This window comes from Alteromonas sp. CH_MED4-4, assembly GCF_037029575.1.
Classification (GTDB): Bacteria; Pseudomonadota; Gammaproteobacteria; order Enterobacterales; family Alteromonadaceae; genus Alteromonas; species Alteromonas macleodii.
In genome coordinates this window covers 57,672-287,048 of the sequence record NZ_JAYMEU010000003.1, presented here as the reverse complement: position 1 = coordinate 287,048, position 229,377 = coordinate 57,672, and the positions used below count along the sequence as shown (strand labels likewise).

Genomic DNA, 229,377 nt, shown 5'->3' with positions numbered 1-229,377 from the left:
AGTGGGATCCACGAAGTCAGTATTGGTGACTCTCCCCCCGTAATCACAGACAAACAGGAGCGCCAGCAGGTGATCATAGATGTACTTGGCACATTATACCAAGAGATTTATTCCTGAATTTGATGCGGAATGTCGGTTACAGGGAAAGCCCAATCGCCATTTTTCAGCAAGAAGGCTATTTCCTTTGACTCTTCACGACTACTCATAAATCCTCCCAACAAGATATATTCTGACCTGCATACAAAAAAGCTACACACTAAAAGCAAAAAAGCCACCAAGTATTATCTTGATGGCTTTTTTAGGTCTCAATGCCGTGTTAGATCAAAAGGCTCTATTATTGTCTCTACATACGTCTCTACATATGAAAAATAAACCTTTATAAATCAACAGCAAAGGGAGGAACAGGCAATTACATCATGCCGCCCATTCCGCCCATGCCGCCCATGTCAGGCATTGCTGGTGCGTCGTCTTTAGGTAGTTCAGCTACCATTGCTTCAGTTGTGATCATTAGTGAAGCAATTGAAGATGCGAACTGAAGTGCAGAGCGCGTTACTTTTGTTGGGTCAAGGATACCCATCTCTAGCATGTCGCCGTAAGTGTCGTTACCTGCGTTGTAACCGTAGTTACCTTCGCCGTTCTTCACTTCGTTAACTACTACTGATGCTTCTGCACCTGAGTTGATAGAGATTTGACGTAGAGGCGCTTCCATTGCACGTAGTGCAAGCTTAATACCTACTGTTTGGTCGTCGTTGTCGCCAGTAAGGTCAGCAAGTTTAGCTGCTGCGCGAACTAGTGCTACACCACCACCAGGTACCACACCTTCTTCAACCGCTGCGCGAGTTGCGTGTAGTGCATCTTCTACGCGGTCTTTCTTCTCTTTCATTTCAACTTCAGTTGCTGCACCAACTTTAATTACTGCAACACCGCCAGAAAGCTTAGCTAGACGCTCTTGAAGCTTCTCTTTGTCGTAGTCTGACGTAGAGTCTTCAATTTGACCTTTGATTTGAGCACAACGGCCTTCAATCGCTTCTTGGTCGCCGTTACCGTCAACAACTGTTGTGTTGTCTTTGTTGATAACTACGCGCTTAGCAGTACCTAGGTCTTCAAGCTGAACTTTTTCAAGGTCTAGACCAATTTCTTCAGAGATTACTGTACCGCCAGTTAGGATAGCGATGTCTTGAAGCATTGCTTTACGACGGTCACCGAAACCTGGTGCTTTAACCGCTGCAACTTTAACAATACCGCGCATGTTATTAACTACTAGTGTAGCAAGCGCTTCGCCTTCAACATCTTCAGCGATGATCATTAGCGGCTTACCCGCTTTCGCTACACCTTCAAGGGTAGGAAGTAGTTCGCGGATGTTAGAAATCTTCTTGTCAACCAATAGGATGAACGGGTTGTCTAGTTCAACAGTACCGTTTTCTTGGTTGTTGATGAAGTATGGAGATAGGTAACCGCGGTCGAACTGCATACCTTCAACAACGTCTAGTTCGTTTTGAAGTGCCTGACCTTCTTCTACAGTGATAACACCTTCTTTACCTACTTTTTCCATTGCCTGAGCAATGATGTCGCCAACTTCTGCATCAGAGTTTGCAGAGATAGTACCTACTTGAGCGATAGACTTGCTGTCTGCACAGTCAGTAGACAGGGCTTTAAGCTCTTCAACTGCTGCCGCTACTGCTTTGTCGATACCGCGCTTAAGATCCATTGGGTTCATACCCGCTGCAACGCTCTTAAGACCTTCAGTAACAATTGCTTGAGCAAGTACAGTAGCAGTTGTTGTACCGTCACCTGCTTCGTCGTTCGCTTTAGACGCAACTTCTTTTACCATTTGAGCGCCCATGTTCTCGAACTTGTCTTCAAGCTCGATTTCTTTCGCTACAGACACACCATCTTTAGTGATAGTAGGTGCACCGAAAGACTTGTCTAGAACAACATTACGGCCTTTTGGACCTAGTGTTACTTTAACTGCGTTAGCTAGTGTGTTTACGCCTTTTAGCATTTTGCTGCGAGCGTCATCACCAAAACGTACTTCTTTAGCTGCCATGATTAAATTCCTCTAAAATTCGTTTTAACGTTAGTTGTTATTACTCAACAATCGCTAGAATGTCGCTTTCGCTTAGGATTAGTACTTCTTCACCATCCAGCTTTTCTGTTTTAACGCCGTAACCGTCGTTGAAAATAACGGTGTCGCCTACTTTAACGTCTAGCGCTTTAACTTCGCCGTTCTCAAGAATGCGACCGTTACCTACTGCGATTACTTCGCCGCGTGTAGATTTTTCTGCTGCAGAACCAGTCAGAACGATACCGCCTGCAGATTTGCTTTCTTGCTCTGCGCGCTTAAGGATTACGCGGTCGTGTAAAGGACGAATTGCCATTTTCAAGTCTCCTGAAAATTCCACTATTCAAATGAATGTAATTATCGACATTCAGACAATCTAAATGCCGTGTGTTTAAGGTTGCTCATTGCTGAGCAGTTAAAATCGTTTCTGCACGGATAGATGGGGTAGTACCCAGATAACTTCAAGGGTTTTTAAGCAAAAAAATGTAAAAAAATTGATTTTTTCGCTAAATACTTATTTTTATTAAATATGTAAACGCTGTTTATCGTGGTAATCGGCGCTCATAACCTGATGGGATCTGTAGTGAGGCTAGAGCCTGTTGACCTTTGCTATACATCAAAGGTCAACGGTCGATAGTTATTTTAAGCGCTTATCCGGGTCGTTGGTGGTGTGATCGGTGTACTCGCCTTCGAACACATCACCATCACTATTGGGCGAGTTAGGGCGATCACCAAAAGGACTTTGTCCAAATGGCGACTGACCTTGCCCAAAGCCAGCTGCGCCTCCTCCCATACCAGGTGTGACAATGCGCATTTTCATGTGCTTACTAACTTGAGCTGCAAAAAAGTGGCGAGAGCCTGGCATTGCTAGCAAAAAGCCAAAGATATCGGTAATGAACCCTGGGGTAACCAGAAGAATACCCGCAACCACCAGCATCAAACCTTCAACCAACTCTTTTCCTGGCACTTCATTTCGCTGCATTTTTTCTTGTGCAGTTTGCAGTGTACTCACGCCTTCGCGTTTAACAAAGTAAGCACCAATAAAGGCAGAAAGAAGTACCAAGCCAACGGTATTCCAACCACCGATCACGCTGCCCACATTTATCAGCAACGCAATCTCTAAAATAGGTAATAGGGCAAACAGTATAAATAAAACCCGCAAAATGCTTCCTCTTTCATGTATTCATAACCTGTTATAGGGTCTTTGTACGTAATAACAAGAAAAGGTGCCCACCCTTTCGCTTAAATAGCCACTTAAAGCGACCGATAACGACCGTGATATACTGTAGCTATGAAAGAATAGTGCGACTTTTCAGGTCAATTACATATCGACCCACTAGCAAAGTAACAGGCGCGAAATAAAGTAGGAAACGTTTATGACAATTAAGCTTGTATTGTGCACCACGCCCGATGAAAAGACAGCGCAGTTAATTGCCAGCACGCTCGTTGAAGAAAAGCTTGCCGCCTGCGTCAACATAATCAAGGGTATAGAGTCCGTTTATGAGTGGCAGGGGAAGGTGGAAACCGACGCAGAGTGCCAACTGCTTATTAAAACGAACACACAACACGTTTTACAGGCCTTCGATAGAGTAAGCGAACTACATCCGTACGATGTCCCTGAATGGTTAGAACTTAATGCTGAGGCTAGCAGCGCTTATGGGCATTGGCTACAAAACACACTGCAGCGCTAACTGAACCCGTATTTTCTGAACAAGAATAACTAAGACGTAAAAATAGATTAAAATGAATGACAACCTTATGACTACCCTTTTGCCTTCGCCTTGCCTATCGTTGGCTTCGCTGTTTCGTCGCTTTATTGCGTCCGTATTGTCAGTGCTTTGTTTGATGTCGCTGTTAGTTACGTTTGCGTTCGCACAAGTGCCAAGTGCTTTTGACGACCCATTTGCAAATGAGCCCCAATTTCTCGATGTTGACCAAGCGTTCGCTTTTGACTTTAGTCAACAAGATAACGTTCTTACTTTAAATTTCGACATTGCTGACGGCTACTACTTATACCTTAAACAGTTTAAGTTTGTGGCTAAACAAGCCGAAATTGGCGAGCCTGTTTACCCAAGCGGGGTGATGATTGAAGATGAGTTCTTTGGTGAGTCTGAAGTATTTTACAACGGCGTATCTATTACCCTACCCATTGAGTCAGCACTCAGTGACGGAGTAGTTAAAATTCGCTATCAGGGGTGCGCTGATGCCGGCCTTTGCTACCCGCCCACAGTAAAAGTGGTGTATTTAAATGAAGTCGGAAGCAATACGGCAGCAAACGCTGATGCGACTACAGAATCAAATAGCGCGTCTACCTCGTCGTCTCCACAAAGCGAGCAGTTCGATTTAGCGCAAAGGCTGATCGATAAAGATAACCTTGCTCTCACTTTAGCTCTATTTTTTGCCCTAGGCGTAGGCCTCGCCTTTACGCCTTGCGTGTTTCCTATGTACCCCATTGTGTCGGGCATTGTGATTGGTCAGGGCAAGCCTAAAACCGCATCTCATTCATTCTGGTTAACCTTTGTTTATGTACAAGGTATGGCGATTACTTACTCGTTGCTTGGCTTGGTAGTAGCGGTGGCAGGGGCGCAATTTCAGGCTGCTTTGCAACATCCAGTTGTGCTGGGCGTATTCATTGTGCTGTTTGTGGCGCTCGCCGTTGCTCTGTTTGGTGGTTTTGAAATTCAGCTGCCAGCAAAGTATCAAGAAAAGCTCACTCACATGAGTAACAACCAAACGCCCGGCAGTTTCGCTGGTGTGTTTGTTATGGGTGTACTATCTGGCCTTATCGCTTCGCCCTGTACCACTGCGCCGCTCACCGGCATATTGCTATTTATTGCCCAAACTGGCGACATGACGCTGGGCTTTATCTCTCTTTACCTGTTAAGTATTGGTATGGGTGTTCCACTTATCCTGTTCGGCATGACAGGAGGAAAACTGCTACCTAAAGCAGGTAACTGGATGAATGTGGTTAAAGTCACCTTCGGCTTTATGATGCTTGCCGTGGCCATTGTGTTTATTGAGCGTTTATATAATAGCCCAGCCACTGGCTTCCTATGGGGGTTGCTTGGCTTTGGTTTATTCGGTTACTACTGGGTACTCAATCGCGCCAGCAAAAACTCACTGATGAAGCTTGTACGTGCTGTTGTGGTGGCAATAGGCATTATGGGAAGTGCTGGCCTTATTTATCAAGCAGGGCTAAACACAGGGCTTTGGGGTGAGCACTCTGATGGTGTTCACGCAGGGCACCCAGACTTTGTTGTTGCGCGAGACTTGGCAGACTTACGTAATAAAATTGCGGCGGCTAACGCTGAAGGTAAAACGGTAATGGTCGATTTGTACGCCGACTGGTGCGTGGCGTGTAAAGAGTTCGAGAAGTACACGTTCCCAGACGAAAATGTTGTGGCTGCACTTAGCAATACGGTATGGATGCAAATGGACCTTACCGATAACACACCAGAACGTCAGGAGATTTTCGACACCTTTACGGTGCTTGGCTTGCCGACTATTTTGTTCTTTGACAAAAACGGCGACGAGCTAACCAAAGCCCGCGTCACTGGATTTATGAAAGCAGACGCCTTTGCCGGTCACGTTAACGAATGGCTTAACGATGGGTCTAACACTAATGACGGTCAAAGTGGTCGCTTGGACTAAGGAGCGTCGATTCCAGGACTTTCCTCTTCTCATATGGCGAGTATGGCGAGCGGTGCGAAGCGCTGCTCTCTTTATCTTGGGTAGAAACGGGGCTCAGAAAAGAAGGTTGGATTCAATGCAGGCCTTCTTATTTATTTCGCTCACTTTTTCCCTATCAGTAACAGCGAAAACCACGGGGTGCTTTGATAACAAACGCTTTTGTTTTGAGCTTACGCCTTCGTCTTCTTCTCTTTATTTAGTCTCAGTACAGAGAAAAGTAGAATTGCCCGTAGCGCTAACTCTGTATTCCAATGTGATGCAAGACATTCCCACAGGCAATGGGGAGCTTAGATCAAAAGCCCACGTTAACGCATTTTTAGATACCAATGACCAAGTGCCCCTTGGCGTAGTAAAAAATGCCGACGCATTCTGGGCATCTATGCGCGTTAAATGGACGGTGGGGCGCGTAGACGCGATACACGACAACGCCTATACGTATCTGCCACCGCTACAGCCAGCTAGCAAATACCGTATTGTTCAAGGCTTTAACGGCAATTTTAGTCATTCTGGTGCGTCAAGGTATGCTCTCGATTTTGCCGCGCCTGTAGGTACACCTATTTTAGCCGCCCGGGAAGGCGTAGTGATCGACACGAAAGATGACGGCACGAAAGGCGGGCCAACGCCGAAGTTTGCAAAATACGCTAACAACGTTGTTATTCTTCATAGCGACGGAACCACCGGCGAATACTACCACCTGAAATATAAAGGTGTTGCTGTGACAAGAGGGCAAGTCGTGGAACGCGGGCAGCTTATCGGTTATACCGGCAATACGGGGTTTTCTTCCTTACCCCACCTTCACTTTGGCATATATGTAGCCAAATTCCATGGTAAGTACGTAAGTGTCCCCTTTTCCTTCGACAGCGCCCTAACTAAGGCCTCGCCTTAGCATTTATAGCAATACATACTGATACTTTTCGTTAAAACTACTATCTCTTCCCCCACTAACGCCTTCTGAGAGTGCAGCATGCTGCGGTTTCACAGGCAGCCAATAAGCAAACCTCCCAATAAACTTTGCGCCGAAAACACCTGATTAGACCAGTATTTTGCTGCGAAATCTTTATCTATCACTATAATCAGCATTTAACACAATAAACGAGCAAATTAATTGGCTTTTTTTCGTGCAACTGTCACAAAAGTTTGTTGAAATGGCAATAACCGTGACTTTTTCCCGAAGATAGCAGCAAACTAGATGAATATTTTGTTATTGAACGGCCCTAACCTGAATATGTTAGGCCAAAGAGAACCCGACAAATACGGCACACAAACCTTGCAAGACATCGTAGATGATTTGCAGGCGCAGGCTGCGTCAAGCAACGTGACCTTAACGCATTTTCAGTCAAACGCTGAGTTTGAACTGATTGATCGCGTGCACGCTGCTATGGGTACTGTTGATGCCATTATTATTAATCCTGCTGCCTTCACGCACACCAGCGTCGCCCTTCGCGATGCATTATTAAGTGTCAATATCCCGTTTATTGAAGTGCATTTGTCGAACGTTCACGCCCGTGAACCGTTTCGTCATCATTCCTATTTTTCTGATGTTGCAGCTGGCGTCATTGTTGGCCTTGGTGCCATGGGCTACTCGCTCGCGCTAACTGCAGCAATCAACTTACCGAAATCGCATAAATAAAGCAGAGACAGAACATGGATATTAGAAAGATTAAAAAACTCATCGAACTAGTGGAAGAATCTGGCATTGCCGAGCTAGAAATCACTGAAGGCGAAGAGTCTGTACGCATCCACCGTGGTCCAACGGGTGTTCAAGCGCCAATGAACTACAGCTTTGCAGCACCAGCGGCACCGCAAATGGCACCAGCTCCAGCAGCGGCAGCTACCACTGCGTCTGAAGCGCCAGCTGAGCCAGCACAGCCAGAGGGTCACGTTGTTAAGTCTCCAATGGTAGGTACGTTCTACCGTGCATCTTCACCAACGGCAAAACCGTTTGCAGAAGTTGGTCAGCAAGTAAAAGTTGGCGACACGCTTTGTATCGTTGAAGCGATGAAGATGATGAACCAAATTGAAGCAGATAAAGCAGGCGTGGTTAAGGCAATCTTGGTTGAAAACCAAGATCCTGTAGAGTTCGACCAGCCAATGTTCATCATTGAATAAGCGAGTGCTTAACTATGCTAGATAAAGTACTTATTGCTAACCGTGGTGAGATTGCCCTGCGTATTTTGAGAGCCTGTAAAGAACTAGGCATCAAAACCGTAGCAGTGCACTCTACTGCGGATAAAAACTTGAAGCACGTGTTGCTGGCTGACGAATCGATTTGTATTGGTAAAGCATCGGCAACCGAAAGCTATCTGAACATTCCTCGCATTATTGCTGCTGCAGAAGTCACTAACTCTATTGCAATTCACCCAGGTTACGGTTTCCTAGCGGAAAACGCAGACTTTGCTGAAGCGGTAGAAAAAAGCGGCTTTATTTTCATTGGCCCTAAAGCTGAAACTATCAACCTTATGGGTGACAAAGTTTCTGCTATCAACGCCATGAAAAAAGCAGGCGTACCGTGTGTACCCGGTTCCGACGGCCCGCTAACTGACGACGTAGAGCGCAACAAAGCCATTGCTAAGCGCATTGGTTACCCAATCATCGTTAAAGCTGCAGGCGGCGGTGGTGGTCGTGGTATGCGCGTGGTTCGCAGCGAAGCTGAGTTGATTAAAGCCATCGAAACAACACAAGCGGAAGCGGGTGCTGCCTTTGGCAACTCAACGGTTTACATGGAAAAATTCCTTGAAAACCCACGTCACGTTGAAATTCAGGTACTTGCTGATGGCCAAGGTAACGCCATTCACTTAGGTGAGCGTGACTGTTCAATGCAGCGTCGCCACCAGAAAGTAGTGGAAGAAGCCCCAGCACCGGGTATTTCTGAGCAAATGCGTACCAAGATTGGCGATCGTTGCCGCAAAGCCTGTATCGAAATTGGCTACCGCGGAGCAGGTACGTTCGAGTTCCTATATGAAAACGGCGAATTCTATTTCATAGAAATGAATACCCGTATTCAGGTAGAGCACCCTGTATCTGAAATGATCACTGGCGTTGATCTTATTAAAGAGCAGCTTCGCATTGCAGCGGGTCAGCCATTGTCTATTGATCAGTCGCAAATTCAAATTCGTGGCCACGCCATTGAATGTCGAATTAACGCAGAAGACCCTAAAACCTTTATTCCTAGCCCTGGTCAAATTGACATGTTCCATGCGCCAGGTGGTTTGGGTATTCGTTGGGAGTCGCATATTTACGCGGGTTACCACGTGCCACCTTACTACGATTCAATGATTGGTAAGCTTATAACTTACGGTGAAAGCCGCGACGAAGCGATTGCTCGTATGCGCCATGCTCTTGAAGAAATTGTGGTTGAGGGTATTAAAACGAATATTCCACTTCAACGCGCCATTATGGCCGATGAAAACTTCTTCGCCGGTGGAACCAACATCCACTACTTAGAGAAGAAATTAGGTTTAGCCTAATCCCCCTTTGGGCTACACGCTGTATTTTTGTGTAGCCCAATTTTCTTATAGTCCGCTACTACTTTCTTGTCGCTATTCGCTATTCGCTATTCGCTATTCGCTATTCGCTATTCGCTATTCAGCAAATTCTAATTTTCCGATTACCACAATCAGTTTTTAACGATTTTTTTATTTAAACGCCCACTCTATACTGCGTACAAGTTTTAAGACATCTCCCTTAAGACCTTCCCTTTTTTGTGTGTTTTACCACTCATTGGAGTCCCACTCCACTTATTGCCGGCAACCTTGCCGGCTTTTTTTTCGCTTTTTATCTACATAGCGAAATTTATCTGTCCGAAAAAGTTATGATTGATGTATAAACTGATTAACTGGAAATGAGAAGGGAAATTGCGTGAGGGTAATCTCTATTTTTATTTGTGTATTCTTATGCGGCTCGCTCTCCGAGGCTTGTGCTGAAGACACCACGCCTTCGTTCTCACAGAAACTCGATATCCAAGTGCGTTACGATAATCGCTCCAATCGCCCTAGCCGTGAACAATATCGATTGCGTTACTATCCATCGCTCTCCCTCACTTCTACATGGTCAGTAAACAGTTTTATTGTTACTGGCGATGACTTTTCATCTAGCCACAATACGTTTGGTAGCGACACAACCGATTATCTTTATGCAAGACGACTGTACCTCAGGCATGAAACAAATGCGGGCAAAACTGAACTAGGCATTATTCCCACTTATAAAGGGCGAGTTTCTTCAACAGGCTTGTCCAAAGATGGATGGATTACTGGCATTCGCCACGTGAGAAAGCTGCAAAACAACACTGCTCTTGAAATAGTGGTGGGGCAACTGGCGAATGCCGAAGCTTCCGAGGCGTTTAACGTTGGTGAAGAAGATGAATACTTTGAGATTGAATATTCGGCAAAGATGGGGGAACGACATAGCTATGAAGCCAGTTTTGAAAGAATGCTGAACGGTACATTTGCCAGGGCAGAATATCGATTACGTATTAATGAACAAGATACCGCGTTCATTGAATTAGTGCATCGTACTGATGAAAGTGCTGCGAAAGTTGTAGTGGGCACCAGCGGCGAATTCGCTGCAAGCGCTTTTAACACATCATATCCTATCGAATATTTTGCTTACTATTCCTATATAGACAGTAGTTTTGGTGAGCGCGCTGAATTAATTGAAGACTTCCTAGGAACAGGTCACGGCGGCTCTCTGGAATTTAGTGGCGTGCTATCGGAGAAGCATGATGTTGAATGGTTTATAAGAGCTGATGTGGTAGATAGTGTCAGTCGATTATTGGCAGGAGTAAAACTCTCCTTCGATAGTTGAATGAAACAAAGCGCCTACACCACATAAAAAAGGCCCATCAAACGATGGGCCAAACAGCAAGAACGCGTACACACTTTAACAGTGCATAATAAATTACGGCTTGTCGCCATTGTGAGTTCAGTTACCGCAGATTACGTATTTTTAATCTCTTGAGCTTTAAACTTAAAGTTGAGTTTATTAAACTTTAGTCTAATGAAGCGTTAAAGCTCGTATTGTTTAACTCTAATAATCGTAATTTGAAGGTGTTCTTGTGCCCAGCCGTTACGCTCAGTTCAAAGAAAAACTTCCCATTTCCCGACTCTCCGATGAAGCGCTGCTTGCGTTTCGCGTCCTTTTTGATGATCCTCTCGATATCGTAGACTTAGCGCAAGATATATCTGACTTAACGCTTTACCCGGAACGGCTGAAAGACAGTTATAGAAAGGAGTGGGAAGCCTACGTGCTAAAGGCACTGGCGTTTGAGATCAAACAACATGCAGACGTTTCTCCTGCAGAGTTCATTGAGCTTGTCATGAACAAGGTAGAAGCGATTCAGCAAAATAACGACACCTATCAAAATCTATTGCGTCAGGTTCAACACGCGAAGAGTATTTTGCAATCAGAAAACACGATCGTTTTTCCTACCCCCATGCGTCAGCAGTTAACTGCGTTTCTTTTGCCGATTACTACTATTTCGCCTCCCAAAAAATAAAGGCAGCTACAACGTAAGGCAGTTCCGCTTCTATAGGAAAGGCTTCTACACGCTACTTATTAGCGCCTTTAAATTTGTACTGAGAGGGGCAGTATCCTCTGTCCACACCTTCAGGGCGCAGGCTGGCATGTTTGGTTTTTCTACCCGACACGCGCTCTCGCCAGTTCTTGAAGGTTTTCGGTTTGAGATTTTTACGCATAAGCTTTATCACATCTTTTTCAGGCAGCCCGTATAAACGCTCTATTGCCTCGAAAGGCGTACGGTCTTCCCACGCCATTTCAATTACCCGTGATTCTTGTTCTTCAGTTAATGCCATTTCTTACATCTCAATATGCGTGTTTAACCCCACTACATACTTATTTTCGGCTCATTTTGTTCAGTTCAAGTACACTAAACTTACAAACAATTAGTGGCCGACTTAAACGCTCACTTGCTCATCGTCTTTTTCAAACGCTAGCTTCAACAACTCGGCGGCGGCTTTCGCATCGCTCAGCGCGCGGTGATGCTGCTCCATTTCTATGTGAAAATGCTTTGTTAAGTTTGCCAGCGAGTAAGAAGGCAGCCCAGGATAGGTGCGACGCATTTCACGAACGGTACACATTTTGGGTCGCCTGAAACTTTGCTCTAGTCTTGCAAACTCTTGCTTGATGAACCCATAGTCAAAGTTTACGTTGTGAGCCACGAACACAGCGTCTTCGGTGAAATTTGCCACGTGTTCCGCTACTTCAGCAAAAAGCGGAGCATCTGCCACCATGTCATCCGAAATTCCAGTAAGGCGGGTAATGTTGCTAGGAATGCGGCGCTGCGGATTTAACAGGGTTTGAAACCTGTCTACCTCTTTCCCACCAACAAGTTTTACCATACCTATTTCGGTAATCCGGTTGTAGCTGCTGTTTCCTCCAGTGGTCTCTATATCTACCACAACATAAGGCTGTGCTGGGTCGCGTATCCATTTCACTGTTGTTACCGCAACGTCAAATCCAGCTTGCTGCAAACGTTGAATTGAAACCAGCTGATTTCGGCGAAGCTGATCGCCAGGCGCTTTGATTTCTTCAAAGCGAAGTGCGCCGTCAAATACCATGATATCGGGGAAGCCATCTCGGAGGCTCTCAAAGTCTTTGCACATCATGCGAAGTAAAGCATAAATCGAATCTAGCGAACCATGCTCAATTAGCGCTTCTATAGGCGTAAGCAAATGACTAGACCACATAAACAGGCTATTAACTTTGCCATAGTGCATCGTGGCCATTTTGTGAATGTGAAAACGCAGTTTTTCTTTGCTATCAAGCGCCTGTAACAACGCTTCAATACTGTGTTCAAACTTAGCGTAAAAGTTATTCTGTTTAAGCGATAATGGTCTGCGATCAAACTCCGTAACCAGCGTGTCTTCTTCGTAAAGTTGCTTCCAAAAGGTAAGGCCGAACAAACTGCGCCATAATCGGTTTTCCGTGCGCCAGCCTTCAATGCCGCGCCTTGCATAATGCGCCAGCACACCACGCTCAACCTGTTGATTTTGGCTTACGTCAATATCCAGTGTACGGCTAGCATTGCGAAGCATGTCGGTAACCGTGCTGGTGCGTTTTTTGTGGTATTTACGGGCATAGAAATCTTCTGCAAATGCTAACAGCGTATCCGATTGCGGATTATCAATTATCTCTTCAAGGGTCTGTTTAACACTATTTTCATTTCCGTCCTTGTAGCTCTCTCTTAACCACTTTTCTTTTGCCTTATCGCTTTGCGCCGCTTTCAATACTTCTAGCCCTTTCGCTCTATCAAACATCAGTACTTTTAGGCCTAATGCATAGAGAAACTGGTCGCGATAAAAACAGGCCGACACACCTTCTGTAATGGGCAGTTCACCTTCGGCAATGGCAAGCAACATATCATCGTTATAAAAAGCTAACTGGCTGTAATGGTTAGCGTAAAACCATGACGCTTGGGCGTCGCTTTTAGTTTCAAAACGCGCCGTATCCGTTACGGAATCAGAACGGGTTCTCATTACGCCTAAATCGCGCATAGAAAACTGATTTAGACGGCTTTTGGTGTTACCAAAATAGATAAACAGCAAATAGCGAAGTGCATCGTCGAACAAGCACACTAAGTAGTTATCTAGCGAAAAGCGCTCTGGCCAGCCTCTAGCTTCGATATGTTCATTAAGCAACGTCACGAGTTTAGGCTTGGTGAGAGATGCGAGCCCCTGAATACTGCCGTATTCAGCAAGTAGCTCAAGCAGAGCATCTTTGGTCAAGACACCTGCGATGTCATTAAGCGAAGCGTGGGTAAGGTCACCAAACCAGCCGTTGTCGGTAAGCCAATCTATTTGCTCTTGTGGCACAGCGATTTCGCTATAATTGAACTGCGTCCTGTCAATCACTGCGTACTTGCGATTTGCAGCGCGCACAACAATACACTGTTTGTCATCGTCCAACGCTTTAAAACGCCTAACAAAGTCAGTGGCTTCGTCACTTAGAAGCGCCCTGCTAGCACCCTCAAAGAACCCAAGGAACTCGTGAAAGTGTGTAAGGTAATAACGTGGCGGTAAATCTTTTCGCATGAGGTATCTTTGGCTATGAAAACACCAATAGTGTATATTTATACAGCCACGCGAATCAAATTAAATCCTCCGCGATTGGGTATCACATCTGCTGCTAATAGTGCACAGCGTGTACTTTTACACGCGTACGCGCTGTTTAGACACCCAATGAAAGAACGAAGAAAGCTGCGCATCTGCCAATAAACGCTGCAAATTGAAGTAGTGTTTGGCCAACGTCATCTCATCATAAAATCGATGTATACCGCTGTGACATTGTCTGCAAATGTAAATGCCGTCCTGAAGCTCCGCTTTGCTAAAGTGCTTTTTAAAATAGGTACGCCTGTGCATTTTTCGCGGAATAAGATGATGGTAAGTAAGGCGAGTTTCTCTATTACAGCACGGGCATTGACCAACTTTATTTGCCACAAGGTCACCTTTTTCGTCTATCACATCTATTATTTGTGCACCCAGTTTTCTGATTACTCATAAGCGTCAAATGGCAGTCTTGTCCTTTTCTCTTAAAATCAGATACAAGGGGCGTGTCTAAAAGAAAATCCACTCGTCTTTGCATTACGTAACAAATAGCATTAGTGATTACAAAGGCATTTAAATATGAGTTTAACTCGTTCCATGGGCTTTTCCTGTCCTTACTGTATGGCCCCAAATGATGTTGAAATAGATGAAATTAACGATGTTGGCCAAGTACAGGTGCTCGACTGCCAAGTGTGTTGTCAGCCCATTGAGCTTACTGCTTATCAGCACGGTGATGACATTCAGATAGAGGCAGAAAGAGAGAATGACTAAGCAGTTTACCCGCGGTGATATAGACGCCCTTGCACAGCGCTACCGCGCAAACCTAATTAATAGTTTGTCTGGTTTTAAATCGGCGACTTTGGTGGGTACAACAAACGGCGTTACAAACAATTTGGCTATAGTGAGCTCTATTGTTCATGTCGGTGCAAACCCGCCTCTCATTGGCATGATCATGCGTCCACATACCGTCACGCGAGATACGTTAAGCAATATAAAACAGCAGGGCTTTTATACGCTAAATCACGTGTCTGTTGACTGGGTCGACAAAGCCCACCAAACATCAGCCCGCTATGCGCCAGATGAAAGTGAATTTGAAGCCGTTGGGTTAACCGCGCAGATCAGTGAGTCCTTCAGTGCGCCGTATGTCAAAGAAAGTGAAATTAAAATGGGCTTAAAAGTAGCACAGCATTTTACTTTGCTTAATGAAACCGAAATGGTTATTGGCGAAATCCAGGAGCTCTACGTTCCTGAGCAAATAATAGATTCAGACGGCTATGCAGATATAGAGCAAGCGCAAACGGCCTGTATCTCAGGCCTAGACAGCTACCACAGCACACAACGAATTGCGCAATTTGCGTATGCAAAGCCCGATGTAAAGTTAACCGTGAAGTGAACTAATAAACTGTCCAGCGGTCTTACATTCAATACTTAAGGTTGTAACTCTGAAGTTTATTTAATCTGGATCAAGCGAAAATGCGACATTTCGTTCGATCTTTTTTCAAAAAGAGATAGTATTTAAACATGAAACAAAACCTGCCTCTTTGGGCAGGTTTTTGCGTTTAAGGCACTGAATAAAAAAGAATCATTATCGTTTCTATCTCTTAAGGAGAATGTTATGAAATCTGTAAATCGCCGTGACTTTTTAAAGCTTTCTGGCTCGACAGTTATCGGTCTTACATTAGGTGGTGTAGCGTTACGTGCTCAGGCTCAAGAACAATTGAGCGCTGATGACCCTACTGCAAAAGCACTGAACTACACACCGTCGTCAACTGTTGAAGGTGCAAAATGCGCAAACTGCATGTACGTGCAGGGCGCCGATGGCGAACAACACCGCCCTTGTAACATTTTCCCTAATAAGCTTGTTAACGCTGATGGCTGGTGTAGCGCTTGGGTGAAAAAGCCTGGCTAACCAATCGAAAGAAAAGACGTTCAAAAGCCCTTGAGTTAAACCAAGGGCTTTTTTCGTTTCTGTTGAGGCGAAATACGATTATGTACCCTCATTTCCCGCTAGCGAACTACGTCAATTCCGTCTTCGATACCTTTTAGCGCTGGGTTGTCAAAACGTGTAGGCAGAAGGCCAGGCTTAATGAAGAAGCCGTGTTTTGCTTCAAAGACTCTACCTATTTTTAACACGCTTTCGTCTTGCCACTTTCCACCAATAAAGCTAATTCCCACAGGAAGATCTTTCACCTGTCCAGCGGGCACTGTGAGATGCGGATATCCTGCAATTGCGGCCAAATACCCGATACCGATAAAACCGACAGGCGAATGGTCACCATATACGCCATCTATTAAAAAAGAAGGGCTGTTTGAGGGCGCAACTAGTACATCAACATTGTGCTTTGCTAACAACGTATCAATACCATTTTTGCCCGCCGTGTCTTGAATAAGGCGCAGTGCATTTTGATACTTTTCGCTGTCAATGGCTGCCGACGCGAGCGATTTTTCGAAAATGTCTTGATTGAATAACGCTAACTCGCGCTCTGTTTTGTTATTGAAATCGATAAGCTCAGACAAGTTCCTTGCAGGGAGTTCTGCCGGCGACCCCGACAAGTATTCGTTAATACTATGATGGAACTCGCTCAGCAGAACATTATAGGAGTCTGCCCAAAATGAATCTGGCTGAGAGAAGTCACTGATGTCCACCAGCGTCGCGCCCGATGCTTTAAGCTGCTTTAACGCGCTTTCATAAACAGCCAGCACATGAGGGTTATCGCCTTGGCGGTACCTAACCACACCAATACGCTTGCCTTTTAAATCTGTAGCCAGCATTGAAGATGTTGGCATAGCTGGGCGATGAGACTCAGCGTCTAGTGTAGCGTTATCGCTTGCATCAGGGCCCGCCATGATTGCCGTCATTAGCCAGGCGTCTTGAACGTTAGACGTCATTGGTCCTGCGGTGTCCTGACTGAAAGAAATAGGTACTATGTGAGTTCTGGAAAGCAAGCCCACGGTTGGTTTAAAGCCGACTACCCCGTTTATGGATGCCGGACAAATAATAGAGCCATTGGTTTCGGTGCCCACGGCAAGTGACGCGAGGCGAAGTGACATGGCAGCGCCCGAGCCCGATGACGAGCCACAAGCACTTCTTGATAGCATATGCGGGTTTCGGGTAAGCCCGCCAACTGCACTCCAGCCGCTGATAGAGGATTCAGAGCGAAAGTTTGCCCATTCAGACAAATTGGTTTTACCCAAAATAATTGCCCCTGCCGCTTTCAGTTTTTCTACGATAGGCGCATCGCGACCAGTGTCATTAGCAATAAGCGCCATTGAGCCGGCTGTGGTGGGCATCTCTTTACTTTCTATATTATCTTTTAGCAGCACGGGAATACCTGCCAGAGGGCCAAGCGTCTCGCCATTCGCTAGTCGTTTATCGATGGCCTTCGCTTCGGTCAGCGAGTTAGGGTTCAACGCTAAAACGCTATTTACCTTTTCATCTAGCCGTTCGATTCGCGCAAGATAACCGCTAACGAGCTCAGCAGATGTCGTGTCGCCACTCGCAATCGCTTGCGCCTGAACGTGAGCAGGCTTATCTAACCATTGCTCAATCTTATCTGTATGATTTGCTTGAGACACGCATGCAGTGCATAGCACGACTACGGCCAGCAAAAAACCCTGTTTCAACATAAACCTTTCCTTAACGTATGATCCTAGCGCCTGTTACTCCTTCTTATTATGCAGCGTTTGACGGCAATAGAAGGTAACGTAATGTTAGTTTCTTATACGTTGAATCAGAAATAGTTCACTGTCTAAGAATTATTTTGCCGTTTCCGCTACGGGAAGCTTATGAAGGAGGTTATCGAGCTTATATTCATCAAGCAGTAACTGATACCGCCCATCTTCAATAAATAGCCGAAGGGTGGCGTTGAACTTGGCTCTTAGCGCTGGGTCGGGGATCGCAGCACTGTAAGGCGATATAGGAAAAAGCTCATGAAAGACGGTTGCGTCTTCGGCATAAGCACTGTTTGCAGATTTGAAGTAGTTGAAAATATTTCTATCGAGAATGGCAACATCGACACTGCCGCGCATCAGCATGTCCACTTGACGATCTTGTCGTGCCATTTCTATATAGGTAGTTTGCGATGCAAGAGTTCGCCCAAAGTCCTCACCTAATACCGATTGAGCGGTTTGAAAAGCAATGACGCTTTTACCTTTCAAATCGTCGATACTGTCTATCGTCAGTTCTCTGTCTGCCCGTGTTACCACGACGTTCTGATAGATAATATATGGCTCAGATAAAATGCTTTGATCGACCGTGTGTGCAGGATTAAGGGTAAGTCCAATGTCAACTGCGTCATCTTTTAATAACCTTGCCGTACGCCCGAAAGGAACATAAATAGGCGACAATCCATATCCCATTTCAGCAAGGATCGCCCGCACCAAGTCAACTTCAAAGCCGGTGTGCTCTTGTGAAATAACGTATGGAGGCTTGTTCCAGCCTACAACCACATCTAGCTCTTTCGCGCTAAGCGGTATGATAAAACACAGTAAACAAACAGCAGATAAAAGTGCGCGCATACAACAGATGAACCAGACTATAAATTAAACGATACCCTTCTCATAATATAAACTTATATTAGAATTTCACCAGTCGACAAAAGGTTAGTTTTTCTCGAGGCTTACGTAATCAATTGAGCAGCCAAGTTTTATTGAGTACGTGAGAGCCTGTTGAAAACCAAAGTGGTTAGATTTGATCATGCCTCTGTAAGCATCGCGCTCTCATTTACTGAAAGCTTTTCGCTTGCCTGCATTTTGTTTACTGCCAAGCAAAGGTACAATAAAGCGCAAAGGTCTCAATGAACGATAACTATGGCTTGGCTACAACTTCGAATTAATACCTCCTCTGAACATGCAGAATCAATAGGCGACATGCTAACGGCCAACGGCTCACAAGCAGTGACCTATGTGGATGCGAAAGACACCCCTATGTACGAGCCCAAGCCGGGTGAAGTGTTACTGTGGCCCGATACACAAGTCGTCGGCTTATTTGAAGCTGATGCCGATATGAAAGGCATCCTTCAGCGCTTGGGTAAAGCCAAAGTCTTAGGCCCTGATTTTAAATATAAGCTTGAGCCACTTGAAGACAAAGACTGGGAGCGAGAGTGGATGGATAACTTCCATCCCATGCAATTTGGCGAGCGCTTGTGGATATGCCCAAGCTGGCGCGATGTTCCCGATCCAAACGCCGTTAACGTAATGTTAGATCCTGGGCTTGCCTTTGGTACTGGCACGCACCCTACCACAGCGCTTTGCTTGCGCTGGCTAGACGGCATAGATATGACAGATAAAACCGTTGTCGATTTTGGCTGTGGCTCTGGAATATTAGCGCTGGCTGCGTTGAAATTGGGTGCTAAACGCGTCATCGGCATTGATATCGACCCACAAGCGCTACAAGCAACAAAAGAAAATGCACGACGCAACGGCGTTGAAGACCGTTTGGATGTATACCTTCCTGAAGACCAGCCTGAGCTTGAAGCCGATGTCGTGATGGCGAACATCTTGTCAGGTCCATTACTAGAACTTCAAAGCGTGATTACAAATTACTGCAAATCAGGTGGTTTGTTAGTTCTTTCTGGCATTTTGGCGGAGCAAGTTACGCGCATAGAAGAAGCGTACGCTCAAGATATTACACTTGAACCCAGTGCCATAGATGGCGAATGGGCGAGAGTGTCGGGCAAAAAACACTAAGTTTGAGTGATAAACCGACCAGTCGGTGAAAATTACGCCCAGTTAGAATAGTGTGTTTTCGGTAAACCACCTCAAAATTGCGACGAAAATTTGTACGACAAAGAACGTCACCGCCTAATTAATTGTTAATTTTTTTCACATTACAGCCCTTTCAAATCGGGGGCTGTAAGACTTTAGTACAATATTTAAACTAAAAATCGACGTTAGCTTACTAATGTGACAGATTTTTTTCACTGTCAAGACCACGGAGTGAAATTTTGTGCGATTTTTAGCCTTTTCAAGCCTTGCGAAAACACGTACACTTAGCGCCCCGTTTTAGCCGGGTGTATATTTTCTGTGCAGTTTTAGATGGCGAGCTATACATTTTATAATGCGAATTGGACCTTACGAGTTAGAAAACAATTTGATGTTGGCCCCCATGGCTGGCGTAACAGACAGACCGTTTCGCCAACTTTGTAAGCGCTTAGGTGCAGGGCTTGTTGTTTCAGAAATGCTTTCGAGTAATCCGAAAGTTTGGAACACAGCTAAATCACAAGCGCGTATGAATCATGAGGGTGAAGAAGGCATTCGCTCTGTACAGATAGCTGGGGCTGATCCTGAGCTTATGGCTCAAGCAGCACAATTTAATGTTGAGAACGGTGCGCAAATCATCGATATCAACATGGGTTGTCCTGCTAAAAAGGTCAATAAGAAGCTGGCAGGTTCTGCATTGCTTCAATACCCAGACACAGTGGAAGCGATTATTAAAGCAGTAGTTAATGCTGTTGATGTACCCGTGACACTAAAAATTCGTACCGGCTGGAACCCAGAAAATCGCAATGGGGTAGAGATTGCCCGCATTGCAGAGCAAAACGGCATACAGTCGCTTGCTGTTCACGGCAGAACACGAGCTTGTATGTATAAAGGAGAAGCTGAATACAGCACCATACGCCAAATTAAGGCGGCAATTTCAATTCCTGTTATTGCAAATGGTGATATTACTTCTCCAGAGAAAGCACAAGAGGTGCTGAATTACACCGGTGCAGATGGCGTAATGATAGGTCGCGGCGCGCAAGGTAAACCTTGGATATTTAAGCAAATCCAACATTATCTTGAAACGGGCGAGAACCTACCAGCACCGCCGCTGTCAGAGTTATATGAACTCTTGCATGAGCACGTAGCCAATGTGCAGGACTTTTATGGCGACATAGCCGGTGTGAGAATTGCCCGTAAGCACGTGGGCTGGTATCTCGCGGAGCACGATACGGATCGTCAGTTTCGTAAAACGTTTAACGCTATCGATGATGCGAATGAGCAACTCGATGCACTAAATGCATATTTTCAAGCGCTGCAGACACGAGAAACCCGACAGATTTCTCCCGCAGCATAGTGATGACTAACTTAAGAGCAACACAGTATTATGTTCGATCAAAACGTGACTTCACCTTTTACTACTACAGTAACTACGCCTTCACAAACGCAAGCTCAAAAGCCACTGCGTGACTCTGTAAAGCAAGCGGTTAATAAGTACCTTAAGCAATTGGATAACGCAAACATCGATAACCTGTACGAAATGGTACTGGCTGAAGTTGAAGCGCCGCTGCTAGAAGAAGTCATGACTTACACACGCGGCAATCAAACCCGCGCTGCCATCATGATGGGCATCAACCGTGGCACACTTCGCAAGAAGCTTAAGCAATACGGCATGAACTAAGATTCCAAGGGCTTTGCCCACCAAAGAGCACCAATCGGTGCTCTTTTTGTTTCAACACTACAACATTAGAAACTTAAAATTTATGCAAACACCAAAACCAATTAAACGTGCTCTCCTTAGTGTCTCTGATAAAACCGGTATCCTCGATTTCGCGACAGCGCTGCATAACGCTGGCGTAGAACTTCTGTCGACGGGCGGTACTGCTAAACTTCTCGCTGACGCTGGCTTACCTGTTAAAGAAGTGTCGGATCACACAGGTCACCCAGAAATTATGGCTGGCCGCGTTAAAACCCTTCACCCGAAAATTCATGGCGGTATCCTTGGTCGTCGCGGTACCGATGAAGCAGTGATGGAAGAACACAGCATTGCACCTATCGACCTTGTGGTGGTTAACCTTTACCCGTTTGCTGCTACCGTGGCAAACGAAGACTGTACGCTAGAAGATGCGATTGAAAATATTGATATCGGTGGGCCAACGATGGTTCGCGCTGCAGCGAAAAACCATAAAGATGTCACTATTGTTGTTAATGCAGCGGACTACTCTCGCGTGCTTGCAGAAATGAACGACAACAATGGCTCGTTAACGTACAACACCCGTTTTGACCTTGCGATTAAAGCGTTTGAACATACGGCCGAATACGACGGCATGATTGCAAACTACTTTGGTGCTCGTTTAGACAGCACAGGTTGTGAAGCAGACTGTGATCACCAGCACAGCGAATTCCCACGTACCTACAACATGCAGCTTACTAAGAAGCAAGACCTTCGCTATGGCGAAAATAGCCACCAAGAAGCGGCATTCTATGTTGAAAACAATGTTCAAGAAGCGTCTGTGGCTACCGCTACTCAGCTTCAGGGTAAGGAACTGTCATTCAACAACATTGCTGACACGGATGCGGCGCTTGAGTGCGTAAAAGAATTCGAAGAGCCAGCATGTGTAATCGTTAAGCACGCTAATCCATGTGGTGTGGCCATTGGCGATGATATTTTAAGTGCCTACGACCGTGCGTTTAAAACTGACCCAACATCAGCATTTGGCGGAATTATCGCGTTTAACCGCGAGCTTGATGCGAAAACGGCGCAAGCGATTGTTGACCGTCAATTTGTGGAAGTAATTATTGCGCCGACAGTAAGCGATGAAGCGAAAGAAGTAGTAAGTGCGAAGAAAAACGTACGTCTTCTAGCATGTGGTGACTGGACTGGTCAGCTAACTGAAGGTTATGACTTTAAGCGCGTAAACGGCGGTTTATTAGTACAAGAGCGCGACTTCGGCATGGTTGAAATGGAAGACCTAGAAGTTGTGACTAAGCGTAAGCCAAGCGAAGATGAACTACGCGACCTTATGTTCTGCTGGAAGGTAGCAAAATACGTGAAGTCTAACGCGATTGTTTACTGCAAAGACGGTATGACGGTAGGCGTGGGCGCAGGCCAAATGAGCCGTGTTTACTCTGCAAAAATTGCGGGTATTAAAGCAGCTGATGAGAACCTTGAAGTTGCAGGCTCTGTAATGGCGTCTGATGCATTCTTCCCATTCCGCGACGGTATCGACGCTGCAGCTGAAGCAGGTATTAAAGCAGTAATTCAGCCAGGCGGCTCTATGCGCGACCAAGAAGTCATTGATGCCGCTGACGAGCACGGCATTGCGATGGTGTTCACGGGTATGCGCCACTTCCGTCACTAATAAGTATTTACGCAATACCTTTTAGTGCAGGCTTAGTGAGGGACACCAACACCTAAGTTAAACACGCAGTAAAGTGGCATTTAGTGGCTTTACTGTGTGTTTGTTATTTTTCCTTAACCCTTTTAAATACGCAGACTCGAGGTCATTTGCTTGGTTGTAATGAAATCTCATCGAAGCGACAGAGTTGCGAATTATTCTGCTAAGGCGTAAGTGCAAATAGGGGTTAGCTGATAGGCTTGATCTGACCCGTAGTAATTTGTAGTAATAGTGTTATGTTATTCGCCTACCCTCGACAGAAAAAGGAAATAAGAATGAAAAAGTTAGCCCAATATGTGTTAGCCGCAACCCTAGGTGTAAGTGCTACTTATGCCAGCGCAGATGCGATTTCTGATGCCGCAATGAGCGATATCCGCTCTGCTAGTGCAAAAGTACGCGATGAGTACCGTAATCCTCAGCAAACACTGCGCTTTTTTGGCCTTACCCCAGACATGACTGTGGTAGAAATCTCTCCAGGTGGTGGTTGGTACGCCGACATCCTTTATTCTGTTGTAAAAGATAACGGTAAGTATGTAGCTGCTCACTTTTACGTTGATGATGAAACCAGCGGTTACTTTAAAAAATCGGTAGAAGGCTTCAAAGAAAAAATGAAGCCGGGCATGAAGTACGAAGGTGCTGAGCTTACTGCATTCGACCCAATCAAAGCGTTAGATATTAGCGACGCAGGTAGTGCCGATATGGTGCTGACGTTTCGCAACGTACACAACTGGTATATGCGTCACGGTGACGAGGGTATCGACAATGCATTTGGCGCATTTTTCAAAGCGCTTAAGCCAGGTGGCGTACTGGGCGTAGTGGAACATGAGCTTCCTGAAAGCGCAGATGATGAAGCAATGAAGAAAAGTGGCTACATGAAGCGTTCTTACGTTGTGGCTGCCGCCGAAAAAGCAGGCTTTGTGCTTGAAGCAAGCAGCGATGTCAACGCGAACCCAATGGATACTGCCGACCACCCGAAAGGTGTGTGGACGCTACCTCCACGTTTGGCGCTAGATGATCAAGATCGCGAAAAATACATGGCGATTGGCGAGAGCAATCGCATGACGCTAAAATTCACCAAACCAAAATCATAAAATTAAACACTCAAAACGGAACAGTTAATGAACGTACTTGTAATTGGCGGCGGTGGCCGCGAACACGCGCTAGCGTTTAAAGCAGCGCGGTCTTCTGATGTTTCAACAGTATTTGTAGCACCTGGCAATGCAGGCACAGCTACAGAACCTAAGCTTGAGAACGTAGCTATCGATGTAAATGATATTGCTGGCTTGGTTTCTTTTGCTCAGGGTAACGATGTTGAGCTTACTATTGTAGGCCCAGAAGCGCCGCTAGTTGCAGGTGTTGTTGATGCGTTCACAAACGCTGGTTTAATGATTTTTGGCCCCACTCAAGCTGCCGCGCAGCTTGAGGGCTCTAAAGCTTTTACCAAAGACTTTTTGGCTCGCCACAACATTCCAACGGCCGAGTATCAAAACTTCACAGAAATTGACCCAGCTATTGCCTATGTGCGTGAGAAAGGCGCGCCGATTGTAGTAAAGGCTGACGGTCTTGCTGCGGGTAAAGGTGTTATTGTTGCGATGACCCTTGAAGAAGCGGAAGACGCTATCCGCGACATGCTGGCAGGTAACGCGTTTGGCGAAGCCGGCAGCCGCGTAGTTATTGAAGAATTCCTAGACGGTGAAGAAGCGTCGTTCATTGTCATGGTAGACGGCAAAAACGTACTTCCTTTTGCCACCAGCCAAGACCACAAGCGTGCTGCTGACGGTGACAAAGGGCCGAACACAGGCGGAATGGGTGCATATTCTCCGGCTCCGGTTGTAACGCAGGACATTCACGACCGTATTATGCAAGAAGTGATTATGCCAACAGTTAACGGCATGGCTGCTGAAGGCAACGACTACGTTGGCTTTTTATATGCTGGCCTTATGATTATGGCTGATGGCACTCCAAAGGTAATCGAATACAACTGTCGCTTTGGCGATCCGGAAACCCAGCCAATCATGCTGCGCTTAAAGTCTGACTTGGTTCCACTTTGCCAAGCAGCGTGCAAAGGCGAACTTGCTGGTAAAACGATTGAGTTTGATGAGCGCGCGTCGGTAGGTGTTGTGCTTGCCGCTGGCGGCTATCCAGGCAGCTATGATAAAGGCGACGTGATTACTGGTTTCGAAGAAGCCGCTAAGTTAGACGGAAAGGTTTTCCATGCAGGCACCGCCCTGCAAGATGGCGAAGTGGTAACCGCAGGTGGCCGCGTACTTTGCGCTACAGCTTTGGGTAACAACGTTACCGAAGCGCAGCAAAAAGCCTACGAGCTACTAAAAGCCATTCAGTTTAAAGATGTGTACTACCGCACTGATATCGCGCACCGTGCGATTGCGCGTGAAGCTGAAGCCAAGTAGCCGAAAGCCTCATAGAAAGTGCTAAATGAACGCAGCGTAATGCTGCGTTCTTACATAATTACGAAAAGCCAGGGTGTGAATTCTACGCCCCCCACTTTTACTCTTACCTACTCTTACCACTTACTTACCATGCTAACGTGCAGTAAACGCAGAAATCGTAGTTTCCCAGCTACATATCACTGCTTAACCTGATACTAACGCTCAACACAAAAGAAAACTCGCGCTCAGTACATAAGCAATAAGGTATTGAATTTCACATCGAGTCTGATTTGGTACTTGCCGATAGTACTGTATACATTATAAATCTTTAATTTACTGACCTTCTCCATATGTTGCAGCGCATACAAGAACCTGTATGGTATTAATATCAATCCGCATAGATGATTAACCACTTAGCGAGATTTAATAAGCTCAGGTAGTCTGCTTAAAAAGCGTATTATTTCATTCTAATAAAAGAGGTATCACCTGATGTCGAACACTAAACTTATTGCTGTGTTGCTTGTAGCAGTAGTGGCGAGTACCGCAGCGTGGTTCGCCTTTTTTGCCAAAGAATCTGCTCCAGACTTTACTGCTTATGCCGCAGGCCCTGACCGAAAAGCGGCATTTTTTGAGTATTTCACTCCTATTGTAGTCGAGGTGAACAAAGAGCTAGCCACCGATAGAGAGCAAATTCAAAGTTCTTGCGACGCGGATGAAGCAGACAATCTAGACCAGTTCCTGACAAAGTTTCGTGTTGACGATGCTGACCTTGAACAGGAGTCAGCCTGCGAGGTGTTGTTAAGGCGTGCCGACATTGTTCCTGCGTCGTTAGCAATTGCACAAGCAGCGAATGAAAGTGCATGGGGTACCTCTCGTTTTGCAAAATTAGGGAACAACTTTTTTGGTCAGTGGTGTTTCTCTAAGGGCTGCGGTATCGTTCCAAAATCGCGTGACACTAACAAAAATCATGAAGTTGCTGATTTCCGTTCGCCTGCCGACTCAGTAGAAAGCTACATGCTAAATTTAAACACCCACGATGCTTACAAACCATTGCGTAAAATTCGACAATCCTTACGTGAAGAAGACAAGGCTGTCACCGGGGTTGCGCTCAGCTATGGCTTAGGGAAGTATTCTGAGCGTGGCGATGAATATGGAAAAGAAATACGTGAGATGATCAGTTTTAATAAACTTGCAGTGCTGGACAAGTTAGATCTGAGTAAGCAGGAAGGCGAAGCCAATTAACTCAACCAGCTAGAGCGTGACGAGCTCTGTAGCACATTTATTTATCGCCAAATGGCATGGCTTTTAGTCAAGGTGAGTGATTGCAGGTTAAAAGGAGTGGCATTTCTGCGACTCCTTCCAATTACGCGCGGCAAGTCAATCAATTAAAGTAGCGACAAATTATGGTTCACTACTTTGTCAGCTTCACCTTTCCAAACACCGATGCATCTTTATACCCCAAGTTTTTATCGCCGTTTACTGGGGTGATCTCATGAGAGCCTAAAAAGTGCTCTCTGTCGCCACCATCCGCATCGCAATAGGCAAGCATAAAGCCCAGTGTCATACCTTCTTTTAAGGTGGCAGGCGAATTATCTTTTCCGTGTTGATAGCTATCATCAAATACACGTACCGCTGCTTCCCAATGAATCTTATGCGGCGCCGATATATCTCGCTGCCATTTGTTCTCTACGTGATCATTGTAGAGTTGTGGTACAGCCTCTCCTGCTTCATTTGGACCAATATCAACAACCTGATTATCTAACGCTAAGTGATAGGCAAACGCATTGTAGTTATTAAGGTGATCGCCACCAGAGGCATCAGCATCAATAAAAATTTCTAAACAGTCATCATCCCAATAACGTTCAAGGGGATTGGCATAGGTATCTGAGAGGTGATCGTCTTGTATTTCTGCCAACAGATACAGCGCATCCTTGTTCCATCGCAGTTTATATCGACCAGAAAAATCACCGGACTCAGGAGCCGAGCCCCACATAAGCGACGTCATTTCATGCCAATCGCCCCCTTTCCATGCAGCGTCATTGGCTACACCATCTATAACAGGTGGCGTTGATGAAAAAAGTACGCTGTCAGACTTAGCTTGTGCCGTGGGCACAGACACAGCCACAAGCAGTGCCGAGGTTAGTACTGCCCCTAAATGTTTTGCACTTTTCAATTGGATACGCTCTTTGTTTGCTTATTTGTATTTTAAACTACCATGTTTTGACCCCATCCGCGCTTGAAAATAGCACCGAACACCTCCTTCTTTTTTAGAAGCATTACCAATTTGCAACGGTAATTGGTATAAAAAGGACATTCGTTCCCTCACTACCGTGGCTATGTCATTTCAAAACGCGTGCTATCACATCCTTGCGCCTGCCAGCGAGGCTCACGAGTACAAAAAGCTCAGCAAAATATTTGATGTATTTCTTATCGCGTTAATTATCGTAAATGTTGTCGCTATGATGCTGGAAACAGTGCCGGGTATCCCTGCCATTTGGCAGTACGAACTTCATATAATCGAAGTGGTTTCAGTACTGATATTTACCGTTGAGTACTTTCTTCGTTTATACGGCAGCGCATCGGCCCCAAACCGTCCTAATCACGAACGTACAACGACATGGCAAAAGCGCTGGACCTATTTGAAAAGCCCCATGGCGCTCGTCGACCTAATGGCAATTCTGCCTTTTTACTTAAGCGTTTTCGTGGCGTTCGATTTACGTATTTTGCGAATATTTCGGGTAATGCGAATTCTAAAAATTGGGCGCTATTCGCGCTCTATGCAAACTCTCGTTACCGTATTGCGCAACGAGTCTCACAGCCTTATTGCGGCGTTAAGCGTACTTTTGTTGTTCACGATTATCGCCGCCACCTGTATTTATTACATTGAACATGCTGCTCAGCCCGATGTTTTTAGCAGTATTCCCGCTTCATTGTGGTGGGCACTCGTCACGCTGACCACGGTGGGCTATGGTGACGCCGTTCCTATAACTGCATTGGGTAAAATATTTGGCGGCCTCATAACTATAATGGGTATCTGTTTTTACGCCCTACCAGCGGGTATTTTATCTTCTAGCTACACGTCGCAGATGCAGCTAAAACGCGATAGGTTTAAAGACACAGTAAGAAGCGTTTTGGACGACGGAAAGTTGAGTGAGCACGATGTGCACCACCTAGAACATGTTCGCGCACTTCTTGATTTAGATGAAGAGGAGGCAAAGCTAATTGTGCGCCTATTGCAGCACCATCACAAACGGCTAGATGATTGATTACACGCAGGCTGGAGCGAAAGCAACTCCCAAGAATCGAGTGGTATGCGCTTATACCTCCCCTTGATTCTTAGCTCACATCAGCTTATAACTAGTACCCGTCATTTCCAAAAAGAATTCCTATGTCTGTCAAACACCCTATTATTGCTATAACAGGTTCTTCTGGCGCGGGTACTACTACCACGACCAACGCTATACGCCATATTTTCAGGAACTTAAGTGTTAATGCTGCGGTTGTAGGAGGCGATAGTTTTCACCGTTTTACCCGCCCGGAAATGGAAGTGGAAATTCGCAAAGCCCAAGAGCAAGGCAGGCATATCAGCTACTTTGGCCCTAAAGCCAACGACTTTGAGCTACTGGAATCCCTGTTTAGGGAATACGGCAGCTCGGGTACAGGACAGTTTAGACAATACCTTCACACATTCGATGAAGCCGTGCCTTTTAATCAAATGCCCGGCACCTTTACACCTTGGCAAGATTTACCCAAAAACACTGACTTGCTGTTCTATGAAGGTTTACATGGCGGTGTAAAAACGGAAGAAAATGACGTAGCAAAACATGTAGATTTACTGGTCGGCATGGTGCCGATCGTAAACTTAGAATGGATCCAAAAGATTGTACGCGACACCACTGACCGAGGACATTCTCGTGAAGCGGTAATGAGCAGCATAGTGCGAGGACTGGACGACTATTTCCACTACATCACGCCACAATTTTCACGCACCCACGTTAACTTCCAGCGCGTACCAACCGTTGATACCTCCAACCCCTTCAGTGCACGGGAAATTCCAACCCAAGATGAAAGCTTTGTGGTTGTGCGCTTTAGACGGGAAATGAAGACTGTGGACTACCCCTACCTACTTCAAATGATCGACGGCGCGTTTATGTCTCGCATCAACACCTTGGTTGTACCCGGCGGAAAGATGGGCTTAGCCATGGAGCTCATTTTAACTCCGCTCCTTGAAGACATCTTAAATAAAAAGCGCAGAGCTGGTCATCAGATGGATTGGTTGAGCAGCGACGAGTAAGCCCAATATACATCGCTTCTATAGGCATGTATTTAAAACAGTAAGTCGTAATGGCTCATGCCCTGCGTCAATCTAGGTTCTATTCGGAAACTTTCTTGGTTTAGCTTCTTGATTTAGTTTCTTGATTTAGTTTCTCGACCTAGTTTTTGACACAGCAGGCTCCTATTATGACCACAATTAAAAGCCAACAAATTTGGGTAGACCAGCAAAACCTTGCCAACACTAACGTTGTTTCCCGCGATATAAACATCAACGACTTACAGCAAGACGAAGTATTGCTTGAGACAGACAGCTTTGGCTTTTCTGCCAACAACATCACCTATGCTGCACTGGGTTTTAAAATGGGCTATTGGGGCTTTTTCCCTGCAAAGAGTGATAATGACGTTGATGAAGCACATGGCTTCGGTATTGTGCCCGTTTGGGGCTTTGCTACCGTTAAGGCGTCTTGTCATAGCGATATCAAAGTAGGTGAAAAGGTGTTCGGCTACCTGCCTATGGCTAGCCATTGGGTGATAAAAGCTGGCAAAGTTGCCCCTCACGGTTTTTCAGACATCCACGAAAAACGGAAGAGCATTAGCCCTGTTTACGATCAATATCTTCGCTGTGCCGCCGACCCCGGCTACGACAAAAACCGCGAAGCATGGCAGCTTAATTTTAGACCCCTTTATATGACTTCGTTTGTTCTCGATGACTATGTGGCAGAGAAAGCAAACAATGAAACCTTACTGTTGTCGAGCGCTTCGAGTAAAACCGCACTGGGTACAGCGCAACTACTTAAAGACCAAAAGGCCACTCGAAACGCAAGCTACAAGGTGGTTGGGCTAACCTCGAAACAAAACGTGGATTTGGTAAAAGCGTCCGGCTGCTACGATGAAGTGTATAGTTATGACGAACTCTCAGCCCTGAGTAGCGAAGGCAATAGCAGTAAAAGCAGCGATGCGCGCTACTGGCTGCTTGATTTCGCTGCCAACGGTACGTTGATTAATGACCTTACCAAGCAGCTTGGCGACAGCCTGAGCGACGTTACACTCATTGGTGCGACAGATTGGAAAGCCCAAGAGAAGCCCAACCCCAAATTGCTCAATGCAGAGATATTTTTCGCGCCAGCTCGCGTGAAACTGCGCCAACATGAATGGGGGCACGAGGCCTTTTTGGCAAAATACGCCAGTGCATGGAAACGCTTCGCAGAGAAAGTGAGCGATCAGTTTTATGAGCAATCGCACCGCGGAGCTGATGCTATAACGCAGTTATATTTAGAAACGCTTAATGGAACGGCGCAAACAAAAGCCCTTAATGTCGTCACTTTTGATTAGCGCTCCTTAAGGATTACAACTTGAACTGCTGATGTGTTGTTGCAGTGCCTACGTTATAAAGCTTCTCACCAATACGTAGTTCACTATAAGCTCAGTGGGAAGAAAAGCGTAATGGCTTCCTCCTCGTTGGAGTCTGCTGGGCTTTTACTGGGCCTTTGCTGGCTCTTTCTTTACATCTAAGTTCGACAGACCTAGACACTATTTGTAACAAACATCCCCAGCCTTTTACGCTTTTCTCGCTTTTGTATTTCACATCTTGTGGTTATAGTGAAACAAAAGTAAAACGAAAGGTATGAGTATGGGTCAGGAAACCTCTAAAATTCTCGTTGTTGATGATGACATGCGTCTGCGCAGCCTATTAGAGCGCTATTTACTCGAACAGGGCTATCAAGTACGCAGTGCGGCTAACGCAGAACAAATGGACAGACTGCTAGAGCGCGAGAATTTTCACCTTATGGTTTTGGACCTTATGCTACCTGGTGAAGACGGCTTGTCTATTTGCCGCCGATTGCGCCAGCAAGAAAACGACATGCCCATTATTATGCTTACTGCAAAAGGCGATGAAGTTGACCGCATTATCGGCCTTGAAATGGGTGCAGACGATTATTTGCCTAAGCCATTTAACCCACGCGAGCTACTAGCGCGTGCTAAAGCGGTATTGCGCAGACGCAGCAGCGAAGCGCCGGGCGCGCCGTCTAAAGATGTGCAAATTGTGGAATTTGGCAACTACAAGCTGAACCTCGCCACCCGTGAGATGACAGCTGGCGATACACCTTTAACACTGACGAGCGGCGAGTTTGCAGTATTAAAATCTCTGGTTACTCACCCCCGCGAGCCATTGTCGCGAGACAAACTGATGAACCTAGCGCGTGGTCGCGACTATAGTGCGTTAGAGCGCAGTATTGACGTTCAGGTTTCGCGCTTACGAAGAATGCTTGAAGAAGACCCTGCCAACCCTCGCTATATTCAAACTGTATGGGGATTGGGCTACGTATTCGTGCCTGATGGCGAACAAGTTTAGCACCTATGACTGATACGGCGGGCTCTACCGTCTTGGCCTGTGCGCAAGTGAAGTATGTTTACTCATGACCCCTAATTATGCGTTTACCTACTGCCATTCCAAACTCTGGCTTATGATTCAAAGCGACGGCATGTTATGCGTTTAATTCCCAAAAGTGCATTTGGCCAAACCGTCATGCTTATTGGCGTGCTGTTGCTTATTAATCAGATTGTGTCCTACATCTCTGTTACCTATTACTTTATTCAGCCCAGCTACCAACAAATTAACAGCTTATTGGCCACCCAAGTTAAATCTGTGCTCGCCAACGATTTGCTGGTGACTAACCAAGAGACCCGAGACCGCTATTTTCAAAAAACACAGGTGCAGGTCTTTGACGAAAGCGTTGCCAAACAGAATGGATTAGAAAGCGCCGTATACTATAGCTATATTTCTTCTCAGGTTAGCGAGCAGCTCCGGCAGCTTGCAGATGTGCGCATTAGCACCACCACGCAGGCCAGTGACGAAAATGCACCTTACATTGTGTGGATATCCCTGAACCGATACCCAGACACGTGGATCTCTATTCCTATTTCAGGACTTAACGAAGCGAATATATCCCCTCTTACTATGTACTTGATGGTAATTGGTATATTAAGTGTGGCCGGAGGCTGGTTGTTTGTAAGACGCATGACTCGCCCGTTGTCAGCCCTGCAAAAAGCAGCGATAGCGGTGGGTAAAGGCGAGCACCCAGCACCGCTTCGCGAACAAGGCAGCACCGAGATGATTCAGGTTACCCGGGCGTTTAACCGCATGAACCAAGGCATTAAGCAGCTTGAGAATGACCGAAATATCATGACAGCAGGTATTTCTCACGACTTGCGCACACCGCTTACCCGTATTCGCCTTGCCTCGGAAATGCTGCCGGAAGATCAAGACTGGATTAAAGACGGCATTGTAAATGACATAGAAGACATGAACGCCATCATCGACCAGTTCATTGACTATGCGCGCTACGACACCGAAGAAGTCACTCAAGAAACCGATTTAAACGCGATTATTGCAGAACTGGTACAAGCCAGACATTTAGACGATAAGCACCACATTGAACTTAAACTCAACGCCATTCCTCCGTTGTCGCTTCGACGAATTGCAATGAAACGCGTGATCGACAACCTCATCGAAAATGCTTTCAAGTACGGCTCGGACGATATTGCAATTAGCAGCTTTTACAATCGCCACGAAAAGCGCGTGTATTGCAAAGTACGCGACTTTGGCCCGGGAATACCGGAAGCGGAGCTCGACGGTGTATTTATGCCGTTTGCACAAGGCGACAAAGCCCGCAATTCGTCAGGTTCAGGCCTTGGTCTTGCCATAATAAGGCGAATTGTAGAAGCTCACGATGGTGAGGTGACGTTGCGAAATCATCCTCAGCAGGGCTTGGTCGCAGAGTTTTATTTACCTTATCAAACCCATTAAGCCCAAAAACACTACACGGATTATTAGCTTCGGTGGTACTTAATTTTTCGGCTGTATCCATAAGATGCCAACCACAGCACGCAGCCGCCAAGGGGAATTACCCAAAACGCCGTAGTAAGTGGCGCGAAGTTCGCCCATAGTCCGGTAGAAAACGATGCCACTTGCACGCCAGTAGAGTTACCGATAATAGAAATACCAGAAAGTACGGGGCCGTTGTCACTGTCGATATTCATTGCCGCAGAAAGTGCTAACGGGAAGAGCCCACCTAGCCCCAAGCCAAGCAGTAAGTTACCAGCACCAATCCCATAAAATGAAGGCATTAGCTTCAGTGCAAATACACCCGCAAGCGAGGCTGTTGCCATGATTACAATCATGCGGTGTACCGATACAAATCGCAGTAAAAACGGGAAGGTAAGACGACTGATCACCATGCCAGCGGTAAAAAATGCCAGTAAGTTTCTCGACTGTTCGCCGGTAAAGCCTAAGCCGTTTTGCGCATAGCTCACAAACCAGTTCGCGTTACCAAATTCTACAGCACCATAGCCAAAGGTAAGCAAAGTTAGAAATATGAAAACAGGCTGCTTAATAATGACCCCAAACGCCAAGGTCTTTTTAGGTGCTTTAGGCTGACCTTTAAGTATTTTTGCCTGAGAGCGCGCCGCAATAAATGCGTAGCACGAAAGCAAAATCATAACGCCTGCCAACACCTGAATAGGTAAGCGCCAGTTGTGCTCAACAAGGTATAACAGTGTTACAAAGAACGACGCCGCAAACGTTCCTAAACTGAACATAAAGTCCATTAAGCCCATCATAGTAAAACGCTTTTCTGCGTACATTCGTGCAATAAGCGTGTGGCCAATAGTAAATATTGTTGAGCTCACCACACCGATTAATACCGCTAACACCAAAAACCACTGCCAAGCGGTAAGTACTGACACAAGCAGCAACAGCGCCGTATTCATACTGAATAACGTGGCTAATAGCGGCATATACTCAAAGCGACTGGCATACTTGCCACCAATCACAGCGCCTAACATCATGCCTACAGAGAAAAGCGAGAAAAGTGCGCCACTGACTACTTCAGACATTTGCAGATCGGCTGCAATATCTGGCAGTAATATTCCCCACAAGAGAAACAATTTACCAATTAGAAAAAAACCAGCAAAAATAACGATGGTGGCAGGAAGTCGGCTCATTTAGGCTCCATGGCTGATATCAGTAGAAAGACATCCGATTTAGGCGTGAGGGCACAGCTTAGTTATGCCCCTTGACCACAAAGTGAACCTTTTGAGGGCGCTGACCTTTACTGTGCAAGAAAGAACAGCAGCCCTTAATTATCACATAATCACTACCTTTACAGATTGCTGATAATCGCAAGAAAATGCAAGTGAAAGCGTTTTCCCTTTTTCATCCCACATTACAGGTACGCTCCTGCCATCAAGTGAAACGCTCTGTGGTTTTTCGCTTAAACCATGCACGACGTAAGTGATGTCTCGCTGCCTTGGCATGCCTATATAGCTGCCTTCGCTATCAAGCATCAGGGTTAATGCGGCCTTATCGTCTACTGACGCATTAAGAAGTAGCTTTGTATATAAGCCTTTTTTGACAGACGCTGGATTTTTGCCGTCATCCTCGTAATAAGTATATGAAGATGAATTCACTGAATTGTCATGCCAGTAATGCATTTCTATTTTACGGGCATCAAACTGCTCTGTGCGGCTAAGCCCGTCTGCCATTGGCATAAAGCTTCCTGCTTTTACCCACACTGGAAAATTATCTTGGCTTAGCGGGTAGTTAACGGTTTGGTCACCTTGGTATTTCGTATCAGAGAAAAAATCAAACCATACGCCTTCAGGCAACTTGGTCGGCCACACCGTTTGGTTAGCGCTAGTCACAGGCGAAACTAACAAGCCATCGCCCCACAGATAACTGTCTGCATTTTCAAACCAATCGCTTTCACCGTACGCCATAGCTACCGGGCGCATTAATGGCGTGCCGTAAAGCGCATTTTCAAAGGCCAATGAATAGTTATAAGGCAGCATGTCATAGCGAAGTTGGATAAACTTGCGCGCAATAGACTTTACGGGATCGGCGTGGAAAATTGGCTCCGGCGCAATATTATCTTGAGCGTGGGGCCTAAATACCGGTGAAAAGGTACCGAACTGAAGCCATCTTGTATAAAGCTCGGGATCAAAGGTTTCGCCTCCAGCAAACCCACCTAAGTCGGAATGGGTATACGCCATTCCAAAAACACTCATTTGAAGTGCCAACTCTACCTGAGGTTTAAGTCCGCCCCAGCTTCGACTCACATCGCCTGTCCACGGCACCATTCCGTACCGTTGACTGCCCAAAAATCCTGAACGCATCAGCACAAAGGGGCGCGTGTCGGGTTGTAGCGCAGTTAAATTCTTATACACGGTTTTCGCCCACTGATGACCGTAGGCATTGTGCACTTCTGCGCCGCTTACTTTTGTAGACTGCCACATGTGCTGAATATCATCAGGATGCACTTCTGGCTCACCCAGGTCGCCCCACCAACCGGCAACACCCTGTGCCGCAAGTTTTTCATAATATTGCCAAAACCAATCTTGACCCGCTTCACTGAACACATCGACAAGGCCGGTATTGCCAAAATAAAAATCGAAGGTATACGGCGCACCGTTATCGTTTTGAGCAAGGGCATTATTGGCAACGGCACTATCCCATTGCTTTGACGTCGTAAGAATAAAAGGCTCGGTTATCAGCACGGTTTTCACGTCTTGAGCGCGTAGCTCACTAATCATTTTCTCGGGCTCTGGGAAAGTGGCGGCGTCCCAACTTAAGTTCCCCATGTGCCCCTTAATGTCTTTACCAAACCAATATAAATCGAGCACTACGGCATCAACGGGAATATCTTGCGTGTTAAAGGCATCGACGACATCCATCACTTCATTTTGTGATTTATAGCCAAATCGAGATGCAAAGTTACCCAGCAGCCAGCGTGGAGGAAGCGGCTGTTTTCCCGTTACTGCAACGGTAGACCTTACTGTATCTTCTAAATTTTCACCCAACACCATGATGTAGCTAGCACGGCCACCTTGTGCCTTAAATAGCAACTCGTCGCTGTTCGTTTTGCCAATATCTAGCTCACCAGAAGCGGTGTTATCGAACAATACGCTGTAATTTTTTGACGACATCACAGCCGACAAGCCAAAGTACATCTGATTTGAAGACGTGGTGTAACCATAGTGTGCTTTGTTATATAGCGGCATGCTATGACCACGACGATCCATACCTAAAACGCGCTGACCACCGCCGTAGAGCTTTTCGTTTTCATCTAACGCAAACGACAGGCTAACGCCGTTACTGGAAATACTCAGTCCGCCTTGCTCTCTCGCGACAATTTTGCCGTTAACAGAATAACTGATAGCGTGCGTCGCCTTATCAACATGCGCTGCAATATTATTGAGTTTTAAGATTAGGGTTGTCTCAGTTTCAACTAGCTCTACATCATTAGCTTTTTTGTTTTTAACATCAGTCAACGCGGGCTCGGGAAGCGCCATAGACGGTAGATTTGCGTAAGGCGTGCCATTGTCATCAGTAAGATACGTTACTTGAAAGCCACTATCGTGCAACGCGCTTATCGTGAAGTCATTGGTATCCGTATCAATATTTAGCGTTGCTTTTTCGAGTGTCGCTGTTTGAACTTCGGCTACCGTATTTACCGAGAAAAATGCCAAACCAGCACATGCAAGTGCTATACGCTGTTTCCTGTCTATCATGCTCAAAACCTTCTTTATGCTTCAAAGCGAAGCGCACCTAATTAGCGAACCGCACTTAATTAACGAAGCGCGCTTAATTAAAGCCTTCTTGTGTACGGTGAATGATAGCTAGTGCCTTGCTCAACTTAAATAAACATACGTATTCATAATGTTAAATTTGTTAACAACAACACAAAAAAAGCCCGCAACACGGTGCGGGCAAAACATCAATCACGTTGAGTGTGATGAACGTTGGGAAGGGGCAAACCGAGTGTTAGTTACCCGGCCCGGCTTTAACGATAGCGTCGCTAACGTCGTATTTTTCAAAGTTCTGTTTAAAGTCGTTGACTAAGTTAGCGGCGTATTCGTTGTACTTCTCTTTGTCTGCCCACGTGTTTTGTGGCACAAGCAAATTGCTGTCTACACCGTCTATTGCCACTGGCACATCTAGGTTTAACGCGTCAATGTGCTGGGTTTCAACATCAGCCAAATTGCCCGATACAATTGCGTCGATGATGGCGCGCGTAGTAGGGATATCAAAACGGCTACCTGTGCCGTAAGGGCCGCCTGTCCAACCGGTATTAACCAAGTAAACCTTAGCGCCAAACGCTTTAACACGCTTAATCAGAAGCTCTGCATACACGCCTGCTGGACGTGGGAAGAAAGGCGCACCAAAACACGTTGAGAAGGTTGATTCAATATCGCTAGTAGAGCCAATTTCAGTAGAGCCTACTTTCGCTGTGTAACCGCTTAGGAAGTGATACGCCGCAGCTTCTTCACTTAACACTGAAACAGGAGGCAATACGCCACTTACGTCACAGGTCAAAAATACAACCGAGCGAGGCTCGCCGCCTCGGTTTTCAGCAACGCGCTTTTCAATGTGTGAAAGCGGATAGGCCGCACGTGAGTTTTGGGTTAACGACGTGTCGGTATAGTCCGGCGTGCGTGTTTCATCAAGCACTACGTTTTCTAGGATGGTACCAAACTTGATAGCATTCCAAATTACTGGCTCGTTCTTTTGAGATAGGTCGATACATTTAGCGTAGCAACCGCCTTCAATATTAAATACGCTACCTGGTGCCCAGCCGTGCTCGTCATCACCAATCAAGAAACGCTTAGGATCGGCTGAAAGTGTTGTTTTGCCAGTACCTGAAAGACCAAAGAACAAGGTCACATCGCCTTCTTCACCCACGTTGGCTGAACAGTGCATAGGTAGCACGTCTTTTGCCGGAAGCAGGAAGTTTTGCACTGAGAACATGGCTTTTTTCATTTCACCCGCGTAACGCATGCCCGCAAGCAATACGCGTTTTTTCGCGAAGTTGATGATAACTGTGCCGTCGCTGTTTGTACCGTCACGCTCTGGCTCACAGGTGAAACCAGGTACATTCAGAATTTGCCAAGGCTGGTCGCCTTTAACATTCCACTGCTCTGGGATAATAAAAAGGTTACGAGCAAAAACATGCTGCCACGCAGTTTGCGTTCTTACTTCTAGCCACAAGGCATGTTCAGGGTCTGAGCCCACTTGAAGGTGTGAAAGAAAGTGTTCTTGGGTAGACAGGTAAGCTTCAACGCGATCCCACAGCGCATCGAATTTATCAGAATCAAAAGGCTTGTTTACCTTGCCCCAATCAATGTCGTTTTCTGTCGTAGGCTCTTTAACGATGAATCTATCGTTTGGAGAGCGACCTGTACGTTTTCCGGTTTCAACGACTAGCGCACCGTTTTTATCGAGGACACCTTCGCCGCGCTTTACGGCGCGCTCGATAAGTTCTGCATTTGGCAGGTCGGTGAGTGGCGTTACTTTCAGATCCGTTTGAATTGAGGCTGCTGCGGTCATGGCTGTTACCCTATATGTAATTTTTCAAAAGCACTTTCAAAAAAGTATCACCTCTTAGAGTGTAATGTAAACAAGGCCTAGTAAGCATTTATAAAACACATACTCACTATTTCTTACAACGGAATTTCATAAATATTGTAAATTAATTACAAGGAAAGCCTTTTCCTTGGATATAAATGCAAAAATAAGGCGTAGAAAACCTATATTGATCGATGAATTTCAAAATAAAACATGACAGTTTTCTTTCGAAAGAAGAGATGAAAACTTTCACTAGTACAGGAATAAAAGAAAGATTGAACTGTGTAGAAAAGTTAAACACTTACAGATGAGCAATTTTTAACCACAAGTGAAGTGTTGAACAAACCCGTCGATGTATGTTTTGAGGAGCTCAGATACAAAAAAGCACCTTCGAATGAAGGCACTTTAATAAAGCAGTAAATATGTAGTTACTGATTTGAAGACGGTGCGTCGAAGTTGCCGCTGTGAATGGCCTCTACGTCGATACTATCGAAGCAATATTCGGTATGACAATACTGACAATTCATTTTGATCGCGCCTTCTTCAGCAATAATTGCATGAAGTTCAGACTTCTCAACATGACGAAGTGCTTCTGCGCTGCGCTCCTTTGAGCATGAGCAAGCGAAGGTTACGTCTTTAGCTGGGTACACTTCCACATCTTCTTGGTGGTAAAGACGATATAAAATGTCTTCAACCGACAAAGAAAACATCTCTTCTTTGGTCAATGTTTGAGTAAGCTTAGTGATATGAGCAAACTCATTGGCTTGCGACACATCGGTAGCGCTGGCATCGGTAGGTAATACCTGAAGCAACACACCCGACGCTTTTGCGTGTTCTGGATCGCTTAGATCTGTCATCAAGTGAACGCTAGTTGCTAGCTGCTCTGACTGAGTAAAGTAACTCTCAATACATTCTGAAAGTGAAGGTTTATCCAATGCTACAACGCCCTGGTAACGTTCGCCTTCATCTGGAGTGATAGTAATGACCAATACCGCCTGAGACAAAAGCTCTGAGAACGTTTCAGGTAATGTTTCTAATGTCTCGTCCCAGCGAGCTACACCGCGAAGCGTTTGTTCGTGAGTGGCGTTTAATACCGCGTAACTTACCGGGCCTTTACTTTGAATTTGAAGTGAAATTTCACCTTTAAACTTAAGCGTTGCCGTTAACAATGACGTCGCTGCCGCCATTTCACTTAACAATGTTTGAATTTGCACAGGGTATTCATAGCTGTGCACAATTTGCGTTAAGCTCTCATCAAGACGAACTAATTCGCCACGGACGTTAGCTTGGGTAAATAAGAAGCGGTGTAATTTATCGAAATCGCTCATAAGTAATCCTGTTGAGCAGCTCACTATTGCTGCTTAAATTTAATAATCTGTCGTCGCTGCTTTTTATCAGGTCTATGATCTGGTTTAGGGCTGTGAAATGCGTTCATTTTGCGCGCAGCTTGGTTTTCTTCACGTTTTGTTACACTTTCAACCGTCTCTTCGAACAGCGCTTGCGCCAAAGGCGCGCTCAATCGCTTGTCGCTTAAGCCTAGCACCTTAATTTCACGATTATCCCATCCTGAGGGAACTTTAATCATGGCGCCAAGCTCTACATGCTTGCCAGGTTTGGCTCTTTGCCCGTTGTACTGGACTTTTCCCGACTGCACCATGTCTCTTGCTATTGCGCGGGTCTTAAAGAACCTTGCAGCCCATAGCCACTTGTCCAGCCTGACATTTTGTGTTGTATTGTTGCTATCCGATTGGCTCATGTAATATTTTCGTAATGGTGTGGCTTTAGTGTTGTGACCCTCACCTTTACTAGGCTATTATGGGTTTGCTAAAGCGCGGTTAACCAAAAATTCACTATATTATAATAAAGCAGTACCATCAGTGGCAGCATGACATTCAATAAACCCAACCCACAATCTCTGGTTGTTTATCTGAACCAGCATCAAAAACAGCTACATACCATCGTAGTGGTTCTGCTCAGCCTGTATTTAATTGCATTTGCTGCCAAACTCGTGTGGCGAATTATACCCGAACCTCAACTATCTGCGACACCCACAGTAAGCCGTGCTCCGGTTATTTCTTCGTCGTCAGGCCAAAATGGGGTCAACATTGCCAAAATACAACAGTTGAATCTGTTTGGTAATGCAGCGGCTAAACCCGCGGAACCGGTAGCCGAAGTTACTGACGCGCCAGAGACACGCTTAAATTTGACCCTGACCGGCGTTGTTGCCAGTTCAGAGCAGGAAGCGGGCACCGCTATTATAGAAAATCGCGGCAGCCAAGCAGTATATGGTTTAGGTGAAAAGATTGAAGACACCAACGCCACGTTGCAAAAGGTGTATAACGATCGCGTTATTATTAAGAACGGGGTAAGAAACGAAACCCTGATGCTTGACGGAATTGATTACGATGAAGCTAATCGTCGCCGTGAAATGCAAGCGAGAAACCGACCTGAGCCGCAGGAAGAGGAAGAAGATACAGTTGAGCTTAGCGAAGAAGCGCTAGAAGCAACCGCTGCTCTGCGAGAACGCCCCGCTAACTTCACAGACTTTATTTCAATATCGCCAAAAACCGAAGAAGGCCAGCTTATTGGTTATCAAGTAAGTCCTGGCAAAGAACCTGAATTATTTAAATCGGCAGGGCTTCAGGCTGGCGATGTCATTACACAAATTAACGGGCTAGACCTTACCGACTTGCAGCAATCGCAAGAGGCACTGTCTGAGCTACGCAATGCACAAACAATAGAATTAACGATTATTCGAGATGGCAGCTTAACCACGCTTTACCTAGATTTACCCGAGTCTTAATACCACTAACGGTAGCAGCGCTATATTGTCGCTAGGTAAGCAAAATAACAATTAAAGCAAATCGGTCATCGACAAGTTAGGAAATGAAGGACGTTAGAATGAAAAGGCGCACTAGCCAAAAACTATTATCTCGCTTGAGCACAGCCATGTGCACGGCGCTTCTGTGTTTCTCGGTGACAGCCGCTGAGTACATGCCTAATTTCAAAGATACCGACATTAACGAGTTCATTAATATCGTTGGTAAAAATCTAGAGCGCACTATTATTGTCGACCCCAACGTACGTGGGAAAATAAGCGTACGCAGCTACGACATGCTCGATGAAGATCAGTATTACCAGTTTTTCCTAAACGTACTTCAAGTGTATGACTTCGCCGTTGTAGAAATGCCTAGCGGTATTTTGAAAGTGGTTCGCTCTAAAGACGCCAAAACATCGAACATTCCAGTAGTGGAAGGCGCTAACCGCGACGGCGACGAAATGATCACTCGCGTTGTTCCTGTGTATAACGTACCGGTACGTGAACTTGCGCCTATTTTACGCCAGCTAAATGACCAAGCGGGCGGCGGTAACGTAGTTAGCCACGACCCATCAAATGTGATGATGCTAACCGGCCGTGCAGCGGTAGTGAACCGACTGGTAGAAATTATCGAGCGCGTGGACCGTGCCGGTGACGAAGAAGTTGAAATCGTTAAACTTCGCTATGCGTCAGCATCAGAAATGGTGCGCATTATTGACAGTATTAATAAGTCACAAGGTAAAGCCAATACTGGTACTAAGTCTGAGCCTCGCGTAGTGGCAGACGACAGAACTAACTCAGTTATTGTAAGCGGTGATATTAAAGCGCGTCAGCGTCTTATTAACCTTATTCAGCGCATGGACCAAGAGCTTGAGTCAAACGGCAATACCCGCGTGCTGTTTCTTAACTACGCTAAAGCGGAAGATTTAGTAAAAGTATTACAGGGCGTATCTGCAAGCATTCAAGCTGAAGAGCAAGGTGGTGGCACTACGTCACGTCGAGCTGGCTCTAACCGTGAAATCAGCATTGATGCGCACGAAGATTCTAATGCCATTGTTATTACCGCAGAGCCGGACATGATGCGCTCATTAGAAGAGGTTGTACGTCAACTTGATATTCGCCGTGCACAGGTACAAGTTGAAGCCATTATCGTTGAAGTTTTTGAAGGCGACGGCAACACATTAGGTGTGCAATGGGTGTCAGAAGAGGGCGGTGGTACACAGTTCAATAATGGTGTTATAGGCGTCGGTTCATTAGCTGTGGCACTACGACAGGCCGAAGATAGAGAGACCACGCAAACCAACATCACTGCCAACGGTGAAGTGGTAGAAACAACGGACACGATAGAAGGCGACTTCACTGCTCTTGCAAGCTTACTTGGCGGTGCAAACGGCCTGATTGCGGGCGTTATCGAAAATGGCTGGGGTGCTGTGGTACAAGCGGTCAGCACAGATACCAATTCAAATATTCTTGCCACACCTCACCTAACTACCATGGATAACGAAGAAGCGTTTTTCATTGTTGGTCAAGAGGTACCTATTATTACGGGTACCACAACAGGCGCGAACAACTCTAATCCTTTCCAAACGGTCGACCGACAAGAGGTAGGCATCAAACTTAAAGTGACGCCACAAATCAATGAAGGCGATGCGGTACAATTGCTTATTGAACAGGAAGTGTCTAGCGTGAGCGGCGCAACGTCAGTAGATATTTCAATTAACAAGCGTGAAATTAAGACCACGGTTATTGTTGATGATGGCGGTACTATTGTTCTTGGCGGCCTTATCGACGAAGACGTTCAAGAGAGTGAATCTAAGGTACCACTACTGGGTGATATTCCAATTCTAGGCCATTTATTCAAATCTACATCAACCAGCAAGCGTAAGCGTAACTTGATGGTGTTCTTGAAACCGACCATTGTCCGTGACGGTGCAACCATGAATACAATCAGCCATCGCAAATACAATTACATTCGCGCACTGCAGCTAAAACGCCAGCAAGAAGGTGTTTCGCTAATGCCTTACGAAGAAACCCCGACTATTCCACAATGGGATGATGCGCTAGCGTTGCCACCTTCATTCGAAGAGTACCTTTCTGAGAAAGAGAAGCAGAAACAAGAAGAAGGTAACGACTAGCATGGCAGGGCAGGACGAACAAATTACTCAGGCATTAGAGGCGCAAGAAGAAGCCTTAGAAGCCATGGGTGAAGACGCAGGTTTGCCTGAAGAGGAGGCCGGTCCAAGACAGCTTTCTTTTAGCTTTGCGAAGCGCAATCAGGTATTGCTGGAAACCAATGAAACCCCTGCGGTTTTATATTTTACAGAGAATACGCCGTTTGATGTATTCGCCGAAGTGCGACGTTTCTACGGCGAGCCCTTTGTACCGAAAACTATTCCTGCAAACGAATTTGAAAGCCTGCTTACCAGTGCGTTTCAGCGCGATAGCTCTGCGGCTAAACAGCTAATGGAAGACCTTGGCAACGAGAGTGATTTGTTCGCTCTTGCTGAAGACTTGCCTGACACTGAAGACCTGTTAGACAGTGAAGACGATGCGCCTATTATCAAGCTTATCAACGCCATGTTGGGCGAGGCGATTAAAGAAGGCGCGTCAGACATTCACATTGAAACCTTTGAAAACCAGCTTGTGGTTCGCTTCAGGGTAGACGGCGTATTACGCGAAATTTTGCGCCCGAATCGCAAACTTTCTTCCATGCTGGTATCGCGTATTAAAGTTATGGCGAAGTTAGATATCGCCGAGAAACGCGTGCCCCAGGATGGCCGTATTACATTGCGTATTGCTGGGCGAGCAGTAGATGTGCGTGTTTCGACCATGCCTTCAAGCCACGGCGAGCGTGTGGTATTGCGTCTACTGGATAAAAACAATGCGCGCTTAAATCTAGAAGATTTAGGCATGACGCTGCAAAACCGTAATCACTTTTCATCTCTTATTCGAAAACCTCACGGCATTATTTTGGTTACCGGCCCCACGGGCTCGGGTAAAAGTACCACCCTGTATGCAGGGTTAACCGAGATAAACTCGCGAGACAGAAACATCTTAACGGTTGAAGATCCTATCGAATTTGACCTTCCTGGTATTGGACAAACGCAGGTTAACCCTCGCGTAGATATGACCTTCGCCCGCGGCCTTCGCGCTATTTTGCGTCAAGACCCCGATGTAGTCATGGTGGGTGAGATTCGTGATATAGAAACCGCGCAAATTGCTGTTCAAGCCAGTTTAACTGGTCACTTGGTACTTTCTACCCTGCATACCAATACGGCAGCGGGCGCGATTACCCGTTTAGAAGACATGGGCATTGAGCCATTTCTGTTGTCTTCGAGCTTATTGGCCGTATTGTCACAGCGACTCGTTCGTACCCTGTGCCCAGATTGCAAAAAGCCACATACACCTGACGCCTCTGAGCTGGAAATACTTGGGCAGAATGCCACAAGCGACACCACTATCTTTAAGCCGCACGGCTGCGCCGCGTGTAACCAAACGGGATACCGCGGTCGTACCGGTATTCACGAGCTATTGTTGGTAGATGAAAAAGTGCGTGAAATGATGCACGAAGGTGTGGGTGAACAAGCCATTGAGCGCTATATCAGAAAAACGACACCAAGTATTCGTGAAGACGGCTGTAGCAAAGTGCTTGCTGGTGCTACCTCACTTGAAGAAGTGCTTCGAGTTACGAGGGAAGACTAAATGGCGGCATTCGCTTTTAAGGCGGTTAATGCCCGCGGTAAAAATACAAACGGTGTGCTTGAAGGCGATAATGCACGTCAGGTTCGTCAGCAGCTGCGTGAAAAAGGCTTAATTCCCTTAGAAGTAGAGCAGGTCGCAGAGCGCACACAAAGCGAAGGCAAAGGCCTGTCGTTTTCTTTATTCAAACCGCGAATTTCTGCATCAGATTTAGCGCTACTCACGCGTCAACTTGCTACCCTTGTCGAATCGGCCCTTCCTGTTGAAGAAGCATTACTTGCCGTAGCCGAACAGTGTGAAAAGCCTCGTCAGAAAAACATGATGATGGCGGTGCGCAGTAAAGTGGTGGAAGGTCATGGGCTTGCCGATGCTCTAGGGCAGTTCCCTAGTGTATTTGACGAGCTGTACCGCGCAATGGTCGCGGCAGGGGAAAAATCGGGCCACCTTGATACCGTGCTGAATCGCCTTGCAGACTACACTGAACGCAGGCAACAAACCCGTAGCCAAATCACGCAAGCAATGATTTATCCATCGCTAATGCTATTTTTTGCAATGGGTATCGTGTTGCTGCTGTTGACCGTAGTAGTGCCAAAGATAGTTGGGCAGTTCGATCACATGGGGCAAGACCTTCCTGCCATTACCCAATTTCTTATATCCGTAAGCACGTGGCTGCAAAATTACGGCCTGTTCATGCTTATTGGTATTGGTGTGCTCATTGTCATTATTCAGCGTGTGTTACAACAAAAGCACATGAAGCTGCGCTACCACAGAGCGCTTCTAACCCTACCATTAATTGGCCGGGTATCTCGCGGTCTTAATACCGCGCGTTTTGCTCGCACCTTAAGTATTCTGAGCGCCAGCGCAGTACCCTTGCTTGAAGCCATGCGTATATCGGGTGACGTACTGGAAAATCAACATATTAAGAACCAAGTAGCTGAAGCAGCCATTAACGTTAAAGAAGGCAGCAGCTTACGGGCAGCGTTGGATAACACGAAAATGTTTCCACCAATGATGATGCATATGATTGCGTCTGGTGAAAAATCGGGTGAGCTACAGCAAATGCTAGCTCGCGCCGCAGATAATCAAGATAGGGAATTTGAAGCGCTTATTGGTGTCTCACTTAAGGTATTTGAACCCTTACTTATTGTATCGATGGCAGGCATTGTTCTGTTTATCGTTATGGCAATATTGCAACCAATTTTAGCATTGAACAACATGGTGAATATTTAATGAAAACACTTAATCGCAGTTCTGGTTTCAGTTTGATTGAAGTCATGGTCGTACTTCTAATCATCGGTATTATGGCGTCTATGGTGGCACCGCAAATCTTGGGTAACCAAGAAGAAGCGCAGCTTAAAAAGGCGGCGGTAGACATCCAGCAAATGGAAAGTGCGCTTGAGATGTACAAGCTGCGTAACAACCGCTTTCCAACCACAGAACAGGGACTAGAAGCGCTAGTTACCGCGCCGACTATCGACCCGATTCCTCGTAATTACCCTGAAGGTGGTTTCATTAAACGCCTGCCTGAAGATCCGTGGGGCAATCCATATGCACTAATTAGCCCGGGAGAACTTGGCGTAGTTGATATTTTCTCTAATGGTCCAGACGGCGAACCGGGTACTGATGATGACATTGGTAACTGGAACATTAACGAATACCTGAACTAACCTTTATGCGCAACCGCGGCAGTACATCTTTGAAAAAAGCAGGCTTTACCCTATTAGAAGTCATGCTGGTACTGCTGCTTATGGGATTGGCGGCGGGTTACGTTATGTTTAACGCATTCGGTGCGAGTAAATCTGACCTGCTAAAAACCCAAGCGCAACGCCTGCAGGTGATTGTTGATATGGCCAGCGATTTTGCGGTGTTAAATCAACAACAGCTTGGTGTGCGGTTTGAAGCCGATAAAAATGAATACTACTTTGTCTACTTAGACGACGATGATGAGTGGCAGCGTATCGAAGGCGAAAAAACCTACGAGCCTTATACGTTACCTGAGCCTTTCACCTTCACTTTAAATTTAGACGACTTACCATGGGATGTTGAAGACAGGCTCTTTGACAGGGAACTATTCGACGAGAATTTAAGTGTTTCTGATGAAGGGGTTGAAATAGGTAACGAAGAAGAGAAAAAGCTGCCTCCGCCTCAAGTGCTTATAATGTCGAGTGGCGAAATGACGCCTTTTACCTTGTCGTTTAATTACGAAGGTGATGACGGCGACAACCCCGTCTATTACAGTCTGCAAAACCAAGATCTTCCGCCTTTAGTGCTTGAAGGGCCTCTGGAGAGACCACTATGAGTGCGTTCAACGTTGATGCATCGAAAAAGAACGTTGCACCTGCCACACCACGCCAGCAAAGTGGCTTGACGCTACTGGAGGTTATGGTTGCCCTGCTTATTTTTGCGCTAACCGGTACAGCAGTACTTAAAGCTGCAGGCGAGCATTTATCAAGCGTTGGGCAAATAGAATCTGTCACCTTTGCCAACTGGGTGGCAAGCAATCGCTTAAACCAGCTTCAGTTAGATACCACGTGGCCGCCCAAGAACAATTTAAAAGGCACGATGGAGATGGCCGATCGCACGTGGTACTGGCAGCAAACGGTGACAAAAACCAACGACAACGACTTGCGATCGGTAACCGTTTCGGTGGGTGAAGACGAAAGCTACGGCAGTTCAGTTACATCAGTAACCACTTTCGTTGCTAAACCGACGGCGGGAAATTAGCATGCAGCGCGGATTCACGCTTATCGAAATACTGATTGCTATGGCCATATTCACCCTAATTGGGCTTGCATCCACAGGTCTACTTACCACAGTTATCGACAGCAATGATATTTCAGAAGAGCGTTTTGCAAAACTTCAATTATTGCAGCGTGCCATGATCACGATTGAGCGAGACCTTCAGCAAGCCGTGCCTCGTGCAGCAAGGGTTAACGGCGAAAAGCAAGACGTGGTCATGTCTGGCGGTGAAACCGACGACAGTGACGATGACGGCATTGGTTTTGTACGTGGAGGGTGGCACAACCCTCAGTTAATGTTGCCACGAAGTACCCTACAGTTTGTCGCCTATAGACTTAGAGAAAACAAACTGGAGCGCCTTTACAGCAACTATGTGGATAACGTCATAGGCTACGAGCCCAAAGTCCGTGTGCTGTTAGAGGATGTAGAAAGCTTAAAAATTGAATTTCTTGCCACCGCTAACAGTAGTTCCTTAGATGAAGACGAAGACCTGTCGTGGAGCGAAAGTTATAAAGGAGCTGCACTGCCGCGCGCCGTGGCCATTGAGTTTGTCAGCAAAGACTTCGGAAAAATACGCAGAGAATTTACCTTAACTACGGGTGAATCGTCATGACAATCAAGAGTACTCAGCGCAAGTCGATTGCTCCACCCGCTAAGCAGCAAGGCGTGGCATTAATGATTGTGCTCATGATAGTAGCCTTGGTTGCGGTATTAGCCACAGAAATGGGTACACGCTTGCAGCTTCAGGTGCAGCGTACGATGAACTTAAAAGACAACAATCAAGCCTACTGGTACGCCATGGGAGCCGAGGCTTTTGCGCGTAAGTCTATCCAATCTTTGATAGAAGAAAGCCCGAATGTGATTTCTATAGATCAGCCTTGGGCACAAGAATTCAGCTATCCTTTAGAAAACGGTGGTTTAACCGCTAACTTAGACGATTTGCAAGCGTGTTTTAATTTAAACGCGATTACGTCTGGCAGTGCAGGAGGCGCGGGCAGTAACAGCGGTAATGGCAGCAGTGGAGCGAGTAACACCACGGAAGCCATGGACGCTTTTCACACTATGTTGCTATCACTTAGCGTTGACGGACTAGACAACTACACCGCAGATACCTTACGCGACAGTTTAGCCGACTGGGTCGACGAAGATGACAGAATGCGCCCTTACGGTGCAGAAGACAGCGAATACGAGTCCAGAGAGTTTCCTTACTTAGCAGCTAACGGACCACTGGCATCAAAAAGTGAATTGCGTATTATTAACGGTGTATCACCACAATGGCTAGACGCATTACTGCCATTAGTTTGCGTGATCCCGGATTACAATGAGTTGAAAATTAACGTCAACACATTAGAAGAAGAAGATGCACCATTACTTGCAGGCCTAACGGGATTAGACATTCAGCAGGCCGCAAGTTTGATTAGCAGTCGCCCGCAAAACGGCTGGGACGATACCAATGCATTTTTAAGCGAGCCCTCTATTCAAGCGCTTAATTTAACAAGCACTCGACAAGATTGGTTTTCGGTTAAAACTGAATATTTTATGTTGCATACAAAAACACAATACAACAAAGCAACCTTTAAGCTTTCCACCGTGTTTCACGTTAGTGCCGATACCGGCGTTAGTATTGTGAATCGCGAGTTTGGGGGAACCTATTGATGGAACAACTCTTGGTGCGTTTAGGCGCCAACCATACAGACCCAATTAGCTGGCTCGTTTATTCGCGAACCGAAGATGAAATTATTGCATCGGGCGAGCTGCCTAATGCAGAAGCCTTATCTTCGCTGACCGAACGCGCGGGGCAACGAAGTGTTATTGCCTTAGCTCCTAGCAGCGAAATTTTACTCAAATGGGTTGAGCTGCCGCCTAAAGCTGGCCGCAAGATCATTTCTGCCATCCCGTTTATGCTAGAAGACGAGCTTGCCACTGACATTAGCCAGCAGTTTTTTGCGATCGGCCCTAAGCGAGGCGATGAGCAGGCCGTTGCAGTAGTTAGCCATGAAAAGATGGAGCTGTGGCAGTCCTGGCTTAGCGAAGCAGGGTTATTCTGCGACACCATTATTCCTGATGTACTCGCAGTGCCAGTCACCGAAAACGGTTGGTCAGTGCTTACGTTAGGTGAACAGCTTCTCGTTCGACAAGACACATTCAAAGGCGTGCAGGGCGAGGCAACATGGTTACTGCCAACTCTTGTCCATTTTACTGCACAACAAGAAAGCCCGATAACCATTACCAATTATGCGGGTATCGATTTAAGCACTTTGCCAAATATTGAAGAAGCGCAGGCCCCCTTAGAGCTGCCTATGCAAGTATTGGCAAAAGAGGCGATGCAAAGCAGCTTCAACCTATGCCAAGGCGATTACAAGGTAAAGCGCAAGCGCAGCGGTGTTCTGAATCAGTGGCGTGTTGCTGCAGTATTAGCAGTGTTAGCGCTATGCACCAGCCTTATCGACAAAGGATTTTCTCTTTACCAGCTTAAAGCCCAAAATCAGGCGTTAAGCAGTGAGATTAATACCGCTGTTAAGGCGGGTTTCCCCAATATTGGTACCTATCGCAACGTGCGACTGAAGCTACAAAGCGAGCTTGCCAAGTTAGAACAAGGCGGTGGCAGTGCCTCTATGCTTATTATGCTAGACCAGCTCGCTCCGGCTTTTTCAGCCACTGATGTAAAACCGCAAACACTGCGCTTCGATGCAACCCGCACTGAGATTCGCATTCAGGCGCAAGGTAAAAACTTTGAAGCGCTAGAGCAGTTTAAACGTACAGCAGAAAGCGCAGGCTTTGTGGTTGAACAAGGGGCCATAAATAATCGTGACAATGGCGTTGTAGGTACAGTATCAGTAAGGAGTACCTCATGAATGCACTCTTAGAAAAGTACAAAGCGCTGACCGAGCGCGAACAAAAGTTAGTACTGGTTTCAGCTGTGCTATTAATAATTGCGCTATTTTATTTTGCGGTATGGTCGCCGCTTAATGCTGCTTTAGATAAACAGAAACAGCTTCTCGACAATCAGCAATCCTTGTTGGTTTGGGTAAAAGACAGTGCAGCAAGAGCACAGCAATTGCGCCGCAGCAGCGGGGGTAAACGAACATTCTCTGGCTCGTTACCGCAAGCGGTAAACCGCACTACTGCTCAGCACGACATTGCTATATCTCGTATGCAGCCACAAGGCGACGAGCTTCAGGTGTGGGTTGATCAGGCGCCGTTTAACAGTGTTTTAGAATGGCTCAAAGCCATGGAAAATATGGGCGTGATTATTCTTCAAGCGGATATTGCCGAGGCCGATGCGCCAGGCTATATCAAAATTCGCCGATTACAATTAGGTAAAGCATGAAGTCGAAAGTTAGTTGGATTATAGGCGGCATTATTGCCTTCTTATTGTTTGCCATTGCTTACATGCCTGCTGTTCACGTTATTGGCCGTATTGCGTTACCTAGCAATGTTGCCGTTAGTGGTGTTAGCGGCACCTTGTTTTCAGGCAAGGCGCAAACTGTAGTAGTTAATGGCCTACCCATCAACAATGTAAAATGGGAGCTTAGCCCCTTACATATGTTGATAGGTAAAATTAAATTAAACCTTAAAGCAGGTAATATTCGCGATAAAAATGACATTGCATTTGAAGGGCCTATTACCACGGGACTTTTCAGCCAAAACAGCGTAAATACCGAAAACTTCACGCTGTATTTACCGGTAGACCGAGTGCTTGCACAAGTTCGCCTTCCGCTGCCAGTAAATGCCGGCGGGCGCTTCAAAGTGTCGCTCAGTGACTTAACGTTTGGGCCTGCGTGTCAATCGCTAAACGGCACCGGAGATTGGCTCAACGCGACAGTTGCCGGTACACAGGGTCCTATTGATTTTGGCACTTATTCCGCAAAGCTGCGTTGTGAAGGCGATGACATTGGAATACTAGTAAGCGAGCCTAACTTACTAAGCTTGTCGATGGATGCGGTTATCCCTACTACGATGAAAAATATTCGAGTAAGTGGTAAATTTAAGCCTGACGACAGCTTTCCGCAAGAAGTCCATCAGGCCGCACGCTTGTTTGGTGCGCCGGATGGTAGCGGCTATATCGCTATTAAGCTGTGATGCATTAGCACAAACTATGCGTAGAATTTCTAGGCCACCAACGTACTTCACGTTTGTGGCCAGAAGAACCGGGAACACTTTTTAACAAAGGATTGTAATCATGAACAAACCTCTTCTAGCTGGCGCGGGCGTAACTTTGGTTGCACTTGGCGTTGCCCCTTATTTTATTGGCACTAGCGTTCACGAAAATGTTAACGCCGCCGTAAACGAAATTAACCAACAAGCCGTTTATTCTGCCGAGGTACTTTCGTATGACAAAGGCTGGTTTTCGACAACAGCAGAAATCAAGCTTGCTGTCGATTTTCAAGCGCTAATCAATGCACAGAATGTTGACTCCACTGATATACCAATGGAAGAAAACCCTGGCATTACCGCTACGCTAGTAGCTCATCACGGACCGGTGTACTTTGGCGATGGCTTAGGATTAGGCCGCGTTCACTATACGGTCTCTATTGATGGAGATGAGTTAAGAGAATACGTTCAGTGGGATGGCCAACAGCCAATTTATCGCAACGAAGGCGTGGTTGGTTTGTTTGGTGGACTAAGCTACGCAGACGTTATTCCAGCGCTTAGCGCGACGGCCGAAGAAGAGGGGTTCACGCTACTTTTCTCTGGTTATGCGGGTGAAGCTGAGCCTGATGGTGACAAAACTTTGTATACGTCGTCGGGTGAATCGCTAAGCATAAGCGCAGATGAATTTTCCTTAGAGATGAAAAATCTGTCTATGGATATGAGCTATGATGGCGATATGGTAGCGGCGTTCAAAGGTGACTTATTTGAATCTACTGGTAAGGCGCGTATTGAAAGCATAGAAATTTCTAACATTGAGCCAGGTGCGACAGTTAAGATTGAGAACCTAGCTTTTGCTACCGACGTCAAGATTGACGAAGACAATAACACCGCCAATGTCTACGTAGAATACGCTGTCGACAAAGCCGTGGGCCCTGAACTTGATGCTACAGACATGGTATTAGGCGTTGCCATCAATAACTTAGATATCGACTTCATTAAGGCCTATCAAGAATTTAGCAACAATTCATTATTAGTGCCTTCTGAAGAAGTGCCAGCCAAAATGATGGAGTTTATTGAAGCTAACTTGCTAACACAGCTTAAAGCTGAGCCAGAGATTAATATAACGAAGCTGAAAGCAACGTTGCCTGAAGGGGCGTTTAACGCTTACGCAAACACGAAATTAGTGGGTATAGATGCACTTCCCGGTACGTTGGAAGACGCCGCTTATTGGGTCACGCATTTGCTGGCTGATGCACAAATCACCGCCGATAAAGCGCTTGCACAGAGTATGGCATCTGGCTATATGATGGGCCAACTAATGGCGACGCCACAAGCACAAAATATGACGGCTGAAGAGCTTCAAGCCGCTGTAGAACAACAGACACCTATGATGCTAAGTACCTTTGCTCAACAAGGCTTAATAAAAGAAACCGAGAAAGGTTACGAGACAAAGCTAACACTAAAAGATGGCGAAGCCAGTGTAAACGGTACGCCTATTCCGCTGCCTTTTGCCCCTCAATAATAGTTAGAGAACCTCTATAAAAGCGTAAACCGTGTATCGCAGACGGTTTACGCTTATTTTACTCCTGTTCAGACAGGGTAATGTTCATTAAATCTTCAGCGGCATATACTCGACCTTCAGCTACAACAGTAATCGCCTCAGTAAGTGCATCAAGACCCGGTTCGCTACGTTTCATAATATGAGACAACACTATTTGCTTAGCGTTTGACTGCGCGGCAATGTCGATAATCTGAGTCGGCGTCATATGCAAGTTCTTAGCAACCTGACCCGCGTCATCACCAATGGCGTTGTGTAGCACCAAAAGGTCTGCGTTTTTAGCAAAACGAGCAAGGTTTCCTTGTTTATCATTGGTATCGCCTGAAAATACCGCCTCGCAGCCATTGGCCTTGACCTTCCACGCTAATGCTGGAATAGGCCCGTGGTTCACCGTCATTGCCTCAACACTGACGCTATCGTTTACATTACGTTTAAACGGTTGTTCAAAGGTTGTGGCCCCGATGCTTTTTGTGGATATCGCATAGTCATCTTGGCCTTCTATGGTGTAAGAAGACAGATACTTAAACGCGCCGTTTTTCCCTATTAACGACGACACATAGGCGTTTGTGGACGGCATAATGTCGTTGCCCTCTGGCCCCATTATTATTAAATCCTTCTCGCGATCGGTGAAATACCCACCTTTTACAAAGCTTGGCAAATCGGCGGAGTGATCGGTGTGTAAGTGGGAAAGCAAGATAACTTCTAACGATTCAAACGTTGCCCCCGCAGCGCCAAACTGAACGCTGCTTCCGCTTCCAGCGTCTACCAACACGCGGGCGCTGTCATTTATCCAAACCACATAGGCACTAGATGTTCTGCCGTCATCCAATTCAGGTCCACCCGACCCTAATATTTGCACCGAAACGTTATGGCAACCCATAGGACTGGTGCTTAGGCCGGCATCGTCTGATGTAATTGAAGGTTGAGACAACGGCTGCGCTAAAGCCGAGAACGATAGAATAGCAGTGGTTGTCATAGCGCAAAAAAACGCAGTTTGTTTTCTACCGCGCTGTTTGTCCTGCCTTTTAAGCCCAATGCCTGATCTTGCATTACTTAACCGTTCATTTATAACCGTCATAACCATCGCCTTATGTTATTCCCTACTCATTAATACACAGATATTTGATTAAAAGACCGTTTGCCCGGACGAAACTATTCAGCCTAGTTGACTGTGCACTGTTTTTTCGCCTGACTGTTTTCGATTACATGGGCTTGACTGTGCGACTACCTTAATGAATAGGGAGTACGGCAAAACAAAAAAGGCGAACCCTGAAGTTCGCCTTTCTTCTCATTGCTTTTTACCGAAGTGCACTACTCGGCCGATTTCTCAGCGACCATGATAGTTTTGATATTGACGAATTCACGCATACCATAGCCTCCGTGCTCACGACCGTAACCGCTGTCTTTCACACCACCAAAAGGTAAGTTTGGTTGTGCCAAAGAGTACCCATTGATATTAACCATACCGGTATCAAATTCATCTTTCGCCAATGCTATTGCTTTGTCGGTATCTGTACTGAAGATACCGCCGCCCAAGCCATAACGTGAATCATTTGCTACTTCCATGGCTTGCTTGTCGTCGCGCACGCGAATGAGCGACGCAACTGGTCCAAATAGCTCATCATCATAAGCGGGCATACCTGGCGATACATCTTCCAGCACCGTAATTGGGTAGAAATAACCATCAGAGTCTGGAATTTCTCCACCCAGTGATAGCGTAGCGCCGTTTTCTAGCGACTTTTTCACTTGCTCATGAAGTTCATCGCGCAAGTCTTCTCTCGCCATTGGGCCCAAATCCGTGTTTTCGTTTGTGGGGTCGCCAACTTTTAGCTTTTTACACTGCGCCACAAATTTGTCTCGGAATTCTTCATAGACGCTATCCACAATAACAAAGCGTTTAGCCGCCACACAGGTTTCACCGTTATTAATAACGCGTCCTTGGATACACATTTCTACAGCATGGTCGATGTCAGCATCCTCTAACACCAAAAAGGCGTCGTTACTTCCAAGCTCCATTACGGTTTTCTTAGACAGGCTTGCAGCTTCCTTAGCCACTTCTTTACCTACTTCGTCACTCCCGGTAAAAGTAACGCCGCGAACGTATTTGTGCTTGATTAAGTCACTTGCCGTGCTGCCATCAATTAGCAGCGACTGGTAAACATTTTTAGGAAAGCCAGCATCTTCGTACATTTGCTGAATGGCTTGCGCCATACCAAACACGTTTTTAGCATGTTTCAGTACCGTGGTGTTACCCGCCATTATGTTTGAGGCGCTGTAACGAATAACTTGGTACAACGGAAAATTCCACGGTTGGATGCCAAGAATAACGCCAATGGGCTGGTACGTAATGATTGCTCGACCGCCTTCGAAAATGCGGTGTTCGTCTTCCAAAATTGAAGCGCCGTGCTCTGCCGTATAGCGGCATATTTCAGCGCATAGCTGCACTTCTTGCTTTCCTTGCGCGGTAACCTTACCCATTTCCCGTGTCATCAGGCTGGCGAGATCGTCAATTCGCTCTTCCATCAGGTTTGCAAGGTTATTAAATAAATCTGCGCGGGTCTCAAATGACGTACGGCGCCAGTTCAAATAGGCTTCTTGTGAACGGGTAACTGCTTGCTCGGCGTCCTCGGCTGACATCAAATGATAATGATCGATCTTTTCACCTGTAGCAGGGTTGTAGGTATTGATTGTCTCACTCATTGTCACTCTCCTTATTCCGTTTGGTCTGAAGGAAGTGCAACTAAAAAGCCAAGGTGTCAAAAAATATTTTTTAACCTATTTTCAATAATATAGAAGTAACTTGAAGTCTAAGTAATGGATAGTGTCAGAAAGGATCCAGAAAAGATTACCTATCGCAGTAAAGATTTCAGGGCGACCGTTGCGATCGCCTTATCATTTTTCCTAAGTAAGGATAACCTTGCGGCGCTCTGTTTGATTAACGGTGTAATGCGCCTTGTTGCACAGCACTAGAGGTTCAACACTAGTCAGTGTATAAGTCGGGGAAATGGAACTTTGCCATAGCAAGCGTTAACGCCACCTCATAAACACTTTGTCGCGAGGCGTGATTAAGAGTAAGCAAACCAATAGCCCCCCCTTTTTGCTTTATGTTTACTGTATCAAAGAGCTTGTCCATAACCGGCCCAAGTTCTTCGCCACGCTGTAGCGCCTGATATACGCTTACAGGAAGAGGCAAGCTTGCACTTCGCGTTACCGACCAGTGACCTTCATGGTATATCGCCACATAGGCAAAGGTAGCAGGACCATCTTCAAATACATCCACACCACCTTCAATTGCCACATACCACGCATCTGTGAGACCACCTTGATGATGAGCAAGCATGGCCTTCACGCGATTAATGGCGCCCAAGCGCGTTTCATCTTCATTCATTGGCTGGTCAGGCACGCCGCTTGGTACAGCCATACCCTGAGCGTCGAAATCGTGCTCTAGTGTGTCAGAGAGTGTATTGAGCGCAGCATTAATTTTTACCGGATTCAGCGACCCTACGTAAATTGTGTCAGAAACCATGTGCTTTCGTCCTTTAAAAACGTCCTTTCGAAACAGTCCCAACAGGGCTCTGCTTAATATCTTCTAGCATTAAACGGTAATCGCGCACCGCTGGAAACTCACTAATATTGCGATTTGGCAAAGTACTATCAGGGTTATCGACAGCAAGTAAATGTTTAATACCGTATGTCTTTGCCGCATTTAAAATTGGCAGTGAGTCATCGACAAATAAAGTGCGATGGGCATCGAACTTTACCCGTGCCTGTAATCTTTCCCATAGCAGCTGAGACTCTTTGGTTACGCCGAACTCATGGGTAGAGATGAGGTTGTCGATATGTGCGTCAAGCTGGGTATGCTCTATCTTTAGCGCCAAACTGTTTGGGTGCGCATTGGTCACTAATACCACCTGCCTGCCTGAGTCATGAAGCGCATCAAGGAACGGAATGGTATCGTCACGAAGGGCGAGCAAATGTGCCAGCTCACGCTTCAGCGGCATAAACTCATTTTCTAAGTCCATTTCAAGAGATTCAGCCCAGTAATCTAAGCAATACCATTGAATTTGCCCGAATACTGACTCATATCGCGCAGTCATTTCACGTTGACTCTGCGCCTCTGAAATTCCTCTTATTTGTGCTAATCGTTTAGGCAAATGATGTAGCCAGAACTGGTTGTCGTAATGAAGGTCCAGCAAAGTGCCGTCCATGTCTAACAGTACAGTTTCTATTTCATTCCAGGGCAGAAAGGGCAAGCGATTTTCCTTATAATGAAGTAAGCTAAGAAATTGTATACAAGTATGATAACAAAGTTGTAGCGATAGACATGCCAAAAATTGATCCGAACAAACCGTTACCACAAATTCATTCTCGTGAAATCGTTGCGCAAAGCAAACTCTTTAGGGTAGAACGCTTAGACCTTGAGTTTTCGAACGGCGCCACCCGTGAATTCGAGCGGATGGCTGGCGGAAACAGGGGCGCGGTAATGATAGTGCCTATGCTTGATGAAAACACCATGGTGTTAATTCGCGAATATGCAGCCGGCACACATTCGTATCAACTAGGCTTCCCAAAAGGTTTAATAGACCCTGGCGAAACTGCCATTGAAGCTGCTAATCGCGAACTACAAGAAGAGGCAGGCTTCGCGGCCAATGATCTTGTGGAGCTTCATAAGGTCAGCATGGCGCCCACTTTCTTTAACGCCAATATGACCATTGTTTTGGCTCGAGACTTGTATCCAAAGCAACTTGAAGGCGACGAACCTGAGCCTCTTGAGGTGATTCACTGGCCTTTAGATGAAGCAGATGCTTTACTTGCACGAGAAGACTTTGTAGAAGCACGCTGTATAGCCGCGCTGTTTTTAGCTCAAAAGTGGTTTAAGGAACAATAAACAATGCCCGATGACGCCCATGCCGACCTACTAGAACTTGCGAAAGAAATTGCCATCGAAGCCGGTGAAGCCGTATTAGAAGTATACGATAAAGGGGAGTTTGACGCTTATCAAAAAGACGATGAGTCTCCCGTTACCAGCGCAGATTATTTGGCAAACGATATCATCAACAAGCGCTTACAAGCCGCGACGCCTGATATCCCAATCCTCTCAGAGGAAAACAAACACGCAAGTTTAGAAGAGCGAAAGCATTGGCCTCGGTACTGGTTAATCGATCCCATCGACGGAACCCAAGAATTCATTGCTAGAAGCGGTGATTTCGCAGTAAACATTGCGCTAATAGAGAACAATGAGCCAACAATAGGCGTTATCTTTTGGCCTCCAGGGCAGTCGCTATATTACGCCCAGAAAGGCAAAGGTGCGTTTAAGTCATCACCTGATGGCGATCACCCAATTAGCGTACGTAAGCTAGACGACCCTAAAAATAGCGTGGTGATGATTGCAATAAGCCGTCGTCAGTCGAGAGAAAAAGTGCTCAGCAGAATGTGCGCTAAGCGCGTATACCAAACGCTTCCATTGGGAAGCTGTTCCCTGAAAGCCTGCTTTATTGCCGAAGGAAAAGCTGATGTGTTTATGCGCATCGGTATTACCGGCGAATGGGACACTGGCGCATCGCAATGCATTGTTTCTGAAGCGGGTGGGAGTATTGCCGCCGCTAACTTCGAACCTCTTACCTACAATCAGCGTCATTCGCTAGAGAACCCAGATTTTGTGGTAATGGGCGATCAAAGGGTGCCATGGCAAGATGTAGTCCAGTATGATGACTTCGTAAACCCACATCAGCACTAGCGCGTAATAATTTACTTAGCGCAGCGTGTTAACCTACGTATAATAGCGTAGTAATGTTGCTGGGCCACATTACTCTGGTAGTGGTTAAATCAAGCCAGATGGAACCAAAAAGTAAAAGGAGTAACCTATGATGACTACACGTATTCGCACGTTGTCTGCAGCATTGCTCGCATGTGGGCTAGCATTTCCCGCCGCAGCCGATTGGTCAATAGACGGCGAAACAAGTGCACTACACTTCTTATCGACGAAGAATGCACAAGTCACCGAAGTACATAAGTTTGATAGCTTTGATGGTACGCTGTCTGACGGTGGCAAACTTAACGTGGCGGTTGACTTATCGTCAGTGAATACAGCCATTGATATTCGCAACAAGCGAATGCAAGAGATGCTGTTCAACGTGACCAAGTTTGCACAAGCGACATTTGAGGCCAACTTGCCTGAGTCGATGATGAACCTGAAATCGGGCCAAGTTGTTAACGGGAAGGTAGACGGTATTTTGATGTTGCACGGAAAAGCCGTTCCTACGTCATTTGCTGTTAAAGCAAGTAAAGTAAACGACGATACGCTTACCGTATCAACCACGTCACCAACGTTAATTAAAGCAGAGTCTTTTGGACTTGCTGAAGGCGTAGCTGCACTTCAAAAAATTGCAGGGCTTAAGAGCATAACAACAACAGTACCCGTAACGTTTTCAGTTACGTTTACTCAATAAAACATTGTTATTGCCGCCGTCTATCGATAAAAAGCTAGGTGGCACGTGACTAAACGCAATAAAAAACCGCACACATGTGCGGTTTTTTTGTTTTGATATCTACTTTGAGTCCATTATGCGCTGTTAGGAAGCCTGTGGCGCATAGGCAATGGCTTTTGACTTAGTACTTGCTCTGGCATGCTCTGCCACACGTTATCAGGAAGCGCAGGTACTTCTGCCTTGTGCTGTGATATAGCGAAATACCCCATTGCAACGCGTAAACGCTTAAGTGCTTTACACTCATTCACTTCCTGGTCAATGACAAACACGCCCCACTTACGCATGGCTATGCCTAGTTTATCGCTGCTTGTTAAGCGGATAACCGGCGCCGCTAACACCATGCCTACCAATACAGGTAACAACCACATAAATAGCGACGGGGTGAAGTAGAAAGTAGTTACGCCCCACGCTACCGCTAAACAGCTCATAATTTGCGTGTGTTTAATTGCAACTTTCCATGGCACTTTGCGCCCTTCACGCTCTTGCGCTTCCCATTTAACAGAGTGGCCAACAAAAACGCTAATCACAAAATAACTGTGATAGAACATCATTAGCGGCGCAATAAGCACGGCCATAGTTAATTCAATTGCTGCCCCTTTAAGCAAAGACCACGCGCCACCAAATTCGCCACGACGTTTTATTAAAGCTAAAGTAATACCGAGAAGTTTAGGCAAGAATAATAAGGCCGCCGTACCCCACATGGTTACCATCATCATGTCTTGGCGCGCTACCTGCCAACTAGGGAACAGCTGGTATTCAGACACGAAGAACTCTGGCACTGACGTGGCGCGAATTAACGCATCTGCTGTACCTAGCGCCAACATGCAAAATAGTATGAGTGAAGAGATGTACGCAAACGCACCAAATAAGAAGTGCAGGCGGTTTGCCATTTTAAGACCTTTAACGTTCAATAACCCTAAATGCTGTATGTTGCCCTGCACCCAACGACGGTCGCGAATTGCGTAGTCAACAATGTTACTTGGCACTTCTTCATAGCTGCCCGTGGTGTCGGTAAGCAAGTAGGCCTGCCAGCCAGCACGGCGCAGTAGCGCAGCCTCAACAAAGTCATGACTTAAAATTTCACCACCAAAAGGCGCGCGCCCTTCAAGGGTAGGTAGCCCGCAATGCTGCATAAATGGTGCAATACGAATAATGGCATTGTGCCCCCAATAGTTTGCACTGTCTGTTTGCCAAAACGATAGACCTGTCGCCAACATTGGGCTGTAAAGATGAGCAGCAAACTGCACAAAACGACCAAAGAAGGTGTTTTGACGTACCGGCATTGGAATGGTCTGCACTAACGCCGTATCAGGGTTTTGCTCAATACGACGCGCCAAGTCTTGCATGCGCTCTCCAGTCATTACGCTGTCGGCATCTAATACAATCATTGACTCGTAATTTGCACCCCAGCGTTCACAAAACTCTTTAAGGTTGCCCACTTTTCTGTGCAGATTCTGTTCGCGACGACGGTAAAATACTTGGCTAGAGAAGGCACCTAAACGTTTCTTCAGTCGGGAAAAGGCACGTAGCTCTGCATCCGCTTTTTCCATATCGCGGGTGTCGCTGAGCATGAAAAAGTCGAATTTAGAACTGTTGTCACTTTCCATTAATTCGCGAATACAAGCTTCAAACCCCACCATAATACGGCGGGTATCTTCGTTATAAACCGGCATGACCACGGCGTGCTTTTGCGTTAATGGCGCAGTAGCATCAGGAGACGTTTGATTTCTGCGCAAGCTCAACGGGTCGACGTTAAAAAGCTGCAAAAAGAAACCGATAATGCCTGTCCAAAACGCCATACACAACCATGCGAACAGGGTTAGCCCCAACCCCAGCTGTGCAATCTCTAGGTTGGTAAGGCCGTTAGGTAAAAAGATTTCGTACAAACTCCAACCGGCCAGTGCCGTGCTTGGAATAACTAGCATTGCCATGATAAACAAACGCATATGCTCTCCTTTTAAGATGAAATGTGAAGCACGTGCAGTGCCATCACTTTTAACCTGAGGCACGGCTTTAGCCTCGTCCGATACCGCTGCGCAAGCGCGATTATTTTGGTTGGTAGACATAATTCCAAACCTCACTCACACGTTTACCGTCTTTCTCAATGTAAGCGCGCATATCTACCGTCTGCTTTTCTTTCGGCTTAACAAAGAAGGTGGCTCGCCACTCTTGTCCGTCAGCTACGGGGTAAAGTCGCTGCTGAGAGATCGTGCCGTTGGTACCCTGTACCACCAGCTTCATCGACTCGTTATCAAAAGCAATGGCAGAAGGCGCGCTGAAGTCCACGCTGAACTGTCGTGTCGTATTTAGACTGTCGTTTTTAAACTCGTCACCCGGCAACACAGCCTTGCCTTGGCGGGTACGTACTACTGAGGCCAGTTCACTGACAAACGGATTTTGTTCTACGGTTTTAAGCTCGTAAGCGAAATACAGTGATTCGCCCGAATTGAATGGCTTTTCAGGCGTCCAAAAAGCCACAATATTGTCGTGTATTTCGGATTTAGTCGGAATTTCGACGACTTCTAATCGGCCTTTCTCAAAACCAGCTTCTGGCGTCACCCATAGCCCTGGGCGTATATGGTAATTGGCCTCTGCGTCGAGGTAATTATCCCATTCGCCGTCGCGTTGAAGCATGCCGAATCCTTTAGGGTTTGCGTCGCTAAGTGACGTGACTTGAAGGCGTGCAGGGTTAGTCAGCGGGCGCCAAATTTCTTCACCAGCGTGAGTTACCATGAGTACACCGTCACTATCATGCACCTCTGGACGATAGTCGTCATGACGCTTTTCTGTGTTCTCGCCATACAAGAACATACTGGTAAATGGTGCAATGCCTAGCTTGCTCACGTCATCTCTGGCAAATAACCAACTCTCTACCTTAACGCTGGTATCAATATCAGGCTGTATAACAAATTTGTACGCGCCCGCTACAGAAGGGCTTTCAAGACGCGCATAAACAGTAATAGGCTTACCCTCACTCGGTTCTATGACCCAGAACTCAGTGAAGTGGGGGAACTCTTCGCCTTTGGCTAGCGCCGTATCAATCGCAAGACCTCGTGCTGAGATACCGTACACTTGATTTTTACCTACAAGACGGAAGTACGATGCCCCCAAAAACACAGCAAATTCGTCTTTGTACTCTTCGTTCTTGATAGGGTAGTGAACGCGAAACCCAGCAAACCCTGACTTTTCGTCCGTTAGCCCAGCTAACCCTGACGCAGACCCGTCATAGTTGAACATGTCACTGTTGAACGCTAGGCGTTCAGGCTTATTGCTTTCACCAATAGTGTGGATAGTGACGGGGTATTCATATAAAAAACCCGGGTGAAAAAACTGCAGTTCGTAGTCATTCTCACCATGCCAAAGACTCTGCTCGGGCTTGAAGCGAATTGAACGATACGTGGTGTAGTCAATTTCTTTAAGCTTGCTGTTTAACCCGTGATCGTCCTGCTCGTAGCTCTCTGTCGCTGACTGGCGTGCAGCATCAATAATTGACTGAAGAACCGGCGATGCTTTTTGAGGCTGATTGTCGTTGTTAACCTCAACTGCACCTGCTTGTTGAAACGCAAATAATGCGATGACACTGCTCATCGCTAAAAGAAGGTGTGACAGCTTATTGCGCTGACGCACATTCGTTTGTAAATCTTTACCGAAAATTGAAACTGGCTTAGCCATTTGTCCTCTCCTTATGAAAACAATGGTTATCCAGATGACCATCAACAACTCGTTACACGCCTTACCTACTGAAAAGCGTTTTTTACAAAAACGGTATTGATTGAAGCCACGCGAGAAAGGCGCTCTCTTCCTTTCTGTGTTCACTGACATCGCGGATATCGCGAAAGCCGAATTCCTTGCCTAATGGCTTGAGTGAACGTTGGATAACTCATAATGACTTGAGCAAAAGCTGTTCCAACACGAAATAGCCGCCGTTATTTTTTATATTTTTCATAATTTACAATGCTTTACAAACACACACATTGTGGATTATTGGAGAACACTGGCTTGTAAAAATGTCCGATGAGTTAGACAAAAGGATAACTGTTGTTTTTTAGAGACAGTTTTGTGTGCCAACGTTTTACTAGGAATACATCAAACTTTGATTTTGAACATTTCAAATGTGTAGCCTCTAAAAAGCCAGACGTATTTTATCTATAAATATTAGCAACATAGATAAATTAAGACATATCAAAATAGTGATTTAGTACGAAGTTGGCAAACGCTTTGCTATTCATCATGTAGATAAATAAATCGGACACTATTTCTTAACGGAAATAATAAAGATGGCATGAAGACGGTTTTCGTTTCTTTGACCATCAACCCAGTAACACTTTGTTGCGCGCTATAAACGCGCCGCCTTACAACAATTTTTGCAGAACGTCTGAAATGGACGGAAGCAACGTAAGGGGGTTACTGAACATACTAAGGAGTTATCACATGCGTAAATCAATCACACTTATTGCTGCTTTAACTGCAGCGGCACTTCCTCTTACAGCTATGGCCGACAAGCCTGACTGGCGTTACGTAGAAGGTGGTTACACCAAAATGGACTTTGACGACAATGAGTCTTTTGAACCAGACGGTTTAACCGTTAACGGTAAATACCTATTGAATAGCAACTGGTACCTAAACGGCGAGTATAGCTTCTTTGAAGAGGGCAACTTTGACTTTGATATGCTGACACTAGGTGCGGGTTACCGTTTACCTGTTAACGCGACAACAGACGCGTATTTTGGTGCCAACTTAGAGCGTATTGACGGTGACGTAAACGACGAAACAGGTTACAGCATTAATGCTGGCCTTCGCTCGATGATCACAGAGCAGGTAGAGCTGGCGGGTGAAGTTGGCTACTACGATGTAGACGATGGTGAAGCGACATTTAGAGTAGGCGCTAACTATTACATCACGCCACAATGGGCTGTGGGTGCAAACTACAGAATCATTGATGATTTAGACATTATGCAGGTAACTGCACGTTACGCGTTTTAAGCCTTCCTCTCCTCAGGTAGGTAGCCGGGTTGCTCGACCCGGCTTTTTTATGTCTATTGTTCTTCAGCTTCGCTTGGCTCAATATCTTCTTTTCTTTTGATATCTACACTTTCATGAAGCTCTGAATAGACCAGCACCGCCTCACCCGATTTGAGTCTGTTTAACACTTGCTGCACTTTCACATCTAGCGCAACTTCTTCAGCGCCGTAGTCCGTGCCCTCTCGCAGAGCAAAAGACTCAGCCAGGCTATAAAGCGTATCGGCTTCTAGCGCGTCAATGGGGATTATCATTCACACTCCTGATAAAAAGCGTTTGGGTAAATTATTAGGACATCAACATTAGCGACTGACGTAACGACACGTAGTATTTACAGGTAAGGCTTCACTTACAAAGCGTTTCACCCGTTCGTGCAGCCATACTTTAGGATTTAATATAGAACCCTGCATGAACCCAACGTGACCGCCTCGTTCACTTAGCTCCACGATAACGTTGCGCGCAAGCTCTTCTTCCTTAGGCACAATTAAGTGATTCATAAAGGGATCATCTATGCTATGCAATACCAGTGTAGGACAGTGGATCGCGCTTAAAAAGTGATACGCACTACACTTTTCATAGTAGTCTTGAGCGTCTGCAAAGCCGTGAAGCGGCGCTGTGATCTTCTCGTCGAATTGGGTAAAGCTGGTGATCTCTTCCACATCAGTTTTTGTTAGCTGTATAAGCTTGCGATAATCGATGTACTCCATTTTCTTACGCAGCGTATCTTTCATGCTAGTAAGTAAATACTTTTGATATACGCGAGAAAAACCTTGGTTAATTGATTTAGCGCACTCTGAAAGTTTAAGAGGTGAAGAAATGGCAATCGCTGCCTTAAGCCACTTTTGCGCAGGGTTTTCGCCCAACAGTTTCAATAGCATGTTGCCGCCAAGGGAAAAGCCGATGGCCACTTTAGGAATTCGTGGAAATTTATCGTGAAGCCACTCTAAGAAAAAGCTGGGGTCTTCTGTTTCTCCACTGTGATAAGCCCGCGCCTTTAAGTTTGGCACGCCGCTACAGCCGCGATAGTGCATCATCACCACCTGCCAACCATTCACCGACAATTGAGCCATCATATCGTTCGCGTAATGCGACTTAATGCTGCCTTCTAAACCATGAAACATCACCACGATACCCGATGTTTCCTGCGGTTTTGGCCCCCACGCCACATCGACGAAGTCGTCATCGGGTAATGTGAGACGCTCCATGTCGTAAGACAAAGGCAACCGCTTTTGAATAAAACGCGGCCATATGGTTTGCACATGACGGTTCTTCGCCCACCCTGGCACCTTAAAGCTGCTTTTTATTATCTTTCCATGCGATAGCGCTGATTTACTCATTTTGTTTTCTTATTGTGTTTTTACGATAGATGGTTAACCACTAGGCTCACTAGTTGGCGCGCCTCGTTGTTGTCTCGCAGTCCGTATGCATTTATAAACGCTGCGATAGACGCGTTAAATACGTTAGACGATACAGATTGCCCTTGACCCAGATGCGTGACTGGCTGCTCATTGAACGACGCAACAATATCGTGCTGCTGCTGTCTTTCAAGCTCTAGCTCTTGTGCTTTGAGTGCGTCATATTCTGCTTGGTCTCCGCCTTTTTCGGGGCTCGCAGCCTTTCGCCTTGCACGGTGATACTGTAACTTTTCTTCGGTCGCACTTGATGCCGCAATCACTGCCTTAAGCTGTGGCAAATTAATGATGACATTATTCTCTAAACACCAGCAAATCAGCAAGAGAACGTTTACATTAACCTTGTGGTTGTCTTGCAGTAAAAGCGCAAGGGGAGCCATATCACCTTTGGTATAGCGAGAAACGCTATACTCCCAAAACGCGCGGTTTTCGATATTAGGCGTTGGCATTGTCATACTCTTCTCGTTTTAACTCAATTTGCTCTTGGGCATCTAGCCATGCCATCTCTTCTTCCTCAAGCTGTTGCTTAAGCTGAGTTTGCTTGTCGAGTAGGCCCATAAGCTGCGCCTTTTTGTCTTCGCTGTAAAGCGAAGTATCGGCAAGTGACGCTTCCACCTCAGCCAAAGCAGCACCACATTTTTCCATGGCTTTTTCGTGTTTTTCAATGGCTTTTTTAAGTGGCGCAACCCTTTGCCTAAACTCGGCTTCACGGCGTTTTTCTTCTTTACGATCTAATTTGCGTTCCGGCTTACTCTGCGCGCCAGTCTCTTGTAGCTCTTCGTTTTTGGCGTCGCTGTTGGCCTTGGCTTTTTCCGCTGCCTGCTGCTTTAAAATCCAGTCGCGATAGTCGTCCAAGTCGCCTTTAAATGGTTCAACTTCGCCACTGTCTACCAAATAGAAATCCTCACATACCGAGGAGAGTAAGAAGCGGTCGTGCGAGACCAGTACCATGGCGCCTTCAAAACCTTGAAGCGCGATATTTAGCGCATGGCGCATTTCCAAATCTAAGTGGTTGGTAGGCTCATCCAGCAGCAATAAGTTAGGCTTCTGATAAACAATTAACGCCAATACTAAGCGCGCCTTTTCACCGCCCGACATAGGTGCCACGGGCGCTAACGCTTCATCGCCATTAAATCCAAATCCGCCCAGATAGTCGCGAAGTTGCTGCTCGGTGGCTTTTTCGTCAATGCGCTGCAAATGAAGAAGCGGAGTAGCGTTAGCATCTAATGTTTCTAACTGATGCTGAGCAAAGTAACCAATCTTAAGGCCTTTAGCCGTATTAAAAATACCTTGTTTTGGCGCATGCACGCCCGCCAATAGTTTGATTAGCGTAGACTTACCCTGCCCGTTTCGACCTAGAAGACCTATTCTGCTGCCAGGTACTAAATTGAGTTTCACCTGTTGCAGCACAATATGGTCGTCGTAACCCAGCTGTATCTTTTCCATTTGCACAAGCGGGTTTGGCAGTGCCGACGGCGGCGCAAAAGAAAAGCTAAATGGGCTTGCCATATGGGCTGGCAACAAGGTTTCCATTTTCTCCAACTGCTTAATACGACTTTGCGCTTGCTTAGCTTTACTCGCTTTAGCTTTAAACCGGGTAATAAACGAATTGAGGTGCGCTACTTTTTGCTGCTGCTTTTCATATTCAATGTTTTGCAAGCGAATACGTTCAGCGCGCTGGGTTTCGTAAGACGAGTAGTTACCGGTGTAGGTGATAAGCTTCTGTTGTTCAACACTGATAATTTGCGCAACCGTGTTGTCGATAAAAGCTTTATCGTGAGAAATCAGCAATAGCGTTCCCGCATAGCGTTGAAGCCATTTCTCTAGCCAAATAACGGCGTCTAAGTCTAAGTGGTTAGTAGGTTCATCAAGCAGCAGTAAGTCTGAAGGACAAAGTAGCGCTTGAGCTAGGTTTAGGCGCATACGCCAGCCACCTGAAAAATCGCTAACTGGCGCGCTTAACTGCACATTGGTAAACCCAAGACCCGACAGAATGGTCGCTGCGCGAGCTTCCACGTCGTATGCTCCCGCTTGTTCGAGCTGCCCGTGAATTTGGCCAATCTTTACACCGTCGCCGCTTTTTTCAGCGGCTTCTAATTGCGCCTGTAGATTACGTAAATGTTTGTCACCGTCCACCACATAGTCTATCGCAGTTCGGTCAGTTGCTGGCGTTTCCTGTGCCACGCTTACAATTCGCCAGTCATTCGGTACGCTGCAGTCGCCAGCATCGACACTTAACTCACTTCTCAGCAGTGCAAAAAGCGTGGACTTTCCGCAGCCGTTGCTGCCAATCAGCGCTACTTTGTGGCCTGGAAAAACCTGCGCCGACGCCTCTTCTAGCAACATTTTGCGACCGCGAAGTAGCGATACATTTGAAAGCTTTATCATGAGTAACCTGTGATGGAACAAACTAGGGCGCGTATAATATCAAAAACTTAAGGTAAAAGCTGATCAACACTTACCATTTCAAGGTATAATAATCGCGAAATTCTCCAAAGGTGTATGTATGTCAAAACGTGTAAAACGCCGCTTTGTTGCAGGGGCTACGTGCCCCAAATGCCAAGAGCTAGATACGATTTCGTTATATTTTGAAAATAACGTAGAAAAGTTGGAGTGCGTTGCGTGTGGATACAATGAAGCGCAAACTGATGAAAAGGTGAGTGCCGCCACACGCTCAAACGAAAATGTGATTGGCATCTTTAAACCGCACTAACATTCCTACCCACGTCTCAGTAAATCTTACCTTAAAGCCTGTGTAACACCTTACAACGCTGTGCTCAGGCTTTTTGCAAACGTCTCTTCATGCCACGCCAACACTGGGTATCCTCGTTACCTAACGAAAGAGGTTGCTCAGGCATAATTTTTGTATTTCCTTTGCAAAGGAGTGAAATATGAAACATGCTAAAAAACGTGTCTGCTATGTCCTTATAGCCTTGTTGCTTACGCTTATTGCCATAAGACTTTACTTGCCTTACGCCGCAGCGTCATACATCAACACGACGCTGAGTCAGTCAAAAGAGTATAACGGCCGCGTGGGCGATGTAGATTTAATGCTATGGCGTGGCGCATATAGTTTAGAACATGTTTTGCTTTATAAGGCGAACGGGCAAGTAGATAGGCCGCTGTTTAAAGCTGACTATGTGGAGTTTACGCTTTCATGGTCACAACTTTTCAAAGGTGCAGCGGTAGGAAAAGTCATTGTTAATTCCCCCGAGATTAATTTTGTAGACGGCAACACGGAGGAGAGAAGCCAGTCTGGTAAGGATGAAAACTGGTTATCTATCGCCGACCAACTCTTCCCGTTACGCATCGACAAGCTAACTATTAACCAAGGAAAAGTCGCTTTCCACAACCCCGATACTTCTCCGGCTATCGACATTGCGCTTCATGATATTCAGCTTGAAGTGAATAACTTGGTGAATAGCGATAACTTGTCAGACTCACGTGTAGCAACGGCCAAAGCGCAAGGACAAACGGCACAGCAGGGCACGATATCCTTAAACGCTAAACTCAACCCCGCAACAACAGCCCCCACATTTGACGTTGATATTCAAGCTGACAACGTTGGGCTAGTGAACTTTAAGAATCTACTTGATACCTACGCACCGTTTGATCTGGAAGCCGGCACCCTCACGCTTGCGGCTGAAGTGGCGTCTAATGAAGGGAAAGTAAAAGGCTATATCAAACCCATATTGCATAATGTGGAGGTATTTTCTTGGAAGGGTGACATTGAACGTGACGGCGATGGTTTTATTGAAGGCAGTATCGAAGCCATTTCCGCGTTTGTCACCGAACTGTTTGAAAACCAAAGCGAAGACCAAATTGCCACACGCATTCCTGTTGAAGGCGATTTATCAAGCCCTGACACCCAAACATGGGAGGCATTTACCGCGATTTTAAAAAATGCATTTATCGAAGCTTTTAACGGCGATGTGGAGAAAAGTATAGAGTTGGATAGACTCGAGCTGGATAAGTTGGAAGCGCCGGAAGGCTCTGAAAATTAAGAGCCCTCGCCGCTGAGTGCGCTTAAATAGTACAGCTATCGCCACAGTCGTTGGCGCCGTCGCGCATACCTTCAATCTCTTGACTCTCTTGCTTGTCTTTTTCAGCCTGTTTCTCTGCTACTGACTGCTCAACAGAGTCAAAATCGATGCTATCAAACGCATCCATATCAAAATCGCTCATAACTCACTCTCTTAAATAGTAAAAAAGGCTTCTTTTTGCTGAAGCCTTTGTATCGGGGCGCAAGTGTAATTCAAATGTATATCCTGGCTAAATGAAGACTTCGCCTAACTCATAACAAGATGAACTAGCGTGATGTTTTTTCAACACTACTGCACATCAACGAAGCGCCTTTGATGTCTTCTCAGGCCTCTCCCCACGATGAGCGCCCCGCAATAAGTGTCATCGCCAATGGACGTGATCCACATGAATACCGCGTTGCAATTACTAGTGCGCTTCAATTGTTTTAGTAATGCGGAGGCGGGGTTTCTTCTGATTGCTTAGCAATATTAGACGGCTCGATAGACTTAACGCGGTCAACGACATGGCGTACTTTAAAAGCTAAATCGTCAAGCTGCTTTTGTTGCGAAGACAGCGCTTCATTAAGTGCCTCGATAGTGTGTTCTTGAAAGGCTACCTTCATCTGTAACTCTTCAATATAGCTATTGGCGCTATCTATTTGCTGTTGTAGATGCTCAGCGCTTTTCTCTGTCATGTAAATTCTCTATCTCTCTCGTTGCCATTCTTCGGCAAGGCCACTACTGCTTATGGACAATATATTATCATTGGGGAGGAAGGCGACGCCATACACAACTGCGGTTGGTGGTGAAACTGACTCTCGTGATGCAACCTGTATAGACTGCACTTGCTCGCCAGTTTCCAAATCCCACAGGTATACTTTTCTCGCGGGAGAGCCTGTTAGTAAAAACTGACCATCTTTGGAAAACTCAACGTCTGTGAAGATTTTCTGACGCGCTGCATATTTGAGGGATGCCACAGGCTGCCCGGTTTGCACATTCCACACTTGCGACTTGCTCTGGCTGTCCGCAGTAAAAGCAAAGCGGCCTTCATCATCAAGCGCTACTTTTGTTACTCGCGTGGGGTGGGCGAATGTATGAATTATTTGCCCAGTGTCAGTGCTCCATAAATACGCTATGTAATCATTGCCCCCCGTCAATGCGAACTTACCGTTAGGAGAAATATCAATGGAGTTAACCTTTTCCTGATGCCCTAAAAACTCTAGTCGACGCGAAGTACGAGGTTCAAAGTACATAACTTTGCCATTTGAGCGCGCCACCAATATGCCGTTACCATTATTGGTAACCACCACATCTCTAATTGATGACTCGTCAATGCGCCAAAAACCTTCAGGCTCGCCGGTCTCCAGACTCCATAAGGCAAACGCCTCTCGGTCAGCGGTCACAACATAGCTTTTGTCGGCGCTAATGTGTACTGACATGACCAGGTTGTCACCTTCACCTTGGTGGCTCCAGTGATAAAGGGGATCACTTTGTCCAATTCGCCATACGTTTACCCCATTATTCACGCCAGAAACCACCGCTAACGTGCCGTCGGTAGAAATATCTGCGGCATAGGCGCCTTCTTCTACATGACGCCACTGCTGTATTGGCGTAGTATCAGGGACAGAGCATCCCATGGAATTACCTATAAGTACGATGAGTAACGCTATTCTATGGAACATTTGAGGCCTAAACATAATCAAATGGGTTTCGCTTTGTAAACGCTAGGTTTAACATAGCATGGATCACGCATCTTTAACTATCGTGCACACTGCCTTGGATGCAGCAGTATAGACATAGACGCATGATGATAAAAATTTATGGAGACGTTTTTATGCAGAAGTCGCTCGTTGCCTTATCTACTATCGCTGCGCTAGGCCTTTTCGCTTGCCAGCCAAATACATCTGATGAGGCCGCTTCTACAAGCGCTGATAGTGCAAAAACAACTTCTGTTTCAGCAGAAGAAATGACAGATACGCAAAAGCAAGCTTACGCCATGGGCGCAAGCATGGGTTTGTTCGTTAGCAACCGTGCCGAACAACAAGAGCAACTGGGTTTAACATTAGACCAAGATGCGCTACAACAAGGCTTTAAAGACGGTCTAAACGACACCCTTAAGTTTACGCCAGAGCAGATTCAGCAAATCGCTCAACAAGGCGAAGAAGTACTTCGCGCTAAGCAGCAAGAAATGGCAGAACAAGCCGCTGAAAAAAATATTGAAGCTGGCCTAGCATACCTAGAAGAAAACGGTAAGAAAGAAGGTGTGGTAACTACCGAGTCTGGTCTTCAGTACGAAGTACTTGAAGAAGGCGAGGGTGCAAGCCCAGAAGCGACAGACATGGTTAAAGTTCACTACCGTGGCACCTTGCTAGATGGCACAGAGTTCGACTCATCTTACAAGCGTGGCGAACCAGCAGAATTTCCACTTAATCGCGTTATTTCTGGTTGGACTGAAGGCGTTCAATTGATGAAAGAAGGCGCAAAGTATCGCTTCCATATCCCATCTGAACTTGCTTATGGTGCACGTTCTACTGGCGCAATCACGCCAAACTCGACGCTTATCTTTGACGTTGAGTTGCTAGAAGTGGTTAAGCCTGAAGCAGAAGCGCCAACGGAATAAGTTAGTGCTTTAAGAAAAAGAGAAAGCCGACGCATAGCGTCGGCTTTTTTGTTTTAGTGAGTCAGCGTGATCCTTGCTTACCTTTTCCCTACGAGCCAGTGGATTTTCACCACGCGCGTACCCAAATAGTAAAGTGGGTTATTCAATATGCTTGGTGCCTCGAATTACACTACTAAGCTTAGTCTAAATCGACCAAATTTCACGGTCTATTCCAAGCCTTTTTGGAACAATTTCGCCTTAAAACTTCGTGCTTAAAACAAAAGGTTTTAACGCTGAGGGGCGCGCCGTCTTTCTGTGTGTACCTTAAACGTAGCAAAATGATTTAACAGAGACTGACCCACCTTATACATAGCACAACCTAAAATAAGATATATCACGGTTTGCATACTATTTAAGCGAACAACGATATCAAGCAAGGCATACAACAATAACAGCGCGCCACTTAAAAACAGCATAAAACCGATGATAGTACCGCTGGTTTGGAACGGATCGTTCCCCGACCTTCGACGGTTCAACATTGGTATCCTGTTACGCATTCATTTCCCCTAATGGTTTGACTATTATTTATACTACGACACTAAACGAAAGGTTTATGTTCAATAATTATTCAATCTGGCTCTTTTGTCACTTTTTGACGTACAGAAAGATTGCGTTTTGCCTTATTACCCACATAAAGTAGGGGTAATTAGCTGGATTATTTATAGGACATTGTGAAAACACCGCTTATCACTCGAAAGGGCTACTTAAAGCTTAAACAAGAACTGGATTTCTTGTGGCGTGAAGAACGACCTGAAATTACTCGCAAGGTAACCTGGGCAGCGAGCCTTGGTGACAGAAGCGAGAATGCCGACTACCAGTACAATAAGAAGAAGCTACGGGAAATTGATCGCCGCGTACGCTACCTTCGCAAGTGCTTGGAAAACCTAAAGGTTGTGGACTACGATTCACAGCAAGAGGGTAAGGTCTTCTTTGGTGCCTGGGTTGAAATTGAAAACGAAGCGGGCAAGGTGATGGAACTTAGGCTCGTGGGCTACGACGAAATTTTCGGCCGCAAGGATTACATTTCTATCGACTCTCCGATGGCGCGAGCACTGCTTGGCAAAGAAGAAGACGATGAGTTTGTTGTAAAAACCGAGACGGGCACGAAAGAGTGGTGGATAAACCGTATTTGGTACGACGCAACAGACAAACTGTGAGCACTAATATGCCCTATTTAATCACCCATTTGTAACACAATGATCAGACGACTTCCCCTACACCGCGGTGATATACTCACCGCTCCTATTTTCACTACCGACGCTGTGTATATAAGCCTTTCACACACCGTTTATTCGCCATTGCCTGACGCGAATTATTAGTATCTTAGAGCGACTTATGATTATCAATAAAATTGCAGATGAACTTAGCGTTCAACCTTCGCAAGTAACTGCCGCTGTTAAACTTCTTGATGAAGGGTCTACCGTACCTTTTATCGCGCGCTACCGAAAAGAAGTGACACAAGGCCTTGATGACACACAGCTGCGTACCTTGGAGCAGCGCTTAACCTACCTGCGAGAGCTTGAAGAGCGCCGCGATGTAATCCTTAAATCTATCGAGGAACAGGGCAAACTAACCGACGAGCTTAAAAGCAGTATCACCAGTGCTGACAGCAAAACTACCTTGGAAGATTTGTACTTACCGTACAAGCCCCGTCGACGCACTAAAGGCCAGATTGCTATTGAAGCGGGCCTTGAACCTTTAGCTGATACCTTATTTTCTGCCCCAGATACCGATGCTGAAAGTGCAGCAAGCGAATACGTTAACGCAGATAGTGGCATTGCTGATACTAAAGCAGCATTAGAAGGCGCCCGCTATATCTTAATGGAGCGCTTCGCCGAAGACGCTACACTGCTGGCAAAAGTGCGCAAGTACTTAACTGAAAATGCTTATGTAAAAAGCACGGTTGTATCAGGTAAAGAGCAAGAAGCCGCCAAATATAAAGACTATTTCGAACACAGTGAAAAGTACAAGAACGTACCATCTCACCGCGCGTTGGCGATGTTTAGAGGCCGCAACGAAGGCATGCTACACATCCAGCTAGATGCCGACCCGCAGTCAGAAGACAACGGCCCATCGCATTGCGAACATATTATTGCCAGCCATTACGATATTATGCACCGCGGCCGTGGTGCAGATGACTTCTTAGCTCAAGTTGTACAGTGGACGTGGAAAATCAAAATTGGTTTACACATGGAAACTGAGCTATTCAGCGCCCTTCGTGAGCGCGCTGAAGAGGAAGCCATTGAGGTATTTGCTAAAAACTTAAACGACCTGTTGATGGCTGCACCTGCAGGTGCAAAAACCACTATGGGATTAGATCCAGGTTTGAGAACCGGCGTTAAGGTAGCGGTCGTAGACAGCACAGGAAAAGTGGTCGCAACCAACACCATATTCCCGCATGCGCCACAAAATCAGTGGGATAAATCTATTCGCACGCTCACCACGTTGTGCAAGCAATACAAAGTAGATTTAATCAGCATTGGCAACGGTACTGGCTCGCGCGAGACAGACAAACTCGTTGGCGAAATGCTCAAGAACAACAGCGAGCTTACTGCACAAAAAATTATGGTCAGTGAAGCGGGTGCATCGGTGTATTCAGCCTCTGAGCTTGCTTCAAAAGAATTGCCTGACCTTGACGTGTCAATCCGCGGCGCAGTGTCTATCGCTCGACGCTTGCAAGACCCGCTGGCAGAGCTGGTTAAAATTGAACCTAAAGCTATTGGTGTAGGCCAATATCAGCATGACGTAAGCCAAAGCCAGTTAGGCAAGTCGCTAGACCGTGTTATTGAAGACTGTGTAAACGCCGTTGGCGTTGACTTAAACACTGCTTCGCCCGCGCTGTTGAGCTACGTATCGGGCTTAAATAAAACCCTAGCGCATAACATTGTTAATTTCAGAGACACCAATGGTGCTTTCCCAGACCGTAAAGCGCTATTGAAAGTCGAACGTTTAGGGCCTAAAGCCTTTGAGCAAGCGGCAGGCTTCCTTCGCATTGTAAACGGCACAAACCCACTTGATGCCTCTGCGGTTCACCCCGAAGCGTACCCAGTGGTAGATAAAATTGTAGATACGACCGCTGTTGCTGTTAATGACATCATCGGCAATACCGAGCTTCTAAAAAGCCTGTCGCCAGATACCTTTACCAGCGACGCATTCGGTTTGCCAACGGTTAAAGACATTCTAAAAGAGCTGGATAAACCAGGCCGCGATCCTCGTCCAGAGTTTAAAACTGCCGCGTTTAAAGAAGGCGTTGAAACCATCAACGATCTTAAACCAGGCATGATTTTAGAGGGTGTGGTTAGCAACGTGGCCAACTTTGGCGCGTTCGTTGATGTAGGCGTACATCAGGATGGACTGGTGCATATTTCAGCACTGACTAACAAGTTTATCTCAGACCCGCGCGAGGTAGTTAAAGCAGGCGATATCGTCAAAGTAAAAGTGCTTGAAGTAGACGTACCGCGCAAGCGTATCTCCTTCACCATGCGCTTAGACGATACACCGAGTCAAAGCAATAATGCAGGCGGCAAACCAGCAGCAGGAAAGCCACAAAGTAAAGGGGCTGGGCGTGCTAACGCAAAAGCAAACCCTCGTTCAAATCAGGGTGGCGGCAATCGCAATAGCCAACCTCAAAATAGCGCTATGGGCAACGCCTTTGCCGATGCCTTTGCTAAAGCGAAAAAGTAAACGGTAGCGCTTAACCGTGACTTTGAAGCAACAAGGCCCTCTTTTTTAAAGTGGGCCTTTTCTTATCTCAGAGCAGTTTGGAGAGCAATTGAAAAGCCGAATGATCGTTCCGCCCTAGGAGCTAGAACAATAATGCTGCAAAAAAGCTTCGTGAGATGGCATATTTTGCAGCCCCTTCTGTACTGCCATCTCTATGCCTTGTAAGAATCTTTGCAGTTCGTGTACGGGCATACCTCTTACACTGGAGTGATAACTTTTAGGTATTATTCCCTGCCCCAGCATAACTTGCGTCCATGAATCGACTCTGAAAAGCTCTCCGTCTTCCTGAAAGGCATGGCCAAACTCTTCAAACAACTGCATACGGTGCTTCAATGTTTCGGGCACTTCCATGTCATGGCAATACTGCCAGAATGGGCTGTCCTTACGATGCGTAGCGTGATAATGGAGAATAATGAAGTCCCTAATTTTAACAATCTCATCAAGTGTTTGACGATTATATTCCTTGGCAATACGTTCGCTGACTCCACTATTAGGAAAGAGTTTTAAAAAGCGAATGACGCCCATTATGATCAGATGAATACTGGTGGACTCCAGAGGCTCTACAAAACCACTCGACAACCCAAGCGCTAGACAATTCTTATTCCACGCCTGAAGGCGTCGGCCAGTTTTAAACTTTATCACTCTAGGTGTGGTGATCGTTTTACCTATTACGTTATCGAGAAGACGTTGTTTAGCATCATCATCTGACAAATATTGACTGCAATAAACCAGTCCATTACCAGTCCGGTGTTGCAGAGGAATCTTCCATTGCCAACCACTGTCATGCGCTATGGCCATTGTAATAGGGCGTGGGGCGCCGACAGATTCAGTTTGCACGGCTATAGCCCTGTCACAGGGCAGCCATTGTGACCAATCTTCGTAGCCTGTTTTCAACGTTTCCTCGATGAGTAAACCTTTGAATCCGGTGCAATCGATAAAGAAGTCACCATGTATTACTTCGCCCGAAGCGAGTTGAAGATACTCTATATAGCCCGTTTCCTTATTTTGGTGAACGTATTCGATCTTTCCTTCTTTTCGAACAACACCTCTTGTTTCACAGTAATCGTGGAGCATCTGGGCATATAGGCTGGAATCCAGGTGATAAGCATACTGAGTATTTGAATTCTGAGAAGTGGCGAATTTATCTTGCTTAGCAGCTTGAAGCTCAAAACAATAGTTGCCAAAATCTTTAACCACTCCTTGTTCTTTGCCATACAGCCAGAAGTGATGGAAGGGTGCGACAAAACTCTCTCGCCCAGTAACGCCAAATGAGTGAATATAAGCATCACCATTTTGGCCCCAGTTTTCAAACTGTATGCCAAGCTTAAAGGTGGCCGACGTCGCCTGCATAAATTCCTTTTCGTCAATACCCAGCAATTTGTGGAATACGCGCATAGGAGGGATAGTGGCTTCGCCAACACCAACTGTTCCAATTTCGTCAGATTCGACCAACGTGATGCTAATTGTAGGACCCATTTGCTTAGCAATTGCTGCCGCCGCTGTCCAACCCGCAGTCCCGCCTCCAGCAATGACGATCTTTTTCACGCTTTTATTCACTATTGTCTCTCTTTTCTTATCTATTCAGTTTGTTTACCAGCATAGCTCGCAGTTGGCGGGATTTTAGTTCATCTAATGGAGAAAGAAGTCCGTGTGATTCAGGAGGTAGGTGCTGAGTAGGTAATAATTCATCGTTAAAAATATAATAGTCGAACACGTGTTTCCAAGCAGCTTTTTCGTGAGCAGGTTTGTCTCGAAGGCTCAAGATAGAATGGTATAAAGCGTTCATTGCTGAGCCCATAAATCGCTCAGCATTGCTCCACCAGTAGTTAACTAAAATATTAAATTTATCCAATCCTTCTACTTGATGCCACCACATGCTGGGGATAAAAATGGCGTCACCAGGCTCTAATTCGGCAGTGATACCTTTTTCTTCAGCCTGTTTAAACTTAGGGTGTTTTTGATAATCAGGGTCGCAAAAATTTACCATAGAGATTGCTTGTCCTCCTGGCGTAGGCGATAAGGGTCCAGGATACAGATTTTCGATTTGATCTGGTGGAAACAATATGAACTTGCGCCGGCCTTTTACTACACATGCCATGTTATCTGATGCATCGTAATGACATTTGGCGATAGACTTATTGCCTATCCAAATGCTCGGAATCGGAGATTCAGAATTAGGTGCTAGTTTCGCAAACGACATATCGAGATCATTTTTTTGGCGAAGGCCGGGGAAACTTGAATCTATAACGTTTGAAGCGATATACACGCTTGGCGGCGCTGAATCCTCAAGATAAGTTATAATTAGGTCTAAGACATCGCCTATATGAGCTTTTTCTTTTTTGAAATTGAGTTGGGTTGCATTGTCGTTATACCCGTACTGCCCATCGAGCCCAGCTTCCCCAAAGTAGGTCAGGGTAGGCCGACCATTGTAGAAAGCTTTCAGATACTCCGCGGCGGCGATATCGGAATGTAGGCTTTTTTTTACAAGCTCCCAGTGATTAACAAGCCCCCTGAGGACTATAGGTTCGTCGTAACTATGCAAATCGTCTGGTATGTTTCCCGATTTGCTGGGACGAAGTTCTCTCGCTTTTCGAGTAATAGGTATCATCTTTTTAAATACTATTGTGAGAGATGAAGGTTTTTGAGGTTTATAAGCTTTCTTACATTTGTCATAGATGCCACCACTGCGAAGGCAAGTTGTAAGTAACCGGATTTACTTAACGCCTGCAATTCGCTACCTGTCAATGCTGCGAGTCTTTCTTCATGAATTGTATAGTTACCACTTAACCTTCGCTTTTCACCATTACTTAATTCAAATTCAATATTGACAGGCTCTATAAGATCTAACGCTAAAAATTGTTTAAACATATCACTTTGGATTTCCAAACCACTATCTATAACCGACAAACACGATGATATATGGTTCAAATATGGGCTATTTCCTCCATGAGTAAGGAAAAGCGATTGCCCTTCACTGTTACTCACTTTAGGGTGATCCATATCAATGTGTATAACAGCATTTTTTTCTTCGCTGTGACTAGATTGTTGAAAGCCAATTAGAAAAGGCCCTTTATTAAGGACTGCGGGTACGTAATCAGCCTTCCACCCCGATGGATAAGAGGCGTCTAAAAACAAGTTTTCGTTTTTTTCCAGACCCAGTAATACTACACATTGATAACCGTCGAATTCGCCATCTCGACGGAAAAAAATAGGATAGTGTTTTTGTAGTTCAATGAATTCAGATGGGAAAGCTAAAACACTAGCCTGATCATCACCATACCGTGCGGCGTAGTGAGTAATAACTTTTGTATCTTTGTGATTGACGTTGTTTAACAGCACGTGTTTTGTCATCTGTCTCCCCTTAATCACATGGTCTGAATGCACCCAATGTGATTGCTGTGAAAGCCTTTTATATTGCCCACAACAACACTAAAATAAAACATGTAATACACACATTCAGACAATTAAAAAGGCCGCTGTACCGCGGCTAAAAATAGCTATTTGCGCTGGCAAGCTATTGTTGCCAGCGCTTGAAACAACTCACTTAGAACTTATAGCGGGCACCAAGGTTGTATCGCGCTCCAAGCTCCGTCAAGAACCACATTTGCGTTTTGTTTCGTGCAAAGTCTCGTGCGTTCTCGCCCGTTACATTTATACCCTCGACGAAAACACTGAATTGCTCATTTATGTTATAGCTAAGGTTTACATCAACTTGTGTGTAAGCTTCGGTATACCGGGGGTTATTTGAGCCACCTCGGTTAGCTTCAGCTAAAAATTCATCGCGCCAGTTAACAGCTATTCGCGCTTGGAATTTGTCATCTTCGTACAAGCCCACTAGGTTAGCCGTATCGCTTAGCCCAATTAAAGCAAACTGTGACGTATTAGGATCTGCGTTGTTATCAAAGCCTACATCACCGTTTACGAAGGTATAGTTGGCCTGAACGCCAAAGCCTGTCTCGCCAAAGAAATGCTGAACAGCAAACTCTGCCCCGTAGATTTTCGCAGAGCGGTTGTTATCAGGAGTGTTAGTCCTAAACACATACTCTGGGTCTGACTCATCGGCGAGAATATCCCATCCTGGAGTTTCTGCGAGTTGCTGTATCTGTTCGGGCGTGCCAGTGTAGTCAGCCGCTCCGTTAGGAAAGGCTTCTGGCTGGCTTAGCAATACGGTCATTGCGTATAAAGATGTATCATCTACAGCGATACCCAAATCTTGGAGAGCGGCGGCGGCTTCCAGAGCACGAGGACCCGCGGTTGGGTTGCGTATACCTAGAATGGTCTGGTCTACTTGACGGCTGCCTAAGAAATTAGCCACATCTTTTTGAAAGAATCCTGCAGAAACATAGCTCGTAGAATCGTAGTACCATTCTAGCGACACATCTGTATTCGACGACTCAAGTGGCAACAAGCCTGGGTTTGAGGCGTTCGCCGTAGGTATTGCACCTAATAACGTAGAACCGCCGCCACCACCGAAGTTGCTCGCCGACACACCGAGACTGCCAAGTCCTGCACGAGCAATAGTTTTGCTATAAGAGAAGCGACCAATCAAATCTTCGCTAATTTCCAGTTTCAAATCTAAGCTAGGTAGTAAATAATCATAGCTGTTCTCAGCTGATGCTGGCGTTGGGGGGACATCAGAATTTACAAAGGGAACGATATCGTTATTATCTTCCCAACGGAATAAAGTTTGACCTACTAGAGAGGTTGATTTCACATCTGTTTCTTCGTAACGAAGCCCGGTTAGCACGCTGAAATACATGCCGCCAAGTTCTCCATCTAATGAAACTTGTGCATACGCCGCTAAAGTGTCCTCTTGAATTGTATCGTCAAACGACAAGGCTTGCTCGGTTGACGATGGAATGCCTGGATATAAAGATTCAGCGGCTGTATAAAGTTCACGAGCGTCAGCAATAAAACCAAAGCCACCCGGTAGTACACCGTAATCGTCAAATTCACCAGGTAGATCGAAAGGTTGAATTAAGTCACCAAACTCGCCAGGATTAGCAACCCCCCAGTTACCTAAGGCAATGTTGTTGCCTGCGGTTTGGAACGAACGAGATTCCATTTCCCGAGCTTCAACACCAAAGTCGAAACGACCATTATCTAACACATATTCGCCGTCTAATTTAAACTGTGTGATCTTCGAGCGCTGAGCTGCGTTACGAATACGCGCAATTGACGAACCTACATCACCGGCATCAACTACTCCGTTATTATTGGCACCACGAATACTGTCGTCGTAAACATTTAGATAAGTAGGTAGCTCCGAATCGTAGAACCACTCCCTCTCTACTACAGTAGGGGCGCCTAAGCCCACCGCAATTTCTCCCGAGCCACGTGGGCCGGTACCACGACTGTGCATCTCCGAGTCATGCGCATCAAACGTAAGTGAAAAGTCGTTATTTACTAAATATTTAAAGTTTACACCTATTGAGTCTAGCGTATTAGTTTGCTCTCGCCACTGTTGCTCATAGCCTTCATCTGTTCCGCCAGCATAGGTCTCTCTCATATAGATAGGAGTTTTTACAGTGCTGTTATCGAATTCCACAACCTGTGTATTGCTGCCAGTTTGCACCCAGTTAGTAATTTCGCCACGTTGTTCAACTATTTCGTTTTCAGCAAAGGTGTAGTCAACGGAGGCTGTGAACTGCTCTGTAGGAGCAAACTGAAGAGTTAACTGCACATTATCGCGAACGCGCTGAGTATTTGAGAATGCGTAACGAATGTCATTTGGGCGAGCGTATAACTGGCCTTGCTGGGGAGCATTGATATATTCAGCACTTGTCGTATTCCACAGCCTATCTGGATCAGCAAGATCGTCCCAATAATCGATATTCCAGTCATTTACCGTCGCACCGGTGTAACCTGAGTCACGCTCTTGGTGGATCGCAGCTACGCTAACGCCCCAGGTCGCGTCATCGTTAGCGTAACTAACAATCGCCGAGGCCTCTGGAGTTACATCGTCTCCCGTTCTATTTGTCGTGTCATGTACCGCTTTTACACCCGCAGTAGCCGTAAAACCTTCATTGTCTAAGGGTTTAGCTGTCACGATATTAATGGTTGCACCAATGCCGCCCGTTGCAATATTGGCCTTACCTGTTTTATATACTTCTACCGCTCTAACGGCCTCTGAAGCCAAATTTTGGAAATCAAATGAACGGGTGTTACCCCCACGAGTTGTTCCGTCAGCACCAGAACCCGCACCATAAGTAATAGCCGCAGGCATTGTACGACCATTGAGTGTAATCATATTATTACCACCCGCGAAACCGCGAACAGTCACTTCTGAACCTTCGCCGTTAGTCCGGCTGATTGAAACACCGGTAATACGCTGTAACGATTCTGCGAGGTTAGTATCTGGGAACTTACCAATATCTTCAGCTGAAATTGCATCTACGATACCAGCAGAATAACGCTTAATAGATGCGGCTTCTTGCAAACTACCTCTTATACCTGTTACTTCGATAATCTCTGTTTCTTGATCATCTTGTTCCTGAGCAAGTACGGGAGTTGAAATTGTAACTCCCAAAATTAAGGATAAACTTGTTGCCAACTGTGTTTTGGCAAACTTTCTTTTCGACATGTGCCTTCTCCAGATCCCGCATTAATGAGTGTATTAATTCGTTAACATCATCTGTACCGCTATTCGTTATTTTCAAATTACACCGATGATTGTTTAACGCCTCAATAATAGCGCTCGAGATAAGACAAAAGCTTTTATGTAATTTATCAAACCGTTAACTAAATTTTAACATGGCGTGAGTTTTTACTGCTCTAAGTAGGATTAGTTCGACAAGTATGAGCATGAAATAAAATCGTATAGTAATTACCACTGGGCTCGAACCGAACTCTTTTTCGCTGAGGATAGGTAGTGCCATTGTTGCAACTTAAAAACTAGCCACTTTACTTTCCTTACCCTTTTGATTTTCGCTTCTATAAGCTGATGGCGTTGAATTAAAGTGCTTGTTGAAAACAGAATACATATATTGGAGTGAGGGATAACCGCATTTTTCGGCAATGTCATTAATTGACATCTCTGATTCGGCGAGTAGCTTACACGCGCGAACAAGTTTCTCGTTATGAATTGCTGTATGAACACTGTAGCCATGTTCTTGTTGAAAACGGTTTTCGAGATTAGACCTGGAAATACCTACGAAGTCTGTTACCTGATCAACCTTGATACCTTTAGTGGCAAACTGTCGTATAAAGTGAACGGCTTGAATTACATAAGGGTCAGACAATGCTTTAAATTCTGTCGATTGACGTGCTTCAACGCCTACTGGACCCACTAATACCTGACTTTCAGGCACCTTTTTACCTTCTAACCGCTTGTGAAGAAGTTTCGCGGCTTTGTACCCCATTTCGAAACAACCTTGTGTCACTGAACTCAAGCTAATCCGGCTTAGGTTTCTTGCTAAGTCGTCATTATCAATGCCAATAATTGATACTCTTTCAGGAACCTCTACCCCTAAGTGATCACATGCTTGGAGTAGGTGCCGTGCTCGGGCATCGTTTACCGCAATAATCCCTATAGGCTTTGGCAGATTCTCTATCCAATCGCTTAATTGCTTAAACGTGGAATGCCATGTTTTACGGTTTGTGGCATGGCCTTTATAAATTTGGTAGCTATATTCTTCTTTACTTGCCAACTTCGCGAATGCGCGCTCACGCTCGATAACCCACCGATGATGTTCATCGAGGGGTACGCTATACATCGCAAAACGTTTTAATCCTTTCTCTTTTAGGTGTTTAAACGCAGATTCAACCAGCGCGAAATTGTCTGATGCCACGTAAGGAATATTCGGGTATTGTTCTAGGTCAGAATAGGAGCATCCTACACCGATAACCGGTTCAGATATGTTGTCTACAATTTTCTTGATTTCTAGGTCATCATAGTTAGCTATTAATCCATCACAGCGCCATTCACTAACATCATCACCGTGAAACCTAAAGTCCTCTTCTAAAAAGACGTCCCAATCGACTTTAGTGGTATGCAGGTAGTGTCCGATACCCTCTAGAATTTGTCGATCATACACGTTATTAGCATTAAAAAGCAGCGAAATGCTGTGTTTTGATTCATACATACTCGGACCTGAACCTGTTAATCGACCAAATGTAGTATTACTTGATACTCTGAATTTGAATACATTTCAAGCCTAGTTGAAAGCCGTAATCTCGTTAAAAATGCAAAACGAGAACAAGTATCTTAAAAAACATAATTGTTAATAATAGCGGCAAGTTGCAACATGATGATAACAAATTTTTATTACACTTATTCCACTTTTCTTTTCTATATGTAAGTAGACGCAGTAAATGAATGCACAAACCAATTCCATATCTATCACAGAAAAAATAGGCTATAGCCTCGGTGACTTAGGCGCCAACCTTATATTTCAAACACTGATGACTTTTCTGGCTTTTTTTTACACAGATGTTTATAAAATCCCGCCGGCCACGGCTGCAACAATAATTTTTGTTGGCGGCATGATAGGTGCTTTTTTTAATCCTGTGATGGGTGTGATAGCAGACCGTACTCATACACGCTGGGGCAAGTTTAGGCCATGGATACTATGGACTTCAGTTCCTTTAGGTATAATCTCCTTACTTGCCTTTAGTACACCCGCGTTGAGTGACCAAGGAAAGTTAATATACGCTTTTACCACATATGTATTGTTGGTCGTGATTTATTCTGCGAACAACCTTCCGTATTCAGCCCTAAGCGGCGTGTTGACTGGCAACATGAAAGATCGAAACAGTCTATCGGCCTACCGTTTCGTCGCGGTAATGATTGCTCAATTTATTATTCAGGTTTTGTTGCTACCTCTTGTGTTGATTTTAGGAGATGGGGATAAAGCAGCAGGCTTTCAAAATACCATAATGATATTTTCTGTTGTGGGTATTATTTTCTTTCTGATTACTTTTATAACTACGAAAGAAAGAGTGATCCCTTCACCAGGAATGTCTTCGAGTATCAAGGATGACATAACAGATTTGATGGGCAATCGGCCTTGGTTAATTATTCTTTGCGTCACTATTTTAGTTTTCGTCACGCTTGCTTTAAAAGGCGGTATGTATATCTATTATTTCGAGAATTATTTAAGTGCAGCTCACATTCAAATATTCCTAAATGATATTCAATTCAACGCGTCTATAAATGCACTCAACAAAATACTCGTTAATGCTGGCCTGACCGAATTTCGCTGGCCTGAAGATGCGGCGACATCTGGCTTTAGTTTGTTTAATGCTGGCGGCATTATTTTTATGATTGTTGGGATAGGGTTTTGCAAACCTTTAGCTGATAAATTTGGCAAAAGAGATGTATTTGGATGCGCTCTATTTGTCTCAACACTTTTTATACTCGCTTTCTACATTATACCTCCTACAGAAATAGGTTGGGTGTTTTTGAGTCAAATTATGCATGGCTTCTTTTATGGCATTACGATCCCCTTACTTTGGGCAATGGTGGCGGATGTTGCGGACTATTCAGAGTGGAAAAATAACCGTAGAGCCACCGCGATTATATTTTCCGCAATGATATTTGGGCTTAAATCTGGCCTAAGCATAGGGGGAGCGTTAGTCGCGGGCATACTGGCTACCTATGGATATGATGCAGAATTGTCATCGCAAACCGTAGCCGCGGTTGAAGGAATTAAATTATCGGTGAGTGTCTATGCTGCTATACCTTTTTTACTTTGTGTTATTGCTGTGCTGTTCTTGTATAGCATAGACAAGAGTAAAGAGACTCAAATTGAAAAGGAATTAATGGTAAGGCGGGCTGTGAAGGTAGAGCTTTAAGGAGTATAAAATGCCAGAGAAACAATATGAAAATGAGATCGAAACATATAAAGAGTCTGCGATATCCAAGCCTCTTGTAGAGCACATCTACACCGCAGACCCTTCTGCACACGTATTTGAAGGAAAAATTTACATTTATCCCTCTCACGATATTGAAGCGGGAATACCTTTTAACGACAATGGCGATCACTTTGCTATGTGCGACTATCATGTACTTTCCATGGACTCGCTAACATCACCGGTGCAAGATCATGGTGTAGCATTGCACGTGGATAATGTGAAATGGGCAGAGCGCCAAATGTGGGCACCAGATGCCGCGACTAAAAATGGTAAATATTTTCTTTATTTTCCTGCGAAGAAAAGCGATGGAATCTTTCAAATTGGCGTTGCTGTAAGCAATACTCCTCATGGTCCATTCATGGCACAGCCTGAACCTATCGGCGGAAGTTATTCTATTGACCCAGCCGTGTTTGAAGACGACGACGGAACACATTACATGTATTTCGGTGGTATATGGGGTGGACAACTGCAGAACTATAGAGATAACAAGTACAACGCTTCTTTTGCAGAACCCCAAGACGGCGAGCCTGCGCTTGGTCCAATAGTGGCCAAGATGAGCGGTGACATGCTGGAATTTGACCATACGCCCAGAGAGATACTGATTGTAGACGAAGGTGGCAAACCTTTATTAGCGGGTGACCATGAGCGTCGCTTCTTTGAGGCATCGTGGATGCACAAACATAAAGGGAAGTATTACTTCTCCTATTCGACAGGTAATACCCACTATCTTTGCTATGCAATTGGCGATAGTCCTTACGGGCCATTCGTTTATGCTGGACGAATTCTTGAGCCCGTGGTCGGTTGGACAACGCACCATTCAATTTGTGAGTTTGAAGGTAAACACTATTTGTTTTACCACGATAGTACACTCTCGGGTGGCGTAACTCATTTGCGTTCCGTTAAGGTGGCACCGATAGAATATGACGATGATGGAAAAATTATAACGCTCTCCCCTTACGGCGATGTACGCGTCGAGTAATGTAGAAGAAAAGTAGGGTTAAAGCGGCATTCAACCGAAAGCGGTTTAACATATTACAAGTGTAATGCCTTTAAAGAGGTTTCGTTAAAACCTCTTCGTGAGAGCTAGTGTATCGTCCATATCACATTGTACGTTTTCGCCTTATGTTTTAAGGCTTTATACGTCGGTCTGTTAAGGCGATACACTAATTTTATTAAAAGTTCACTACCGACAGTTCGCTCTCTTCAGGCATCAGAATGATATGTGTTCAACGAGCTCTCGTGTCTCCTCATAGTTACCTCCTCCACACTAAGCCCTGTCAATTAATCTTGGATAAATTACAAATTGGCCCCGAGAAATTTATCAAGAAAAAGGAAATGCGCTGGACCGAAAAGCCGGCCAGCACACCGATATTCATATTCATAAAGCCAGAGGACTTCAAATATCATTAGTGTCCGTAGCAGGCTAGCCACCCGCTCCTAGTCACTCGATAAAAACACTCTGCTCTGGGCCAAGATAACTCGGTTTTAAGCGACCTGTGTCCACAATTATTTTTTGAATCACTACACCAGGGTCAATGGCGTAGATCTTTAGGGTTTTCGCTCCGGGTGTCTTTAAAGTATGGTGACTTATCGCATAGCGAACGCCCTTTTTAACTGAATCCTGCCATGCTTTGTCACTGTTATCCTCTAGAATATCGATGATCTGAGGAGGCTCTTCACCCAGTGAAATTGCGTAGCGCAGTCCCCGATCAGGAACAAAGTTTAGACTTGGCGCTACAATTGTTTGAATGCTTATGTCGCCGCTGCTAAACAGATGAAGGTCGTATTCAATGACTGGCGAAGCAGTTAAATCTTCTACAAATGTTTCATCGATAGGCATTGATACTGCCATAGATGAGCGGGTGCGGCCATGTAGTGGAATTTCGTACCATAAGCCGCTATCGGTGCTTTGCCGTCGTTGTGTATTGGCTGCCTCTATTGAGATATATCCGTCAGCTTCCACAAAACCTTTGATACTTTCTTGTTGTCGTTTAATTGCCGATATACTGATTTTTGCTTCACCCCAAGCTGCTCCTGAGATCACAATATGACCGGCATGGTGGCCTATCGTTAAATTTTCCCAATCTATACTGACTAATACGCGTTTATCATCTTTTACTTTTCCTTCTTGCTGGCTTAGACGTATCCAAGGAGCAGAGACCTCTGCGGTAAAATCAAAGGGAACAGTACCTTTGTTATATATTTCAATGTAGCGTTGGGATTGGCCGAAAGATTCGAACGTTAGTTTCATATTGCTATTATGAGGCCATGATGTACCGCTATCCTGTGGCCAAGCTGCGGCACTGCCTTCAATAGACACGCCCATATCAGACACAGCATTTGGTTTGTTGATATGTAACACCGGCATGGTGTCTTCTGGTGGGTTGTTCCAGTTGGTATAACCAATATGGGGTTGAGACATAAAATGGTTCCAGCGCCCATTATTTAGCTCGTGGTACCTTCTTTCTAGAGCAGCATCTTGTGCAAACCACTTTCGCGCTTTTAGGGCATAATCATTCGCACTCGCACGTTCTTGCAGGGCGTACAGTCTGTTTTTCGCAAGGTTGTGGTTTAATTCGTAGACAATGCGCACAGCTTTAATTGGATGAAGGACAAGCTGAAAAAAGGCATCTTGATAGGATGTTTGTAAGTCTTGGTAAATCGATTCTGCCTTTAGCTCTAGTGCAGCAAGTTCTTCAGAAATACGGTGAGCTTCGTCGTATACATATATACTATATGTAGAGGGCGCAACAAGCTCAGGTTTACGCCTGCCATTATGGCGCGTATAACCTTCAACGATATCTGCAATTTCCTTTGCGTGTTTTTTACCAAATTGTTGGCTAGCCCAATTTAATCCAAAGTTTGCAAGCGCTTCGGTATCCATAAGTGTTGGATCCCACGCCATGTTCAAAAAGAAATCAATTGGATACTCCATGGGTTTCAGGTCCCCCACATTGGTTATCCATATTTCTCGTGCTTCGAATTGATAAGCCAACTGCATCTGTTCCCATATTTTGGCGATAGGAACGGTATTAATCCAGCGATAGGAACGCGGCCCCCCCACATAGTCAAAATGATAATATACGCCAGCTCCACCTTTTCGTTGGCGCTCTTCTGGTGTAGGTAAACGTCGAATATTGCCCCAGTTATCATCAGCCCATAGGAGTGTGACATCGTCGGGCACTCGCATTCCATTTTCATAATAGCCTTGAACTTCTTTATAAAGGGTCCACACCTGTGGTATGTCAGACACATCCTTTTCAGTAAAAACATCGGATAATATCTTTCTTTGGTCGGTGACCACCTTTTCTAAAAGTGCGATATTTTGAGTTTCACTCATCGGCGTGTCTTCTTGGCCACGCATACCTAGTGTGAACACACTATCGAAACTTTTATGACGTTTTGCTCCTTCCGTCCAAAACTGATATAGATTGTCTTGATTTACCGCATAATCCCATTTTCCCTCCCCGAACTTGTTCCATTCTTTATCTGCCCGCATCATCGGTTCATGATGGGAGGTGCTCATTACAATGCCCATATCATGTGCCAGTTGAGCATTCATTGGATCGTCAACGCTAAACGCATTGTTCCACATAGCTGGCCAGAGAAAGTTGGCTTTTAACCGTAGGAGTAGTTCGAATATATGCTGGTAAAATTCATTGTTATAGTTGCCAAATTTGTCTTTCACGTACCCCGTTAACGCAGGTGCTTCGTCATTTAAAAAAATGCCTCGGTACTTTACTTTTGGCTGGTCTATGATCTGAGTTTTATGATGTATATAGATATTTTTATGAGTGCTGACGGGAACATCGGCCCACCAATACCAAGGTGAAACGCCAAGTTGCCGTGCGAGTTCGTAAATGCCATAAATCGTCCCCCTGCGGTCACTACCGGCGATCACTAACGCTTGTGCTATGTTTGGCATGGGGGAGGGAATTACCTCAATATGATATGCCTCCCATTCACCCCTAATACGCGAGAAGTCGACTTTCCCTTGCCGTTCAAGCATCTGTAATTCGGGGCTGTTATCCAATGTCCCGATAATGACAACAGCCGATTGTTTAACTTGTGGCTCGGCGATAGATGGACTATTTCCTGTTACTTTCTTAATGTCACCTTTGAGCTGTTCAATCGCCATGATTACGCCTTTAGGTTCACCATTGTTGAAGATCAGTGGAGCTGGCTGGCCATCGACTGCGAAAGGTAAATCACCGCTATCGCGCTCAAAGTGCACAAATGACTCAGCTGCGATTACTGGACTATTTATCCCTACCCAGAACACGATCAATAAAGCAAATGTTCGTATCAAATCAGTCATGTTTCCTCCGAAAGCTGCCCACCTAACTTGGACATTAATTTACTCACACCTCTAAGATGCTCGCGCAATCTTAAGGCAGGCGAGTATGTTAATTTTTTGTTTTTTTTGAGTTTCCTCTTATAAAACTTTGTAAAACTAAGCCCAAGACAATAAAAAACGGTTAAAAGGAGGGGGTAAGAGTGAGGTTTAGGACAATAGTACACGCAATATAAAGTGATAATGACCATGACACACGCAAGTCAAATGCACTTGTTAAATCTGCATGTTTTCTTCCATGCAGAATTTAACAGTTACGTGTTTCCTATAAGCAAAAGCTAATGCCTGGTACTAATCCAAATTAAAACGAAATGGAGCGGCAGGTAACCCATCTTTGTTATATAGATTCGCGGCTGGGTTGTCTGCCCAAGCATAACGGACGGCCGAAGGGTGCTTTACATCGGGGTGCCAAACCTGAACACGCTCCCCCTTAATCTCTGCTTTTGCCCAGTGAAACACTTCACTTTCATCCGCGATTTCAAACCCTGTCAAATTAGTACCCGAAGTGGACAAGCCACCGCCTTGATACTTAAAGTTAATCCACACATGGCTTCCTTTTAGAGTTACCTTTGTTGCCATAGGGCCGCTGTACACAATGTCTTTACCGTAAACTTTATGGAGCGCATTTTTGGCGAGTCGCTCACCAACTGATTCTTTATCTAAAGGATGTATATCATTCCATTCACCTACGTCGATGGCCACCGCCATGCCCGTGTTGGGCAAAGACAATGCGGATGCTTGCTGTTCTCTTAACTCAGCCCAACCGCTTTGGGCTGGCGTTGACAAACGCGGGTTAAAGTTAGCCAACTGAACAAATAAAAATGGCAGCGTGGGGTTGTTCCATTTATTTCGCCAGTCTTCAATCATGGTTTTAAACATATCACCATACTTATCTGGATTAGCTGTATTTGACTCCCCCTGATACCAAATAACTCCTTTGATTGGTAAAGATGTCAGTGGGTTGATCATGGCATTGTACAGGCCCATGGGTTTGTATTGAATGAAGGTGGTTTGCTGAAGATGTTCATGGACAACGCCAAGTTTGTAGTGCCATTCGCCGTTTAAATCTACGCGAGTTTCACCTGCGCCAATCCAGTATTCCTTGTCAGAAACGAACCCGCTGTGGTCCCTATGACTTTCTAAGCGAATAGTAATAGTATTGCTTCCAGGTTTAAGCACATCAGCGGGCACCGTGTAACGGCGGGGAGGATACTTATAGGTAGTTTGCCCCACTTTGGTGCCGTTTACATAAGTCGTGTCCGCATCGACAAGTGCTCCAAGCACAAGTGTCGCTTGTTCACCTACAAGGTGACGAGGCCACTGAAAGCGTTTTCTGAACCAATGCACGCCATTAATAGGCTTTTGCTCCGCGTCGGTTAGAAAACCAGGCACCGAAAATAAAGTCCAGTCACTTTCGTCAATGTTGTTTGACCACCAATAGGGCGATACATTACCTTTATCGTGAGTTGATATGTAATCTTCCCATTGTCGTTGTCGCTCAGCATCTTGGGATATAATTGAGTTAATGACATTATCACTTTGGAAGTGCTTCGCTTCTTTCAAATCCTCGGGAAATGAGGCCAATGCATCTTCACTCATCCACGACTGTATTGGCGTTCCACCCACTGCACTTAGAACAATACCTACTGGTACATTCACATCGTCCTGAATTGCGCGTGCAAAGAAAAAACTAACGGCTGAAAACGATTCTCGCTCTCTAAGTTTATCGGCCGATTTCCATTGTGCGTCTTTTACATCGATATTTGGCTGCTTGAAATTGTACTGCATAGGTACACTAAACTCGCGGATCAACGGTCTGCTTTCATTTGCTACAATGTCAGGAAACTTTTCCTTTATTCTGGCTAGCGGTAACACCATGTTAGATTGCCCAGACGCCAGCCACAGGTCCCCGAAATATACGTCTTTGACTTCAACAGTATTGTTGCCAACAAATGTCAGGGTATGAGGTCCGCCCGCAGGTTGTTTGGGTAGTGAGGTGCGCCAAATGCCGTCTTCTTTGTCAGCTTTTGTAACAGCCAATGTTTCACCATTTAGGAAAATGGTTACTTTTTCCTCAGGGCTAGACCATCCCCAAAGAGAAACTGGTATATCGCGCTGAAGTACGGCGTGATCGGACAGCACTGAGGGAAGCTTTACCTCAGCGAAGGCCGAACGGCTACTGAATATGAGTAATATTATGGTGCACCTAAACACTACTTGTTTCATCCGATTCTCCTTTCATTCTAATGCTACTTATTAGCAGTAAACTATCCGAGAAATAAAAAACCAAAAATTGTAAATGCAATACCGTTTTTTGTTATGAAAATGTTACTGACAATTCTCTATTCTCCACTATAACCAAACGTCACGTTTGGCCTTATTACGTTATTACTAAGTTAAATTTCGTTTTTTAGTAATGACGGAGTGCCCCCCAATAAATAAATTAGGAATATAGCTATGTTGGTTTATCGAAGTATTTTATTAAGCTTATTAATGCTCTATTTGCCCGCTGTGAACGCAGCAATTCTTGAAAACGGCGATTTCTCAACGTGTAATTTTGCAGGATGGGAACGAGATACAGATGGCGCTGGCATTATAGCGTCGGGAAATGACTTTTCCATAAATGGCACCGCCCCCAGTTGTGAGGCTGTAATTAGTGTTGACTACACAGATACAGAAGCCTTTTTTGCAAACACATTATTTCAGTTTTTAGATTTCAGCTCAGCGGGAAGTGGACCACTCACTCTGAGCATGGATATTGAGGTAAATAGTGAATTATCAGACATCGATAATAGCTTTATTGCCGATTATTTTGTTATTAGCTTTTTTGATGGCATCAATTTTTATAGTAATACGGGCTCTACCGGGAGCCTTTTTGAAGCCGATATTAACGGCTTGGCCAGTTACACTCTTTCTTTTCTGCTTGAGCCATCGCTTACATCAATCTCGAATTTGTCCCTAGATTTTCAGCTTCTGTTAGGTGCAGATGATGATGGTTTTACCGATTTAGGTGGTTCTACTCTTCGAATAGATAACGTATCCATTACTGAAAACAGTGTGCCGGTTCCAGCGCCTAGTGGAGTAATACTTATGATGATTAGTTTGGCTGCTTTAGGCGCGCGAACGTCGCGAGCAAAGCAGTTATGTTGGCAGAGGAGCTAGTACAATGAAAAAATTTTTACTGAAACTAATTATAGTTACTTCTTTAACTTGGCTAGCTTCACCCGTTTTCGCCGACTGGACTGATATTGAAGAAATATCGATTAGCAAATCTCGACCTTTATTTGACAGAACGAACAGAGTCTACGTTGTTAATGTACAAATACAAAATGATAGTGATGAGGACATTCAAGGCCCTCTAAGAATGCTTGTTAAAAACGCTACCATTGGGGTGACGGGCGAGGATGGTCTAAGCGAAAGTGGTGCGCCATATTTTGTAGTTAGTGAAGCATCATTACCTGCTGGTCAAAGCGTCTCGGTTAAAACGACGTTTGAACCGAATCGAGCGAGGCTCGCCTTTGATGCTGTTATTCAAAAGGCAGATCCTAACGTTGCAATTTATGCAGAGGCAGAGGGCGGGAGTGCCGGCACGCTACTGTTTAAAGGTAACGCCTTTAGTGTTATTGAGGGCGACCCTAGTTTCGTGACCATCAATGAAACAGACACTAATGCGCCAACCGATGATGCTCGTGTTATCGAACTTGAAGTCGCATTCCCTGATGCCGGAGAATATACGCTATATGCGAGAGTGCGTGTTGGCCCAAATACAGTTGAAGACGACAGCTTCTTTCTCCCTACTGAGTTTGGTAGAAATAATGGCTGGGAAACGCTTAATAATATTACAGGATTTGTGGTGCCTGGAGAGCCGGGCTATGAAGCGAACAGTTTAGTTATCTCGGGAGGTTCAGCTGCAAGCAACGTGTGGAAATGGACACGGATAGCAGGCCCGACCTATACGGTACCTGATAATAGCTTAGATCAGGTGTTTCGATTTGCTGGTCGCGAAGATGGTTTAGCCATTGATAAGTTTGCATTTGCCAAAGAAGATCTTCTGTTCACTATAGAAGCTTTAGAAAATGGCCGTGCTGGTAACCTTATTGAACCGCCTCCACCTTTCGTTCCCGCTGGACCTCCACTTGCTACAGGGCAAGAGAAATTCCTCGGGGGAGTTTGCTGTGGACGACAGCGACCTAACTTCGAAGCTTACTGGAATCAGGTTACGCCCGAAAATGCAGGCAAATGGGGATCAGTGGAAGGTACCAGAGATGTAATGAACTGGGCTGAGCTTGATGAAGCCTATGAGCTCGCCAAAGCCAACAACTTCCCTTATAAGCATCACGTTCTCGTATGGGGGAATCAGCAGCCTGAATGGATAACAGATTTGCCTGCAGAGGAACAACTTGAAGAAATTCTGGAATGGTTTAATGCCGTAAACGCAAGATATGAAGCTATCGACTTTATTGAGGTGGTAAATGAATTTGATAATGATCCGCCAAATCTGGCCAATGATGGCCCAGGCTATATTGATGCGTTGCGTTTATTTGATCCGCAAACCACTTCGGAATTAATTAGCCAATTTGAAAATAATGGCTTATCAACGCCCGAAGCCACAAATAAGGCCGCTAAGTTCGACTGGATCATCAATGCATTCCAGATGGCACGAAATATTTTCCCTTCAACTACCCGCTTGATGTTTAATGAGTATAATTTAATCAACTCTGCCTCTCGTACTGACCTTGCTATTGAATTAGCGAAGTTACTTCAAGCACGTGGACTACTTGATGACTTTGGCTTTCAAGGCCATGCTTTTTCTACAACTGGTCCTAACGAAGCTATGTTAGAAAATCTCGATAGAATCGCGTCAGAAACAGGATTAGATGTTTACGTTACTGAGCTTGATATCGATGGCCCGACCGAGCTTATTCAATTACTGGATTATCAAAGAATATTCCCCCTATTTTGGGAACATCCGGCAGTTAAAGGGATAACTATGTGGGGGTATTTACCGGGTCACTGGCGCGAAAATCAAGGTGCTATATTAGCATTGGAAAACGGTTCGGAAAAACCTGCTCTGAAGTGGTTACGCAGTTACATGCGAGGCCTCTCTCCTACCATCACAAATCCGGGTCTGCTGGAGGTTAGCGCAGATGCACCAATCGGGACCTCTGTTATAGTCCTTGAGTCTAAAACATTTGACGGCGTGGTTAACACCGAAGGTGAACCCGTCACTTGGTCAATCTTAGGTGGCTCGGGTGAGGGGGAATTCACTATCGACAGTGAAACGGGTGAAATTACCACTACTGAAAATTTACGTTCTGCATTGAGAAATCTTTACGTACAAGTTGAGCAGGACGGCTACACCAGCTTGGTCTTGGATCTACAAATCTTCATTCCAGGTGACGACTTAGAGCCCGTTGTGATTGAGTACGATTTTCTGAATGATGTTCAAGGCTGGCGCGGTGATTATGGTACTGGAGCGTCTGTAGATTATGATGAGGCGGCACAGGCGGCTGTAATGATACCAGACTGGGCCGGTAACGCGAATGAGCAGGTGTATATTCGCGAGATAGCGTTAACTGACCTAACCGATGCAACCGTGGACTATTCCGTAACGGTTTCTCAAACGCTTGCGGACGCAGGTCTAACGATTCAAGGCTTTATCCAAACCGGAGCGCCAAACTATACGCGTATGTATGGTGAGGCGTTTACGCCAGTGGCGGGCGAGAATACGTTCAGAATAAGCCCGCTGGATAATGGTAATGGTGACATTGAAATTATTGAACGAATAGGTTTTCAACTTAACGGGCCTTTAACCGGGGCGTTAGACGAAAACGTATTGTTAAATAGTGTGATTGTTACTATTCCTGTAACGGTTCCGGCGAGTAATGTAGTTGAATATGATTTTGAAGAAACTGTTGAAGGCTGGCAAGGTGAATACGGCACAACTGCAAATGTGGTGCACAACGCGCTGCGCGAATCGGCTGAATTACTTCCAAACGGTTCAAGTGCTTCACATAACTATATAGTCCAGTTTTCCCCTACTGATTATACAGGTGCAAGTCTAAAATATACGGTTACAGTAACCGAGGAGCAGGCCAACAATGGATTGAATGTGCAGGGCTATGTTCAGACAGGAGCGCCTAGTTACACACGACTGTACGGAAATATTCAAAATGTGGTGCCAGGTGAAAACGTCTTTACTTTCACTCCCGTTGACAATGGTAATGGCGACATCGCAAACGTTGAAAGGATAGCATTTCAAATTAATGGATCGTTTTCAGGCGCAAGTGAGGATACTGTGTTGCTTGATAACGTGCTAGTGACATTTCCTTAAAGAATGATGTAGCCCCGGCTACTAGAAAAAATAAACCCCTCTGACAAAAGAGGGGTTTATTATTGAACTAATGACTTAAAATACAAAGGTTTTATATTACACTGGGCACCTAATTAGATTCGCTATTTTAGACTGGTATAGTTCATACAGTAATTTGTGACTTTCGCTTGAAAGAGGAGCGATAGTAGAAGCGTTTACGTTTTGCATAACCTGTTGTGCAGAGCTGGCTCCTGGAATTACAGTTGTTACTTCTTCATGGTCTAAAATCCACCGCATAGCGAAGTTTGCCATCGTTATTTCAGAGGGCTTTATCTGCTGCAACGCCTCTACCAATTTAAGACCTTCATTAAAATCAATTCCAGAAAAGGTTTCGCCAACACTGAAAGCTTCGCCATCTTTATTGTAGTTTCTATGGTCGGATTCAGCGAATGACGTTGAAGCGTTATACTTGCCACTTAATAAACCGCTGGCAAGGGGAAGGCGCGCAATAATACCAACTTGGTTTTCTTTGGCTACTTTGAATAAAGCATCTTTAGGAGCCTGTCTAAATAGGTTAAAAATAATTTGCAGAGAAGTTAGGTCTGGGTGTGCTACACACATCATCGCTTCATCAATGGTTTCAACACTAGCGCCAAAATAATCGATAAGGCCTTCTTGTTGCATTTGTCTTAAGAAATCAAAAATGTGACCTTTTTCTAAAACCGAAGGTGGTATGCAGTGAAGTTGAAGAAGATCAATTTTATCGCGACGCAGCCGATCACGAGAGCGTTGAATAGCGTCGCGCATATCTTGAAGCGTATAACCACTGGGGTAGGTGCCTTCACCACGGCCGTATTTAGTGGCTATTTTTACGTCTGCTTTTGTTTGCTCCAGCCGTTCACCAAGAATAGACTCGCTTCGCCCCGCTCCGTATACATCAGCGGTATCGAAAAAAGTAATACCGTTTTCTAAGGCAGCTTCTATGATATGAATAGCATCTTTTATAGCGATTGGACCAAAATCTCCTCCCAATTGCCAGCATCCCAGACCAACTTCGCTCGCGAAAATAGAAGATTTGCCAAGTTTTCGTTGTTTCATATTTTTCCCTTTAGATATCGTCTTCACCGGTTAATTAAAGTGGCGTCCGCCCTTTCAGCCCCTTAAAAAGTGTTCCGTTTTGCGAGAGCTTTTCGAGCTTTTGCAATCACATTGTCCACGGTAATGCCAAAGTGTGAGAACAGAACCTCGCCTGGTGCCGATTCCCCAAAGCTGTCCAGGCCAAGAATTTCCCCCGCAGGCCCCACGAACTTGTGCCAGTAATCGACATGTGCGGCCTCTATGGCTAGCCTACATGTTACGTGAGGGGGCAATACCTGTTCTTGGTAAGTAGATTCTTGACGCAGAAATACACTTGGGCTGGGTAAGGATACGACACTGGCTTTAATATCGTGCAAGTTGATCAGTTGTTCAGCGGCTTCAACAGCAAGTGGGACTTCTGAACCAGTGGCAATGAGGATAATGTCAGGTTCGCCCTCGCAAGGGCGAAGAGTATAGCCACCTTTTTCAATCTTGTGTAATTGGTCATAGGTTCTTGCTTGGGGCTTCACACTTTGCCTACTAAAAACTAAAGCGGTGGGGCCGTTTGAGCGCATAAGTGCTATCTTCCATGCTACCGCCGTCTCCGCAGCGTCACAGGGCCGCCATGTATCCAAATTAGGCGTCATACGCAGCGTGGCAAGTTGCTCAATTGGCTGGTGAGTAGGGCCGTCTTCGCCTTGACCGATTGAGTCATGGGTATAAACGAAAATACTAGGAAGGCCCATTAATGCTGCCATTCGTACAGCATTTCGAGCATACTCCATGAAAATTAGAAAGGTAGCACAAAATGGTTTAAGACCACTGTGGATGCTAATTCCATTAGCAATAGCAGTCATTCCAAATTCTCGCACTCCGTAAAACAGATAGTTTCCTGAAGCATTTTCTGCGGTTATCGGTTGAGATGAGTTCCACATGGTTAAATTGGACCCCGACAAGTCAGCTGAGCCTCCGATTATTTCAGGTAGAAGATTCGCATAAAATTCAATAGCGTTTTGGGACGCTTTACGTGTTGCCATAGGTTGCATTTCAGCTTGCGCTGAGTGGATGAAACTATTGGCGCTTTGTGAAAAGTCTTCTGGCAACTGGCCAACAGTGCGTCGTGTAAATTCGCTCGCTAGTCTAGGATGCGCTTCATTAAACCTCTTGAATAAGGTATTCCACTCATTCTCCCACGCTGCGCCGGCCTCTCTGGCGTCCCACTCATTGCAGATATCACTAGGGATATCAAAAGGCTCATGATGCCAGTTGAGGGCTTTTCTCGTAGCCCGAATTTCACTTTCTCCGAGCGGTGAACCGTGGCTACTGTTTTTACCAGCCTTATTTGGCGACCCAGCACCAATCACCGTTTTACAGCAAATTAACGTGGGTTTGCCCGCGCACTTTTTCGCTTCTAAAATAGCATTGTCGATAGCCTCATGGTCGTGACCATCAACGTTAGCGATAACTTGCCAGCCATAAGCTTGGAATCGGGCTTGCGTATCGTCAGTGAACCAGCCTTTCACTTCGCCATCTATTGAAATACCATTGTCGTCCCAAAATACTATAAGCCTTTCCAATCCCAGCGTCCCTGCCAAAGAACAAGCCTCGTGGGAAATGCCTTCCATCAAGCAACCGTCGCCAGCAAAACAATAGGTATAATGGTCAACTACCGCATATTCAGGTTTATTAAACTGTGCGGCCAAAACTTTTTCAGCAATAGCCATCCCCACAGCATTGGCAAGTCCTTGACCTAGCGGCCCAGTGGTGGTTTCTACCCCCGGGGTGTAGCTATATTCAGGATGCCCTGGCGTTTTAGAGTGTAGCTGACGAAATCGCTTTAGGTCGTCGATAGAAAGGTCATAGCCAGTTAGATGAAGCAGTGCATAGAGCAACATAGAACCATGACCGTTTGACAAAACAAATCTATCGCGGTTGAACCAGTCAGGGTTAGATGGGTTATGTCTGAGATGTTTTGTCCAGAGCGTATAGGCGATATCCGCCATTCCCAGAGGAGCTCCGGGATGACCAGACTGAGCTTTTTCTACCGCATCCATGCATAAAGCACGTACAGCATTAGCCATAGGGTTCGAAAATTTCATAATTATTCCAAAAAGATAATGAAGTGATGTTGATGAAAATCGAGTGAGAAGACTAAAGGTAAAAAGCGGGCTAGAAATTCTTCCAGCCCGCGATGTAGGCAAAATTAGCCAAATAGTGCGCGGTTTAGTTTATTTTCGAGTAGCTCTTGTTGACCACTCACGGCTTTGGGCGCTAAGTTATTCGATACACAATGCTCTGCTAATGATTCTAAGCTGTGTTTACCACTATCAATTGCTTTACCTAAATCACTCTGCCAGCCTTTATATCTTGCTTCTTTAGCTTGCGCCAGAAAGTCGTTCTCGATGATTTTTGCTGCTTTTCGTAACGCTAAGGCCATATGGTCCATGCCCCCTATATGACCATGGAATAAATCTGCCGGGGCGCAGCTCTGGCGACGAAGTTTACAGTCAAAATTCAGTCCGCCAGTAGTAAAGCCACCATTTTTTAAGATTTCATACATGACCAACGTTAACTCATCAACAGCATTTGGAAACTGGTCAGTATCCCAGCCGTTTTGTGCATCACCACGATTAGCATCAATGCTGCCAAAAATACCTAATGCTATTGCTGTTGCTATTTCATGGTGAAAAGAGTGGCCAGCAAGCGTAGCGTGATTCGCTTCGATATTGACTTTGAACTCGTCCTCTAGTCCATAACGTTTTAGAAAACCATACACAGTGGCCGAGTCGTAGTCATACTGATGTTTTGTAGGCTCCTGAGGCTTAGGTTCGATGAGTAGCGTTCCTTTAAAGCCAATCTTATGCTTGTGCTCTGCGACCATGGTAAAGAAGCGCCCCAACTGTTCATCTTCCTTTTTAAGGTTGGTGTTAAGGAGACTTTCATAACCTTCTCTTCCGCCCCATAGTACATAATTCTCACCACCCAACCGTTTGGTAGCGTTCATAGCATGGAAAACTTGTGTTGCGCCAAAAGTAAAAACTTCAGGATTGGGGTTTGAGGCACCGCCAGCACAATATCTTGGGTGGCTAAATAAGTTCGCTGTACCCCATAAAAGCTTCAGTCCTGTTTGTGCTTGCTTCTCTTCAAGCACATCGACCATAGATGAAAAGTTGCTGACATACTCATTAATGCTGTCTCCGCCAGGCGCCACATCGGTGTCATGGAAACAATAATAAGGAACATTCAATTTACTGAAAAAATCAAATGCGACATCAGCTTTTTCAACTGCGCGTTTCATGGGGTCGCCGTCTTTCAACCACGGTCTGCCAAAGGTGCCTTGACCAAACACATCAGCGCCATCCCAACAAAAGTTATGCCAGTAACACGCTGCAAAACGCAGGTGTTCTGCCATGGTTTTTCCCAAAATAACCTCTTCGGGGTTATAGTAATGAAAAGCTAAATCGTTGTCTGATTCAGGTCCTTCATATTGAATAGGTTTAATATTTTCAAAATAAGCTGACATAATTTAGCGCTCCGTTGACGTTTGAGATAAAGGCGATACCGCTTGCTGAATAGCGGGATAAAGCGAAACGAATAGGTTTCGTCTTCGCTGATAAATTTGATGATGCTCTGCATTTGGGTTGTGGATATCAACCAGAGGTGGCGATCCACACACATTTTGCACTTGACTGTTTTCGCAGGTTCCCAGTTGAGCCAACCTTGCAGCTCCTAGTGCTGGGCCGACATCTCCTCCCTGCTTGTAAGAAAGTTTTAGGTTTAAGATATCCGCCATCATTTGTCGCCAATAGGCGCTTTTAGTGCCACCGCCAATTAAACAAATGTCATTCGCAGAGGTACCTGAGGCATGAACAGCATCTACACCATCAGCCATAGCAAAACAAACCCCCTCCAAAACAGCGTAAGCCATATCTTTTGTGGAATGTTGGTGTGTAAGACCAATAAAGGCGCCAGATGCATTAGGGTCGTTGTGCGGCGTACGTTCACCACTTAAATATGGAAGGAAAAACGGCGCATTTTCCGACGGGCCGTCTTCATTTTCTAGCAAAGAAAGTACAGCTGGAACATCTTTTCCAACTACTGATTTGGCGAACCAGTCAAGGCAGTTGGCGGCACTTAGCATTACCGACATTAAATGCCAGCGGTCAGGTAAGGCATGACAAAAGCTATGTACTGCTTTCTCAGGGAAGCTGCTGAATTGATCAGCTACGACAAAGTAGACGCCAGAGGTGCCCAGTGAAATCATGCCTTGACCAGGCTCAGTCAACCCAACGCCTATTGCGCCGGCTGCATTGTCTCCTGCACCGGCCACAATTGGGATTTCGTCTATTCCCCACTTCCGGGCTAGCTCGGGTAATAATGTCCCCGTTACTTGGGGCCCCTCGACCAACTCTGGCATGTGCTTTTTCGTAAGCCCACATGCAGCCAAAAGCGATTCATCCCAACAGCGTTCTCGGGTGTTCATCCACATTGTGCCTGACGCATCTGACATATCAGAAAAGAACGTGCCGCACAGCCGAAATCTCAAATAGTCTTTGGGCAAAAGCACTTTATGAATTCTCTCAAAATGCTTAGGTTCATTATTCTTGACCCACAGCAACTTGGGTGCAGTAAACCCTGGCATCATAATATTGCCAGTCAGTCTTCGGCTGTCTGAAACAACCCCTTCAATTTCCAAACACTCCGCTTGGCATCGCCCATCGTTCCATAAAATTGCGGGCCTTATTACGCTTCCAGCTTCATCTAATAAAGTAGCGCCGTGCATTTGCCCAGAGAGCCCTATCGCTTTTATCTGTGAAACGATATGAGACTGTGAAAGCTGGTCAATAACCGACTCTACTGCTGACCACCAATCAAGTGGGTTTTGCTCAGACCATAGGGGGTTGGGACTGTTCACAGACAACGCCGCAGATTTCGTGTCGATGATATTACCTACGTCGTCCATAAGTGCCGCTTTTAAACCAGATGTTCCTAAATCGATCCCTAAATACATAACTACATTCCAGAACATAACCAGGCCGAAATGGTCATTCTTTTTATCGGCTATCGCAATTATGAAATGTGGAAATGAAATTCTTTAATTTTGTAATTTATTTGTTATTTAGTGGTTATTTCACTTTTTTGGAAAAGGTATAGGCTATGTTTTTTCAGTCAGATTTTTCGCAACACCAATATCCAAAATCATAATATCTGCGCCCTGTATTTGCGATTTACATTAATACTCAAAGTTCTTCCGAACTGACCTAAAGTCCTTTTAAATAATCACAGAGTAAAGAAATGAAAAATCAGTTAGATGCATTGAGGGATATGACTACCGTAGTTGCAGATACAGGAAACGTGGAAGCAATTAAAACGTATCGACCTTATGATGCCACTACCAACCCATCCTTAATTTTAAAAGCCACTACTTTGCCTCAATATCAGCATTTGATAGATAAATCAGTTAGCTGGGCAAGGGCACAGGCTAATAATAAGGAACAGCAAATTCTGCACGCCAACGACATGCTCTGTGTACTTATTGGTAAAGAAATAAGCGAGTTTGTACCTGGAAGAGTATCTACGGAAGTAGATGCTAGACTGTCCTTCAATACATTTTCCACTATAGATAAGGCTAAACAACTCGTAAAACTATATGAGGAAGAAGGCGTCGACAAATCTCGTATTCTTATAAAGATAGCCTCGACATGGGAGGGAATTAAAGCCGCTGAGCAGTTAGAGCGAGAAGGCATTAATTGTAACCTTACGCTTTTGTTTAACTTTGCGCAGGCACGAGCGTGTGCCGAAGCAAATGTGTTTTTGATATCCCCGTTCGTCGGCAGAATATTAGACTGGTACAAGTCTCATCACAATATTGCTGAGTACTTACCTAACGATGACCCTGGAGTTAAATCGGTCACCGAAATCTATAATTATTATAAAGTTCATGGTTATAAAACCGTTGTTATGGGAGCGAGCTTTAGAAATATCGGTGAGATTCAGGCTTTGGCTGGGTGTGACAGATTAACTATTAGTCCAGAGCTTCTGGAGGCACTGGCAAACTGTTCAGATCCGCTACCTCGTATGCTTTGTGATACAAATGAGTACCAAGTTCCCCCTGCACCACTAGATGAGGCAACCTTTCGCTGGGAAATGAACCAAAACGCAATGGCGACAGAAAAGCTTGCTGAAGGCATACGCAACTTTGCTATCGATCAACAAAAGCTGGAAAACATGCTTGCTGACAGACTATAGGAAATACTGTGAGATAACGCCCTCATCTAGGTGTTACCATTGATAGTTCCCCAAGTGTTTAAAGCGATATTGCAACAATGTTGAAACTGGGAACTATCATTCTGTGGTAATTGTATAGTCGATTATGTGTTGTTGAAGCGTATTTGCTGGAAGTAACCCCAAGGGATGATTTTTACAATTAGGCATGTCAGGGCCGAACTGCGGTTCTATACAAACGCTCTGGTTTTTACAAAAAGGCTCACTTAAATGACCTCCGGTATAAAGCTGCATGGCAGGGTAGTCTGAAGATACTTCCAGCTTCAAATATCTATCGAAACTTTCCAAAATAGCCTTGGAGCACGAATTGGAAAAAATGAAATTGTTATCGAGAACCTCAGCCCCCTTTTGTTGAGTTAAAAGATACCGCTTTGAATAGTCATATTGCGTATGTTTTACTGACTGAGGAGGGCGGATTGGTAGGCCGTTCGAATCGTTAATATTTACGTGAGTTGCACATGTGGTAAGCCACTGCTCTAAGCCACCTCGATGGCTATTAACTCCGTTAAGATTGAAGTAACTATGGGCTGACATTCCCGCGACTGTGTCTTTCTCCGAGAGTGCACTTACGCGAAGTCGAAGCCGGTTATTCTCTAATGTGTATTCAGCTGTAAGTTCTAGTGCTCCAGGGTAACCATTCCACATATCCTGAATAACTAATTCCAGCCGTACAGCGCTCTGTGAACAACGAGTGATTTGCCATACCTGTTTATCTATTGCATTTTCCCCTCCGTGCAAATGATTAAGGCCTTCGTTGCGGTCAAGGTGCAATACTTGGCTTTCTCTAATATCTACCCTCCCATCTTTAATTCTGTTTGCAAATGGGCCAACAATTGCACCTAGGTAAAATTGGTCGGATAAATAATCTTCTTCGTTATTGTACTTAAGCACAATCGACCGATAGCTGCCGTTTACTTGTACCTGCCAATCGAGGATGCGAGCACCAAAATCACTTATAGTGACACGCATTGCATCAGATTTAAGTTCGATGATTTTCATAAACTATTATTTTTTGCTCTCTGTCAGCGTATATACCAAGCGTTGTTTCCACGTATACCAATTACTTGAAAGTAACAGTGAATTTATCGGGCAATTGGTTGACGACGCCTTTTTCCTCAACCGGATTAAAAATCCCGCTCGGAGCTAACGCAGGGACTTCCGGTATTTCAACCGCGCCCTGCACATAAACCTACTTAGCACAAGGGAAGTAGCAAACGTGCGATAGATGCCTTTTCAACAGGACAACAACATGTTAGCGCAGGATGTAAATAATCTGTTTATGAATTGTTGTAAGTCGTTTGTGTTTTTTATGCATCGCGTAGTGGTGATTATTTTTTCTGGCAGTATTACACCATCAACAATTTTTGATGGTTTAAAGAGATGTCAAAGGTCCATTATTTTTCTGCGTTAGCTTTTGTATTTTTGGCTTCTTCTTGCACGGGTATGGAAAAAAAGAACACAACTATTTATCGAGAAGACGTTCCTAAAATAGAACCTAAGGCGTGGCCTTCACAGCAATCTCCAATAACGGTAAACCGTGAACACGAAAAGAAAATCGCTACGTTACTTAATGCAATGACTGTGGAAGAGAAGGTGGGGCAGATTATTCAAGCTGACATCAATTCTGTCACCCCTGAAGAAGCTAGAGAATTTTATCTTGGCGCGGTATTAAATGGTGGAAACTCTGCGCCAGAGAAAAATAATCGTGCAGAAGCGGACATGTGGCTGGCGCTAGCTGACGAATTTTGGCTGGCCTCTACTGATAAATCTAACGGCAGAGTCGGCATTCCTTTGCTGTGGGGAAGTGACGCTGTTCACGGACACAATAATATTGTAGGAGCAACTATTTTCCCTCACAACATTGGACTAGGAGCGGCCAACGACCCTGCACTAATGGCAAAAATAGGAAAGGTAACCGCCACTGAAATGCGAGTAACGGGGTTAGACTGGACATTTGCTCCAACCTTGGCTGTGGCACGAAATAGCAGATGGGGAAGAACCTACGAAAGCTTTTCTGAAGATCCGGCCATTGTTGCGAGCTATGCTGAACCACTCGTTTCCGGTATTCAGGGAAAAGTGAACACGGACCAGTTTTTAAATTCACATCATATTATATCAACCGCTAAACACTTTATTGGTGATGGGGGTACGCGTAATGGTGAAGACCAAGGTGACAACGTAGATGATCAGATAACAATGCGCGATGTCCACGGCGCTGGGTATCCACCCGCAATACAAGCCGGTGTGCAGGTAATAATGGCGTCATTTAATAGCTGGCACGGTATAAAAATGCATGGACACAAGACCATGCTCTCCGATGTATTGGTAGCTCAAATGGGGTTTGATGGCTTTGTAGTGGGCGACTGGAATGGGCACGGACAAGTTGAAGGCTGCACTAATGTGTCTTGTGCTAATGCGTTTAACGCAGGTCTTGATATGTTTATGGCGCCAGATAGCTGGAAGAAGCTCTATCAAAATACACTTGAGCAAGTAAAGTCAGGAGAAATTACGTTAGCTCGTTTAGATCAGGCTGTGGTCCGAATACTAAGAGTAAAACTGCGAGCAGGTCTGTTCGATGCAGGATTACCATCATCACGGCCACTAGCGGGTGACTATAAGCGTTTGGGTTCCGAATCTCATCGAGCCGTGGCGCGAGAGGCGGTCAGAAAATCACTGGTATTATTAAAGAATAACCAGCAATTAATACCGCTTAGCCCGAATCAACGTATTCTTGTGGCGGGTACAGCCGCTGACAATATTGGCCAAGCTAGTGGCGGGTGGACGTTAAGCTGGCAGGGTACAGGTAATGCCAATAGCGACTTTCCCAACGGAGAGTCAATTCTTGCCGGCATTAGATCGGCGGTAGCCGGTAGTGAGGGTACAGTCGATTATCATCCAGAGGGTGAATTTGAAGTACGACCGGATGTAGCGATCATCGTTTTCGGTGAACAACCTTACGCAGAGTTCCAAGGAGATAGACCCCACGTAGATTTCACCGATAACACTGGATTAGAACTTCTTCAAAAATTCAAGGCGTTAAATATCCCCACTGTCTCGATATTTATTTCCGGACGACCTTTATGGGTGAATCCAGAAATAAACGCATCCGATGCGTTTGTTGCAGCTTGGTTGCCTGGAACTGAAGGCGGCGGAATTGCAGACGTAATAATGCGTAATGAGCAAGAAAAAATTAACCATGACTTCATTGGGCGCCTAAGTTTCTCGTGGCCCAAAAAAGCCGACCATGATGTTTTGAGTGGTGAAAATGCCAACTATGACCCCTTATTCGCTTTGGGATATGGACTCTCTGTAACGGACGGTGTCAGCGTTGAACAGCTAGATGAAACCCAAGCAGAGACAATAAGCGACTATCACATATCAAACTTTTTGATTGCTGGAGCAGCGGTATCACCATGGCGACTAGTGTTGAGCGATGTCAAAGGTCGCAATCAGTACCTACAGGGAAAAAGCAGCAGTGCGGGTGGCAACATGAATGTTGAATCGGCTGATTATCTCGCCCAAGAAGATTCGGTTATTGTGAACTGGTTAGATAGAGGAAGCTTTTTAATAGAGGGAGAACCGATTGACCTTGAACGTCAGTCGAATGGTGATATGGCTCTACAGATAGACTACCAGGTGTTATCAGCAGACATACAGCGCGCCTCAATAAAGCTGGGGTGCGAAAGTCAATGCAAGTCCAACCTGGACGTGACGACAACAATACAAGCAAAAGCAGGCGGGGGATGGCAGCAAGGCTTTTTGAAACTCAGTTGTTTTGCTGATACAGGCGCTGATATGAAAAACATAAAAGTTCCTTTTGAGTTAGAGGTAATTGGCACTGCGTCCATTCAACTAAACACAATTAAATTAGTGGCAAATCAGGGTCAGGCGAGCTGCCAGTTGTAGTGCTCTTATATTAATCTTTTAGGTGGTAGTTTTGTGAAAGATAGCAAAGAAAAAGAAAATCTTATTTTTATTTTCCTTATTAGTGTGGTGGCTACTATCGGTGGCTTTTTGTTTGGCTTCGATAGCGGGGTAATTAACGGCACTGTCGACGGGCTGAAACTGGCTTTTAGTTCTGACTCTGTTGGCACCGGGTTCAATGTTGCCAGTATGCTGCTTGGGTGTGGAGTTGGTGCCTTCATCGCAGGAAGGCTCTCGGACATAGTAGGGCGTAAAACCGTTCTTTTGTTATCGTCTTCATTGTTTATTGCTAGTGCATGGGGGTCAGGTATAGCAATAAGCTCTACCGAATTTGTGGTTTATCGCGTTATTGGCGGGTTGGCAGTCGGAGCTGCCTCAGTGATTGCACCTGCTTATATTAGTGAAATTGCTCCAGCAAACATACGGGGTAAGCTTATCACTATTCAACAAGTAGCCATCATTTTCGGCTTATTTAGCGCATTCGTCAGTAATTATGTTGTAGCCAATATGGCGGGGGTATCAACAGCTCCTTTTTGGTGGGGATATGAAGCATGGAGGTGGATGTTCTGGATAGAATTGTTTCCAGCCGCACTATTTCTTGCAAGCTTATTTTTCATTCCTGAAAGCCCACGTTTTTTAGTTATGAAGCAAAGCAGTAAACGAGCGCTGGCCATTTTACAGAAGTTGTATGGTCAAGAAGCAGGACAAAGAAAACTTTTGGAGATTGAAGCATCTTTAGTCAAAAAAGACCGAAAACCAAAGTTTTCAGATTTAATCGACAAAACGAGAAACCGTCTGCGTCCCATTGTATGGGTAGGTGTCGGATTGGCTACATTTCAGCAGCTTGTAGGAATAAACGTGGTTTTTTATTACGGAGCGGTGCTATGGCAAGCTGTGGGATTTTCAGAGGCTGATGCACTTTTAATTAACGTTATCTCAGGCGCTGTAAGTATCGCTGGTTGTGTTATCACCATGTTTCTCATTGACCGATTAGGGCGTAAACCTTTTCTGATTATTGGTTCAATAGGAATGTCTATTTCTCTCGCATTCATGGTATTCACCTTCGTCAACTCATCGAGCGACATCAACGGAAATTTGATTCTTGGCGGATTAGGTAGTGTGGCGCTTATTTCCGCCAATGCTTACGTTTTCTTTTTCAATTTATCCTGGGGGCCTGTAATGTGGGTTTTACTAGGTGAGATGTTTCCTAACCAAATCAGAGGCTCTGGTCTCGCTGTAAGTGGCTTAGCACAATGGCTAGCTAACTTTGCAGTCACCATGACTTTCCCACTCATGCTAACTGGGATTGGATTGGCAGGCGCTTACAGTATCTATACTACGTGCGCGCTTCTTTCAGTCTTTTTCGTGTTTAAATTTGTTCGCGAAACTGCAGGGAACGAGCTCGAACAAATGCAGGGCTAATCTGTAAGGGAGAATAGCCCTATTTGGGCTATTCAGCAGAGCTATTTAGTAAGTCGTTAGCGGCATGTACAAGCATGATATAAGACGCTGCGATATTTATTACGTATTCATTTTGGCCCCAGAAAAATGGCCATTCTTCATTATTTTCTGGCAGGTCAGGTTTAATTATTAAAATACCCGGGACAACCCCACCAGAAATAAATGAAAAATCTGCGCGATTCATACCGTAGGCTACGCGTTTTGATACGGTGCCGACATTTGATACGAGGGAGATATCTGAATCTGGATGCGTCCCGTAGAGATAATGCAGCCCATCATAAACAGCGTCTGGTTCGAGTAGCCCAGGAAACGCCTTGACCAAATAGTAATGATGAATAGCATCGCGTATTATCCGTCCATTTCCTGCCCATCCACCTTCTGTAATTGTGACATTAAACGGGTTAGCTTGCGTAATGTGCCTACCTTCATTCACATAGTCCTTAGCTAGCAATTCAATTTTGTGCTTATATTTATCGCCCATTAAAGGAATTAAGCGAACTAGAGTACCAATGTGCTGCGCAAAATGTGCCTCGACTTCGGGCCAAAGGGTATTAATTGCCTGCTTATACTGCTCGTCCCCCGTGCTCATCAATAGTTCTGCTGCCGCCGAAAGCTTTTCTGCGTCAAGTCGTCCTCCTGTTGTATTCCCATGATGAAACAAGAAGGGAGGGTGAGATCGCTCTTCTTGCCAAGCTAACTCGGCTGTATTGAGCGCTTCTGTAGCGAGCTCAGGATTATGATCCCGTAGTGCACGGGCAGCAGCACTTAAAGCGGCGATGGAGCCAAAGTTAACGGCTGAGGAGCGACTGGTAAATACCCATCTATCATCAGGGACCCCGCTGTGTTTTCCATCTGCTTGTAAAGGTGTCATTGTAGGGTTGTATACCAGATTGTCGGTCATGGTGATGCCATCACCCAAGTGCGTATACTGGGATATGTTAGGCACAATGATACCGTTTATTGCTCTGCCAAATGCTCGGTGTTGTGCAATTAGTGCTAAAGTGCCGTGCTCAATTTGCTGGAGTATGTCGGGTTTACCATCTGGCACATGAATATCAACAAACTTTCGATCGTAGTCAACAAGGGTAGTATCGCGTTTTGGCGCAAACTGATCCCATACTTCAACAAGACCTAGAACGGCTCTGTATTGCGACTGAGTACGAATGTCGTAATCTCCCGCATCATACCATCCACCAATATTTAACCCCGGTACATGCTCTAAAGGCGCGAATTGAGTATCGGTTGTCGGCCCCTGGGCATATAAATCAAAATGTTTTTGGTTGATCGGTGCCTGCAAAGCATCATCTAAGTGGGAAGCACCATGCCAAACTCTGTAGGCTTCGTTTACTAAAACATGGTCCATTTGAACCGGAAAAAAAACGTCTAAGGTTGGATGCCAGGCTTTGCTGAAAATATCTTTACTTATTCTGAACGGCGCGGTGATGGTGTCATTGTACTTAAGCTGATAAAGGCCACTTTCACGTACCGCTGAAAAGTCGAATTTTGCATATTGATATCGTTTATATTTCCCCCAATCCATTGGTTTTTTAGACAAGACCGCGTTCTTTTCACCCGACGGCATTATTTTAAGTAAGGAAACTAGGTTTTCGCCTATGACGTGCTTCGGGTCGAGTTCCAGTACCGCTATTTTGTTTTGATTAGGGTGGTAGCCTACCTGAGAGTGCGCAATTATTGGCGACCGTTGCCAATCCTTTATACTGCTAACGTTTAGAGACCATTCCAGCACTTTACCGCTTTTATTTGCCGGGATCATGGAGCGCGCTACAAACCACCCGTTTTGGGCCTTTGTTCTTCCATCATACAGATAGATAGGTTGCTGTTTCGACTCAATACTTATTCTGCGCTCTGCGTCTTCTGGTGCTAGGACTAAATGGTACGCGGTGGCAAGCGGCGTTGGTGCTTGTAAATCATTTTGTTCTTTTGGCCCAGAAGGGTAAAGAGGAAACGTACCGGTTGCGTCATCGGCGATAAAAGACTTATTAAAATATGCTGAAGGCATAAATTCGAGGTTAAACCCCGCCTTGTTCACTAGCTCTTCGGGTAAAGGGGCATCGGTGTGTACGCTAATGTTGAGATGCTCTTTCGTCGAAGTAACTTTGACGCTGAAATTAAATTTGTGTTCTGGATAATGTAGTGAAGCTCTAATGGCACCTTTTTCGGCATCAACATCGCGTTTGATGAAAGTCGGAATACTATCCCACTGTTCGGGAGTATCATTTAGCCTAACGTCACCATTAGTGGCGATACGCTTGCCGTGCTGAATAATTTCAATGCCACTAATCTTTGAATCGCTGAACAGCCCATCGTACCAGTTGCTATATACCAATACATTGGCTCCTGGAGCCTCAAAATACTCTGAATCATTAACTTTCATAGGGAAGGAAGTTTGCCCCTTAACTGTTAAAGCACTGATTAAAAAAACACTGCCGCACAAGAGTTTTAACCTCATGTTTGTTCCTTTCTTGCTACTTGTGAATTGATTTTTCATTATGCTAGTAGAAAGCGGAGCAACACATATTACTGAATTTGTTAACCTCATTTCGATTATTTGTTAATAGGATGAATATAGATTCATCACCGCTCACTAACCTCTATACTGACTTTCTTTAACTTGTGAATATTAAAGGAACAGTAATCATGAACATTTGGCTCCGTTTCGGACTCATCGTGATGACTTTTGGACTCAGTTCAGTCACACCTGTAAAGGCGCAATTTTATGGTGGACCTTATGGGCCAATCTCAAAAAGCTATGCGCAGCCAAACGCTAAGACAATATATTATGTATCTCCAGAGGGACAACCTCGGGCAGATGGACTCACACTTGATAATCCCACTTCGCTTAGCTCTGCTATAAGTAAAGTAACATCGGGAGATGCAATAGTTTTAAGAGGTGGTACTTATCGCACTGGCAATTTAATACTTAATCAAGGGATAACTTTACAACCCTATAAAGACGAAAAACCCATTTTGAAAGGAACTCAAGTAGCCTCGACCTGGGAACAAAAACAAGACAATGTGTGGGTTACAAATTGGAAAACCTTGTTTCCTTCTAAACCTATGTTTTGGTGGCGTCAGGAGCGCCACATTGATAAAACGCCGCTACATCGATTTAATAATGACATGGTTTTTATTGATGGTGAGTTTTTACAGTCGGCTGGCAGTATCGAAGAGTTAACGCCTAATACATTTTTTGTTGATTATGAGAAGCAGCAGGTTTACATCGGTACTGATCCAAATAATAAATTAATCGAAATCACCGCTTACGACACAGCGCTGTTGCGTACATCGAACGACGTCCACAATAAACGAAGTGACAAGATTGGCCCTAAAATCTATGGGGTTACGTTTACTCAATACGCTTGGCGGGCTATCGGTATAGAAGGTAAACGAACCTTTTTACCAGAAGACGAGCCAGTAGATGAACCTGTTGGCGTTGCCGATCCTTTAACCTATGGTAAAGAGGTCATAAACACGCTACTTGAAAATGTCACCATCACATATTGCTCGCGTGTCGCAGGCTATTTTCGCGGTGACGGTTTAATAATAAGACACTCCCTGATTTCTGATACCAGTACTGAAGGTATCTATATTATTGGTTCTTCAGACGTTTTACTCGAAAAAAACATCATTCAGCGTAACGATATTGAGAACATCACTGGTTATTATGTTTCCGCAGTGAAAATCATTAATCAAACGTACAGAGTAACAGTACGGGATAACTTGATTATTAATCATCCAACATCAAAGGGTGTATGGTACGACGTGGGAAACCGTGAAGGCCTGTTTATCAATAACTATGTCGAAAACACGCAGGCTGGGTTATTTTTTGAGATATCGGATGGCATTACTGCTGTGGGTAACGCATTTGTAAATAACGACTTAGGTGTGTGGGTGCTCAACTCAGCGAACGCCAATATTGCGCATAATACGTTTGTTAACAGTACGCTGCGATTTACAAGAACTGCTCGAAGTGCCACAGATGACCACTTTGGTTGGCACCCCGAGACAGGGCCTGATGTATTTGAGCGAGATGGTCATACAGTAAAAAGTAATTTGTTGACGGCAGATGAGCAACATCACGGTCCTTTACTAAGTGTGGATCAAGAGGACGCTTTATGCGCCCAATACAAGAAAGCTCAACTTGCTGAACTGGACGGAAACGCTTATGTAAAACCTGAAAATCAACAGCCGCTGATAACATTATCTACAAGTAGTTCAGAGCCCTGCAATCGTGAAATAAATACACTCGATAAATTGCAAGACAGCACAGCTCAATATGAAACCAATGGTCAACTGATTAACGGACATCCCAGAACAGTCTTTGTCTCCCCTGACTTAAAGCGGTTTGAACTACAGCGCCATATTTCCAAAAAAGTGAATATAGTCTTGCCAGAGAAGGTAACGAACGCTTTTGAAAATATTGGTGCGTTACCGTCGGCATCGGATAATCAAAGTCGATAATTAACACAAGATTACAACTGCGCCGGTTAGGCAACTGAGTTAAAATTGAGCACTAGCATCCCACACTTTACCAGTCGCCTTACCGTCCTTTGCAGGATTAAATACTTCTACTGCCATAACTTGATATGTAGGGTCGTCGCTTGCGTCAAAATTATTCATATCAGGAAGAATCCAGCCTGCGTCAGCCCAAGCTGCCACGTGATCGGCAAAGATAATTTTATGATCTTCGCCTAGAGGCATGGGTTTAGACGGTTTACTCCAATACTGATAAAACGTGGCCGTATTATTTATAGAGGGCTTTCGCTCTCGTATAGTTCGATAAGTTGTGTATTCAACGCCGTTACTCACAAAGGTCTTACCGAAAATGCCGTTTTGGCTAGGATCATAGGTCCAGCGCTGAAGAACATAATATTCAACTAAGTGAGCAGGATTGTCTTTAGACATGTTGCTGTCGTATCCCCATCCATAGAGTGCAATATAACTAGCGCCACTCTCCTGTTCAAAGCGATAGCCAATTTCGCGGCTCACATCTCCGTAATGCCACCCGGGGCCCCCAACATAATTATATCCGCCGCCCTCCCAACTCACTTCAAATTCTCCGCTTTGACTTAGTTTGAGAGAGGCTTCGCCACCGTCTTTCCAGTGGGTAAAAAAGAGATCCCCAACATGTCCTGTTGCGTGGTTTTTAGACATGTGTATGTCATCGTCGAATTGCTTAGTATAGGCTTTATATTTAGTAATAGCTTGCGGCTTGAAAGCTTCAGAGTCATTATCAAGACTTATTCCGTCACCTTGATGAGGTGAGCAGCCAATAAGAAGAGTAATACTCGCTACAGTCATCGCAATTTGTCTAATAAGTAATATCTGCATAATTCTTTCTATTCTTATAAAAAACATTAATGTTAAATGAAAGCGCAAACTGAACGCTTAAATTATATTACGCCCCACTGCTTTTGCGGGTCTGTTCACACCATACTTTTTGATTAAAGCTGGCCTAAATTAAGCACCATCAGCGACTTTGCTGGGACGACTATGACGGCCTTACCATCTTTAACGCCAGTAGAGTACTCATAAGGTTGAATATTGTTCGGGTCATCAAAGGTATTGTGCTCGTCCATTTTATCGCTGGTTAATACTTCCCCTTTGACCTTTTTTATCTGATTAAGCTCTACTTCAATTGCATTATTCAACTGCGTATTCACTATAGAAATATAGGTGTTACCGTCCTGTGCCTTGGCTGCTGAAGCACTGATACTTGGAATGCTTATCTCTGCGTGTTTATTTAATAGTGGCTTACTTAGGCTAACTGGAAGGTAGGTCGCGTTTTGAAACGGTATGTGCATCTTAAATACGTGATATGTGGGCGTTAAAAGCATTCTTTCGTTATCAGTGAGTATCATGGCTTGCAATACGTTAACCATCTGAGCAATTACCGTCATTTGTACGCGTTCGGCGTGACGATTGAAAACGTGAATATTCAGTGCAGCTATAATCGCATCTCTCAACGTATTTTGCTGATACAAAAAACCAGGGTTAGTCCCCTCATCAACGTCGTACCAGGATCCCCATTCGTCGACATAAAAACCGATTTTGTTTTCAGGATCCATTTCTTTAAGAACGGCGAGGTTCTTCTCAATAAATGCTTCAATTTGCAAAGTGCGTTGTATCGCTGAATACCATTGATCTTCGGGGAAACCTGTGGCGCTTCCTTTATTACTCCAATCTCCGGTCGGAAGTGTGTAGTAATGATGGCTTATCGCGTCCATTTTTAAACTCCATGAAGAGTTAATTTTCTCGGTGAGTACTTTTGTCCACTCTGTTTGATCGTCAGTACCACCGCTGGCAATAAACTTAGGTTGGTTTCCTTCTGGGGCTTTGAGGAATGCAGAATATTGCTTGTAAAGATCAGCGTAATATTCTGGTGTCATGTTACCACCACATCCCCAGCTTTCATTGCCAATGGCGAAGTAGTCCACTTTAAACGGCTTATCTCGGCCGTTTCTTTTACGTTCGCGAACAACCGTCGTATCTGCATCAGAGGTCATATAGTGCAGCCACTCTACCATTTCCCGGGGATTGCCTGTTCCCAGATTGCCGTTGACGTAAGTTTGTGCGCCTAATAACTCTGCAAATTGGAAAAATTCATGGGTGCCAAACGCATTATCTTCAATAACCCCTCCCCAATTACTATTGATTGTTCTTGGGCGTTTATCTCGCGGACCTATACCATCTCGCCAATGATACTCATCTGCAAAGCAGCCCCCTGGCCAGCGCAATAAAGGTACCTTTAAATCGCGTAATGCTTGTAGTACATCTAATCGGAAGCCATCTTCATTAGGTATGCCTGAGTCTTCACCTACCCAAATGCCTTCATAAATGCCTCTGCCTAAATGCTCCATAAACTGGCCATAAATATTTTTATTCAATATCGGACCAGAGCTTTCGACATCAATATTTAACTTTACGTCAGCGGCAATGGCCACCGTCGGTGTCGCTAGTATAGAAAAACAATAAAATAGCAATGGCGTTATTTTAAACATTTAAGTCTCGCCTCAATACCAAAAACAACATTGATAATACAAGTAACTTTTCTAAAAATTTATAACGACATTTACGATCCAATTTATGTTGTTTCGTAATGGCGACATCGTATTGAAAGCTTTGTCTCTTCCCCTTCTTCGTTGATGTTGCGCTAGCAGCGTTGAAAAACGGCAAGTGTTGGCTTAGCAAGCCAATAGTTAACTAAATAAGGCAGCTCTTTTATCTCACTTCCCTTTGCCTTGCCGCTTTTGCTACATTAGTTTGTGTTACATTAGATGGGACGCATGGAAATTCATGCGCCCTGATACTCTTGAATAAAGAGTGTCAAACTACAAAATACCGAAACAATGAAAAGGTGTGGGTCACACCGAAACCGAAGTTCGTATGTTGTTAGCGTTTAGCGAGGCCGTTGACATGCTGTAAATGCCTTCACGTTTGACGAAGGTAATGTCGCTCATTTGACCACAGCCTTTTTCAAGGCAGCACTTTCGGACAACCGTAATGAGCTAAGGGCTTTCGACCTTTGGTGTACGAACGTTTCACCTGTCTGTACAGCAAGGTTCATTTGCCCTAATCAAAGGATGATTTTATGAACTCGCCTGTCTCAAAAAATATGCTGAATGTCAGCGCCGATTACCCCGACCTTAGGGATCGTTATTACCAACCAAATCTCACGCCACTTAAGCCTTTTATCGACCCGCCGGGCAATTTGGTTATCTTAGATCAAGGGAAAGATGGTGCCTGTACGGGCTTCGCATTGGCGGCAACCATCAATTTCATTTATCGTCAGCAGGGCCGAAAACATACTGTTAGCCCGTGGATGCTTTATGCTATGGCCAAACGTCACGATGAATGGTTAGGCGAAGCCTATGAGGGCTCAAGCTGCCGCGGTGCAATTAAGGGGTGGTACAACAGTGGCGTATGTAACGAGTCACTAACTGAAGATATTAAGCACAGCAACGAATTTGAAATGACCCTAGCTATTGCTAACAATGCAAGCAATCACAGGCTAGGTGCGTACTACCGTATTGAACGAGAAATTAGCGATTTTCATGCGGCGCTTAACGAAGTGGGCGTAATCTTTGTTTCTGCCAGAATTCATGAAGGCTGGAAAGATAGCGAAGGTGATGTAATAAGCCTAAGGCCTGAACCCATGGGTGGCCATGCGTTTGCCATTGTTGGCTATAACGATGAAGGCTTCTGGATCCAAAACTCCTGGGGGACGGATTGGAAAAAGTCAGGGCTGGCACTTTGGCGTTACGATGACTGGGCGTTAAACGTTATGGATGCGTGGGTTGTTCAACTCGCACTTCCTATTTCAGGTACAGGCACTTACCACCAAGCTACGCGCTCTATTGCACAGGGTTTGTTTTCTCGCTCCACTCCACGGGTGAGTATTCAAGATCACTTCGTTCATTTCGACGACGGACACTTTGATACCAGAAGTAAATATTGGAGCAATAAAAACCACGTCGATGCCATTATTGAAAAACTTTCTGACAGTAACCATCGCCATGTAATGCTATATGCACACGGCGGCTTAAATAGCATAAAAGCTTCGGCTAAACGCATTGCTGCCATGAAAGACACCTTTCTTAAAAACGATATTTACCCCATTCACTTCATGTACGACACGGGTATGCTAGAAGAACTCAAAGATATTCTGGGCTTTAAGAATAAAGAGATTAGCAACAAAGTTGGAGCCTTCACTGACTACACCGACCGCATACTAGAATGGTCAACACGTAAAGTAGGCGGCGCCCTGTGGCGAGAAATGAAATCAGACGCTTGCACGCCTTTTACCCGTACCACATCAGATGGTACGTATTTCCTAACGCAATTGGCCGCCTACTTGAAAGACAATTCAGATATTAAGCTGCATGTCGTCGGTCATTCGGCAGGCTCTATTTTTCATGCTCACAGCCTATCTAGGCTGTGTAAAGTTGATGAAAACATAACGATTAAGAGTCTGCATTTACTGGCTCCAGCCATTAGCTACCCCTTGTTCAACGAAAAGCTCTCTGCGCTTATAGAAGGGAAACACATTGAATCGACCACGGTTTACAACTTATCTGAAGCGTTGGAAAAAGATGACCACGTAGCGCGCATTTACCAGAAGTCGTTGCTCTATTTAGTATCAAATGCGTTTGAATCCAAACCAGAGATGCCCTTGTTAGGTATGGCTGTGTTTAATCAGCCGCTGCCTAACGTGACGTTTAAGTACAGTGAGGGGAAAGAAGGTGAACCCACCGCTGCCACATCCCACGGCGGCTTCGATAGCGACGTAGATACCATGAACTCGGTACTTTCAGACATCACTGGCGACTCACCTAAATATCCGTTTACAAAGGCAATACTGGATTATTAAGTCCTGCTGGTTTTAAGGCAATGCAAGGGAAGTGAAAGTGCTTTTTTCGCGATTTAGCCCTTAGCTATGACGGGCTAAATCGTTCGTGCAATGTTAAGCAGCTAGCGTTAATTACACGTTATCATGCTTGAAGCGATAAACCTTCTCTAGAGGGGGTGTAAGCTTGCAAATAAGCATTTTGAATTCGGCCAATCCGTGTTTGCATCGCATTAGACTCATTTGCCTGAAAGCCTTGTGTGTCTGCTGATGAAGATTGATTATCTAACACCATATTCGCAGTGGAATCGGTTGTGGTGCCTATATTTGTATCGGGCTGCACAGCTGCCCCAGTGTCTGCGACAATGCCATTGCTTTGTGCTGAGGTAGAACCTGCTGAAGCCGTTTCTGTTTGGCCTTTGGCAATCTCGCTACGGGCCTCTGTGGCTTTTTGAGAAGCCTCTGCAGCCACTTTTAAATCTTGTGATGAAGGTTCAGCTGGTGCGAGGGCGGCTGCGCGCACTTGCTCCATTTTTTTCAGCGTTTCTTCAGGCGTTTTTTCTTCTGAAACATCAATCGACACTTCGCCATCGGTCACATAGCGTTTATTGTCAGGGCCTGTAGTGTATTCATATTGCGGAGCACCGGCGTACTGACCGCCTGTTGAAGCATGCGCTTGCTCGTGAACCCTCACTTCCTGATCCCGGGCTTTTAACTGCTCAATTTCAGCAGCGTCTTGTTTCTCTTGCTGTTCTTGTTGCCTGTCTTGCGCGCCCTGCTTGCCTGCACTCTCATCTTGCGCATTATCTTTCTGTTGCCCAAATACGTTTTGAAAGGCAGCTTGAAGTTCTGTTTGTACCTGAGGGCGTTCGTAAGTAACCGGCGCTGGCGGCTGGCCGGGGCTCTTCGCTTTATCGGCTTCTGACCCCAAGCCTTTTTGAGAAGCCCCTTGCTGGGAATCTGACGCTTGGGGAATAGTTTCACGCTGCACGTTATCTCTACGTGCAGACTCTGTATTTATGTTCGCCGTGGGATAAGCAATGGCGTTAAGGATTGGTGTAACGATATTCACCGTAACTGCTCCGCCTACGCAAGCACGTCTATGATGGTACCAAGCATCTCATCGGCAACACCTAGTACTTTGGCAGAGGCTTGAGCATTACGTTCGTTTACATTGAGCGCGATTAAGTCGTCAGTGAGACGCGTGGAGGTAGACGTTGAACTCGATGACGTGTTTGTCGTGTCGGTATTGGTCGCAATAGGTTGAGCGGGTGCTACCGCATCCTCAGCAGTTCGCTGAGCAATATTTGATGCTGCCTGCGAAATTCCATCGCTGGCATTTTGTAAACCATATTGAGCCGCTGCAAATGCAGAGCCTGCACTTAAACCATCAATACTTGTCATACACTACCCCTAACCTCTCATGTGCAATTATTAACCAATTTCACACAAATGGAAAGACATGTATCACACCCTGTCATTAACTTATTGTAAGCAGGCGATTTTTATTAAGCTGTCAAAGGTAAGAAAAGCTTCAAACTATCGGCAAGCCGCGGTTTGAAGCTTCATGTCATCGCTTTATTAAGACGCCTTTTGCTGGTAAACGCCAGCGGCAAAGCGAAATAAAATGTCAGCAGTTTGCTGAGGATGTGAAATAAACGGCGCATGCGACGCATGAGGCAGAACAACGGTATCGGCCTGCGGATGTAGCTCACATATACGATCTATTCCGCTGGTCGGCACTAGACTATCTAACCTGCCATACAATCGTAACGTGGGTATAGTTATTCGCCCCACGTCTTGACGCATGTCTTCAGTAGACAATATGCGTAAACCTTTCTTAAGCGCTTCCTCGGCGGGATCTGGGAATTGGGTTACCTGTTCTCTGATCGCCTTAATATCCTGCTTTGCCGTTTCGCTGCCCATCGCTTGAATTGCCAAAAAACGTTCCAGTGTTTTCTGATAGTTCTTTTCAAGCTGAGTCTCGAACATTGAAAGTAAATCGGCAGCAATACCCGGCCAACAAGGCCCTGCTATAAATCGAGGTGTTGAAGCAATCGTTACCAGTCCGGTAAGTTTTTCTGGTGCTAACAGCGCTAACTTTTGCGCAACTAGTCCACCTAATGACCACCCAACCAACACACACTGGTCTGGCAGTTGGTTCACAATGGATTGAGCCAATGTTTCCACGTTATACGGTGACGGGACGAACTCTGCATTTTCCCCAAACCCAGGAAGATCTATGGTGGTGACGCGAAAATTATCGCTTAAATAAGGAATAAAGGATGTGAACGCTCCGCTGTTCATACCCCAACCATGAAGAAATACCACATCTACGCCTGTACCCTGAGTACGGGTGACAAGCTCGCCGTTTGTATGCAAACTTTCCATTTACACCTCCTTAGGCAGTCACGTGTTTTTGAGGCAACACGAAATAATGAAAACAGGTCGACGTTCGACAATTCAAGGAAGTTGATGGAATCAACACTATGAACCTTTCATGCTTGCTATGTTATCAGGCAAGTCCTACGCCAGTATGTCACTGGTGTGAAGATGACATATTTTTTTTCGATGCCACGTTGCACGGAAGTAACTTACTTCAATATGGCCCTGTGGCAGGCCACGTCAAGCATAGCCACTATGACGCGTTACGCGTTTTGGGACTTCATACGTGGCCAATGTCATCGCTGGTTCACCAGTTAAAGTTTACGCATTCCCTTACGGCAGGAAAAGTATTAAGTAACTGGTTTGTCCATAAAATGCGACAGTGCACTTTATCAGTGCCCAATGTGCTGCTTCCGGTGCCAATTAGTGCATGGCGACTTGCTACACGGCACTACAATCAGGCTACGCTTCTGTGTGAAAGCATAAGCAGTGAGCTGAATGTTCCAGTTAACCAGTCGTGGGCCAAACGACGGGGCTTTAGCGTGCAGCATCACTTATCCAAAATGGCGAGAGCCGAAAACGCAAGCCGTGTATTTAGTCTATCGACGCAGTGTATCGATGATGAGATAGCAATAGCGCAAGGCATTAAAGATGGCAGCAACTTCAGCGTTGCAATCGTCGATGACGTACTCACCACCGGCGTGACCGTGAATACATTGAGTAAAAGGCTCAAAAAACGCTACCCAAATTTACACATTCAGGTGTGGGTCGCGGCATTTACGCCACCGCCTAAAAGCAGTCTGTATCAGAAAGCCTAGTGAGCAGAAGCGGTGATACTGAAAAGCGCGGCATTCGCCGCGCCTTTCAAGCTGATTTAGCGAATAAAGTGAGACTGGTAGATTGCATTGGCCAGCATCTTGTTCGTGCCATACCAGTACCCTCTAAACTGCGTATTGTCGGTAAAGCCAATGACAACGCCGCGCCCCATTTTTTGAGTCGTCACAGCAGTTGATTCAGCCATTAGCGCAACCATTCTTTTGTCACTAAACCCAGCCAAGAGAGGCTCATCAGTGTAGCGTGCAGGTGTTATAAAGGGTGAGCTACTGGCCTCCACTATCATATTATTGGTTTTAAACATGGGCAGTGTGTCGTTATCATAGCCGTAGAACAATGGATGAGTATTGTCGATATTGGCTTCAAACACAGCGCCAGCCACCAACTTTCTGGCGTATAACGATGCGCCATCTTTATAGCTGAGTTCGCTTTCATCGAACGCGTTATCAATACTCTCTCGACTAACAATTTCTACGTCTAACCATTTATGTTGAGCGAAATAACGCAACGCGGATTTCTGCCCCACGATCACGCCACCGGCTTTCACCCACTGCTCAATTTGAGTTCTTTCACTTTCACTAAAGCGATATCCACCGCTAGGGAATAGAAGGTGCGTATAAGTAACGCTCGGATCATTAAACGCGCTTGTCAGATGTTGTTGCTCAACGATACTGGCAGCCAGCCCCACTTTTGTGTCGAAATAGTGCCATATTTCACCTGCTTCGTATTCGCTGGTACCTTCACCGCCAACAATTAATACTTGAGGTAAGGTTACAGGCGCCATGCTTCGGCTACCCAAATCGTGCCCTGTGGGTGTTAACCCACTGCGCAAACTAAATACAGGCACCTGAAGTTGCTGTTGCGCATCGCGCAAAATGGCCGCCAAGTTTTCTGGCTGACCCAGACCTTTCGGTACAACTATGCTGCCAGGCTGAAGCTCAATGCTGTTGCCATCGTATTTAATAGCGGAAAACGCTTCTTCACTACTACGCACCTTAACGCCAGCTTCCAATAACGTTTGCAGCATGGCTGGCGCATAGTACTGCTGCCATGAAAACGCATACGCGTATGCGTCTGGGTGAATATCGTTAAGTGTTGGTTGTGCAAGTGCGGTGTTGTCGCTAAGTTTTAGGCTTCGCGCATCGCCCCTATCTAGAGGCGCGTAATCCAAATTGAAAGCCAAAGCCAAATTCCACGTTGATACATCGTAAAACGTGTTGTTCTCAAACGAGGTTTGGGTAGAGAAAATTGACTTTACTAAACGGTATTGAGGCTGGTTTGAAGGAATATAAATCGCGCGCCCTGCACCATAGCGAACTTTGCTTACCTCAACATCTTTCGTTAACACCTCGTAATTAATATGATGCTGTTCAAGCAATGCAACAAATGCGTTAAAGCGAGCTGTGTCATTCGATGCACTAACAACAAAACCTACCTGCTCATCCTTTTCAGCCAGTGACTGTGTGCTCTTAACAAAACCCGATTGATAATCGAGAATAGCAGCCTTATTTGCCAATGCGCCTCTAAAAGTGCTTAAAGACGTAGTAATTTGATTTGCTATGGTGTCTTTGAAGGCAAGCTTGCCATTAATAGAGTCCTGAATGTGGCCCCGTGAGCTTGCTTGCTCAAAAAGAATACCCACACTGCCGTGTAAATCTGGGTAGGTCGAGCCTTTGCCTGCGTAGAAATCGTCAAACGCTTCTTGGGTAAAATAGAGCTCCCCTTGCTCATCAAACGCGGCAGCATGATACTGGGCAAGCGCTTCAGTTAGCGTTACGTTCTCATCAGGCGTCAGTGGATTTTTACGCGAGCGCACACCAGGCTGGAAAAAATAGGTGCTGTCTGTCCCCATCTCATGAAAATCGGTGAGGATATGTGGGCGCCATTTATGAAACTGTTTAATTCGCGCCTGCGACTCTGGGTGCGCCAGCAATAGCCAGTCGCGGTTTAAATCAAACCAGTAATGATTTGTTCTACCTGACGGCCACCCCTCATCGTGTTCACGATGTCGACTGTCAGAAACCAGCTGCTTGCCCTTGTGCATATTTGCCCACTGAGCAAATCGAGAAAGCCCGTCGGGGTTGAAAGACGGATCAAACAGCACAATATTGTTATTCAACAAGGCATCAATTTCTTTACCTTCAGCCGCGGCCAAATAATAAGCCAACGCAAGTGAAGCATTGGTTCCGGAAGGCTCGTTACCGTGAATACTGTAGCCCATGTAGAAAATAAGGGGAGCATCGCTACCTACTTTCTTGCCGCTTTCCATTGCATCAATGTGTTGCTGCCTCATCGCCTCAATATTGTTTCTATTTGAGGGCGCTGTGATTGTCAGTAGCAGAAGTGGGCGGTTTTCGTGAGTACGGCCGGTTTCTTCAATGGTGATACGGTCAGACTTCTCGGCAAGTAGTTTCATATAATTGACGACTTGGTCGTGACGCACATGCCACTCGCCAATGTCGGCGCCTAGTATCGATTCAGGCGTGGGAATAGCTGGGTTGTAGGATACCGTGTCAGGTAAGTATGCTGTCACCGGCTGCCCGCCTACATCAGGTGCAATAGTAACAGTTGAAGCAGAGGCGGGTTGTGCTAATGATTTCTGACTGGCTGTTGCCCCAAAGGCGATGGTACCAAGGGCTAATAATGAAACGAGTGAGAATGGATTCTTTTTGGCGGTGTAATGCAATTTCGCGAACATAGCGCTTCCCGTCTTGTTGTTATGGTTGAGAATAGTGTCGATGTGCACGCCTCTCAACAAATTCGATTCACTGGAATAATTTATTTAATTAATACCTGACTGTTTTACTCAGGTAAATTTGATACAATAATCCAAATTTCAAAATATGTAGGACTTGCTGATGATAACTATATCAGAAGAAGCCCAGGCTCACTTCGTAAAACTGTTGAGTAAACAAGAGTCTGGCACGAATATTCGTGTATTCGTCGTAAATCCAGGCACTTCGTCGGCTGAGTGTGGCGTGTCCTATTGCCCACCAGACGCGGTTGAAGAAACAGATACCCGTTTGCCATTTAATGGTTTCGATGCGGTCGTAGATGAAGAAAGCGCGCCTTATTTAGAGGAAGCGGAAATTGACTACGTTACCGATCAAATGGGCTCACAGTTAACCTTAAAAGCACCTAATGCAAAAGCGCGTAAAGTGTCTGACGACGCACCATTAATTGAGCGAATTAACTATATGATTGAGTCGGAAATCAATCCTCAGTTAGCGAGCCATGGTGGCAATGTTGTATTGACAGAACTGACTGACGATGGCTATGCCATACTTCAGTTCGGCGGCGGCTGCAATGGTTGCTCAATGGTAGACGTAACGCTTAAAGAAGGTATTGAGAAGCAAATGGTTGAGCAATTCGCTGGCGAGCTTAAGGGCGTGCGCGATGCGACTGAGCACCAAGCGGGTGAGCACTCTTACTACTAAGCGTAATATTGCACTTGCTTAAGTGTATATCTCGATAACTATCTCATGCTAAAGCAAGACATTCACAAAAGCTGGCAACGATTCAAAATAGGTCTATCTATTTTCGTTGTCGGCGTCTTGCTGTTGTTTACCTTAAGTGAACTTCATATCACGCTGCATTACCTGAGCCTTCTTATATTATTTGTCGGTTTCGCTATCGCCATGTTGGGTTACTGGGGAATTTTTATTCAGCGTTTTTCGTTTATAAAAAACAAAAAGCCACCGCCTAAATTCTGATTTCTTCCGGCTCTACGCCATACCTTCTTGCCCTATTCTTTATGTAAGCCAGTCTGATTGAACTCAGTTTTACCCATACGCCATACTCTACATTGCGCAGCTGTCTCCCGTTCATTTATGTTCGCCTAGCGCTCGTCTCGGGTTATAGGTAGATTAGAGGTTGCGCAAAGTGCCTAACAATATGAAAAGGAGCTGTGGTGAATACAACAAAGAAGCTGGGCCTGCTTGGCGGAATGAGTTGGGAATCAACGGTCAGTTACTATCAAGCCATAAACCGTGGTGTAAACGCTCGACTTGGCGGCCTTCACAGCGCACCGCTGATAATAAGCAGCGTTGACTTTGCCCACATAGAGCAGCTTCAGCATAAAGGAGAATGGGATAAAACCGCCGATATACTGATCCGCGAGGCGAAGCACTTAGAAACTGCGGGTGCAAAAGCCATATTAATTTGTACCAATACCATGCACAAAGTAGCAACAGACATAGAGCAGAAGATCACCATTCCACTTATTCACATTGCCGACGCTACGGGGTGCGTGTTGCAACAAGATAGGGTTAAGAAAGTTGGGCTACTGGGCACCCGCTTCACCATGGAACAAACCTTTTATACATCACGCCTTAAAGAGATTTTTGGCATTGATGTTGTTACTCCAAATGCCCAACAACGAGACACGGTTCATAACATTATTTATGAACAATTATGCAAGGGCGTGATTTGTGTTGAATCCCGTAACGCGTATATTGACATTATAAATGAACTGGCGGCCGAGGGTGCTGAAGGCATCATTTTAGGCTGCACAGAAATTGCCTTATTAGTTCAACAACATCACACCAAAGTTAAGTTATACGATACTACCGCTATCCATGCTTCAGCTGCGGTAGATTTTGCATTGGCTCCCTAAAGCGTTAGCAAAGGGTAAGTAGCGAAACACACATAACCTAACTTTGATAAAAGGGAATTGGCCCTACTATTTTCAGAGGACACAGCTATGTTTAGCCACGTAATGATTGGTGCGAACGACCTTGAAGCATCAAAAAAATTCTACGATGCTATTTTAGGAGTATTAGGATACGAACCAGGCGTTTTTGATGAATACGGACGGGTTTTTTACTATACGCCGAAAGGTATTTTAGCGCTAACAAAGCCGATTAACGGAGAGGCTGCCACACACGGTAATGGCACCACACTCGGCCTTGCCGCTCGAACACCAGACATCGTTGATGAATGGCATAAAGTAGGAAGCGAAAATGGGGGCGTGCCATGCGAGGACCCACCGGGTATTCGAGGCAATGGGGAACGCCAACTGTATCTTGCTTATCTGCGAGACCCAGCGGGCAACAAACTCTGTGCCACACACATCGTAAGAAAATAGCTGTAGTGCTGCCTGCTTAAATGATCACGCTCTTTTTGCAGGCTATTTGCTTTAAGCTGTCTATTTGGCCCAAAGCCCTTTGAGTAATAGCCCTTTGAGTAATAGCCCTTTGAGTAATAGCCCTTTGAGTAATAGCCCTTTGAGTAATAGCGCTTTGGGTAATGCCTAGTTAAGTCTACATATAAGCCCTAACCAAACGAAACTGCATAGGTGTTGCTGTCCGGCCGCTCAATATCCTAAACGGGTTTCGCCTTTTCTCTTCTTTGCACTTTGCACTTTGCACTTTGCACTATACATTGTTGCTAGATGAATTAACCTTGAACCAGAAAAAGCTCAGCTAACAGAGGGAATATGACACCTGAAGAAACTGGCAAGGCCTACGACACCATTACACACCTTTGGACTCGTCCTGAATTTAATCAGAAAAATGGGTTAACCGCCTACCAAAAAGCATTGTCATTTTTAGCGGACACCCCATCACAAGAGCCTGATACGGTGCCTAGCGAAGCGCTTGATAAGAGTGAAGCGCCTAATAAGGGAGAAGCGAGCAATAACGACAAACCAAAGAAACGAGGTTACGCACTAGACATAGGTTGCGGATGCACCAATCGTTTTGTGCCGATTATCGAAAGCGCAGGGCTAGCTTACGAAGGCATCGATGTTTCTAAAGATATGCTGGTCATTGCGACGTCCCAATTACCCGCTCATACCTTCTATTGCGCCGACGTGTGTACATTCACTATCCCCAAGCACTATTCGTTTATTAGCGCTTGGGATAGCTTTTGGCATATTCCCCTAACGCAGCAAGAGCCTTTGCTTAAGAAGCTAGTGGATCACTTAGACGATAACGGAGTGTTGCTTTTTAGCTGTGGGGGTACAGATGAAAGCGGCCAACACACAAACGAAGTAATGGGCCCAGAAGTCTACTACGCCTCGCTGGGGCTACATAGATACATAGAAATATTGATAGAAGCAGGCGGGTTTGTTCGTCACGTTGAATTCGATCAGCACCCTGAACTACACACTATTATCATTGTGCAAAAAAGAACTGCGCAAAAAACACAGTAGCAAAAAAATAGTACTGAATGATGCCTAGAAAAACTGAGAGAGGCAGCGTGCTCAGCACGCCTTCCCTAAGTAAGGTCAGCGAAGCGTTATAAAACACTAGCTTTGCGGTGTCGCTAGCTCACCGCGTTTATCTAATCGATAAAAGCTCCAGGCCAATGTCATACCGCGAGCGAGTAAAAAGGCAAGGAGAGCATACCAAAGGCTGACGTTACCCTGATCTTGCGTTAGATACCAAACGGGAAAATACACCCCTAACGCACTTATTATCATGGTATTTCTCATTGCGCTGGCTCGGGTAAGACCAACAAATACGCCATCGTACAAAAAACACCAATGCGCTAATAGAGGAAGTAATACCATTAAACCAAGATAAGGTAGCGCAGCTTTTACAATGTCACTATGTTCGGTAAGCAGCGCGATAATGGCCTCACCGCCAGCGAAAAATATCAAGCTATAAATAAGGGCAAAAATACTCGACCAGACTAACCCTTGGTAGGTGCGTCGTTTCACTTCGCTGCTGTCTGACGCCCCCTTGGCTTCACCCACCAGCGCTTCCACCCCATAGGCTATGCCATCAAGTCCCAATGCAATAAGAACAAAGAACTGCATGAGTATGGCATTGACGGCCGCCGACGTTTCGCCGTAACGGGCACCTTGAATGGTGAGAAACGCTAAGCAGCCCTGTAATGCTAAGTTACGTAATAGCATGTCACCGTTAAGCTTCATCAGTACCTTACGAGCTGCACGGTTAAACCACGATGCACTCACCGCGACACCGCCTACGCGCTTAAACGCCACCGCTAGCGCCATTATAGCCATGGTATACTCAGCGATAACACTGGCCAGCGCCACGCCAGCTACAGACAAACCAAGCCCGAACACAAACACTACATCGAGTCCCGCATTCAATAAATTTCCCACAATTTGAATAGCCATGACGCTGCGCGTTTTTTGCTGCCCTACTAACCATCCAACTAATGCCAGATTAAGCATGGCAGCTGGTGCGCCCCATACCCGCGTCGAAAAATAGTTTTGAAGATGCAGGGCAACTTCACTGTTTGGCTGAGTTAAAGCTAAGCCTATAGACAAGATAGGAGATTGAAGAGCAAGTACCACAGCCCCTAACACTAGAGCAACCGCCACCGTTTGCCACAGCACTTTTGCTGACTCTAATGTATTGTTCGGTGAGCCTTTAGCTTGTGCACTCAAGCCTGTTGATGACATGCGAAGAAACCCGCACACCCAGTATATTTGCGTTAAGATAAGTGCGCCCACCGAAGCCCCTGCAAGCATGGCTGGTAAAGACATGTGTCCCAAAACCGCGGTATCCACCAAACCTAATAGAGGCGTAGTAATATTCGCTAAGATCATGGGAAGCGCTAACGCCAACAGACGGGAATGGTCGTCAAAAAAGGAGCGCTGAGTTAGTTGGGCAGGGGACATAAATGATCTCAGTAGGGGTTAATTTCGCTATATACTATCAACCTATGCAGCGGCATAAGTGAAATGCGTACCAGCTTGACCATGTATAAGATTGGCCAAGTCGCATTATTTGGAGTTTACCATGCTATTGAATTTGATTAGGCACTCAGTGGATGATGATATGAAAACCAACAATGTAATTCAAAATAGAACGACGAGTCGTACGCGTTTGAAGATCTTATCTTCAATGCTTGCGGGAATTTTCAATGTTTTGTTGGTCTCACCTAGCATTGCTTCAAGCTCAGATGCAAACCCTGTTGCTGATGCGACTTCCACTACAAAGGAACAAAGTGGTAGTAACATCGACTCTAGTCTTAGCACCACGCCTAACGCCGCCATTTTGCTTTATCACCATGTGTCGTCTTCAACACCAGCCAGTACCAGTATTTCGCCTGAAGCCTTTAAATCGCACATGGAATACTTGGACGCACACCACACTGTTGTTTCGCTTCAGGACGTTGTTTCTGCGATACAACACAACTCTACACTGCCAGAAAATGCGGTTGCGATTACGTTTGACGATGGCTACGCAAACATTTTAGACAATGCTCACCCAATACTGGCTGACCTAGGTTTTCCCTATACCGTGTTTATCAACCCTGATGAAATTGGCGTAGGTCCTAAGCAGCTAACATGGGAGCAAGTTATTGCTATGCATAACGATGGCGTTGTTTTTGCCAACCACACGCTAGACCACCTTCATATGCTAAACGGTGAGCAAGTAATGGGCGAGCGCGCATGGCTGGAGAAAGTTTGGCAGAACGTAGAAAGTGCTGAAAAGAAGATTGAAGATAAACTGGATATTAGCCTTAAATATTTAGCGTACCCGTTTGGTGAATACAACACGGCGCTCGCTAATAAGCTCAAAGCTGAAGGTTACATTGGATTCGGGCAGCATTCCGGGGCTGTGGGCCCATCTAGCGACATGCAGGCACTACCGCGCTTCCCCGCGGCCGGTCCTTACGCCAATTTGGCAACGCTAAAGACCAAGCTTAATAGCCTTGCCATGCCAGTGACACAAAGTTCACATAAAGACCCTCGTATGACAGCGCGAAACCTGTCATCGCCCATTAGTTTAACGATAGACAGTGACGATGTTCGCCTTACACAAGTAAATTGTTTTTTCGGCGGCGACCCTATCGAGACTAGCCTAGAAGAAAATGTGCTTACGTTTACCCTTGATGAAACGCTTCCAGTTGGACGTTCACGTGTCAATTGTACAGCACCGTCTAATGCGCAATCATGGCGTTATTATTGGTACTCTACGCCCTTCTTTGTGGCAGATGAGAACGGCAATTACCCAGACTAGGGCATGTCGATAAGGCACATCTATGCTTGAGCGCGAGCGCATATCGATTGGGCTCGCGCTTATATAAGGAAACGTTTACCTATACAGGTTTAGAAAATCGAATAAAACCTTTATTTATCGACTCTTCCACAAAACTATGACGCTGATAGAAACGAATGGCTGGCACGTTCGACACTTCAACATCTAGTACCACTTTACGTTTGTTCAGTTTTTCTGCTCGCGCTTGCATAGCATCAACCAGTATCGTTCCCACGCCCGTTCGACGGGCACTTTCTTCAACAGAGAGATGGCCTATCATGAGTTCGGTATTAGTAGGCGGCGTAAGATTGATGGCCACGGTCTGATTGCGCATGAGCACTGTCATAGCCTCATCGAGGGTAAAGTACGATGTGATGCTATCAAGGGTCGCCCTATCAAATGTTGCACCAAGTTTGCTGTGCCAAGAGGTCACAACACCGAGTACTTCGTCGCCGCTACACGCCACCCAATGATTCTTAAAGCCATATTGCCCGCCACCGAGCTCCCATGCATGAGACAGGTAGCCCTCAGCTGTTTTATTTTTATTTTGTCCAAAAATAGACGTTAACAAAGACTGCGCCGCATTCAATATAAGCGGCGTAGTTTGCGCAGCATCAGATGCCACACCTTGCCTTATTTTGATTTCCATATTACTGCTTCGAGATTATTATTGGCATATCAGCCAATATTTGCTGGGAATCACTTATCGATAGCTTTCCTGGCTCTCTTTTTGGTTTGAATCTTCCTATCACCCTAGCTTCAGGGTCGACAAGTACGACAGATGCACTGTGATCAACTAAATAGTTGGGGTTATCGGTACTTTCAGCAATGGCATACATCATTCCTAAATTACGTACAAACGGGAATAGCGCCTTGTGCTCTCCAGTTACGGCAATGAACTCCTCATTAAAATAGCTCACATACTCTGAAAGTCTTTCAATTGAATCGCGATTTGGATCAACGGATACAAAAACAATTCGAATAGGTTCGACACTATTTAATGCTTTTAGTTCAGGATATATGCCGTTCAGTTCAGCCATGGTAGTTGGGCAAATATCGGGGCAGAAGGTATAGCCCACAAATACTAAGCTCCACTGCCCTTCAAGCGACGAATTATCAAACACTTCACCTTCATGAGATGTAAGTGAAAACGGTGATAATGCTCTCGGCTCTGGGTAAGTCTGAAAGTATTCAGGCTGACTTTCAACATTTGGGGGCGCGATATACAGCGCCCCTACGATGCCTGCACATAGCGCTAAAAATGCAACAAGGCCGACGGTAGTTCGTTGATTCATAAACTCAGTGGTATGTAGTGATCTAAGAGTAATACGACAAACAATACCATGAGATGAATAATTGAAAACCTAAAAGTTTTCATTGCAGTTTGTGGCTCTGCATCGAATTTTAACTTTAATGCATAGTATAAAAACCCAATGTTAAGCACACTTGAGCCAATCAAATAAATGAGATCGCTCATGCCTGTAAGGTAGGGCAGCAAACATACAAGCCCCAACAATACTGTATACAGCAACACTGACGTTTTCGTAAATGACACACCGTGGGTTACCGGCAGCATGGGCACCTTCGCTTTGGCGTAATCTTTTTCTCTATGAATAGCGAGCGCCCAAAAATGCGGCGGCGTCCAGGTAAAGATAATCAGCACTAAAAGCAGGGCATGGGCATGTATTTCCCCTGTAACCGCGGTCCAACCTAGAAGCGGTGGAGCAGCCCCAGCTAAACCGCCAATCACGATGTTTTGCGGTGTCGCTCGCTTTAAATACATCGTGTAGATAAACGCGTAGCCTACTAGACTTGCTAAGGTTAACCACGCGGTTAGCATATTCACAAAAAGAGCTAACACTACAAATCCAACCACACCTAAAACGCCTGCAAACCACAGCGCGTTGTTTACGCTAACCTTGCCTTTTGCGACGGGGCGATTAAAAGTACGCGCCATCACACTATCTATCTTATGGTCGACAACGTGATTAATAACGGCAGCAGACGCAGACAACATACCAATACCCAATAAGCCACAGATAAGTACGGTTGCGTTTACCCACGAAGGCGTAGCTAAACACATGCCTACTAACGCGGTTAACAGCAACAACATGACGACATTAGGCTTCGTCATTTCATAGTAATCTCGCCACGTGACTACATTGTGCTGACGTGAAGTACGCGCATGTAAAGAGACCGATTTAGCCATGGAAACCTCCTGGAGCTTTAGGGAGAATATGAGAAGACGTTGACGCGTTTAAAGGGTCGTGCAAAGGCGCTTCGTGGATGCTAAATGCACCTGCACCCTGCAGTGGTTTCGAACCTGAGAATGAGCCTGTATTTCGTTTTTCTGTACCGAAGACGTTATCGTTTTCTAGTGCCAAGAATACGGTAAAAATGAGGTTGAGTAGGGAGAGAAGTAACACGGCTGCGACCGCGTTATGCATTACAGCGACAGCCAGCGGCAGCATAAAGATAATGTTACTAAGTCCTAATGCCACTTGCGTGCACAATGCTACCAACATAAACGTACCCACATATTTTTGTTTACTTGTGGTGTAGCGGCTTACCAACACACTTATACCTAGTGCTAGTAAGTATAAAAACGTGATGACCGCGCCGAACCTATGCACTATGTGCATGGTAACTCGTTCGCCGTAATCGTGAGCACCAAACTCATAGTTGTCTGCGTCAGGCACACTGAATGCACCTGCCAAATCAATTCTTTCCTGCCAACCGCTTTCACAGACCGGCATTTCCGTACAGGCCAACGCAGCATAATTGGCAGAAGTCCATCCACCAAGAGCAATCTGGGTAACAAGCACGCCAAGCCCAATGAAGGCGAAAAGTTTAAGGTTTCGCTGAAAGACTTTGGCTTGAGGTAAGTCGGTAATATCCTGATCATGCATAGCTGACGCTATGGGCGTTTGTTTAGTTTTCGATGCATCGCCTGCGGTGTTGCGCAAGCGGAGGTAGAGAATAAACAGGCAAGAGAGTACAGAGAAGCCCCCCAGCAAATGCCCCATAACTACGACGGGAAGCAGATTGAGCGTCACGGTCCACATACCAAGTGCTGCCTGGAAGATAATAAGCCCCAGCAGTAACAGAGGTAATTTAACGGGCGTGCCTTTGTCGCGCTGCCGAATAGCAATAATGGCAATAGCCAGAACACACAGCCCCAGCGTTCCTGCAAAATAGCGGTGAATCATTTCATTCCACGCCTTAAACGCCTCAACTGGACGTTCGGGAAAAGCGGCGTTAGCTTGTGCCACTTTTTCCTCACTCAAAGGCACGGTTAGGTTACCGTAGCATCCAGGCCAGTCGGGACATCCTAGCCCAGCGTCGGTCAAACGCGTATACGCACCGAGAATAATAACGACTGCAGCCAGAAAAATACTGAATAGGGTTAATTTTTTCATGGCCATTATCCTATACGCGATAATTTAAGAAGCTTTCTCATATCTGCCAGCATGTTGCGGCTTTCCATCACGGCGTCTTTTCTATCGTCTTTAATGTCGTAAAAGAGCATGGCGTTATTTTGCGTATCAACAATATAAACACTGCTAGAGGCAAGCGCCGTTGGTGTAGTAACGGGTAAGGTTTCGACAAAAGGGTAGTCTTCTAGCGCGGCTATCGCAGTTTGGTCGCTTGAAGCGGTAGTAACGACCACTGCTTGGGCACGGTCCGATTCTTTACCTAGCGCAAGCCACACTTGGTTAATGCTAAAAAGTGCGTTCTCGCACACTGCGTCACATTTACTTGGCATCACATACAACAAACGCCATTTAGGTTCCGCGTTTTCTAAAAGCGCACTCATGTCGATGGTCGGCGCGAGCAGCTGACCTTTATTTGTCGCGCCTTTAGTAAACCAATCGTTATCAAGTGCGAGCTTTGCCAAAACAACAGGTAAAACAAACACGGCTACCATAATAATTAATGTTTTTTTCGAAGCAGCATTACTCATAACTACGTCCTTTCTTACTAATTGCAAAGCCGCCAATGGCTGCAGCGGCAATGGCTAAACCAAACCATTGAACTGCATAGCCAAGGTGCTTTTCAGGAGACATTACGACGGCCTGATGTTCACGAATAAACGCGGGGTCAGGCGTGGTAAGGTGAAGAATAAAGGGTAAAAGTTTGCGCTCTAAGGCGTTGCTTAGTGCAGGGAATTCTATGTGTTGTACCAGCGCGGGGCTTTGCGACAAAGCCATGTTGGTTTCTTTCACTAAGGGGTTGTTACCCGGCACGCTAAGCACGCCGATTAATTCGCGCGTTTGGCTTGTAAAATTTATTTCCGGTAGCGTGCGCGTTAAGTCTGGCGCAGGCACCCAGCCAAAGTTAACCAAGAGCCACCCGACATTGGTATTTACCGGTACGATGACATCGAAACCCACCCGCTGATTGTGAATCTGATTATCTAATAGCAACACATGGTTAGCGTCTATTGCGCCGCTGAACGATACGGTAATATCCCGAGGATCATCATGAGACAACGCCTCTTCTAAACTCAAGGTTCCATTACTTTGCTTTTGCGCTATGCTAGCTAAGCGTTGTTGCTTTTGGACCATGCGATCAAGTTGCCAGTACCCTAAACCGCACATAATCGCCACACTAAAGCCCGTGAGTAACCAAGGAATAACGTGGCGAGTGCGAGAAAACATGATTATTTCGCACCATGCAAAATTAGAATAAAAACAGAGGTGAATATGTTGATAAAAATAGTCCTTGTTGCGTTGGTGCTGTACATGATTGTGAATTTGTTCATGGCGATGCGAATCATGATGAAAAATGACACGTCTAAGGGCCCTATGAGTAAGTACATTGGTCGACGCGTGCTCACTTCTGCCGTCATTGTTATTATTATTCTTATCGCTATTGGTACCGGTTTAATTACCCCAAACCCAAGGCCTTACTGAGTTTGGGGCTCCCTTTTAAAGTACGTAAACAAAGATGTAGAGCATGACCCACACTACATCTACAAAGTGCCAGTACCAGCTCCCCGCCTGAAACGCGAAGTGGTTTTCAGGCGTGAAATGGCCTTTCAAGACCCTAAAAAACAGTACAATTAGAATGATGGTGCCAAGGGTCACATGCATGCCGTGAAACCCTGTGAGCATAAAGAAGGTGTTGCCGTAAATGCCTGACTGAAGCGTAAGCCCCAAGTCGCGATACGCATGTATGTACTCTTCTACCTGTAGGAACAAGAACCCACATCCAAGTAAGATAGTGATACCCAGCATTAGGGTTAGCTGTTTGCGTTTGTTTTGCTCTAGTCCTACATGAGCGAAGTGCAGTGTAATAGATGAGATAAGCAAGATAACCGTGTTGATTGTGGGCAACCCCGCAGCACTCATTTCCTGTGTGGTAGTGCCGCCTGGCGTTGACACCAGCGGCCACATGGCCTCAAAGGTCGGCCATAAGACCTCATTGGTCATAGCGTTGTTCGATGCGCCGCCCAGCCACGGAACGGAAATAAATCTCGCGTAGTAGAGGGCGCCGAAAAACGCAGCGAAAAACATTACCTCTGAAAAGATAAACCAGCTCATACCTTGTCGATATGAACGCCCCAGCTGATCGCTGTAAAGCCCTGCCATAGATTCGTCTATTTGATTTTTAAACCAACCTACAAGCATAACGAGCAATACTGCTATCCCCGCTAAAAGGATATGACCGCCATAGCCTGTTTCACCTTTGGTTGCTTGCACCACATAATTGCCCGCACCTACGGCGATAAGAAATAGAGCAACGGCCCCTACGATGGGCCATGGACTTTGTGCGGGTACATAATATTTTTGGTATTCGTGATTCTGTACTTCGGGTTGCATTTTCTTCTCCTTACCCCTTCTGCCTATTCGCCATTTGATGGTGTTGAAGCCATAAAGGGATTCGGTGTTGTCGTTAGGTCACTGGCTCGCGCTGTGACGTCATAGAGTGTGTACTGCAAGGTAAAAAACGTAATTTCTTCAGGTAGCTGAGGGTCTACATAAAACTGCATGGGCATATAGGCTTCACTACCCGCATCTAATGGCTGCTGATTGAAGCAGAAGCATTCAGTCTTGTTCAGGTACAGTGCTGCCGTTCCGGGGGATACAGAGGGAATGGCCTGAGCTACGATATTGCTTGATGCAGGGTTTCTCACATAAAACGACACCGTATTAAGTTCGCCAGGGTGCACTTTCACGCGCTTGGTTTCAGCACGAAACTCCCAGGACATACCGGTATTTGTGCGAGTAATAAACTCGACGGTCACTTCTCGCGACTCATCAATCTCAACCGATTGATAAACCGCAGCCGTGCCTTCGGTTTTTCCGTTAATTCCCGTAACGTCGCAAAATACGTCGTACAAGGGAACAAGGGCAAAGCCGAAGCCAAACATGCCAATGACAATAGCAACAAGTTTAATAACCATCTTGTTGTTTGCGCTTTGCTGTGACATCACGTGACCTCCGGGTAAATCCATAGATGAAGGTTGGTAAACGCTTGCTTAGTCGTTTATCTCCCTCACCACCTGCAATGTGTGAATGTCGTTCCCATCGGCTTTTGCCGGTTGAAAGGAATGACCTATTCACAACTCCACCTACCGTTACTTAACGACAGGTGGCGTTTCAAACGTGTGATAAGGAGCGGGTGATGGAATTTCCCATTCCAATCCTTCTGCGCCGTCCCAAACTTGCGCTGATACCGGCTCACCTTGCTTTTTGCATGCCTTGATAAGCAGGGCAAGAAAGATGAGCTGAGATAAACCGAATGCAAAACCACCCAGGCTTATCCATTTATTAAAATCAGCGAACTGCAATGCATAGTCAGGAATACGGCGTGGCATACCAGCCAAACCCACAAAGTGCATAGGGAAGAACAACACATTGACCGATACCAATGAGCACCAGAAATGCCATTTAGCTAAGGTTGTGTCATACATTTTTCCCGTCCATTTAGGCAACCAGTAATACACCGCAGCCATGATGGAAAAGACCGCGCCAGTTACCAGTACATAGTGGAAATGGGCTACAACGAAGTAAGTGTCGTGATATTGGAAGTCCACGGGCGTGATCGCCAACATTAGCCCTGACAACCCACCAATGGTGAACAGCACAATAAAGGCAATAGCGAACATCATTGGCATTTCGAAGCTCAGTGAGCCGCGCCACATGGTCGCTACCCAGTTAAACACTTTCACGCCAGTAGGCACCGAGATAAGCATGGTGGCAAACATGAAAAACATTTCCATGTACACCGGCATGCCCGTGGTGAACATATGGTGAGCCCACACAACAAAAGAGAGCAGCGCAATCGACGCCGTGGCGTAAACCATAGACGCGTATCCAAACAGCTGCTTTCGAGAGAAGGTAGGAACAATTTGCGAGATAATGCCGAAAGCGGGCAAGATCATAATGTACACTTCAGGGTGCCCGAAGAACCAGAAAATATGCTGGAACATAACCGGGTCGCCGCCACCAGCAGCATCAAAAAAGCTCGTGCCAAAGAACTTATCAGTTAACACCATGGTAACCGCACCGGCGAGCACTGGCATTACCGCAATCAGCAAGAATGCCGTGATAAGCCACGTCCATACAAACAGCGGCATTTTCATCCAGGTCATGCCTGGCGCACGCATGTTAAAGATGGTCACAATCACGTTAATCGCACCCATAATGGATGAAATACCCATGATGTGAACAGAGAACACAAACAACGCTGTCGAATCGCCACTGTAAGTCGTTGAAAGGGGCGCGTAGAAAGTCCATCCAAAAGCAGGGCCGCCGCCTTCCATAAAGAGCGAGCTCAATAGAATGAGAAAGGCACCTGGTAAAATCCAGAAGCTCCAGTTATTCATGCGCGGTAACGCCATGTCAGGGGCGCCGATCATCATGGGAATAAGCCAGTTTGCGAGCCCAGTAAAGGCTGGCATTACTGCACCAAATACCATGATAAGCCCGTGTACCGTAGTCATTTGGTTAAAGAAGTTTGGCTCTACAATTTGTAGACCGGGTTGGAATAGTTCAGCGCGGATCACCATGGCCATCGCACCACCAACTAAAAACATAATAAAGGCAAACCACAGGTAAAGTGTGCCTATGTCTTTATGGTTAGTGGTAAACAACCAACGCGTTATCCCTTTAGGAATATGATCGTGGTGTTCATGGTCATCATGTAGGTGACCGTCATGAGGCGCAGAGGTATCTGGCGAAATAACTTCAGTTGCTTTGCTCATTGTCTGCTCCTAGTTTCCGTTTGCCACTGCGTTGACATCTTTGGCTTGAACCATATCGCCAGTTTTATTGCCCCAGGCATTTCGCTCGTAAGTGACTACGGCGGCAATTTCCTTAAGACTTAGCATTTTTCCAAACGCTTGCATGGCTGTTCCTGACTTTCCATGCAGCACGATGTCAATGTGACCTTGCTGATCTTCTAGTGCCATCTTGCTGCCTTTTAATGCCGGGAACACGCCAGGTAAACCTTCACCATTTGGCATATGGCAAGCAGCGCACGTTGCGTTGTATACTCGCTCGCCCTCTTTCATCAGTTCATCCATAGACATATTCATAGAAAGTAGACGCTGCTCTTCTTCTTTTGCTTTACGAACAATCTCTTCTTGTTCGCCCATCCACTTTTCAAACTCGGCGGGTTCTTTAGCAATTACCACAACCGGCATATAGCCATGGTCTTTACCACAAAGCTCTGCGCACTGTCCGCGATAAATACCCGGCTCATTCACCTTGGCCCAAGACTCGTTAATAAAGCCGGGGTTGGCATCTTTTTTCACGGCAAAGTCAGGAACCCACCAAGAGTGGATAACGTCGTCAGAGGTAATAAGAAAGCGTACTTTTTTCCCAGTAGGAATAACCAAGGGACGGTCAACTTCCAGCAGGTAGTTATCTGTTTTCTGAAATTTGTTTTCTATTTGCTCGCGCTGAGTGGCGAGTAAAGAATAAAACTCTACATCGCTATCCATGTACTTGTAATGCCATTTCCATTGAGAGCCTGTTACTAACACCGTCATGTCAGGCTCAGACGTGTCTTCCATAGCAATTAGGGTATTCGCTGCGGGTACCGCCATGAAAATAAGAATAAGGAAAGGAATAACGGTCCAAGCAATTTCCACCTTCACGTTTTCGTGAAAATTAGCTGGCTTGGCGCCACGGGACTTTCTATGTAGATACATTGAGGCGAACATCACGCCAAAAACTACAACCGCGATACCTACACAAATGAAGAACATCAACATATGGAGGTCGTATACCTGCCCACTGATGTCGGTAGCACCGCGTCTCAAATTAAGCGAAGAGGCTTCTTCGCTTGCTTCTTGCGCAAAAAGCAAAGGGGAAAAAAGCAAAATTGGTATACTAGAACACCATTTTGCGAAAACGGTCGTTAGTTGTTTCACTCAGCACCTCCGTAATGGCGTGGTCAAAGACGCTGATTAATTTGCGCGATGCCCTACCAAATGGTTTGCGAACGATTGACCCATAACCTCAACTTGTAAAACAAATTTAGAGTCATTGTTATTATTTTGTTAATCTCTGTATAAGAATTGCGCAATAATGTCGCGCCGTCTAGTCTTTTCTATTAAAAATTTAACGAAGTGGTTAATTTTTAATCATTTACTAAAATGGTCGCGGGGATTTCAAGTGCAAAAAAGAGAAAGCGATTGCTGTGGGATGCCCTTGGAATCAAACAGGCATTTTGAACACGGGGTTAAAGTAAATGCTCGACTAACTAGTTAAGAAATCAATAAGTAATCGATGACTCAATGTCGATTTCAAACAAAATTCACAATAAAAAATGGAAAATACTTGAAGCATTCATAGAAAGAATAACGTGAGTAATGATAAAAATAAGCGCGCAGAAAACCAACAGGTTTGCTGGGCAGGATAAAACCTAAGTTGGCAGATTGAAGAAAAAAACAGGAACAAAAGACATAAAAAAAGCGGCTAACGCGCCGCTTTTATACAAACAAGCTAAAATACTACATCCAGTCAGCGTTTCTGATCACACCCACCGCAATGCCTTCTATCGCAAAATGTTCAGTCGCTAAATCAACTTTTATTGGTGCAAACTCATCATTCTCAGCATGAAGCAATACTTCACGCCCGCGTTTCTCTAGACGCTTTACGGTGACGTCTTCATCTACACGCGCCACAACCACCTGACCGTTGTGAACATCAGTGGTGCGATGAACAGCGAGAAGATCACCGTCTAAAATACCAATGTCTTTCATGCTCATACCGTTAACGCGTAGCAAAAAGTCGGCATGGGGTTGAAACAGTGCAGGATCGACTTTGTAGTGCGATTCAACATGCTCTTGCGCCAAGATCGGCTCACCGGCTGCAACACGCCCAATTAACGGTAGGCCTTCTTCTTCTTGTGCGTCGTTATCAAGAGGGATATTGAGCTTAATGCCACGAGACGTACCAGGCAAAATTTCAATCACGCCTTTACGCGCCAATGCTTTCAAATGTTCCTCTGCTGCATTAGCAGAACGAAAGCCAAGCTGACGGGCTATTTCCGCACGAGTAGGCGGCATTCCCGTTTCTAACATGGTTGTTTTAATAAGTTCTAAAACTTCGGTTTGTCGAGCTGTGAGTGGGCGCATAAAAGACCTGTCTGTTCATACAGTTCCTGTAAGTATATACACCTAAAACTAAATAACAAGCACTTGCCGCGTCTTTTGCGATCTGCAATAGCCTACGACAAGTGCTTTCCTCTTATTTTACGAGAAGAGCCATGTTCGGGTTACTAATTTGTAACTCCAGCTCCCCATCACTATTTTGACGTGTGCGCATGCCTTCAACATTATCGAGCCCAAGTCCAGGGCTTTGCCACACCACATTGCCTTTATTATCAACCTCAACCACGCGATATGCGATGCTGTCATAATAATTGTACGAATAGTCATTCTCGTTAGGCTGGTAGATAGCGAGAATCGACTGATTAGACGACGTCGTTGGAACAGCCGCTATATACTGAGGGTAGAATGACGGTGCTATAGCGTCTTTGAGTTCTAATGCATCGCTCGCCACGTCATAAACATTGATGGTGTTGTAGTTTCTATTTAAACACGCAAATTCAAGTTCGCTATCACTATCAAAATTTACCGTGAGCAATTGGTCACAATTGGTTTCCAATTCATTCAATCCAACAAATTCACCATCCTGCATTTTATAGAGCTTGAGCGAACTATAGCCCCCAACAGCAAAATAATGCACACCGTCTTTTTCAGAGGCAGCAAGCGCATTAATTGAAAAATCGTTAATGATTGAGTCGATAAGCACCTGATTCTCGATATCAAACGCTTTAAGTCGATTGTTCTCAATAATAACTGCATCGGCGTAACTATCGTTATTTACGTCAATGGCTTCAATAAACGAAATTTCACTATTCTGATTATTGTTCAGTGTCCACTGAATAGCGTTATCTGTAAGTCTCACGACATTAAACGACGAACTATAATCCAGTGCCCCTATTAGTAACTCACCCACACCGTCATTGTTGTAGTCTGTAACGACCGGTTTGCTATAGTTATAGACATCTTCGCCAACCTCAGCACTTATCGCAAAGTTATCCTCTTTATCTACCGATAAAATCTGAATAGATGATTCGTAACTACTTGTATCGCTAACAAAGACGGCTCTTTCATCATTATCGCCATAAGGTGCCCAACCCGCGGCATGATATCTACTCGCGCGCGGCGCACCTTTTATATCTGATAAGGCATATTCACCGTTGGCATCTTGTTGCGCTACTAAAATTTGATTCTCACCAGTCCAAATAATGTCGTCCACATTGTCATTGTCTAAATCGTCAATGAGAAGTGACATGCCACTGTAAGTGTTGTGGTTAAGAGCCCACTGCTCAGAGATTTGTCCCGCTTCTAATGCAAAACCTCTAACTTGTCCCCACTGACACTCGGAGACAACCACTATTCCTTCTGTAGCTGGGCTTTCTTTACTATAGGCGATATCACAAATGTCACCATGTTCCGCCGTTGCCAAACTGCTTTTCGATACTGCTGAGTAGATTGAGATATCATTCCAACTATCGGCACCGATGATTTCATCTACACCATCGTTATTCATATCACCCAGCACAACAAATGCGTCGCTGAACCCGCTACCGTATAGCCATTGGTTGGCACCGCTTTCGATATCAAATACATAACCATTGTTCGTTACCATTTCTATCGATGCGTCATCATCTACGTTACCAAAAGCAAGGTTATTGACGCCGTCAATATCGTACTGTTGCAACTGCTCACCTGTGCGAACATCTACAATGGCAATAGAAGTCGCATTGTAATATTCGCTCCCATATAAATAAGCAACTTCATCAACCCCGTCACCATTGATGTCGTAAAATAAGCCAGAAATAATACTATCTTCAATAATAAACACCGCTTCTGCGTTACTTTCGCGGTCTTTTATTACAGACAATCCCTGTTGAGTAAGAAGGTAGATTTCATCATTATTGTCACCATCAACATCTTGGGTATGCACGCTTCTAATTTCGCCTTTAGTTGGCAGTTTATACGGATACACATAGGTATTTTTAAGCGTATTGCCTTCTAGCGAAAATGCGCCCACGTTGCGAGCATTTACCGTGATAAGTTCACTTACACCATTGGTCGAAGCAATAGCAAAGCCGTGATTATAAATTGGTGCCATCACAGTAGTACGAGCATAAGCCGGGGCCTTGTCCGCATAAGAAGTGATTTCGAGCGTTTGTTGGGATTCAGTTCCGTCTAAGCTAGCGAAACTAAACATATAAGTTTGAGCGTTGAAAAGTTGATTCGCAGGTACATTCCAGGTCATCAGACCTTCCGCATTTAACGAAGCACCGGGAGGCGCTGAAATAAGCTCTCCCGCGACGTCATCGTCAACTCTGTCTGGGTCACTCATCGATACGGTAAACTCTACGTATCCGCCCGCAGTTACTACTTCAGGCATATTCGATGCAGTGAGCGTCATAGGAGAATTGCCGATCTCAACGAAAGTAGGCTGGGATTCAACAACGTTAATACCGTCTGACACCACCATGGTAACTTTAACTTCATCACCGAAGACTGCGCTGTAAGGTGGGAGCGTGGTACCATTAACATCGTCAAGGACTACACCATTTACATACCAGCGAAACGAAATCACCAGCTCTGAGTCGGGAGTATCTGAATCATGATAGTAGCCAGGCTCAACGGTGACTTCATCTGTGGTATAGACAGTCTCATAGGCATAGTAATAAGGCTGATTCACTACAGGAGGTACGGATATCGCATCGATATCTGAAAGCGCAAGGCCAGTATGATTTCCGCTGGCAAACGCTGTTAGATTATTAAAGTATACACCTACATCGTAAATATCATCGCCGTTGTTATCTTCGCCATAGCGAACTGCGCCATCAATAACGTCAATTCCAGCCGTTTTATCTCCTTTTACGACCAGCGAGCCAGATGACGAATAGGGAAGGTCGCCCTGATCAGAAGAATATGCAAAGTCCAATTTGCCTTTAGACGCAATGTAGATTGAACCATTAAGTTCAGACACGAAGGTGTTGTTTGTCACCCCTTCTGCTGATGTGCCACTGACCTTGTAAGTTTCACCATTGTGCGTGACAGTAAGATACTGCCTCGTCTCTTCATAAAACGTACCTGTTTGTGGGCGGTAGCGAAAATCAACACTTAAGTAGCCTTTTAATGTTGTGCGCACGCCACCGTCTAGCATAGACAAAGTAGTGAAATAAGACGTTACTTCGGAGCTGTTTTCACCTGCGTCAGTAATAACTAGCGAAAATTGTCCGTCATACCGAGTGGAGTCGTAATATTGAATGCACTGATCATAGTCTACAGTAATCGTTCCTTTACCCGTGTCTTCATCAAGCTTACCTGAGTATGTTACTGATCCTGATTCATAGCACTCGGTCGTACCTTCAACGTTGCCGTTCTCATCTAGGAAGGTGTAGATATCATATTGATCTACATAGGGTGAGCCACTTGTATTGTCACCAAAGAGCGTGATGTAAACCTCTTGTACTGCGCTGATATCCACAGTAGAGACTTTCGTTTCTCCACTGTAGTTCGCATCAGCATAGGTGGTTGCCGCTGAGTTTAGTCGTGACTCTGAGTAATCTAAAGGATTTGATAAAATTTCTAGTGCTGTCGGCTCAGGTGGAGGTGGTGGGTTTGTAGGTGGAGAAGAATCAGAGCCACCTCCACCACCACACGCAGTTAGAGCTAAAAGAGAAAAAAGGCCAGAAAAACCCAAGCGCGAAGTTTTCATACATCGTCCCTGATTTAAAAGGCATGTCGGCTTTTTAGTTAAAAGCTCAAAACAAGCCTAATTATTAAGTTTAATAAAATATTCGTTTTTTATAACTTAACTTTATCAATCTAGCAACAGCGCCTTGAGCGTATACGCTTATATTTAATGTAGGCGAAGCCACGTACTATTATTATTCATCCCATACGACTTGGTTTCTGCCCTGCTCCTTGGCTCTGTACAGCGCCTTGTCAGCAAGCGATAAGAGGGCGCTGAAATCCGCCTCATAGGTGTCTTTAACAAATGTTGCGCCAATGCTGATCGATAAATTCATCGTGTCTGTCTTGTAGGTCACCCTTCCTTCTTCAACAGCAATGCGCAGTGCTTCTAGCTGCCTATGGATCTCTTCTTTCTTGTCACCTATCATGACTATTGCAAACTCTTCTCCTCCTAATCGAGCCACGACATTTGGCGCTTGATTATGTTTAGCTATTTTTCTCGCAACAGCAATAAGCGCCTGATCTCCAGCATCGTGACCGTAGGTATCGTTTACTTTTTTGAAGTGATCAATATCGACAATAGCAACACATCCTCGACAATGTTGTTTTGAAAATGAGATGCACTCGTCAAGGAACGCGCGTCGGTTATAAAGGCCCGTTAAAGAATCAGTCATCGCCAAATGCCTAAGCTTCTCTTCAGCAACGGCTCGGGCTTCCTCAAGCTCTACTGCGTAGAACAAGCCAGCCAAAGCATCTAAAAAGGGCTGTAGAAACTCAGCATCTTCGTCAGTGTAGGTATCAAACTTATTCGCTAAACCGACCATTCCCACTACTTTATCTTTCACTTTTATTGGTAGGCCTAAAAATCGGCTAATGCGCGGATGACCGTGCGGAACACCTTTGGAATTAGGGTGACTGTTTGGCGCATTACTAATGGTAACTTCTCCCGTTAAAATTGAGGTTCCAAAAAGGTTATCGAAGTTACTAAAGTAGAGGTTTCGTTTTTTGTATTCTGCATATTGAGAAAAGCTACTGTTATCCCAAACAATTTCAGAAATCGCATGAATGAAAAGTCTAGATGAGCTACCGTCTCCTTTCATTTGGCCGACAAAGGCAAACTGGCTATCTGAGATATCTATGAGTTCAGCCAGTACGGACTGACACGCCATCGTCAAGTCATTGTTTTGGAGATATGATGCCCGGGTTTTATTGATAAATTGAAGGAGCTGGGTTTTCTTTCTCTCATGCAGTTCGCTTTCCATTCGCTGCGTTATATCTCTATGAATACCTGCTATACGAACCGGCTTACCTTGGGCATCTGTCTCAACGGTTTTCCCATAACTTTCAACCCAAACCCAAGAGCCATCAGTGTGTTTCATGCGAAATGTGGTGTTAAAGACTTTGCTCTTACCAATTAGATGCATGTTGAGCTGCTTTTCAACTTTGACGTAATCCGCGGGATGAATGAGCTGTCTAAAAAAGCGGGAGCCACTGTCATAGTATTCATACTCAAGACCAACAATGTCGCACCAGCGCTTGTTGACTTGATTAACATCGGCGGCCAAGTTCCAGTCCCATGTTCCTAACTCTGAAGCCTCGAGTAATAAACGCATCCGCTGATTGGTTTTGTTGAGCTTATCTTCCACATACTTTTGGTCACTAGTGTCAAACAAAAATGCTTGAACCGAGTACAACATGCCGTCTTCGCGAAAATTTGCCGTTGATATCATGCTCACCCGAATAGTACGCGTTGGCGTCTTTATCTGAAGACGGCAGGTGTGCGTTTCCACACCTTCCATGTGGGCCTGCATAGCAAAGGTAAAATCCCCCTCCGCCTCCTCAGACAGCACCTCACTCAATGCCACCGTTCCAGTGAGCAAATCTTGGGGTGAAACTCCCAATACACGCTCACTATTTTTCGAGATATACACCAGCCTCAACGACGTATCATAGCGCCACGTTGCCAACACAATAGGAGACTTCTCAATAAGCCCATGCTCGCGTTTAAGCGCTTCGTGTTCTCTTGAAAGCGAAATATGCTGACTAACCAAAGCACCTATTCTCTCTAAAACTTCTAAGTGTTTTGCGTCTATTTCTCTTGGCACGGTATCAATTAAACATACGGCACCGATTACCTGATCATTTATCTCGATCGGCGTTCCTGCGTAGAAACAAATGTGAGGTTCTCCGGTGACGAGAGGATTATGCATAAACCGTGGATCTTCTTGCGCGTTGCTAACAACCACCTGCTCGCGCTCTTCAACGACGTGACTACAAAACGCATGTTCACGAGTGACTTTAGAAAGAGTGGTTCCGTAGTGTGCTTTAAAGGTTTCTTCAAACTCTCCGACGACGCCAATGAGTGCGATCGGCACCTTGTATGCCTCTGCGAGCACCATCATTAAATCATCAAGATCTAACGGCACTTCGCTATTGAGCATGAAGTCATCAATTGTCTTTAACCGGCTTTGATCATCCACTACTGCTTGCTCATATTCATTTGCCCTTATAAAAGTAGTAACAGTCTGGCTGTACCGCAATTAAATACAGCTAATGTTACGTTCTCTGTATTCGAACCCATTATAGAAATGGCTGTGACTCACAAGAAAAGGAGAAGGGCGCTTTTGAACTTCCCATGTTATGGATAGTCATTACAGCATGAGAAGCGATGAAATTGGCTTGTCGCGAGATTGTGACGCGTTTGTGTTACACTTCACCCGTTTTTATTTCATAGGATTACATAATTCATGTCGTGGATGCGAAAAGCCCTTCTGTCGGTATTTCATTATCCTGTTAAGTTACTGGTTAAAGCCCACAGCATTCCAGTTAACGTTGAAACCGAATTAGGAATAGATAAAAGTAAACCTATCGTTTATCTACTCCCCACCAACTCAGTGACTGACCAACTTGCACTGAGAATGTCGACTAAAGCGCTAGGTTTACCTAGTCCTACAGAAACCCTTACATTAGCGGGGCGAGAGTATTCGTCGACCTTATTTTTACGTAAAACCCAGCCCCTTTTCCGCTCGTCGGCTAAAGATACGGGAATTGAAGACGTTTTTACTGACCTCTTTCATTTGCATAGAGACCATGAAAACCTAGATTTACAAGTTGTTCCTGTCTATGTGACGTGGGGCCGTGCCCCGGGTCGTGGAAAGCCAGGCTTAAGCGATCTCATTGCTGATAAAGCGGCGCCAAGTTGGCTTCGTAAGTTGTTCATTGTGCTGTTTTTGGGCCGCGACAACTTTATTAACTATTCTAAAGCCGTTTCTGCACGCGCGATGTCCAATCAACATGGTAGTGACCAAAGTATTGCACATAAGCTTGTGCGCGTAGCAAGCACTCACTTTCAAAGAAAGCGTCAAAGCATGACTGGCCCAACGCTGTTAGAGCGCCAAGAACTCAATAATAGTGTGTTGGGCTCTGATGCAGTGCGTCGCGCTATTGCTGAGGAATCACGAAGCAAGAAGGTGTCTCATGAAAAAGCGAAAGAGACTGCCCAAACCTACATCACAGAAATCGCGGCAGACTACCGCGAAGGGCTAATTCGTTTTGGCGACAGGCTACTTACCCGTATCTGGAACAAAATTTATAACGGTATTAGTGTAGGTCATGCCGATCGCATTCGTGAATTGGCGGCTAATGGTCATGAAATCATCTACGTACCGTGCCACCGTAGTCACATGGATTACCTATTATTGACTTACGTGATTTATCACGAGGGTATGGTTACGCCACATATCGCTGCAGGTATCAATCTGAACTTTTGGCCGGTTGGAAAAATGTTCCGTCGTGGCGGTGCTTTTTTCTTACGCCGCAGTTTTGCAGGCAACAAGCTCTACACAGCTGTATTCAGAGAATATCTAGAGCTGCTGTTTAACAAAGGCTATTCGGTAAAATACTATCCCGAAGGTGGCCGCAGCCGAACCGGCCGTTTGATCCCACCGAAAACGGGCATGCTAGCCATGACCATTCAAGCCATGCTCAAAGGCGTTAACCGTCCAGTTAGTATCGTGCCTGTCTATATTGGCTATGAGAACGTGATGGAAGTGAAAAGCTATTTGAACGAACTCAAAGGCTCTAAGAAGAAAAAAGAATCTAACCTTCAGGTGTTCTCGGCTATTCGTAAACTCAAGAATTATGGTCACGGATACGTGAATTTTGGCGAACCCATTGCGCTTAACCAGTTTCTTGAAAATCATGTGCCTAACTGGCGAGATTGTCGCGATGCCGAGCCAGAGAAAAAACCAGCGTGGCTGACACCTGCGGTTAACGAACTGGCCAATAATGTCATGACGCGAATTAACCGCGCAGCGGCATTAAATGGTATGGCGTTAGCGTCGTTATGCTTACTGTCTTCTAAACGACAGACCATGAGTGAAGCTGAGTTAAAACAAGCAATGGGCGATTTCATGGACTTGTTTAAAGCGGTACCGTTCAGCGATGATGCCACCATTCCAGATTCATCAGCGGAAGAGCTACTACGCGATACGCTGAAATTAGGCCGCTTTGACGTAAAAGAAGACGATTATGGGCGTTTGATCAGTCCTCAACCAAAATCAGCGGTATACCTTACTTATTATCGCAACAACATTTTGCATTTATTCGCGATCCCAGGTCTTATTATGGCGTCTATCTTCGCGAAGAAAGGCACCACGAAGAACAGTATTTTTCAGCTTATTGCGGCGCTTTATCCGTTGCTGCAAAAAGAGCTATTCTTACACCTTACCCAAGATGAGGCGCTTGCGCATACTGATGCGCTTATAACAGCGCTACTAAACAAAGGATTGTTGCGTCAGGAGGGCGATGAACTGTTGCCGCCAGATGCACACTGCAAACAATTCCACTCAGCATGGCTGTTAAGCCGATGTATGCAGGAAACGCTTCAGCGTTACGCGGTGGTATTGACCATTCTTGATAAAGAAAAAGTGATTAGCCGAAGTGCGCTTGAGCGCGAAAGTAAGCAAGTGGCTGAACGCTTATCTGCTCTCTACGGGCTAAGCTCACCAGAGTTTTACGATAAGAATGTGTTGTCTAGCTTTATCAGTGCATTGAAAGAAAACCACTGGCTGGACTCTGAAAAAGATGGCAGCTTGAAGTACTCAGAAGAGTGTGAAGCCTTACGTGCTGACGTTATGGCCCTGATTTGGCCAGAAATGATGCAGCATTTGGAGAACGTTACACTAAACGCTTCGAATTAAGGCGACGCTAGCTGGCTGAATTTGCCAGCACTACGGAGCTTAGGTAAAAAGAGAAAGCCCATGCTACTGCATGGGCTTTTTATTGCGCGTCAATCTATCTTGGCTGGCATTGAAAATCCCCATACTTCATTGATAGATAGACGCTAGATAGTGCCGCTTCGTATCGCTCCCCGGTAAACCTGCGCTTAACGCGAAGCAATACAAAGCGAAAACGGGAGATAGGCTCGTTTCGCCTGTTTCGCTATTTAGACCTTCGCTGGTTGCGACAGGAAAAAACGATAGGCGGGGTTGTCTGTTACTTCTTCAACCTTATAGCCTAACTCAGCAACATGCTGGTTAAAGTCATCTCTACTTTCTGGTGCGATATCAAAGCCTGCCAATACCAAACCTTCTGCTGCGCCATGGTTGCGATAGTGAAATAGGGTAATATTCCACTGTTCACCTAACGTATTTAAGAAGTTCAGTAGCGCACCCGGACGCTCAGGAAATTCAAAGCTGAAGACTTGCTCGTTGAGAATAGTTGGCGGACGGCCACCAACCATGTGACGAACATGGAGCTTCGCTAACTCATTATCGGTTAAGTTAACGCAGTCATACCCTTTGCTTTCAAGGTCGCTTTGCAGTGCAGCAAACTCTTGCTGCCCGCCTTTAAGCTTAACGCCCACGAAAATATGTGCTTCGCTCTCACTGGCATAGCGATAGTTAAATTCGGTGATTGCTTTTGCCCCAACGCACTCGCAAAACTGTTTAAACGCACCTTTGTTTTCAGGAATTTTAACCGCAAAGACCGCTTCTTTCTGCTCACCTAATTCACAGCGTTCAGACACATAGCGAAGGGTATGAAAGTTGATGTTTGCGCCACACAGAATGCCGCCTAACTTCTTACCTTTGAGGTCGTGTTGCTTAGCGTACTTGCGAATTGCCGCCACCGACAATGCGCCCGCAGGCTCTGCAATAACACGGGTATCATCAAAGATATCCTTAATTGCTCCGCATATTTCATCATTAGTAACCGTAATGGTTTCATCAATTAAACGATTACACAGACGGAAAGTTTCCTGCCCCATCACTTTAACAGCAACGCCATCAGCAAAAATGCCGACGCTTTCAAGCTCGGTAGGCGCGCCTTGCGCCTTTGCTTTAATGAAACAGGCCGATTCTTCCGACTCTACCGCAACGATTTTTATGCTTGGTTTTAGTTGCTTTAAGTAAACCGCAATACCAGCGGCTAAACCACCGCCGCCCACAGCAATAAATAAGATATCGAGGTGTGGGTTTTGCTCTAGCAACTCTCGCGCGACTGTACCTTGCCCTGCAATGACATCGGGGTCGTCAAAGGGCGGAACAAAGGTATAACCGTGGGTCTCACATAATGCTTTTGCATGGCTACTTGCTTGATCAAAGCTGGTGCCATGCAATACCACATTCACGTTTTCACCGCCGAAGCGTCGTACTGCGTCTACCTTGATATCAGGCGTGGTTTCAGGCATGACAATAGTCGCCTGAATACCTTTCATTTTTGCACTGTACGCTAAGCCTTGCGCATGATTACCCGCCGAGGCGCCAATTACGCCAGCTTGCAATTGCTCGTCGCTTAGTGAGCAAATACGGTTATAGGCACCGCGCAGCTTAAAGCTTTTTACCGGCTGCTGATCTTCGCGTTTCAGAAAAATTTCATTGCCAAGCTCGGCTGAAAGCAAAGACATATAGGAAAGTTCACTTGCCACTGCTACATCGTAAACAGGGGCAAGTAAGATCTTCTTCAAATATTCATGATCGCTAACGTGTTCGGCTGCCATTATAGATTTTCCAGCTTAGTCACATCACGCACTGCACCTTTATCGGCACTGGTTGCTAACGCCGCAAAGGTTTTAAGTGATGTGGAGACTTCACGAACGCGATCTTTCGGCTTCCAAGGCTTATCACTGGCTTCCATTTTCGCGCGGCGTTCTGCTAGTTCTTCATCGCTAATAGCAATATTGATACTTCTATTGGGTATATCTATTTCAATTTTATCGCCATCTTCCACTAGGCCAATGCCACCACCACTGGCGGCTTCAGGTGAGCAGTGACCTATAGACAACCCACTGGTACCGCCACTAAAGCGTCCGTCTGTTACCAAAGCGCAGTGCTTGCCTAACCCTTTAGATTTCAAGTAAGACGTTGGGTACAGCATTTCTTGCATACCCGGGCCGCCGCGGGGACCTTCGTAGCGAATGAAGACCACATCACCGGCTTTTACTTCATCGCCCAAGATACCTGCTACCGCATCATCTTGGCTTTCGTAGATTCTCGCAGTTCCGTTGAATTTAAGAATAGACTCATCTACGCCAGCCGTTTTTACAATACAGCCATCTTCAGCCACATTACCGTAAAGCACGGCTAGGCCACCTTCTTGACTGAACGCATGGTCGATAGAGCGAATGCAGCCGTTTTCGCGGTCGTCATCGGCTTCGTCCCAGCGACAATCTTGGCTAAATGCTTTTGTCGTGCGAATACCCGCAGGACCCGCGCGATAAAAGGTAATAGCGTCTTCGTTTTCAGGGTTAGTGATGTCCCACTCGCTGATAACGTCGGTAAGCGGTTTTCCTAAAACATGATTAACATCGGTGTTCAGCAAGCCAGCCTTATTTAGCTCGTTCAAAATACCCAAAACGCCACCCGCTCGGTGTACGTCTTCCATGTGGTATTTGGGTGTTGAAGGTGCCACTTTGCATAGGTGAGGCACTTTGCGAGACAATCTGTCGATGTCTGCCATAGTAAACGGCACTTCGCCTTCCATTGCCGCTGCTAACAGATGCAAAATGGTATTGGTCGACCCACCCATGGCAATATCCAAGCTCATGGCATTCTCAAAAGCCTTAAAGTTAGCGATATTACGTGGTAATACACTGTCATCATCGTCGCCGTAGTAACGCTTGCACAGCTCAACAATTTGTTTGCCCGCTTGTTTAAATAAACCTTCACGGTCGGCGTGGGTAGCCAGCATAGAGCCGTTGCCCGGCAAGGATAAACCTAACGCTTCGGTTAGACAGTTCATGGAGTTCGCGGTGAACATCCCTGAACATGAGCCGCAGGTAGGGCAGGCTGAGCGCTCAATTTCGTCGGTATCAGCATCGCTAACTTTGTCGTCAGCAGCCGCTACCATGGCGTCAACCAAGTCTAGTTTAATAAGCTGGTCTGAAAGCTTGGTTTTACCCGCTTCCATTGGGCCCCCAGACACAAAAATGACCGGTACGTTCAAGCGCATAGACGCCATTAGCATTCCCGGGGTAATCTTGTCGCAGTTAGAAATACAAACGATGGCATCGGCGCAATGTGCGTTCACCATGTATTCCACTGCATCAGCAATAATTTCTCGAGATGGTAAGCTATACAGCATACCGCTGTGCCCCATGGCGATACCGTCATCCACTGCGATAGTGTTGAATTCTTTCGCCACACCACCCGCTTCTTCAACGCTGCGTGCCACTAATTGGCCGAGATCTTTTAGGTGAACATGCCCAGGTACGAACTGCGTAAATGAGTTCGCAATAGCAATAATAGGCTTGCCGAAATCAGAGTCTTTCATTCCAGTTGCTCGCCATAACGCGCGAGCTCCCGCCATATTTCTACCTTGGGTGGTAGTTGCTGAACGTAACTTGGGCATAAATCCTTCCCGTTAATTTAAGGTTCTAGGTTTAGGCGCTAGACCTTTTTGTGAAACTAAAAAACAGTGGTAAACCAGTAATGCTTTGGCTCAACTTCCAATACGCGCTGTTTTACTCAAAATTGCATGTCATACTGATGATGTAACACATCATCTAAGGTCGTTCAAAGCGAGGAGCAACAAAGCCTAACTGCTAACACATCAGTAGCGCTTTGTTTTATATGATATATTTGACATACAATACCTATGTCCATTGGCATTGTAATTATGAAATGTTGTTCGTTAGAGGTTATGGCTTTACCTCATCACTCAATATCACGAACCGTAATCTCAACAGTACGTTTCGATATTGGGCAAAGAAATAGCATGAAACATAAGGCCTGATCAAGTATTTTGCGGTAGGAATGGCGAGTTTTTAAGGGTAGTAAAAGGGTACAAGAAGATGTTTGATTGGTTTCATTGGTTAAACTTAGCGGGGGTTGCAGTGTGCGCAATTTCCGGCACCCTGATGGCCTATCAAAAGCGTATGGATGGATTTGGCGTGGTCGTGCTTGCCAGCGCAACCGCCATTGGCGGCGGAACACTACGTGATGTCATGTTAGATGTCCCGGTCTTCTGGATTGCCGATACCGATTATTTATACACCACACTGATAGCCGCCTTTATACCCATTATCTGGCTGCGTATTAGCCCACGCTTTCCTTTTCACTATTTATTGATCGCCGATGCTTTCGGGCTCGCGCTTTTTAACGTAGTTGGCATAGAGAAAGCCTTAGCCAACGACACAGGCATGGCCGTGGCGGTTGCCATGGGCACCATTACCGGCGTGTTTGGCGGTCTGTTACGGGACGTTATTTGCCGAGAGGTACCGCTGGTACTCAACGGCGAACTGTATGCAATGACCTGTATTGCAGGGGGCGTGGTTTATGGAATAGGCATGCAAATGGAACTCGCCACACAGTGGTGTGGTATTGCGGCCCTTGTCACAACCGTACTGTTTAGGCTTGGCGCCATGCGCTGGCATTGGCAGCTGCCCGTTTTCTACAACGACCACCACTAGCACTAGCCTAAGTTTGCTGAGCAGGGTCATTGCATGCCAAGCGTTTTATGCACTCTCAGTAGATCCCATCGTTAGTACAGTTACATCTTATCCCGACTCTCTCTAAAGTTTACGCCGACTGCGTTGGCTTGCATTTTTACCGCGCTGACACGTTTGCGTTTCAAAACCACGAATCATAAGTATTCAGCGAGAGGAGGTTGTTTAGATTATGGGAATGGCTGTTGTTAAAACCTTTGCAGGGCAGGGCGTGGCAGCGCCAGAGGTAAGTGTAGAGATTCACCTAGCTAATGGTTTACCTGCTTTTCAACTGGTCGGTATGGCAGAAACCAGCGTTAAAGAAGCGCGAGAAAGAGTACGCAGTGCCCTGATAAACAGTGGTTTTGAGTTTCCCGCAAAACGAATAACCGTCAATTTAGCGCCGGCAGATATTCCCAAGTTTGGCGGGCGGTTCGACCTTCCCATCGCCGTAGGCATTTTAGCTGCGTCGGGCTACATCTCAGACATTAGCCTGCTCAACATTGCCTTTGTGGGCGAGCTTGCATTAAACGGCGAAATAAAGCCAGTAAACGGGCTAATTCCTGTGGTAATGGCAGCTGCACACGAAGACATTGCGCTCGTATACCCAGGTGATAATGACGTAGAGGCTGCATTGGTTTCTCACGCAACACGCTATCCTGCTTTCGATTTACAGTCTGTTTATGAACACCTTGCCGGCAACAAAAAACTTGCTAAAGGCCAACCGTTTACCTCGCGAGCACTTAACAGCCCCCTTTCAGGGTGGGATGACATTATCGGCCAAGAGCAAGCCAAACGAGCGCTTGTTATCGCAGCAAGTGGAGCACACAATTTACTTATGGTGGGCCCTCCTGGCACAGGTAAAAGCCTGCTCGCCAGCCGAATGCTATCGCTATTACCCGATATGAGCGAGGAAGAAGCGTTGGAAGTGGCTGCCATTCACTCTGTGAAAGGCGAAAAACTGCATGCAGAGCGTTTTCTAACTCGCCACCTCCGCTCGCCCCATCATACTAGCTCTGCGGTGGCGCTTACTGGCGGTGGCTCAAACCCTGTACCGGGTGAAATATCGCTGGCTCATAATGGTATTTTGTTTCTAGACGAACTGCCTGAATTTGGGCGAAAGGCACTGGATGTTTTACGCGAACCGCTAGAAACCGGCGATGTGCATTTATCTCGTGCTTCAGGAAGCGCGACATACCCCGCTAACTTTCAATTAGTAGCGGCAATGAACCCAAGCCCGACGGGTGATATTGATGATAACCGACTAACCCCGCAGCAACAGCTCAACTACTTGAACCGGTTATCGGGCCCACTGCTTGATAGAATTGATATACAAGTCGAAGTGCCTCGGCTACCTGACTACGACCTGCCAGAGCGTGCCAATAGACCTGACGACTCGCTACACGCAACGCGAAAGCGAGTCATTGCAGCGCGTCACAAACAAGGGCTACGGCAAGGCAAGCCAAATGGTGCGCTGCACGCGGGTGAGCTTGCCGATATATGCTTACTTGATGACGCTGATTTGCAGTTTCTACAAGCCGCTGCTAAACAGCTTAATTTGTCTATGCGGGTGTTTCATCGCACGTTAAAAGTGGCAAGAACCATTGCAGATCTTGAAGATGAGCACGCCGTATCGCGGGCGCACATTGCAGAAGCATTGGGCTATCGCGCCCTCGATAACCTTATTAAACAGTTGAGCGCTAGCTGAGCACCAGCTATGCCTTAAACTTAGCCTCGCGCTTGCAAATTAAGCTGCATAAAGGCGTTTATAAGCGGCTCGTTTTGCTTATCCTGCAAGCAGCATAAACCTAAAGCATAAGGCTCAATATCTTCAACAGGTATTTGGGTTACAGCGTTGGCCATACTGGAGTGATCAAGTACCACTTTAGGCACAAAACCCACGCCACATTCAAGTGCAACCATGCTCACGATGGCCTCGTTACCGCCGACATAAGCATACACATTTGGACGAATACCGTGTTCAGCAAACCAGTGATAGGCAGTACGACGGGTTGGGCCAGTTTCGGGCATAATCACCTGATGCTTGGTCCAGTCCAACTGGCTTAGTTGAGTAAGTCGCCACTCTCTTGGAGCAATAAGTACCAAAGGTACATTATCAAGCGCGGTGAAATGCAAATCTGTCGGCATATCAGGGGTGTAGATAGCAATAGATAAGTCGCACTGTTTGCCTTTCACTTTTTCTATCGCAAGGGCAGGATCGCCGGTAATTAGGCGTATATCAACACCCGGGTGCTGTTGCCTGAACTGTCTAAGCATAGCGGGTAAGTGGCTTTGACTAGCGGTAACCGAGCAAAATACACTGAGCTCACCCTGCAATGCGTCGTTATCTTCTTTTAAGTCGACCTTTAGCTGTTGCCAATCTTTCAGCGCTTGCTTTGAAAAAGACAGCAGCTTGTGCCCACTGTGGGTTAGCGCCACTTTGCGGTTATCACGTTTAAACAACGTGCAGCCTAACTCGTCCTCAAGGCGTTGAATAACCCGGCTTAACGTAGAAGGCGACACATACATTGCCTCGGCGGTAATGCCAAAATGCAGGCTGGTAGCTAGGTGATTGAACAGCTGTAGACTGCGAAAATCCATAAGCATTTCACTTTATGCAATATTATCTTGCAAATATATCATTTTCCAAAACAAAAGAAATCTTTTAGTCTCAATATCAAGTCGTCATAGACGAGGTCTGTCAACACCAAGGTCGGTGTTTGATATTGACAAAAATGAATGTTGTTCGGAAATTTTTATGGCTAATTATTTCAACACCCTGTCACTTCGCCAGCAGTTAGATCAGCTTGGCCGCTGCCGTTTCATGGCACGCGATGAATTCGCTGACGGTTGTCAGTTCTTAAAAGGCAAAAAAATTGTCATTGTAGGCTGCGGCGCGCAGGGCCTTAACCAAGGCTTGAATATGCGTGACTCAGGGTTAGATGTTTCTTATGCGCTGCGTCAAGCAGCCATTGATGAGCAACGCGACTCATATAAGCGCGCAACCAGTAACGGATTTACCGTTGGTACTTACCAACAGCTCATTCCAGAAGCAGACGTAGTATATAACTTAACACCTGATAAGCAGCACGCTAGCGTAGTCGAAGCCGTTATGCCGCTTATGAAAGAAGGTGCAACGCTAGGTTACTCTCACGGTTTCAATATCGTTGAAGAAGGGCAGCAAATTCGTAGCGATATCACAGTAATCATGTGTGCGCCGAAAAGCCCGGGTTCTGAAGTACGTGAAGAATATAAGCGTGGCTTCGGTGTACCAACTCTGATTGCTGTACACCCAGAAAACGACCCTGAAGGTAAAGGTTGGGATCAAGCCAAAGCACTTGCAAGTGCAACGGGCGGTGACCGCGCAGGCGTACTTGAGTCATCATTTGTGGCTGAAGTTAAATCTGACCTCATGGGCGAGCAGACCATTTTGTGTGGTATGCAACAAGTTGCAGCGGTACTTGCGTTTGAAAAAATGGTTGATGACGGTATCGAGCCAGGATACGCAGGTGCACTTATTCAGTACGGCCTAGAAGCTATTACTGAAGCACTTAAGATTGGCGGTGTGACTAACATGATGGACCGTCTTTCAAACCCTGCGAAAGTGAAAGCGTTTGAGCTTTCTGAGCAGTTAACTGATTTACTTCGTCCGCTATTTGAAAAGCACCAAGACGACATCATCAGCGGTGAGTTCTCTCGCACCATGATGGAAGATTGGGCCAATGGCGATGCGAACCTGCTTAAGTGGCGTGAAGAAACCGGTGAAACCGCGTTTGAAAACGCACCGGCTTATGAAGGTGAAATCAGTGAACAAGAATTCTTTGACCACGGCATCTTACTGGTTGCCATGATCAAGTGTGGTGTTGAAGTTGCGTTCGACGTAATGGTTGAAGCCGGTATTTTACCTGAGTCTGCGTACTATGAATCACTGCATGAAACACCGCTTATTTCTAACACAATCGCACGTAAGCGTTTGTATGAAATGAACGTGGTTATTTCAGACACAGCAGAATACGGAAACTATTTGTTTGCTAACGCAGCAATTCCAATTTTGCGTGAGAAATTTATGCCTACCATTGATACCAGCGTTATCGGTAAGGGTTTAGCCGCTACTTCTAATCAGGTAGAGAACAAACGCCTTGTTGAAATTAACGAAGCCATCCGCTCACACGGTGTGGAATCGGTAGGTAAGACCTTACGTGGCTACATGACTGACATGAAGGCCATCATAGGTTAGGACAGTTTCTGTCGTTAGGTGCTTAACTAAGCCCTCTTGCCCGACCATTTTGGTCGGGCTTTTTTATGTCCGTAAGCCTGCTAATAAGTATCTTTCTTACGCAACTGACCTCTGCGACACGCCGATACACCTTCTAAATAGAACCTTCACGAACGCGCTCAGCATAGCGTACGGATACGTAAGACAAAGCAAAAAAGACGAGAAATCCCCAGCCGATAGGCATTAAATTTCCATTTAAGAAACTGTCGACGAACAGTGCAACAGGCACCGAGAAAAGGCTAGAAAATGAGCCAATTATGGCCGCGCCTAAACCTGCCATATCGCCAAGCGGCTGCATCGCCATGGCGTTTAAGTTACCAAACAGTATGCCCACAAAGAAAAAGCCTACAAACATAACCGCAACCGTAGGAATTAAAGGCGGCAAGCCGTCGTACGCCAACAGTAACACTAAATACACAACGGCAAACCCGTTAACCCCTTTAAGTGCAAAACGACAAAGCTTGCGCATCCCAAAACGCATTACCATTTTACCGTTAAAGTAAGAGGCGAGACCAATTGAAAAAGCAAGCGTTGCAAAGATGTAGGGAAACCATTCACCTACGTTGTAAAACACAGTAAATATGGTTTGCGAAGCACTTAAATACGCCAAGAATGCCCCAAAAATACAGCCCATGGCAAAGGTGTAACCCATCACTGCTGGGTTAGTTAGAATGAACTTTGAAGATGCGAAAAACTGCGCCCATGAAAACTTTTTACGCCTTGCTCTTGGCAGGGTTTCCCCTTGACGAGAAAAAAACCAAATGCCGGCCATGGTAGCCACAATGAGAAACATAGTGAAAATATGGAACCATGAGGTCAACTCCATCACCGTTTGCCCAATAATAGGCGCCAACATAGGCACTAATATAAACACCATCATGATAAACGACATGACTTTTGCCATCGCATCGCCAACGTAAAGGTCGCGAATAATTGCCATAGAGGCTATTCGTGGCCCAGACACCCCAAATGCTTGAATAACGCGACCTACCAGCATGGTCTCCAAATTAGTGGCCATCATGCAAACAAATGTACCTAAGGCGAAAATACACAGACCCACTAATATAGTTAGGCGACGGCCGCGGCTATCGGAAAAAGGCCCAAAGAACATTTGACCCAGTGCCATGCCTAAAAAGAACACGGTAACGATTAAGTGGGTTTGATGCGCCTCGACGACCTGTAGTGACTCGCCAATTTGAATCAACGCAGGCAGCATAGCGTCAATGCTCAACGCGACAAGGGATGTCATCGTAGCCATTAGCGCAACAAATTCAACAAGGCCAAGCGCTGGCTTTTGCACAACTGCAGTATCCTCAGATACGCCATTAGAAGTCTGGGGCATAAAGTCTCGAATATGAAATAAAGTGGGGGAAATTAAAAAGGCGCGAAATTAACGCGCCTTGTTGAGTATACCTGAAACTTGGTTAAAAAGCCGCCAGCCAAGCAAAATCTTGTCGTAAATACTGGTGCATTTAACGGGTGTTACTCGGAAGCTGAAACGTTTGCCGTTGCAGCACTCGCTTTACTCGCTGGCCTAAGGTGTTGGTCTAAAAATGCATCCATTTCCTTAAAGAAAATATGACGATTTCGCTGAATAGACAAATTGTGGTCGCCACTTTCAAGCTCTACATATTTGTAGACTTTGTCGTAATCATCTAACTCGTCAGCCATGTAGCGACTATGAAGTGGAGGGACAACTCTATCTTCCTCTCCATGTACCAGCAAAATTGGCGTCTTTATCCCTTTCGCATTGTAGTAAGGCGAGCGCGCTTCAAGGTCATCATAATCATCCCCAATTTGGTTTTTCACAAATTCGTTGTTCAGGAAACGGCGAGAATGAATAATGACGTGTTTAAGTGAACTTACGCCAGCAAAGCTCACCGCACACTTAAACAGATCCGGGGTTTTGACAGTTGCCATCAGGGCGGCGTAACCGCCATAGCTAGCGCCCACAATACACATGTTGTCTTGCTCAGCGTGCCCCTGCTCTACCATCCAGTTTGCCGCATCGGTGATATCATCTTGCATAGCCAAGCCCCAACCTTTCATTTGGCTTTGCGCAAAGCTGTACCCATACCCTCTAGAACCTCTAAAGTTAGGCCTTAGTACTGCATAACCTTTCGATGTAAAATACGCTGTCCAATAGTCGAAACCACTGAAATCTCTTGCTCCAGGGCCGCCGTGGGGATGAATAATGGTAGGAAACGGGCCTTCGCCTTTTGGTAAAGTCAAATACGCTTCGATTTTGATGCCGTCTCTGGCTTCATAATCAATTAACCTATGCTCAGATAATTTTGCCGGGTCTATTTGAGCATATTGCTCAAAAAGCATCACTAACGTGCCTTCTTTACGGTCACCCAGCAAATAAACTCCTGGTAAGGTGTCAGACTCTGAATAAACAATATATGTTTGTTCGTCGTCGCTAAAGCTCACTAAGGTATTGTCGTAATCAGGAAGACCAGCATCGATACCATTTTGAAGAGCGACGTAACGTTCATCCCAATAATGTCGACCGTCATGGCGTACTCCTATTGCATCTCGGGTAACCGGTGAATAGATAAGGCTACCATTAACATCATACCCTTCATCAGCATACACCTCTGTTCGCTCATTAGTAGTAAGGTTTAAGGTGTACAATGCACGGAAGTCTCCTTTATAACCTTTGAAATAAAGAATATTTGGGTCTTTTGCAAAGCCAACTGGGTATTCCCCCTTGTCAGACATAGCGTTGTAAGCAAATAAGGTGCGCCAATCGTCTCCTTCTTTTAGAAAGACTTCTCGCTCCCCTGTATCGTAATCAAGCGAAACACCTATACGAACGTTATTTTGTTGGTCCGTCATCCAATCTCTAATGCGTTTTTTCCCGCGAATAATGCGACTTACGCCACCATCATTAACATTGATTTTGTAAACCGACGGCAGCCCCAACACCTCAGCGTCTAAGGCAATTAGAATATGTTCTGGTTCGTCAGGCAGCCAGTCGATAACGTCATCGTGAAATTGAGGAATGTGGTTCGGGTTACCTGCTCGACGCTTTATTCTCTCCCATTCAACCAAGTTGAATGCACCGCCTTCACCGTCAAACTTAATGCTTAACAACCGTGTGTCGTGAACTTTCGTGGTGCCACGGCGGGTTTCGTAACGAGCGCTAACCACCAGCCGTTCATTGTTCACCCAGTTGTACCAGTTAATTTTTACGCGTTCATTGTCCGATCGCAGTAGGTAGTGCTTTTCACCCTTTTTTAAGTCGTAAGTGGCAAGCATGGCAAACGCTTCTTCTTGCTCAACGTTTTGAACAAAAGCGATTTTTGAGCCATCGGGTGACAGCGACGGTGTCCAATAGGTTGGCAAAGAACTGAATTTTTCGTACTCGGGTTCTGCCTTAGTTTGATCTGCGCCCAGTGTGGAGAAAGAGCAAACCAACAGTAGCAAAGTAACTAGTGTCGTAGGTAAGAGAGCCTTATTAGAAGACATAACATTCCCTTGTTGTTTTTTATTGTTAGTGGAACTTAGCTTAGGCAAAAAACTCGAAGTTAAGTTACGCAGAGTATACTCACTCATGCCCAGATGTACAAAAACAAAGCAATGCTAGGCTCTATGTTCAGTGAGTGGATGTGTCAGATATGTTCTGAAGAAGGGCATTCTAGTTAGGAAAATACGTTGAATGCATTCTATACCAATCCGCATAGATCATTACCCACTCAGCGAGAGTTAAAATGTTCGTAATCGCGGCGTGTTACCGCAGGTATAGTGGTCTACATCAAGGTGACACAACAAAGAGTACGGACATTTTAAACTCGCCCTTCGGGAAGGTCTGGCAAGCTTCCTAGCTTCATTCTGGGAATTTGAAAGGGAACAGCCATTCCTGCATTCCCACGCTTTGCTAGGAAACTTGCCAGCACCTTCTGAGTGGGCAATTATCTATGCGGATTGGTATTATTTACCGACGTCAGCGCAATTATTTGATCTCTCGTCGTAGTTTGCGGATACAAATTGCAAATGTGGTATCATTAACCACAGACATAATATGGATTTTACCATCAAGCGGTAAGCTTCACAGCCCAGCGTTACCTTAAGGACTTAGCCTTTTCATGCCTTCGATTTGGAGCGGGTTTGCCAGTTTGCAAGACCATCTTTTCCGACAATTTATGTTCAGAATCACCAAAGCAGTCCGAGTTTTGGTGGGCAGTACATTGTGCACGCTAGCGTGTGCTCTCTTTACTTTTTCACATGCCCAAGACCCTATTTCCTATAACATTCAGGGCGTAGAAGATGACAAACTGCGTAATAATATCCGCCTGCATTTAAACAGTCTCGACGTGGAAAAATCGTTGCTTACTGACCCTTACTGGCAAGATGAAGTGGGCGAAACGGTAGCGACAGCGGTTCAACCCTATGGTTATTACAACAGCGAGACCAAGGTAAGTATTGAAGAGGGCGACAAGGTTACAGTGAATGTTGCTTTGAATGCGCCGCTTACCATAAATAAAGTTACTCGCGAAATAATAGGTGCGGGACGTGAAGATAAGGCTTTCAGAGAACGTTTTAATTCACTAAAGCTTAAAGAAGGCGACGTGTTAAACCAAACCATTTACGAGTCGTTTAAGTCGTCCATGTTTAACTACGCCTTATCTAATGGCTATTTTGATTATTTTTGGCAGGCGACGCGTCTCGACCTAGTGCGTGACGAAAAACAAGCAAACGTACTTTTGATTGCGCAAAGCGGGCCCCAGTACCAATTTGGAGAGCTAAAATTTATTGGCGATGACAAAGCGAAAGCCATCATTGAGCGGCTAAAGCCGTTTAAAACAGGCGATGCGTACTCTTCAGCAACACTTGCCGATTTCAACAGAAGCCTTAATCAATCTGGGTATTTTACCCGCGTTATTGCACGCCCGGTTGTAAGTGAGGCTGATGGTTTGCTGGTACCGGTTGAGGTATCGTTACTTCACAGACCTACAGACGCATTTAACGTTTCTGTTGGCGCAGCCACTGACACGGGCCCACGGGTTCGCTTAGGATGGGAGCGTCCTTGGGTGAATAGTAAAGGGCACTCTGTTTCATCTGATATTTTCATTTCAGCGCCAGAACAATCAGTGACTGCCGACTACCGTATACCTATGAGAAACATAACGCGGGATTACGCGAGTATAGAGGCGGGTTACCAATTTATAGAGTACAGCAACACTTCCTTTGAGAGTGAAACCCTATCTTTGTCTGCACACCGTTACTGGCAACATGACAATTCACCATGGCAACACGATGGCTCGGTGACCTATCTACGTGAAACTTATGATCAAGGGGAATTGAGTACAAACACCACGTCCCTAGTATTACCCGGGTACTCGTTAACCTATCGCGATAAAGACAGTGAGCTCAACATTAATAATGGTACCTACCTTCAAATGCTCACCCAAATAGGCAGAGAAGGTTATGGTTCTGATATCGATTTTGCCAAGGCCGTGGTTGAAGCCACGCTTATCCGTACCTTTAACAATGTGCACAGAATAACCATACGCGGTGAAGCTGGGGTTATTAAAACCAATAGTTTTGATGAGGTGCCAACGTCGTTGCGTTTTTATGCAGGGGGCGATAAAAGTGTTCGCGGCTTCGACTATCGCGAAATTTCTCCGACAGCTGAAGTCATTGATCCAGAAACAGGAGAACTCATTGTTGACTCTATTGGAGGGAAGTACCTTGCTACATCGAGTGTAGAGTATGCCTATCAAGTGGCAGATAATTGGAGAGTGGCAGCGTTTGTCGATGCAGGTACAGCAACAAACGACACCAGCACAACGCTGACATATAGCGTTGGACCTGGTGTACATTGGCTTTCACCAATAGGTCCAGTCAGACTTTACGTGGCAAGAGGCTTTGCGCCAGACGAGAATACATGGCAGTTACATATTTTGTTGGGGCCTGAGCTATGAGAAAACGTACGCTTTCGGCTATTTTACTTTCACCGGTTCTTATACTGGTCGCGTTGTATGCCGTTTTGATAAGTCCCTTAGGCGGCCCTACCGTTAAGTTACTGGCCAACACGTTTGTTGAAAACCTCTCCATCGATGCCATTGACGGTGGGTTTGCTGACACACTAGAAGTGCATAATGTTGAGTGGGAAAACCCGCAATGGAAGGTGTCTGCACAATATGCCTACATTGATATTACCTGGCGTTGTTTGTTTGAGCCTAGAGTATGTGTCAATGAAGTCACGCTGGAAAACGCTACGCTTACACAGCGATCAAACGCGCCTGACTCTTCCGATGATGCACCTTCAGGTGGCCAGATTGAATTACCGCTGCCCATTGATGTTGGGTATTTAGCGCTAACGAATATCAAACTTGCTCTACTTACGACAACAGTAGAAATTGATGAACTAGAGCTGACCGATTTTGAAGGAAATAGCGACCTCATACTTGACAGCATCGCCGCGAAAGGTGTTCGCATTGCTCTGCTAAACCAAGATGAAGCTGCCAGCTCTACACCGGCAGCCATGACCAATGCATCGGAAACTAATAGTGAGCAGCCTGCTCCCAAAAAAGAACAGGCTCCAAGTGCTGATAGCGCTTTGCCTACGTCATACTCACTAAGCTACGACGTCCCCGTACTACCAAATATAGCTACGCCTATTCCTTTGTCTCTTGGTACTTTTTTAGTAGAAGATCTACACATAATTCAAGGGGAGAGCAAACAGCACATTTCACTCATCTCGCTGTTAGAGGCTCACTTTAAGGGCAGCGATGTCGCTATTGAAGAAATGACCGTTGTACATGAACAAGGTGAGGTGAAAGGAAAAGGGAGCGCAACACTTGACGGAAACTTCCCATTAAATGTGGCTATTAACGCGAAAACGAAGCTTGGCGACACACCACAAGAACTGAGTGTAGCGGCCGCGGGTGCGTTGGACGACTTAACGCTGTCAGTTGTAGCCAAAGGCGCGGTAACCGCAAACGCTAACCTAATGGCCAACATTCTAGACAGTAACCTTCCCATAGAATTCACTGCGAACTGGCAAGAGCAAGCCATACCGACAGTGGAAAACACTACGCTTAAAGAAGGACAGTTAACGCTTTCCGGCACCATGGGTGATTACGTACTTAAAGGAGCTGGCGCAGCTACATTGCCTGACATTGGCAATGTACCGGTATCACTTGATGTGGTGCTGAAAAAGAACAATATTTTTGTTAATCAAGCCAATATAAACGCTTTGGATGGGAGCTTAACCAACACAGGTACCCTTTATCTAAATGAGAGTATCGCGTGGGAAGGTAAGACAACGCTTAAGAATGTATCAGGGCGGCAATTCAGCACTTATGCGCCTGAAAAAATTAGCGGAGAAATAGACAGTATATTGCAATACTCTGAGCGCGGCGGATTACATATGAGCCTAAGAGATATGACTGTCTCGGGTGTACTTCAGGGCAAACCGCTTCAGGTGAAAGGGAATGCGGTTTATGCTGGCCCCAGCGACTTATTCGTTACTAACGTCAATATCATTCAAGAACACGAGCAAGAGCGAAACACGATACGCGCCATTGCTCAAGTACTGAATAAGCGGCATTTAAATGCAAATATTGCGATAAACGTTAACGCTATTTCAAGCCTATACCCAGAAGTGACAGGTGCGATAAGTGGTAATATCACAGCCGCCGGTCCTTGGCAAAACCCAAGTGCTAATGGCACACTCGCCCTATCTAATATTGCTGTGTCACCCAATTTAAATGCCTCTGCCGCGCAGCAAGGACCATTGAACGGCGAAATCAAAGTTAACGGTACCTATCGCGACCACACCGCAGATATTGACCTAGCTGTGCCCAACAATAATATTGGGCTGTCTTTAAAAGGTGCATGGACTAACAATCACTGGGTGGGAGAAATTAGTGATACCGCATTGAAGCTCGCTAATATGCAGTGGACGCTATCAAGCCCGTTCAGTGTAGATATAGGCAGCACACCTATAACGGCTAAAATAGGTCAGCACTGTTGGACCTCTCGAAAAGAAGGTGAGCTGTGTATTTCAAACGTGAATTATCAACAAAACAAAGCCAGTTGGGATATCAGCGCGACGGCGCTGCCCATCGGGTTGTGGGCGAACGAGTTAGCGCCTACTGTTGTTTCAAGCCCCTCACAAGCAACACTTACCGTAAAAACCAAAGGCAGCTACTCAGCTAACGACCCAATCGATGCTACATTTACTGCGTCTATGAGTTCTGCGCCATGGCAACTTGGTGAAACGCGCCCGCTAACGCTCACTATTAACTCCATAGAAACTAAAGGAGAGATAAAGCAGGGGCAGTTAGCATCAACGTCTGTGATCTCAAGCCAAGATGTCGGGGATGCAACACTAACCTTGAATACCCGTCCTTTCGAATCGCGTATTCCACTTGATGGTAAACTAGAGATGCAAGGGCTTAATGTTGCACCATTCAAACCCCTTTCCCCTGCTATCAGAACCCTTACAGGAAAGTTAAACGGGAACGTATCGTTAAGTGGTTACATTGACGACCCTACGCTTAACGGTGAATTGACAGTTTCAAATGGCGCTATCGATATACAAGATACACCTGTGACACTGGCCGATTGGAATCAAAAAGTATCGCTTAATGGTCAAACCGCTGCTCTAGACGGCACCTTCTTACTAGGCGGAGGAAAAGGGGCGTTAAAAGGCGAGTTAGACTGGTCATCCAACCCCAGTGCGACATTTAATTTAAAAGGAAACGGTTTCGAAATTCGTCAGCCAAACATTCGACTCAAGGTATCACCGAATATCGATATCGCCGCCACAAAAGAAAAAGTGGACGTGAGTGGCGAGGTAAATATTCCTTGGGCGAGAATTGAAATAGAGTCGCTACCTGAGAGTGCTGTTTCCCCATCAAAAGACGTGCACCTGCGTGGCGAACCGGATAGAGAGGAACCGCTAGATATCGTCCACGCTTCGGTATTGGTAAACATCGACAAAAACAAAACCGAAGAAGTAAAACTCGAAGCGTTTGGCCTTACTGCAAGTTTGTATGGTGGCATTCGCGTAAACACTCAACCTGCACTTGTGGGCTATGGTGACCTTCAAATTTTAAATGGTCGATACAACGCTTACGGACAACAGTTAATTATTCAAACCGGTGAAGTACAATTTAACGGCCCAATTGACCAACCTTTGTTGCTGGTCGAAGCCATCCGCGACCCGGCTAAAACCGATGACGACGTAATTGCAGGTATCCGAATTGATGGCGCGGCTGACTCGCCAAGTATTAACCTGTTCTCTGAGCCTGCAATGGATCAACAGGGCGTATTGTCATATCTACTCACAGGTTCTGGACCGAACTCGGGCACACAAGATCCTAACTACGCTGCGCTGCTGGTAGGTTTTGGTTTATCCAACACCAAAACCCTGACAGGGCAAGTGGGAAGCGCGCTAGGTATTGATGATTTTAGTTTAAGCACTAACGAAGATTTACTGTCGGTAAGAGGGCAGATTAACGAGCGATTATCTGTGGAATACAATGTGGACGTTGGTCTAAGTAACAACGACGCTAATAGCACGCTACGACGCAGACAACTACCGCCTGACTTGGCAGTAAAATATCAGCTTCTACCTAGTTTATATTTAGAAGCCATTCAAACCACACTGGAAGACCAATCTGAGTTCGCGTTAGACCTTTATTATGAGTTTTTCTTGGGTGATAACAGAACCCGTAGAGATAGTGATGAAGACGACAGTGAATCTGACGAGTCCAATGAAAGCGCAGAGCAAGATCTGAAAGATAAGGTGAGCACTCCGAGCACAAGTAATAACAATTAAGCGCTCAAAGTCAAAACATCGTACTTTTGCACTCATGCGCCCTTAACGCTGCTGTGCCATCTTCTCAAGCGTTTCGAGTTGACGCTCAAAACGCTTTTGTCTTTTGCTCGCCCACACATACCACACTAGCATCACAACGCTCATGGACGTCATAACTATAGCCATCTTCATAACTTTCTCTGGGGTAAGCTCCCCATAAAAATAGCGCTCCACCAGAAAGGCACATCCAAATAACACTGCAGTCCATGTCGAGTGTTTAGTGATTACAGCAATCTTAACGTTATTCTTAATTTGCTTTATTAGCTGCGTTAGGTGGTCAGCGGTTTGAGTGTCTTTTGAAAATGCGGCCACTCTTCTTAACCACAGCTGATAAACAAGCAGGGGAAGAGCCGTGACCAGCATAAAAACAAACATCGCGTGGGCAACAAAAGTGAACTTTTCCCAAGTAACAACTAGCAAGTAGATCGCTGGGATAAACGCTAAGGAGTCAACCAACATATACCAGCGTTGCTTGGTTCGCTCGCTGCTTAAACTGGCTTTTACTTCCGAGAGGTTGATAGTCGTAACTGGCTGAGCTTGCCATAGCGCAGAAAGGCCATCATTTTGCGCATCGTCTACTGATACGGGCGGGTTCGTTTGATTCTCTTTATCTGAATTATGCATGCGGTTGCTCCTGCATGATACTTTGCTTGGCGCGCTTTAATATCACACCAACATGATTTTTAGTCAGACCACAGACGTCTGCAATTTCATCGTAACTTAAGCCTTCAAGAGAAAGCGTTAGCACTTGTCTTGACTGCAATGGAAGTGCCCGTACCGCGCGAAGTAGGCGTTCCAATGACTGGTGTTGACTAGACATTTCCTCTGGTGAGTGGGTAGTACTCGCGAACCCGTCAGAGCCCAAATCATCGTGGTCATATTGATGGGTATCGAGACGTTTCACTTGATTTGCTACGTGAGTAACTGCGCGGTTATGAGCTATCTTCAAAATATAGGTTTTCACGCTGCTATCGCCCTTAAAGCGAGACAGCCCCTGCCAAACGGCAATAGCAATTTCTTGCAATAATTCTTGCTGCATCGCTTCGTTTGCTTCATAGCTGTTGGCTACACGGCTCAGTATTGCCCCGTATTGCGCAAAAACATCTTCAAAACCCTGCCCCAACGTCACATCCCTAATCACAAAAACTGTTGTTATTTTATTGTGTTACTTCTATCAGTCTGCCCCCACGAATTTTTATTACAAACTTTTTTCGTCAATGCTGTAATTTTTTTAAGCAACAAACGACTAGTTAAAACAGTAAGTGCAGTAACGTGCGTTTAGGGCATTTTCTCTAAAAGCCTTCAACCTTGAAATTTGGATTAGGAAAAAATTATGTCTACGTTAAGTATAGTTTTGTTAATTGGCAGCCTGACGTCGCTTGTGCTTTTGGCAAGCTACTTAGACGCAAAATTTCAGTGGCGACTAAACGACTGGATGAACGGCGAGTGCAGCAACCCGTTCGTTAAAAGCGTGACCGACAAACAGCAGCAGCGTTTAGAGGAAAAAGATGCGCAGATTGAAGCTTTAATGGCGCGAATCGAAACCCTTGAAACCATTGTTACCGAGCCTGCTTACGAACTGAATAAGAAAATCAACGCGCTCAAATAAACGGTTTTACCAGCTCCTAGCTCGACACCGGTGGGCGACGCATAAAGCGGGGAACTTTCCCCATTGCAATGGCGTTGCCTACCAGCACAATGACCACCCCAACCACAGATAAAACGCTCCAGGTATAGCCTTCGAAAAAGGTGGAAATAACCAGCGCAACCATGGGGTATACCAAGACCACATATGCAGCCTTGTCAGCGCCCATTTGCTTTAACAGTTTCATGTACGCGCCAAACGCAAACACAGAGCCAAAGATAGCCAGATAAAGCAGCGACAGATAGAACTCGGTATGGGTAGGAATGACCAACTTACCCGGCATTGCCAGTGAGGTGATGAAAAGCAGCACCATGGCATAGCTCATGGCATAGAAGTTCATTTGGATAACAGGCGTACCCGAGGTCAAAATACGCTCGGAGATAACGTTACCTGTTGAGGCGCAGAAAAAGCTGACAAACGCTATAGCGAGGCCGGTAGCAAGCGCCGCATCCATGGAGACTTTGGAAAACTCCGGCACAAACAAACACACAATGCCCAGCAAGCCAAATGTAGCACCTATAACCACTTCTTTTCTTATAGGCTCTTTAAGCCACCATCGCCGAAGCACAACATTAATGTAGATAATACAAGAACTCATAAGGGCTAACAGCGCGCTAATTATGTGCGCTTGCGCCATATACAGCAGCGTGTAATTTAAGCTGTATAAAAAGAGACCGACTGCGGCCATTTTCACATGAACATGTACCGGTAGCTTAAGCGGCAAACGCCTAATAACACAGTAAATCCCTAAACAGGCCGACGCCAATAAATAACGCAGCGCAATGGCAAACGTTTCAGAGGTATGCCCTATTTGGTAAGTGATGGCTATCCAGGTTGAGCCCCAAATTAGGCAGCACAGAGCAAATAAGGTTGCGTTATTCATAGCGGTGTTCTAGCCCTGGGAAGCTGATAAACAAGAAGATAAGTGGGCAGATAAATGGTCGATAGCACTATCTAGCAGTTTTTGCCTAGCGCCATTACCAATCCACGCATTATGCGGCGTTACCAGCAAGTTAGGTAGTGCCTCTTTAAGCAATATATGATCAACAGGCGGAGGCTCGACACTTAATACATCTAATCCCGCGCCACCAATTTGATTGTTTTTAAGCGCATGATAGAGTGCCTCCTCATCAATCAAACCGCCGCGAGCCGTATTAATGAGAAAAGCGGTTGGCTTCATCAGCGACAACGTCTCGGCATTAATAAGCTTATCGGTGGCTTCAGTAAGAGGGCAATGAAGACTTACCACATCGGCATTTGGTAAAAGCGATGCAAGACTTGGACGAGGGTCGTCTTGTTTACCTGGGCGAGCAGCGATACTCACCTGCATACCCATAGCCTTGAACAATGCCTCTACACGCTTGCCAAGCTCGCCATGCCCAACAATTACCGCATGCTTACCCGCCAATTCCACCACGGCATGATTGAGTAAGCAGAAATGAGAAGAAGCAGACCATGCTTGGTTGCGCATATCGCGCTGATACGTCACAAAATTGGTGGCCAAATTCAACGCCAAGGTCAACGTATGTTGAGCAACGCTGTCAGTGCCATAGCCCTCTACATTTTGAACGGTAATACCAGCCTGTTCGCAGTAATCACGGTCGATATTGTTCATGCCGGTCGCAGTTACACCAATATAGCGCAGCTGACTGGCCTGCTGTAAATCTTTGGCTTGTAGCACGACTTTGTTAACCAGCACAGCATCGGCATTTTTAATGCGCTCGGCAACGTCTTCGGCTTGAGTTTGTTGATGAAGCGTAATCGCGGTGTCGAAATTGTTTTGTACGTCATCGAGTGAAGAGGTATCAAGACTGGGCAAATCCATGGTTTCGGCGTCTAGAAAGACAACCTGCTTTTGTTTGCCGTTGCTCATCGCTTGTGATGCATTGTGTTTCGTCATTTTTGCCATGCTCTACATTACTTCCACAATCGACTCTAACGCTGTTTTCACATTAACAGGAATAGGAATGGCCTTGTCGGTTTTTCTATCTACAAACACATGCACAAATTGGCCATGAGCCACGCGTCGCTTATTCTCTCCGGCATAAACCGATAGACCATAAGTCACTGAACTTCTACCAATTTTGATAACGCGCAACCCTACAAAAATGTCTTCAGGGTAGGCTGCCGGAGCAATGTACTGACACTGACTGCTTACCACATACGCCACGGATTGCCCGTTGTGTATATCTAACCCACCTTCTTCAATTAAAAAGCGGTTTACCGCGGTATCAAAGAAACCATAGTACACAACATTGTTGATATGTCCGTACGCATCATTGTCTTGCCAACGCGTGGCGATAGTGACTTTGTAAGGGTAGTCGGCAAGTGTAGGTGTGATATCAGTCATGATCGTCCCTTAGTGAATAAATGTATCGCTTTGTTGTTGGCGCAAATAATGAAAATCGATGAACGACTAACGCCAATTAATGTTTAATGTGCGGTAGTCTATTGCAGCGATTCTTTTGAGTAGCGCTATGAGTAAAGCACCATATCGTCACGGTGAATGGCAACATCCGTTGTTTCATAACCTAACACACTGGCAATTTCTTTCGACTTTTTCCCTTTTATAAGCGTTAAGTCTTTTGCGTTATATAAGCAAAGCCCCTTGGCAATAACTTCGCCTTGGCACACCACTTCAACAGCGTCGCCTTGTTCAAACAAACCGACGACATCAACAATACCCGATGGCAGTAATGACGCGCCTTTTCGCACTAACGCCTCTTTCGCACCGCTATCAACTTCTATTCTGCCAGCGGTTTTAAGAGTATGGGTAAGCCACAGTCTGCGCGCGCTGGCGGGAGTGCTACTAGCATTGAATAGGGTTCCCGGCACTCTACCTTCAAGTAATGCATCGAAGGTTTCGCCTTTTCTCCCGTTTACAATCAGAGTTTGAATACCGCTACTGGTGCACTTGTCTGCCGCTTCAATTTTTGTGCGCATGCCGCCAGTTCCTACCGCAGTTCCAGCGCCGCCGGCAAGGCCGTAAATGGTGCTGTCTATTTTATCTACCTGTGGAATGAGTGTGGCATTGGCGTCTTTTCTTGGGTCTGCGGTAAATAAGCCGTCGATATCTGAGCAGATAATGAGGGTGTCTGCTTGGGCGACCAGGGCGGTGTAAGCACCCAAGTTATCGTTATCACCCACTTTGAGTTCGTTGACTGCTACGGTGTCGTTTTCATTCACAATAGGTAACGCATTGTGATTCAAAATTTCGCGCAAGGTATTTTTAATATTTACGTAGCGGGTTCTATCGCGTAGATCATCCGCCGTTAACAATACTTGTGCACAGGGAAAGTCGAAAAAGCGCTGCCAGTTGGCCATCATTAAATTCTGGCCAATCGCAGCCATGGCTTGTTTTTCTGCAATAGATGCGTTGTGACGAACCTTCACTTTGCTGCGGCCCGCGGCAACACTGCCAGAAGAGACCAGAATAATTTCTTTGCCAGCTTCGCGACTAGCAGTAATAAATCGAGCAAGAGACAGTAAATAACGCCCACTACACTCATTGCCTTCAGGAGCAATAAGCGCACTGCCAACTTTTATAACGGCACGTTGCCAATTAAAACGGTTCATAGGGGGAAGAAAAAAGAAAACAAGAGCTTAAGAATACGACAGTTAAAGCGCGAAACAAAACGATCTGTTACAGTTTTTTGCGTTAAAACATGGTTAGGTTACGGTCAAAAAATTGGATTGTGACAGGCATACTTATATACTAGGCGGTGTTATCTTATAACAATTCTAACTTACAAGTTGCAAGGAACCTGCATGAGCACCGCAAAACGACACTTTTTCTGGCTAGCGCCAGTGTTGTCTATGCTGATTTCTCTTCCTAGTACCGCCGCTATTAAACAAACTAAAGGCGATTTCGAAGATAAATTCCGTCAGCTGGACGAAGTTCTTCCTACTCCAAACGTATACCGTAACGCCGCTGGTGAGCCAGGCCACCAATATTGGCAACAACAAGTAGATTACGATATTGACGTAAAGCTACTTGAAGACAAACGCCGCATTGAAGCAAGCGAAACCATTACTTACCACAACAACGCGCCAGACACGCTTAAGTACTTGTGGATCCAGCTTGACCAAAACAAATTCCGCGACGATTCAATGTCTGCGCTTACTACCACGTTTGGCGGTATCGGTAACCGCGGGCCGGGTACGCAAGCTGCTAGCGGCGATGCGCCAGCTAAGCTAAGCATGGGTGCATTGCGCCGTCAGCAGTTTGTTGACGACAACGAGCTGGGCTATACCATTTCTCGTGTTGAAGACAAAGCGGGCAACGACTTACGTCACACAGTAGTTGGCACCTTAATGCGTGTTGACTTGGCTCAACCGTTGAAGCCAGGCAGCAAAGTTACGTTTGATATCGATTTTGCGTTTAACATTGTTGAAGAAGACGCTGTTTCAGCACGTGCAGGTTACGAGCACTTCCCTGATGACGAACGTGAAGGTGGTAACGACATCTTCTTGCTAGCACAGTGGTTCCCACGCCTAGCTGCATACACCGACTACGAAGCATGGACTAATAAAGAATTTATTGGCCGTGGTGAGTTCACGCTAGAGTTCGGTAACTACGAAGTAGATATTACGGTTCCTGCTGACCACATCGTATCGTCAACGGGTGTGCTTCAAAACCCGAAAGACGTGTTAACTAAAACACAGCGTGACCGCCTGAAAAAGGCAGAAAAAGCTGACCGTATCGTATTCATCGTTTCACCAGAAGAAGCGATTGAGAACGAAAAAGAAGGCACGACTAAGCTTAAAACTTGGACCTTTAAGGCAGAAAACGTACGTGACTTTGCATGGGCCTCTTCGCGTAAATTTGCGTGGGATGCGCGTGGTTATCAGCAAGGCGGTGACACTCAACCATTGGTAATGGCCATGTCTTTCTACCCGAAAGAAGGTGGCGAGCTATGGCAGAAGTATTCTACAGAATCAATCATCCACACCATGGATGTTTATAGCCGCTTTAGCTTCGATTACCCATACCCAGTAGCCCAATCAGTAAATGGACCCGTTGGCGGCATGGAATACCCCATGATCACCTTTAACGGTCCGCGTACAGAGCTTCGTGACGATGGTTCACGCACTTACTCGCTTGCTGAGAAACGTTTCCTTATTGGCGTAGTTATTCACGAAGTGGGTCATATCTATTTCCCTATGACCGTTAACTCTGACGAGCGCCAGTGGACATGGATGGATGAAGGTCTGAACAGCTTCCTAGACGGCGTTGCCGGTCGCGAGTGGGATCCTACGATCCCTTGGGGCGTTGAGCCACGTGATATCACTGGCTACATGAAGTCTCAGACACAGGTGCCAATTATGACCCAGTCTGACTCAGTACTTCGCCTTGGCCCAAATGCCTATACCAAGCCTGCAGTAGCGCTTAACATTCTTCGCGAAACCATTCTTGGCCGTGAGCTGTTTGACTTTGCATTTAAAGAGTACGCACAGCGTTGGATGTTCAAGCGTCCCACACCTTCAGATTTCTTCCGCACCATGGAAGAAGCCTCAGGCGTTGATCTAGACTGGTTCTGGCGTGGTTGGTTTTACACCACAGACCACGTAGACATTAGTCTGGACAGCGTATACAAGCTGCGTTTAGACACTGAAGATCCAGATATCGACTTTGCTCGCGAACGCGAAGCAGAAATGGAAAAACCAAAGTCACTTACCGACCTTCGCAATAAAGAAGAAGGTAAAAAGCTTTGGGTAGATCGCTTTGAAGATATCAGTGACTTCTACGACGAAAACGATCGTTACACCGTAACTAACAAAGAGCGCAACAAGTACAAGAAATTCTTGAAAGATCTTGAGCCTTGGGAGCGTAAAGCGTTTGAGCGTGCGGTGAAAGAAGACAAAAACTACTACGTGCTAGATTTCAGCAACAAGGGTGGGTTGGTGATGCCAATCATTCTTGAACTAACGTTTGAAGACGGCACGAAAGAAGAAATGCGTATTCCTGCGGAAATCTGGCGTCGTACACCTAAAGCCGTAAGCAAGCTTATTGTTACCGACAAAGACAAAGAGCTGGTAAGCGTAACCGTTGATCCACACTGGGAAACAGCAGACGTAGATGTGGAAAATAACCACTACCCGCGTCGTATCATTCCTTCGCGTATTGAAGCGTATAAGAATAAGCCGCGTAACACTTACGAGTACCGCGACCTTATGCACGACTCAAAGACCGAACTGAAAACCGACGACGAGGACAAAGATGACGAATAAGTTGTCTTTGGCTCGCTTGCAGCAGAGCGCGCATGCTCTGCTTGCAAGCGTAAGTGCATTCGCAATTACGGCTGCGCTATTAGTTAGCGCAATGTCGTACAGCACTGCAGCCCAAGCGCATCAAATAAAAGCAGCAATTACCACGGTACTGTTCAATCCTAGAACAGAAAATATTGAGGTGATGCACCGCTTTAATTTGCACGATGCTGAACACGCGGTTAAGGCGTTGTTCGACAAGCACGCAGATATTATGGACGACATAGAAACGCAGCAACAATTCGCTGATTACGTCGCCCACCACTTTGCAATTTTAAATGCAGCAGGCGAGCCATTAAAGCTTGCTGATGTTGGCTTTGAAGTTGAAGGTAAGCACTTTTGGGTTTATCAGGAAACTGCTGAGCCGCCTGTACTTGAAGGCATTAAAATTCGCCATGATGCATTGCGTGACTTGTGGCCAAAACAAGTGAATACACTAAATGTAGAAGGCAAGGGTGATATCAAAACCCTGACCTTTGCTGATAGCGTAAATTTGCTGGAAGTAAGCTTCAAAAGCCAAAATAGCGACCATCACTAATACCTAACGGTATAAGTTTGTGAAAGCCCACCCGCATTCCTTGTCAAACGGCAGTGATTGCGGGTGGGCTTTTTTGTTTGCGTGCTTCACGGTGTTCTTGTAGATAATGCATGCCTACCTGAGCCTTTACCCCCTCTAATTCGAGCGCCGCATTAGAATAGGGAAAATCTAAAACACGTTTTCTAATTGTCGTGTGAGACCGAAGTCGTATAGTCATCTTGGCATGCATGCTCTACCTTAACTATGGATAAACAGTTACTAAATTCAGTTAATGAGGTACATCATGACCCATAGCGCTGCATCACCGTTGCCTTCACAGGTCAAGAAACCCCAATCAAGAAGTGAGCGTAGTGCACGAAAACTACGTGCATCCAAAGCAGCTCAGTGCGCTGTTCAAGCAGAAAATGCACAGCAAACGCAAGATGCCGATGCAAAGAACGTCGAACAAAACAATGCGTTCGCAGATAAGAAAAATATCATGTGGGTGCTGTTAAGTGGCGCAATGGCGCTAACTTTTGTCGTCATGCTGTTTTTGCCAGATACAGGGATGGGCGGCGGCCTTGTTTCCACCTATTCTGCCATGCTTTGGTGTGGCTTTTTTGGTGCAGCACTTTGGCGTTATAGAGCGACAAGTGGCTGGGCTGGGTTTGCTTATGGAAGCGTTGTTGGACTAGTGATTCAATTTATTTCACAGATAATCTAGCACACAGTGTTTATACAATTGCCTTGTACAACTCGCCTAGTAAGAAACCGCTGAGCGACTAGGAACGGCAAGTACACATTTCTTTTAAGTACAATATGGGCAATCTAAACGCGGCTTTTAAATCAGAATTCTGTTTAAACAGCTGTCTTATCCGTTGATCGCCCTGTTGGCAACCTCACTTCCTAAACATTAAGTCCTGTTGATCTTTGATGTACAGCAATGGTCAACAGGTCCTCAATGACTTTTGGCTGGAAACCCGATCCAGACGTTTTGTCCGACAGTATAATTTATAAACTCTAGTTACATTTTTAGGTTATGTTTAGACAATAACAAACCAAACGTTACCCTTCGCCTTTAATAAAACTGAGTGAGCCTATGGCAGAGAAGCCCAATAAATCCGCTGAATCACCAACCCGTTCTAGTAGAGCGGTACCGTCGTCGCGTTTATCGCGCATAGGCCGCTTGGGCTCACTGGCAGGTAGAATTGCAGGTAACGTAGTATCACAAGGTGCAGGACAACTGTTAAAGGGCGAGAAGCCCGCGTTGTCTTCGCTGCTCTTAACGCCCAAAAACATTTCAAACATTGCAGATCAGCTTGCCAGTATGCGTGGTGCAGCTATGAAGCTCGGGCAGCTTATTTCAATGGATGCAGGAGATTTTCTCCCAGAAGAGCTTGCGGTAATTCTAGGGCGATTACGGGACGACGCTGACCCGATGCCAAAAGACCAGCTAATTGCCACGTTGAATCAGTCTTGGGGTGAAAAATGGCAAGATGACTTACTTTACTTTTCCTTTGCCCCTATAGCTGCGGCCTCTATTGGCCAGGTGCATAAAGTCATTACGATGGACGGTCGGATGTTAGCAGTAAAAGTGCAGTATCCTGGCGTGAAAAAAAGCATAGATAGCGATGTAGACAACGTAGCTACACTTATAAAACTTACTGGCTTGGTACCCAAATCATTAGATATCAACCCGCTTTTACAAGAAGCGAAAGCACAGCTTCACCAAGAAGCTGATTACGTGCGAGAAGCTGACATGCTCAACCGTTATCGCGCGCTGGTTGAAAGCACCGACATCCTATGCAAAGGGAATAAGGCGTTTGTCATTCCGCAAACCTTTGCTCCCCTTACCACCAGTACCGTGTTAGCGATGGATTTTATAGAGGCGCAAGACTTAGATGCGCTATTAAATGAGCCTCAGGACGTCCGAGATGCTGTGATGACGGCGCTAATGACTTTATTTTTTAATGAAATTTTTCATTTTAAGCTGCTGCAGAGCGACCCTAACTTAGCCAACTATCAGTTTAAACCCGATACAAAAGAAATCGTTCTGTTAGATTTTGGTGCTACACGAGATGTGCCTGACGCCATTTCAGCCCAGTATCAAGCGTTACTCAACAGCGCCGCAGCCAACGATAGAGCGATGATGCAGCAAGCCGCGTTTCGCATAGGATTAATTGACGAAAGCCACTCTCAAACGCAAGTCGACGCCGTCATAAACATTGGTATGGAGGCGTGTGAAGCGATTCGCTGCGAGGGCGCTTATGACTTTGGACAAAGCGATCTTATTGCAAGGCTTCACGAAAAGGGAATGGCGCTGACTATGGAGCATAATTTTTGGCATACGCCGCCAGTAGATGCCCTGTTTATACACAGGAAGCTAGGTGGCTTATTTCTGTTGGCTAAACGATTGAAAGCTAAAGTAGATATGCGAAAGGCTGCAGGTACATGGCTGAATCTATAACCTACACTTCGTTGGTGTGTTAAGCGAATAAGAAACTACTTATTACGCAGCTTATATATCGTTTATACCGGTTTTGCGGTGCTATGCCATGTTTTACTGTTAAAACGTTGCTCTGCGACCTTACAGAACTCAAATAGGACCCACTTCAAAAGCGTATAGCACTCGCACAACAGTCTAATAAGGCAAATCCATGCTGAACGGTAACGCCATCTGCTCTTTGCTTTTTGGCGGGTTGCCAATCATTTCATCGTAAGGCGTATCGTGCTTCATTACCGCCTGCTGAACATGACAATGCGCGAAGGCTTCGCGAATGTGGCCAGCACTAAAAAAACGCATGGGCTTATCTTTGTTGTCGTAAAGCATGCCACTTTGACTGCCGATAGTGAGATAAACCAGGTAAACATTCATCTCATACGACTGAACTTCCAGATAATCTATCGCGGTTGGCGACTCTTCAATATCTCGAAAATAGAACTTCTGCATTTTTCTACCTCATGAACTAAGTATGCACCTTGCACGCCCTATATTCTTATTTAATGACGGAAGTTAGGGCGAAAAAGCAGAATATATACGTTAGGCAAGGTGCTCAGGTTCATTAGATAGATCTAGCGGAGGTCGGTGGTTTTTAAACCGTACTGCATTTGCCAACACCAGTAAGGATGCAAGAGAGCAGGCACTGTATAGGAACGCCGCCGTTCCCATTCCAGAAGCAATCCATAGTAATGGAAATACCAGCAACCTAGGGCCTTCAACAGCTAAAGCGACTTTCGCTTTAGACAGTATAAAGCCATTTTGTATACTCATAACAATGACAGTCGCCACAGCAATGATCTGATGCTTGGTTGACAAGTTATTGATATTTAGAAGGAGATAAAGCATTACTCCCAGCATGATTAGATGCTGCATAACACTGTAGCGTTTTACTGCTCGGTGTAATTTGGGGTGATACTGTCTAAACTTACTCACGCTAATTATCCTATAAGGGCACATTTAAGTTGAAACGGGGTCGTGAGGCTCGAAATATTCATTAATTATTATAGATAACAACGAGCTAGCATTTGCTTTTCAATGACTAATCAACACATTAGTACACAAACCCAATTTGTTAAACATTTGTTTTAAAATTATTTTTGCATTTACATAATATCGAATGTGAATGAGAAGAAAAAATGAGGGTTTTCCACTAAATTTGTATAAAAAGAAATCGGAAAGTGACTTTTTTACGTTAAAAAGTGTTCAAAATAAGGAATTTACAATCTAAGGGAACATTTCTCTTGATTGATTTTCTAAATTTGGGTGTTATCTCTGGTAGTATTACCAAAAGGATAGTTTTGTAGCGGAGTCATTATGAGCGAATCGTCGGAAAAGAAATCGTTAGGCCCACACATTATCATTGTAGGCATCCTTCTTGTTGTTATTCTGGCTGTTGTGTTTTGGCCCAGCGACGATGAGCCTGAGCCTGTAGTTACTCCTGAGCCCGAAGTGACCGAACCTGAAGTGACTACGCCAGAAGAACCTGAAGTATTTGAGCCTACTCAGCCAGCCCCAACAGTAGAGCTTGAGGAAAAAGACGAGGTTGAGCCGCTTCCAGAGCCAGTTGAACCAGAACCGGAACCTCTGGATACCAGCGATCCTGCGGTGAAAGCTTCACTTATTGAGAGTTCGTCTGCGAGCGAAGAAACCGTTAACCGCATGCTGGTTGATGAAGGTCTAATTCAACGCTTTGTGGTGTCGGTTACGAATCTAGCAAATGATGAAATGGCGCCTAATCACCAGTTACTAACGTCACCTGAGCAGAACTTCCGCGTATACTCTCAAGCAGGCAAGCAATGGATTGATGCAGCAAGCTATAAACGTTATACACCATACGTAGATATGTTGGAGTCATTCAATAACGAAGCACTGCTTAACATATACGGTATTTATAAAGACGATATTCAGGCGAAGTACGCCGAAATTGGAAGCCCTGACCAAGATTTCAACAGCGTATTGCTTGAAGCGATTGATCAGCTTCTTGATACACCTGAAGTGCCGGTTCCTGTAGAGGTTTACACCGACTCGGTCGCCTTCAAGTATGCTGATGATCGTCTAGAGAGTTTAAACGAGCCACAGAAACAACTTCTTCGTACTGGCCCAGATAACATGCGTCGCATAAAGGCAAAGCTACGCGAACTAAAAGTATTGGTTGAAGAGCGTGGATCTAACTAGATTTCAACAGCAGCTTAAGGGCACGTCGTCAAAAGCGCGCCCTTTACCTCCTGTTGAACAATGGAACCCCGATTTTTGCGGTGACATTAATCTAACTATAGCGCTTGATGGAAGATGGTTTTATGAAGGCAGTCCTATTGGGCGCGCAAGCTTAGTTCAGATTTTTGCTTCGGTATTAAAGCGGGAAGGTGACAAGTACTTCTTAGTTACTCCCGTAGAGAAAGTAGGCATTACCGTTGAAGACACACCTTTTCTTGTAACTCAATGGCATAGGGAAGAGGGTGAATCAGCGAGTGACAGCACCTATGTGTTTACCACACAAACGGGCGACATCGTAAGGTTAGAGCGAGCTGATCAGCTCGAACTTCGCGTTCCGCCTAAAGCCATACAAGATCCAGAGGCAACGCCCATTCCCTACCTATGCGTTCGCAGAAACTTGTGGGCAAGACTACATCAAAATGCCTATTATCAACTGCTTGAACAAGCTGATGAAAAACCGGATGAAGCCGGCACGCAATTTAGTATTCAGTCAAACGGCATCACCTTTATTTTAGGTGAAGTAAGCAACTAGCCTACTTTGCTGCTTCTGTCTCTTCGAACATATCAAAACGTAATTCATCTTCAATAAAGCACCGTTAACAGCGCTTTGTTTTGCGTTATACCTCTGACTGCATTACATTCGATATAGTCTATAAAACAATCAACAAGAAGACCTATATCATGAACAAGCCTCTGTTTACGCTGGCCGTTGCCAGTGCCTTACTCTCATCGCCCTTTTCCACTGTAGCCGACACGCTGATTCATGCAGGAAAAGTGTTTACTGGCACATCAAACTCTCTTCAGGAAAATGTGACTATTGTTGTTGAAGACAACAAGATCAAAGCGGTAAAAAAGGGGTTTGCTGAAGCCCAAGAAGGCGATACTGTCATCGACTTGAAGACGTCAACCGTTATGCCAGGTCTGATGGACATGCATGTTCATTTGTCTTCTCAACATGGTGGTCCACAAACGTATCTGGAGCGCTTTTCACTAAATGAAGCCGACTATGCATTACGGGCAGCGAACTACGCTAAGATTACGTTAGATTCGGGCTTCACCACGGTTCGCAACTTAGGGGATGGTTACAACGAAACCGTTGCGCTAAGGAACGCTATTAGTAAAGGCTATGCAACAGGCCCGCGTATTTATACCGTTGCTAAATCTATTGCTACTACAGGTGGACATGCCGACCCAAGTAACGGCTTATCTCATTTACTTCGCCCGGATGTAGGCCCTAAGCAAGGAGTGGTTAATGGCGAAGCTGAAGCGCGAGAGGCAGTAAGGACTCGTTACCAAGATGGCGCGGACTTGATCAAAATTACGGCAACCGGCGGTGTATTAAGCGTTGCCAAAAGCGGCCAAAACCCGCAGTTCATGACCGATGAACTAGAAGCAATTGTTGAAACGGCAAAAGACTACGGTATGACAGTAGCAGTGCATGCTCATGGGAAAGAAGGCATGAAGCGGGCTATTGAAGCCGGTGTGGACTCTATTGAACACGGCACTTATATGGACGACGAAATTCGCACATTAATGAAGAAGCACGGCACCTACTATGTGCCAACAATACTGGCAGGAAAGTTCGTAGCAGACAAAGCTAAAATTGATGGTTTCTTTCCAGAGTTAGTACGCCCGAAAGCGGCCGCTATCGGTCCGCTTATCCAAAATACGTTTGAACAAGCGCATAAAGCAGGCGTAAAAATTGCTTTTGGTACAGACAGTGGTGTATCAGCCCACGGCGACAATGCGCAAGAGTTCTCTTTAATGGTTGAAGCGGGTATGAAGCCTTCTGACGCTCTGCTTAGTGCTACCGTGAATAGCGCGAGCTTACTAGGCATAAGCGATATTCTTGGCACCCTAGAAGAAGGAAAACTGGCTGACATTGTCGCGGTTCAAGGCAACCCGCTTGACGATATATCGCTTATGGAAAGCGTGTCTTTTGTCATGAAAGACGGAGTTGTTTACAAGCAGTAGAGAAAAATAAAGTGGTAGAGATTACATGGAACTAGGTAAAAAGGTTAAGCACAAAACCAAAAAGCTTGTCGATTCTAAGCATATGTTAAAGGGCATCACTCTTGCCTCATTTTTAGAATCAACTATTGTTCCTATACCACTAGAAGCCGTAATGGTGCCACTAATGCAAGCAAGACGGGAGTCACTTTGGCAAATTGCATTAATGGCCACCGTAGGCTGTGTGATTGGCGCAGTCTTCGGCTATGCCCTTGGTTACTACCTCTTCGATATGGTTGGTCAGTGGCTTATAGATACTTTTTTTAGCCAAGACCAATTCGACAATGTAAAACAGCAGATGCAAAACCAAGGTTTTTGGTTCGTAATGACCTTAGGTATTGCCCCTATTCCTTTTCAGGTTGCGATGCTCGCAGCAGGTGCAACCCAATACTCACTTCCACTTTTTCTTTTAGCTACTGTTATTGCACGTTCAATTCGCTATTTCGGACTCGCAGCCGTGGTCTATTACGCAGGAGACAAAGCTGAGCAGCTCATTAAGCGCTACAAAATGAAAGCGGTTATTGCTATCACAGCTGCGGTTCTTCTAATATGGTGGCTGTCAAATTTACTCAGCCAGTAAACCAAAATTCCTTTTCTTTATATACGCTTACCAATGGGGTAGGCGATAAATCACAATAGATGGAACCCAAATTTTAAATTAACCTGATAGATTTTTTGAACTTTACATTTGATAATGATTCTTATTTGCACCAGTGTAATAGAAAACAGGAGGTGCTTATATGAATGTTCAGCGACTGTGCCCGGTTTATAAAAAGTGGCTACAGCTAAACCCTTCAAATGCGCGACAGTATCGCTATGCTATGCAAGCGCAGACGCAGCAAGCCCATCAACAGGGCAGATTGGATTATGCGAGAGAGTTAGGCTATCAAACCTTTGAGGCCGCAAAGGTTATCCTTAATGCACTTCAGCCAACCTCTTCGCAGAAAGTCAGTGTAGTTCAAGAAGACGTACTCGCCTTTTCCACCATGGGAATGTACTTATCTTCTCTGCTTGCCGAAGAACATAGGAAGCGAGAATCTCACGCTATTTTGCAAGAATGTCAGCAACAGCTTATTGCCATATTACCCCTGCATGCCACCAATCCTTCTATATGCAGGCTAATCGCGGCCATTCAGCATACCCTTGAGCAAAGTTATGTCCCCCAAGCAAGTAAACAGCTTGCCTCTTTTGCCGTGCATTAAATACTTTAGATAAAAGGAGATAGTTATGGCGTCGAAACAAATTTCAAGCGAAGACGGCTTTGTCTCATTAAACGTTAGAGCTTCTGTACTTCAAAAAATGCTTAATGGTGAAGTGCTACACATGACAGATATTCACTGTACCTGTTCGCGAAGCAAGCAGGTTTTGAAGCAACTTTTATTGCAGGCTGCTAGCGGCCGCGAATAGAAACAGTAACAAAAAAGGCGCTTAAGCGCGCCCTTTCTTAATAACGTATTGATAAGGCATGGTCTCGGTTTGAGATGCGACTAGCGTGTGGTCCATAAAGCGGCAAAAGCTAGGAATATCTCTTGCCGTTGAGGGATCGTCAGCCGTGACCGATAAAGTTTCCCCATCGGCCAGCTTTCGAATATTCAAACGCACCATCATTACTGGCTCTGGGCAACGCAATCCTAGCGCATCTAAATGCTGACTAGCCGCGCTAAATGCGCTGTCAAAATCAGATGCCATAATTTTCACGATAGGTGTTAATGGCGCTGATTTCGCTATCAAACCCGCCTTTCTCGGTCAGATAAGCCACGACATCGGCAAGCGATACAATAGAGATAACCTGAGTGCCAAAGTCGCGCTCGACCTCTTGAATAGCTGACAGTTCGCCATTACCGCGCTCTTGTCTGTCTAGCGCAATCAGCACGCCAGACAAGCTAGCCTGCTGCTGCTCGATTAAGGTCATCGATTCGCGAATAGCCGTACCCGCAGTGATCACGTCATCCACCAGCATAACCTTACCTTCTAGTGGGCTGCCAACTAGATTGCCGCCTTCACCGTGGGTTTTCGCTTCTTTGCGGTTGAAGCAATAAGGCACATCAAGGTCGTGGCTATCTGCCAATGCAACAGCTGTTGTTGTCGCAATTGGAATGCCCTTATAGGCTGGACCAAAAAGTACATCGAACTCAACGCCTGCGTCCATTAACGCATCAGCGTAAAAACGCCCCAACTTAGCCAAATCGCCACCGCGATTAAACAAACCTGCATTGAAAAAGTACGGGCTTACGCGGCCTGACTTTAAAGTGAATTCGCCAAATTTCAGTACGCCACGCTCAATGGCAAACTCAATAAAATCTCGCTGAAACGCTTTCATGATGACCTCTTAATTTCTAATTTACGCGTTGGTTCTAACTACGTGCCGATGACTCGCTTACGCTAGCGCCGCTTTTTGAATGTCGAACAATTCACGTAAACCGTGCTTACCAATTTTCAGCATCTCGTCAAGCTCTTCAAACGAGAACGGTTCGCCCTCTGCAGTACCTTGAACTTCAATCAGCTTGCCGGTTTCGGTCATTACGATGTTCATATCTGTCTCTGCCTCAGAGTCTTCGGTGTACTCAAGGTCAGCGATTGGTGTACCTTCGTAAATACCCACTGAAAGGGCGGCTATCATATGTTTAAGCGGGTTAGTTTTGATAATGCCTTTTGCACGCATGTAAGTAAGTGCATCAACAAGAGCTACACACGCACCGGTGATTGACGCTGTGCGCGTACCGCCGTCGGCCTGAATAACGTCGCAGTCTAACGTAATGGTGTTTTCACCCAGAAGTTTTAAATCTACCGCTGCGCGTAGTGAACGCGCAATTAGACGCTGGATCTCTAACGTGCGCCCGCCTTGTTTACCGCGCGCCGCTTCACGGCCGCTTCGCGTATGGGTAGCACGTGGAAGCATGCTGTACTCAGCTGTAATCCAGCCTTTCCCTTGGCCCTTCATAAAGCGTGGCACACCTTCTTCTACCGTCGCATTACACAACACCTTAGTGTTACCAAACTCTACAAGAACAGAGCCTTCTGCGTGACAAGTGTATTGGCGAGTAATTGTAACAGGGCGAATTTGACTGGCGGTTCTGCCGCTTGGACGCATAGTGTTCTCCACAACGTAAGTGCTTAAAAAAGGGTAGCGTTTTACAGGTTTGATTGGCGATATGTGAATAGAAAGCCCCATTCGCGGTCAAAACCTATAAATTCGATGTAGCTACGAAATTGCGCCTAAGTATAACGCAATACCCGCGGCCGTTAAAAACGAACTTTACATGTTTGCTTATTGAATTACGTAAATGTGCGCTAATATACAAAATACAAGAAAACCTGCTGTAGATATTCACGTATACAACACGACGTTCGGGTTGTTTTTGCAGGCTTTTAGTTAAATTTAAAGGATATTTATGATTTACAGCATGACAGCGTTTGCGCGCGTAGAAACCAAAAAAGAGTGGGGCTCAGCCGTGTGGGAAATACGCTCGGTCAACCAACGCTTTTTAGAAACTTACTTTCGCCTGCCGGAACAGTTTCGCTCATTGGAGCCGGTTTTACGTGAGCGATTCCGTAAAAAGCTAGCTCGAGGTAAGGTGGAATGTGCGCTGCGTTTTACTGCCAACGATGCTGCTGTAACTAAGCTAAGCTTAAACGAAGAGTTGGCTAAGCAAGTGCTTCACGCCGCTGACTGGGTGCAATCCCATGGCCAATCCACAGGGGTTAACCCTCTAGACGTTTTGCGCTGGCCTGGGGTAATTGCAGCGGAAGAAGCCGATATGGACACCATCCACGCTGACGTAATGGCCGCGTTCGACCAAGCACTTAACGATTTTATTAGTGCCCGCGCTACCGAAGGGGAAGCCCTTAAAGGTATGATCACGCAGCGCCTAGATGCCATTGAAGTGGAAGCTGAAAAAGTGGCCGCACGTATGCCTGAAATCATGGTGTGGCAGCGAGAAAAAGTGCAAACCCGCTTTGAAGAAGCAAAGGTAGAGCTTGATGCAGGCCGTTTTGAACAAGAAATGATCATGCTTGCGCAAAAAGTAGATGTGGCGGAAGAGTTAGATCGTCTGAATGCTCACGTTAAAGAAACCCGCAATATCCTTCAAAAGGGTGGAGCAGTAGGCCGCCGTCTTGATTTCATGATGCAGGAGTTTAACCGCGAATCGAACACGTTAGGTTCAAAGTCTATCAGCACCGACATCACACAATCGGCGGTTGAACTTAAGGTACTGATTGAGCAGATGCGCGAACAGATCCAGAATATAGAATAATATCCGTTGGAGTCCAAAAGCCTCCGCTAAAGCCCAGACATACTGGGCTTTTTTATTTCTTATGAAACCCCATGGCTTGATGCACCTCAAAGATATTTTTATATATCGCGGCGAACTGATCGAACAGAAAGTTGAAAACCACCAGGCGCTAAAATTTTATTTAGTACCGATACGCGAGGATCGGTATTCCCTTTCTCGATATCGCGCAATGTTTTATCAGACACTTTAATAAATTTCGCGTACTGTGTTTGGGTCATGCCATAAAGTTGGGTACGAACCTGCTTTACTAGTTCGCCTATGCCGATAATATTGTTTGCAAGATCATCTTCAAGCTGAGCTAAAATTTCTTTTCGTTGTTCGCCCGTCAACCTAACCATCATAGACTCCCATTGCAACTAACTTAGTTTTAGTGTTACTAAAACCAATCGCCGGAAAATTCAATATCTCATCTGGGCAACGCAATCTTTTCAACCTCTCAGGCAAGTCGATTAGTTTTTCTGCCAGTTGCCGCAAAAATAAAATTATTTCATTAGGCTCACAAAAATCTGAAAGCTGCTCTGCAATGATTAAAAAATTAACGTGCCCACCTACTTCGCAACTTCGCCCCCACTTAAATAAACGGGTTATCCCTTCTTCATCGGCTTTCATAGGAGCAAAATCATAGATGGGTGCAAAACAAATATCGCCGTCATATTTTAAAAATGAAATGTTGCGGCCGTGATTGTCTGAGTTACCGAAGACAATATTTAAAAAATCTCTAACAACATATTGCTTAGCAAATTCGTTTTTCGTCATCTGAGTTGCAGAATTTATTCTTCGCCACACCGTCTCCATCACATCAAAATGATCTTGATAGCTGCCAGGCTCGGCATTAATGATTGAATAAATACTTTCCAATCCAATACGACTAGCCACACCACTTTCTATGCGGACGTCAAAGCGAGGTAGCCATAAACTAGCTTGGCCACTTTGTTTATCTTCTAATATTTTTAGCTTTTCAACATTGATGGTGGAAACATTGGTATCCTTCAGAATCTCCGAAAGCGCCTTATAAAAAACGCCCTCAGCTTTTAAGATGTTGTTATCTCGAGCTGAGCGTCTATTTCTAGCAAACTTGGTTAAATAAGGTGTGGCGGTCAACGGCTTACCTGCAAAGTCCCCATCAATGAAAACATTATCATCTTCAAGCATGAGTAGCAGTTTTGGTGCAACACCACCAGCTCCTGTCGCCCCTCCTACTGCGGCGCCTTGTTCATTAGCATACTCTAAAAAGTCATATTGCAATGAAATCACGTTCTCAATTGGAAAACGGCGAGAGTCGATATTAGCTTCTGTCGGTACGGCTTCTTTTATTCTTAAGTTACCAACGGGCGACATACAAGCACTAGTCAACAGTGCGTAATTTTGCTGAAACTCGTCTGAGCGGCTGACATTAAGATAACTAAGCCACCAATCTCGAGACTTACCCACCGGCAAAATATCATCTAATAGAGCTGGCCAATGAGGGTAGTCTTTAGGAACAATGCTGATAGGTGCATTGACGGAGCATGCCCAGCAATCTTTGACCTCATAGCTTGCGACCTTAACAATATATTCATGCTCATAGTACAGCGAACAACTTGCATTGATCCGCTCATCAGAGAAACACAAAGTAGCAGCATCCCACCATTGACCTTGATTAAATAATTGCAGTGTGACTGTTTGCATCATTTATCCAGTAGTTTATTACCGTTAAGTACTAAATATTAGCAGAATTTCGGTACAATTCTACCGTTTAACTGCAAAGCAGCAATCATTTACAGTAACAAACTACCGTAAACTACAAAATGGATTATCTATTTCAGTACTTTGTATGCGTTTTTCCCAATTTAGATAACACTAAACCCAGACTTCTAGCTGGGTATGGTGCTGATGCAGTGTGTTTGGTAACTCTTTAGTTAGAATCTGCTTGGTTCATCGTTAACGCGCTACCTGCCGCCAACATCTAACGCTTCTAATAACTCATCTCAGATACTGTGTTAGGAAGGCCTCGTGAGAGGGGAGTTTAGCCACGTGATGATCCACTTGCTGCTTTAATCCTGCCATAAACTGCCTAAGTGACTGTTCACTCATTTCGTCGGCAACACGATGATACTGGCTAGGTGTCATGCCTTGGCCCATTAATACTTGGGTCCAGGAATCAACACGGAAAATATCTCCGTCATCTAAAAACACACGGCCAGACTCGGCAAATAAAGCCAATTTATGCTCAAGTGACGGCGGAATCTCCATGCGCTGGCATTGCTGCCAAAAGGGGCTGTCCTCGCGCTGTGTCACCTTGTAATGCATAACAATAAAATCGAGTATGGCCGACATTTCGCTATCAAACTTATTATTGTATTCGTCGATTGCGCTTTGGGTTATGCCATCAAAAGGGAATAGGCGCATTAAGCGTATAAGGCCAGTCATGATTAGATGGATGCTGGTCGACTCTAAAGGCTCAATAAAGCCACTGGATAGCCCTAGCGCCACGCAGTTTTTATTCCAACCACGCCTGCGTTTTCCAGGAGTAAAACGAATCACTCTCGGCTCATTAATGGGCGCGCCTGTCACCTGCGATTTAAGTGTATTGATGGCGTCTTCATCGCTCATAAATCGGCTACAAAATACCAATCCATTACCCATTCGTTCTTGAAGAGGTATTTGCCAGCGCCAACCGGCCTGATGTGCCACACTTTTGGTGTATGGCACAGGTGGGGCTGTAAGCTCAGTTTGCATAGCTACCGCACTATCGCAGAAAAGATAGTGTCGCCAATCGTCGTAACCGGTGTGAAGGGCTTGTTCAATAAGCAGCCCTTTAAAGCCTGTACAGTCTATGAAAAAGTCGCCATCTATGACTTCATCGCTTGCTAATCGAAGGGACTGGATGTTGCCTGATTGCGGGCATACTACGACCTTTTCTATATCTCCTTCCTTGTGAGTTACCCCAGCATCACACGCTAGAGACTTTAAAAATCGACCGTAGGCAACAGCATCAAAATGATAGGCAAAGTTAAGCGGCATGGCTTCTGATGTGGCGAACTTGCTCTGTTTAGCGGCAATAAGTTCCGGGCAATAATCACCAAATTCACCACCAAATCCGTATTCTTTAGCCCTCAGCCAAAAATGGTGAAACTCGCCAGCCCAACACTCTCTTCCGGTTATACCAAAAGAATGAATATAGCTGTGACCTTGTTCACGCCAATTTTCAAACTCAATACCCAGTTTGAACGTGGCTTGTGTGGCACGCATAAATGCTTTTTCGTCGATGCCAAGCAACTTGTGAAATGTTCTAATAGGCGGAATAGTCGCCTCGCCCACACCTACAATACCAATATCTTTCGACTCGACTAACGTAACGTTTATTGACTTACCCAAAAGCCGTGACAGCGCTGTGGCTGCCATCCATCCCGCAGTACCGCCACCCGCAATAACAACGTTCTTAACGGGCGTTTGATTTTTACTGCTATCTAAACCCGATACGGTCATTAGAGGTGTCCTTTTTATCTGAAGTATTTTTTATGTCATTACAACTCGAAGCTGAAGCGTGCTTGTTCTTTTCACGTTGAGCATGCGAGGGCACGTGTTGTTTTTCGTTGCTGTAGCGCTTTGCAATATCATTGAGCAAAACTCTGTTAGACGGCAATCCCTGCAGATAAGCGTTTTTAGTTTGTTGTAAGGTTTCGCGAATGTGAACTGCTTTACGCTTATGCTCTTCATTTAGCCGTAAAGGCGATGTAGAAGAAGAAAAGCCCATTCCATACAGTACATACTGATAGCTAGCAGAGGGGAAAATCTCTTCGTTCTCGATAAGATCTAAACGTGAAGGGCTTTGATACTTCCACAGTTCAAGCAATTCAGCGAGGGAATCGGGTATGGACGCCTTATCTCTTTGCGCTAACCAATACGGCTCTTCTCTATCGCTTAAAGCATAATGTAGTTTTAGAAAGTCGATAACGCGCTGCCAGCGATATGCAAAGCGCGAGTTGTAGCGCTTACTGACTATTTCCATGTGTGCTTTGTTTTGCGGAAAAGCCTCACAGAGCATACGTAAGCCAAGCTCGACCATGGCAATGGCTGATGCTTCAAGCGGTTCAACAAACCCCGAAGACATACCTAAGCTCAAACAGTTTTTTACCCAAAACTGTGATCTATAGCCAGGCTCAAAGGAGAGTGTACGAAAAGAAAGCTCTGCATCTTGTGCACTAGGGTAACGTTCACGAACATAGTCAATCAGCACTTGCTTTGCTTGATCTTCATCTGTGAATTGAGAAGAGTAAACTAGGCCTACACCTCGGCGGTGCTGCAACGCAATATCCCACGTCCACCCACAGGTTTGTGCAGTGGCCACTGTGGTACTTTTTATTTCAGCATCTTCGTTTGAATAAGGCACTTGAAGCGCAACGGCGCGATCGTTGAGCATTGTGCGCTTAACCGGTACCCAGGGAATAGTAAAGTGTTCCTTGATAAGCAAGCCCCTGCTGCCAGAGCAGTCGATAAATAGATCGCCAACTATTTTTTCCCCGTCCTTTGTTGATACGCTTTCAATATCCCCGTTTTGATGAGAGTGAACACTGTCAACATGACCAACGACATGAGCGACATTTAACTTGTCTACGCAATGATTTTTTAACAGCTCAGCAAGCTTTGTGGCGTCGAAATGGTAACCGTAATTGAGCACATGGGCGTAGTCCGGCGTAGCAATTTGCTTTGGCGCCTTGCCTGCGGCACACATGGCGGCTTGTAACGAAAACACATCTTCGTACGATGTGTTTGGTGCGATTGATTTCCAACATGTATAAATATCGAGCTCGTTGTAGCCTGTTGGAACGGTAAATGGATGATAATAGCAGTGCCCGCCTTTACGCCAATTAACAAAGCTGGAGCCTTGCTTGAAAGCGCCATGACACAGCGTTAAGAATTCCGTTTCACTAATACCAATATCAAGAAGGGTATCGCGCAGTGACGGCCAAGAGCCTTCGCCCACTCCTAAAGAAGGGATGTTGGGTGACTCTATCAAGGTAACGGTGTGATTCGCGCTTAGTTTTGCGGCAAGTATCCCTGCTGCAAGCCACCCAGCCGTACCACCACCGACAATGACGACCCGATGCATACTGCTATGACTTTCGTTATCACTCATACGTTAAGAACCACGATATGCCCCACTGCACTTCTACAAACATGTTCAGTCGTTTTTCTGGTTACTATTCAAACAGCACTATGACAAAAAAACCCGCTAAAGCGCAACCCTAAGCACTTTAGCGGGTAAACACACCCCAATCGTTAAAACTTGTAGCGAACTCCCAGTGCATAGCGAGCGCCAAGCTCATCTAATTTCCACAACATAGCACTTGTTCTGCCGTGTCTACGGATATTTTCATCTGTGATGTTTATCCCTTCAAATGACACCGTAAGATCTTCAGTGATGTCGTAAGAAACATTGAAGTCTATTTGTGAATAGTCTTCGGTATAGCCCGGCTCATTAATGTACTGAGAGGTTGTATCAAGGAACTTATCACGCCAGTTGTAGGCAATACGCGCTTGCAAAGCATCTTTCTCATACATCAAGATGAGGTTTGCTGTGTCACTTAGTCCCACAAGGGCAAACTGAGTTATCGATGGATTTGCGTCATTATCAAAACCAATATCACCTTGCACTGTGGTGTAGTTAGCCAGTACCCCGAAGCCGCTATCACCAAAGAAGTGCTGCGCAGCAAGTTCGAAACCGTAAATATTCGCCGCTTTATTGTTAACAGGTTTAGAGTTAATGAAGGTAATCAACGGATCTTCGCTATTGGGCAGCACATCGAATTGCTGCTCAAACTGTTCGTCAGTCAATGAGTCATACTCGATACCGTTTTCCATCGCAGCAACCATGTTAAACAATGACGTGTCATTAATTGGAATACCACGCGCCTCTAATTCAGCGCGAGCCGCCTCTGCACGCGGTCCATTGGTAACGTCTCTCAACCCAAAGATATTTTCTTCAACTTGTTCATTACCGATAAAGTTCTTAACACGCTTATCGTAAAAACCAACCGACACATAGCTTGTCTCATCGAAATAATATTCGAATGAAAGATCAAGGTTGTCTGATTCTAATGGTATCAGCGATGGGTTACCTGAACTCGCGGTGGCGGTAATGCTGTCAGTAAGAATTGTCGGCCCGCTTTGAGGCGATACTGTCGCAGCGGCGCTCAAGTTGTTGTACGTGGGTCGCGCTATTGTCTTACTGTAAGAGAATCGTGCAATCATGTTTTCAACAACTTCGATATCGAAATCTAATGCAGGAAGTACATGGTCGTAACTTGATTCAACTTCAACATCTTCCATATCGCTTCCAAAACGGACGTTGAAATCATTATTACCTTCCCACGCAATGCCGCTAGGTAAACTTATATTTGCAATTGAAGTTACATCGGTATTTTCGTAGCGTACACCTGCCAACAGGTTGTACTCCATGCCGTTTAACTCGCCAGATAAATCCAATTCGAAATAAACCGCAGTTATGTCTTCTTCAATAGTACGGTTAGTTGCAAACGGGTTGTTGGCAAGAAAATCAAAACCGTATTCTTGAGCAGCGAATGCACCAATTTGCGCAACACTACCGGTAAAGCCCTGAGAGAACATCCCCTCAGTATTGAAATCGCTAAACTCACTCGCCAAATCCAGCGGTGTTAACGAACCAGCAGGAAGCTCACCCGGGTTCTCAATTCCCCAGTTGCCCATGGTGTGGCGGGTTAGAGATTGGAGCGATGTGCTCTCCATTGAGCGTGACTCAATACCAAAGTTAATGCTTCCGGTATCCATAACGTAAGAGCCATCAAGACGAGCTTGAGTAATTTCGGTGTCTTGCGACGAGAAATTCATGTCCAATATCGATGTACCTACGTCATCTTGGTCAAGCACGCCATTACCGTTAAGATTATCACGAGCTTCATCGTCAAAATCGACGAACATAATAGGGAAGTCGCCTCTGAAATCGACACCTTGCCCTTTAACTACGTTTGCGCCTAAACCAAGATTTGTCCACGTTCCATAGGGCGCATCTGGGCGTCCTTCTGCCGTCGAATTATGAAGGTCGAAGACTAGAGTTAGCTCGTCATTTACGAAGTACTCAAGGTTTAAGCCGATCGACTTGTTTTCGTTGACTTGGTTTAGTTCTTGAAGCGCCAAGCCTAGATCACGAGGTAGCAAATCTCGGCGTTCTTGAGTTATCAATACTGGCGTTTTTACCGTTTCATCATCAAAGGTTAGTTCGGTGAAGTACCTATCATCCATCCATATCGATTGCTCGGCTCGAGCTTCGTATAAGTCTTGCTTTGAATAGGTGTAATCAAGCGTGGCCGTCATTTTTTCTGAAGGAGCAAACTGGAACGTTAGCTGTGCATTCGTTCTTTCACGCTCTCGGTCTGCCATGTAATAACGTAAATCTGAGGGAATGGCGAAAAGCTGTCCCATGGCTGGTGCGTTGTTCAGCACAATTGGGTCACCGCTATCTGGGTTCGCTGGATCAGGTGATTGGGGCACCGTGCCATCAAATGGATTTACGCGCCACTCGTTCACAAACGCACCTTGTGCAGCACTGTCACGCTGTTGGAATGAACCGGTAAACGTAACGCCAAAGGTATTGTCATCATTGAGGTAATTGATGAAGCCAGATACTTCAGGCGTAACATCATCACCTACACGGTTAGTCGTATCATGCAGTGCTTTTGCGCCTACACTTGCGGTAATGCCATTGTCAGATGCTTGAAAGGGACGTGCTGTTCGTATATTTACCGTAGCCCCAATCCCCCCAGTTGCAATACTCGCTCTACCTGTTTTGTACACTTCAACCGCTCTAACACTTTCAGAAGCAAGGTCAGAAAAATCGAAGGCGCGAGAATTTGCTGCTCCGCCACCACCAGGTAACGCAGAACCAGGCATCGTACGTCCATTCAGCGTTACCATATTAAAGTCAGGTCCAAAACCACGCGCTGTGACTTGGCTTCCTTCACCATTATTCCGACTAATTGAAATACCAGTAATACGCTGTAGTGACTCTGCTAAGTTAGTATCAGGAAATTTACCAATATCTTCTGCTGAGATGGCATCAACAACACCAGCAGAGTCACGCTTGATACCCATCGACTCTTGAACACTACTTCGTATACCTGATACCTGAATAACTTCTATGTCTTTTTCTGTTTCTTGCGCCGTCGCAGATGACATCACACCGCTACTCAAAGCGGTCCCGAGTATCAATGACAAACTTGCTGCGATCTTGCTTTTATTTGGTGTTGTTTGTGTCACGGTCTATCTCTCTTTAATAGTGGCTTTTATGTGAGTTGTGAACCTTATGCGCTACCAGAAAGGGCTTTCCCAAAGAGAAGCTAGAACACCCAGACGTAAGAAAGCGCTTTCCGAACATTAATTCAACAAAAGTTTAAGATCAACACATTTTTTACAATTAATTCACAGGCAACAACTGTATCGAGAACACCAAACTTCTCACAGGAAAACTAAAAACAATTTAATTCAGTACTTTACAATAAAACCAAAGCTCCATTAGATTCCGGTAATAGTCATTTAAATATTATCAGTCACTTAATTCCATTAACGTAAAAATGACATAAATATGAGAAAGCGCTTTCTAATTGTTTTTTATTTGTGATATAAACCGCTTTGTTATTTCAGATTCATTGTACTGCCAGCATCCGTTTAGAATTTGTGCAGTAAGAAAAAGGTTATCGACATATGAAAAACATTTCGCTTCCCGCAGGCAGTCCCTTACTCAAAAATTCGTTTCTTTATGGAACTGCCACGTCAAGTTTTCAGATAGAAGGGGATGTCGATAACCGTCTCGAATGTATTTGGGATAGATTTTGTGAACGGCCTTCAGCCATCGCTGATCACTCCAATGGCGATGTCGCCTGTGATCATATTGCTCGCTGGAGAGAAGATTTCGACATTTTGTTAGACTTAAATGTAGACGCTTACCGTTTCTCTATTTCTTGGCCGCGCGTTATCACTCAAGAAGGTGAGCTAAACCCAAAAGGCGTTGCCTTTTATAAAACGCTAGTTGATGCGTTAAATGAAAAAGGCATTAAGCCATTTGTTACCCTTTATCACTGGGATCTCCCTCAGCACCTGGAAGATAAGGGTGGGTGGCTTTACCGACAAACTGCTTTTGCATTTGAAGACTATGTTGACAAAATAACGCAGGCGTTAGGCGAGTCCGTTTTTTCCTATGCAACGTTCAATGAACCTTTTTGCAGTGCTTATTTAGGGTATGAAATAGGCGTACACGCCCCGGGCAGAACGGGTAGAAAATACGGAAGAACTGCGGCTCATCACATTTTGCTAGCACACGGCCTTGGGATGAAGGTGCTTAGAAAAAATGTCCCAAATAGCGAAGCCGGTATAGTATTGAATTTTACGCCATGCTACCCCGCTACACAAAAGAAAGAAGACCTCTTAGCCACCCGCAAAGCAGATGACTATATCAACCAATGGTATATGCAGCCTGTAATGGAGGGAAGCTACCCCGAAGTGTTATTTGATATAGACGAAGCGGATAGACCACCAGTTGAAGCTGGTGATATGGAGACAATCTGTCAGCCCATCGATTTCTTAGGGGTAAATTTCTACACGCGATTACACTATTCTGCGCCCAAAGAGAAAGGCGCATTGTATTTCGAGCATCCTCATCAAGGTCCATTGACCGATATTGGTTGGGAAATCTATCCAAAAGCGCTTTATGATTTACTTACTTCATTAAACGAACGATATACGCTCCCTCCCATTTTTATAACTGAAAATGGTGCTGCAATGGCAGACGAACTCAAAGATGGTCTTGTTAATGATGTGGATCGGGTTGATTACTACAATTCCCATTTAAACATGGTACACAACGCAGTGATTGATGGAGTAGAAGTGAGTGGTTACTTCGCATGGAGCCTCCTTGATAACTTCGAGTGGGCGGAAGGATATGAAAAGCGATTTGGGCTAGTTTATGTGGATTTTGAAACGCAAAAGCGTACGCTTAAACTTAGTGCCAATGCTTATAAAGCGCTCATAGCAAGTCGAACATAACAACAGTGGAAATAGCAATGAACCATAAGCTGACATTAAAAGAAAAAGTGGGTTATGGCATGGGCGACGCTGCGGCCAATTTAGTTTGGCGGGGCGCACTAGCATATTTGGCGGTATTTTATACCGATACGTTCGGTATTACAGCCGCTGCAGCTGCGATGCTATTTCTTGTCGTTCGTCTTTCTGACGGTGTGACCGATATTATCATGGGAATGATTGCTGACAGAACCCAGACTAAGATGGGAAAGTTTCGCCCTTGGATATTAGGCTCCACTCCTTTTCTTGGCCTTTTCATGGTCCTTTGCTTTACCACACCTGATCTCTCGTATTCAGGCAAACTCATTTACGCTTACCTGACCTACATCGGACTAACCTTAGCGTATACGGTTAATAATGTACCGTACTCAGCGCTAATGGGCGTGATGACCAGTGATGATAGAGAGCGTACAAGTTTGTCTGGCTTTCGTTTTGCTGGGGCATTCTTTGGTGGACTGCTTGTTATGGGATGTTTGCCTATGCTGGTGGACTTGCTAGGCCAAGGGAACACTGCTGTAGGGTACCAATATACCATGTGGTTGTTTGCCACGTTGCTTGTCATACTAATGTGTGTAACAGTTTTTACCACGAAAGAGCGCGTTACGTTGCAGCAGGTTTCGAAGCCTCAAGTCACTAAACTGGACTCTCCAAAAACAGAGACAGGTACCCAAGTAGCGCCCGCTCCTCGTTCACTAACATCTGAACTCATCGACTTGGGAAAGCAACTACCGTTAATTCTAGTTCCTCTTTCAGCAATAACTGCCTTCTTTTATTATCGAGACGTTTTAACTGGGGCAATCTTCATTACTGTTATAGCGCTTACTACTATTGCAATTAAACGGTTAACTCGCCGACCGGAAGCCGAGAACACCCGTTCTCAGCAGGATATTATCGACCTGCTTTCCAACAAACCCTGGCTAATTTTGTTAGGAATGGGTTTTCTAACCATGATGTTTAATGGCATCAAATATGGCGTTATTGCCTACTATTTCAAATATTACATGGGCAATGAGCTACTCACAGGCTACTTTTTCATTTCACTGCTGGTGGTGTCGATTTTCGGCGCATTAGCAACGTCCAAATTAGCCGCTATGTTTGGTCGCAAGAAGCTCTTTATTATCGCGCTGTTAGCAAGTAGCGTATTGACCTCTGGCATTTATTTTGTTCCTCAGAAAAGCGTGAGCGCCATATTCATTCTAGGTTGCAGTGCAGAGTTTTTTGCAGCCATATTGCCTACCTTATTTTTCTCTATGCTAGGAGACTCGGCAGACTACAGCGAATATAAGACAGGTCGAAGAGCCACCGGACTCGTCTACTCTGCAGGCTCTTTTGTTCAAAAAACAGGGGGAGGCTTCGCAGGGGCGCTCGTCTTGTTGGTATTAGGAAGCTATGGCTATAACGGTCTTGATATCAATACAATTAATCAAACGCTTCCAGGAATGAAGTCTTTAATGAGTTGGATACCGGCGCTATTTGGCTTTGCTGGCGCGGCGTTAATCTGTCTGTACCCATTAAATGACGAAAAACAAAAAGAAGTTACACAAGCTTTACTCTCTCGACGTAGCGAACAATCGCCGATATCGGCATAATACAGTCAGTTAGAGTGATTGTTTTAGAGAACGAGGTCTTATCACGTGCCCACCATTTATCAAGTTGCCGAGCGTGCAGGTGTTTCTTTATCTACGGTATCCCGCGTATTAAATGGTAAGGCTTCAGTAAACAAAGTACTGAAAGAACGCGTAGAGAAAGCGGTTAAAGAGCTAAATTACCGCCCAAATTCTGTCGCTCGTTCATTGGCAAATAACCGCACTGACAGCGTCGGGGTACTCGTACCTGAACTCAACGCCCCGTTTTTTGGCGATCTGATGCAGGCAGTAGAGTCAACGCTGCGCGCCGCAGATAAACATGTCATTATTTCGGTAGGACGAAATTGCCTAGAAACAGAGAAAGATGCGGTAGAGTTTCTTATTAGCCGTAACTGCGATGCACTCATCATGCATGCAGAAGCATTATCCGATGAGTATTTATTGGAGTTAAACCAGTCGAAACTTCCCGTTGCTTTGGTTAACAGACAGGTAGAAGGGCTACCTGAGGCATGCACTAGCCTCGATAATGAAAAGGGTGGATATCTGGCTACCCGCCACTTACTCGAGCTAGGCCATAAAGACATTGCATATATTTCTGGACCGACTGACAAGTGTGACGCGAGCTTGCGCTTGGAAGGACATAAACGCGCCTTGTCGGAAGCAGGGTTGCCCATAAACCCACAGTTGATATTTAACGGCGACTATTCTGAAGAAGACGGGAAGATTGGCTTGTTAGAGCTCATGGCGCGCGATATGCCTTTCACGGCTTTAGTGTGCGCCAACGATTGGATGGCATCGGGTGCGATAAGCTGCGCGAGAGATTTAGGCATGAGCCTTCCCCACGACTTGTCTGTGGTTGGTTTCGATGACGTGGTATTTGCCCACCATGTTTTTCCTCGTCTTACCACGGTGAGTAACCCAATTGCGGAAATGGCTGAAATGTCAGCCAAGTACATACTTAATAAAGTATATGGTCAGGCTAATAACGTTCAGCTGTACTTCGAACCTTCCTTGGTTGTTCGGGAGTCTACGGTAAAACATGAAGGATGAAGCCAAGCTGGTAAGTCGAAAACCGACTTTCATCTAAACTCTCAATTAAAACTTTCAATTAAGTGTCTTTCGCTTCCAATAGCGCACTTTGCTACCCACCTTAATGATGATACGACCCACAATAGACGCGAAGGCCTGTCTTACAAGTATTTGAGCCAAGGGGCGTGGTGCTTTGATTTATAGGCGCTAAACCATTTAACAGGGAAATAAAGCACTAAACTAAGGCCAGCAGCTATTAACCATATTTGCCAAATATGGTCTACGCCCACGTATTTTCCTTTATTCGCCCCCCAAATAAAGAATGCAATACCGTACATCACCAGCAATACGTACAAATGCAGGATGTAGAAAAACATCGGGACCGAGCCAAAGGTGTCAAGAAACGCAAACTGCGTATCCTTAACGCGCTCGAAAGCAAACAACAATAGAAACATGCCGGCCAGTGTAAAGAGCAAAAATGCTAAAGACGGGGGGTACTTAGTCAAATTAAGTAATGACATCAACGTAGTGATGGCACTTTGTTGTAGCTCCCAAGGCAAGGTCTCACCATAAATATTTAAACCGCGAAGTAGGAAAAATAGGCTGAGCGACACTGCAAATAAACCAAGCAACCACCGACCGCGTCGCGCTTTATCAAGCTGTTGACTGTAAAGAGGCCCACATGCATAACCGAGCAGTATTACCCCTATCCAAGGAAGCACGGGATAACTCACTTTAATGTTTAGGGCGGCTGACTGAAGTATATATCCTCTATCGTGCAGCATTGTCCAAAGCGTATAGCCTGTTTCATGTGGAACATAGCTAATTGGCGTTAGTGCATTATGTCCAAAGACAATTAAGAGGCCTAAAATGAGCAACAGAGTTCTTGGAAGATAACTCAATACAGCCAGAGCAATCATGCTGATACCTATGGCCCACATCACCTGAAGATAAAGCGTTTGGAAACTCGCCCCCCAGCTAAACGTAATAAATGTGACCTCTAAGAACAAAATAAACAATCCACGCTTAATTAAGAACTCTCTGACATTGCGTGTCGGCTTAGCCTTATTCGCTGAGTCCATTGGATTGGCATAGAGCCATGCAGACAGCCCCGTTAAAAACACGAATGTGGGTGCGCAGTAATGGGCGGCTAACCGTGTGAAAAATAGAGAAGGTGACGTAGTATCGATATCCATAGGATTAGATACCTGCAAATGCAGAAAAAAGCGCTCTCGCACGTGATCGATAAGCATAATGAGCATGACCAAGCCACGCATCATATCGATGCTTCGAATACGGTTTCGTTGAATACTAGAAGACATTTTAGCCATTACATCAAGGAGGAAATATTTGCTATCAACACAACTTCGTTCAGAATTTAGCGGTAGTTTTAGCCACTCACAGCATCGATAGTTAAACGATTAACCCAATGCTATAACATTGCAGTAAACAGTGGCAATTATTTGCTTCGAATATACTAATGATGCGTTCAACAGCATAATAAGAAATACTAGAAGAAAAACGGAGTCACTATGAAATATCTATTGTTAGGTCTGCTCATGCTTGCTGTTGCGACGACGTCCGTTGCGAACAACGACCGCGACGCAGTGAATCAGACACTTAATGCTCTACATCACAATGCGTCTATTGCAGACTTTGAGCAGTATTTTGGTTTGTATCACGACAGCGCGATCTTTATTGGCACCGACGCATCTGAGGTATGGACCAAAGAAGCGTTTAAGGCGTATGCCAAACCTCACTTTGACAAGGGCAAAGGATGGACATACCACCCGCGAGACAGGCATATCTATTTTTCCCCTAATCACGATGTAGCCTGGTTCGATGAACTGCTCGATAATGAAAGCCTGGGAGAAACACGAGGCACGGGTGTCTTAATAAAAGAGGGAGCGAAGTGGAAAGTAACCCAATACCATTTAACGATCCCTATCCCCAACGCGCTTGCAGATAGCGTTGCTAATCAAATTAAAACCATGCAATAAAAAAAGCCCCGACGTAACGGGGCCTTTGTTTCTCTTTAGGTCTTAACTACCTTTAGGTATTAGACTGTGTGAGTGGTTGAATTTCCATCTCTACTCGACGGTTCATCGAGCGGTTTGCTGCACTATTGTTAGGTACTTTAGGTGCGTATTCGCCCATACCTACCGTCGTGATACGCGTCGGGTTAACAGAATAGTTAATTAGTAAATTCTTAACCGCTCCTGCACGACGCTCAGATAAAGACTGGTTGTACTGCTCAGAGCCAGTGTCATCCGTATGGCCTTTGATCATAAGAACAGTTTTTTCGTAGTTGTTTACAACTTTGGCAACGTCTTGAAGAACCGGATTGAAGTTAGGGCTGATGCTAGAACTGTCAGTAGCAAAGGTAATGTCGCCCGGCATGATCAATCGCAGATTATCGCCTTCTCGCACAACTTGAACGCCAGTATCAGAAAGCTCATTTCGAAGCTCTTCTTCCTGTTTGTCCATGTAGTTACCTATCGCACCACCTGCGATTGCACCTACCGCAGCGCCCCACGCATAACGACTTTTGTCGTTATCACCTGTCGCTTTACCCAGCAATGCGCCTACTACCGCACCAATAGCGGCACCTTTTTGCGTATTATTCGGATCAGTTGCGCAACCTGCTACCGTTAGTGACGCAGCAATCAAACTTACAGCAAGAGTCTTTTTCATAACTTCCTCTTATTTCAATTAAAAGCTTAATATTGATGAGTTGCATTTATCCATTGCCACTCTCAATAAGCTCAGTGTTAGTTTTGCATTAAACAACTACAGTGATAGCAATTAGCGTTCCACTGGCAAATATTCTGTATGTAAGCAACAACGAGTATCTGAGCGCCACGAGTTCGTTTCCTGCTTAACTTTTCCTTAAGATCAGCACTCAAAGGCACTACAGCACTTCTTGTTTAGAGGAGTGTAGGACATCAAACCTGAACGTTAGCTAAATGAACGTTGGAATAAAGAAGAAAAAATGCGTTGGTACACAGTGTAAATACTACACTGTGTTGCTAAAAAGTAACGTTGTAGCCTATTGAAACTGAGCGCTCAAAAAATGCGTTCACATCAATCTTATAGTCAGACGCTATGACGGCTTTGTTGATACTGACTGTTTTATCCGATGATAGGTCAACATCTTTCGGCGTTAGATAGTGGTTACTGCGAACCGAATAAAAAACCTTTACGAGTGGCGTAAGTGGGGAGTCTCTATGTTCAAGCACCATCGCTAATTTATCATTTGATAATAGAACTAGGCTCCCTACGGGGTATACGCCCAGACACTTTATAAACTGTTGAACGAGCGACTGGTCAAGACGCGTTGGCGCATCACTCATCAAAATAGAGAATGCCTTTTGGCTAGACATACCGGCCTTATACACCCGGTCCGCGGTGAGTGCATCGTACATATCGGCAATGGCAAGCATTCGGCCTGCTTGACTAATATCCTCACCTTTGGTCCCAGCAGGGTAGCCTAACCCGTCCAATCGCTCATGATGCTCACTAATCGCTTGAATCAGTGGCTGCGCAATTTCCGTACTTTTTAAATAGTCGACCCCGTGCTTTACATGACCTTTCATGATCTCCATTTCGCTGTCCGTAAGGCGGCCTGGCTTATGAAGAATTTCATCTGGAATTTTGATTTTGCCCAAGTCGTGTAGAAAGCCAGCATAGGAAAGGTCTTGCACCTCTTCTTCAGACATCCCTAAATACTTGCCAAAATTGGCGAGTAAAATAGCAACGTTCAGAGAATGCTCTAGTAAATAGTCGTCTTTTTCTCGAATTTTAGTCAGACAAAGCAACGCATCGGGGTTTCTATCTACCGACTCTACCAACTTGTTTGAAAATGCTTTGGGAATACTCGCATCAAAAGGCGTCTCTTTTTGTACATTGGCAAGTAACAACTTTTGAATTGCCTTTCCTTGCTCGTGAAGCTTTGCGGCTCTTACCAGCTCATTTTCTAGTGATACTTTTTTTGATTTTACCGGCTGATCAGAAGGCGAGTTTTGGTGCTTTTCCACAGTGGCCGATGAGCTAGGTTGCTCAACGTTAAACGCCTTATCTGTATCAATGGCGAGGGTTTTCACACCTCGCTTTCTAAGTGTTTTAACCACGTCATCAGACGTAACGCGGCCTTGGCTCGTAACCCTCAACGCACCTTTTTGCTCTAAAATTTGATGAACAAACATGCCTGGCACTAACTGATCAATAGTAATCTTTTTTATCATCTTATATGCACTGCACTATATTAATCGCCATATATTTGCTAACTGCTTTCATATAAAAAGTGAAAGCTCAGTACTCTAACTCTACTAGTATAGTGTGTAAATCTGGCTTCCAACCAAACTTCGTCATATTCACTCGGTAGTTTTTAACGACCACACCTTCCTCTGCTAATCGCTCTCGCTGCTCATCCGCTTTATCAGAGCCAGCAGGAAAAGCAATTTTACCGTCAGCACGTAGTACGCGATGCCAGTGGCAGTCAGCATTTATCTCTCTTAAACACTTTCCCATCATTCTAGCTCTGCCGGGTAATCCACACAGGTCAGCGAGCAAGGCGTAACTTATTACCTGTCCCTCAGGCACTAAAGAAAGCGTTTTCTCTACTCTAGATTGTACTGCTTCATTCGGCATGTTGTATATTATCCTATCTATTAAGTTACTTAGTTAATAAGTGCGATAAACGTTCAAAAGAGAATAAAGAAATTCAGTTATGCGCCTTTATTGTGAACACTGTGGATATCCTCAAAAAACCTGTATTTGCTCTCACATTAACACAGTAGATACATCGTTAGAGATTGTGATAATTCAACACGAAAAAGAAGCACTTCACGCCAAGAATACGGCGCGCTTAGTTTCATTGTGTATTCCTTCGACGCGAATCATACTTGCTAATGATGTCGTCGCTATGCAATCCCTATCCGAACACTGCTCACGTCGACATTCAGTGCTTGTTTACCCAAGTGAATGCAGTACACCGATAGAAAATGTCGATGCCGTTGCACGTTCTGAGATCACAACGCTAATTCTAATAGATGGAAGTTGGAAACAAGCATTTGGTCTAGTTAAACAGAACCCATGGTTAACAAAGTTACCAGCGTTTCACTTCATTTCTGCACCCACTTCTAACTATGCTATTCGTCATACGACATTAAGCAATGCACTTTCCACGCTAGAAGCAACAGCTTATGCGCTACAGTGCTTAGATCAAATCGACGTTTCTGGGCTTTACAGAGCACAGAGAGCCTTACAAGATAAGTGGCAAGGCCCTATGTCACATAGAAGGCATTTCTAGCGTAGAACTTCGTTTAGCGCACATTACGCGTTCATGGGAACGAAGCCCTTTTGATCTTTGACTAAACTTATCCAATTTCGAATGGCAGGATAGGCGGAAAGGTCAAACCCGCCCTCGTGGGCAACGTGGGTATACGCAAACAATGAAATATCCGCAAGAGTTAACGTGTCACCTAGCAAAAACGGCGTAATTTTAAGTTGATGCTCCATGACAGCTAGTGCGCGATATCCACCCGCTTGTTTAGATTCGTACTCCGCTTTCCTGTCCTCGGGTAGCCCTAAATAAACATTGATGTAACGAGCAACGGCGATATAAGGCTCGTGACTGTATTGTTCGAAAAACTGCCACTGTAAAAGTTGCGAAAAACTATAGGGAGAAGAGGGGATTAAAGGAGTGTTAGATGCCAGGTAGTGCATGATGGCATTGGATTCTGACAACACCCTGCCGTCGTCTAGTTCAAGCAACGGAATTTTCCCATTAGGGGTCTTTTCTAGGAAAGAAGGAGCGCGTGTTTCTCCTTTCATAATGTCCACATCAATCCATTCGCAGGTTTTACCTAACAAAGAAAGAAGCAGTTGGAGCTTGTAACAGTTTCCTGAACGCGTGTCGCCGTATATTCGCACAATGATATCTCTATGACCTAAGAAGATTTACCATACCAACGCAATGTGAATACGACAATTATTAATAGCTGTTAGGGTGCGAGAAGGGATTAAGCGAGCCTTGTCTAGATACCACATAGACCGCTGCGAAAAGATAAGGCAAAGAACAACAGACCCGAATAGACTAATGATAGCGAGGGAGTTGAATTAACCATTCAACAATGAACAATAGAACCCAAGAAATCGGTATTAACGCAATACACGCAGCCACTCTAGCCTTATCTCTTGGGGCAAAAACCCTCGCCCCCATTTTTAAGACTCGTTCTTTTTCGCTTTCTAGTTGCTCAATTGACGCAGCTGTAGAGAATTCTTCGTGCTTTGCACATCGTTTAATACCGTCTTCTATGTTTTCCTCAAGGTGCAGAACAGCAGCTTTCTGCTCTTTCTCAAGCATACTTTTAAGCTTTATTACCGGCCAAAATAGATAAACGCTCACTATCCCCGTGAAGAACGTCACTACTAGTACATCAATGGAAGGAATGTCTTTTTTCAACCAAAAGATAGGAAAAATGGCCAGTGCTCCCATCGCAAATATGCTGTTAGTTGTTCCTAATTTTAAAATCGTCATGATGGACTTAAGTCGGTCAATATTTCCACCGGCTTGGGGCAAAACTTTAGAAGTTAGGTACTTAATGTTGGAGGAGATCTGAAACAAAAATAAAATGGCCAAGAACCAAAAGGGGACGGCTGTGGCCGTTAAGAATAAAACGTGTATTTCTTGTTTTACCGTGATCAATCCTTCGAATATGCAGTAAACAATCGTGATCATAATAGAAATGATGATTGCATTGAAAATATGGTGTCTAAATTCAATGGCGAGTTCTCGCCTATGCGCCGAAAACTGACTAAGCTGATTGGTTTTTACAAGCAAAGAAATAAGGGTGCTAGCCACGTTTTGATGCATTAAACGAAGCGCAAACCAAAAGTATCCTGTAATAAGCGACATACCAATAGCAGAGTTGAAGTCGCGCTGTGCACGTACATTTCCCACTTCAGGCCAATCTAACGCACCCGTAAAATAATGCACTGAAAGTAAAATCAGTGTTGTTAGCAGAGGAAAAAATCCAATAGAGGCACCTTTGTGCATGTTGGAATACGGGTTAAGCTTCATTTCTATAATTCGTTACAGGCAAAGGTGGCACTAGAATTAGCGCCGATTACGTTTTAATTTAAATCGGTTAAAACGCTCTAACGATAAGCTTTGTGTAGTGCGATAGCAATAAAAATAAACGTAAGAGAATGTGAACGACCACTTTTCGTTCGGCAATAAAAAACCCGCCATTTGGCGGGTTTTTTCAAAGCTGTGCTTTTTACTTGCGTAACTTCTGAATAAGACGAAGTTGAGCAATAGCTTCTGCAAGCTCGTGAGCTGCTTCAGCGTAGTTAAAGTCAGCGCCTGGGTTGGCGATGTGCTCTTCTGCACGTCGTTTGGCTTCTTCTGCTGCCTGCTCGTCAAGATCTTCAGCTCGAACCGCGGTATCAGCCAGTACGGTAACATTGCCAGGTTGTACTTCTAGTACACCACCTGCAACATAGATTACTTCTTCTTCACCGTGCTGTTTAACCAAACGCACCATACCAGGTTTAATAGCAGAGATAAGTGGCGCGTGCCCTGGGTGAATACCCAGCTCACCTTCGCTACCTGTCACCTGAATCGCTTCAACGCGACCTGAGAAAATCGCTTTCTCCGCGCTTACTACGTCCAAATGTACTGTCATTGCCATGTGAACCTCCTGATTAGGTACGTTAGCATGATGCTAGGCTAGCAACTGCTAGCCCTGTCATTATGCTTTCTTGGCTTTCTCTAGCGCTTCTTCGATAGAACCAACCATGTAGAAGGCCTGCTCTGGAAGGTGATCGTATTCACCGTCTAGAATGCCTTTAAAGCCACTGATTGTGTCTTTTAGCGATACATATTTACCAGGTGCACCAGTAAATACTTCTGCTACGAAGAACGGCTGAGATAGGAAACGCTGAATTTTACGAGCACGTGATACCACTTGCTTGTCTTCTTCAGATAGTTCGTCCATACCTAGGATCGCGATGATGTCTTTCAGCTCTTTATAGCGCTGAAGAACAGTCTGTACGCCACGTGCTACGTCATAGTGCTCTTGACCAATTACTAGCGGGTCTAGCTGACGAGACGTTGAATCTAGTGGGTCTACCGCAGGGTAGATACCTAGAGACGCGATATCACGAGAAAGTACTACCGTTGCATCCAAGTGAGCAAAGGTTGTCGCTGGAGATGGATCAGTCAAGTCATCCGCAGGTACGTATACCGCTTGGATTGAAGTGATTGAACCTGTCTTCGTTGACGTAATACGTTCCTGAAGTACACCCATCTCTTCTGCAAGAGTAGGCTGGTAACCTACCGCAGATGGCATACGACCTAGAAGTGCTGATACCTCAGTACCTGCTAGGGTATAACGATAGATGTTATCTACGAAGAATAGAACGTCACGGCCTTCGTCACGGAACTTCTCAGCCATTGTTAGACCGGTAAGTGCAACACGTAGACGGTTACCCGGTGGCTCGTTCATCTGACCGTATACAAGCGATACTTTATCAAGTACGTTTGATTCGTTCATTTCGTGATAGAAGTCGTTACCCTCACGTGTACGCTCACCAACACCAGCGAATACTGAGAAACCGCTGTGCTCGATTGCGATGTTACGGATAAGCTCCATCATGTTTACGGTTTTACCTACACCCGCACCACCGAATAGACCAACTTTACCACCCTTAGCGAATGGACAAACCAAGTCGATTACTTTGATACCAGTTTCTAGTAGTTCTACCGAGCTAGACTGATCTTCGTAGCTAGGCGCTTCACGGTGAATAGACATACGCTCTTCTTCACCAATTGGACCTGCTTCGTCGATTGGGTTACCCAATACGTCCATGATACGACCAAGTGTCTTCGTACCAACTGGAACCATGATTGGGTTACCGGTATTTTCTACTGCAAGACCACGTTTTAGTCCATCAGTAGTACCTAGTGCGATGCCACGAACAACACCACCACCTAATTGCTGTTGCACTTCCAGGGTTAGACCTGACAAGTCACCTTCGGTAACTTGTAGTGCGTCATAAACTCTTGGTACCGCATCTTGTGGAAATTCAATATCCACAACGGCGCCAATGATTTGGACGACCTTACCTTGACTCATAATTTGTCCTCGTTATCTCTTTTAAACCTTTGCCTACACCGCTGCGGCACCGCTCACAATCTCACTGATTTCTTGTGTGATTGCAGCCTGACGCGCTTTGTTATATACCAGTTGTAACTCATCAATGAGGTTACCGGCGTTGTCGGTTGCTGCCTTCATGGCAACCATTCGCGCAGCTTGTTCTGACGCCGCGTTTTCTACAACACCCTGATACACCTGAGACTCAATGTAACGAACCATTAGTGCTTCCAAAATCTCTTTTGGATCTGGCTCGTAGATGTAGTCCCAACGATGTTGATATTCTTCGTCTTCTGACTTTGGCAAAGGCAATAACTGATTGATCACAGGTTTCTGTGTCATGGTGTTAACGAAGTCATTGAATACCAAGAATACTCGGTCAATTTGTCCTTCGTCGTACGCTTTAAGCATAACGCGTACAACACCCACTACATCGCTCACAGACGGCTTGTCACCTAAACCAGATTCAGCAGCAAGCAACTTGCCACCAAAGCGGTTGAAGAAACTGCACGCCTTAGAACCTAATGCAGCGAAATCCACTTCTACACCCTGTTCACGCCATTTTTTGACGTCTTGAGTGACGAGCTTAAATTCATTGGTGTTCAAGCCACCACATAAGCCTCGGTCAGTGGAAATCACAATGTAACCGACGCGCTTGACTTCACGCTCTTCCAAATAAGGATGGCGATATTCAAGGTTACCGTTTGCAATGTGACCAATCACTTTAAGCATATTTTGTGCATATGGACGGCCAGAAGCCATGCGTTCCTGCGCCTTTTTCATTTTAGACGCAGCAACCATTTCCATCGCACTGGTAATCTTCTGAGTATTTTTGATACTCCCAATCTTACCTTTTATTTCTTTACCGCTGGCCATGACTATCTCTCCGATTACTCAACGAATTGCGCTGGTGGTTAAACACCAGCACCATTGATTACCAAGTTTGTGTCGCTTTAAAGTTTGTTAAAGCGTCGTTCAACTTAGAGGCAATCTCGTCGTTGTAGTTACCTGATTCGTTGATAGTCTTCATAAGGTCAGCGTGTTCGCTGTTCATGTAAGAGTGAAGAGCGGCTTCAAAATCTAGGATTTTGTTAAGCTCGATACCCTTAAGGAAACCTTTTTCTACCGCGAACAGAGATACACCCATATCAGCAATTGAAAGTGGTGCGTACTGCTTCTGCTTCATTAGCTCAGTTACGCGCTCACCGTGCTCAAGTTGCTCACGAGTTGCGTCATCAAGGTCAGAAGCAAACTGCGAGAACGCCGCAAGTTCACGATACTGAGCTAGGGCTAGACGGATACCGCCACCCAACTTCTTGATGATTTTAGTCTGTGCAGCACCACCAACACGAGATACCGAGATACCAGCGTTAACCGCTGGACGGATACCTGCGTTAAACAAGTCAGTTTCTAGGAAGATCTGACCGTCGGTAATTGAGATTACGTTAGTTGGTACGAATGCAGATACGTCACCAGCTTGCGTTTCGATAATTGGAAGCGCAGTCAATGAACCTGTCTTACCTTTCACTTCGCCGTTTGTGTAACGCTCAACGTATTGTTCGTTTACACGTGCAGCACGTTCTAGTAGACGTGAGTGAAGGTAGAATACGTCACCTGGGTAAGCTTCACGGCCTGGTGGACGCTTAAGTAGTAGTGAGATTTGACGGTAAGCAACAGCTTGCTTAGACAAATCATCATATACGATTAGCGCGTCTTCACCGCGGTCACGGAAGAATTCACCCATAGTACAACCAGAGTAAGGCGCTAGGTATTGAAGCGCAGCAGACTCAGATGCAGATGCTGCAACCACGATAGTGTGGTCAAGTGCACCGTGCTCTTCTAGTTTACGTACTACGTTAGCGATAGTAGATGCTTTCTGACCAACCGCTACGTACACACATTTAATGCCTGTACCTTTTTGGTTGATGATAGCGTCAACAGCCATTGCTGTTTTACCACACTGACGGTCACCGATGATAAGCTCACGCTGACCACGACCTACTGGGATCATGGCATCAACTGACTTATAACCAGTCTGTACTGGCTGGTCTACCGATTGACGCTCGATTACGCCAGGTGCAATTTTTTCAACTGGCTCGAAACCAGCTGCGTCGATTGCGCCTTTACCATCGATAGGCTCACCTAGTGTGTTAACAACACGACCTAGTAGTGCATTACCTACTGGTACTTCAAGAATACGACCAGTAGATTGTACTTTATCGCCTTCTTTAAGGTCCGCATAAGGACCCATAACAACTGCACCTACAGAGTCTCGCTCAAGGTTTAGTGCAATTGCGTAACGGCTTCCAGGAAGCTCGATCATTTCACCTTGCATTACATCTGCAAGGCCGTGAATGCGGATAATACCGTCTGTTACTGCGACGATAGTACCTTCATTACGTGCTTCACTGCTTACATTGAACTGTTCAATTCTTTTCTTGATCAGTTCAGCAATTTCAGTGGAATTAAGTTGCATGCTCTTATCCCCGTTATGCTTGCAACGCGTCTGCTAGACGGTTCAATTTCGACTTTACGGAACCATCAATAACTGTATCGCCGGCATTAATTACCATTCCAGCGATCAGGGCAGGGTCCACGTTACAATTAAGCTTCACTTTACGTGCCAAACGTTTTTCCAAAGATGCAACCAACTCGTTTTGTTGTGCATCAGTCAGCGTAGATGCTGAGGTTACGTCCACTTCTATTTCTTTGTCGTAATCTGCTTTAAACGCATCAAACAAAGTAGAAATTTCAGGCAACGCGGCTAAACGTTTATTCTCAGCCAAAACCTTAACCAGGTTTTGGCCGTGTTCGTCGAGTTGCTCACCACAAACATTGTTAAAAATGTCGGCAAGCGTGTCAGCGGCAACCGCACCAGACAAAAGCTGGTGCATGTCATCGTTCGCTGCTACAGCGCCTGCAAAGGCGAGCATTTCTTGCCATTTTGCAACGGCATCTTTCTCGACAGCAAAATCGAAAGCAGCTTTAGCATAAGGACGAGCAACGGTTGTCAATTCAGACATGGCTCATCTCCCTATTAAAGCTCAGCGACAAGTTTTTCAACAATGTCGTTTTGTGCGTTTGCATCGATTTCACGTTGTAAGATTTGCTGTGCGCCAGCTACTGCAAGTGCAGAAACCTGCTTGCGCAAATCTTCTTTGGCACGATTGCGTTCAGCTTCAATCTCGGCATAACCAGAAGCGATAATCTTTTCGCGTTCCGCATGGCCTTTTTGCGTTTCTTCGTCAACCAATTGGTTGGCGCGCTTTTTGGCCTGCTCGATAATTTCAGCTGCTTGCGCTTTCGCATCTTTAAGCTGCTCTGTTGCTTTCGCTTGAGCTAGCTCTAGGTCTTTCTCTGCACGTTCAGAAGCTTCAAGCCCATCGGCAATTTTCTTCTGACGTTCTTCAATCGCTGCCATTAGTGGAGGCCATACATATTTCATGCAGAACACCACGAACACAGCGAAAGCGATTAATTGACCAATAAAAGTGGCGTTAATATTCACTATCGCCTCTCCTCATAAAAGTTCGCTAGAGTATGAATTAAAGTAGGTACTGAGGTGGAGCGAACAATAGGAATAGTGCGATACCAACACCGATCATCGCGATGGCGTCGATAAGACCCGCTACGATGAACATTTTAACTTGTAGTTGTGGTGCAAGTTCTGGTTGACGAGCAGCAGACTCTAGGAATTTACCACCTAGAAGACCGAAGCCGATAGCGGTACCAAGAGCACCCATACCAATTAGGATAGCAACTGCGATTGCAAGCATGTTTAAATCTCCGATTTAAAGTTTAGTTAAGGTTAATGTTTAAAATAAAACTCGGTTAAAAACGGTACCGGCAAACCTATTCCCGGTACCCGTTAATTCTTAGTGGTCTTCTGCCGCTAGGCTTAAGTACACGATGGTTAGCATCATGAAAATAAACGCCTGAAGCGGAAGTACCAGAATATGGAACACAGCCCACATGAAGTGCAGTGGAAGCTGGAAATAACCAATTGTAGCAATCAAAATGAAGATTAGCTCACTGGCATACAAGTTACCGAACAAACGCAGCGCTAGTGAAAGCGGACGCGCAAGCAAAGTAACGGTTTCAAGAATAAAGTTCACCGGAATGAAAAGCGGGTGACCGAAAGGCTGCATAGTAAGCTCTTTAGTAAAGCCACCAATGCCTTTCATCTTGATTGAATAGTAAAGAATTAGGATGAATACACCCGCCGCTAGTGCAAACGTAAGGTTAAGGTCAGTGGTTGGAACTGCCTTCATGTATACGTCGTGTGGATCCATACCAAACGCTGAAGAACCAATTAGGCCTGCGATAGTAGGCAGCACGTCAACAGGGATAAGGTCCATAAGGTTCATTAGCAATACCCATACAAAGATAGTCAGTGCTAATGGCGCAATAAGTGCGCTCTTACCGTGGAAAGTGCTCTTCACGTTATCATCGACAAACTCAACGATTAGCTCAACGAATGCCTGCATTTTGCCAGGCACGCCGGTTGTCGCTTTTGAAGCAACGCTTCTAAAGATGATTAGGAAAAGAAGACCAAGACCGATAGACCATGCCAGTGTATCAACATGCCATGCCCAAAAACCAGCATCAGAACACGCTTTATTAAAAGCTATTCCGTTGTCAGTTGAGCACATGGTGGCATTGGTCAAGTGGTGCTTGATGTATTCTGAGGTAGTGTATTCAGATGCCATTGTTTAACCCAAGTTGTAAAGTGTAAAAATTTGGTGACTGGTTCTTTTGTCTCAATCGGTCGATTACGTTGTTTTCGTTATCGCAACGCCATGCGTTGTCTTTATTCTTTCGTACCGTAGTGAAACATGGCTAGCGCATGGCTAGCGGTTGTAATCACGAACGCTGCAAAAATCTCAAGCGGCGTAGCATTTAAGCCTTTAAACGCAATTACAAATAAAATGATTGTCAGTGCCAGCTTCATTTTTGAGCCTTGGCTAAAACTTCGTGCAACAAGGTCGTTTTTACTGGCGCCTGCATAGCGAAATGCAAAGCCAGCAAACACTATTGAAGGCAGTATACTTATTAAGGCACCTGCCGCTGCCGACATGGCGGAATGACTTCCTCCTGCGGCGCCTGCGAAAGCGGTAACGACTAGGGCTGTAATAGCCTGAAAAAGTAGCCCTTTCTTGGCGAGGTCTAACCCGCGTTTTGCTAACTTGTTCGTCACTTTTACTCGCAGCTTGTTCACGTCTTACAAAAAGCGTCAGAAGTATACTGTTTTACCGACAATTTTCAACAGTACAACGCTTTTTGAAAGTTATTCTGAAAATTTTCTATTGCTATAACCGGAAAGGAGAGTGTCCGGTGTTAGCACCGAACAGCGTATCAATTGCGGGTTGGCAAAGGGCGCTTCTCTACTAATTTTATTTTAAACTATTGAATTTTAGAGATAATTCCATCTAATTGTTCAAGATCGCTAAAGCTAATCGTCAGCTTACCTTTACCTTTCGCATTGTGGTCAATGCTCACAGGTGTGCCTAAATTTTCTGAAAGTCGTGTCATAAGGTTTTGCACGTCGGGATCAACTTTCTTCTCAGGCTTAGGTTTAGCTGGCTCCAAAAGCTTTTTAACAAGCTTTTCTGTATCGCGCACGGTAAGACCTTTGCCCGATACTACTTGCGCAGTTTCCGACTGGGTATCACCTTCTAGCGCTAACAGCGCTCTAGCATGACCCATTTCAATATCGCCATGCTCGACTAACAGTTTCACGTCGTCGTTCAAATTATTCAGACGAAGTAAATTTGTCACTGTGGTGCGTGATTTGCCCACCGCTTCAGCAACTTCTTGATGGGTAAGCGCGAACTCATTCATTAAACGGTCGAGGGCTTGCGCCTCTTCCATGGCATTTAAATCTTCACGCTGAATATTTTCGATAAGCGCAATGGCCACTGCCGCTTCATCAGGCACGTTCTTAACCAAACAAGGTACTTCGTCTAGCTGTGCCAGTTGTGAAGCTCGCCAGCGACGTTCACCGGCAATGATTTCATAGCGGTGCTCGTCGACTTTTCTCACTACGATAGGCTGAATAATACCTTGCGCACGAATGGACGATGCCAATTCTTCTAATGCCTCAGGAGACATGTCTTTACGAGGCTGATACTTGCCCGGCACTAAGTATTCAATAGGGAGTTTACTCAACTCACCGTTGGTTGAATTTACCTCGGCGGCATCTTGTTCTTTTTGAGCAGATGATTGGCTGGTTGCGAGTAGCGCATCTAAACCGCGGCCAAGGCCTCTTTTACGTGCTGACATAGTGTCCTCTATGGCATGTGCTGATAGTGTTCAGCTTATTGTCGTTTAACTTGCTTTTGCCTGTGCAGGCGTTGTTTTGTCCCTACGACGCAGTATTTCACCCGCCAGTGCCAAGTAGGCTTTAGCGCCTGTCGATGACTTATCATAGTACATCGCTGGCGTACCGAAGCTTGGTGCTTCAGCTAGACGAACATTGCGCGGAATAACCGTACGATAAACCTGTTCACCAAAATGGCGCTTCAACTGTTCTGAAACGTCGTTAGCAAGGCGATTGCGCGGGTCGTACATAGTACGCAATACGCCTTCAATCTTCAATTCTGGATTCACTACGGATGCCAATTTTTGAATGGTATCCATAAGGGCAGTAAGGCCTTCTAGTGCGTAATATTCGCACTGCATAGGCACCATTACCGAATCGGCAGCCGCCAAGGCGTTTACAGTTAACTGGTTGAGTGAAGGCGGGCAGTCGATAAAGACAAAATCGTAGTAATCCATAACGGGCTTCAGCGCGTTGCGAAGCCTTACTTCACGGGCAAACATTTCCATCAGCTTAATTTCTGCTGCGGTTACGTCACCGTTCGCTGCGATGAGGTCATACTTGCCGCTTGTCGCTTTAACGATAACATCGTTGATGGGTTTATCTTCAATCAACAATTCAAATGCCGTAGATTCAACGTCGTATTTATCAACGCCGCTTCCCATGGTCGCATTACCTTGTGGATCGAGATCAATGAGCAACACCTTACGTTTGGTTGCTGCCATTGACGCTGCCACGTTAACTGCAGTGGTTGTCTTTCCAACACCACCTTTTTGATTCGCGATCGCGATTACCTTAGCCACGTTAGATCCTGTTCTCGTCTATTTCTATTTTTCGGCTATTTCTTTTTTAGCCAAACCAGATGTCGTTCGCCTACCAAATTTGGCACAGTGAGGTTTTCCGTTTTGCTCACATGGAAGTGATCACTCACTTCGTCTATCTCATCTTGTGGAAACTGACCTTTAAGCGCCAAAAATTGACCTTCTGAATCTACCAGATGCTGACACCAGTGCAACATATCTTTTAGCGAAGCGAAAGCTCGGCTTAGCACAATATCGTAAGGCGTATCGCCATTGTGCTCTTCAACGCGGCTTTGCACAGGAGTTACGTTAGTTAATCCAAGCGTGTGCACACATTGGGTCATAAACCGTACACGCTTGCCCAATGAGTCAAGCAATGTGAATGATTTATCTGGAAATGCGATTGCCAACGGCATACCTGGAAGGCCAGGGCCCGTTCCAACATCAATGATATTGTTACCATCAAGAAAGGGCACAATCGCCAGCGAATCTAGAATGTGTTTTACCATCATTTGCTTAGGATCGCGCACAGAAGTCAGGTTGTACGCCTTATTCCATTTGTCCATAAGCAGCACATAGTCAACTAACTGCTGCTGTTGCTTATCACTTAAATCTAGTGAAAGGGCATCGAGTCCAGACACCAAAATGGTGTGCAATTCTTGCTGTATCGTCATCGAAAAATCTGTCTGTTCGCGTTAATGTTTTTTGCTCTACACAGTCCATACCATAAACCCCCGTGGCGAATCGTTATTTGCCGCTCATTTACAGCCGTTTCTTAATGCAGCTCTTCATGCTCGATACAAGTGCACTTGAAGAAGGCACATAAATTAATCAAAGCCGCACAACGAATGTAAATTGGTGCAATGGGACAGTGTGAAAAGCGCCGAGTTTTTCTAGTTTTCGCATAGTTTAGGCAATTATGATTATCATAATACGCGAATAAATAGGAAAAACTAAGCGCTGCGAGTAATGTGTTGAGTTAAGCGCGTGTTTTACGCACTGATTTTCTCTTGCTTGCGCAACATGCCGTGTTTTTTAAGGTAAACCAGCAGTAAAGAGATGGCCGCCGGGGTAATGCCCGAAATACGCGATGCTTTACCGATAGTTTCCGGTCTGGCTTCGGTTAACTTGGCTACAACCTCGTTCGACAAGCCGGAAATCTTGCTGAAGTCCATATCAACCGGCAACAGGGTGTTTTCGTGTCGCTGCGTTTTCGCGATTTCATCCATTTGACGGGCAATGTAGCCGGCGTACTTAATTTGAATTTCCACTTGCTCTGCAGCAATCGGATCTTCAAGACCTGGGCCAACACTTTCAATTTCCATTAACTGACCGTAAGTCATTTCAGGTCGACGGATTAGCTCTTCAAGAGAATGTTCACGACTCACCGGATTTTTCAGCATGGTATTAAGTTCCGGCGTTGCCGCGTGATCAGGGTGGATCCACTGACCGCGTAAACGCTGTAGCTCACTTTCTACCGCTTCCATCTTGTCGTTAAATTTCGCCCAGCGCGCATCATCAACAAGACCAATCTCTCGGCCCATCGCGGTTAAACGGCTATCGGCATTGTCTTCACGAAGCAGTAGTCTGTATTCAGCACGGCTAGTGAACATGCGGTACGGCTCTTTCGTACCCATGGTAGCCAAGTCGTCGATAAGTACGCCCATGTATGCTTGGTCGCGGCGTAAAATCATCGGGTCTTTTTCTTGAACTTGTAGCGCTGCGTTTGCGCCTGCTACTAACCCTTGCGCACCCGCTTCTTCATAGCCAGTAGTACCGTTAATTTGGCCAGCAAAGAACAAACCTCGAATAAACTTCGTTTCCAGTGTTTGTTTCAGATCGCGTGGATCAAAGAAATCGTATTCAATTGCATAACCCGGACGAACAATGTGCGCATTTTCAAAACCTTTGATCGAGCGGACAAGGTTCATCTGTACGTCAAATGGCAAACTGGTTGAAATACCATTTGGATAAACTTCAATGCTGTTTAAACCTTCTGGCTCAACAAAAATTTGATGCGATGTCTTATCTGCAAAACGGGTGATCTTATCTTCGATACTTGGGCAATAGCGCGGTCCGATACCTTCGATAACCCCTGTAAACATGGGTGAGCGATCTAATCCCCCGCGAATGATATCGTGGGTTTTTTCGTTAGTGTGGGTGATATAGCACGGGATCTGTGTAGGGTGCATAGTTCTATCACCCATGAACGAAAATACCGGCGTAGGATTGTCACCAGGTTGAGGCTGCATTACAGAAAAATCTAACGAGCGAGCATCAAGTCTTGCTGGTGTCCCAGTTTTTAAACGGTCAACACGAAACGGAAGGGCACGTAGTCTATCTGCAAGTGCGATAGACGGTGGATCGCCGGCACGACCGCCGCGATAGTTTTCAAGGCCAATGTGAATGGTTCCGCCAAGGAAAGTACCCACTGTCAGTACCACTGACTTGGCTTTAAACTTCAAGCCCATTTGCGTAACAACACCGCATACCTGATCGTTTTCAACAATCAGATCGTCAACGCTCTGTTGGAACAGGGTTAGGTTTTCTTGATTTTCAACAATGTCGCGAATGGCGTTTTTGTAAAGCGTACGGTCAGCTTGCGCACGCGTTGCACGAACAGCTGGGCCTTTAGAAGAATTCAATGTTCTAAACTGAATACCGCCTTTGTCGATAGCCAGTGCCATTGCACCGCCTAACGCATCGATCTCTTTTACAAGATGACCTTTACCGATCCCACCAATTGCAGGGTTACACGACATCTGGCCTATCGTCTCAATATTGTGAGTGAGCAACAGCGTATTTGCACCCATGCGAGCAGCTGCAAGTGCCGCTTCTGTACCTGCATGTCCACCACCTACAACGATGACATCAAATGCTTCAGCATAAAACATGGTTAAACCTCACTATTAACTTACGATAAGCCGATTAAAAACTAATTTTTCTCACGCAGAGACTGCTGAAAAAAGGGCGCGTATTTTATCTGACTTATTGGATAAAGAAAATGATTAAATTTTCCTCAAAACCTGTTTTTGAAAAGGTGTGATCGAATTATAAGATCTTAAGATCTCTTTTAGATCTGTTTATTTTTACTTTTATTAGGATCATCAAGATCTGTGGGTAACCGATCAAAGCACATAAAGATCATCAAGTTACGCGATCAATAACATTGGGAAACCCCGATCCATAACCCTATCTCAAACTTGTGTATAAATGGACTTTTTATCCACACCCCGAATCGTTTGAAAAGTTATTCTTTTTTCGATCAAAGCTTATGCACAGTGGTTTGTAGGATCCTATCCACAGGGGTGATCAAAATGTGATCCAACTGGGGATAAAATGTTTGCTATTTATGTATCGCGATCAAAAGATCGTGTAGATACGTGCGTTATAGCGTGATCACATTGTGGAGGAGATCTTTTCCAAAAGCTGTGATTAGATCGCCCGATCGCATTTATCAACACCTTCAAAAAAACTGCACGTTTTTATGAACGACAAGATTATTTTTTCAAAACAGCCCATTTTTCAGGAGAAAAACATAGGAGCTGACCAAAATTCAGTCACTTTTATAAGGTAGAAGTGGGTCTGAAAGAATGGTTATTTGTTTAACTGAAGGAGATCGTTGAGTGTATCTATGAATTAAAACCGTATTGTTTTGGTAAAAGCGTGATCAATAGGCTAAGTGATTCGCTATTACCTGGCACAACAGGAACATGCAATAAGGTTTAATGAAGGAAAAGACCTAGCAGAGTAAGGGCTAGGTTTCGAGAGAGGGGAAACCAGGTGCTATTAGCGCACCTGGTTGGGTTGATAGCGTGGCTGTGAAACAGAGCCTTGCATGTCTTCTTGTTCAATGGTTAAGCCTTCACGGCGGCTTGGACCTTGGAACCTAACTTTGTAAGTGTCGTACTCTTTAATCGACTCAAAACAATAGGGGCCAAGGGCATTTTCAAGTTCGGCTAAATTGTGATTGGTGATCAAAATACAGTTTTTCTTGTTTACCAAGCGTTGTCTTAGCAGATTACCAAACCAACTCTGCGCATTTTTCTTTAACACGCTTTCGTTTACACACACCTCATCAAGAATAAGCAGATCAACGTCTAGCAGTTCCTGATTGATCTCCCTGAAGCGCTGCCCCGCGTTGTCCGAAGCCCCAAAATCAAACGAGAAATTGCGCATTTCAAGCAGTGTAGACAGTTGACGATAAAGCACTGAAATTTCGTACTGCTCTATAAGTTGATGGGCAATGGCACCGGCAATATGTGATTTACCACGACCGTAATCGCCGTAAAACAGCATCATATGCGAGCCGCTTTGACGCCATGCAGGGTCGTCATGGGCAGCAATAAAAGACTGAGCTATCGATACGGCTTCAATCACATCGTCACTGTCTTCAACTAAGTTGGCGAAGGTCCATTTAGGATTCAGATCAGAACGGCCATGAATAGCCTCTACACGCGCTTTTTTACTACGCTGCTGTAGTTGTGATACTTCTTCGTTCGCTTTCGCCTCGTACTGCTTACGCAGCGTTTTATAGTCGATGTATTCACGATTGGGATCGACGTCTTTGTTGAGCGCTCTCGCTAAATTAGCAATTTTGTCGGTTATACGATCCATAACGAATTAACTCTTCTTAGTTGCGGCATACTTTTCCACCAGCTTTCTAGCATTATCATCTGCTTCTATGCCGGCTGCAACTTTCACTTGTTGCGTTCCCACCACCTTTGTTGGGGCGTAGCCTGAAGCGAGACGCTTGCGCTTGATATTGTTGGCAAACTTTTGTGTCCATTGGAATTCGCTAAACACTGAACTTGGTCTTCCTAACCAATAGGCAATGAATTCACCCACCTCGTTGTCATCAAATGTTTTATCGATAATACCCAGTAGCGAGGCCATTTCTTCAAACAACGCCTTGTTGGGCGTCCAGTTAGGGGTCATGGCGCTATGACGGGCATGTAGTTGGTCGAAGTCTGACTGCGGCTCGCTTAGAAGCGGAAGAAGTAGGGTTTTCCCGTTGATTGTATGCTCAAGATCAAGTTCAAGGGGCAGGGCAACCAAACCCACTTGTTCAAGCTGCTTCACCAAGCTATTGATTTGACGACCGCGTTGGTAAGGCTCGTCTTTGCTGTCGCCGTTTAGCAAATTCAATAATTGCTTATAATCAATAGGTGCCGACGATGTCGTTGCCGAATTTGCACCTGTTCGAAGCCCAAGTAAATACAGTACCCGGCAATCGTTAGAAAGGGGAGATTGCAACGCCGCTAGTTCAGCTTGGGTAAGGTTGCTGTTCATCGCATTGGTTCCACGTAAAAACGCTTGTTAAGCATTGGCCAGCTTTTCGTCAAACCATTCTACGGCGGCATCTTCAGGGATAGGGTGTTCTAGCACATCGATGTATAGCGCGTCGGTAATTAACGTGCCACCTGCGTTTTTAATATGCTTTTCCATTTCTTTTGCGCCGAAACAAAAGGTGTCGTAACTGGTGTCACCTAGCCCAATAACGTAGGCATTTACTGCGCTTAAATCCGCGCCCTCTAGCTGTTTTGCGAACGGCTGGATGTTGTCAGGTAATTCGCCAGCACCGTGGGTTGATGTACACACGATCCACGTTGATTCTGTTTTAATCTCATCTAAATTTGGTTCTGCGTGAATAGTGTGGGTGTGCCCGCTCGCATCAAGTTTTTCCGCAATGGCATCAGCCACATATTCTGCGGCACCTAACATGGTGCCGACGATGATTTCAAAATGCTTGCTCATTATTGGGTTGCTTCTCTATTTACGATTGTCGTCTTAACGTAAGTGCGGCTTATCCCGTAGGTTATTCACCTTCTTACTTTTATGGTCACGCTATTTGCCGATACAGAACGATGAAAAAATCTTACCAAGTAGGTCGTCTGACGTGAATTCACCGGTTATCTCACATAGTGCCTGGTGAGCCAAGCGCAATTCTTCAGCAAGCAACTCACCCGCCATAGCATCATGCAGTTGTTGTTCGCCAGTGCTTACATAACTGTAGGCTTGGTCGAGTGCATCTATGTGTCGTCTGCGCGCAATAAATTGACCTTCAGTTGTAGTATCGAAGCCCATGGTTTTGGCCAGATGTGCTTTTAGCGTGTCGACGCCGCTACCTTCTTTGGCTGATAGATTGATAACTGAGATATCACCTTGCTCGGTGGCAACTGTGCTTTGTCCAATATCTAAGGTACTAAGGTCGGCCTTGTTGCGAACTACGGTAACGGGGATGCCTTGTGGCAATCGGGCCATAAATTCTGGCCATATTTCATAAGGGTCGATAACAGCAGTTGCGGTAGAGTCTACAACGAATAATACGTGGTCAGCTTCATTGATAGCTTGCCACGCGCGCTCAATACCAATTTGTTCCACTTTATCTGGGCTTTCTCGAAGTCCTGCTGTGTCGATAATGTGCACCGGCATACCATCAATGTGAATATGCTCTTTAAGCACGTCTCGCGTGGTACCGGCTATATCGGTAACAATGGCGCTATCTCGTCCTGCCAGGGCGTTTAATAAGCTCGATTTACCGGCGTTAGGTCGCCCCGCAATCACCACCTGCATACCTTCGCGCAACAAGGTGCCTTGTTTAGCCTGTTCGCGCACTTTGGTTAAGCTTTGCATAATTGCGCTTAAGTCACCTGATACTTTCCCATCAGATAAGAAATCAATTTCTTCTTCAGGAAAATCGATGGCCGCCTCTACGTACATACGAAGATGCACGATTTGGTCAGATAGCGTTTGAATTTGTGTAGAAAACTCACCCTGTAGCGAGCGCAGCGCACTTTTTGCTGCCTGTTTAGAACTTGCATCAATCAAGTCGGCAATCGCCTCTGCTTGCGCAAGGTCTAATTTATCATTTAAAAAGGCTTGTTCACTGAATTCACCTGGATTGGCAAGCCGGGCATCGCCCGTTGCAAGCACGGCATCAATCAGCATGTCCATGACAACTTGACCGCCATGGCCCTGCAGTTCAAGTACATCTTCACCGGTAAATGAGTTAGGCCCTTTAAAAAACAGTGCTATGCCCTGGTCTATTACGCTGTTGTTAGCATCAACAAACGGCGTATAGGTCGCAAGACGTGGTGTTAGTGCGCTTGGTACTAACGCCTCAGCGATGGCTTTAGCCTTAGGACCTGAAACACGTACTATACCTACGCCGCCACGACCGGGCGCTGTCGCTTGTGCGGTAATAGTGTCGGTAGAAAGGGTGAGTGATTCCATAATTAGTCGCGGAAGTTTTTAAATTGGAAAGGTTGGCCTAAGTTCGACTCTTTAACCAGTGAAATCACTTGCTGCAAATCATCACGCTTTTTACCTGTTACGCGAAGTTCTTCGCCTTGAATAGCCGTTTGCACTTTGATTTTGGCGTCTTTCACCAGCTTCACAATCTTCTTCGCCATCGGCTGCTCAATACCTTCTTTAAAGGTAATGGTCTGACGGTAAGTTCTACCGTGTGCATCGTAGGGTTTAACATCCATAGATGAAGTGTCTACGTTACGTTTAGACATCGCCGTTCTAAACATGCTTTCCATTTGCTGAAGTTGGAATTCAGCTTCAGCTTTCATGACCACGGTTTTATCTTTGTACTCAAAGCTCGCGTCAATACCGCGAAAGTCGAAACGCGTTGATAGCTCACGGCTTGCGTTTTCAGTGGCGTTGCGTACTTCTTCCATGTTGATTTCAGAAACAATATCAAATGATGGCACAGGTTATTCCTCTTAAGACAAAACAGCCCGCATAGGCGGGCTGTATAATTCATTGATCAGCGTGTTATTTACTGCTGATGCCCCGCTTCTCCATTGAAGCATAAATCATTTTGGCTTGAACCAAGGTAATCACGTTACTGACTAGCCAGTATAGTACCAGACCTGCAGGGAACCACAGGAAGAATACACTCATTGCTACCGGCATCCATTGCATGATTTTCTGCTGCATTGGATCAGTAATGGTGGTTGGCTGAAGTTTTTGCAATAGGTACATACTTGCGCCAGTTAGAATTGGCAGCACAAAGTATGGGTCTTTTGTAGAAAGGTCAGTGATCCAAAGCACAAAGTCTGCATGGCGTAGTTCAACACTTTCCATCAGTACCCAGTAAAGCGCAAGGAAGATAGGCATTTGCAGAAGAAGAGGTAAGCAACCGCCCATTGGGTTTACTTTCTCTTTGCGGTAAAGCTCCATCATAGCTTGAGACATTTTTTGTCTGTCGTCGCCAAAACGGTCTTTTAGCTGCTGCATCTTAGGTGCTAAGTTGCGCATACGTGCCATTGACTCGTATTGCTTCTTAGTTAGCCAGTACATCGCGCCTTTCACTACAATAGTGATAAGGATAATTGCCACACCCCAGTTATTAACTAGGCTATGAAGGAATGTAAGAAGGGCGAACAGCGGCTGTGAAATCCAGAAAAGAATACCGTAATCAACGGTTAGGTCTAATCCGCGCGCAATTTTCGCTAGGCTTTCTTGATCTTTAGGACCCATGTAAAGGGTAGACGCAAGGGTTTTGGTTTCACCAGGCGCTACGCTCTCAGACGGAGACAATACACCAATTACCGCATACTGATTTTTCAGGTTACGAGAATAAAGCGTGTTAGTTTGCTCTTGTGAAGGTACCCATGCTGATACAAAGTAATGTTCAAGCATGCCAACCCAACCCGCTTTCGTGGTTTCGCGTAGGTTGTCATCTTCAATCTCGTCGAACGAGTACTTCTGGTAGCGGTCATCTTCCGTTGAAAATGCAGCACCACGGTACGTTGGCATAAACATGTTACCGTCGTCTTCAAACTCCATCACTTGTTTAAGCTGTGCATACGGCTGAACCGTTGCTGCGCTGCCAGTACCATTTTCAACGCTATAGCTCACGTTTACGTCGTACTGACCTTTAGTGAAAGTGAAGGTTTTGGTAACTGACAAGCCTTGGTTGTTTTTCCATGTAAGAGGAATAACAAGGGTGTCGCCAGTCATTTCATAATAGTCACTTTGTGCATTATACACAGGGCGGCCACTGCTGCTTGCATCAGGCCCTTGAGCACCTATTAGGCCACTTTGCGCTACATAAAGACCGTTGCCAGAGCGAAGTAGGCTGTAAGGAATATCCGAACCTTGCTCTACCGGAAACTTAAGTAAGTCTGCTGATACTACATCGCCGCCTAGCAAATCGATGCGTAAATCAAGCGTATCGGTTTTTACTTCAATAATGCGGTTTGAGCTTTGCGCCGCTGCGATAGGTTGTGCAGCAGGAACGCTATCACTACTAGGTACATCTTCGCTGCCATTTTCATTAAATGACGGTACGCCTTGTGATGTCTCTTGCGTTTGTTGTTGCTCAACAGGCACAACTGGCTGTGGCCCATAATCTTTTTGCCATGATTGCCAAAGCAAAAAGCTAACTAGCGCAAGGCCAATTATCAGAAAACTACGTTGCGATTCCATAGAGGTCTCTTTATTTTGAGTGTTTATCTTGTTGTTTTTCCGGCACTGGATCATATCCGCCGGCATGCAAAGGGTGGCATTTTAATATGCGTTTAATAGATAACCAACCGCCTTTTACTAATCCGTGCGTTTTTAATGCGTCTATAGCATACCAAGAACAAGAAGGATGGAAACGACATCGTTGCCCTAACATAGGGGAAATGAACCATTGATAAAATTTTATCAATGCCAAAGGCACTGCAATTAAGAGTTGCCGCAACGCTTGTTTAATTTTTTCCATAGCTTGTCCAATGTAGCGAAAACTTCTTGGTTGCTAAGGTTGTCAGCGCCAGACTTGCCAATAACGATAATATCGACATTGGGTAAGTTGTGCTGTTTATGCCTAAAACTTTCTCTGACTAATCGCTTCAAACGATTTCTATCGTGAGCTTTACGGATACGTTTTTTCGCGAGCGTAATGCCTAAACGAGGAGTTGAAAGTGTATTTTTTCTGGCTAGAACAGTAAAAGAGGGAGATACAGCTGGGGTTGCGTTATCAAACACATAGGTAAAGTGGGTGGGAGTTAACAGACGTAACTCCCTAGAAAAATTATTCTCGCCCACTTTGGCGTCTTTCAATTAAGCTGAAAGACGAGCGCGGCCTTTTGCACGGCGAGCTGCTAGTACTTTACGACCATTTTTAGTCGCCATACGAGCACGAAAACCGTGAGAACGCTTGCGCTTTAGATTGCTCGGTTGAAATGTTCTTTTCATGACCAAAGTCTCACTTATATTTAGTTAAACATAGGCGTTTTTGGTAACACATTATGCTGTTGCCAGAACAATGTGGTGTTTTCACCAGAAAAGCCCATCGAAAAAGGACGCTGAATTCTAGAGATCTCGGGGCGTGCTGTCAATGCATATTCTCGCTTTTCGGATGAATAAGTGAACAATTTTTGCATTTTCTAATCGATAGCTTAATCGATAACGCAGTTTTCGTACAAATCGTCTGTGAATAACGCGTAAAATTTGGTTAGGTTATCCACAGTGCGTTGTGAAAAACACAGAGATAGATATAAAAAGCAAGGTGATCTAACGGTTTTTTAGCACAAATTTAGAATGAATTTTTCTCGTTATAGTTTGATTTGATCTAAAAGAAAAAAGCTTGCTAATCAGTTGCTTGTTGTTTTGATCGAAAAGATCGATC

General features: G+C 45.4%; 195 protein-coding genes. 84 read left to right on the top strand and 111 right to left on the bottom strand.

The features are described 5' to 3' along the window. Positions 1 to 409: 409 nt before the first annotated feature. From groL to WA381_RS04065, 3 genes are all read right to left on the bottom strand, one after another. Positions 410 to 2,047 (bottom strand): chaperonin GroEL, encoded by a 1,638-nt coding sequence (gene groL / locus WA381_RS04075; protein ID WP_156087225.1) that lies wholly within the window; start codon positions 2,045 to 2,047, stop codon positions 410 to 412. Between the two features lie 40 nt (positions 2,048 to 2,087). Next, a complete protein-coding gene (locus WA381_RS04070) occupies positions 2,088 to 2,378 on the bottom strand; it encodes a co-chaperone GroES (protein WP_012520088.1) in 291 nt (96 codons plus the stop codon). Positions 2,379 to 2,699: 321 nt separating this feature from the next. After that, positions 2,700 to 3,224: an FxsA family protein gene (locus tag WA381_RS04065; RefSeq protein ID WP_156087227.1), complete on the bottom strand. Its 525-nt coding sequence runs from the start codon at positions 3,222 to 3,224 to the stop codon at positions 2,700 to 2,702. A 214-nt stretch (positions 3,225 to 3,438) separates the two neighbouring features. On the opposite strand from WA381_RS04065, the gene cutA reads away from it, so the two are divergent. The 8 genes from cutA (at position 3,439) to WA381_RS04025 (ending at position 11,246) form a co-directional block, all read left to right on the top strand. Then, positions 3,439 to 3,753 (top strand): divalent-cation tolerance protein CutA, encoded by a 315-nt coding sequence (cutA, locus tag WA381_RS04060; protein ID WP_156087229.1) that lies wholly within the window; start codon positions 3,439 to 3,441, stop codon positions 3,751 to 3,753. Between the two features lie 67 nt (positions 3,754 to 3,820). Next, a complete protein-coding gene (locus tag WA381_RS04055; protein ID WP_044583929.1) occupies positions 3,821 to 5,713 on the top strand; it encodes a protein-disulfide reductase DsbD in 1,893 nt (630 codons plus the stop codon). 115 nt (positions 5,714 to 5,828) lie between these two features. After that, positions 5,829 to 6,638: a M23 family metallopeptidase gene (locus WA381_RS04050; RefSeq protein WP_014977754.1), complete on the top strand. Its 810-nt coding sequence runs from the start codon at positions 5,829 to 5,831 to the stop codon at positions 6,636 to 6,638. 303 nt (positions 6,639 to 6,941) lie between these two features. Next, the gene (gene aroQ, locus WA381_RS04045; RefSeq protein ID WP_014951275.1) at positions 6,942 to 7,382 is read left to right on the top strand and encodes a type II 3-dehydroquinate dehydratase; all 441 of its coding nucleotides are present in this window, start codon (positions 6,942 to 6,944) and stop codon (positions 7,380 to 7,382) included. Between the two features lie 14 nt (positions 7,383 to 7,396). Further along, a complete protein-coding gene (accB, locus tag WA381_RS04040; protein WP_039221534.1) occupies positions 7,397 to 7,861 on the top strand; it encodes an acetyl-CoA carboxylase biotin carboxyl carrier protein in 465 nt (154 codons plus the stop codon). A 14-nt stretch (positions 7,862 to 7,875) separates the two neighbouring features. After that, a complete protein-coding gene (accC, locus tag WA381_RS04035) occupies positions 7,876 to 9,219 on the top strand; it encodes an acetyl-CoA carboxylase biotin carboxylase subunit (protein WP_014999996.1) in 1,344 nt (447 codons plus the stop codon). A 391-nt stretch (positions 9,220 to 9,610) separates the two neighbouring features. Next, positions 9,611 to 10,555, top strand: a complete 945-nt coding sequence (locus tag WA381_RS04030) for a hypothetical protein (protein ID WP_156087231.1) — start codon at positions 9,611 to 9,613, stop codon at positions 10,553 to 10,555. A gap of 250 nt (positions 10,556 to 10,805) precedes the next feature. Then, on the top strand, positions 10,806 to 11,246 hold the full coding sequence (locus WA381_RS04025) for a hypothetical protein (protein WP_156087233.1): 441 nt from the start codon (positions 10,806 to 10,808) through the stop codon (positions 11,244 to 11,246). 52 nt (positions 11,247 to 11,298) lie between these two features. On the opposite strand, the gene WA381_RS04020 is transcribed toward WA381_RS04025, so the two are convergent. The 3 genes from WA381_RS04020 to WA381_RS04010 form a co-directional block, all read right to left on the bottom strand. Beyond that, on the bottom strand, positions 11,299 to 11,562 hold the full coding sequence (locus WA381_RS04020) for a TIGR03643 family protein (RefSeq protein WP_110288928.1): 264 nt from the start codon (positions 11,560 to 11,562) through the stop codon (positions 11,299 to 11,301). A 102-nt stretch (positions 11,563 to 11,664) separates the two neighbouring features. Next, positions 11,665 to 13,800: an exonuclease domain-containing protein gene (locus WA381_RS04015; RefSeq protein ID WP_039228684.1), complete on the bottom strand. Its 2,136-nt coding sequence runs from the start codon at positions 13,798 to 13,800 to the stop codon at positions 11,665 to 11,667. A gap of 117 nt (positions 13,801 to 13,917) precedes the next feature. Continuing rightward, positions 13,918 to 14,205, bottom strand: a complete 288-nt coding sequence (locus tag WA381_RS04010) for a hypothetical protein (RefSeq protein WP_230598863.1) — start codon at positions 14,203 to 14,205, stop codon at positions 13,918 to 13,920. A 186-nt stretch (positions 14,206 to 14,391) separates the two neighbouring features. Between WA381_RS04010 and WA381_RS04005 the strand changes: the two genes are divergently transcribed. The 3 genes from WA381_RS04005 (at position 14,392) to WA381_RS03995 (ending at position 15,721) form a co-directional block, all read left to right on the top strand. Continuing rightward, entirely contained in the window at positions 14,392 to 14,583 is a 192-nt protein-coding gene (locus WA381_RS04005) for a CPXCG motif-containing cysteine-rich protein (RefSeq protein ID WP_014980678.1), read from the top strand. Next, a complete protein-coding gene (locus WA381_RS04000; protein ID WP_061486805.1) occupies positions 14,576 to 15,205 on the top strand; it encodes a flavin reductase family protein in 630 nt (209 codons plus the stop codon). Before WA381_RS04005 ends, WA381_RS04000 begins: the two co-directional genes overlap by 8 nt. Before the next feature lie 222 nt (positions 15,206 to 15,427). Continuing rightward, positions 15,428 to 15,721: a high-potential iron-sulfur protein gene (locus WA381_RS03995; RefSeq protein ID WP_014951285.1), complete on the top strand. Its 294-nt coding sequence runs from the start codon at positions 15,428 to 15,430 to the stop codon at positions 15,719 to 15,721. 98 nt (positions 15,722 to 15,819) lie between these two features. Here the strand turns inward: WA381_RS03995 and WA381_RS03990 are convergent, their stop codons facing one another. Both WA381_RS03990 and WA381_RS03985 read right to left on the bottom strand, forming a co-directional pair. Further along, the gene (locus WA381_RS03990; RefSeq protein WP_156087235.1) at positions 15,820 to 17,439 is read right to left on the bottom strand and encodes an amidase; all 1,620 of its coding nucleotides are present in this window, start codon (positions 17,437 to 17,439) and stop codon (positions 15,820 to 15,822) included. A 129-nt stretch (positions 17,440 to 17,568) separates the two neighbouring features. Further along, entirely contained in the window at positions 17,569 to 18,330 is a 762-nt protein-coding gene (locus WA381_RS03985) for a substrate-binding periplasmic protein (protein ID WP_014951287.1), read from the bottom strand. Between the two features lie 291 nt (positions 18,331 to 18,621). On the opposite strand from WA381_RS03985, the gene prmA reads away from it, so the two are divergent. From prmA to WA381_RS03950, 7 genes are all read left to right on the top strand, one after another. Beyond that, positions 18,622 to 19,500, top strand: a complete 879-nt coding sequence (prmA, locus tag WA381_RS03980; RefSeq protein ID WP_061486807.1) for a 50S ribosomal protein L11 methyltransferase — start codon at positions 18,622 to 18,624, stop codon at positions 19,498 to 19,500. A 370-nt stretch (positions 19,501 to 19,870) separates the two neighbouring features. Continuing rightward, positions 19,871 to 20,869, top strand: a complete 999-nt coding sequence (gene dusB, locus WA381_RS03975) for a tRNA dihydrouridine synthase DusB (RefSeq protein WP_014951289.1) — start codon at positions 19,871 to 19,873, stop codon at positions 20,867 to 20,869. Positions 20,870 to 20,899: 30 nt separating this feature from the next. Further along, entirely contained in the window at positions 20,900 to 21,193 is a 294-nt protein-coding gene (gene fis, locus WA381_RS03970) for a DNA-binding transcriptional regulator Fis (RefSeq protein ID WP_012520109.1), read from the top strand. A gap of 82 nt (positions 21,194 to 21,275) precedes the next feature. Continuing rightward, positions 21,276 to 22,874, top strand: a complete 1,599-nt coding sequence (gene purH / locus WA381_RS03965; protein ID WP_061487019.1) for a bifunctional phosphoribosylaminoimidazolecarboxamide formyltransferase/IMP cyclohydrolase — start codon at positions 21,276 to 21,278, stop codon at positions 22,872 to 22,874. 311 nt (positions 22,875 to 23,185) lie between these two features. After that, positions 23,186 to 24,001 carry a class I SAM-dependent methyltransferase gene (locus WA381_RS03960; RefSeq protein WP_039228695.1) on the top strand — a complete coding sequence of 272 codons (816 nt, stop codon included), beginning with the start codon at positions 23,186 to 23,188 and terminating at the stop codon, positions 23,999 to 24,001. 27 nt (positions 24,002 to 24,028) lie between these two features. Beyond that, positions 24,029 to 25,321, top strand: coding sequence for a phosphoribosylamine--glycine ligase (gene purD, locus WA381_RS03955; protein WP_061486808.1), 1,293 nt, complete (start codon positions 24,029 to 24,031; stop codon positions 25,319 to 25,321). 468 nt (positions 25,322 to 25,789) lie between these two features. Then, entirely contained in the window at positions 25,790 to 26,542 is a 753-nt protein-coding gene (locus WA381_RS03950) for a glucosaminidase domain-containing protein (protein WP_069945194.1), read from the top strand. 169 nt (positions 26,543 to 26,711) lie between these two features. On the opposite strand, the gene WA381_RS03945 is transcribed toward WA381_RS03950, so the two are convergent. After that, on the bottom strand, positions 26,712 to 27,473 hold the full coding sequence (locus WA381_RS03945) for a sugar-binding protein (protein ID WP_061486810.1): 762 nt from the start codon (positions 27,471 to 27,473) through the stop codon (positions 26,712 to 26,714). A 157-nt stretch (positions 27,474 to 27,630) separates the two neighbouring features. On the opposite strand from WA381_RS03945, the gene WA381_RS03940 reads away from it, so the two are divergent. From WA381_RS03940 to envZ, 5 genes are all read left to right on the top strand, one after another. Next, positions 27,631 to 28,566, top strand: a complete 936-nt coding sequence (locus WA381_RS03940; protein ID WP_014977768.1) for an ion transporter — start codon at positions 27,631 to 27,633, stop codon at positions 28,564 to 28,566. 122 nt (positions 28,567 to 28,688) lie between these two features. Continuing rightward, positions 28,689 to 29,594 carry a phosphoribulokinase gene (locus tag WA381_RS03935; RefSeq protein WP_014951296.1) on the top strand — a complete coding sequence of 302 codons (906 nt, stop codon included), beginning with the start codon at positions 28,689 to 28,691 and terminating at the stop codon, positions 29,592 to 29,594. A 167-nt stretch (positions 29,595 to 29,761) separates the two neighbouring features. Then, the gene (locus tag WA381_RS03930; protein ID WP_061486811.1) at positions 29,762 to 30,907 is read left to right on the top strand and encodes a DUF2855 family protein; all 1,146 of its coding nucleotides are present in this window, start codon (positions 29,762 to 29,764) and stop codon (positions 30,905 to 30,907) included. Positions 30,908 to 31,205: 298 nt separating this feature from the next. Beyond that, complete coding sequence (gene ompR / locus WA381_RS03925) at positions 31,206 to 31,928, top strand: osmolarity response regulator transcription factor OmpR (protein ID WP_014951298.1); 723 nt, start codon at positions 31,206 to 31,208, stop codon at positions 31,926 to 31,928. 135 nt (positions 31,929 to 32,063) lie between these two features. Next, a complete protein-coding gene (envZ, locus tag WA381_RS03920) occupies positions 32,064 to 33,383 on the top strand; it encodes a two-component system sensor histidine kinase EnvZ (protein ID WP_014951299.1) in 1,320 nt (439 codons plus the stop codon). Positions 33,384 to 33,406: 23 nt separating this feature from the next. Here the strand turns inward: envZ and WA381_RS03915 are convergent, their stop codons facing one another. The 5 genes from WA381_RS03915 to hslR form a co-directional block, all read right to left on the bottom strand. Beyond that, positions 33,407 to 34,579: an MFS transporter gene (locus WA381_RS03915; RefSeq protein ID WP_156087238.1), complete on the bottom strand. Its 1,173-nt coding sequence runs from the start codon at positions 34,577 to 34,579 to the stop codon at positions 33,407 to 33,409. Between the two features lie 141 nt (positions 34,580 to 34,720). Then, entirely contained in the window at positions 34,721 to 37,144 is a 2,424-nt protein-coding gene (locus WA381_RS03910; RefSeq protein ID WP_156087240.1) for a TIM-barrel domain-containing protein, read from the bottom strand. Between the two features lie 253 nt (positions 37,145 to 37,397). Then, positions 37,398 to 38,960, bottom strand: coding sequence for a phosphoenolpyruvate carboxykinase (locus WA381_RS03905; protein WP_061486814.1), 1,563 nt, complete (start codon positions 38,958 to 38,960; stop codon positions 37,398 to 37,400). Positions 38,961 to 39,406: 446 nt separating this feature from the next. Beyond that, a complete protein-coding gene (gene hslO, locus WA381_RS03900; RefSeq protein WP_156079017.1) occupies positions 39,407 to 40,306 on the bottom strand; it encodes an Hsp33 family molecular chaperone HslO in 900 nt (299 codons plus the stop codon). A 23-nt stretch (positions 40,307 to 40,329) separates the two neighbouring features. Beyond that, complete coding sequence (gene hslR / locus WA381_RS03895; protein ID WP_015000020.1) at positions 40,330 to 40,734, bottom strand: ribosome-associated heat shock protein Hsp15; 405 nt, start codon at positions 40,732 to 40,734, stop codon at positions 40,330 to 40,332. A 129-nt stretch (positions 40,735 to 40,863) separates the two neighbouring features. On the opposite strand from hslR, the gene gspC reads away from it, so the two are divergent. The 13 genes from gspC to WA381_RS03830 all read left to right on the top strand — a co-directional run bounded on the left by gspC (position 40,864) and on the right by WA381_RS03830 (position 53,851). Next, positions 40,864 to 41,781, top strand: coding sequence for a type II secretion system protein GspC (gene gspC / locus WA381_RS03890; RefSeq protein WP_061486815.1), 918 nt, complete (start codon positions 40,864 to 40,866; stop codon positions 41,779 to 41,781). Positions 41,782 to 41,879: 98 nt separating this feature from the next. Continuing rightward, a complete protein-coding gene (gene gspD, locus WA381_RS03885) occupies positions 41,880 to 43,931 on the top strand; it encodes a type II secretion system secretin GspD (protein ID WP_156087242.1) in 2,052 nt (683 codons plus the stop codon). A 1-nt stretch (position 43,932) separates the two neighbouring features. Beyond that, a complete protein-coding gene (gene gspE / locus WA381_RS03880; protein WP_076012000.1) occupies positions 43,933 to 45,498 on the top strand; it encodes a type II secretion system ATPase GspE in 1,566 nt (521 codons plus the stop codon). Continuing rightward, positions 45,499 to 46,725 carry a type II secretion system inner membrane protein GspF gene (gene gspF / locus WA381_RS03875; protein ID WP_156087244.1) on the top strand — a complete coding sequence of 409 codons (1,227 nt, stop codon included), beginning with the start codon at positions 45,499 to 45,501 and terminating at the stop codon, positions 46,723 to 46,725. Next, positions 46,725 to 47,162, top strand: coding sequence for a type II secretion system major pseudopilin GspG (gene gspG / locus WA381_RS03870; RefSeq protein WP_014951309.1), 438 nt, complete (start codon positions 46,725 to 46,727; stop codon positions 47,160 to 47,162). Before gspF ends, gspG begins: the two co-directional genes overlap by 1 nt. 5 nt (positions 47,163 to 47,167) lie before the next feature. Further along, a complete protein-coding gene (gspH, locus tag WA381_RS03865) occupies positions 47,168 to 47,794 on the top strand; it encodes a type II secretion system minor pseudopilin GspH (protein ID WP_156087246.1) in 627 nt (208 codons plus the stop codon). Then, the gene (gene gspI, locus WA381_RS03860; protein ID WP_156087248.1) at positions 47,791 to 48,219 is read left to right on the top strand and encodes a type II secretion system minor pseudopilin GspI; all 429 of its coding nucleotides are present in this window, start codon (positions 47,791 to 47,793) and stop codon (positions 48,217 to 48,219) included. Before gspH ends, gspI begins: the two co-directional genes overlap by 4 nt. A 1-nt stretch (position 48,220) precedes the next feature. Continuing rightward, positions 48,221 to 48,847: a type II secretion system minor pseudopilin GspJ gene (gene gspJ, locus WA381_RS03855; RefSeq protein ID WP_014951312.1), complete on the top strand. Its 627-nt coding sequence runs from the start codon at positions 48,221 to 48,223 to the stop codon at positions 48,845 to 48,847. After that, positions 48,844 to 49,890 (top strand): type II secretion system minor pseudopilin GspK, encoded by a 1,047-nt coding sequence (gene gspK, locus WA381_RS03850; RefSeq protein WP_156087250.1) that lies wholly within the window; start codon positions 48,844 to 48,846, stop codon positions 49,888 to 49,890. Before gspJ ends, gspK begins: the two co-directional genes overlap by 4 nt. Beyond that, the gene (gspL, locus tag WA381_RS03845; protein ID WP_110288942.1) at positions 49,890 to 51,089 is read left to right on the top strand and encodes a type II secretion system protein GspL; all 1,200 of its coding nucleotides are present in this window, start codon (positions 49,890 to 49,892) and stop codon (positions 51,087 to 51,089) included. Before gspK ends, gspL begins: the two co-directional genes overlap by 1 nt. Continuing rightward, positions 51,086 to 51,565 carry a type II secretion system protein GspM gene (gene gspM, locus WA381_RS03840; protein WP_014977776.1) on the top strand — a complete coding sequence of 160 codons (480 nt, stop codon included), beginning with the start codon at positions 51,086 to 51,088 and terminating at the stop codon, positions 51,563 to 51,565. Before gspL ends, gspM begins: the two co-directional genes overlap by 4 nt. Further along, on the top strand, positions 51,562 to 52,317 hold the full coding sequence (locus tag WA381_RS03835; protein WP_156087252.1) for a type II secretion system protein N: 756 nt from the start codon (positions 51,562 to 51,564) through the stop codon (positions 52,315 to 52,317). Before gspM ends, WA381_RS03835 begins: the two co-directional genes overlap by 4 nt. A gap of 100 nt (positions 52,318 to 52,417) precedes the next feature. Continuing rightward, positions 52,418 to 53,851, top strand: a complete 1,434-nt coding sequence (locus WA381_RS03830) for a YdgA family protein (RefSeq protein ID WP_156087254.1) — start codon at positions 52,418 to 52,420, stop codon at positions 53,849 to 53,851. Positions 53,852 to 53,909: 58 nt separating this feature from the next. On the opposite strand, the gene WA381_RS03825 is transcribed toward WA381_RS03830, so the two are convergent. The 4 genes from WA381_RS03825 to yrfG form a co-directional block, all read right to left on the bottom strand. Continuing rightward, the gene (locus WA381_RS03825) at positions 53,910 to 54,965 is read right to left on the bottom strand and encodes an MBL fold metallo-hydrolase (protein ID WP_061486824.1); all 1,056 of its coding nucleotides are present in this window, start codon (positions 54,963 to 54,965) and stop codon (positions 53,910 to 53,912) included. A 233-nt stretch (positions 54,966 to 55,198) separates the two neighbouring features. Beyond that, the gene (locus WA381_RS03820; RefSeq protein ID WP_014951319.1) at positions 55,199 to 56,587 is read right to left on the bottom strand and encodes an NAD-dependent succinate-semialdehyde dehydrogenase; all 1,389 of its coding nucleotides are present in this window, start codon (positions 56,585 to 56,587) and stop codon (positions 55,199 to 55,201) included. 280 nt (positions 56,588 to 56,867) lie between these two features. After that, complete coding sequence (gene yjjX / locus WA381_RS03815) at positions 56,868 to 57,413, bottom strand: inosine/xanthosine triphosphatase (RefSeq protein ID WP_014951320.1); 546 nt, start codon at positions 57,411 to 57,413, stop codon at positions 56,868 to 56,870. Between the two features lie 13 nt (positions 57,414 to 57,426). Next, the gene (gene yrfG, locus WA381_RS03810) at positions 57,427 to 58,140 is read right to left on the bottom strand and encodes a GMP/IMP nucleotidase (RefSeq protein WP_156087256.1); all 714 of its coding nucleotides are present in this window, start codon (positions 58,138 to 58,140) and stop codon (positions 57,427 to 57,429) included. Between the two features lie 71 nt (positions 58,141 to 58,211). On the opposite strand from yrfG, the gene nudE reads away from it, so the two are divergent. From nudE to WA381_RS03795, 3 genes are all read left to right on the top strand, one after another. After that, on the top strand, positions 58,212 to 58,775 hold the full coding sequence (gene nudE / locus WA381_RS03805; RefSeq protein ID WP_014951322.1) for an ADP compounds hydrolase NudE: 564 nt from the start codon (positions 58,212 to 58,214) through the stop codon (positions 58,773 to 58,775). A 3-nt stretch (positions 58,776 to 58,778) separates the two neighbouring features. Beyond that, positions 58,779 to 59,624, top strand: coding sequence for a 3'(2'),5'-bisphosphate nucleotidase CysQ (cysQ, locus tag WA381_RS03800; RefSeq protein ID WP_014951323.1), 846 nt, complete (start codon positions 58,779 to 58,781; stop codon positions 59,622 to 59,624). Between the two features lie 127 nt (positions 59,625 to 59,751). Further along, the gene (locus tag WA381_RS03795) at positions 59,752 to 60,336 is read left to right on the top strand and encodes a YceI family protein (RefSeq protein ID WP_014977782.1); all 585 of its coding nucleotides are present in this window, start codon (positions 59,752 to 59,754) and stop codon (positions 60,334 to 60,336) included. 113 nt (positions 60,337 to 60,449) lie between these two features. Here the strand turns inward: WA381_RS03795 and mdoH are convergent, their stop codons facing one another. Together mdoH and WA381_RS03785 are read right to left on the bottom strand one after the other, a co-directional pair. Next, positions 60,450 to 62,441, bottom strand: a complete 1,992-nt coding sequence (gene mdoH, locus WA381_RS03790) for a glucans biosynthesis glucosyltransferase MdoH (protein WP_156087257.1) — start codon at positions 62,439 to 62,441, stop codon at positions 60,450 to 60,452. Further along, a complete protein-coding gene (locus WA381_RS03785; protein WP_156079023.1) occupies positions 62,422 to 64,047 on the bottom strand; it encodes a glucan biosynthesis protein in 1,626 nt (541 codons plus the stop codon). Before WA381_RS03785 ends, mdoH begins: the two co-directional genes overlap by 20 nt. 759 nt (positions 64,048 to 64,806) lie before the next feature. Between WA381_RS03785 and WA381_RS03780 the strand changes: the two genes are divergently transcribed. After that, positions 64,807 to 65,358 (top strand): outer membrane beta-barrel protein, encoded by a 552-nt coding sequence (locus tag WA381_RS03780; RefSeq protein ID WP_156087258.1) that lies wholly within the window; start codon positions 64,807 to 64,809, stop codon positions 65,356 to 65,358. 53 nt (positions 65,359 to 65,411) lie between these two features. On the opposite strand, the gene WA381_RS03775 is transcribed toward WA381_RS03780, so the two are convergent. From WA381_RS03775 to WA381_RS03760, 4 genes are read right to left on the bottom strand one after another with little or no spacing between them, the layout of a single operon-like run. Continuing rightward, on the bottom strand, positions 65,412 to 65,648 hold the full coding sequence (locus WA381_RS03775) for a YheU family protein (protein ID WP_156087259.1): 237 nt from the start codon (positions 65,646 to 65,648) through the stop codon (positions 65,412 to 65,414). Between the two features lie 48 nt (positions 65,649 to 65,696). Continuing rightward, the gene (locus WA381_RS03770) at positions 65,697 to 66,731 is read right to left on the bottom strand and encodes a hydrolase (protein WP_156087260.1); all 1,035 of its coding nucleotides are present in this window, start codon (positions 66,729 to 66,731) and stop codon (positions 65,697 to 65,699) included. 20 nt (positions 66,732 to 66,751) lie between these two features. Continuing rightward, a complete protein-coding gene (locus WA381_RS03765) occupies positions 66,752 to 67,261 on the bottom strand; it encodes a TIGR02444 family protein (RefSeq protein ID WP_231506589.1) in 510 nt (169 codons plus the stop codon). Next, positions 67,242 to 69,194: an ATP-binding cassette domain-containing protein gene (locus WA381_RS03760; RefSeq protein WP_039235745.1), complete on the bottom strand. Its 1,953-nt coding sequence runs from the start codon at positions 69,192 to 69,194 to the stop codon at positions 67,242 to 67,244. Before WA381_RS03760 ends, WA381_RS03765 begins: the two co-directional genes overlap by 20 nt. 118 nt (positions 69,195 to 69,312) lie before the next feature. Here WA381_RS03760 and WA381_RS03755 point away from each other — a divergent pair, with 118 nt between their 5' ends. Then, entirely contained in the window at positions 69,313 to 69,519 is a 207-nt protein-coding gene (locus WA381_RS03755; RefSeq protein WP_012520152.1) for a YheV family putative zinc ribbon protein, read from the top strand. Between the two features lie 178 nt (positions 69,520 to 69,697). Further along, positions 69,698 to 70,810, top strand: coding sequence for a DUF748 domain-containing protein (locus tag WA381_RS03750; RefSeq protein WP_061486831.1), 1,113 nt, complete (start codon positions 69,698 to 69,700; stop codon positions 70,808 to 70,810). Positions 70,811 to 70,832: 22 nt separating this feature from the next. On the opposite strand, the gene WA381_RS03745 is transcribed toward WA381_RS03750, so the two are convergent. The 3 genes from WA381_RS03745 to WA381_RS03735 form a co-directional block, all read right to left on the bottom strand. Beyond that, positions 70,833 to 70,991: a hypothetical protein gene (locus WA381_RS03745; protein ID WP_012520154.1), complete on the bottom strand. Its 159-nt coding sequence runs from the start codon at positions 70,989 to 70,991 to the stop codon at positions 70,833 to 70,835. 283 nt (positions 70,992 to 71,274) lie between these two features. After that, a complete protein-coding gene (locus tag WA381_RS03740; RefSeq protein WP_052234916.1) occupies positions 71,275 to 71,523 on the bottom strand; it encodes a SlyX family protein in 249 nt (82 codons plus the stop codon). Between the two features lie 9 nt (positions 71,524 to 71,532). Continuing rightward, positions 71,533 to 72,465 carry a WD40 repeat domain-containing protein gene (locus WA381_RS03735; RefSeq protein ID WP_081106124.1) on the bottom strand — a complete coding sequence of 311 codons (933 nt, stop codon included), beginning with the start codon at positions 72,463 to 72,465 and terminating at the stop codon, positions 71,533 to 71,535. Between the two features lie 197 nt (positions 72,466 to 72,662). Here WA381_RS03735 and fkpA point away from each other — a divergent pair, with 197 nt between their 5' ends. Then, positions 72,663 to 73,448, top strand: coding sequence for an FKBP-type peptidyl-prolyl cis-trans isomerase (gene fkpA, locus WA381_RS03730; RefSeq protein WP_014951335.1), 786 nt, complete (start codon positions 72,663 to 72,665; stop codon positions 73,446 to 73,448). Between the two features lie 266 nt (positions 73,449 to 73,714). On the opposite strand, the gene WA381_RS03725 is transcribed toward fkpA, so the two are convergent. Then, positions 73,715 to 73,984 (bottom strand): hypothetical protein, encoded by a 270-nt coding sequence (locus tag WA381_RS03725; RefSeq protein ID WP_170826521.1) that lies wholly within the window; start codon positions 73,982 to 73,984, stop codon positions 73,715 to 73,717. A 174-nt stretch (positions 73,985 to 74,158) separates the two neighbouring features. On the opposite strand from WA381_RS03725, the gene greB reads away from it, so the two are divergent. Together greB and WA381_RS03715 are read left to right on the top strand one after the other, a co-directional pair. Next, entirely contained in the window at positions 74,159 to 74,644 is a 486-nt protein-coding gene (greB, locus tag WA381_RS03720) for a transcription elongation factor GreB (RefSeq protein ID WP_014951337.1), read from the top strand. A gap of 178 nt (positions 74,645 to 74,822) precedes the next feature. Continuing rightward, positions 74,823 to 77,171 (top strand): Tex family protein, encoded by a 2,349-nt coding sequence (locus WA381_RS03715; RefSeq protein ID WP_061486833.1) that lies wholly within the window; start codon positions 74,823 to 74,825, stop codon positions 77,169 to 77,171. 114 nt (positions 77,172 to 77,285) lie between these two features. Here the strand turns inward: WA381_RS03715 and WA381_RS03710 are convergent, their stop codons facing one another. The 5 genes from WA381_RS03710 to WA381_RS03690 form a co-directional block, all read right to left on the bottom strand. Further along, on the bottom strand, positions 77,286 to 78,767 hold the full coding sequence (locus tag WA381_RS03710; protein ID WP_015000054.1) for a tryptophan halogenase family protein: 1,482 nt from the start codon (positions 78,765 to 78,767) through the stop codon (positions 77,286 to 77,288). A gap of 16 nt (positions 78,768 to 78,783) precedes the next feature. Further along, positions 78,784 to 79,818 (bottom strand): cupin-like domain-containing protein, encoded by a 1,035-nt coding sequence (locus tag WA381_RS03705; protein WP_156087261.1) that lies wholly within the window; start codon positions 79,816 to 79,818, stop codon positions 78,784 to 78,786. Between the two features lie 11 nt (positions 79,819 to 79,829). Further along, the gene (locus tag WA381_RS03700) at positions 79,830 to 80,561 is read right to left on the bottom strand and encodes a SapC family protein (protein ID WP_156087262.1); all 732 of its coding nucleotides are present in this window, start codon (positions 80,559 to 80,561) and stop codon (positions 79,830 to 79,832) included. Between the two features lie 193 nt (positions 80,562 to 80,754). After that, positions 80,755 to 83,793, bottom strand: a complete 3,039-nt coding sequence (locus WA381_RS03695; protein WP_076012274.1) for a TonB-dependent receptor — start codon at positions 83,791 to 83,793, stop codon at positions 80,755 to 80,757. A 304-nt stretch (positions 83,794 to 84,097) separates the two neighbouring features. Then, complete coding sequence (locus WA381_RS03690; protein ID WP_014951344.1) at positions 84,098 to 85,294, bottom strand: XylR family transcriptional regulator; 1,197 nt, start codon at positions 85,292 to 85,294, stop codon at positions 84,098 to 84,100. A 229-nt stretch (positions 85,295 to 85,523) separates the two neighbouring features. Between WA381_RS03690 and WA381_RS03685 the strand changes: the two genes are divergently transcribed. Both WA381_RS03685 and WA381_RS03680 read left to right on the top strand, forming a co-directional pair. Then, complete coding sequence (locus WA381_RS03685) at positions 85,524 to 87,005, top strand: MFS transporter (protein ID WP_014951345.1); 1,482 nt, start codon at positions 85,524 to 85,526, stop codon at positions 87,003 to 87,005. A gap of 10 nt (positions 87,006 to 87,015) precedes the next feature. Further along, positions 87,016 to 88,044, top strand: a complete 1,029-nt coding sequence (locus WA381_RS03680; protein ID WP_014951346.1) for a glycoside hydrolase family 43 protein — start codon at positions 87,016 to 87,018, stop codon at positions 88,042 to 88,044. Positions 88,045 to 88,506: 462 nt separating this feature from the next. Here the strand turns inward: WA381_RS03680 and WA381_RS03675 are convergent, their stop codons facing one another. Both WA381_RS03675 and WA381_RS03670 read right to left on the bottom strand, forming a co-directional pair. Continuing rightward, positions 88,507 to 91,383 (bottom strand): glycosyl hydrolase 115 family protein, encoded by a 2,877-nt coding sequence (locus WA381_RS03675; protein ID WP_156087263.1) that lies wholly within the window; start codon positions 91,381 to 91,383, stop codon positions 88,507 to 88,509. A 327-nt stretch (positions 91,384 to 91,710) separates the two neighbouring features. Beyond that, positions 91,711 to 93,645 (bottom strand): sialate O-acetylesterase, encoded by a 1,935-nt coding sequence (locus WA381_RS03670; protein ID WP_156087264.1) that lies wholly within the window; start codon positions 93,643 to 93,645, stop codon positions 91,711 to 91,713. A 231-nt stretch (positions 93,646 to 93,876) separates the two neighbouring features. Between WA381_RS03670 and WA381_RS03665 the strand changes: the two genes are divergently transcribed. Together WA381_RS03665 and WA381_RS03660 are read left to right on the top strand one after the other, a co-directional pair. Continuing rightward, positions 93,877 to 94,581 carry a hypothetical protein gene (locus tag WA381_RS03665; protein WP_014951350.1) on the top strand — a complete coding sequence of 235 codons (705 nt, stop codon included), beginning with the start codon at positions 93,877 to 93,879 and terminating at the stop codon, positions 94,579 to 94,581. A gap of 4 nt (positions 94,582 to 94,585) precedes the next feature. Continuing rightward, the gene (locus WA381_RS03660) at positions 94,586 to 97,753 is read left to right on the top strand and encodes an endo-1,4-beta-xylanase (protein ID WP_156087265.1); all 3,168 of its coding nucleotides are present in this window, start codon (positions 94,586 to 94,588) and stop codon (positions 97,751 to 97,753) included. Between the two features lie 96 nt (positions 97,754 to 97,849). On the opposite strand, the gene WA381_RS03655 is transcribed toward WA381_RS03660, so the two are convergent. The 4 genes from WA381_RS03655 to xylB all read right to left on the bottom strand — a co-directional run bounded on the left by WA381_RS03655 (position 97,850) and on the right by xylB (position 103,820). Continuing rightward, positions 97,850 to 98,830: an aldo/keto reductase gene (locus WA381_RS03655; RefSeq protein WP_014951352.1), complete on the bottom strand. Its 981-nt coding sequence runs from the start codon at positions 98,828 to 98,830 to the stop codon at positions 97,850 to 97,852. A 62-nt stretch (positions 98,831 to 98,892) separates the two neighbouring features. Beyond that, positions 98,893 to 100,908, bottom strand: a complete 2,016-nt coding sequence (gene tkt, locus WA381_RS03650) for a transketolase (RefSeq protein ID WP_156087266.1) — start codon at positions 100,906 to 100,908, stop codon at positions 98,893 to 98,895. 104 nt (positions 100,909 to 101,012) lie between these two features. After that, entirely contained in the window at positions 101,013 to 102,332 is a 1,320-nt protein-coding gene (gene xylA / locus WA381_RS03645) for a xylose isomerase (RefSeq protein ID WP_014951354.1), read from the bottom strand. Between the two features lie 3 nt (positions 102,333 to 102,335). Then, positions 102,336 to 103,820 carry a xylulokinase gene (gene xylB, locus WA381_RS03640; RefSeq protein WP_156087384.1) on the bottom strand — a complete coding sequence of 495 codons (1,485 nt, stop codon included), beginning with the start codon at positions 103,818 to 103,820 and terminating at the stop codon, positions 102,336 to 102,338. Between the two features lie 284 nt (positions 103,821 to 104,104). On the opposite strand from xylB, the gene tal reads away from it, so the two are divergent. Continuing rightward, entirely contained in the window at positions 104,105 to 105,058 is a 954-nt protein-coding gene (tal, locus tag WA381_RS03635) for a transaldolase (RefSeq protein WP_014951356.1), read from the top strand. A 96-nt stretch (positions 105,059 to 105,154) separates the two neighbouring features. On the opposite strand, the gene WA381_RS03630 is transcribed toward tal, so the two are convergent. Next, positions 105,155 to 106,093 carry an aldose epimerase family protein gene (locus WA381_RS03630; protein ID WP_156087267.1) on the bottom strand — a complete coding sequence of 313 codons (939 nt, stop codon included), beginning with the start codon at positions 106,091 to 106,093 and terminating at the stop codon, positions 105,155 to 105,157. A gap of 381 nt (positions 106,094 to 106,474) precedes the next feature. On the opposite strand from WA381_RS03630, the gene WA381_RS03625 reads away from it, so the two are divergent. After that, a complete protein-coding gene (locus WA381_RS03625) occupies positions 106,475 to 109,000 on the top strand; it encodes a glycoside hydrolase family 3 protein (protein ID WP_156087268.1) in 2,526 nt (841 codons plus the stop codon). A gap of 33 nt (positions 109,001 to 109,033) precedes the next feature. Beyond that, positions 109,034 to 110,440, top strand: coding sequence for a sugar porter family MFS transporter (locus WA381_RS03620; RefSeq protein ID WP_014951359.1), 1,407 nt, complete (start codon positions 109,034 to 109,036; stop codon positions 110,438 to 110,440). A gap of 28 nt (positions 110,441 to 110,468) precedes the next feature. On the opposite strand, the gene WA381_RS03615 is transcribed toward WA381_RS03620, so the two are convergent. Beyond that, the gene (locus WA381_RS03615) at positions 110,469 to 112,949 is read right to left on the bottom strand and encodes a glycoside hydrolase family 9 protein (protein WP_231506590.1); all 2,481 of its coding nucleotides are present in this window, start codon (positions 112,947 to 112,949) and stop codon (positions 110,469 to 110,471) included. Positions 112,950 to 113,137: 188 nt separating this feature from the next. On the opposite strand from WA381_RS03615, the gene WA381_RS03610 reads away from it, so the two are divergent. Then, positions 113,138 to 114,961, top strand: coding sequence for a NosD domain-containing protein (locus tag WA381_RS03610; protein WP_156087269.1), 1,824 nt, complete (start codon positions 113,138 to 113,140; stop codon positions 114,959 to 114,961). A gap of 39 nt (positions 114,962 to 115,000) precedes the next feature. On the opposite strand, the gene WA381_RS03605 is transcribed toward WA381_RS03610, so the two are convergent. Together WA381_RS03605 and WA381_RS03600 are read right to left on the bottom strand one after the other, a co-directional pair. Further along, the gene (locus WA381_RS03605) at positions 115,001 to 115,831 is read right to left on the bottom strand and encodes a glycoside hydrolase family 11 protein (RefSeq protein WP_156087270.1); all 831 of its coding nucleotides are present in this window, start codon (positions 115,829 to 115,831) and stop codon (positions 115,001 to 115,003) included. 113 nt (positions 115,832 to 115,944) lie between these two features. Next, positions 115,945 to 117,501, bottom strand: a complete 1,557-nt coding sequence (locus tag WA381_RS03600; RefSeq protein WP_156087271.1) for an alpha-N-arabinofuranosidase — start codon at positions 117,499 to 117,501, stop codon at positions 115,945 to 115,947. 590 nt (positions 117,502 to 118,091) lie between these two features. On the opposite strand from WA381_RS03600, the gene WA381_RS03595 reads away from it, so the two are divergent. Further along, positions 118,092 to 119,870: a C1 family peptidase gene (locus tag WA381_RS03595; RefSeq protein WP_156087272.1), complete on the top strand. Its 1,779-nt coding sequence runs from the start codon at positions 118,092 to 118,094 to the stop codon at positions 119,868 to 119,870. A gap of 121 nt (positions 119,871 to 119,991) precedes the next feature. On the opposite strand, the gene WA381_RS03590 is transcribed toward WA381_RS03595, so the two are convergent. The 3 genes from WA381_RS03590 to bioH form a co-directional block, all read right to left on the bottom strand. Continuing rightward, positions 119,992 to 120,918 carry a putative metalloprotease CJM1_0395 family protein gene (locus WA381_RS03590; RefSeq protein WP_156087273.1) on the bottom strand — a complete coding sequence of 309 codons (927 nt, stop codon included), beginning with the start codon at positions 120,916 to 120,918 and terminating at the stop codon, positions 119,992 to 119,994. Positions 120,919 to 120,932: 14 nt separating this feature from the next. Then, a complete protein-coding gene (locus tag WA381_RS03585; protein WP_061096208.1) occupies positions 120,933 to 121,250 on the bottom strand; it encodes a hypothetical protein in 318 nt (105 codons plus the stop codon). A gap of 177 nt (positions 121,251 to 121,427) precedes the next feature. Next, entirely contained in the window at positions 121,428 to 122,237 is an 810-nt protein-coding gene (gene bioH / locus WA381_RS03580) for a pimeloyl-ACP methyl ester esterase BioH (protein ID WP_156087274.1), read from the bottom strand. Positions 122,238 to 122,335: 98 nt separating this feature from the next. Here bioH and WA381_RS03575 point away from each other — a divergent pair, with 98 nt between their 5' ends. Then, positions 122,336 to 123,049, top strand: a complete 714-nt coding sequence (locus WA381_RS03575) for a ComF family protein (protein ID WP_014951367.1) — start codon at positions 122,336 to 122,338, stop codon at positions 123,047 to 123,049. 56 nt (positions 123,050 to 123,105) lie between these two features. Here the strand turns inward: WA381_RS03575 and WA381_RS03570 are convergent, their stop codons facing one another. Further along, positions 123,106 to 125,763, bottom strand: coding sequence for a M14 family zinc carboxypeptidase (locus tag WA381_RS03570; RefSeq protein WP_156087275.1), 2,658 nt, complete (start codon positions 125,761 to 125,763; stop codon positions 123,106 to 123,108). Between the two features lie 160 nt (positions 125,764 to 125,923). Between WA381_RS03570 and nfuA the strand changes: the two genes are divergently transcribed. From nfuA to WA381_RS03550, 4 genes are all read left to right on the top strand, one after another. Then, a complete protein-coding gene (nfuA, locus tag WA381_RS03565; protein ID WP_014951369.1) occupies positions 125,924 to 126,502 on the top strand; it encodes a Fe-S biogenesis protein NfuA in 579 nt (192 codons plus the stop codon). Positions 126,503 to 126,975: 473 nt separating this feature from the next. After that, complete coding sequence (locus tag WA381_RS03560) at positions 126,976 to 127,680, top strand: aspartate/glutamate racemase family protein (protein WP_061486839.1); 705 nt, start codon at positions 126,976 to 126,978, stop codon at positions 127,678 to 127,680. A gap of 87 nt (positions 127,681 to 127,767) precedes the next feature. Continuing rightward, positions 127,768 to 128,151, top strand: a complete 384-nt coding sequence (locus WA381_RS03555; RefSeq protein WP_014951372.1) for a VOC family protein — start codon at positions 127,768 to 127,770, stop codon at positions 128,149 to 128,151. 351 nt (positions 128,152 to 128,502) lie between these two features. Then, entirely contained in the window at positions 128,503 to 129,219 is a 717-nt protein-coding gene (locus WA381_RS03550; RefSeq protein WP_156087276.1) for a class I SAM-dependent DNA methyltransferase, read from the top strand. A 96-nt stretch (positions 129,220 to 129,315) separates the two neighbouring features. On the opposite strand, the gene WA381_RS03545 is transcribed toward WA381_RS03550, so the two are convergent. After that, a complete protein-coding gene (locus tag WA381_RS03545; RefSeq protein WP_156087277.1) occupies positions 129,316 to 130,662 on the bottom strand; it encodes an MATE family efflux transporter in 1,347 nt (448 codons plus the stop codon). A gap of 121 nt (positions 130,663 to 130,783) precedes the next feature. Here WA381_RS03545 and WA381_RS03540 point away from each other — a divergent pair, with 121 nt between their 5' ends. After that, positions 130,784 to 132,010 carry a polysaccharide deacetylase family protein gene (locus WA381_RS03540; protein ID WP_156087278.1) on the top strand — a complete coding sequence of 409 codons (1,227 nt, stop codon included), beginning with the start codon at positions 130,784 to 130,786 and terminating at the stop codon, positions 132,008 to 132,010. Between the two features lie 79 nt (positions 132,011 to 132,089). Here WA381_RS03540 and WA381_RS03535 read toward each other — a convergent pair whose 3' ends face one another. Genes WA381_RS03535 through WA381_RS03510 form a run of 6 tightly spaced genes read right to left on the bottom strand, consistent with a single transcriptional unit; the run spans position 132,090 to position 136,689 of the window. Then, complete coding sequence (locus WA381_RS03535; protein ID WP_014951376.1) at positions 132,090 to 132,677, bottom strand: GNAT family N-acetyltransferase; 588 nt, start codon at positions 132,675 to 132,677, stop codon at positions 132,090 to 132,092. Position 132,678: 1 nt separating this feature from the next. Then, positions 132,679 to 133,323, bottom strand: coding sequence for an SCO family protein (locus tag WA381_RS03530; RefSeq protein WP_014977801.1), 645 nt, complete (start codon positions 133,321 to 133,323; stop codon positions 132,679 to 132,681). Then, positions 133,320 to 134,237, bottom strand: a complete 918-nt coding sequence (gene cyoE, locus WA381_RS03525; protein ID WP_014980735.1) for a heme o synthase — start codon at positions 134,235 to 134,237, stop codon at positions 133,320 to 133,322. Before cyoE ends, WA381_RS03530 begins: the two co-directional genes overlap by 4 nt. Continuing rightward, a complete protein-coding gene (locus WA381_RS03520) occupies positions 134,230 to 135,447 on the bottom strand; it encodes a COX15/CtaA family protein (RefSeq protein WP_156087279.1) in 1,218 nt (405 codons plus the stop codon). The genes cyoE and WA381_RS03520 overlap by 8 nt, the downstream gene beginning before the upstream one ends. 5 nt (positions 135,448 to 135,452) lie before the next feature. Beyond that, positions 135,453 to 135,992, bottom strand: coding sequence for a hypothetical protein (locus WA381_RS03515; protein WP_014951380.1), 540 nt, complete (start codon positions 135,990 to 135,992; stop codon positions 135,453 to 135,455). Then, positions 135,985 to 136,689 carry an SURF1 family protein gene (locus tag WA381_RS03510; RefSeq protein ID WP_156087280.1) on the bottom strand — a complete coding sequence of 235 codons (705 nt, stop codon included), beginning with the start codon at positions 136,687 to 136,689 and terminating at the stop codon, positions 135,985 to 135,987. Before WA381_RS03510 ends, WA381_RS03515 begins: the two co-directional genes overlap by 8 nt. A 45-nt stretch (positions 136,690 to 136,734) precedes the next feature. Between WA381_RS03510 and WA381_RS03505 the strand changes: the two genes are divergently transcribed. Next, complete coding sequence (locus WA381_RS03505; protein WP_039221374.1) at positions 136,735 to 136,944, top strand: DUF2909 domain-containing protein; 210 nt, start codon at positions 136,735 to 136,737, stop codon at positions 136,942 to 136,944. A 15-nt stretch (positions 136,945 to 136,959) separates the two neighbouring features. Here WA381_RS03505 and WA381_RS03500 read toward each other — a convergent pair whose 3' ends face one another. The 8 genes from WA381_RS03500 to WA381_RS03465 all read right to left on the bottom strand — a co-directional run bounded on the left by WA381_RS03500 (position 136,960) and on the right by WA381_RS03465 (position 148,753). Beyond that, positions 136,960 to 137,853, bottom strand: coding sequence for a cytochrome c oxidase subunit 3 (locus WA381_RS03500; protein WP_014951383.1), 894 nt, complete (start codon positions 137,851 to 137,853; stop codon positions 136,960 to 136,962). A 23-nt stretch (positions 137,854 to 137,876) separates the two neighbouring features. Further along, positions 137,877 to 138,464 carry a cytochrome c oxidase assembly protein gene (locus WA381_RS03495; protein ID WP_156087385.1) on the bottom strand — a complete coding sequence of 196 codons (588 nt, stop codon included), beginning with the start codon at positions 138,462 to 138,464 and terminating at the stop codon, positions 137,877 to 137,879. Beyond that, positions 138,427 to 138,597: a hypothetical protein gene (locus WA381_RS03490; protein ID WP_197044435.1), complete on the bottom strand. Its 171-nt coding sequence runs from the start codon at positions 138,595 to 138,597 to the stop codon at positions 138,427 to 138,429. Before WA381_RS03490 ends, WA381_RS03495 begins: the two co-directional genes overlap by 38 nt. A gap of 14 nt (positions 138,598 to 138,611) precedes the next feature. After that, complete coding sequence (ctaD, locus tag WA381_RS03485; protein WP_039228778.1) at positions 138,612 to 140,240, bottom strand: cytochrome c oxidase subunit I; 1,629 nt, start codon at positions 140,238 to 140,240, stop codon at positions 138,612 to 138,614. Positions 140,241 to 140,249: 9 nt separating this feature from the next. After that, on the bottom strand, positions 140,250 to 141,413 hold the full coding sequence (gene coxB, locus WA381_RS03480) for a cytochrome c oxidase subunit II (RefSeq protein WP_014951386.1): 1,164 nt from the start codon (positions 141,411 to 141,413) through the stop codon (positions 140,250 to 140,252). A gap of 582 nt (positions 141,414 to 141,995) precedes the next feature. Then, on the bottom strand, positions 141,996 to 142,622 hold the full coding sequence (gene lexA, locus WA381_RS03475; RefSeq protein ID WP_014951387.1) for a transcriptional repressor LexA: 627 nt from the start codon (positions 142,620 to 142,622) through the stop codon (positions 141,996 to 141,998). A gap of 112 nt (positions 142,623 to 142,734) precedes the next feature. Continuing rightward, on the bottom strand, positions 142,735 to 146,295 hold the full coding sequence (locus WA381_RS03470; RefSeq protein ID WP_156087281.1) for a COG1470 family protein: 3,561 nt from the start codon (positions 146,293 to 146,295) through the stop codon (positions 142,735 to 142,737). Positions 146,296 to 146,467: 172 nt separating this feature from the next. Next, positions 146,468 to 148,753 (bottom strand): sensor domain-containing diguanylate cyclase, encoded by a 2,286-nt coding sequence (locus tag WA381_RS03465; protein ID WP_156087282.1) that lies wholly within the window; start codon positions 148,751 to 148,753, stop codon positions 146,468 to 146,470. Between the two features lie 267 nt (positions 148,754 to 149,020). Here WA381_RS03465 and plsB point away from each other — a divergent pair, with 267 nt between their 5' ends. Then, positions 149,021 to 151,474 carry a glycerol-3-phosphate 1-O-acyltransferase PlsB gene (gene plsB / locus WA381_RS03460; protein ID WP_014951390.1) on the top strand — a complete coding sequence of 818 codons (2,454 nt, stop codon included), beginning with the start codon at positions 149,021 to 149,023 and terminating at the stop codon, positions 151,472 to 151,474. Positions 151,475 to 151,719: 245 nt separating this feature from the next. Here the strand turns inward: plsB and ilvA are convergent, their stop codons facing one another. Next, positions 151,720 to 153,273, bottom strand: a complete 1,554-nt coding sequence (gene ilvA, locus WA381_RS03455) for a threonine ammonia-lyase, biosynthetic (protein WP_014977809.1) — start codon at positions 153,271 to 153,273, stop codon at positions 151,720 to 151,722. After that, positions 153,273 to 155,123, bottom strand: coding sequence for a dihydroxy-acid dehydratase (ilvD, locus tag WA381_RS03450; RefSeq protein WP_014977810.1), 1,851 nt, complete (start codon positions 155,121 to 155,123; stop codon positions 153,273 to 153,275). Before ilvD ends, ilvA begins: the two co-directional genes overlap by 1 nt. 442 nt (positions 155,124 to 155,565) lie before the next feature. On the opposite strand from ilvD, the gene WA381_RS03445 reads away from it, so the two are divergent. Next, on the top strand, positions 155,566 to 156,183 hold the full coding sequence (locus WA381_RS03445; RefSeq protein WP_014951393.1) for a trimeric intracellular cation channel family protein: 618 nt from the start codon (positions 155,566 to 155,568) through the stop codon (positions 156,181 to 156,183). A gap of 208 nt (positions 156,184 to 156,391) precedes the next feature. Further along, complete coding sequence (locus WA381_RS03440; RefSeq protein WP_156079064.1) at positions 156,392 to 157,906, top strand: YifB family Mg chelatase-like AAA ATPase; 1,515 nt, start codon at positions 156,392 to 156,394, stop codon at positions 157,904 to 157,906. A 20-nt stretch (positions 157,907 to 157,926) separates the two neighbouring features. Here WA381_RS03440 and ilvY read toward each other — a convergent pair whose 3' ends face one another. Further along, positions 157,927 to 158,799, bottom strand: a complete 873-nt coding sequence (ilvY, locus tag WA381_RS03435; protein ID WP_156079065.1) for an HTH-type transcriptional activator IlvY — start codon at positions 158,797 to 158,799, stop codon at positions 157,927 to 157,929. A 157-nt stretch (positions 158,800 to 158,956) separates the two neighbouring features. Between ilvY and ilvC the strand changes: the two genes are divergently transcribed. Further along, complete coding sequence (ilvC, locus tag WA381_RS03430; protein ID WP_014951396.1) at positions 158,957 to 160,435, top strand: ketol-acid reductoisomerase; 1,479 nt, start codon at positions 158,957 to 158,959, stop codon at positions 160,433 to 160,435. A 133-nt stretch (positions 160,436 to 160,568) separates the two neighbouring features. On the opposite strand, the gene WA381_RS03425 is transcribed toward ilvC, so the two are convergent. Both WA381_RS03425 and WA381_RS03420 read right to left on the bottom strand, forming a co-directional pair. After that, a complete protein-coding gene (locus WA381_RS03425; protein ID WP_197044437.1) occupies positions 160,569 to 161,816 on the bottom strand; it encodes a multidrug effflux MFS transporter in 1,248 nt (415 codons plus the stop codon). Between the two features lie 140 nt (positions 161,817 to 161,956). Beyond that, positions 161,957 to 163,948 (bottom strand): alpha/beta hydrolase family protein, encoded by a 1,992-nt coding sequence (locus WA381_RS03420; protein WP_156087283.1) that lies wholly within the window; start codon positions 163,946 to 163,948, stop codon positions 161,957 to 161,959. 617 nt (positions 163,949 to 164,565) lie between these two features. Between WA381_RS03420 and WA381_RS03415 the strand changes: the two genes are divergently transcribed. Both WA381_RS03415 and WA381_RS03410 read left to right on the top strand, forming a co-directional pair. Beyond that, a complete protein-coding gene (locus WA381_RS03415; protein ID WP_156087284.1) occupies positions 164,566 to 166,404 on the top strand; it encodes an autotransporter assembly complex protein TamA in 1,839 nt (612 codons plus the stop codon). Then, positions 166,401 to 170,273: a translocation/assembly module TamB domain-containing protein gene (locus WA381_RS03410; protein ID WP_156087285.1), complete on the top strand. Its 3,873-nt coding sequence runs from the start codon at positions 166,401 to 166,403 to the stop codon at positions 170,271 to 170,273. Before WA381_RS03415 ends, WA381_RS03410 begins: the two co-directional genes overlap by 4 nt. 42 nt (positions 170,274 to 170,315) lie before the next feature. Here the strand turns inward: WA381_RS03410 and WA381_RS03405 are convergent, their stop codons facing one another. Both WA381_RS03405 and WA381_RS03400 read right to left on the bottom strand, forming a co-directional pair. Beyond that, a complete protein-coding gene (locus WA381_RS03405; RefSeq protein ID WP_110289584.1) occupies positions 170,316 to 170,936 on the bottom strand; it encodes a hypothetical protein in 621 nt (206 codons plus the stop codon). Continuing rightward, a complete protein-coding gene (locus WA381_RS03400) occupies positions 170,929 to 171,435 on the bottom strand; it encodes an RNA polymerase sigma factor (protein WP_014980752.1) in 507 nt (168 codons plus the stop codon). The genes WA381_RS03405 and WA381_RS03400 overlap by 8 nt, the downstream gene beginning before the upstream one ends. A gap of 210 nt (positions 171,436 to 171,645) precedes the next feature. On the opposite strand from WA381_RS03400, the gene WA381_RS03395 reads away from it, so the two are divergent. After that, positions 171,646 to 171,921, top strand: coding sequence for a hypothetical protein (locus tag WA381_RS03395; RefSeq protein WP_014951413.1), 276 nt, complete (start codon positions 171,646 to 171,648; stop codon positions 171,919 to 171,921). Between the two features lie 16 nt (positions 171,922 to 171,937). On the opposite strand, the gene WA381_RS03390 is transcribed toward WA381_RS03395, so the two are convergent. The 4 genes from WA381_RS03390 to proB form a co-directional block, all read right to left on the bottom strand. Beyond that, a complete protein-coding gene (locus WA381_RS03390) occupies positions 171,938 to 172,840 on the bottom strand; it encodes a DMT family transporter (RefSeq protein WP_014951414.1) in 903 nt (300 codons plus the stop codon). A gap of 9 nt (positions 172,841 to 172,849) precedes the next feature. Continuing rightward, on the bottom strand, positions 172,850 to 173,866 hold the full coding sequence (locus WA381_RS03385) for a D-2-hydroxyacid dehydrogenase (protein WP_156087286.1): 1,017 nt from the start codon (positions 173,864 to 173,866) through the stop codon (positions 172,850 to 172,852). 3 nt (positions 173,867 to 173,869) lie between these two features. After that, a complete protein-coding gene (locus tag WA381_RS03380) occupies positions 173,870 to 174,307 on the bottom strand; it encodes an acyl-CoA thioesterase (RefSeq protein WP_014951416.1) in 438 nt (145 codons plus the stop codon). A 125-nt stretch (positions 174,308 to 174,432) separates the two neighbouring features. Next, a complete protein-coding gene (proB, locus tag WA381_RS03375; RefSeq protein WP_156087287.1) occupies positions 174,433 to 175,533 on the bottom strand; it encodes a glutamate 5-kinase in 1,101 nt (366 codons plus the stop codon). Between the two features lie 192 nt (positions 175,534 to 175,725). Here proB and WA381_RS03370 point away from each other — a divergent pair, with 192 nt between their 5' ends. From WA381_RS03370 to WA381_RS03355, 4 genes are all read left to right on the top strand, one after another. Next, positions 175,726 to 178,188, top strand: coding sequence for a M1 family aminopeptidase (locus WA381_RS03370; RefSeq protein WP_014980757.1), 2,463 nt, complete (start codon positions 175,726 to 175,728; stop codon positions 178,186 to 178,188). Next, positions 178,178 to 178,762, top strand: coding sequence for a DUF6702 family protein (locus WA381_RS03365; RefSeq protein ID WP_014977821.1), 585 nt, complete (start codon positions 178,178 to 178,180; stop codon positions 178,760 to 178,762). Before WA381_RS03370 ends, WA381_RS03365 begins: the two co-directional genes overlap by 11 nt. A gap of 283 nt (positions 178,763 to 179,045) precedes the next feature. After that, complete coding sequence (locus WA381_RS03360; RefSeq protein WP_156087288.1) at positions 179,046 to 179,465, top strand: hypothetical protein; 420 nt, start codon at positions 179,046 to 179,048, stop codon at positions 179,463 to 179,465. Between the two features lie 375 nt (positions 179,466 to 179,840). Then, positions 179,841 to 181,208, top strand: a complete 1,368-nt coding sequence (locus WA381_RS03355) for an ABC1 kinase family protein (RefSeq protein WP_156087289.1) — start codon at positions 179,841 to 179,843, stop codon at positions 181,206 to 181,208. Between the two features lie 174 nt (positions 181,209 to 181,382). On the opposite strand, the gene WA381_RS03350 is transcribed toward WA381_RS03355, so the two are convergent. Beyond that, positions 181,383 to 181,691: a DUF6482 family protein gene (locus tag WA381_RS03350; RefSeq protein WP_014951422.1), complete on the bottom strand. Its 309-nt coding sequence runs from the start codon at positions 181,689 to 181,691 to the stop codon at positions 181,383 to 181,385. A gap of 90 nt (positions 181,692 to 181,781) precedes the next feature. Further along, on the bottom strand, positions 181,782 to 182,174 hold the full coding sequence (locus WA381_RS03345; protein ID WP_014951423.1) for a hypothetical protein: 393 nt from the start codon (positions 182,172 to 182,174) through the stop codon (positions 181,782 to 181,784). 381 nt (positions 182,175 to 182,555) lie between these two features. On the opposite strand from WA381_RS03345, the gene WA381_RS03340 reads away from it, so the two are divergent. From WA381_RS03340 to WA381_RS03315, 6 genes are all read left to right on the top strand, one after another. Next, positions 182,556 to 183,416: a DUF3014 domain-containing protein gene (locus WA381_RS03340; protein ID WP_156087290.1), complete on the top strand. Its 861-nt coding sequence runs from the start codon at positions 182,556 to 182,558 to the stop codon at positions 183,414 to 183,416. Continuing rightward, on the top strand, positions 183,403 to 183,987 hold the full coding sequence (locus WA381_RS03335) for a DUF1285 domain-containing protein (protein ID WP_156087291.1): 585 nt from the start codon (positions 183,403 to 183,405) through the stop codon (positions 183,985 to 183,987). The genes WA381_RS03340 and WA381_RS03335 overlap by 14 nt, the downstream gene beginning before the upstream one ends. Positions 183,988 to 184,136: 149 nt before the next feature. Continuing rightward, positions 184,137 to 185,429 carry an amidohydrolase family protein gene (locus WA381_RS03330; protein WP_156087292.1) on the top strand — a complete coding sequence of 431 codons (1,293 nt, stop codon included), beginning with the start codon at positions 184,137 to 184,139 and terminating at the stop codon, positions 185,427 to 185,429. Between the two features lie 25 nt (positions 185,430 to 185,454). Then, entirely contained in the window at positions 185,455 to 186,045 is a 591-nt protein-coding gene (locus tag WA381_RS03325; protein ID WP_156087293.1) for a YqaA family protein, read from the top strand. A 160-nt stretch (positions 186,046 to 186,205) separates the two neighbouring features. Continuing rightward, positions 186,206 to 186,667 (top strand): hypothetical protein, encoded by a 462-nt coding sequence (locus WA381_RS03320; RefSeq protein WP_156087294.1) that lies wholly within the window; start codon positions 186,206 to 186,208, stop codon positions 186,665 to 186,667. Positions 186,668 to 186,692: 25 nt separating this feature from the next. Next, positions 186,693 to 186,872: a hypothetical protein gene (locus tag WA381_RS03315; RefSeq protein ID WP_014951429.1), complete on the top strand. Its 180-nt coding sequence runs from the start codon at positions 186,693 to 186,695 to the stop codon at positions 186,870 to 186,872. A gap of 21 nt (positions 186,873 to 186,893) precedes the next feature. Here WA381_RS03315 and tusA read toward each other — a convergent pair whose 3' ends face one another. The 3 genes from tusA to rph are packed head-to-tail and all read right to left on the bottom strand — an operon-like array spanning position 186,894 to position 188,556. Beyond that, positions 186,894 to 187,154, bottom strand: coding sequence for a sulfurtransferase TusA (gene tusA, locus WA381_RS03310; RefSeq protein ID WP_014951430.1), 261 nt, complete (start codon positions 187,152 to 187,154; stop codon positions 186,894 to 186,896). Continuing rightward, complete coding sequence (gene pyrE / locus WA381_RS03305) at positions 187,144 to 187,785, bottom strand: orotate phosphoribosyltransferase (RefSeq protein WP_156087295.1); 642 nt, start codon at positions 187,783 to 187,785, stop codon at positions 187,144 to 187,146. The genes tusA and pyrE overlap by 11 nt, the downstream gene beginning before the upstream one ends. A 57-nt stretch (positions 187,786 to 187,842) precedes the next feature. Continuing rightward, positions 187,843 to 188,556 (bottom strand): ribonuclease PH, encoded by a 714-nt coding sequence (gene rph / locus WA381_RS03300; protein WP_014951432.1) that lies wholly within the window; start codon positions 188,554 to 188,556, stop codon positions 187,843 to 187,845. A gap of 301 nt (positions 188,557 to 188,857) precedes the next feature. On the opposite strand from rph, the gene WA381_RS03295 reads away from it, so the two are divergent. Beyond that, positions 188,858 to 189,721, top strand: a complete 864-nt coding sequence (locus tag WA381_RS03295) for a YicC/YloC family endoribonuclease (RefSeq protein WP_156087296.1) — start codon at positions 188,858 to 188,860, stop codon at positions 189,719 to 189,721. 98 nt (positions 189,722 to 189,819) lie between these two features. Here WA381_RS03295 and WA381_RS03290 read toward each other — a convergent pair whose 3' ends face one another. The 5 genes from WA381_RS03290 to WA381_RS03270 form a co-directional block, all read right to left on the bottom strand. Beyond that, positions 189,820 to 190,101: a helix-turn-helix transcriptional regulator gene (locus tag WA381_RS03290; protein WP_231506591.1), complete on the bottom strand. Its 282-nt coding sequence runs from the start codon at positions 190,099 to 190,101 to the stop codon at positions 189,820 to 189,822. Next, positions 190,091 to 191,428, bottom strand: coding sequence for a HipA domain-containing protein (locus tag WA381_RS03285; RefSeq protein ID WP_156087387.1), 1,338 nt, complete (start codon positions 191,426 to 191,428; stop codon positions 190,091 to 190,093). The genes WA381_RS03290 and WA381_RS03285 overlap by 11 nt, the downstream gene beginning before the upstream one ends. A 294-nt stretch (positions 191,429 to 191,722) precedes the next feature. Beyond that, on the bottom strand, positions 191,723 to 193,228 hold the full coding sequence (locus WA381_RS03280; RefSeq protein ID WP_156087297.1) for a tryptophan halogenase family protein: 1,506 nt from the start codon (positions 193,226 to 193,228) through the stop codon (positions 191,723 to 191,725). Further along, the gene (locus WA381_RS03275) at positions 193,206 to 194,879 is read right to left on the bottom strand and encodes a tryptophan halogenase family protein (RefSeq protein ID WP_156087298.1); all 1,674 of its coding nucleotides are present in this window, start codon (positions 194,877 to 194,879) and stop codon (positions 193,206 to 193,208) included. Before WA381_RS03275 ends, WA381_RS03280 begins: the two co-directional genes overlap by 23 nt. Before the next feature lie 143 nt (positions 194,880 to 195,022). Beyond that, entirely contained in the window at positions 195,023 to 197,953 is a 2,931-nt protein-coding gene (locus WA381_RS03270; protein WP_014977831.1) for a TonB-dependent receptor, read from the bottom strand. Positions 197,954 to 198,478: 525 nt separating this feature from the next. Between WA381_RS03270 and WA381_RS03265 the strand changes: the two genes are divergently transcribed. The 3 genes from WA381_RS03265 to WA381_RS03255 are packed head-to-tail and all read left to right on the top strand — an operon-like array spanning position 198,479 to position 202,488. Further along, entirely contained in the window at positions 198,479 to 199,816 is a 1,338-nt protein-coding gene (locus tag WA381_RS03265) for a GH1 family beta-glucosidase (RefSeq protein WP_156087299.1), read from the top strand. Positions 199,817 to 199,833: 17 nt separating this feature from the next. Further along, positions 199,834 to 201,441, top strand: a complete 1,608-nt coding sequence (locus WA381_RS03260; protein ID WP_156087300.1) for an MFS transporter — start codon at positions 199,834 to 199,836, stop codon at positions 201,439 to 201,441. 45 nt (positions 201,442 to 201,486) lie between these two features. Then, on the top strand, positions 201,487 to 202,488 hold the full coding sequence (locus tag WA381_RS03255; RefSeq protein ID WP_131137219.1) for a LacI family DNA-binding transcriptional regulator: 1,002 nt from the start codon (positions 201,487 to 201,489) through the stop codon (positions 202,486 to 202,488). 140 nt (positions 202,489 to 202,628) lie between these two features. On the opposite strand, the gene WA381_RS03250 is transcribed toward WA381_RS03255, so the two are convergent. Further along, positions 202,629 to 203,798, bottom strand: coding sequence for a DUF1624 domain-containing protein (locus tag WA381_RS03250; protein WP_156087301.1), 1,170 nt, complete (start codon positions 203,796 to 203,798; stop codon positions 202,629 to 202,631). Positions 203,799 to 203,999: 201 nt separating this feature from the next. Between WA381_RS03250 and WA381_RS03245 the strand changes: the two genes are divergently transcribed. Continuing rightward, a complete protein-coding gene (locus tag WA381_RS03245) occupies positions 204,000 to 204,467 on the top strand; it encodes a nuclear transport factor 2 family protein (RefSeq protein ID WP_156087302.1) in 468 nt (155 codons plus the stop codon). A gap of 52 nt (positions 204,468 to 204,519) precedes the next feature. Here the strand turns inward: WA381_RS03245 and WA381_RS03240 are convergent, their stop codons facing one another. From WA381_RS03240 to WA381_RS03230, 3 genes are all read right to left on the bottom strand, one after another. Then, complete coding sequence (locus WA381_RS03240) at positions 204,520 to 205,161, bottom strand: OmpA family protein (RefSeq protein WP_014951442.1); 642 nt, start codon at positions 205,159 to 205,161, stop codon at positions 204,520 to 204,522. 335 nt (positions 205,162 to 205,496) lie between these two features. Continuing rightward, positions 205,497 to 206,711, bottom strand: coding sequence for an HD-GYP domain-containing protein (locus tag WA381_RS03235; RefSeq protein WP_156087303.1), 1,215 nt, complete (start codon positions 206,709 to 206,711; stop codon positions 205,497 to 205,499). 67 nt (positions 206,712 to 206,778) lie between these two features. Next, positions 206,779 to 207,117: an MGMT family protein gene (locus WA381_RS03230; protein WP_014951444.1), complete on the bottom strand. Its 339-nt coding sequence runs from the start codon at positions 207,115 to 207,117 to the stop codon at positions 206,779 to 206,781. Between the two features lie 79 nt (positions 207,118 to 207,196). On the opposite strand from WA381_RS03230, the gene WA381_RS03225 reads away from it, so the two are divergent. Then, positions 207,197 to 207,778 (top strand): tRNA-uridine aminocarboxypropyltransferase, encoded by a 582-nt coding sequence (locus WA381_RS03225; protein WP_014951445.1) that lies wholly within the window; start codon positions 207,197 to 207,199, stop codon positions 207,776 to 207,778. 23 nt (positions 207,779 to 207,801) lie between these two features. On the opposite strand, the gene WA381_RS03220 is transcribed toward WA381_RS03225, so the two are convergent. From WA381_RS03220 to rpmH, 24 genes are all read right to left on the bottom strand, one after another. Next, positions 207,802 to 208,401, bottom strand: a complete 600-nt coding sequence (locus WA381_RS03220; RefSeq protein WP_014951446.1) for a glutathione S-transferase family protein — start codon at positions 208,399 to 208,401, stop codon at positions 207,802 to 207,804. A gap of 163 nt (positions 208,402 to 208,564) precedes the next feature. Then, entirely contained in the window at positions 208,565 to 209,551 is a 987-nt protein-coding gene (locus tag WA381_RS03215; RefSeq protein WP_039228875.1) for a hypothetical protein, read from the bottom strand. A 199-nt stretch (positions 209,552 to 209,750) separates the two neighbouring features. Beyond that, on the bottom strand, positions 209,751 to 210,164 hold the full coding sequence (locus WA381_RS03210; protein WP_014951448.1) for a F0F1 ATP synthase subunit epsilon: 414 nt from the start codon (positions 210,162 to 210,164) through the stop codon (positions 209,751 to 209,753). A 60-nt stretch (positions 210,165 to 210,224) separates the two neighbouring features. Then, positions 210,225 to 211,610, bottom strand: a complete 1,386-nt coding sequence (gene atpD / locus WA381_RS03205) for a F0F1 ATP synthase subunit beta (RefSeq protein WP_039221268.1) — start codon at positions 211,608 to 211,610, stop codon at positions 210,225 to 210,227. A 33-nt stretch (positions 211,611 to 211,643) separates the two neighbouring features. After that, positions 211,644 to 212,504, bottom strand: coding sequence for a F0F1 ATP synthase subunit gamma (gene atpG / locus WA381_RS03200; RefSeq protein ID WP_012520217.1), 861 nt, complete (start codon positions 212,502 to 212,504; stop codon positions 211,644 to 211,646). Between the two features lie 58 nt (positions 212,505 to 212,562). Beyond that, positions 212,563 to 214,104: a F0F1 ATP synthase subunit alpha gene (atpA, locus tag WA381_RS03195; RefSeq protein ID WP_014951450.1), complete on the bottom strand. Its 1,542-nt coding sequence runs from the start codon at positions 214,102 to 214,104 to the stop codon at positions 212,563 to 212,565. Positions 214,105 to 214,117: 13 nt separating this feature from the next. Continuing rightward, complete coding sequence (atpH, locus tag WA381_RS03190) at positions 214,118 to 214,651, bottom strand: F0F1 ATP synthase subunit delta (protein ID WP_014951451.1); 534 nt, start codon at positions 214,649 to 214,651, stop codon at positions 214,118 to 214,120. 14 nt (positions 214,652 to 214,665) lie between these two features. Next, positions 214,666 to 215,136, bottom strand: coding sequence for a F0F1 ATP synthase subunit B (gene atpF, locus WA381_RS03185; protein WP_075177147.1), 471 nt, complete (start codon positions 215,134 to 215,136; stop codon positions 214,666 to 214,668). Between the two features lie 37 nt (positions 215,137 to 215,173). Further along, positions 215,174 to 215,404 carry a F0F1 ATP synthase subunit C gene (gene atpE / locus WA381_RS03180; RefSeq protein WP_075177146.1) on the bottom strand — a complete coding sequence of 77 codons (231 nt, stop codon included), beginning with the start codon at positions 215,402 to 215,404 and terminating at the stop codon, positions 215,174 to 215,176. A gap of 99 nt (positions 215,405 to 215,503) precedes the next feature. Beyond that, on the bottom strand, positions 215,504 to 216,337 hold the full coding sequence (gene atpB, locus WA381_RS03175; RefSeq protein WP_075177145.1) for a F0F1 ATP synthase subunit A: 834 nt from the start codon (positions 216,335 to 216,337) through the stop codon (positions 215,504 to 215,506). A gap of 101 nt (positions 216,338 to 216,438) precedes the next feature. After that, complete coding sequence (locus WA381_RS03170) at positions 216,439 to 216,825, bottom strand: ATP synthase subunit I (protein ID WP_156087304.1); 387 nt, start codon at positions 216,823 to 216,825, stop codon at positions 216,439 to 216,441. Positions 216,826 to 217,031: 206 nt separating this feature from the next. After that, positions 217,032 to 217,910 carry a ParB/RepB/Spo0J family partition protein gene (locus WA381_RS03165; RefSeq protein ID WP_014951454.1) on the bottom strand — a complete coding sequence of 293 codons (879 nt, stop codon included), beginning with the start codon at positions 217,908 to 217,910 and terminating at the stop codon, positions 217,032 to 217,034. A gap of 45 nt (positions 217,911 to 217,955) precedes the next feature. Beyond that, the gene (locus WA381_RS03160; RefSeq protein WP_156087305.1) at positions 217,956 to 218,750 is read right to left on the bottom strand and encodes a ParA family protein; all 795 of its coding nucleotides are present in this window, start codon (positions 218,748 to 218,750) and stop codon (positions 217,956 to 217,958) included. A 35-nt stretch (positions 218,751 to 218,785) separates the two neighbouring features. After that, the gene (gene rsmG, locus WA381_RS03155; RefSeq protein ID WP_014951456.1) at positions 218,786 to 219,421 is read right to left on the bottom strand and encodes a 16S rRNA (guanine(527)-N(7))-methyltransferase RsmG; all 636 of its coding nucleotides are present in this window, start codon (positions 219,419 to 219,421) and stop codon (positions 218,786 to 218,788) included. A gap of 318 nt (positions 219,422 to 219,739) precedes the next feature. Continuing rightward, a complete protein-coding gene (gene mnmG / locus WA381_RS03150; RefSeq protein WP_039228881.1) occupies positions 219,740 to 221,641 on the bottom strand; it encodes a tRNA uridine-5-carboxymethylaminomethyl(34) synthesis enzyme MnmG in 1,902 nt (633 codons plus the stop codon). Between the two features lie 895 nt (positions 221,642 to 222,536). After that, positions 222,537 to 223,364, bottom strand: coding sequence for an ATP-binding protein (locus WA381_RS03145; protein WP_014951458.1), 828 nt, complete (start codon positions 223,362 to 223,364; stop codon positions 222,537 to 222,539). A 6-nt stretch (positions 223,365 to 223,370) separates the two neighbouring features. Beyond that, positions 223,371 to 224,039: a DnaT-like ssDNA-binding domain-containing protein gene (locus tag WA381_RS03140; protein ID WP_015000151.1), complete on the bottom strand. Its 669-nt coding sequence runs from the start codon at positions 224,037 to 224,039 to the stop codon at positions 223,371 to 223,373. A 27-nt stretch (positions 224,040 to 224,066) separates the two neighbouring features. After that, positions 224,067 to 224,504, bottom strand: coding sequence for an FMN-binding protein MioC (gene mioC, locus WA381_RS03135; RefSeq protein ID WP_014977843.1), 438 nt, complete (start codon positions 224,502 to 224,504; stop codon positions 224,067 to 224,069). A 90-nt stretch (positions 224,505 to 224,594) separates the two neighbouring features. Next, positions 224,595 to 225,983: a tRNA uridine-5-carboxymethylaminomethyl(34) synthesis GTPase MnmE gene (gene mnmE / locus WA381_RS03130; protein WP_014951461.1), complete on the bottom strand. Its 1,389-nt coding sequence runs from the start codon at positions 225,981 to 225,983 to the stop codon at positions 224,595 to 224,597. 2 nt (positions 225,984 to 225,985) lie between these two features. Continuing rightward, positions 225,986 to 226,468, bottom strand: coding sequence for a YajQ family cyclic di-GMP-binding protein (locus WA381_RS03125; protein ID WP_014977844.1), 483 nt, complete (start codon positions 226,466 to 226,468; stop codon positions 225,986 to 225,988). Positions 226,469 to 226,532: 64 nt separating this feature from the next. Next, positions 226,533 to 228,191: a membrane protein insertase YidC gene (yidC, locus tag WA381_RS03120; RefSeq protein ID WP_069945256.1), complete on the bottom strand. Its 1,659-nt coding sequence runs from the start codon at positions 228,189 to 228,191 to the stop codon at positions 226,533 to 226,535. Positions 228,192 to 228,201: 10 nt separating this feature from the next. Further along, entirely contained in the window at positions 228,202 to 228,450 is a 249-nt protein-coding gene (gene yidD / locus WA381_RS03115) for a membrane protein insertion efficiency factor YidD (RefSeq protein WP_014951464.1), read from the bottom strand. Then, positions 228,435 to 228,794, bottom strand: a complete 360-nt coding sequence (rnpA, locus tag WA381_RS03110; protein ID WP_015000154.1) for a ribonuclease P protein component — start codon at positions 228,792 to 228,794, stop codon at positions 228,435 to 228,437. The genes yidD and rnpA overlap by 16 nt, the downstream gene beginning before the upstream one ends. 15 nt (positions 228,795 to 228,809) lie before the next feature. Continuing rightward, positions 228,810 to 228,944, bottom strand: a complete 135-nt coding sequence (rpmH, locus tag WA381_RS03105) for a 50S ribosomal protein L34 (protein WP_014290886.1) — start codon at positions 228,942 to 228,944, stop codon at positions 228,810 to 228,812. Positions 228,945 to 229,377 lie beyond the last annotated feature (433 nt).

What these genes read in the sequence shown, in the direction of transcription:
- groL (WP_156087225.1), bottom strand. Translation starts at nt 2,047, where the DNA reads ATGGCAGCTAAAGAAGTACGTTTTGGTGATGACGCTCGCAGCAAAATG.
- WA381_RS04070 (WP_012520088.1), bottom strand. Translation starts at nt 2,378, where the DNA reads ATGGCAATTCGTCCTTTACACGACCGCGTAATCCTTAAGCGCGCAGAG.
- cutA (WP_156087229.1), top strand. Translation starts at nt 3,439, where the DNA reads ATGACAATTAAGCTTGTATTGTGCACCACGCCCGATGAAAAGACAGCG.
- WA381_RS04055 (WP_044583929.1), top strand. Translation starts at nt 3,821, where the DNA reads ATGACTACCCTTTTGCCTTCGCCTTGCCTATCGTTGGCTTCGCTGTTT.
- WA381_RS04050 (WP_014977754.1), top strand. Translation starts at nt 5,829, where the DNA reads ATGCAGGCCTTCTTATTTATTTCGCTCACTTTTTCCCTATCAGTAACA.
- aroQ (WP_014951275.1), top strand. Translation starts at nt 6,942, where the DNA reads ATGAATATTTTGTTATTGAACGGCCCTAACCTGAATATGTTAGGCCAA.
- accB (WP_039221534.1), top strand. Translation starts at nt 7,397, where the DNA reads ATGGATATTAGAAAGATTAAAAAACTCATCGAACTAGTGGAAGAATCT.
- accC (WP_014999996.1), top strand. Translation starts at nt 7,876, where the DNA reads ATGCTAGATAAAGTACTTATTGCTAACCGTGGTGAGATTGCCCTGCGT.
- WA381_RS04020 (WP_110288928.1), bottom strand. Translation starts at nt 11,562, where the DNA reads ATGGCATTAACTGAAGAACAAGAATCACGGGTAATTGAAATGGCGTGG.
- WA381_RS04015 (WP_039228684.1), bottom strand. Translation starts at nt 13,800, where the DNA reads ATGCGAAAAGATTTACCGCCACGTTATTACCTTACACACTTTCACGAG.
- WA381_RS04005 (WP_014980678.1), top strand. Translation starts at nt 14,392, where the DNA reads ATGAGTTTAACTCGTTCCATGGGCTTTTCCTGTCCTTACTGTATGGCC.
- WA381_RS04000 (WP_061486805.1), top strand. Translation starts at nt 14,576, where the DNA reads ATGACTAAGCAGTTTACCCGCGGTGATATAGACGCCCTTGCACAGCGC.
- WA381_RS03995 (WP_014951285.1), top strand. Translation starts at nt 15,428, where the DNA reads ATGAAATCTGTAAATCGCCGTGACTTTTTAAAGCTTTCTGGCTCGACA.
- WA381_RS03990 (WP_156087235.1), bottom strand. Translation starts at nt 17,439, where the DNA reads ATGTTGAAACAGGGTTTTTTGCTGGCCGTAGTCGTGCTATGCACTGCA.
- WA381_RS03985 (WP_014951287.1), bottom strand. Translation starts at nt 18,330, where the DNA reads ATGCGCGCACTTTTATCTGCTGTTTGTTTACTGTGTTTTATCATACCG.
- prmA (WP_061486807.1), top strand. Translation starts at nt 18,622, where the DNA reads ATGGCTTGGCTACAACTTCGAATTAATACCTCCTCTGAACATGCAGAA.
- dusB (WP_014951289.1), top strand. Translation starts at nt 19,871, where the DNA reads ATGCGAATTGGACCTTACGAGTTAGAAAACAATTTGATGTTGGCCCCC.
- fis (WP_012520109.1), top strand. Translation starts at nt 20,900, where the DNA reads ATGTTCGATCAAAACGTGACTTCACCTTTTACTACTACAGTAACTACG.
- purH (WP_061487019.1), top strand. Translation starts at nt 21,276, where the DNA reads ATGCAAACACCAAAACCAATTAAACGTGCTCTCCTTAGTGTCTCTGAT.
- WA381_RS03960 (WP_039228695.1), top strand. Translation starts at nt 23,186, where the DNA reads ATGAAAAAGTTAGCCCAATATGTGTTAGCCGCAACCCTAGGTGTAAGT.
- purD (WP_061486808.1), top strand. Translation starts at nt 24,029, where the DNA reads ATGAACGTACTTGTAATTGGCGGCGGTGGCCGCGAACACGCGCTAGCG.
- WA381_RS03950 (WP_069945194.1), top strand. Translation starts at nt 25,790, where the DNA reads ATGTCGAACACTAAACTTATTGCTGTGTTGCTTGTAGCAGTAGTGGCG.
- WA381_RS03935 (WP_014951296.1), top strand. Translation starts at nt 28,689, where the DNA reads ATGTCTGTCAAACACCCTATTATTGCTATAACAGGTTCTTCTGGCGCG.
- WA381_RS03930 (WP_061486811.1), top strand. Translation starts at nt 29,762, where the DNA reads ATGACCACAATTAAAAGCCAACAAATTTGGGTAGACCAGCAAAACCTT.
- ompR (WP_014951298.1), top strand. Translation starts at nt 31,206, where the DNA reads ATGGGTCAGGAAACCTCTAAAATTCTCGTTGTTGATGATGACATGCGT.
- envZ (WP_014951299.1), top strand. Translation starts at nt 32,064, where the DNA reads ATGCGTTTAATTCCCAAAAGTGCATTTGGCCAAACCGTCATGCTTATT.
- WA381_RS03915 (WP_156087238.1), bottom strand. Translation starts at nt 34,579, where the DNA reads ATGAGCCGACTTCCTGCCACCATCGTTATTTTTGCTGGTTTTTTTCTA.
- WA381_RS03910 (WP_156087240.1), bottom strand. Translation starts at nt 37,144, where the DNA reads ATGATAGACAGGAAACAGCGTATAGCACTTGCATGTGCTGGTTTGGCA.
- WA381_RS03905 (WP_061486814.1), bottom strand. Translation starts at nt 38,960, where the DNA reads ATGACCGCAGCAGCCTCAATTCAAACGGATCTGAAAGTAACGCCACTC.
- hslO (WP_156079017.1), bottom strand. Translation starts at nt 40,306, where the DNA reads ATGAGCGATTTCGATAAATTACACCGCTTCTTATTTACCCAAGCTAAC.
- hslR (WP_015000020.1), bottom strand. Translation starts at nt 40,734, where the DNA reads ATGAGCCAATCGGATAGCAACAATACAACACAAAATGTCAGGCTGGAC.
- gspC (WP_061486815.1), top strand. Translation starts at nt 40,864, where the DNA reads ATGACATTCAATAAACCCAACCCACAATCTCTGGTTGTTTATCTGAAC.
- gspD (WP_156087242.1), top strand. Translation starts at nt 41,880, where the DNA reads ATGAAAAGGCGCACTAGCCAAAAACTATTATCTCGCTTGAGCACAGCC.
- gspE (WP_076012000.1), top strand. Translation starts at nt 43,933, where the DNA reads ATGGCAGGGCAGGACGAACAAATTACTCAGGCATTAGAGGCGCAAGAA.
- gspF (WP_156087244.1), top strand. Translation starts at nt 45,499, where the DNA reads ATGGCGGCATTCGCTTTTAAGGCGGTTAATGCCCGCGGTAAAAATACA.
- gspG (WP_014951309.1), top strand. Translation starts at nt 46,725, where the DNA reads ATGAAAACACTTAATCGCAGTTCTGGTTTCAGTTTGATTGAAGTCATG.
- gspH (WP_156087246.1), top strand. Translation starts at nt 47,168, where the DNA reads ATGCGCAACCGCGGCAGTACATCTTTGAAAAAAGCAGGCTTTACCCTA.
- gspI (WP_156087248.1), top strand. Translation starts at nt 47,791, where the DNA reads ATGAGTGCGTTCAACGTTGATGCATCGAAAAAGAACGTTGCACCTGCC.
- gspJ (WP_014951312.1), top strand. Translation starts at nt 48,221, where the DNA reads ATGCAGCGCGGATTCACGCTTATCGAAATACTGATTGCTATGGCCATA.
- gspK (WP_156087250.1), top strand. Translation starts at nt 48,844, where the DNA reads ATGACAATCAAGAGTACTCAGCGCAAGTCGATTGCTCCACCCGCTAAG.
- gspL (WP_110288942.1), top strand. Translation starts at nt 49,890, where the DNA reads ATGGAACAACTCTTGGTGCGTTTAGGCGCCAACCATACAGACCCAATT.
- gspM (WP_014977776.1), top strand. Translation starts at nt 51,086, where the DNA reads ATGAATGCACTCTTAGAAAAGTACAAAGCGCTGACCGAGCGCGAACAA.
- WA381_RS03835 (WP_156087252.1), top strand. Translation starts at nt 51,562, where the DNA reads ATGAAGTCGAAAGTTAGTTGGATTATAGGCGGCATTATTGCCTTCTTA.
- WA381_RS03830 (WP_156087254.1), top strand. Translation starts at nt 52,418, where the DNA reads ATGAACAAACCTCTTCTAGCTGGCGCGGGCGTAACTTTGGTTGCACTT.
- WA381_RS03825 (WP_061486824.1), bottom strand. Translation starts at nt 54,965, where the DNA reads ATGACGGTTATAAATGAACGGTTAAGTAATGCAAGATCAGGCATTGGG.
- WA381_RS03820 (WP_014951319.1), bottom strand. Translation starts at nt 56,587, where the DNA reads ATGAGTGAGACAATCAATACCTACAACCCTGCTACAGGTGAAAAGATC.
- yjjX (WP_014951320.1), bottom strand. Translation starts at nt 57,413, where the DNA reads ATGGTTTCTGACACAATTTACGTAGGGTCGCTGAATCCGGTAAAAATT.
- nudE (WP_014951322.1), top strand. Translation starts at nt 58,212, where the DNA reads ATGCCAAAAATTGATCCGAACAAACCGTTACCACAAATTCATTCTCGT.
- cysQ (WP_014951323.1), top strand. Translation starts at nt 58,779, where the DNA reads ATGCCCGATGACGCCCATGCCGACCTACTAGAACTTGCGAAAGAAATT.
- WA381_RS03795 (WP_014977782.1), top strand. Translation starts at nt 59,752, where the DNA reads ATGATGACTACACGTATTCGCACGTTGTCTGCAGCATTGCTCGCATGT.
- mdoH (WP_156087257.1), bottom strand. Translation starts at nt 62,441, where the DNA reads ATGTCTACCAACCAAAATAATCGCGCTTGCGCAGCGGTATCGGACGAG.
- WA381_RS03785 (WP_156079023.1), bottom strand. Translation starts at nt 64,047, where the DNA reads ATGGCTAAGCCAGTTTCAATTTTCGGTAAAGATTTACAAACGAATGTG.
- WA381_RS03780 (WP_156087258.1), top strand. Translation starts at nt 64,807, where the DNA reads ATGCGTAAATCAATCACACTTATTGCTGCTTTAACTGCAGCGGCACTT.
- WA381_RS03775 (WP_156087259.1), bottom strand. Translation starts at nt 65,648, where the DNA reads ATGATAATCCCCATTGACGCGCTAGAAGCCGATACGCTTTATAGCCTG.
- WA381_RS03770 (WP_156087260.1), bottom strand. Translation starts at nt 66,731, where the DNA reads ATGAGTAAATCAGCGCTATCGCATGGAAAGATAATAAAAAGCAGCTTT.
- WA381_RS03765 (WP_231506589.1), bottom strand. Translation starts at nt 67,261, where the DNA reads ATGACAATGCCAACGCCTAATATCGAAAACCGCGCGTTTTGGGAGTAT.
- WA381_RS03760 (WP_039235745.1), bottom strand. Translation starts at nt 69,194, where the DNA reads ATGATAAAGCTTTCAAATGTATCGCTACTTCGCGGTCGCAAAATGTTG.
- WA381_RS03755 (WP_012520152.1), top strand. Translation starts at nt 69,313, where the DNA reads ATGTCAAAACGTGTAAAACGCCGCTTTGTTGCAGGGGCTACGTGCCCC.
- WA381_RS03750 (WP_061486831.1), top strand. Translation starts at nt 69,698, where the DNA reads ATGAAACATGCTAAAAAACGTGTCTGCTATGTCCTTATAGCCTTGTTG.
- WA381_RS03745 (WP_012520154.1), bottom strand. Translation starts at nt 70,991, where the DNA reads ATGAGCGATTTTGATATGGATGCGTTTGATAGCATCGATTTTGACTCT.
- WA381_RS03740 (WP_052234916.1), bottom strand. Translation starts at nt 71,523, where the DNA reads ATGACAGAGAAAAGCGCTGAGCATCTACAACAGCAAATAGATAGCGCC.
- WA381_RS03735 (WP_081106124.1), bottom strand. Translation starts at nt 72,465, where the DNA reads ATGGGATGCTCTGTCCCTGATACTACGCCAATACAGCAGTGGCGTCAT.
- fkpA (WP_014951335.1), top strand. Translation starts at nt 72,663, where the DNA reads ATGCAGAAGTCGCTCGTTGCCTTATCTACTATCGCTGCGCTAGGCCTT.
- WA381_RS03725 (WP_170826521.1), bottom strand. Translation starts at nt 73,984, where the DNA reads ATGCGTAACAGGATACCAATGTTGAACCGTCGAAGGTCGGGGAACGAT.
- WA381_RS03715 (WP_061486833.1), top strand. Translation starts at nt 74,823, where the DNA reads ATGATTATCAATAAAATTGCAGATGAACTTAGCGTTCAACCTTCGCAA.
- WA381_RS03705 (WP_156087261.1), bottom strand. Translation starts at nt 79,818, where the DNA reads ATGATACCTATTACTCGAAAAGCGAGAGAACTTCGTCCCAGCAAATCG.
- WA381_RS03700 (WP_156087262.1), bottom strand. Translation starts at nt 80,561, where the DNA reads ATGACAAAACACGTGCTGTTAAACAACGTCAATCACAAAGATACAAAA.
- WA381_RS03695 (WP_076012274.1), bottom strand. Translation starts at nt 83,793, where the DNA reads ATGTCGAAAAGAAAGTTTGCCAAAACACAGTTGGCAACAAGTTTATCC.
- WA381_RS03690 (WP_014951344.1), bottom strand. Translation starts at nt 85,294, where the DNA reads ATGTATGAATCAAAACACAGCATTTCGCTGCTTTTTAATGCTAATAAC.
- WA381_RS03685 (WP_014951345.1), top strand. Translation starts at nt 85,524, where the DNA reads ATGAATGCACAAACCAATTCCATATCTATCACAGAAAAAATAGGCTAT.
- WA381_RS03680 (WP_014951346.1), top strand. Translation starts at nt 87,016, where the DNA reads ATGCCAGAGAAACAATATGAAAATGAGATCGAAACATATAAAGAGTCT.
- WA381_RS03675 (WP_156087263.1), bottom strand. Translation starts at nt 91,383, where the DNA reads ATGACTGATTTGATACGAACATTTGCTTTATTGATCGTGTTCTGGGTA.
- WA381_RS03670 (WP_156087264.1), bottom strand. Translation starts at nt 93,645, where the DNA reads ATGAAACAAGTAGTGTTTAGGTGCACCATAATATTACTCATATTCAGT.
- WA381_RS03665 (WP_014951350.1), top strand. Translation starts at nt 93,877, where the DNA reads ATGTTGGTTTATCGAAGTATTTTATTAAGCTTATTAATGCTCTATTTG.
- WA381_RS03660 (WP_156087265.1), top strand. Translation starts at nt 94,586, where the DNA reads ATGAAAAAATTTTTACTGAAACTAATTATAGTTACTTCTTTAACTTGG.
- WA381_RS03655 (WP_014951352.1), bottom strand. Translation starts at nt 98,830, where the DNA reads ATGAAACAACGAAAACTTGGCAAATCTTCTATTTTCGCGAGCGAAGTT.
- tkt (WP_156087266.1), bottom strand. Translation starts at nt 100,908, where the DNA reads ATGAAATTTTCGAACCCTATGGCTAATGCTGTACGTGCTTTATGCATG.
- xylA (WP_014951354.1), bottom strand. Translation starts at nt 102,332, where the DNA reads ATGTCAGCTTATTTTGAAAATATTAAACCTATTCAATATGAAGGACCT.
- xylB (WP_156087384.1), bottom strand. Translation starts at nt 103,820, where the DNA reads ATGTATTTAGGGATCGATTTAGGAACATCTGGTTTAAAAGCGGCACTT.
- tal (WP_014951356.1), top strand. Translation starts at nt 104,105, where the DNA reads ATGAAAAATCAGTTAGATGCATTGAGGGATATGACTACCGTAGTTGCA.
- WA381_RS03630 (WP_156087267.1), bottom strand. Translation starts at nt 106,093, where the DNA reads ATGAAAATCATCGAACTTAAATCTGATGCAATGCGTGTCACTATAAGT.
- WA381_RS03625 (WP_156087268.1), top strand. Translation starts at nt 106,475, where the DNA reads ATGTCAAAGGTCCATTATTTTTCTGCGTTAGCTTTTGTATTTTTGGCT.
- WA381_RS03615 (WP_231506590.1), bottom strand. Translation starts at nt 112,949, where the DNA reads ATGAGGTTAAAACTCTTGTGCGGCAGTGTTTTTTTAATCAGTGCTTTA.
- WA381_RS03610 (WP_156087269.1), top strand. Translation starts at nt 113,138, where the DNA reads ATGAACATTTGGCTCCGTTTCGGACTCATCGTGATGACTTTTGGACTC.
- WA381_RS03605 (WP_156087270.1), bottom strand. Translation starts at nt 115,831, where the DNA reads ATGCAGATATTACTTATTAGACAAATTGCGATGACTGTAGCGAGTATT.
- WA381_RS03600 (WP_156087271.1), bottom strand. Translation starts at nt 117,501, where the DNA reads ATGTTTAAAATAACGCCATTGCTATTTTATTGTTTTTCTATACTAGCG.
- WA381_RS03595 (WP_156087272.1), top strand. Translation starts at nt 118,092, where the DNA reads ATGAACTCGCCTGTCTCAAAAAATATGCTGAATGTCAGCGCCGATTAC.
- WA381_RS03585 (WP_061096208.1), bottom strand. Translation starts at nt 121,250, where the DNA reads ATGACAAGTATTGATGGTTTAAGTGCAGGCTCTGCATTTGCAGCGGCT.
- bioH (WP_156087274.1), bottom strand. Translation starts at nt 122,237, where the DNA reads ATGGAAAGTTTGCATACAAACGGCGAGCTTGTCACCCGTACTCAGGGT.
- WA381_RS03575 (WP_014951367.1), top strand. Translation starts at nt 122,336, where the DNA reads ATGAACCTTTCATGCTTGCTATGTTATCAGGCAAGTCCTACGCCAGTA.
- WA381_RS03570 (WP_156087275.1), bottom strand. Translation starts at nt 125,763, where the DNA reads ATGTTCGCGAAATTGCATTACACCGCCAAAAAGAATCCATTCTCACTC.
- nfuA (WP_014951369.1), top strand. Translation starts at nt 125,924, where the DNA reads ATGATAACTATATCAGAAGAAGCCCAGGCTCACTTCGTAAAACTGTTG.
- WA381_RS03555 (WP_014951372.1), top strand. Translation starts at nt 127,768, where the DNA reads ATGTTTAGCCACGTAATGATTGGTGCGAACGACCTTGAAGCATCAAAA.
- WA381_RS03550 (WP_156087276.1), top strand. Translation starts at nt 128,503, where the DNA reads ATGACACCTGAAGAAACTGGCAAGGCCTACGACACCATTACACACCTT.
- WA381_RS03545 (WP_156087277.1), bottom strand. Translation starts at nt 130,662, where the DNA reads ATGTCCCCTGCCCAACTAACTCAGCGCTCCTTTTTTGACGACCATTCC.
- WA381_RS03540 (WP_156087278.1), top strand. Translation starts at nt 130,784, where the DNA reads ATGCTATTGAATTTGATTAGGCACTCAGTGGATGATGATATGAAAACC.
- WA381_RS03535 (WP_014951376.1), bottom strand. Translation starts at nt 132,677, where the DNA reads ATGGAAATCAAAATAAGGCAAGGTGTGGCATCTGATGCTGCGCAAACT.
- WA381_RS03530 (WP_014977801.1), bottom strand. Translation starts at nt 133,323, where the DNA reads ATGAATCAACGAACTACCGTCGGCCTTGTTGCATTTTTAGCGCTATGT.
- cyoE (WP_014980735.1), bottom strand. Translation starts at nt 134,237, where the DNA reads ATGGCTAAATCGGTCTCTTTACATGCGCGTACTTCACGTCAGCACAAT.
- WA381_RS03520 (WP_156087279.1), bottom strand. Translation starts at nt 135,447, where the DNA reads ATGAAAAAATTAACCCTATTCAGTATTTTTCTGGCTGCAGTCGTTATT.
- WA381_RS03515 (WP_014951380.1), bottom strand. Translation starts at nt 135,992, where the DNA reads ATGAGTAATGCTGCTTCGAAAAAAACATTAATTATTATGGTAGCCGTG.
- WA381_RS03510 (WP_156087280.1), bottom strand. Translation starts at nt 136,689, where the DNA reads ATGTTTTCTCGCACTCGCCACGTTATTCCTTGGTTACTCACGGGCTTT.
- WA381_RS03505 (WP_039221374.1), top strand. Translation starts at nt 136,735, where the DNA reads ATGTTGATAAAAATAGTCCTTGTTGCGTTGGTGCTGTACATGATTGTG.
- WA381_RS03500 (WP_014951383.1), bottom strand. Translation starts at nt 137,853, where the DNA reads ATGCAACCCGAAGTACAGAATCACGAATACCAAAAATATTATGTACCC.
- WA381_RS03495 (WP_156087385.1), bottom strand. Translation starts at nt 138,464, where the DNA reads ATGTCACAGCAAAGCGCAAACAACAAGATGGTTATTAAACTTGTTGCT.
- ctaD (WP_039228778.1), bottom strand. Translation starts at nt 140,240, where the DNA reads ATGAGCAAAGCAACTGAAGTTATTTCGCCAGATACCTCTGCGCCTCAT.
- lexA (WP_014951387.1), bottom strand. Translation starts at nt 142,622, where the DNA reads ATGCGCCCACTCACAGCTCGACAAACCGAAGTTTTAGAACTTATTAAA.
- WA381_RS03470 (WP_156087281.1), bottom strand. Translation starts at nt 146,295, where the DNA reads ATGAAAACTTCGCGCTTGGGTTTTTCTGGCCTTTTTTCTCTTTTAGCT.
- plsB (WP_014951390.1), top strand. Translation starts at nt 149,021, where the DNA reads ATGTCGTGGATGCGAAAAGCCCTTCTGTCGGTATTTCATTATCCTGTT.
- ilvA (WP_014977809.1), bottom strand. Translation starts at nt 153,273, where the DNA reads ATGGCAGCCGAACACGTTAGCGATCATGAATATTTGAAGAAGATCTTA.
- ilvD (WP_014977810.1), bottom strand. Translation starts at nt 155,123, where the DNA reads ATGCCCAAGTTACGTTCAGCAACTACCACCCAAGGTAGAAATATGGCG.
- WA381_RS03445 (WP_014951393.1), top strand. Translation starts at nt 155,566, where the DNA reads ATGTTTGATTGGTTTCATTGGTTAAACTTAGCGGGGGTTGCAGTGTGC.
- WA381_RS03440 (WP_156079064.1), top strand. Translation starts at nt 156,392, where the DNA reads ATGGGAATGGCTGTTGTTAAAACCTTTGCAGGGCAGGGCGTGGCAGCG.
- ilvY (WP_156079065.1), bottom strand. Translation starts at nt 158,799, where the DNA reads ATGGATTTTCGCAGTCTACAGCTGTTCAATCACCTAGCTACCAGCCTG.
- ilvC (WP_014951396.1), top strand. Translation starts at nt 158,957, where the DNA reads ATGGCTAATTATTTCAACACCCTGTCACTTCGCCAGCAGTTAGATCAG.
- WA381_RS03425 (WP_197044437.1), bottom strand. Translation starts at nt 161,816, where the DNA reads ATGCCCCAGACTTCTAATGGCGTATCTGAGGATACTGCAGTTGTGCAA.
- WA381_RS03420 (WP_156087283.1), bottom strand. Translation starts at nt 163,948, where the DNA reads ATGTCTTCTAATAAGGCTCTCTTACCTACGACACTAGTTACTTTGCTA.
- WA381_RS03415 (WP_156087284.1), top strand. Translation starts at nt 164,566, where the DNA reads ATGCCTTCGATTTGGAGCGGGTTTGCCAGTTTGCAAGACCATCTTTTC.
- WA381_RS03410 (WP_156087285.1), top strand. Translation starts at nt 166,401, where the DNA reads ATGAGAAAACGTACGCTTTCGGCTATTTTACTTTCACCGGTTCTTATA.
- WA381_RS03405 (WP_110289584.1), bottom strand. Translation starts at nt 170,936, where the DNA reads ATGCATAATTCAGATAAAGAGAATCAAACGAACCCGCCCGTATCAGTA.
- WA381_RS03395 (WP_014951413.1), top strand. Translation starts at nt 171,646, where the DNA reads ATGTCTACGTTAAGTATAGTTTTGTTAATTGGCAGCCTGACGTCGCTT.
- WA381_RS03390 (WP_014951414.1), bottom strand. Translation starts at nt 172,840, where the DNA reads ATGAATAACGCAACCTTATTTGCTCTGTGCTGCCTAATTTGGGGCTCA.
- WA381_RS03385 (WP_156087286.1), bottom strand. Translation starts at nt 173,866, where the DNA reads ATGGCAAAAATGACGAAACACAATGCATCACAAGCGATGAGCAACGGC.
- WA381_RS03380 (WP_014951416.1), bottom strand. Translation starts at nt 174,307, where the DNA reads ATGACTGATATCACACCTACACTTGCCGACTACCCTTACAAAGTCACT.
- proB (WP_156087287.1), bottom strand. Translation starts at nt 175,533, where the DNA reads ATGAACCGTTTTAATTGGCAACGTGCCGTTATAAAAGTTGGCAGTGCG.
- WA381_RS03370 (WP_014980757.1), top strand. Translation starts at nt 175,726, where the DNA reads ATGAGCACCGCAAAACGACACTTTTTCTGGCTAGCGCCAGTGTTGTCT.
- WA381_RS03365 (WP_014977821.1), top strand. Translation starts at nt 178,178, where the DNA reads ATGACGAATAAGTTGTCTTTGGCTCGCTTGCAGCAGAGCGCGCATGCT.
- WA381_RS03360 (WP_156087288.1), top strand. Translation starts at nt 179,046, where the DNA reads ATGACCCATAGCGCTGCATCACCGTTGCCTTCACAGGTCAAGAAACCC.
- WA381_RS03355 (WP_156087289.1), top strand. Translation starts at nt 179,841, where the DNA reads ATGGCAGAGAAGCCCAATAAATCCGCTGAATCACCAACCCGTTCTAGT.
- WA381_RS03350 (WP_014951422.1), bottom strand. Translation starts at nt 181,691, where the DNA reads ATGCAGAAGTTCTATTTTCGAGATATTGAAGAGTCGCCAACCGCGATA.
- WA381_RS03340 (WP_156087290.1), top strand. Translation starts at nt 182,556, where the DNA reads ATGAGCGAATCGTCGGAAAAGAAATCGTTAGGCCCACACATTATCATT.
- WA381_RS03330 (WP_156087292.1), top strand. Translation starts at nt 184,137, where the DNA reads ATGAACAAGCCTCTGTTTACGCTGGCCGTTGCCAGTGCCTTACTCTCA.
- WA381_RS03325 (WP_156087293.1), top strand. Translation starts at nt 185,455, where the DNA reads ATGGAACTAGGTAAAAAGGTTAAGCACAAAACCAAAAAGCTTGTCGAT.
- WA381_RS03320 (WP_156087294.1), top strand. Translation starts at nt 186,206, where the DNA reads ATGAATGTTCAGCGACTGTGCCCGGTTTATAAAAAGTGGCTACAGCTA.
- WA381_RS03315 (WP_014951429.1), top strand. Translation starts at nt 186,693, where the DNA reads ATGGCGTCGAAACAAATTTCAAGCGAAGACGGCTTTGTCTCATTAAAC.
- tusA (WP_014951430.1), bottom strand. Translation starts at nt 187,154, where the DNA reads ATGGCATCTGATTTTGACAGCGCATTTAGCGCGGCTAGTCAGCATTTA.
- pyrE (WP_156087295.1), bottom strand. Translation starts at nt 187,785, where the DNA reads ATGAAAGCGTTTCAGCGAGATTTTATTGAGTTTGCCATTGAGCGTGGC.
- rph (WP_014951432.1), bottom strand. Translation starts at nt 188,556, where the DNA reads ATGCGTCCAAGCGGCAGAACCGCCAGTCAAATTCGCCCTGTTACAATT.
- WA381_RS03295 (WP_156087296.1), top strand. Translation starts at nt 188,858, where the DNA reads ATGATTTACAGCATGACAGCGTTTGCGCGCGTAGAAACCAAAAAAGAG.
- WA381_RS03290 (WP_231506591.1), bottom strand. Translation starts at nt 190,101, where the DNA reads ATGATGGTTAGGTTGACGGGCGAACAACGAAAAGAAATTTTAGCTCAG.
- WA381_RS03285 (WP_156087387.1), bottom strand. Translation starts at nt 191,428, where the DNA reads ATGCAAACAGTCACACTGCAATTATTTAATCAAGGTCAATGGTGGGAT.
- WA381_RS03280 (WP_156087297.1), bottom strand. Translation starts at nt 193,228, where the DNA reads ATGACCGTATCGGGTTTAGATAGCAGTAAAAATCAAACGCCCGTTAAG.
- WA381_RS03275 (WP_156087298.1), bottom strand. Translation starts at nt 194,879, where the DNA reads ATGAGTGATAACGAAAGTCATAGCAGTATGCATCGGGTCGTCATTGTC.
- WA381_RS03270 (WP_014977831.1), bottom strand. Translation starts at nt 197,953, where the DNA reads ATGTCATCTGCGACGGCGCAAGAAACAGAAAAAGACATAGAAGTTATT.
- WA381_RS03265 (WP_156087299.1), top strand. Translation starts at nt 198,479, where the DNA reads ATGAAAAACATTTCGCTTCCCGCAGGCAGTCCCTTACTCAAAAATTCG.
- WA381_RS03260 (WP_156087300.1), top strand. Translation starts at nt 199,834, where the DNA reads ATGAACCATAAGCTGACATTAAAAGAAAAAGTGGGTTATGGCATGGGC.
- WA381_RS03250 (WP_156087301.1), bottom strand. Translation starts at nt 203,798, where the DNA reads ATGGCTAAAATGTCTTCTAGTATTCAACGAAACCGTATTCGAAGCATC.
- WA381_RS03245 (WP_156087302.1), top strand. Translation starts at nt 204,000, where the DNA reads ATGAAATATCTATTGTTAGGTCTGCTCATGCTTGCTGTTGCGACGACG.
- WA381_RS03240 (WP_014951442.1), bottom strand. Translation starts at nt 205,161, where the DNA reads ATGAAAAAGACTCTTGCTGTAAGTTTGATTGCTGCGTCACTAACGGTA.
- WA381_RS03235 (WP_156087303.1), bottom strand. Translation starts at nt 206,711, where the DNA reads ATGATAAAAAAGATTACTATTGATCAGTTAGTGCCAGGCATGTTTGTT.
- WA381_RS03230 (WP_014951444.1), bottom strand. Translation starts at nt 207,117, where the DNA reads ATGCCGAATGAAGCAGTACAATCTAGAGTAGAGAAAACGCTTTCTTTA.
- WA381_RS03225 (WP_014951445.1), top strand. Translation starts at nt 207,197, where the DNA reads ATGCGCCTTTATTGTGAACACTGTGGATATCCTCAAAAAACCTGTATT.
- WA381_RS03215 (WP_039228875.1), bottom strand. Translation starts at nt 209,551, where the DNA reads ATGAAGCTTAACCCGTATTCCAACATGCACAAAGGTGCCTCTATTGGA.
- WA381_RS03210 (WP_014951448.1), bottom strand. Translation starts at nt 210,164, where the DNA reads ATGGCAATGACAGTACATTTGGACGTAGTAAGCGCGGAGAAAGCGATT.
- atpD (WP_039221268.1), bottom strand. Translation starts at nt 211,610, where the DNA reads ATGAGTCAAGGTAAGGTCGTCCAAATCATTGGCGCCGTTGTGGATATT.
- atpG (WP_012520217.1), bottom strand. Translation starts at nt 212,504, where the DNA reads ATGGCCAGCGGTAAAGAAATAAAAGGTAAGATTGGGAGTATCAAAAAT.
- atpA (WP_014951450.1), bottom strand. Translation starts at nt 214,104, where the DNA reads ATGCAACTTAATTCCACTGAAATTGCTGAACTGATCAAGAAAAGAATT.
- atpH (WP_014951451.1), bottom strand. Translation starts at nt 214,651, where the DNA reads ATGTCTGAATTGACAACCGTTGCTCGTCCTTATGCTAAAGCTGCTTTC.
- atpE (WP_075177146.1), bottom strand. Translation starts at nt 215,404, where the DNA reads ATGCTTGCAATCGCAGTTGCTATCCTAATTGGTATGGGTGCTCTTGGT.
- atpB (WP_075177145.1), bottom strand. Translation starts at nt 216,337, where the DNA reads ATGGCATCTGAATACACTACCTCAGAATACATCAAGCACCACTTGACC.
- WA381_RS03165 (WP_014951454.1), bottom strand. Translation starts at nt 217,910, where the DNA reads ATGTCAGCACGTAAAAGAGGCCTTGGCCGCGGTTTAGATGCGCTACTC.
- rsmG (WP_014951456.1), bottom strand. Translation starts at nt 219,421, where the DNA reads ATGACGATACAGCAAGAATTGCACACCATTTTGGTGTCTGGACTCGAT.
- mnmG (WP_039228881.1), bottom strand. Translation starts at nt 221,641, where the DNA reads ATGTTTTATGCTGAAGCATTTGATGTCATCGTTGTAGGTGGTGGACAT.
- WA381_RS03145 (WP_014951458.1), bottom strand. Translation starts at nt 223,364, where the DNA reads ATGGATCGTATAACCGACAAAATTGCTAATTTAGCGAGAGCGCTCAAC.
- WA381_RS03140 (WP_015000151.1), bottom strand. Translation starts at nt 224,039, where the DNA reads ATGAACAGCAACCTTACCCAAGCTGAACTAGCGGCGTTGCAATCTCCC.
- mioC (WP_014977843.1), bottom strand. Translation starts at nt 224,504, where the DNA reads ATGAGCAAGCATTTTGAAATCATCGTCGGCACCATGTTAGGTGCCGCA.
- mnmE (WP_014951461.1), bottom strand. Translation starts at nt 225,983, where the DNA reads ATGGAATCACTCACCCTTTCTACCGACACTATTACCGCACAAGCGACA.
- yidC (WP_069945256.1), bottom strand. Translation starts at nt 228,191, where the DNA reads ATGGAATCGCAACGTAGTTTTCTGATAATTGGCCTTGCGCTAGTTAGC.
- rpmH (WP_014290886.1), bottom strand. Translation starts at nt 228,944, where the DNA reads ATGAAAAGAACATTTCAACCGAGCAATCTAAAGCGCAAGCGTTCTCAC.